General features: G+C 68.1%; 180 protein-coding genes and 37 pseudogenes (1 of these 217 running past the window's edge). 117 read left to right on the forward strand and 100 right to left on the reverse strand.

The annotated features are described in order from the left end of the window. The 7 genes from AVL59_RS22675 to AVL59_RS22705 all read right to left on the reverse strand — a co-directional run. Positions 1 to 1,993, reverse strand: partial view of a restriction endonuclease gene (locus AVL59_RS22675; RefSeq protein WP_067307410.1) — the 5' portion only. The gene continues 284 nt to the left of window position 1, outside the view; 1,993 of the gene's 2,277 nt are visible here — the first part of the coding sequence; it begins with the start codon at positions 1,991 to 1,993; its stop codon lies beyond the left edge, outside the window. Between the two features lie 59 nt (positions 1,994 to 2,052). Beyond that, the gene (locus AVL59_RS22680) at positions 2,053 to 2,262 is read right to left on the reverse strand and encodes a hypothetical protein (protein ID WP_067307412.1); all 210 of its coding nucleotides are present in this window, start codon (positions 2,260 to 2,262) and stop codon (positions 2,053 to 2,055) included. Between the two features lie 574 nt (positions 2,263 to 2,836). Then, a complete protein-coding gene (locus AVL59_RS22685; protein ID WP_079146895.1) occupies positions 2,837 to 4,168 on the reverse strand; it encodes a TniQ family protein in 1,332 nt (443 codons plus the stop codon). After that, positions 4,101 to 5,171 (reverse strand): TniB family NTP-binding protein, encoded by a 1,071-nt coding sequence (locus tag AVL59_RS22690; RefSeq protein ID WP_067307417.1) that lies wholly within the window; start codon positions 5,169 to 5,171, stop codon positions 4,101 to 4,103. The genes AVL59_RS22685 and AVL59_RS22690 overlap by 68 nt, the downstream gene beginning before the upstream one ends. Then, positions 5,168 to 7,516 carry a Mu transposase C-terminal domain-containing protein gene (locus AVL59_RS22695; RefSeq protein WP_237281909.1) on the reverse strand — a complete coding sequence of 783 codons (2,349 nt, stop codon included), beginning with the start codon at positions 7,514 to 7,516 and terminating at the stop codon, positions 5,168 to 5,170. Before AVL59_RS22695 ends, AVL59_RS22690 begins: the two co-directional genes overlap by 4 nt. A gap of 18 nt (positions 7,517 to 7,534) precedes the next feature. Continuing rightward, positions 7,535 to 8,245, reverse strand: a complete 711-nt coding sequence (locus AVL59_RS22700) for a hypothetical protein (RefSeq protein ID WP_067307421.1) — start codon at positions 8,243 to 8,245, stop codon at positions 7,535 to 7,537. A gap of 133 nt (positions 8,246 to 8,378) precedes the next feature. Then, positions 8,379 to 9,305 carry a TniQ family protein gene (locus AVL59_RS22705; RefSeq protein ID WP_257785129.1) on the reverse strand — a complete coding sequence of 309 codons (927 nt, stop codon included), beginning with the start codon at positions 9,303 to 9,305 and terminating at the stop codon, positions 8,379 to 8,381. Positions 9,306 to 9,543: 238 nt separating this feature from the next. Between AVL59_RS22705 and AVL59_RS22710 the strand changes: the two genes are divergently transcribed. Both AVL59_RS22710 and AVL59_RS56540 read left to right on the forward strand, forming a co-directional pair. Next, on the forward strand, positions 9,544 to 11,988 hold the full coding sequence (locus tag AVL59_RS22710) for a DEAD/DEAH box helicase (protein ID WP_067307427.1): 2,445 nt from the start codon (positions 9,544 to 9,546) through the stop codon (positions 11,986 to 11,988). An 82-nt stretch (positions 11,989 to 12,070) separates the two neighbouring features. Beyond that, positions 12,071 to 12,214 carry an SsgA family sporulation/cell division regulator gene (locus AVL59_RS56540; protein WP_107407378.1) on the forward strand — a complete coding sequence of 48 codons (144 nt, stop codon included), beginning with the start codon at positions 12,071 to 12,073 and terminating at the stop codon, positions 12,212 to 12,214. 75 nt (positions 12,215 to 12,289) lie between these two features. Here the strand turns inward: AVL59_RS56540 and AVL59_RS22715 are convergent, their stop codons facing one another. Then, a complete protein-coding gene (locus AVL59_RS22715) occupies positions 12,290 to 13,297 on the reverse strand; it encodes a hypothetical protein (RefSeq protein ID WP_067307429.1) in 1,008 nt (335 codons plus the stop codon). 176 nt (positions 13,298 to 13,473) lie between these two features. On the opposite strand from AVL59_RS22715, the gene AVL59_RS22720 reads away from it, so the two are divergent. The 6 genes and pseudogenes from AVL59_RS22720 to AVL59_RS22740 all read left to right on the forward strand — a co-directional run. Then, positions 13,474 to 13,737, forward strand: coding sequence for a helix-turn-helix transcriptional regulator (locus AVL59_RS22720; RefSeq protein WP_067307432.1), 264 nt, complete (start codon positions 13,474 to 13,476; stop codon positions 13,735 to 13,737). A gap of 172 nt (positions 13,738 to 13,909) precedes the next feature. Then, complete coding sequence (locus AVL59_RS22725; RefSeq protein ID WP_067307435.1) at positions 13,910 to 14,779, forward strand: DUF6083 domain-containing protein; 870 nt, start codon at positions 13,910 to 13,912, stop codon at positions 14,777 to 14,779. 3 nt (positions 14,780 to 14,782) lie between these two features. Then, positions 14,783 to 15,262, forward strand: a complete 480-nt coding sequence (locus AVL59_RS22730; RefSeq protein WP_067307438.1) for a hypothetical protein — start codon at positions 14,783 to 14,785, stop codon at positions 15,260 to 15,262. Next, positions 15,259 to 16,725 carry a UvrD-helicase domain-containing protein gene (locus tag AVL59_RS22735; protein WP_067307440.1) on the forward strand — a complete coding sequence of 489 codons (1,467 nt, stop codon included), beginning with the start codon at positions 15,259 to 15,261 and terminating at the stop codon, positions 16,723 to 16,725. The genes AVL59_RS22730 and AVL59_RS22735 overlap by 4 nt, the downstream gene beginning before the upstream one ends. A gap of 50 nt (positions 16,726 to 16,775) precedes the next feature. After that, positions 16,776 to 16,921, forward strand: a pseudogene (locus tag AVL59_RS56885) (helix-turn-helix domain-containing protein); the annotation flags it as partial. Between the two features lie 115 nt (positions 16,922 to 17,036). Further along, a pseudogene (locus AVL59_RS22740) lies at positions 17,037 to 17,228 on the forward strand (transposase); the annotation flags it as partial. Here AVL59_RS22740 and AVL59_RS22745 read toward each other — a convergent pair. The 3 genes from AVL59_RS22745 to AVL59_RS22755 form a co-directional block, all read right to left on the reverse strand. Continuing rightward, positions 17,218 to 17,577, reverse strand: a complete 360-nt coding sequence (locus AVL59_RS22745; RefSeq protein WP_067307442.1) for a hypothetical protein — start codon at positions 17,575 to 17,577, stop codon at positions 17,218 to 17,220. The pseudogene AVL59_RS22740 and the gene AVL59_RS22745 sit on opposite strands and share 11 nt — an antisense overlap. Positions 17,578 to 17,687: 110 nt before the next feature. Beyond that, positions 17,688 to 18,233: an SMI1/KNR4 family protein gene (locus AVL59_RS22750; protein ID WP_067307444.1), complete on the reverse strand. Its 546-nt coding sequence runs from the start codon at positions 18,231 to 18,233 to the stop codon at positions 17,688 to 17,690. After that, a complete protein-coding gene (locus tag AVL59_RS22755; protein WP_067307447.1) occupies positions 18,233 to 22,948 on the reverse strand; it encodes an RHS repeat-associated core domain-containing protein in 4,716 nt (1,571 codons plus the stop codon). The genes AVL59_RS22750 and AVL59_RS22755 overlap by 1 nt, the downstream gene beginning before the upstream one ends. Before the next feature lie 651 nt (positions 22,949 to 23,599). Between AVL59_RS22755 and AVL59_RS22760 the strand changes: the two genes are divergently transcribed. Next, positions 23,600 to 24,202 (forward strand): RNA polymerase sigma factor, encoded by a 603-nt coding sequence (locus AVL59_RS22760; protein ID WP_067307450.1) that lies wholly within the window; start codon positions 23,600 to 23,602, stop codon positions 24,200 to 24,202. Beyond that, positions 24,199 to 24,810 carry a hypothetical protein gene (locus tag AVL59_RS22765; RefSeq protein WP_067307453.1) on the forward strand — a complete coding sequence of 204 codons (612 nt, stop codon included), beginning with the start codon at positions 24,199 to 24,201 and terminating at the stop codon, positions 24,808 to 24,810. The genes AVL59_RS22760 and AVL59_RS22765 overlap by 4 nt, the downstream gene beginning before the upstream one ends. Positions 24,811 to 24,900: 90 nt before the next feature. On the opposite strand, the gene AVL59_RS22770 is transcribed toward AVL59_RS22765, so the two are convergent. Both AVL59_RS22770 and AVL59_RS22775 read right to left on the reverse strand, forming a co-directional pair. Then, positions 24,901 to 25,911 carry an IS481 family transposase gene (locus AVL59_RS22770; RefSeq protein WP_067307456.1) on the reverse strand — a complete coding sequence of 337 codons (1,011 nt, stop codon included), beginning with the start codon at positions 25,909 to 25,911 and terminating at the stop codon, positions 24,901 to 24,903. Beyond that, positions 25,908 to 27,086 (reverse strand): Cmx/CmrA family chloramphenicol efflux MFS transporter, encoded by a 1,179-nt coding sequence (locus AVL59_RS22775; RefSeq protein ID WP_067307458.1) that lies wholly within the window; start codon positions 27,084 to 27,086, stop codon positions 25,908 to 25,910. Before AVL59_RS22775 ends, AVL59_RS22770 begins: the two co-directional genes overlap by 4 nt. 861 nt (positions 27,087 to 27,947) lie before the next feature. Here AVL59_RS22775 and AVL59_RS22780 point away from each other — a divergent pair. Both AVL59_RS22780 and AVL59_RS22785 read left to right on the forward strand, forming a co-directional pair. Then, positions 27,948 to 28,625, forward strand: a complete 678-nt coding sequence (locus tag AVL59_RS22780; RefSeq protein WP_067317629.1) for an HNH endonuclease family protein — start codon at positions 27,948 to 27,950, stop codon at positions 28,623 to 28,625. Positions 28,626 to 28,787: 162 nt separating this feature from the next. After that, positions 28,788 to 29,252 (forward strand): HNH endonuclease family protein, encoded by a 465-nt coding sequence (locus tag AVL59_RS22785; RefSeq protein WP_237281616.1) that lies wholly within the window; start codon positions 28,788 to 28,790, stop codon positions 29,250 to 29,252. A 252-nt stretch (positions 29,253 to 29,504) separates the two neighbouring features. Here AVL59_RS22785 and AVL59_RS52400 read toward each other — a convergent pair. After that, positions 29,505 to 29,599, reverse strand: a pseudogene (locus AVL59_RS52400). A gap of 298 nt (positions 29,600 to 29,897) precedes the next feature. Continuing rightward, positions 29,898 to 35,810, reverse strand: coding sequence for a LamG-like jellyroll fold domain-containing protein (locus AVL59_RS54700; RefSeq protein WP_067307461.1), 5,913 nt, complete (start codon positions 35,808 to 35,810; stop codon positions 29,898 to 29,900). A 652-nt stretch (positions 35,811 to 36,462) separates the two neighbouring features. On the opposite strand from AVL59_RS54700, the gene AVL59_RS22795 reads away from it, so the two are divergent. From AVL59_RS22795 to AVL59_RS22805, 4 genes and pseudogenes are all read left to right on the forward strand, one after another. Further along, positions 36,463 to 43,470 (forward strand): polymorphic toxin-type HINT domain-containing protein, encoded by a 7,008-nt coding sequence (locus tag AVL59_RS22795; protein ID WP_159400019.1) that lies wholly within the window; start codon positions 36,463 to 36,465, stop codon positions 43,468 to 43,470. Further along, the gene (locus tag AVL59_RS22800) at positions 43,467 to 43,727 is read left to right on the forward strand and encodes a hypothetical protein (RefSeq protein ID WP_067307467.1); all 261 of its coding nucleotides are present in this window, start codon (positions 43,467 to 43,469) and stop codon (positions 43,725 to 43,727) included. The genes AVL59_RS22795 and AVL59_RS22800 overlap by 4 nt, the downstream gene beginning before the upstream one ends. Before the next feature lie 173 nt (positions 43,728 to 43,900). Continuing rightward, on the forward strand, positions 43,901 to 44,071 hold the full coding sequence (locus AVL59_RS51555; protein ID WP_107407379.1) for a LexA family protein: 171 nt from the start codon (positions 43,901 to 43,903) through the stop codon (positions 44,069 to 44,071). 233 nt (positions 44,072 to 44,304) lie between these two features. Then, a pseudogene (locus AVL59_RS22805) lies at positions 44,305 to 44,748 on the forward strand (IS5 family transposase); the annotation flags it as partial. 325 nt (positions 44,749 to 45,073) lie between these two features. On the opposite strand, the gene AVL59_RS22810 reads toward AVL59_RS22805, so the two are convergent. Continuing rightward, positions 45,074 to 45,583: a hypothetical protein gene (locus tag AVL59_RS22810; RefSeq protein ID WP_208870428.1), complete on the reverse strand. Its 510-nt coding sequence runs from the start codon at positions 45,581 to 45,583 to the stop codon at positions 45,074 to 45,076. 535 nt (positions 45,584 to 46,118) lie between these two features. On the opposite strand from AVL59_RS22810, the gene AVL59_RS22815 reads away from it, so the two are divergent. The 4 genes and pseudogenes from AVL59_RS22815 to AVL59_RS54705 form a co-directional block, all read left to right on the forward strand. Further along, complete coding sequence (locus AVL59_RS22815) at positions 46,119 to 47,351, forward strand: NucA/NucB deoxyribonuclease domain-containing protein (RefSeq protein WP_159400020.1); 1,233 nt, start codon at positions 46,119 to 46,121, stop codon at positions 47,349 to 47,351. Positions 47,352 to 47,440: 89 nt separating this feature from the next. After that, positions 47,441 to 47,962 (forward strand): hypothetical protein, encoded by a 522-nt coding sequence (locus AVL59_RS22820; RefSeq protein ID WP_159400021.1) that lies wholly within the window; start codon positions 47,441 to 47,443, stop codon positions 47,960 to 47,962. A gap of 317 nt (positions 47,963 to 48,279) precedes the next feature. Then, a complete protein-coding gene (locus tag AVL59_RS22825; protein ID WP_067307474.1) occupies positions 48,280 to 48,579 on the forward strand; it encodes a hypothetical protein in 300 nt (99 codons plus the stop codon). Between the two features lie 152 nt (positions 48,580 to 48,731). Continuing rightward, positions 48,732 to 49,012: pseudogene (locus tag AVL59_RS54705) on the forward strand (NF041680 family putative transposase); the annotation flags it as partial. A gap of 247 nt (positions 49,013 to 49,259) precedes the next feature. Here the strand turns inward: AVL59_RS54705 and AVL59_RS54710 are convergent. Both AVL59_RS54710 and AVL59_RS52410 read right to left on the reverse strand, forming a co-directional pair. Further along, a pseudogene (locus AVL59_RS54710) lies at positions 49,260 to 49,502 on the reverse strand (transposase family protein); the annotation flags it as partial. A 53-nt stretch (positions 49,503 to 49,555) separates the two neighbouring features. Further along, positions 49,556 to 49,846, reverse strand: a complete 291-nt coding sequence (locus AVL59_RS52410; RefSeq protein WP_159400023.1) for a hypothetical protein — start codon at positions 49,844 to 49,846, stop codon at positions 49,556 to 49,558. Between the two features lie 59 nt (positions 49,847 to 49,905). Here AVL59_RS52410 and AVL59_RS22830 point away from each other — a divergent pair, with 59 nt between their 5' ends. Further along, positions 49,906 to 50,190: a hypothetical protein gene (locus tag AVL59_RS22830; protein ID WP_159400024.1), complete on the forward strand. Its 285-nt coding sequence runs from the start codon at positions 49,906 to 49,908 to the stop codon at positions 50,188 to 50,190. Here the strand turns inward: AVL59_RS22830 and AVL59_RS22835 are convergent. Both AVL59_RS22835 and AVL59_RS22840 read right to left on the reverse strand, forming a co-directional pair. After that, positions 50,148 to 51,977, reverse strand: coding sequence for a zeta toxin family protein (locus tag AVL59_RS22835; protein ID WP_237281617.1), 1,830 nt, complete (start codon positions 51,975 to 51,977; stop codon positions 50,148 to 50,150). The two genes, AVL59_RS22830 and AVL59_RS22835, sit on opposite strands and share 43 nt — an antisense overlap. Before the next feature lie 95 nt (positions 51,978 to 52,072). Then, a complete protein-coding gene (locus AVL59_RS22840; protein ID WP_067307479.1) occupies positions 52,073 to 52,474 on the reverse strand; it encodes a restriction system modified-DNA reader domain-containing protein in 402 nt (133 codons plus the stop codon). A gap of 251 nt (positions 52,475 to 52,725) precedes the next feature. On the opposite strand from AVL59_RS22840, the gene tap reads away from it, so the two are divergent. The 6 genes from tap to AVL59_RS22870 all read left to right on the forward strand — a co-directional run bounded on the left by tap (position 52,726) and on the right by AVL59_RS22870 (position 58,050). Continuing rightward, a complete protein-coding gene (gene tap, locus AVL59_RS22845; RefSeq protein WP_067307482.1) occupies positions 52,726 to 54,945 on the forward strand; it encodes a telomere-associated protein Tap in 2,220 nt (739 codons plus the stop codon). A gap of 9 nt (positions 54,946 to 54,954) precedes the next feature. After that, positions 54,955 to 55,512, forward strand: a complete 558-nt coding sequence (gene tpg, locus AVL59_RS22850; protein ID WP_067307485.1) for a telomere-protecting terminal protein Tpg — start codon at positions 54,955 to 54,957, stop codon at positions 55,510 to 55,512. Between the two features lie 486 nt (positions 55,513 to 55,998). After that, complete coding sequence (locus tag AVL59_RS22855; RefSeq protein ID WP_067307487.1) at positions 55,999 to 56,523, forward strand: RNA polymerase sigma factor; 525 nt, start codon at positions 55,999 to 56,001, stop codon at positions 56,521 to 56,523. Then, positions 56,520 to 57,233, forward strand: a complete 714-nt coding sequence (locus tag AVL59_RS22860) for a hypothetical protein (RefSeq protein ID WP_308281961.1) — start codon at positions 56,520 to 56,522, stop codon at positions 57,231 to 57,233. Before AVL59_RS22855 ends, AVL59_RS22860 begins: the two co-directional genes overlap by 4 nt. A gap of 104 nt (positions 57,234 to 57,337) precedes the next feature. Next, on the forward strand, positions 57,338 to 57,535 hold the full coding sequence (locus tag AVL59_RS22865; RefSeq protein ID WP_067307489.1) for a hypothetical protein: 198 nt from the start codon (positions 57,338 to 57,340) through the stop codon (positions 57,533 to 57,535). 206 nt (positions 57,536 to 57,741) lie between these two features. Then, positions 57,742 to 58,050: a hypothetical protein gene (locus AVL59_RS22870; RefSeq protein WP_067307492.1), complete on the forward strand. Its 309-nt coding sequence runs from the start codon at positions 57,742 to 57,744 to the stop codon at positions 58,048 to 58,050. Here the strand turns inward: AVL59_RS22870 and AVL59_RS22875 are convergent. The 3 genes from AVL59_RS22875 to AVL59_RS22885 form a co-directional block, all read right to left on the reverse strand. After that, complete coding sequence (locus AVL59_RS22875) at positions 57,977 to 59,707, reverse strand: DDE-type integrase/transposase/recombinase (RefSeq protein WP_067307494.1); 1,731 nt, start codon at positions 59,705 to 59,707, stop codon at positions 57,977 to 57,979. The two genes, AVL59_RS22870 and AVL59_RS22875, sit on opposite strands and share 74 nt — an antisense overlap. Before the next feature lie 475 nt (positions 59,708 to 60,182). After that, a complete protein-coding gene (locus AVL59_RS22880; protein WP_237281618.1) occupies positions 60,183 to 61,253 on the reverse strand; it encodes a site-specific integrase in 1,071 nt (356 codons plus the stop codon). Positions 61,254 to 61,416: 163 nt separating this feature from the next. After that, complete coding sequence (locus tag AVL59_RS22885; RefSeq protein ID WP_067307496.1) at positions 61,417 to 65,250, reverse strand: nSTAND1 domain-containing NTPase; 3,834 nt, start codon at positions 65,248 to 65,250, stop codon at positions 61,417 to 61,419. A gap of 341 nt (positions 65,251 to 65,591) precedes the next feature. Between AVL59_RS22885 and AVL59_RS22890 the strand changes: the two genes are divergently transcribed. Then, the gene (locus tag AVL59_RS22890) at positions 65,592 to 65,780 is read left to right on the forward strand and encodes a hypothetical protein (RefSeq protein ID WP_067307499.1); all 189 of its coding nucleotides are present in this window, start codon (positions 65,592 to 65,594) and stop codon (positions 65,778 to 65,780) included. 404 nt (positions 65,781 to 66,184) lie between these two features. On the opposite strand, the gene AVL59_RS56545 is transcribed toward AVL59_RS22890, so the two are convergent. Together AVL59_RS56545 and AVL59_RS22900 are read right to left on the reverse strand one after the other, a co-directional pair. After that, a complete protein-coding gene (locus tag AVL59_RS56545) occupies positions 66,185 to 66,415 on the reverse strand; it encodes a transposase (protein ID WP_067307502.1) in 231 nt (76 codons plus the stop codon). 55 nt (positions 66,416 to 66,470) lie between these two features. Then, positions 66,471 to 66,797: a hypothetical protein gene (locus AVL59_RS22900; protein WP_067307504.1), complete on the reverse strand. Its 327-nt coding sequence runs from the start codon at positions 66,795 to 66,797 to the stop codon at positions 66,471 to 66,473. On the opposite strand from AVL59_RS22900, the pseudogene AVL59_RS48935 reads away from it, so the two are divergent. Next, positions 66,728 to 66,977, forward strand: a pseudogene (locus AVL59_RS48935) (nucleotidyltransferase family protein); the annotation flags it as partial. The gene AVL59_RS22900 and the pseudogene AVL59_RS48935 overlap by 70 nt on opposite strands. Before the next feature lie 97 nt (positions 66,978 to 67,074). On the opposite strand, the gene AVL59_RS22905 reads toward AVL59_RS48935, so the two are convergent. The 5 genes from AVL59_RS22905 to AVL59_RS48940 form a co-directional block, all read right to left on the reverse strand. After that, complete coding sequence (locus AVL59_RS22905) at positions 67,075 to 68,262, reverse strand: cytochrome P450 family protein (protein WP_067307507.1); 1,188 nt, start codon at positions 68,260 to 68,262, stop codon at positions 67,075 to 67,077. Next, complete coding sequence (locus AVL59_RS22910; protein ID WP_067307510.1) at positions 68,259 to 69,509, reverse strand: MAB_1171c family putative transporter; 1,251 nt, start codon at positions 69,507 to 69,509, stop codon at positions 68,259 to 68,261. Before AVL59_RS22910 ends, AVL59_RS22905 begins: the two co-directional genes overlap by 4 nt. 7 nt (positions 69,510 to 69,516) lie before the next feature. Further along, positions 69,517 to 70,044: a hypothetical protein gene (locus AVL59_RS52415; protein ID WP_067307513.1), complete on the reverse strand. Its 528-nt coding sequence runs from the start codon at positions 70,042 to 70,044 to the stop codon at positions 69,517 to 69,519. 71 nt (positions 70,045 to 70,115) lie between these two features. Continuing rightward, on the reverse strand, positions 70,116 to 70,547 hold the full coding sequence (locus tag AVL59_RS22920; RefSeq protein WP_208870429.1) for a helix-turn-helix domain-containing protein: 432 nt from the start codon (positions 70,545 to 70,547) through the stop codon (positions 70,116 to 70,118). Positions 70,548 to 70,767: 220 nt separating this feature from the next. Then, a complete protein-coding gene (locus tag AVL59_RS48940; RefSeq protein WP_237281619.1) occupies positions 70,768 to 71,073 on the reverse strand; it encodes a helix-turn-helix domain-containing protein in 306 nt (101 codons plus the stop codon). Positions 71,074 to 71,936: 863 nt separating this feature from the next. Between AVL59_RS48940 and AVL59_RS22930 the strand changes: the two genes are divergently transcribed. Together AVL59_RS22930 and AVL59_RS22935 are read left to right on the forward strand one after the other, a co-directional pair. Further along, positions 71,937 to 72,788 (forward strand): hypothetical protein, encoded by an 852-nt coding sequence (locus AVL59_RS22930; protein WP_208870430.1) that lies wholly within the window; start codon positions 71,937 to 71,939, stop codon positions 72,786 to 72,788. Positions 72,789 to 72,792: 4 nt separating this feature from the next. Further along, the gene (locus tag AVL59_RS22935; protein WP_418361208.1) at positions 72,793 to 73,419 is read left to right on the forward strand and encodes a Mu transposase domain-containing protein; all 627 of its coding nucleotides are present in this window, start codon (positions 72,793 to 72,795) and stop codon (positions 73,417 to 73,419) included. 435 nt (positions 73,420 to 73,854) lie between these two features. Here the strand turns inward: AVL59_RS22935 and AVL59_RS54715 are convergent. Then, positions 73,855 to 74,058: pseudogene (locus tag AVL59_RS54715) on the reverse strand (DUF6228 family protein); the annotation flags it as partial. Between the two features lie 33 nt (positions 74,059 to 74,091). Then, positions 74,092 to 74,481, reverse strand: a complete 390-nt coding sequence (locus tag AVL59_RS22945; protein WP_167549300.1) for a hypothetical protein — start codon at positions 74,479 to 74,481, stop codon at positions 74,092 to 74,094. A gap of 62 nt (positions 74,482 to 74,543) precedes the next feature. Between AVL59_RS22945 and AVL59_RS52420 the strand changes: the two genes are divergently transcribed. Beyond that, positions 74,544 to 74,813 (forward strand): hypothetical protein, encoded by a 270-nt coding sequence (locus AVL59_RS52420; RefSeq protein WP_159400025.1) that lies wholly within the window; start codon positions 74,544 to 74,546, stop codon positions 74,811 to 74,813. A gap of 5 nt (positions 74,814 to 74,818) precedes the next feature. Here AVL59_RS52420 and AVL59_RS22950 read toward each other — a convergent pair whose 3' ends face one another. Next, positions 74,819 to 75,625: an endonuclease/exonuclease/phosphatase family protein gene (locus AVL59_RS22950; protein ID WP_079146903.1), complete on the reverse strand. Its 807-nt coding sequence runs from the start codon at positions 75,623 to 75,625 to the stop codon at positions 74,819 to 74,821. Positions 75,626 to 76,051: 426 nt separating this feature from the next. On the opposite strand from AVL59_RS22950, the gene AVL59_RS22955 reads away from it, so the two are divergent. The 4 genes from AVL59_RS22955 to AVL59_RS22970 all read left to right on the forward strand — a co-directional run bounded on the left by AVL59_RS22955 (position 76,052) and on the right by AVL59_RS22970 (position 79,600). Beyond that, positions 76,052 to 76,330 (forward strand): acyl carrier protein, encoded by a 279-nt coding sequence (locus AVL59_RS22955; protein WP_067307525.1) that lies wholly within the window; start codon positions 76,052 to 76,054, stop codon positions 76,328 to 76,330. Between the two features lie 33 nt (positions 76,331 to 76,363). Beyond that, positions 76,364 to 77,638 carry a condensation domain-containing protein gene (locus AVL59_RS22960; RefSeq protein WP_067307528.1) on the forward strand — a complete coding sequence of 425 codons (1,275 nt, stop codon included), beginning with the start codon at positions 76,364 to 76,366 and terminating at the stop codon, positions 77,636 to 77,638. Between the two features lie 262 nt (positions 77,639 to 77,900). Beyond that, positions 77,901 to 78,119 carry an MbtH family protein gene (locus AVL59_RS22965; RefSeq protein WP_067307530.1) on the forward strand — a complete coding sequence of 73 codons (219 nt, stop codon included), beginning with the start codon at positions 77,901 to 77,903 and terminating at the stop codon, positions 78,117 to 78,119. A 149-nt stretch (positions 78,120 to 78,268) separates the two neighbouring features. Next, positions 78,269 to 79,600 (forward strand): FAD-binding oxidoreductase, encoded by a 1,332-nt coding sequence (locus AVL59_RS22970; RefSeq protein ID WP_067307533.1) that lies wholly within the window; start codon positions 78,269 to 78,271, stop codon positions 79,598 to 79,600. Between the two features lie 298 nt (positions 79,601 to 79,898). On the opposite strand, the gene AVL59_RS22975 is transcribed toward AVL59_RS22970, so the two are convergent. The 3 genes from AVL59_RS22975 to AVL59_RS22980 all read right to left on the reverse strand — a co-directional run bounded on the left by AVL59_RS22975 (position 79,899) and on the right by AVL59_RS22980 (position 84,643). After that, positions 79,899 to 82,433, reverse strand: a complete 2,535-nt coding sequence (locus AVL59_RS22975) for a non-ribosomal peptide synthetase (RefSeq protein ID WP_067307536.1) — start codon at positions 82,431 to 82,433, stop codon at positions 79,899 to 79,901. A 45-nt stretch (positions 82,434 to 82,478) separates the two neighbouring features. After that, complete coding sequence (locus tag AVL59_RS48945) at positions 82,479 to 82,844, reverse strand: cupin domain-containing protein (RefSeq protein ID WP_079146904.1); 366 nt, start codon at positions 82,842 to 82,844, stop codon at positions 82,479 to 82,481. 104 nt (positions 82,845 to 82,948) lie between these two features. Next, the gene (locus AVL59_RS22980; RefSeq protein WP_067307539.1) at positions 82,949 to 84,643 is read right to left on the reverse strand and encodes a condensation domain-containing protein; all 1,695 of its coding nucleotides are present in this window, start codon (positions 84,641 to 84,643) and stop codon (positions 82,949 to 82,951) included. A gap of 260 nt (positions 84,644 to 84,903) precedes the next feature. On the opposite strand from AVL59_RS22980, the pseudogene AVL59_RS22985 reads away from it, so the two are divergent. Together AVL59_RS22985 and AVL59_RS22990 are read left to right on the forward strand one after the other, a co-directional pair. Then, a pseudogene (locus AVL59_RS22985) lies at positions 84,904 to 85,826 on the forward strand (transposase). Between the two features lie 57 nt (positions 85,827 to 85,883). Next, positions 85,884 to 86,476: pseudogene (locus tag AVL59_RS22990) on the forward strand (transposase family protein); the annotation flags it as partial. Between the two features lie 243 nt (positions 86,477 to 86,719). Here AVL59_RS22990 and AVL59_RS22995 read toward each other — a convergent pair. Together AVL59_RS22995 and AVL59_RS23000 are read right to left on the reverse strand one after the other, a co-directional pair. Further along, positions 86,720 to 87,775 carry a hypothetical protein gene (locus tag AVL59_RS22995; protein ID WP_067307542.1) on the reverse strand — a complete coding sequence of 352 codons (1,056 nt, stop codon included), beginning with the start codon at positions 87,773 to 87,775 and terminating at the stop codon, positions 86,720 to 86,722. A gap of 266 nt (positions 87,776 to 88,041) precedes the next feature. Further along, a complete protein-coding gene (locus AVL59_RS23000) occupies positions 88,042 to 89,325 on the reverse strand; it encodes an MFS transporter (protein WP_067317640.1) in 1,284 nt (427 codons plus the stop codon). A gap of 264 nt (positions 89,326 to 89,589) precedes the next feature. Between AVL59_RS23000 and AVL59_RS23005 the strand changes: the two genes are divergently transcribed. From AVL59_RS23005 to AVL59_RS23025, 5 genes are all read left to right on the forward strand, one after another. After that, a complete protein-coding gene (locus tag AVL59_RS23005; protein WP_067307544.1) occupies positions 89,590 to 90,789 on the forward strand; it encodes a condensation domain-containing protein in 1,200 nt (399 codons plus the stop codon). A 34-nt stretch (positions 90,790 to 90,823) separates the two neighbouring features. Continuing rightward, positions 90,824 to 92,107 carry an aminotransferase family protein gene (locus AVL59_RS23010; RefSeq protein WP_067307547.1) on the forward strand — a complete coding sequence of 428 codons (1,284 nt, stop codon included), beginning with the start codon at positions 90,824 to 90,826 and terminating at the stop codon, positions 92,105 to 92,107. Positions 92,108 to 92,241: 134 nt separating this feature from the next. Beyond that, positions 92,242 to 93,174 (forward strand): TauD/TfdA family dioxygenase, encoded by a 933-nt coding sequence (locus tag AVL59_RS23015; protein ID WP_067307550.1) that lies wholly within the window; start codon positions 92,242 to 92,244, stop codon positions 93,172 to 93,174. A 119-nt stretch (positions 93,175 to 93,293) separates the two neighbouring features. Further along, the gene (locus AVL59_RS23020; RefSeq protein ID WP_067307553.1) at positions 93,294 to 94,067 is read left to right on the forward strand and encodes a hypothetical protein; all 774 of its coding nucleotides are present in this window, start codon (positions 93,294 to 93,296) and stop codon (positions 94,065 to 94,067) included. 13 nt (positions 94,068 to 94,080) lie between these two features. Then, positions 94,081 to 95,451 (forward strand): pyridoxamine 5'-phosphate oxidase family protein, encoded by a 1,371-nt coding sequence (locus AVL59_RS23025; protein ID WP_079146905.1) that lies wholly within the window; start codon positions 94,081 to 94,083, stop codon positions 95,449 to 95,451. 320 nt (positions 95,452 to 95,771) lie between these two features. Here AVL59_RS23025 and AVL59_RS23030 read toward each other — a convergent pair whose 3' ends face one another. The 6 genes and pseudogenes from AVL59_RS23030 to AVL59_RS23045 all read right to left on the reverse strand — a co-directional run. Further along, entirely contained in the window at positions 95,772 to 97,427 is a 1,656-nt protein-coding gene (locus tag AVL59_RS23030) for an amino acid adenylation domain-containing protein (protein WP_237281620.1), read from the reverse strand. A 7-nt stretch (positions 97,428 to 97,434) separates the two neighbouring features. After that, positions 97,435 to 98,178 carry a class I SAM-dependent methyltransferase gene (locus AVL59_RS23035; protein WP_067307558.1) on the reverse strand — a complete coding sequence of 248 codons (744 nt, stop codon included), beginning with the start codon at positions 98,176 to 98,178 and terminating at the stop codon, positions 97,435 to 97,437. 21 nt (positions 98,179 to 98,199) lie between these two features. After that, a complete protein-coding gene (locus AVL59_RS48950) occupies positions 98,200 to 98,616 on the reverse strand; it encodes an acyl carrier protein (RefSeq protein ID WP_159400026.1) in 417 nt (138 codons plus the stop codon). Positions 98,617 to 98,910: 294 nt separating this feature from the next. Beyond that, the gene (locus tag AVL59_RS23040) at positions 98,911 to 99,738 is read right to left on the reverse strand and encodes an IS5 family transposase (RefSeq protein ID WP_067307560.1); all 828 of its coding nucleotides are present in this window, start codon (positions 99,736 to 99,738) and stop codon (positions 98,911 to 98,913) included. Between the two features lie 248 nt (positions 99,739 to 99,986). After that, positions 99,987 to 100,079 (reverse strand): annotated as a pseudogene (locus AVL59_RS56100) (IS5 family transposase); the annotation flags it as partial. Positions 100,080 to 100,109: 30 nt separating this feature from the next. Further along, positions 100,110 to 100,493 (reverse strand): annotated as a pseudogene (locus AVL59_RS23045) (helix-turn-helix domain-containing protein); the annotation flags it as partial. 178 nt (positions 100,494 to 100,671) lie between these two features. On the opposite strand from AVL59_RS23045, the gene AVL59_RS23050 reads away from it, so the two are divergent. Together AVL59_RS23050 and AVL59_RS23055 are read left to right on the forward strand one after the other, a co-directional pair. Next, entirely contained in the window at positions 100,672 to 101,220 is a 549-nt protein-coding gene (locus AVL59_RS23050; RefSeq protein ID WP_067307562.1) for a GNAT family N-acetyltransferase, read from the forward strand. 189 nt (positions 101,221 to 101,409) lie between these two features. Then, the gene (locus AVL59_RS23055; protein WP_208870431.1) at positions 101,410 to 101,895 is read left to right on the forward strand and encodes a hypothetical protein; all 486 of its coding nucleotides are present in this window, start codon (positions 101,410 to 101,412) and stop codon (positions 101,893 to 101,895) included. On the opposite strand, the pseudogene AVL59_RS51580 reads toward AVL59_RS23055, so the two are convergent. Further along, positions 101,888 to 102,100, reverse strand: a pseudogene (locus AVL59_RS51580) (IS110 family transposase); the annotation flags it as partial. The gene AVL59_RS23055 and the pseudogene AVL59_RS51580 sit on opposite strands and share 8 nt — an antisense overlap. 195 nt (positions 102,101 to 102,295) lie before the next feature. Here AVL59_RS51580 and AVL59_RS23065 point away from each other — a divergent pair. The 3 genes and pseudogenes from AVL59_RS23065 to AVL59_RS23075 all read left to right on the forward strand — a co-directional run. Continuing rightward, positions 102,296 to 102,640 (forward strand): annotated as a pseudogene (locus tag AVL59_RS23065) (helix-turn-helix domain-containing protein); the annotation flags it as partial. A gap of 225 nt (positions 102,641 to 102,865) precedes the next feature. Next, positions 102,866 to 104,191, forward strand: coding sequence for an IS110 family RNA-guided transposase (locus AVL59_RS23070; protein WP_099053111.1), 1,326 nt, complete (start codon positions 102,866 to 102,868; stop codon positions 104,189 to 104,191). Positions 104,192 to 104,265: 74 nt separating this feature from the next. After that, a pseudogene (locus AVL59_RS23075) lies at positions 104,266 to 105,014 on the forward strand (IS630 family transposase); the annotation flags it as partial. Positions 105,015 to 105,016: 2 nt separating this feature from the next. Here AVL59_RS23075 and AVL59_RS23080 read toward each other — a convergent pair. Continuing rightward, positions 105,017 to 105,679 (reverse strand): annotated as a pseudogene (locus AVL59_RS23080) (IS110 family transposase); the annotation flags it as partial. Between the two features lie 219 nt (positions 105,680 to 105,898). Here AVL59_RS23080 and AVL59_RS56550 point away from each other — a divergent pair. Then, positions 105,899 to 106,089 (forward strand): annotated as a pseudogene (locus tag AVL59_RS56550) (IS110 family transposase); the annotation flags it as partial. A 237-nt stretch (positions 106,090 to 106,326) separates the two neighbouring features. Here AVL59_RS56550 and ltaE read toward each other — a convergent pair. Genes ltaE through AVL59_RS23105 form a run of 5 tightly spaced genes read right to left on the reverse strand, consistent with a single transcriptional unit; the run spans position 106,327 to position 114,597 of the window. Then, positions 106,327 to 107,370 carry a low-specificity L-threonine aldolase gene (ltaE, locus tag AVL59_RS23085; protein WP_067307569.1) on the reverse strand — a complete coding sequence of 348 codons (1,044 nt, stop codon included), beginning with the start codon at positions 107,368 to 107,370 and terminating at the stop codon, positions 106,327 to 106,329. 16 nt (positions 107,371 to 107,386) lie between these two features. Then, positions 107,387 to 109,654: a pyridoxal-phosphate dependent enzyme gene (locus AVL59_RS23090; protein ID WP_067307572.1), complete on the reverse strand. Its 2,268-nt coding sequence runs from the start codon at positions 109,652 to 109,654 to the stop codon at positions 107,387 to 107,389. Next, positions 109,641 to 110,597, reverse strand: a complete 957-nt coding sequence (locus AVL59_RS23095; protein WP_067307573.1) for a GHMP family kinase ATP-binding protein — start codon at positions 110,595 to 110,597, stop codon at positions 109,641 to 109,643. The genes AVL59_RS23090 and AVL59_RS23095 overlap by 14 nt, the downstream gene beginning before the upstream one ends. After that, on the reverse strand, positions 110,594 to 112,090 hold the full coding sequence (locus AVL59_RS23100) for an argininosuccinate lyase (RefSeq protein ID WP_067307576.1): 1,497 nt from the start codon (positions 112,088 to 112,090) through the stop codon (positions 110,594 to 110,596). The genes AVL59_RS23095 and AVL59_RS23100 overlap by 4 nt, the downstream gene beginning before the upstream one ends. Then, positions 112,087 to 114,597 carry an amino acid adenylation domain-containing protein gene (locus AVL59_RS23105; RefSeq protein WP_237281622.1) on the reverse strand — a complete coding sequence of 837 codons (2,511 nt, stop codon included), beginning with the start codon at positions 114,595 to 114,597 and terminating at the stop codon, positions 112,087 to 112,089. The genes AVL59_RS23100 and AVL59_RS23105 overlap by 4 nt, the downstream gene beginning before the upstream one ends. A 444-nt stretch (positions 114,598 to 115,041) precedes the next feature. On the opposite strand from AVL59_RS23105, the gene AVL59_RS23110 reads away from it, so the two are divergent. The 3 genes from AVL59_RS23110 to AVL59_RS23120 all read left to right on the forward strand — a co-directional run bounded on the left by AVL59_RS23110 (position 115,042) and on the right by AVL59_RS23120 (position 117,618). Then, positions 115,042 to 116,226, forward strand: a complete 1,185-nt coding sequence (locus AVL59_RS23110) for an IS701 family transposase (protein ID WP_067307580.1) — start codon at positions 115,042 to 115,044, stop codon at positions 116,224 to 116,226. Between the two features lie 202 nt (positions 116,227 to 116,428). Beyond that, positions 116,429 to 117,288, forward strand: a protein-coding gene (locus tag AVL59_RS48965) for an IS5 family transposase (RefSeq protein ID WP_099053112.1) whose coding sequence is annotated in 2 segments (ribosomal slippage) — positions 116,429 to 116,780 and positions 116,780 to 117,288 — 861 coding nt in all. Because the reading frame shifts where the segments join, the coding sequence is not laid out codon by codon here. Between the two features lie 72 nt (positions 117,289 to 117,360). Next, positions 117,361 to 117,618, forward strand: coding sequence for a DUF6221 family protein (locus AVL59_RS23120; protein WP_067307583.1), 258 nt, complete (start codon positions 117,361 to 117,363; stop codon positions 117,616 to 117,618). A 185-nt stretch (positions 117,619 to 117,803) separates the two neighbouring features. Here AVL59_RS23120 and AVL59_RS23125 read toward each other — a convergent pair whose 3' ends face one another. Then, a complete protein-coding gene (locus AVL59_RS23125) occupies positions 117,804 to 118,988 on the reverse strand; it encodes an IS701 family transposase (protein ID WP_067307580.1) in 1,185 nt (394 codons plus the stop codon). 180 nt (positions 118,989 to 119,168) lie between these two features. On the opposite strand from AVL59_RS23125, the gene AVL59_RS23130 reads away from it, so the two are divergent. The 4 genes and pseudogenes from AVL59_RS23130 to AVL59_RS23140 all read left to right on the forward strand — a co-directional run. Then, positions 119,169 to 119,723, forward strand: coding sequence for a helix-turn-helix domain-containing protein (locus AVL59_RS23130; protein ID WP_237281623.1), 555 nt, complete (start codon positions 119,169 to 119,171; stop codon positions 119,721 to 119,723). Beyond that, positions 119,657 to 120,247 carry an IS630 family transposase gene (locus tag AVL59_RS23135; RefSeq protein WP_107407382.1) on the forward strand — a complete coding sequence of 197 codons (591 nt, stop codon included), beginning with the start codon at positions 119,657 to 119,659 and terminating at the stop codon, positions 120,245 to 120,247. Before AVL59_RS23130 ends, AVL59_RS23135 begins: the two co-directional genes overlap by 67 nt. Before the next feature lie 15 nt (positions 120,248 to 120,262). Then, positions 120,263 to 120,433: pseudogene (locus tag AVL59_RS54725) on the forward strand (IS630 family transposase); the annotation flags it as partial. Continuing rightward, positions 120,434 to 120,811: pseudogene (locus AVL59_RS23140) on the forward strand (hypothetical protein); the annotation flags it as partial. Positions 120,812 to 120,956: 145 nt separating this feature from the next. On the opposite strand, the gene AVL59_RS23145 reads toward AVL59_RS23140, so the two are convergent. Together AVL59_RS23145 and AVL59_RS48970 are read right to left on the reverse strand one after the other, a co-directional pair. Next, entirely contained in the window at positions 120,957 to 122,480 is a 1,524-nt protein-coding gene (locus tag AVL59_RS23145; RefSeq protein ID WP_067307588.1) for an AMP-binding protein, read from the reverse strand. A gap of 553 nt (positions 122,481 to 123,033) precedes the next feature. After that, positions 123,034 to 123,265, reverse strand: a pseudogene (locus tag AVL59_RS48970) (IS5/IS1182 family transposase); the annotation flags it as partial. 108 nt (positions 123,266 to 123,373) lie between these two features. Here AVL59_RS48970 and AVL59_RS53035 point away from each other — a divergent pair. Continuing rightward, entirely contained in the window at positions 123,374 to 123,631 is a 258-nt protein-coding gene (locus AVL59_RS53035) for a DUF6207 family protein (protein ID WP_162494763.1), read from the forward strand. Between the two features lie 175 nt (positions 123,632 to 123,806). Here AVL59_RS53035 and AVL59_RS23155 read toward each other — a convergent pair whose 3' ends face one another. Continuing rightward, positions 123,807 to 124,001 (reverse strand): hypothetical protein, encoded by a 195-nt coding sequence (locus AVL59_RS23155; RefSeq protein ID WP_067307595.1) that lies wholly within the window; start codon positions 123,999 to 124,001, stop codon positions 123,807 to 123,809. 836 nt (positions 124,002 to 124,837) lie between these two features. On the opposite strand from AVL59_RS23155, the gene AVL59_RS23160 reads away from it, so the two are divergent. Continuing rightward, a complete protein-coding gene (locus tag AVL59_RS23160) occupies positions 124,838 to 125,524 on the forward strand; it encodes a DUF998 domain-containing protein (RefSeq protein ID WP_067307597.1) in 687 nt (228 codons plus the stop codon). Positions 125,525 to 125,564: 40 nt separating this feature from the next. Here the strand turns inward: AVL59_RS23160 and AVL59_RS56555 are convergent, their stop codons facing one another. Then, on the reverse strand, positions 125,565 to 125,927 hold the full coding sequence (locus tag AVL59_RS56555) for a transposase (RefSeq protein ID WP_079146909.1): 363 nt from the start codon (positions 125,925 to 125,927) through the stop codon (positions 125,565 to 125,567). 533 nt (positions 125,928 to 126,460) lie between these two features. Then, positions 126,461 to 127,153 (reverse strand): ISL3 family transposase, encoded by a 693-nt coding sequence (locus AVL59_RS48985; protein ID WP_079146910.1) that lies wholly within the window; start codon positions 127,151 to 127,153, stop codon positions 126,461 to 126,463. Positions 127,154 to 127,633: 480 nt separating this feature from the next. Between AVL59_RS48985 and AVL59_RS23170 the strand changes: the two genes are divergently transcribed. Continuing rightward, positions 127,634 to 129,358, forward strand: a complete 1,725-nt coding sequence (locus AVL59_RS23170) for a pentapeptide repeat-containing protein (protein ID WP_418361219.1) — start codon at positions 127,634 to 127,636, stop codon at positions 129,356 to 129,358. Between the two features lie 240 nt (positions 129,359 to 129,598). Here AVL59_RS23170 and AVL59_RS23175 read toward each other — a convergent pair whose 3' ends face one another. The 3 genes from AVL59_RS23175 to AVL59_RS48990 all read right to left on the reverse strand — a co-directional run bounded on the left by AVL59_RS23175 (position 129,599) and on the right by AVL59_RS48990 (position 131,756). After that, positions 129,599 to 130,921 (reverse strand): hypothetical protein, encoded by a 1,323-nt coding sequence (locus AVL59_RS23175; protein ID WP_067307600.1) that lies wholly within the window; start codon positions 130,919 to 130,921, stop codon positions 129,599 to 129,601. A 246-nt stretch (positions 130,922 to 131,167) separates the two neighbouring features. Beyond that, positions 131,168 to 131,554: a hypothetical protein gene (locus AVL59_RS23180; protein ID WP_237281626.1), complete on the reverse strand. Its 387-nt coding sequence runs from the start codon at positions 131,552 to 131,554 to the stop codon at positions 131,168 to 131,170. Then, positions 131,544 to 131,756, reverse strand: a complete 213-nt coding sequence (locus tag AVL59_RS48990; RefSeq protein WP_079146911.1) for a helix-turn-helix transcriptional regulator — start codon at positions 131,754 to 131,756, stop codon at positions 131,544 to 131,546. Before AVL59_RS48990 ends, AVL59_RS23180 begins: the two co-directional genes overlap by 11 nt. 316 nt (positions 131,757 to 132,072) lie before the next feature. Here AVL59_RS48990 and AVL59_RS23185 point away from each other — a divergent pair, with 316 nt between their 5' ends. Next, positions 132,073 to 132,699, forward strand: coding sequence for a hypothetical protein (locus AVL59_RS23185; RefSeq protein WP_159400027.1), 627 nt, complete (start codon positions 132,073 to 132,075; stop codon positions 132,697 to 132,699). Positions 132,700 to 132,861: 162 nt separating this feature from the next. Here the strand turns inward: AVL59_RS23185 and AVL59_RS23190 are convergent, their stop codons facing one another. Then, entirely contained in the window at positions 132,862 to 133,224 is a 363-nt protein-coding gene (locus AVL59_RS23190; RefSeq protein ID WP_067307611.1) for a helix-turn-helix domain-containing protein, read from the reverse strand. A 174-nt stretch (positions 133,225 to 133,398) separates the two neighbouring features. Between AVL59_RS23190 and AVL59_RS50750 the strand changes: the two genes are divergently transcribed. Then, positions 133,399 to 134,226 carry a hypothetical protein gene (locus AVL59_RS50750; protein WP_237281627.1) on the forward strand — a complete coding sequence of 276 codons (828 nt, stop codon included), beginning with the start codon at positions 133,399 to 133,401 and terminating at the stop codon, positions 134,224 to 134,226. A gap of 98 nt (positions 134,227 to 134,324) precedes the next feature. Beyond that, positions 134,325 to 136,028 (forward strand): hypothetical protein, encoded by a 1,704-nt coding sequence (locus AVL59_RS23200; protein WP_067317649.1) that lies wholly within the window; start codon positions 134,325 to 134,327, stop codon positions 136,026 to 136,028. A gap of 186 nt (positions 136,029 to 136,214) precedes the next feature. Here the strand turns inward: AVL59_RS23200 and AVL59_RS23205 are convergent, their stop codons facing one another. Together AVL59_RS23205 and AVL59_RS51585 are read right to left on the reverse strand one after the other, a co-directional pair. Then, a complete protein-coding gene (locus AVL59_RS23205; protein WP_067307615.1) occupies positions 136,215 to 137,726 on the reverse strand; it encodes an NACHT domain-containing protein in 1,512 nt (503 codons plus the stop codon). A 67-nt stretch (positions 137,727 to 137,793) separates the two neighbouring features. Next, a complete protein-coding gene (locus AVL59_RS51585) occupies positions 137,794 to 137,982 on the reverse strand; it encodes a hypothetical protein (RefSeq protein ID WP_079146915.1) in 189 nt (62 codons plus the stop codon). Here AVL59_RS51585 and AVL59_RS52425 point away from each other — a divergent pair. The 5 genes from AVL59_RS52425 (at position 137,970) to AVL59_RS55870 (ending at position 144,348) form a co-directional block, all read left to right on the forward strand. After that, a complete protein-coding gene (locus AVL59_RS52425) occupies positions 137,970 to 138,248 on the forward strand; it encodes a hypothetical protein (RefSeq protein ID WP_067307618.1) in 279 nt (92 codons plus the stop codon). The genes AVL59_RS51585 and AVL59_RS52425 overlap by 13 nt on opposite strands. A gap of 761 nt (positions 138,249 to 139,009) precedes the next feature. Next, positions 139,010 to 140,116, forward strand: coding sequence for a nucleoid-associated protein (locus AVL59_RS23215; RefSeq protein WP_067307621.1), 1,107 nt, complete (start codon positions 139,010 to 139,012; stop codon positions 140,114 to 140,116). Further along, positions 140,113 to 141,102 carry a nucleotidyltransferase family protein gene (locus AVL59_RS23220; RefSeq protein ID WP_067307622.1) on the forward strand — a complete coding sequence of 330 codons (990 nt, stop codon included), beginning with the start codon at positions 140,113 to 140,115 and terminating at the stop codon, positions 141,100 to 141,102. Before AVL59_RS23215 ends, AVL59_RS23220 begins: the two co-directional genes overlap by 4 nt. Positions 141,103 to 141,134: 32 nt before the next feature. Further along, the gene (locus tag AVL59_RS23225; protein ID WP_237281628.1) at positions 141,135 to 141,728 is read left to right on the forward strand and encodes a hypothetical protein; all 594 of its coding nucleotides are present in this window, start codon (positions 141,135 to 141,137) and stop codon (positions 141,726 to 141,728) included. A gap of 136 nt (positions 141,729 to 141,864) precedes the next feature. Further along, complete coding sequence (locus AVL59_RS55870; RefSeq protein ID WP_079146917.1) at positions 141,865 to 144,348, forward strand: DEAD/DEAH box helicase; 2,484 nt, start codon at positions 141,865 to 141,867, stop codon at positions 144,346 to 144,348. A 71-nt stretch (positions 144,349 to 144,419) separates the two neighbouring features. On the opposite strand, the pseudogene AVL59_RS23235 reads toward AVL59_RS55870, so the two are convergent. Beyond that, positions 144,420 to 145,793 (reverse strand): annotated as a pseudogene (locus AVL59_RS23235) (pentapeptide repeat-containing protein); the annotation flags it as partial. 182 nt (positions 145,794 to 145,975) lie between these two features. Here AVL59_RS23235 and istA point away from each other — a divergent pair. Both istA and istB read left to right on the forward strand, forming a co-directional pair. Continuing rightward, positions 145,976 to 147,613, forward strand: a complete 1,638-nt coding sequence (gene istA, locus AVL59_RS23240; RefSeq protein ID WP_167549327.1) for an IS21 family transposase — start codon at positions 145,976 to 145,978, stop codon at positions 147,611 to 147,613. Beyond that, positions 147,610 to 148,407, forward strand: a complete 798-nt coding sequence (gene istB / locus AVL59_RS23245) for an IS21-like element helper ATPase IstB (RefSeq protein WP_067307638.1) — start codon at positions 147,610 to 147,612, stop codon at positions 148,405 to 148,407. The genes istA and istB overlap by 4 nt, the downstream gene beginning before the upstream one ends. A gap of 144 nt (positions 148,408 to 148,551) precedes the next feature. Here istB and AVL59_RS23250 read toward each other — a convergent pair whose 3' ends face one another. Further along, the gene (locus tag AVL59_RS23250) at positions 148,552 to 149,214 is read right to left on the reverse strand and encodes a Type 1 glutamine amidotransferase-like domain-containing protein (protein WP_067317655.1); all 663 of its coding nucleotides are present in this window, start codon (positions 149,212 to 149,214) and stop codon (positions 148,552 to 148,554) included. 964 nt (positions 149,215 to 150,178) lie between these two features. Here AVL59_RS23250 and AVL59_RS23255 point away from each other — a divergent pair. Continuing rightward, positions 150,179 to 151,555 (forward strand): hypothetical protein, encoded by a 1,377-nt coding sequence (locus AVL59_RS23255; RefSeq protein WP_067307639.1) that lies wholly within the window; start codon positions 150,179 to 150,181, stop codon positions 151,553 to 151,555. A 261-nt stretch (positions 151,556 to 151,816) separates the two neighbouring features. Here AVL59_RS23255 and AVL59_RS23260 read toward each other — a convergent pair whose 3' ends face one another. After that, entirely contained in the window at positions 151,817 to 152,830 is a 1,014-nt protein-coding gene (locus tag AVL59_RS23260) for a hypothetical protein (protein WP_067307644.1), read from the reverse strand. A gap of 464 nt (positions 152,831 to 153,294) precedes the next feature. Here AVL59_RS23260 and AVL59_RS23265 point away from each other — a divergent pair, with 464 nt between their 5' ends. Beyond that, positions 153,295 to 154,221, forward strand: coding sequence for a hypothetical protein (locus AVL59_RS23265; protein ID WP_237281630.1), 927 nt, complete (start codon positions 153,295 to 153,297; stop codon positions 154,219 to 154,221). A gap of 157 nt (positions 154,222 to 154,378) precedes the next feature. On the opposite strand, the gene AVL59_RS23270 is transcribed toward AVL59_RS23265, so the two are convergent. Continuing rightward, entirely contained in the window at positions 154,379 to 154,645 is a 267-nt protein-coding gene (locus AVL59_RS23270; protein ID WP_067307650.1) for a hypothetical protein, read from the reverse strand. A 222-nt stretch (positions 154,646 to 154,867) separates the two neighbouring features. Here AVL59_RS23270 and AVL59_RS50760 point away from each other — a divergent pair, with 222 nt between their 5' ends. From AVL59_RS50760 to AVL59_RS23285, 3 genes are all read left to right on the forward strand, one after another. Further along, the gene (locus AVL59_RS50760; protein ID WP_067307652.1) at positions 154,868 to 155,632 is read left to right on the forward strand and encodes a hypothetical protein; all 765 of its coding nucleotides are present in this window, start codon (positions 154,868 to 154,870) and stop codon (positions 155,630 to 155,632) included. Between the two features lie 100 nt (positions 155,633 to 155,732). Further along, positions 155,733 to 157,391 carry a hypothetical protein gene (locus AVL59_RS23280; protein WP_067307655.1) on the forward strand — a complete coding sequence of 553 codons (1,659 nt, stop codon included), beginning with the start codon at positions 155,733 to 155,735 and terminating at the stop codon, positions 157,389 to 157,391. Positions 157,392 to 157,514: 123 nt separating this feature from the next. Then, positions 157,515 to 157,712, forward strand: a complete 198-nt coding sequence (locus AVL59_RS23285; RefSeq protein ID WP_067307657.1) for a hypothetical protein — start codon at positions 157,515 to 157,517, stop codon at positions 157,710 to 157,712. A 56-nt stretch (positions 157,713 to 157,768) separates the two neighbouring features. Here AVL59_RS23285 and AVL59_RS23290 read toward each other — a convergent pair whose 3' ends face one another. Together AVL59_RS23290 and AVL59_RS23295 are read right to left on the reverse strand one after the other, a co-directional pair. Next, positions 157,769 to 158,098: a hypothetical protein gene (locus AVL59_RS23290; RefSeq protein WP_067307659.1), complete on the reverse strand. Its 330-nt coding sequence runs from the start codon at positions 158,096 to 158,098 to the stop codon at positions 157,769 to 157,771. A 484-nt stretch (positions 158,099 to 158,582) separates the two neighbouring features. After that, the gene (locus tag AVL59_RS23295; RefSeq protein ID WP_159400028.1) at positions 158,583 to 158,822 is read right to left on the reverse strand and encodes a hypothetical protein; all 240 of its coding nucleotides are present in this window, start codon (positions 158,820 to 158,822) and stop codon (positions 158,583 to 158,585) included. Positions 158,823 to 159,217: 395 nt separating this feature from the next. Between AVL59_RS23295 and AVL59_RS53650 the strand changes: the two genes are divergently transcribed. The 17 genes and pseudogenes from AVL59_RS53650 to AVL59_RS23370 all read left to right on the forward strand — a co-directional run bounded on the left by AVL59_RS53650 (position 159,218) and on the right by AVL59_RS23370 (position 174,560). Continuing rightward, positions 159,218 to 159,586, forward strand: coding sequence for a helix-turn-helix domain-containing protein (locus AVL59_RS53650; RefSeq protein WP_067307665.1), 369 nt, complete (start codon positions 159,218 to 159,220; stop codon positions 159,584 to 159,586). A 295-nt stretch (positions 159,587 to 159,881) separates the two neighbouring features. Further along, positions 159,882 to 160,490: pseudogene (locus AVL59_RS56560) on the forward strand (AfsR/SARP family transcriptional regulator); the annotation flags it as partial. 25 nt (positions 160,491 to 160,515) lie between these two features. Then, a pseudogene (locus tag AVL59_RS55460) lies at positions 160,516 to 160,710 on the forward strand (AfsR/SARP family transcriptional regulator); the annotation flags it as partial. 230 nt (positions 160,711 to 160,940) lie between these two features. Further along, a pseudogene (locus tag AVL59_RS56565) lies at positions 160,941 to 161,222 on the forward strand (RNA polymerase sigma factor); the annotation flags it as partial. Between the two features lie 25 nt (positions 161,223 to 161,247). Continuing rightward, complete coding sequence (locus tag AVL59_RS51600) at positions 161,248 to 161,577, forward strand: RNA polymerase sigma factor (RefSeq protein WP_067307673.1); 330 nt, start codon at positions 161,248 to 161,250, stop codon at positions 161,575 to 161,577. Positions 161,578 to 161,672: 95 nt separating this feature from the next. Beyond that, positions 161,673 to 163,361, forward strand: coding sequence for an aldehyde dehydrogenase family protein (locus tag AVL59_RS23315; RefSeq protein ID WP_237281609.1), 1,689 nt, complete (start codon positions 161,673 to 161,675; stop codon positions 163,359 to 163,361). A gap of 87 nt (positions 163,362 to 163,448) precedes the next feature. After that, the gene (locus AVL59_RS23320; RefSeq protein ID WP_237281902.1) at positions 163,449 to 164,573 is read left to right on the forward strand and encodes an acyl-CoA dehydrogenase family protein; all 1,125 of its coding nucleotides are present in this window, start codon (positions 163,449 to 163,451) and stop codon (positions 164,571 to 164,573) included. A gap of 35 nt (positions 164,574 to 164,608) precedes the next feature. After that, on the forward strand, positions 164,609 to 165,865 hold the full coding sequence (locus tag AVL59_RS23325) for an aspartate aminotransferase family protein (protein WP_067307213.1): 1,257 nt from the start codon (positions 164,609 to 164,611) through the stop codon (positions 165,863 to 165,865). A gap of 32 nt (positions 165,866 to 165,897) precedes the next feature. Next, positions 165,898 to 166,413: a type II toxin-antitoxin system RatA family toxin gene (locus AVL59_RS23330; RefSeq protein WP_067307211.1), complete on the forward strand. Its 516-nt coding sequence runs from the start codon at positions 165,898 to 165,900 to the stop codon at positions 166,411 to 166,413. A gap of 74 nt (positions 166,414 to 166,487) precedes the next feature. Then, positions 166,488 to 166,955: a flavin reductase family protein gene (locus AVL59_RS23335; protein ID WP_237281901.1), complete on the forward strand. Its 468-nt coding sequence runs from the start codon at positions 166,488 to 166,490 to the stop codon at positions 166,953 to 166,955. Continuing rightward, a complete protein-coding gene (locus AVL59_RS23340) occupies positions 166,952 to 167,959 on the forward strand; it encodes a beta-ketoacyl-ACP synthase III (RefSeq protein ID WP_067307205.1) in 1,008 nt (335 codons plus the stop codon). The genes AVL59_RS23335 and AVL59_RS23340 overlap by 4 nt, the downstream gene beginning before the upstream one ends. A 74-nt stretch (positions 167,960 to 168,033) precedes the next feature. After that, positions 168,034 to 168,273 carry an acyl carrier protein gene (locus AVL59_RS23345; RefSeq protein WP_067307203.1) on the forward strand — a complete coding sequence of 80 codons (240 nt, stop codon included), beginning with the start codon at positions 168,034 to 168,036 and terminating at the stop codon, positions 168,271 to 168,273. Further along, positions 168,273 to 169,511, forward strand: coding sequence for a beta-ketoacyl-[acyl-carrier-protein] synthase family protein (locus tag AVL59_RS23350; protein WP_208870426.1), 1,239 nt, complete (start codon positions 168,273 to 168,275; stop codon positions 169,509 to 169,511). Before AVL59_RS23345 ends, AVL59_RS23350 begins: the two co-directional genes overlap by 1 nt. A gap of 44 nt (positions 169,512 to 169,555) precedes the next feature. Then, positions 169,556 to 170,377, forward strand: coding sequence for an enoyl-ACP reductase FabI (fabI, locus tag AVL59_RS23355; protein WP_237281608.1), 822 nt, complete (start codon positions 169,556 to 169,558; stop codon positions 170,375 to 170,377). Then, the gene (locus AVL59_RS23360; protein WP_067307197.1) at positions 170,377 to 170,853 is read left to right on the forward strand and encodes a MaoC family dehydratase; all 477 of its coding nucleotides are present in this window, start codon (positions 170,377 to 170,379) and stop codon (positions 170,851 to 170,853) included. Before fabI ends, AVL59_RS23360 begins: the two co-directional genes overlap by 1 nt. Before the next feature lie 88 nt (positions 170,854 to 170,941). After that, positions 170,942 to 173,620: a LuxR C-terminal-related transcriptional regulator gene (locus tag AVL59_RS23365; protein ID WP_067307194.1), complete on the forward strand. Its 2,679-nt coding sequence runs from the start codon at positions 170,942 to 170,944 to the stop codon at positions 173,618 to 173,620. A 53-nt stretch (positions 173,621 to 173,673) separates the two neighbouring features. After that, positions 173,674 to 174,560 (forward strand): IS5 family transposase gene (locus tag AVL59_RS23370; protein WP_107407424.1). Its coding sequence is split into 2 segments (ribosomal slippage): positions 173,674 to 173,710 and positions 173,710 to 174,560, totalling 888 coding nucleotides; the frame shifts between segments, so codons are not numbered across the junction. Between the two features lie 30 nt (positions 174,561 to 174,590). Here the strand turns inward: AVL59_RS23370 and AVL59_RS23375 are convergent. Next, positions 174,591 to 175,001, reverse strand: a complete 411-nt coding sequence (locus AVL59_RS23375) for a RidA family protein (RefSeq protein ID WP_067307678.1) — start codon at positions 174,999 to 175,001, stop codon at positions 174,591 to 174,593. 191 nt (positions 175,002 to 175,192) lie between these two features. On the opposite strand from AVL59_RS23375, the pseudogene AVL59_RS23380 reads away from it, so the two are divergent. After that, positions 175,193 to 175,567 (forward strand): annotated as a pseudogene (locus tag AVL59_RS23380) (hypothetical protein); the annotation flags it as partial. A 430-nt stretch (positions 175,568 to 175,997) separates the two neighbouring features. On the opposite strand, the gene AVL59_RS23385 reads toward AVL59_RS23380, so the two are convergent. The 14 genes and pseudogenes from AVL59_RS23385 to AVL59_RS54760 form a co-directional block, all read right to left on the reverse strand. Beyond that, positions 175,998 to 176,696: a helix-turn-helix transcriptional regulator gene (locus tag AVL59_RS23385; protein WP_067307679.1), complete on the reverse strand. Its 699-nt coding sequence runs from the start codon at positions 176,694 to 176,696 to the stop codon at positions 175,998 to 176,000. 222 nt (positions 176,697 to 176,918) lie between these two features. Further along, positions 176,919 to 177,209, reverse strand: a complete 291-nt coding sequence (locus AVL59_RS56570; RefSeq protein ID WP_372450416.1) for a DUF6207 family protein — start codon at positions 177,207 to 177,209, stop codon at positions 176,919 to 176,921. After that, positions 177,184 to 177,285: pseudogene (locus AVL59_RS56575) on the reverse strand (DUF6207 family protein); the annotation flags it as partial. The gene AVL59_RS56570 and the pseudogene AVL59_RS56575, both read right to left, overlap by 26 nt. A 402-nt stretch (positions 177,286 to 177,687) precedes the next feature. Then, positions 177,688 to 181,137 (reverse strand): ATP-binding protein, encoded by a 3,450-nt coding sequence (locus tag AVL59_RS23395; RefSeq protein WP_099053113.1) that lies wholly within the window; start codon positions 181,135 to 181,137, stop codon positions 177,688 to 177,690. 174 nt (positions 181,138 to 181,311) lie between these two features. Then, complete coding sequence (locus tag AVL59_RS23400; RefSeq protein WP_067307683.1) at positions 181,312 to 182,445, reverse strand: hypothetical protein; 1,134 nt, start codon at positions 182,443 to 182,445, stop codon at positions 181,312 to 181,314. Beyond that, positions 182,442 to 184,139 (reverse strand): dynamin family protein, encoded by a 1,698-nt coding sequence (locus AVL59_RS23405; RefSeq protein WP_237281912.1) that lies wholly within the window; start codon positions 184,137 to 184,139, stop codon positions 182,442 to 182,444. The genes AVL59_RS23400 and AVL59_RS23405 overlap by 4 nt, the downstream gene beginning before the upstream one ends. A gap of 10 nt (positions 184,140 to 184,149) precedes the next feature. Next, positions 184,150 to 186,165 carry a dynamin family protein gene (locus AVL59_RS23410; protein WP_159400030.1) on the reverse strand — a complete coding sequence of 672 codons (2,016 nt, stop codon included), beginning with the start codon at positions 186,163 to 186,165 and terminating at the stop codon, positions 184,150 to 184,152. An 84-nt stretch (positions 186,166 to 186,249) separates the two neighbouring features. Next, a complete protein-coding gene (locus AVL59_RS23415; protein ID WP_067307694.1) occupies positions 186,250 to 187,827 on the reverse strand; it encodes a hypothetical protein in 1,578 nt (525 codons plus the stop codon). Then, positions 187,827 to 188,363: a hypothetical protein gene (locus AVL59_RS23420; protein ID WP_067307696.1), complete on the reverse strand. Its 537-nt coding sequence runs from the start codon at positions 188,361 to 188,363 to the stop codon at positions 187,827 to 187,829. Before AVL59_RS23420 ends, AVL59_RS23415 begins: the two co-directional genes overlap by 1 nt. After that, positions 188,360 to 189,073 (reverse strand): C39 family peptidase, encoded by a 714-nt coding sequence (locus AVL59_RS23425; RefSeq protein WP_067307699.1) that lies wholly within the window; start codon positions 189,071 to 189,073, stop codon positions 188,360 to 188,362. Before AVL59_RS23425 ends, AVL59_RS23420 begins: the two co-directional genes overlap by 4 nt. Before the next feature lie 104 nt (positions 189,074 to 189,177). Further along, positions 189,178 to 189,969, reverse strand: coding sequence for an RNA polymerase sigma factor (locus tag AVL59_RS23430; RefSeq protein ID WP_079146920.1), 792 nt, complete (start codon positions 189,967 to 189,969; stop codon positions 189,178 to 189,180). Between the two features lie 444 nt (positions 189,970 to 190,413). Further along, positions 190,414 to 190,920 (reverse strand): RICIN domain-containing protein, encoded by a 507-nt coding sequence (locus AVL59_RS54755; protein ID WP_237281631.1) that lies wholly within the window; start codon positions 190,918 to 190,920, stop codon positions 190,414 to 190,416. Positions 190,921 to 191,257: 337 nt separating this feature from the next. Then, positions 191,258 to 191,413 (reverse strand): annotated as a pseudogene (locus AVL59_RS56110) (hypothetical protein); the annotation flags it as partial. A 19-nt stretch (positions 191,414 to 191,432) separates the two neighbouring features. Then, positions 191,433 to 192,878 (reverse strand): annotated as a pseudogene (locus AVL59_RS54760) (glycoside hydrolase family 30 protein). Between the two features lie 269 nt (positions 192,879 to 193,147). Here AVL59_RS54760 and AVL59_RS49030 point away from each other — a divergent pair. After that, positions 193,148 to 193,983: pseudogene (locus tag AVL59_RS49030) on the forward strand (IS5 family transposase). A gap of 203 nt (positions 193,984 to 194,186) precedes the next feature. Here the strand turns inward: AVL59_RS49030 and AVL59_RS23440 are convergent. From AVL59_RS23440 to AVL59_RS56580, 3 genes and pseudogenes are all read right to left on the reverse strand, one after another. Then, on the reverse strand, positions 194,187 to 194,543 hold the full coding sequence (locus AVL59_RS23440) for an SGNH/GDSL hydrolase family protein (protein ID WP_237281632.1): 357 nt from the start codon (positions 194,541 to 194,543) through the stop codon (positions 194,187 to 194,189). An 8-nt stretch (positions 194,544 to 194,551) separates the two neighbouring features. After that, positions 194,552 to 194,767 (reverse strand): annotated as a pseudogene (locus tag AVL59_RS49035) (IS110 family transposase); the annotation flags it as partial. 48 nt (positions 194,768 to 194,815) lie between these two features. After that, positions 194,816 to 195,478: an HAD family hydrolase gene (locus AVL59_RS56580; protein WP_208870432.1), complete on the reverse strand. Its 663-nt coding sequence runs from the start codon at positions 195,476 to 195,478 to the stop codon at positions 194,816 to 194,818. Positions 195,479 to 195,834: 356 nt separating this feature from the next. Here AVL59_RS56580 and ppgK point away from each other — a divergent pair, with 356 nt between their 5' ends. Genes ppgK through zwf form a run of 7 tightly spaced genes read left to right on the forward strand, consistent with a single transcriptional unit; the run spans position 195,835 to position 204,668 of the window. Continuing rightward, complete coding sequence (gene ppgK / locus AVL59_RS23445; protein ID WP_079146921.1) at positions 195,835 to 196,608, forward strand: polyphosphate--glucose phosphotransferase; 774 nt, start codon at positions 195,835 to 195,837, stop codon at positions 196,606 to 196,608. A 15-nt stretch (positions 196,609 to 196,623) separates the two neighbouring features. After that, complete coding sequence (gene tkt, locus AVL59_RS23450; RefSeq protein ID WP_067307705.1) at positions 196,624 to 198,726, forward strand: transketolase; 2,103 nt, start codon at positions 196,624 to 196,626, stop codon at positions 198,724 to 198,726. Then, on the forward strand, positions 198,723 to 199,796 hold the full coding sequence (gene tal / locus AVL59_RS23455; RefSeq protein ID WP_067307708.1) for a transaldolase: 1,074 nt from the start codon (positions 198,723 to 198,725) through the stop codon (positions 199,794 to 199,796). The genes tkt and tal overlap by 4 nt, the downstream gene beginning before the upstream one ends. 44 nt (positions 199,797 to 199,840) lie before the next feature. Continuing rightward, on the forward strand, positions 199,841 to 201,469 hold the full coding sequence (gene pgi / locus AVL59_RS23460; RefSeq protein ID WP_067307711.1) for a glucose-6-phosphate isomerase: 1,629 nt from the start codon (positions 199,841 to 199,843) through the stop codon (positions 201,467 to 201,469). Between the two features lie 10 nt (positions 201,470 to 201,479). Then, positions 201,480 to 202,511: a phosphogluconate dehydrogenase (NAD(+)-dependent, decarboxylating) gene (gnd, locus tag AVL59_RS23465; RefSeq protein WP_067307712.1), complete on the forward strand. Its 1,032-nt coding sequence runs from the start codon at positions 201,480 to 201,482 to the stop codon at positions 202,509 to 202,511. Positions 202,512 to 202,516: 5 nt separating this feature from the next. Then, a complete protein-coding gene (gene pgl, locus AVL59_RS23470; RefSeq protein WP_067307723.1) occupies positions 202,517 to 203,215 on the forward strand; it encodes a 6-phosphogluconolactonase in 699 nt (232 codons plus the stop codon). A 43-nt stretch (positions 203,216 to 203,258) separates the two neighbouring features. Beyond that, complete coding sequence (zwf, locus tag AVL59_RS23475) at positions 203,259 to 204,668, forward strand: glucose-6-phosphate dehydrogenase (protein ID WP_067307726.1); 1,410 nt, start codon at positions 203,259 to 203,261, stop codon at positions 204,666 to 204,668. 376 nt (positions 204,669 to 205,044) lie between these two features. Here zwf and AVL59_RS56890 read toward each other — a convergent pair. After that, positions 205,045 to 206,160: pseudogene (locus AVL59_RS56890) on the reverse strand (IS110 family RNA-guided transposase). On the opposite strand from AVL59_RS56890, the gene AVL59_RS23485 reads away from it, so the two are divergent. From AVL59_RS23485 to AVL59_RS23490, 3 genes are all read left to right on the forward strand, one after another. After that, positions 206,159 to 206,602, forward strand: coding sequence for a MarR family winged helix-turn-helix transcriptional regulator (locus AVL59_RS23485; RefSeq protein ID WP_067317658.1), 444 nt, complete (start codon positions 206,159 to 206,161; stop codon positions 206,600 to 206,602). The pseudogene AVL59_RS56890 and the gene AVL59_RS23485 sit on opposite strands and share 2 nt — an antisense overlap. Positions 206,603 to 207,018: 416 nt before the next feature. Further along, positions 207,019 to 207,177 (forward strand): hypothetical protein, encoded by a 159-nt coding sequence (locus AVL59_RS52440; RefSeq protein WP_159400031.1) that lies wholly within the window; start codon positions 207,019 to 207,021, stop codon positions 207,175 to 207,177. A 227-nt stretch (positions 207,178 to 207,404) separates the two neighbouring features. Next, entirely contained in the window at positions 207,405 to 207,875 is a 471-nt protein-coding gene (locus AVL59_RS23490; RefSeq protein WP_067307727.1) for a hypothetical protein, read from the forward strand. 426 nt (positions 207,876 to 208,301) lie between these two features. Here the strand turns inward: AVL59_RS23490 and AVL59_RS23495 are convergent, their stop codons facing one another. Further along, complete coding sequence (locus tag AVL59_RS23495; RefSeq protein WP_067307730.1) at positions 208,302 to 209,891, reverse strand: glycoside hydrolase family 32 protein; 1,590 nt, start codon at positions 209,889 to 209,891, stop codon at positions 208,302 to 208,304. Between the two features lie 223 nt (positions 209,892 to 210,114). On the opposite strand from AVL59_RS23495, the gene AVL59_RS23500 reads away from it, so the two are divergent. Genes AVL59_RS23500 through AVL59_RS23515 form a run of 4 tightly spaced genes read left to right on the forward strand, consistent with a single transcriptional unit; the run spans position 210,115 to position 214,727 of the window. After that, on the forward strand, positions 210,115 to 211,524 hold the full coding sequence (locus AVL59_RS23500) for an extracellular solute-binding protein (RefSeq protein WP_067307733.1): 1,410 nt from the start codon (positions 210,115 to 210,117) through the stop codon (positions 211,522 to 211,524). Further along, positions 211,521 to 212,471, forward strand: coding sequence for a carbohydrate ABC transporter permease (locus AVL59_RS23505; RefSeq protein WP_067307734.1), 951 nt, complete (start codon positions 211,521 to 211,523; stop codon positions 212,469 to 212,471). The genes AVL59_RS23500 and AVL59_RS23505 overlap by 4 nt, the downstream gene beginning before the upstream one ends. A gap of 13 nt (positions 212,472 to 212,484) precedes the next feature. Continuing rightward, positions 212,485 to 213,339, forward strand: coding sequence for a carbohydrate ABC transporter permease (locus AVL59_RS23510; RefSeq protein WP_067307740.1), 855 nt, complete (start codon positions 212,485 to 212,487; stop codon positions 213,337 to 213,339). Further along, positions 213,336 to 214,727: a glycoside hydrolase family 32 protein gene (locus AVL59_RS23515; RefSeq protein ID WP_067307741.1), complete on the forward strand. Its 1,392-nt coding sequence runs from the start codon at positions 213,336 to 213,338 to the stop codon at positions 214,725 to 214,727. The genes AVL59_RS23510 and AVL59_RS23515 overlap by 4 nt, the downstream gene beginning before the upstream one ends. Here the strand turns inward: AVL59_RS23515 and AVL59_RS23520 are convergent. After that, on the reverse strand, positions 214,690 to 215,754 hold the full coding sequence (locus AVL59_RS23520) for a LacI family DNA-binding transcriptional regulator (protein WP_067307743.1): 1,065 nt from the start codon (positions 215,752 to 215,754) through the stop codon (positions 214,690 to 214,692). The two genes, AVL59_RS23515 and AVL59_RS23520, sit on opposite strands and share 38 nt — an antisense overlap. Positions 215,755 to 216,055: 301 nt before the next feature. Between AVL59_RS23520 and AVL59_RS23525 the strand changes: the two genes are divergently transcribed. After that, complete coding sequence (locus tag AVL59_RS23525) at positions 216,056 to 216,319, forward strand: hypothetical protein (protein WP_159400032.1); 264 nt, start codon at positions 216,056 to 216,058, stop codon at positions 216,317 to 216,319. 395 nt (positions 216,320 to 216,714) lie between these two features. Here the strand turns inward: AVL59_RS23525 and AVL59_RS23530 are convergent, their stop codons facing one another. Continuing rightward, positions 216,715 to 217,371 (reverse strand): NADPH-dependent F420 reductase, encoded by a 657-nt coding sequence (locus tag AVL59_RS23530; protein WP_237281634.1) that lies wholly within the window; start codon positions 217,369 to 217,371, stop codon positions 216,715 to 216,717. 76 nt (positions 217,372 to 217,447) lie between these two features. Here AVL59_RS23530 and AVL59_RS23535 point away from each other — a divergent pair, with 76 nt between their 5' ends. After that, positions 217,448 to 217,798: a winged helix-turn-helix transcriptional regulator gene (locus tag AVL59_RS23535; protein WP_067307751.1), complete on the forward strand. Its 351-nt coding sequence runs from the start codon at positions 217,448 to 217,450 to the stop codon at positions 217,796 to 217,798. A gap of 41 nt (positions 217,799 to 217,839) precedes the next feature. Here the strand turns inward: AVL59_RS23535 and AVL59_RS49050 are convergent. After that, positions 217,840 to 218,312, reverse strand: a pseudogene (locus AVL59_RS49050) (IS5 family transposase); the annotation flags it as partial. A 74-nt stretch (positions 218,313 to 218,386) separates the two neighbouring features. Here AVL59_RS49050 and AVL59_RS50770 point away from each other — a divergent pair. Both AVL59_RS50770 and AVL59_RS23550 read left to right on the forward strand, forming a co-directional pair. After that, positions 218,387 to 219,460, forward strand: coding sequence for an IS630 family transposase (locus tag AVL59_RS50770; RefSeq protein WP_079146922.1), 1,074 nt, complete (start codon positions 218,387 to 218,389; stop codon positions 219,458 to 219,460). Positions 219,461 to 219,571: 111 nt separating this feature from the next. After that, complete coding sequence (locus AVL59_RS23550) at positions 219,572 to 221,224, forward strand: hypothetical protein (RefSeq protein ID WP_067307757.1); 1,653 nt, start codon at positions 219,572 to 219,574, stop codon at positions 221,222 to 221,224. 63 nt (positions 221,225 to 221,287) lie between these two features. On the opposite strand, the pseudogene AVL59_RS23555 reads toward AVL59_RS23550, so the two are convergent. Next, positions 221,288 to 221,632, reverse strand: a pseudogene (locus AVL59_RS23555) (transposase); the annotation flags it as partial. 213 nt (positions 221,633 to 221,845) lie between these two features. Here AVL59_RS23555 and AVL59_RS23560 point away from each other — a divergent pair. Beyond that, positions 221,846 to 222,103 (forward strand): annotated as a pseudogene (locus tag AVL59_RS23560) (GNAT family N-acetyltransferase); the annotation flags it as partial. A gap of 72 nt (positions 222,104 to 222,175) precedes the next feature. Here AVL59_RS23560 and AVL59_RS23565 read toward each other — a convergent pair. Continuing rightward, complete coding sequence (locus AVL59_RS23565; protein WP_237281636.1) at positions 222,176 to 222,892, reverse strand: serine integrase family protein; 717 nt, start codon at positions 222,890 to 222,892, stop codon at positions 222,176 to 222,178. 73 nt (positions 222,893 to 222,965) lie between these two features. Next, positions 222,966 to 223,133 (reverse strand): annotated as a pseudogene (locus tag AVL59_RS54765) (hypothetical protein); the annotation flags it as partial. Between the two features lie 170 nt (positions 223,134 to 223,303). Here AVL59_RS54765 and AVL59_RS56585 point away from each other — a divergent pair. Continuing rightward, positions 223,304 to 224,390, forward strand: a pseudogene (locus tag AVL59_RS56585) (IS30 family transposase). Positions 224,391 to 224,420: 30 nt separating this feature from the next. On the opposite strand, the gene AVL59_RS23575 reads toward AVL59_RS56585, so the two are convergent. Next, the gene (locus AVL59_RS23575) at positions 224,421 to 225,362 is read right to left on the reverse strand and encodes an AraC family transcriptional regulator (protein ID WP_067307763.1); all 942 of its coding nucleotides are present in this window, start codon (positions 225,360 to 225,362) and stop codon (positions 224,421 to 224,423) included. Between the two features lie 110 nt (positions 225,363 to 225,472). On the opposite strand from AVL59_RS23575, the gene AVL59_RS23580 reads away from it, so the two are divergent. From AVL59_RS23580 to AVL59_RS23585, 3 genes and pseudogenes are all read left to right on the forward strand, one after another. Beyond that, positions 225,473 to 226,318: an NmrA family NAD(P)-binding protein gene (locus AVL59_RS23580; protein WP_067317665.1), complete on the forward strand. Its 846-nt coding sequence runs from the start codon at positions 225,473 to 225,475 to the stop codon at positions 226,316 to 226,318. A gap of 49 nt (positions 226,319 to 226,367) precedes the next feature. Next, positions 226,368 to 226,478, forward strand: a pseudogene (locus AVL59_RS54780) (DNA-3-methyladenine glycosylase I); the annotation flags it as partial. A 4-nt stretch (positions 226,479 to 226,482) separates the two neighbouring features. Continuing rightward, entirely contained in the window at positions 226,483 to 226,905 is a 423-nt protein-coding gene (locus tag AVL59_RS23585; protein WP_067307770.1) for a VOC family protein, read from the forward strand. A 119-nt stretch (positions 226,906 to 227,024) separates the two neighbouring features. Here AVL59_RS23585 and AVL59_RS23590 read toward each other — a convergent pair whose 3' ends face one another. Next, entirely contained in the window at positions 227,025 to 227,969 is a 945-nt protein-coding gene (locus AVL59_RS23590) for a LysR family transcriptional regulator (protein ID WP_067307773.1), read from the reverse strand. Between the two features lie 71 nt (positions 227,970 to 228,040). Here AVL59_RS23590 and AVL59_RS23595 point away from each other — a divergent pair, with 71 nt between their 5' ends. Continuing rightward, positions 228,041 to 228,775, forward strand: a complete 735-nt coding sequence (locus AVL59_RS23595) for an SDR family oxidoreductase (RefSeq protein WP_208870434.1) — start codon at positions 228,041 to 228,043, stop codon at positions 228,773 to 228,775. Positions 228,776 to 228,963: 188 nt separating this feature from the next. Here AVL59_RS23595 and AVL59_RS50775 read toward each other — a convergent pair whose 3' ends face one another. The 3 genes from AVL59_RS50775 to AVL59_RS50780 form a co-directional block, all read right to left on the reverse strand. Beyond that, positions 228,964 to 229,101 carry a hypothetical protein gene (locus AVL59_RS50775; protein WP_237281638.1) on the reverse strand — a complete coding sequence of 46 codons (138 nt, stop codon included), beginning with the start codon at positions 229,099 to 229,101 and terminating at the stop codon, positions 228,964 to 228,966. A gap of 81 nt (positions 229,102 to 229,182) precedes the next feature. Further along, positions 229,183 to 229,518 (reverse strand): hypothetical protein, encoded by a 336-nt coding sequence (locus tag AVL59_RS23600; RefSeq protein WP_067307775.1) that lies wholly within the window; start codon positions 229,516 to 229,518, stop codon positions 229,183 to 229,185. A gap of 320 nt (positions 229,519 to 229,838) precedes the next feature. Further along, positions 229,839 to 230,656, reverse strand: a protein-coding gene (locus tag AVL59_RS50780) for an IS5 family transposase (RefSeq protein WP_099053115.1) whose coding sequence is annotated in 2 segments (ribosomal slippage) — positions 229,839 to 230,314 and positions 230,314 to 230,656 — 819 coding nt in all. Because the reading frame shifts where the segments join, the coding sequence is not laid out codon by codon here. Positions 230,657 to 230,686 lie beyond the last annotated feature (30 nt).

The raw sequence follows: 230,686 nt of genomic DNA on the forward strand, positions 1-230,686 counted from the left end.
AGACCGTGGTTGCTGCTCCCGGCCCGATCAGTTCCCGGGGCCCCTCGGTGGGGCCGTGCAGGTTCATGTAGAGGCGGTGGACGAGGTCGCTGAGATCCTCCGGGTCAAGATGCGCAAGATCGATGCGATCGTCAACCACCGTTGGGGTCGGGGCTGGCCTGTCGTGGCGGAGCGCGGCGTCGTACCACGCCTCGTCGCTTCGGTAAGCAGGGTCTCCCTTGTGGAAGCGCTCTGCCCAGGTGGCGGCAGTGTCGTGCAGGGCCCGGGCACCGTCTCCGGGAATCAGACACCGCAGTCCGGGGTCGTTCCTGCGGAAAGCGCCAAAGAGCGTGGCCAGGGGGCTGGTGTTGGGCGCGAATCCCAACTTCTGGGCCCGCAGGGGAGCGAGCGGGCCCGGACCGCGGATGGCATGGACGACCCCACGCCATTCCGGACTGTTGTAATCGAACGCCGTATGGGTGAAGTTGACGGGCACGTGGTCGCAGTGGATCTCCCCGACCAGCCGCCCCTTCGCAGGCGGGTCCACTGGGTACTCCAAGATCTCCTCAGGATCTTCAGCGAAGGAGAACAGCCGCTTGTCCCTGGCGAGGATCTTCCGGCCGTTACAGTAGAAGTCGATGCCGTAGTCACGCTGGTGCAGGTAGCGCTGTACCCCCAGCCACCCCCACACGCGGTGCTCGGTCTGCTCCAGCCGCGTTCCCTGGCACTGCGGGCAGCACGGCGAGCCGAGCGGGCTGGGATGCCAGCAGTCCTGGCACCGGTACATCGTGGCCAGCACCACGTCGAGCTTCTGCACGGCGCTGATGTCCTGACCACGCCGTTGGACGAAGCGGTTCTCTCCCCAGATGCACGGCTTTCGGGGGGTCACCACAGAATCGGACACGGTCAGCTGCATCTGCTGCTCGCGCAGCATGTAGCTATAGACGTCGCCCAGGTGCCGCCGCAGACGGTGTTGCATGTTGGAGGGCCAGGCAGAGCGCAGGGCTTCGATGGTGATGCGTGTGCCCTGCTGCCCGGTCTCCGTCTTGGGTTCTGCGCCGATGGGGATCCGCCAGGAGGTACCGGAGGCGAGGGAAGCCAGATCGAGAGTGAAGACGGTCCATGCGGGCTCGTGCCGCTGGGCGGTGCGCAGTGTGATGCGTGAGCCCAGCCGAAGACAGGCGACGAGGAAGCCGGGGCCGAACTCGTTCTGCTCTTGGGGCCTGCCTGCCCAGCTGATCCGGAACAATTGTTGGATGGCTTCACGGTCGAAACCGGTGTCCGGGCAGGAGATGGTAATCGTGTCGCGTTCGCGCACGGTTCCATCGTGCTGAAAGTCGACCGCGACCGAGGCGGGGACCTCCCCTTCACCGCCTTTCCGGACGACGTCCACCACTTCCGCGACCGCGGCCCAGTCGGACAGGGGCAGATCACCGAGGACCGACAGCAGGGCCGGAGACGGCACCACTGCCAAAGGCTTCATCGGGGCCTTCGCCTCGCGCGCACTCCGCAAGTGGGCCTGGGCGCGATCCCACGCCGCTGCCCAGCCAGCGGCGTCGTCGCCGCCCACACCCACGACGTTGACAAACGCCGCAACCAGCTCTCTGCGGGGATGGGATGTTCCGTTTAGGACGCTGGCCAAGGTACTGCGCCTCAGTCTCCCCCCGCTCCGCTCGACCAGTTCACTGAGGCTCGGCCGGCCGGCCAGAACACGCAAGTGACCCATCGCCGCGCGCAGTTCACCGAAGGTGCCTACGTGTCCGACTGCAATCACATCCGGGACCAGGTCGGTGCCCTCGAGGGCCTCTTTGGCCTTCAGCCACAGCACCCTGGCCGTGCCCACATCCGTGCCGCAGACTTGGGTGAACGCCTCGACCACCGGCCAGGGCGAGCGCCAGCCGCTTGCCGCCCGGTGCAGGCTTCCTCTGCTGAATCCCGTCACCCGGGCGAGTTCCTCGTAGGTGAGGCCGGACAGGTGGCGCGACTGTCGCAGCCAGTGCGCCACCTCTGCCATTTCCGGCACCCGGGCAACAAGTTTCCTTTCCCGTCGCCCCGCCATGACAAGACCAGCCGTCACATACGGCCGTACGGCGACGGCTTTGCCACGGCCACCACCACGGCGGCGACCGTCTCGGCCATCAGCGCCTGGGCGGCGCCCTGCCAGGCGGACGCCGAACGCAGCGCGCCGAGCACCACAATCAGCACAGCGACAACCGTCACTGCCTCGGACAGATGACGCGGGACCGGCGTGCCGTCCCCGACACAGAGCAGGGTCTTACTCATGTATGAACTCCCTTGCAGCACCTCGGACATGCGTGCCCATCGCCGACGGGAGGTTTGGGGCCAGACCGCCGCTGCACGCCTCTCTGATGCTGCCGGATCAGACGCTTGCCGCTCCACCCGGAACCTGGGGTTCAGTGGATTGTCCCACCTGCGTCCAGGCCTGCGTCCTGACTCATATGTCCTGCTCACGGGCTGCTAACGGCACAGCAGTTCAAAGCGAGGGGCGTCTGTCCCAGGCTCGTCCGGGCTTGATGTTGCCTCGTGTGGCCAGTCTGGGACACCCTGTCCGCAGGAGTCGGCACCTCGGACACCACCGTGCAGGCACCTGGACCGCAGCGCATTTGGGGTGCGCCCGGCCAGCGGTGAGGCCGCGCACCCAGCGCGGCCCACCCGCAGCCGTCTCGCACGAGACTCGAGCCCAAGGGCGCCATGCCTGTCGTGGGCGTCACACCGAGGATCACGACCTCAGCCCGGATTATTCGGTCTCGGTGAACACGAAGATGCGGCAAGGGTGTTGCTGCGCAGTGAGCGGCTCCTGGCGGACCTGCCCTCTCCCGTGAACGAGCCGCCCCGATCAGAAGCCAAGCCGCATGCCCAGCGCACGACTTCGCAGTTGCTGATATCCAGTGGCTTGGGCCCAGTCGCCCAGCTCGTTCACATTCCATTCACTGCTGGAAGGCGATGGCAGGCAGGAAAGTTGGTCCAGGGGTAGGAAACCGTCGGCGTGGGCGCGATGCCGCCCGTACGACGGCACGCGGCGCGTGCGGCGCAATGCGCGACTGCAAGGGCCTGTGATCCTGTACAGCTTGGGGTGCACCCGCAGATACGGATCGTGGTGGGCGATCCACGCGGTGATGGGCAGATTGAGCCCGCACTCTTGCCACAGCATGTTGCGAACAAGCCCCCATCGAAGGGGGCGGGCCCATTCTTCAATCCTGTGCGCCAGTTGCCGCCACCACAGGATGCGGTCGAGCGTTCCTGTGAGCCGCTGACGTTCGTACCGCCCAAAGAGCTTGGCCAGCTCGACGGCTTCGGGATAGATGGCCAGCGACTGCAGGATGGGGGTACTCTCGTCCATCCTGGTGAACTGTCGTTGCCGCTCACGCCAGCCCCGCAATCGCACAACCTGCTGATTCCAGTACATGCAGGTCGCGTGGGCGTCGGCGAACAGAGCTCGTCCCGCCTGACCCAGATGCTGCTCGAAAAGCCTGCGACGCTGGTGCGCCCGCGCAATCCACGCCATGGCCTCGGGCGAGGGCCGCCAGGCGCCCTCCGGGCGGACGTTGTCCTGCCACGTGCCATGTTTGAGGCACACCTGCCACGGCATGTCAGACCAGACGTACACCGTCTGCGTGGCTCCTCGGGCTGCGGCACACAACGGGCAGGCCCTCACCAGGTACTGCTGCCCGCTCTCCTGAGGAAACCAGCGCCAGGCCGGATAGTTGCGCAGGCCGGGCAGCAGGCGCTCCGGCTGTGCAGCAGGCAAAGCCTGCGCAAGCCGAGGCGGAGCGCAGCCGGTGAGGACCGAAAGCTGCGACAGCGCCGGCGCGTTCAAGTACAATTCGGCAGATCCCAGGGCGGGCAGTGCCTTGCGGCCGCGGCCGATCAGGTCGAGGAGCCCGGCGAACTCCAGTCCGTTGGCCAGCGCCAGACGGCGCACAAAAGAGCCGGTCGACTCCGCGTTGATGAAACGGACTTGCTGCGGCAGAGCGCGGTGGAGAGGCGTACTGCACGGCCTCGGCCCTCTCGGTGGCGCCACGCCCGATAGCCCCTCAATTCTCCTGGTAAACGACGGCGTGTCCCCTCGAGTCGTCAGTTCCTCCGTGACCTCCGGCGGGTCATCGGCTGTCGCCGCGGCCGATGCGGATGTCGTCCAGGAGCTGCTTGGTGATGGCTTCCGGTGCACTTGCGGTGGCGGTTTCGATGGCCTCTTGTGCGGCCTGGCAGATCAGGTCGTTGAGGGAGGCGATGTAACCGCCGGTGCGCTGGTGCAGGTAGCGGGAGAGCTTCACCAGTGTGCCGGACTTGTGGTCGTACAGGCGCAGATCTTCTTCGAAGGCCTGGACGACACTGTGCCAGTCGTCGCCGTAGGGGATGACGCCTGCCCACAGGACGGGCAGGTCGCTGAAGTAGGTCTTGCCTTTGACCACGTCGGGGAGGTTCTTGCGGCGTTTGTCGTAGCGGGCTTCGTGGACGATTTCGCGAGCGCCGGTGCCGCAGTAGATGAAGGTGACGTTGGTGCGGTCCTGCAGGGCTTCGAAGTAGTCGAAGGCGGCCCTGATCTCGTTGTCCTGGATGCGGTTGATGCCGTCGACGAGGACCAGCCGGGTGCCCGCCTGCTTCATGACATGGGCGACGGGCTCGGTCATGTCGACGGTACGGCGTGTGCGGTCCTGGGGGTTCAGGGTGTGGTTCAGGGCGAGAAACTCCGCAAAGGGCAGTGACCAGTGCAGGTTGCTCTCCCTTTCCGGCGGAACGGTGATGAAGACGACCGGGATCCGGTTGGGGTCGGGGCCGAAGTATTGTTCGATCAGCGCCTGGAAGCCGCGGCCGATCTGGATCAGCATCGTGCTCTTGCCTGTGCCACGGTCTCCGTCAAGGACCAGGTCCGTGCTGCGGCCGAGGGTGCTGAACAGGCTCTTGCGCAGCAGACGCCTGGCATCGAGCAGCCCCCGCCGCAGCGCCGGCGTGATCACAGGAAGCATGTCGCCGTGGTACATCAGGCGGGGATCGAGCAGGCCGACCTGTGTGCCCTTGGGGGCGCAGTCGGCCAGATCAGGCGCGGCCAGTCGGCGCGAGGCCTCACGATTCCAACCCTCAAGCGTGGTCAGCAACGACACGTCGATGGGCGCGGTCACCGCACCGGCCACGTTCGGGCCGAAGGAACGGATCAGCTCTTCCCGGCTCACGTCTCTTCTCCGTCTTCCTCGTCGTGTGCGTCGTCCAACGATGGATGGCTGTCGGCGGACCAGCGCTCGATGGGGGTACGGGGATGGAGGCGGTCGAAGACATCGGCAGCGCTGCCGTGCAGGCTGAGGGAACCGTACCGCTCGACCGGCCCCGCCGGTGCAGGATCCCCCTCACAGGCGTACTCGACGGCAGCCTCCCCATCCGGCCGCGATGCCGCGGCCATGAGGCCGGGGCCGGGCCAGCCTGCAGAGAGAATGCGTGCGGCATCCCCGGACAGAGAGGGCGCACGCACGACGACGGCCGGGTCAGGATCGGGCACCCCCTCATACGGGTCTGCCTGGGGGACGTCCAGGTCCAGCACAGGCCCGGTGAACAGGCTCGGAACGCGTGGGCGTTGTACGTCGGGGCCCTTCCGGGCCCGCTCGCGCAGCGCCGACACCTCGCGGGCGATGCGCCGCTGGTCTTCCTTGTGGCCGCCGTCCTCGAGCACGGTGAGGGTGGCCTGCTCCCAGGTCCACTGGGTCCATTCGTCGCTGATGAGGCGCTGGTGGATGAATTCCGCCTCCACCCAGTCATCCTTCGTGTGGTCCCACAGCCACACGAACCGCGGCGCATACGGGCTGTAGCGGATCTGCCAGCGCTTTCCCTGCCCGGGAATCCCGGAATGCCGGTTCCTGTACTCCTGCAAGGCCTCGCTGTTGTACGTGCGGTTGCCGATCCTGACGCCCTTGTCGGTCACCTTCAGACGGGTGAACGGCAGCAGTTTGCGGTTCTCGTGCGGCGTCAGTACCAGCGGTACATGACCCTCGGCGGCCACCAGCGCGGCGTACATGCGGTTCGGGCTGATCGTCAGGCCGGGCAGGAACGGGCTGCGCAGCCCGTCGTGCGGTTTTTGCTGCCAGTCCAGGGCGATCCACTGGTCGAGCAGGTCCTGCAGCTCGTTCAGGCTCCACAACGGCCCTTCGGCGACGTGCTTTCCGCGCCGCTTCAGGTCGGAGCCGGTGTAGCCGGTCACGTACTGCGAGAACCGGCGCTTGATCGCGTTGAAGGTGCTTTCGATGATGGCTTTGTCGGTGGCGGTGCGTTCCCGGGCCGGGCGGACCTTGATGCGTAGCATCCGGCACACGTCATCGAAGTGCTCGCTGTTGAAGATCTTGCCGTGGTCGACGATGACCATCCGCGGGCGGATCACCGGCCGTGCGGTCGCACCGGCCATCCGCGGATCGCACGCCACCAGATCCGCGTACGGCATTTCGGACTGCTCTGCCAGCGCCCGCGGCGACCAGCCGGGCCGGGCGGGCATCGGGGCCAAGGCTTGGGCCAGCATGAGCACCGCGTCGAAGGAACGGGTGGCGCGTCCGCCCAGCCGCCGTCCCCGGGGGCCGCGGCCCGGCACCTTCGGCACGATCATCGCCCCGATGATGGTCCGGGACGCCACGTCGATCGCCGCGGTCAACTCCACCTGCACCGGCCGCCCGTCGTCGCCGATCGCGATGATGTCCAGGCCGGTGGAGTCGATCTGCACCTGCTCGCCCAGGCGTCGCGCGAAGGTCGGCGTGTACGGGGGCACGGCGCCGTTGGCCTCGTCCAGGCGCCGGTCGGTGGGCCAGTGCAACGAGGCCACGTTGATGCCCAGCCGCCCCAGCAGCCGGTAGAAGGTGGCCCGGGAAATCATCAAGTCGTCGTACTCGGCCTCGTGTTCGCGCCGGACAGCCGCCTGCAGCCGCTCATATAGCCGGCTGGCGTCCCCGTCGGATTCCCCGAGCCCCGCCTTGAGCTCCGCCAGCAGCAGCCGTACCACTCGCTCATCAGTACGCCCCCAGGGCGAGCCCGGCACGATCTCGCGGATCAGCCCGAACACACCGCGCGACTGATACGCGCGCCTGCGCCGTTCGATCGTGCCGGCCGAGGCATGTCTGAAGCCCAGCGCCTTCATCTCCGCGGCCTTGGCAGCCAGACGCTGGCGCACGGTGAACCGGTCGGGGTCGTAGCCGGGGCGCGGCACCGCGCCCTCCTCGGCATCCGGAGGCACCCCGTCGTCGATCTCCCGCAGATGGCGCTCCCAGTCCCGCACCAGCTTCAACTCGGCCTCTGACAGGACGGACAGACGGCTGGTGTCCGTCACCTGCTCCTGCTCGAGTTCCTGCAGATCCTCGTCGAGGAGAGCGAAGTCGTCGGCGCCAACCACGACTGAGACCAGGGCACGGGCATCTAGCCCCTCCTCGTCCAGGCAGCCCAGCTGCACTTCCGCGCCCTGCAGCACCAGCACCCGGTAGGTGCCGCCATGCCAGCGCAGCCTCGCCCCCAGCCGCAGTCCGGCCTGTTCTCCCGTATCCGCCTGCATCACGGCCGCCGCCATCCTTTACGCTTCCCCGGCAGAAGCCGCCTGGCTGGTCCACACTGGCGAGGTCGGCAGCAGCGGCTCGGTCCAGTCCCACGTCAGTTCACCCATCCACACCAGATGCCAGGCATAGCCGAGCGCCTTCAGCCCGAGGCCCGAGGCCGCCGCGCCCGCCTGCAGTGGCCGCGGCGTGGCGAATACATCCAGCAGCATCTGGCGGGCGCGGTCGTCGGCGGCGAACTCCGGGCCGCGAAAGTGGGCGGCGCTTTCCAGCGAGGATTGCAGCACCCCCTGCGGCGCTTGAAGCGGGCGTATCTCCCAGCCCGCCCTGTCGGCCGACTGCCGCAGTACCCGCTCCTCCACGCCCGCCCCATCGCGGGGCGGATGCGCAAAGACCAGCCTGCGTTCGTCGCGGGTGCGGGCGACGAACGCAGGCTCCACGGTGCCGCGCCGGCCGTCCAACTCCCAGTGCAGCTGAACCACCCGGGACTGGAAGCACACGATGTCCGGGTCGAAGTCGAGGAGCATCGCCGCGTCCAGCTGCACCGTACTCGTGCACCACACCACCTGCCCGGAGGCAGAGACCCACTTGGTGAGGATGGAGCGGCGGCCCTTGTACGCGCGCGGCTCGGACAGCGGCTCACGCTCCTCGACCGGCACCCCCCGCAGCCCGGCCGGCTCGTCGCGGCAGGTGCGGCCTGCCGCGCTTCGGTACTGCACTTGTATGTCCATCGGCCAGGGCATTCCCTTCCGCGCCTGACACCCCCCAGGCCCCAGCTGGCCTGGGAGTGCTGACCCCGATGCTAGGCGACACCCTGCGGCGGCGGGGCGACAGCTCCAGCCGCCCCGGCGCCGGACCAGCAGGTCAGCCATAGGGCCGCGGGCCGCGGATCAGCACCTCCCAGGGGACACAGGTCAGCTTGTCGACGGAAGCCATCTCCGGCACGTCCTTATGCGGGGCGGCCGACAACAGCTGCCAGCGCTGTTGCAGGCGTTCGGCCCGCTCACGCCTGAGCGGCGGATGCTGCTGGCTCCATGCGTCCAAGGCCGTCCCCAGCTGCCATCCCAGATCCTTGCTGACCTGGTCGCGCCAGTGCTGGTGCTCGTCCGGCCCGAGCTGGCACTCCAAGCGGCGCCGTTCCAGGGAGGCCATCCGGGAGGCGACACGGGCCACAATGGGCAGCAGACGCAACGGTGTGGTCCGCCCGCCGCCCAGACGCGGCAGTGACACGGCCTCGTGCGCCAGGACACCAAAGGCATCAGCGACCAGCAGCCGACCCACCGGGCCCGAACCCACCAGCCGGAGCCGCCGCCGCTCGGCCTGAAGGACATGCGGGCCCGGCGACAGATCGATGAAGGGAACCCGGTCGTCGCGGGAGTCGTCATAAAAGCGGCCGTGGCGCACGCAGACGTACCACGGATCCGGCCTGATCAGCCACACCGGATCCAGCACGCCGCGACGGGCCGCGCATAGCGCGCACCCGCGCACCAGGAACCCGGCGTGCGGCCGCCACGGCCACTTCCACGCCGGCACGCCGGGGGAGTCGGGCAGCAGGTGCTCATCGCGCAGGCTCACCAGCGCCCGCGTCAGCTGCGCCAGCGGCTGCCCGGTCATCGCCACCAGCCGCTGGCGCGCGGCCCGGTTGAAATACAGCTCGCTCTCCCTCGCAGCGACCTCGGCGGCGGACTGCCCCTCGCCCACCGTGGCCAGAAGATGGCTGACGGACTGTCCGTGACGGGCGGCCAGCCGCGTCACATAGGAACCGGTCGACTCGCCGTCCACCAGAGGCATCCGGTAAGGCAGCGGCCGCACACGCTCCACCAAGCACCTCCACCGCGCACCGGTACGTCCACGCGCGTGCGGTGCCCTGGCTCGTACCGTGCGCTGTGATCTCGGTAACGACTTTCCGTATCAGCTTTGAACAGCTGACGCGGCTGACGCAAGGTCGACTCAGCGCCTGCCGCCCCCGGGCAGTCGGATGCGGCCGGACAGCTGCTGCCTGCACCGTCCCGCGAAGGGAGCCCCTGCTGTGGCGGAGAGCGGCGTCAAACAACTACGGGTCCACCAGCGTGAAGCGTACGACGCCGCGGTGCGGGCCCTGTCCCGCATGCCCAGGGCCACGATCATCTCCGCCACCGGCACCGGAAAGACGATCACCGCCATCCGCATCGCCGAACACTTCGCTGGCCCGGGACACATCCTCGTCGTCGTCCCCTCCCTGAACCTGATCAGCCAGACCGCCTGGCACTGGCACGCCGACAGCCACATCACCCGCATGCTCGCCGTCTGCACACTCAAGCCGACCATGGTGAGCTTTTCCGGGGACCGCCTCACCGCCACCACCGACCCGGCCCACATCGCCAGCACCCTGGCCGCCTTCCCCGGCCCGGGCGTCGTGTTCACCACCTACCAATCCCTCCCCGCGATCGCCCGCGCCCACCGGCACTACCGGCTCCCTCCCTGGGCCATCGTGATCATCGACGAGGCACACCGCAGCAGCGGCAGCAGCAATAAGCAGTGGGCCACCATCCACCACGACCGCGAGATCCCCGCCGAACGCCGCCTCTACATGACCGCCACCCCCCGCATCTGGAAGCCCGAGGACCCCACCGCACCACGCCGCCGCCGTCGTTCACCAGATCCCGACGAAAAACCCGAACCCCTGGCCTCCATGGACGACGCCTCCATCTACGGGCCCGTCGTCTACAACCTCGGCCTCGCCGACGCCATCGACCGGGGCATCCTTGCCGACTACCGCATCGTCGCCCCGGTCATCACCGACGACGACCTGCGCGACATCCTCACCACCGACGACATCTCCCGTCACCCCAACGGACTGCGGCTGGCTGCCCTGCAGGTCTGCCTGCTGCATGCGATGAGAACCCACAGCATCCGCCGGGTAATCAGCTTTCACAACCGCATCGCCTACGCCCGCCAGTTCAGCGACACCTTGCCCCACACCGTCCAGGCGGCTGCTGCCAACACCCGTATCAGCCGCCTGTGGGCCCACGCCCTGCACAGCAAGCAGCCGCCCCGCCTGCGCGCCCAGTTCCTGGCCGAATTCGAAAGCATCCCCCTGCTGCGCCGCCGTACTGGCCCCGCCGACTCCGTCGACGGGGCCGTGCTGTCCAACGTCCGGGTCCTGGGCGAAGGAGTCGACGTGCCCGACGCGGACGCCGTCCTGTTCGCCGACCCCAAACGCAACGCCTCCGACATCATCCAGGCACTGGGCCGTGCCCTGCGCCAGCCCCCGGGCGCCGGCAAGATCGCCGTCCTGATCGTCCCCGTCTACATCGGCTCCCATCAAAGCACCGAACAGGCCATGCTCTCCTCGGAGTTCGCCATCCTCTGGGAGGTCCTCAACGGACTGCGCACCCACGACTCACGCTACTGGCGGCGCCTGGGCGGCGACCACGCCGACTTCCGGCGCACCATTCCCCGCCCCCCGGCGCCCGAGCGAGCCGGGGAAGTCGCCGCCGTCACCGAGCTGCGCACCCACCAGGTCGACACCGGACTGTGGCAGGTCGGCTGGGAGGCCGCCATCCGCTACTTCGAATGCTGCGGACACCTCGACGTGCCCAGCGAGTACACCGACCGCACCGGATACCCCCTGGGGCTCTGGCTAGGCCAGCAACGCTCGCTGTACGCGCACGGCAGCCTCATCCCCGAGCGCGCCCTCGCCCTGACCAGCCTCAACATCTCCTGGCCTCACCCCGAAGGAAGCTTCGAAGCCCATCTGGAACAGGCCATCGCCTTCGCCTCCCACCACGGCACGTTGGCCGTCACCCGAGCCCCCGCACCCAACGACCGGCCACTGGTGCGCTGGCTGGCCCGGCAGCGCCGACTGGCCGCAGACAAAAGGCTGCACGATGACCGCGTCGATGCCCTCATCGCCGTCGACCCCTGGTGGAATCCGCCCTGGGGCGTGTCCTGGCAATACGACTACACCCACCTCGCCCTCACCCCCAGCGTCTCCGCTACCACCCCCACGCCCGCCTCCGGCAAGGAGGCCGCGACCTGGCTGGACCACCAGCTCACCAACCTGCACACCCTGCATCCCCAGCAGATGCGGCTGCTGGCCCAACTCGCCGCCCAGCACCCCCACCTGCACGCCCACACCATGCTGCTGCTGGCCGACCCCGCACCCCGCGCCCGCGCCTTCAGCCGCGGCCTGACGGCAGCCCGCCAGTTCCAGCAGCGCGAAGGCCACCTTGACGTCACGCTGGCCCACCGCGAAGACGTTCACGGCGACGAGGTCCTCCTCGGCCAGTGGCTGCGCAGATGCCGCAGCGACACTGCGCAGATGACCACACCCCAAGTCACGGCCCTTGTCGCACTCGGGATCGACCTGGACCCCGTCTTCAGGCCAGCCACCACCCACGAGGGCCCCATGGAGGATGTCCTCGGCGCCGACGCCTGGTGGTCCGAACCAGATCTGTCGTGGACCCGGCCGGCTCACCTCGCCCTCCGGTGACGGACCGGACTTGATACGGCAGTGCCCGTGACCGGCTGGATCCTGCGCTGACTCCGGCCCTGGCCAACGACCGAATCAGGCGATGATCGTGTGGCCTTTGCCTCGTGACCTGCTGACGGAGGGGCGGGATCACGGCAACGGAGAAGGCGACGTGATCGTCTGGAGCTTGCCCGAGTCGTCCGAGGGCAAGGAGGGCTGCACGATCATCCGGCTGAGCTCACCTTGAGGGAACGGCTCTGAAATGGGCGACAGGGCAGGTGCCTTGTCTTCACGCGTGCGGTGTGGCGGATTGCGGCGCGCTTTACGGCCGCTGGCCGTACAGATTCCATACCACCTCGTCGATGTCCCGCTCGTGGCGCCAGCGAGCCAGCGTACGCGTGGCGACGAGCCGGTCGAGCAGTTCGGCTGTCTGGTGCGGCGAGTGGCCGCACAGGCGGGCTAGCACGCCCATGTCGACGGTGTGCGTAGAGCAAGGGGAAGGGTGCGCGGCCAGGACGAGCGCAACCAACTGGACGGCAGGAGGTGCGGCAGTGTGCAGGGCCAGCGGTCTGGGGCGGAGCGCCCAGTGGGCGGCTCGGCGGCGTGCGCCGCGGCCGGGGGCCTGGTCCCTGACGGCAGCATCGAGCAGCTGCACCTCGACCGGCGTTGGCCTCAGATCCGGCGGCCGCAACCAGAAACCGTGAGCAAGTTCCTCCCAGATCTCGGTGCGTCCGCGCAGGCGCATGCTGCGCAGCAGCCCGGCAGGCAGCCGGACAAGGCCGTGAGCGTTGGCGCGTAGCGCCAACTGCAGGGCGAGAAGCCGGGCTGCGGGGGAGGTGCACCTCGGGAGCGCCGTGGCCAGATAGGTGAGCATCTCTCGCACGCGCAGGTACTCGTCTGCGCCCGGTCCAGGTACGCGTCGCACAGCCGTGGGGTCGGATGTGGGGGAGCGCGGACTGCTGAGCAGAGTGTCGGGGACGACGGCGGTGTTGCCGGTTGCGGCCGCGCACGCCGCGCAGGCATCGGCCAGCCGCCAGGCGCGGCCGCTGTGGTCGCGGGTGAGGGCGAGCAGGACAGGGCCGGCGCAGCCGCGGTGGCGCGGATGCCACAGGCAACCCTGAGCACGGCACTGGCAAGTCCGCAGGTGCGTGGGCAGAGCGTCGGCGCGGGCGTGACTGGCCAAGTGGGCCAGGGCGGCAGACCGTGCGGACTCGGCCTGAAGGGGAAGCGTGTGGGCGGTGCAACGGATGCAGGCGAGGGTGGGCCCGCCTGGGCGCGGACGCAGTTCCACCGTCCAGATGCGCCGCACCGCGGCGCCGACGAGCCTCATCGGCTGGCTTTCCTCCTGTTCTGTCCGCGCCGTAGAGCCGGTTACCTGGCAGGCAGGCATTCCGGAACGGACGCACGCTAGTGCAGATCTGTGCACCGCGAATATCACCCCCGTTCCGGCAAATAGTGCAGAAGTCTGCACTGACAGGGCAGGGTCCTGCACCGTCGGATGGTGGAGTGACGATCTTGCCGCCCGACCCCGACCTCACCGCACTGCGTGTCGAACTCGCGCGGTTGAGGGGCGAGCGCGGCTGGACCTTCGACGAGCTCGCCGAACGCAGCGGCCTTGCGCGACGCACCCTCATTGACCTCGAACACGGCCGCACCAGCGGCAGCCTCACCACCTGGCACACTCTCGCCCACACCTTCGACGTGCCGATCGAACAGCTGCTGGGCACCCTCTGCGACGACCACACGCCGCCTGGTGTCAGCAAGTCCTGAACCCCTCCGCCCGCCAGCGGGCACACCTGGCTGCGAATCACCCGAACCGATGAGCCGCCATCAAACACCTGCCCGAACTGGGGCTTATGTGTTCGAGGCTGCTGCGCCAAACGTGGGACATACCCGCTGACACATTGCGCCCGGCCACGTGTCGCCTGGCACGGTCGCCGCCATGCGCCCCCGCCCCGCACACACCGGCCGCCATTGGGACGACAGCCCCCGCCGCATCCCTCCCCGCCGTTCCCTGCAGATCGCCTCAAACAGCCCCAGCCGCCTGCTACGCGCCGGGCAGACCAGCCGCTGCCGCCACTGCGGCACCCGCATCGACTGGTACCCCCGTCACGACGACCGGCCCATCGCCCTGCACCCCACGGAAGTAGCCACCGCTGACGTCTCCCAAGCCTGCCGCTGGCACCTCAGCGGCGGTATCGCCCACCCGCATGACGACGGCAGCGGATGGTGCCGCATCCCGCATGCCGCCCTCTGCCCCCAGCAGACCCCCCACCCCCGAACCAGCAGTCCCCGCCTCACACCGCTGCGCCGCGAACTGGCCCTTCGCTCCCGGCGCCTGATCGACACCGGCGCCTTCACCCCTCAATCCCACACCCCCGCCACCGCAACCCCAGAAGACGACGACAAGCAACCCGCCCGTCCTGTCGCCCGCATCCTTCTCGTCGACTACCTCGGCGAAGGACCCATTGAAGAGATCCATTGCGTCGCCCAGACCCGCCAAAGGCGCCGCTGCACGCACCCCATCCTCGACCCGGCCCGCCCCACAGGACACTGGACGCTGCTGCCCACCCAGCCCCGACACGGCCAACTCACCCTGCCCGACACACACATGGCCGTCTATGACCTCAGCCACCTGCCCTACGCGGACCAACTGCGCTGGCGCACCCAACGCTGCACCAACCACGCCGCCACCCCAACGGCAGCCGACCTGGCCCTGGCCGGCTGGCAGCCCTTCGACCCGCTCCTCCACACCGTTCACATCCACACCCAGCTGCCGCCCCCGCAGCCTCACCACCTCCGCCGAAGGTGACAGATGCCCCACCACGCTCTAGAGATCACCCTCACACAAGCCCTGGACCTGCTCGAACTCGACACCGCGCGCCACAGAATGCCGCTCGCCGCCAACCACGACACCACCCGGCTCATAGCCCTCATCGACGCCAAGACACCCCACCGGGCTGCACGTCGGCTGCGCCACCAGCTCGGGGGACTGCTGCCCATCGACGTGATCACCACGCACTACCCCGACGCGGAGCACAAAGCGCTGCTCAACGTGGCATTTCCCCCTCACGCGCACGCTGCCATGAAGGCCGAAGCCCGCCGGACCGGCCTGCCCCCGGAGCGCTTCGTGGAACTGGCTGTGCACCGAGCCCTGACCAGCCACGCCGAGCAAGAAATCGACCGCCTCAGTCAGGACGTGCACCGGATTCTGGCCCGCACCACCCCAGCACACCTGCTCGCCGCCGTCGGGCACGCACTCACCCGACTCCCCAAGGACGACCCCACGCCATGAAACCAACCGACGAACAGACCGCCGCAGCCGACGCCTTCCACGCCGGCGAACACCTGGCCCTGCAAGCCGGCGCCGGCACCGGCAAAACCACCACCCTGGCCCTGCTCGCCCGCACCACCCCACGCCGCGGCCGCTACCTCGCCTACAACCGGGCCATCGCCCAAGACGCCACCGCCCGCTTCCCACGCACCGTCCAGTGCAAGACCACCCACGCCCTGGCCTACGCCGTCGTCGGCCACCGCTACACCCGCCGCCTGAACGCCCCACGCCGCCCCGCCTGGCAGACCGGACAGGCCCTCGGCCTGACCAAAGCCATCCGCATCGGCGAACGCGACCTCTCCCAACGAGCCCTGTCCAACGCCCTCCTGCGCACCGTCACCCGCTTCTGTCACACCGCCGACGAAACGATCACCCCTCACCACGTACCGAAACTGCGCGGCCTCGAGGACAAGGACCTGCACCGCGAACTCGCCACCCACATCATCCCCGTCGCCCGCAAAGCCTGGACCGATCTGCAAAACCCCGACGACGGCTGCGTCCGCTTCGAACACGACCACTACCTCAAGATCTGGGCCCTCACCCAGCCCAAACTCGACGCCGACTACCTGCTCCTGGACGAAGCCCAGGACACCGACCCCGTCGTCGAACAGATCTTCCTCAACCAGCGCCACCACGCCCAGCTCGTCATGGTCGGCGACTCCGCACAAGCCATCTACCAGTGGCGCGGCGCCAAAGACGTCATTGCCGGCTTCAACGGCACCCACCTGACCCTGTCGCAGTCCTTCCGCTTCGGACCCCACCTCGCCGAGGAAGCCAACCGCTGGCTGCACCTGGCCGACGCCCCCCTCCGCCTTACCGGCACCCCCGCAGTACCGACCGAAATCGGCCCCGTCACCAACCCCGACGCCGTCCTGTGCCGCACCAACGTCGGCGCCATGGCCCACGTCATGACCTTGATGGCCGCCGGATGCCAAGTCGCCCTGACCGGGGGAGGAGACGGCCTGCGCGCCCTCGCCCAGGCTTCCCGCGACCTGAAAGAGGGCCGCCGCACTCACCACCCCGAACTGGTCCTCTTCCCCTGCTGGGGTGACCTGCAGGACTACGCCGCCCATGACCCCGCCGGACGCGACCTCCAGCCGCTCGTCAACCTTGTCGACACCCACGGCACCGGCGCCATCCTCGCTGCCGTCGCCCAGCTCGTCCCCGAACCACACGCTCAGGTCACCATCTCCACCGCCCATAAGGCCAAAGGTCGCGAATGGCCTCGCGTGCTCATCGCCGACGACTTCGCCCGCCCCCAAGACCAGCAACTGGGCAATCAGAGCGGTTGCACAACGTCTCCCGGCCCGATTGACGATGCCGAAGCCCGCCTGGCCTATGTAGCCGTCACTCGCACCCGCCAGCGCTTGGACCTTGGAGGCCTGACCTGGATCCGCGATATCCCCGACACCCGTGACTACTGAGGTTCGGTTCGGGGTGACGGAGATCTCGGTGGTGGGTGTATCCCAGTGTCATGCGGTATCCCGATAGGGGACCGTGAAGCAGCGGGCTCAGAGGGAGCAAGTACGGATCGAGGCCGCCGAGCTATTCACGCAAGGGGTGGCGCCACCGCAGGTCGCGCGGCGTCTGAGGGTCTCCCGGAAGTCGGCGTATGCCTACCTCGTCGTTGTTCGTTTCCGCTGGTTGTTGGTGACCGTCATGAGTGCTGTCCAAGCCGTGGCGGCCGTCGTATCGCTCAGACGTGACGGCCGTCGCGGACGAGCTGGACCGGACCCGCAAAGGCATCGAGTCTTCCACGCGATTGGGCCGCCACCGTTGGGTCGTCGAGAGAACCGTGTCCTGGCTGGCCGGATGCCGGCGCCTGCACCGTCGTTACGAACGCGAGGCCGAGCACTTCCTCGCCTTCGTCGGCCTGGCGGCGCTTCCGATCGGATACCGCCGCCTGACCAAGACCGTCAGGACCTGAGCCGATTCTGCTGAGGATCGAAGCAGACCAGCCCCATCGAGTCTGCGAGGGCGGCTGCCCAGTCAGAGACCTCCTCAGCCCTGCTCCAACTCATCGGAAAGTAGACGAGAGGGCCACCGGCCCCACCGATCAACGGTCCTGCGGACCAAGGCGAGGCGTCCTCCACATCATCCGTCACGTCATCCCACCGCTCCACAAGCGCGGCAACGTAAGCTGCGATGCGCTCGGTCGGAGGAGAAGAGCCCACCTCTGTGTCCAGGTAGCGGTCGAAGAGGTCCGTGAAGACTCGACCGGCGGTCCTGTCATCTGCCGGCCGCTCTCCTTCCCAGACGGCCAAGTCGTAACTCATGCTCGGAGGCTCTCACACCGCAATGACAAGACATCGCTGCGGCTGGCAGGTGCCAAAGGAAACGATGTCTTACACAAAGTTCCGTACACGCCTTCACGAGATCTTCGTCCTCACCCGTTGGCGAAGATCTCCTCGTTGGTTTCGAAGAGGTGTTCGTCCATGGGCATGTCGGGGAAGTACTCGGATTCGATTTCTCCTGTCATCAATGAGAGCAGGAAGGAGGTGCAGGGGCCGGAGTGGCGTTCCCATTCGGGGCCGCGGCCTTCGTTGATCAGGACGGGCCAGTTTTCGGGCTTCTGGCCGGGGGTGGAGAGCAGGTAGAGGACCTCGCCGCCCTCGTCCTCGTAGGCCCAGGGGATGAGGCGGGCGCCTTCCTGCTCCAGTTCGGCGGGGCGGGGCTCGCCGTGGTCCCACAGTTGCTGCAGTGACTCGCGGCACTGGGCGTCCATAGAGATCAGGTCGTAGCGCGGGCGTGGGCAGCCGGGCTCCAGCAGCCAGACGTTCTCGTCGAAGAGACCCCCGCCGTAGGTGTCGACCAGTTCCTTGTAGTCCTCCGGCAGCGGCGTTCCTAGCTGCTCCTCGACGGCGGCCCAGTCCTTGGGTGTCGTTTCCGGGGGCGGAAGCAGTTCGGTGAGGCGGGTGAGGGAGGGGTTCATCAGCGTTCCTCGGGTCGGGGTTCGTTCAGGATAGTGACCGAGTTGGTGGGGCTGTCCGAGCCCAGGGGTGTGAACTGGAATCCGCGGTTGCCGTGGGCCTCGATGGTGACGCCGACGGGCACGACATCGGTGGGGTCGTTGGTCCGGTAGATCGGTGTGACGTGATAGGTGATGGTCTCGCCTCGGTCCACGGCCGCTCGCACGTCGTTCTCGACCTGCCGCATGACGGGGCTGTTGGCGTAGGCGTGCATGGCCACGAAGTTCCGTGGGTCCTTGTTGGAGCCGCCGAGCTGGGCTCCGAGCAGGTGGCCCTTGTTCCAGGCTCCGCCCTTCTTGTATCCGGGCACGTTGACGCGGGGGCGGGTCTTGCCGCCCATCATGTCGGGTTCCAGTGTGGCGCGGACACCGGTCGCGCGATTGCCCGGGCCCGGTGGCCCGTAGTGGACGCGGCCGCCCCAGGTGACGTCCTGCTCGTTGCACGGGGCTAGGCCCAGGGGATCGAGCTCGGTCTGCGGGTTGGTCACATAGGCGACCGGGTTGGGGCCCGGGCCAAGGCCAAGAGGGTCGGGGCTGGCGTAGCGAGCGGTCTCGGGGTCGTAGTGCCGGAAGTAGTTGTAGTGCAAGCCGGTTTCGGGGTCGGCGTACTGGCCGGGGAAACGCAGCGGGGTGTAGGCCGTGGCGTCGGTGTTCCACGCCGTGGTCCCCCATGCGGTGGTCCGGGTGTGCCAAGCCACCGCGTTCTCGTCGACAAGTCCCGTGGGCGTGCCCACCAGGTCGGTGACCATGGCGAAGAAGCGGGCGTCGACCTCGTCCTGCGAAATCGTCTTGCGCTCGTACTGGGTCAGGGGACGGTAGCCGTCGTATTCCCAGGTCAGCACCGTGCCCATGGTGGCGTCCGCTTGTTCTGCGAGACGGGTGCCGTCCCAGCTGAAGATGATCTCTTCCGCGGTGGTGCCGTCCGGGGCCAGGCGGTACTTCGCTGTGCGGCGCCCGAGGGCGTCGTAACGGTAGTTCCAGACGGTGCCGTCCGGGGTAGTGCAGGACGTGAGCCGGTTTTCCGCGTCCCAGGAGTAGTGCCACGTGTCCGGCTTGCGGGACAGGCGCTTGCGGCTGCGTTCGACGAGGCGGCCCGCGCTGTCGTGCCGATACATGATGCGCCCTGCGGACACCAGGCGGGTCCCGGCCACGGCACGGTCCCCTGCCGCATCTGGGTCGCCGAACCCGCCGGCCCAGCTGGCGTGGGTCTGGTTGCCTGCAGGGTCGTAGCGGTAGGTCTCGGTGGTGCCGTGCCGGGTGGAGACGGACAGGGGGCGGCCGAGCGGGTCGAGTTCGTAGCTCAGGCTGCGGTCGGCTCCGCGGTCGGTGACGGAGGTGAGGTAGCCGTCTTGGCGGTAGGTGAACTCCCGCTCGTGGGACCGGTGTTCGCCGAGGGAAAGGGTCTGGCCGGTGAGGCGGCCCAGCTGATCCCAGGAAGAGGAGAGGAGTGCCTGCTCGCCCCAGCTCCGCTGGATCTCGCGGCCCAGCAGGTCGCGTTCGAAGGCCAAGCGGTGGACGTCCGCGACTGTCAGGCCGGTGCAGTTACCTACCGTGTCCCAGGACGTTTCGGTGACCGCTCCGGTGGGCGTCGTACGGCCGGTGCGCCGGCCGGCCGCGTCGTAGCGGTAGCGCATGGTACGCCCGTCGACCGTTTCGGCCACCATCCGCCCGACAGCGTCATACTCCAGGCCGACCTGCGAAGTAGCGCAGACCGCGGCAGTCAGGCGGCCAGCCTTGTCGTAGGTGTATTCGGTGCGTGCTCCGTCGGCCTCCTTGGCCCGCAGATCGCCGACCGTGTCGTACTCGAAGGCGAATGTCGCTCCCGTGGGGGTGCGGCGGGTCGTCAGCTGGCCGGCCGCATCGTAAGTGCTGGTCGTCGTCCGGCCGTCGAAGTCCGTCTCCGCCACCAGGGCACCCCGCTCGTCGTAGCGGTACGTCCAGGTGAGCCCAGCGGGTTCGGTGACCGTGGTCAGCCGCATCTCGGTGTCGTGGGTGAACGTGTACACGGCACCGTCCGCGGTGGTGCGGGTGCGCAGCACGTCGAAGGGGCCGTAGGCGAAGGCGCTGCGGCCACCGGTCTGGTCCGTGTAGGAGAGGCAGTTGTGCTCGCCGTCCCAGCTCCAGCTTTCGCGTGTTCCGTCGGCGGCGACCCGCTCCACCAGGCGATGCTCCGCATCCCAGGCCAGACGAGTCGTGGCGCCGAGCGCGTCGCTGAGGGCGATGGGGCGGCCGAACGTATCCCGTTGGCAGGTGGTGCGGGCGCCGCGGCTGTCCTCGACGGCAACCAACAATCCCGCCTGGTCCGCTTCGATCTGTACCCTCGCGCCCAGCGCGTCGGTCAGGGTCGCCGGTGCTCCGGTTGGATGGTGGGTGAAGCGGGTGAGCGCGCCGTCAGGGCCGGTGACCGCGATGCGATTACCCCGCTCGTCGAACTCCTGCAGGATCCGGGTGCCGTCCGGGCCCGTCCAGTCGACGGGCAGGTGCAGGTCGTTGTACACGGTGCGGCTGACCGTGCCGTCTGGCGCCGTGGTGGTCACCAGGTCGCCGGCGGTGTCCCACTCCCACCGCGTGGTGCGGCCCAACGGGTCGGTGCGGGACAGCAGATGGTCGCGTCGATCCCATTCCTGGGTGGTTGTCGCGCCGAGCGGGTCGGTCACCGCGATGACCTGGCCGTGCCGGTTGGCGCGGTAGACGGTGGCGTGGCCCAGCGAGTCTGTATACGTCGCGGTGGTGACACCGTCCGCATCCGGCCCGGCGTACACGATGGTGGAATTGAGGATACCGGCGGTCCCTCGGGTAGCGATCACCCGGCCCTGCGCGTCGTACTCGTACGTGAACGCCGTGTCGTTGGAGTCACGCCAGCTGGTGATACGGTGCGTGCCGTCGTAGGTCAAGTGCAGCGGGGCATTGACCGCGTTACGTACCTCGGTCAGATCCCCGCTGCTCTCGGCATAGACGAACGCGCGCAGCGCGACGGGACCGTCATCGCTGAGCGCGTGCAGGGCGGTGACGCGTATCTGGTCGCTGACGGTGTCGGTGGTGACCTGGAGGCGATAGCCACCGGTGTGCGTGACGGCGAGCGGAGCGTCGTCCTCGCCCCGGTCTATGCCGATGATGTTGCGGTTACGGTCCTGGACCTCTGCCAACCACCAGATGCCCTCCTCCGCCGCGGCCGGCTCGAAGTGACGGGTCAGCCCGGTGTAAGGATCCTCCACGGTAAGGACGTAAGAGGTGCCGCGCGTGACGTACGTCAGGGGCAGCGGGGTGCCGGCAACAGGAAGAACCCGGTCGCCGGGCACATCGGGACGGCGGGGATAGACCAGAACCGAGCCGTCTTCCCGGTACCACCAGATGCCGCCCACGTCCCGGTTGTCCACAAGGCGTTCGTCCAGAGTGGACGCCCATGAAGGGCCGAAAGAGCGCCCTGCCTCGTAGCCACTGAGATGAGTACGGCGCAGCGTCAGCGGCAGTACGCCTGGCAAGTCCACATCGGTCTGAGCCAACATCATCTGGCCGCTGGCCATGTCGATCGGATCGCCACACCATTCCCTGCTGTTCAGGGCATGGGACTGCTGAGAGAGCTTCGCCGAGTCGATCTTCAAGTCGTGGTCTGGCTTGTGGCCGGATCCGGGGACCGTGCCGTGTTCCGAACCGCCACCGATGTCAGCCTTGTTGATGTGGATGCCGCGGACTCGGTCCCGGACGTCCATGTCGATGCCCTTGTGCAGCCGAGAGGTGGCCTTCACCCGGTCCGGCACCGTATCCGTTACATGCTTGGCTATCTTGCCGAGTGCCTTCTCCGAGCCCTTGAGCGCGCCGTGCAGCACGCTGTCGAAGGCCTGCGTGAACGGATCGCGGCCCTTGCTCCGCCCGAAAGCTCCCTTGGCCCGCGACAGTGGCGAGGAGGCGGCCAGATGCAGTTCGCCGCCGTGCCGCGAGACCTTGCCCGCGCCGTCTTCGAACTCGATGTGGTCGATATGGGTGACTTTCTGGGCGCCCTCGCCCGCAGCGCCGCCGGAGTCGCCGCCGGCCGAGGCGAGCTTCATCCCCCCATGGCCGCCATGACCTCCGTGTCCTTCCTTGCCCCCGCTGGCGGGCGGCATGGAGAACGCCCCCTCGGCGAGGTCGAGCACCATGTCCTCGACCATCGCCTCCAGCTTGGCGTTGATCGGCTCCGTGATCTTTGCCAGAACCTCGTCCACGATCCGGTCCACGGCCTCGTCGATGATTCTCTTGATCACCTGGCGCATTGCCGCGGTCTCGGCTGCGCCGATGAGCGCGGACAGACCGCCGGTCACGACGGCGAGGCCGGCCGTGATGCCCAATGATCCGGCCATAATGGCTAGTTCCGCCTCGGCCTTGGTCTTCATGCCGAAGATGATGTCCGCGAGGGCGTCGCAGGCGGTGGCGAACAGACGGGCAAGCTCAGGGAGTTTCTCCAGATGGCTGGCCTTGACGTGGCTCCAGTGCTTCTCCATCGTGTCAACGGCCCACCCCTGGGAGGAGGACAGGATCCGGGAGACCGCCTTGTGCGCATCAGCGCCGTGGCCCTCGAACTTGTCGGCGAAGTCCCGCATGGCGTCGGCCATTTCACGGTAATCGTCCTCGTCGACGTTGGGGAACTTGATCCCGATGAAGTCCAGGATCTCGTCCAGCCAGCCCGGGATCGTGTATCCCATCCTCGTTCCTCCCCGTTGCTCGCGGAAGCCGCGTTCACGCGTTGCTGCTGAGAACCTTAGTAGGTGTCAGGAACACCCGAGCAAGCGCATAACCACGTCATTTGCGTCTGCGCCAGGTGAGCCTCGTCGATTGCCATGCCGAATCTCCAGCGCCGGAGCGCACCGCCAACCGCAGACCCACATGAACTGCGCCCTGCCAGGCGCTACCACAAGCGGTCCGTGACTTGGCCAGTCCTGGCCGTCTCCGGCACGGATCCGGCCGCCGACGGCCGGATCTGGCACCGACCCGACCGAATCGAGGCGCCGGTGACGGCGAGTGGAGAGTGCAGTTCGGCAATACCGCGTGGATGGTCGGACGTGGATGGCAGCGTTTGGGGACCGCTGTTCGATAGAGAGGCATGACAGTTGTTGTAGGACGCTGGCTGTCGGGGCTGTCCCCGGTAGTTGCATCGTGGCGTGTCGTACCCGGTGTCTGCGTAGTGGTGCTGCTGGTGTGTGGCTGCTCGTGGCTGGCTGAGCGCACGCGCAGGTCCACGCTGCTGGCGCTGGTGCGTGACGCGCCCCCGGGCACAGTAGTGGTCCAGCAGCGCAGCAGGGGCGGGCCCGCGATGGAGGTCCGTGTGGGAGCGGCGGTCAGGGGAGGAGGCCGGTGTGACGGATCGACGGATCTCCCGGCAGACGGCGCATGAGGTGACACAGCTATGGGACTTGGAAGCGGTTCCCCTGCTGCGCTACGCCATGCTGCTGACGGGCGGCGCGCAGCCGGCCGCGGAAGACTTGGTGCAGCGAGTGTTCATGGCGGTGGCCCAACAGTGGGACGAACTCGCCGAAGTCAGTCGGTTCGCAACAGTCCGGAAAGTGGAGGCAGGAAGGCACCGGGCATGGCTGCGCCGCGTGTGCCGCAACCTGTGGGTCGACGATATCCGCAGGTCGCAGCGGCTGAGCCGGCTGGGCGCCGAACTATTACGGGACTACGCCTCGCCGCCTCCTGATCCCGCCGACGTCGTCCTGGCCCGTGAGGATCTTCAGCGCTGCTGGAGGACGATCCGCAGCTTTCCCGAGCGGCGCAGACACATAGCCATCCTGTACTTCGTCGAGCAACGCTCAACAGCACAGATAGCCCAGATCCTGGGAATCGAGCCCTCGGGGGTACGTAAACACGTCGCCATCGCCCGCGCGGCGTTGCGCCACGCAGTGATGCCGCACCCGCAGATCACCGAGCCCGCCCGGCCCCGAGGGGAGGAGCAGGCATGACAGACGGCACGCAGGACCGCAGCAACGACGGCAGGATGGAACATTTGCTGCAGGACACCGAGAGCAGCATCGACATCAACCTCACGAGCCTCACCCGACGCAAGCAGGAGCTCCAGGAATGGATGGAAGGAACTGAGCACACCGACCGATGCGAGGACGGTCACCGGCCCGCCCGCCAGGACGACGGCTTTGATGCACGTCCTCGCTTCGTCGCCTGGGCCCCCGATCTCGAGCTGAAGCCGCCCCGACCGTCACACACCCTCGACGACTATGCAAGAACTCGACTGCATCTCGCGGTCGGGGACCACGCACACGCGGCCCACCCAGCGAGTACCTCCTGGCGGCCTAGTACCTGCCGTGACGAGTCGGCCGAGGCCGCGCTGAGCGCTGTGAGCGAACTACGCGCCGTCCTCACGCTGATCAGACCCGGCTCACCCGCAAAGCTACTGCAGACGCTGCTCGCCGACGTCGAAGACCAGATCACCCGCACCGGACAGATCTCCGCCGGGCTCTGCGAGCGGCTGCGCACCGTGCTCACCGAGACACCGCTGGGCTCTGGACTGGATGTACCTGCCAGCGCCGTAGCCCGTCTCCTCGGAGACGGATGAACAGGATGTCAGGGCATGGGTATCTCCGTGTCCACACGCTCGGATGGAGCCGCCCGCCACTCCTTGCCGCGCGCTCCTCCACCAGATGCGCTAGTTGTTGCTGGCCATGACGTTGGTGACGCCCGTGCGGAGGCGTGAGGCTGGAGGACGGTTTCCGGTGGTGGTGTGGGGCCGGTGGTAGTTGTAGTGGACGTTCCAGACTGTGATCGTTCGGGCTCGCTCTGCTTCAGAGGTCCAGTTACGGGCGTAGAGCAGCTCTTCGGCGAGGATGCGCTGGTAGCGCTCGACCTTGCCGTTGTGCCGGGGTGTGTAGGGTCTGGTCCGCTGGTGGCGGGAGGCCCATGGGGCCAAGGTGCGCGCGAAGGCTGCGGCGCGGTAGTTGGCGCCGTTGTCGGTGACCACGCGAACGTCCCTGTGGATGCCGTGGGCGGCGAGGAACGCGCGGGCGCGGCTCAAGAACGCCACGGTGGTGGCGGCCTTCTCGTCGGGAAGGGGCTCGGTATAGGCCAGGCGGGAGAACCCGTCGACAGCGGAGTGCAGGTAGATGTACCCGCCCTTGTCGCCGGCGGTCTTCGCGCGCTGGGCTGCCTTGGCCTGCTCGGATCCGCGTCCGTGTGCCCGCCACCCGCCGCCTTCGGGGATGCGTCCGACCTTCTTCACGTCGAGGTGGACCATGTGGCCTGGGTAGCGAGCCACGATCCGTTTCGGCGGGCGCCGGTTGGCGGAGCCGTCGGGATTGAGGAACCGGCGGTGGTTGATGCCCAGACGTGCCAGCCACCGGCCCACGGTATGTTCGCTGATCCGCACGCCCTGGTCCGCGAGTTCGAACGCGATCCTGCGCGCTGACCACTTGTTGTCCCGCCGCAGCCGTTCGATCCGTTCGACGACGTCGGGCGGGGTCTGAGTCGGTGAGGAGTGCGGAACGCTGGAACGGTCTCGCAGCCCGGCTTCGCCGTACTGGTCGTAGCGGTTCTTCCATTTGGACAGGCGGGCGCGGGAGACGCCGGCCTCGGTGGCGACGTGGGCGATCGGACGGGTGTGGCATCGTTCGATGAGCCTTCGGTGTCCCTCGATGTTCAAGGGTGCGTTCGTATGCGTCACTGGAGCACCTCGGTGCTTCGGCCAGCCGCGATCGCCGTGCGGAGGGGGAATGCGATGAGCAGCGCAATGGCGATCAGGAATCCGCTCGACCACAGCGGCCCGAGGTTCTCGGCTCCGGTGTTGAGGGTGGTCGCGGCGATGAGGGGGCCGACGGCGGCGCCGACGTTGAGCGCCGCGGTCGCATACGAACCGGCCATGGTGGGGGCTTCCGCGGCCTCGTAAAGGACCCGCGTGATCAGGGTGCTGCCCAGCGCGAACGACAGAGCACCCTGGACGAACACGAGGGCAAGCAGAGCAACTGGCTCATCGGCCAGCAGGGCCAGGGCCGACCAGCCGATCAGCAGCAGCGGACCACCGACCGCGATGACCGGGCCGGGGTTCTGGTCGGACAAGCGACCGGCGACGGTGACTCCGACGAAGGAACCGATGCCGAAGAGGACCAGGGCGACAGAGACCCACAGCTCACTCAGCCCGGCGGTGCCGGTCACGACGGGGGCGAGGAAAGTGAAGCTGGCGAAGGTGGCCGCATTCACCAGCGCGCCCAGCAACATCACGAGGATCAACCGTGGCCTTGCCAGCTGGGCGAGCTCCGCTCGCAAGGCCGGCCCGCCAGTCGCCTGTTCCTTCACACGTCCTGCTGGGATGCCCTTCAGGATGCCGAGAGCTGCCGGCAGACAGAGAGCGGCAACAGCCCAGAATGTGGCCCGCCATCCGAGAAGGGCGCCGAGTACCGAGCCACCAGGGACACCGGCGATCGTGGCCGCCGTCGTGCCTGACAGCAGCACGGCCAGCGCACGTCCCTTCTTGTGGGGCGAGACCAACGTGGCGGCAGCCGTCAGAGCGACAGCGAGGAACCCTGCGTTCGCGAGCGCGGCAATGACCCGGGTAGCGAACAGGACCGGGAAGCTCGTGGTGATGGCGCCCACGGCGTGAGCTGCTGCGAAAGCGAGGATGAACCCGAGCAGGCTGGAGCGCCTGGGCCAGCTGCGGGCAAGTGCGGCGACAAGGGGGGCGCCGACGATCATGCCGATCGCGAAGGCCGAGGTGAGCACGCCTGTTGTCCCGACGGTGACGTCGAGATCCGAGGCGATGTCCGGCAAGAGGCCGGCGAGCATGAACTCCGAGGTGCCCATGGCGAAGACCGCCAGGGCAAGCAGGTACAGCGGAAGAGGCATCGAGTGGCTCCGAGGCGAGGAGAAGCACGAGAAGGTCATCTCGTCACCGCGGCCAGCCCCTAAGGGCGCATCCGTCCGACCGCAGAACGCGGCGCGACGGCAGGGCTATGAGCTCAGTGGTTCAGGGGGCTGACGGCGTGACCGAAAGCCCCCGTCTTGTCTGACTCAGGACTCGACATGGTCCGCACGCTACCCGACCGATGCCCGTCGAAGCATCTTGGTTTCACCGACATCGGCTTGTGTCACCAACGTCATGTCCCGCAACAGCTAGGCGTGTTGGTGTCGCGGGTGGCTTCATTCGGGTGTTGCGCGGTACTCTCCGCCAGTTTGGGTGTGGTACGCGCACGCTGAGTGACTCGGTGATACCCGGGACCACTGCAGGTCCTGAGTCAGAACGGCGGGCTTCGAAGTAGCCGCCCGCACAGTGTTCGACGGCCCGTCGGGCATGGAGTTCACGGGCTGGACTGGCTATTCGACGGCCGGTTCCTCCTGGGCGTGCTGTACGGCCGTCTTCACGGCCGGCTCTACCTCGTACCGGCCGGTCTCGGTCGCCGCGGCGTGCGCGGTCTGGCCGCCTGGGCTCTCTCGGATGCCTTGCGCCAGCGGCGCCACTGGGCGTCGTAGTCGTCACCGGTGAGGCTGGCGCGAGCTCCGTGCGTTCTTCTTCGGCGGATCGTTCCAGCTTGATCGGCTCATCGGGGATCTGGGCTACGGGCGTGGATCCCAAGTGGCGCATGGGGCGTGCTGACGATCTGACTTACCGCCCGATCGGGTAGAGCCGCGACCGGTTCCCGGGCGGGTTGCTTGCGGGAGTCGCTACGAAGATCACGACCTGCCGTGATCTTCGAGAGGATCCTGCTCGTGCACTTCGCCCGCACCGCTGCCGCGGCTGCCGTGTTCGCCGCTCTCCTCATCCCGACGACCGCCAATGCCGCTCCCAGCTCGGCTGCTGCCGCGCCCGGCGACACCGTGACCCTGCCCGTCCGTGACGCCCTCGCCGGCCTGCCCGTCCAGGCCGAGGACCGCACCGGATACGAGCGCACCAAGTTCAAGCACTGGATCGACGCTGACAAGGACGGCTGCACCACCCGCGCCGAGGTCCTCAAGGCCGAAGCGGTCATCGCCCCGGTGCAGGGTGCGAAGTGCGCGCTGACTGGTGGCGAGTGGTACTCACCGTACGACGACCGCTACATCCAAGGGCCCAGGGGCTTGGACATCGACCACCTGGTCCCGCTGGCGGAGGCCTGGGACTCCGGCGCCTACGCGTGGACGGCGAAAGAACGGGAGGCCTACGCCAACGACCTAGGTGACGACCGGGCGCTGATCGCAGTGTCGGCGGCCAGCAACCGGTCCAAGGCGGACCAGGACCCCAGCACGTGGCTTCCCCCGGCCGCCGGCTACCGCTGCCAGTACGTCACCGACTGGGTCGCGGACAAGATCCGCTGGGGCCTGAGCATCGACCCCGCGGAGCGGGCCGCCCTCGCGGACGTGCTCGACGGCTGCCCCGACGTTCCCATCACTGTCACCCAGGCCCGCTGACCGCCCTTCCAGTCCGCCCGCGCCCTGGCGCGCTTCGAGCGCGCCAAGGGTCAACTCTCCTTCGGCACCTGGCCGGCCAGGCCGCGGTCAGGAGACAGCACAGGGCTCTGCCGTGACGGCCCGGCCTGCCCGTAGTGCCGGTGACCACGCGGTGAAGGAGCCGTGGGGGAGTTGTCGGACCTTGTCAACGCGCATAGCGCATGGTGTCACGGCTGCGGGTTTCTGTTCCTGACAGGTTTCTGTGCCGCTCCGGTCCTCGCGGAGCCGCCCGCGCCTCCGTCGACTGTTACCGCCCGCAGCGCGCTGGCCGCCCTCACGGTGGCCGCCCCGCATTCGATGAACGGCTATGCCCGGGACAAGTTCGATATCTGGTCCACGCAGCCGGACGGCTGTACCACCCGCCAGGACGTGTTGGCCCGGGACGGCAAGGACGTGCAGGACAAGCCCGACCACTGCCAGCCCGCCTCCGGCTCCTGGTACTCGGCTTACGACGACGTCACGGTCACCGACGTCGCGAAGGCCACTATCGATCACATGGTCCCCTTGGCCGAGGCCTGGCGCTCAGGGGCCGACACCTGGACGGCGGACCAGCGCAATGCTTCCGGTAACGACCTGAAAGACCCGTAGCTGCTGATCGCCTCGGAGTCGGTGAACTCCTCGAAGTCGGACAGACGGCCGGCCGACTGGGGGCCCACCAACCGCGCCTTCTGGTGCACCTACGCCAAGGACTCCACGCACATCAAGTCGTGACCACCACGGACAACGAGAAGACGGCACTGTCGTCCATGCTCGACACCTGCACCAATTGATCGCGCCCCCAATCGAGCCAGGGCCCTCGGGCGCGATGGTTCTCGAGGTTGTCCGGGGCCTTCCATGAGGCGGAGAGGGCAGGATTCGAACCTGCGTGGGCCTCGTGGGGCCCGACCTTGAGGCGTGCTCGCTGGTCCCCGATCAACCGCTCCGGGCACCTCTCCCTTGTTTCCGGCTCCGGGTGGTGTCCGGTGCCGTTCACGTGAACAAGACTGGCAGGGCTGCCTGACGGGGGACTGATGTCTTCCTGAGGTGGTCTGCTGGGGGAGCGTGGCGGTCCGGCGCTGCACTCCGTCAGCCGGGGCAGAGGACTGTCGCGGTTTCTCTCAGCGGTTTGTCGTCCCGGCGGTGCGTGGTGCGTGCCCAGAAGGGCGCCCGGCGTCCGTGCCCCCCCGGAGGTGAATGGAGGTGAGCCCTGCCGCTCCTGGTGGGAGTGGCAGGGCCAGGGGGTGCGGGTGGGGGTCAGTGGAGTGCGCTGACCTCGGTGGCCGACAGTGTTCGGGGGTAGACGTGGACGTCTGTGACGGAGCCGGGGAAGGCCAGATATGGGGTGGTGGTGGAGGCGCTGTTGACGCAGCCGCCGATGGTCAGGGGCATGGAGGAGTCGTACTGGGGGCTGAGGTTGGTGGCGGTGCCCATCAGGGTGCCGTTCTGGTAGAGGGCCATCGAGCCGGTTCCGGAGGCTCCCGCGACGGGTGCCCGGTAGGTGGCGACGAGGTGGGTCCAGGTGCCGACCGGGCCGCTGTTGGCGTCTCCTTCCGCGGTGGGGAAGTCGGAGTTCTCATCGTTGGTGGTGCTGGTCTGGAACATCCAGGCGCCACTGGGTTTGTCGTAGGACAGGTAGAAGGATTGGTGTTGCGTGGTGCCCTGGCAGACCGCGGTGGTGCCGAGAGCAGAGTTGATCTTGACCCAGGCCGACACGGTGTAGTCGCCGAGCGTGTTCACTGCGCTCTGTTTGCTCTTGAGGAAGCCGGTGCTGCCGTCGAACGCGACGCTGCCGGCCATCCCGCTCGGGGCGTTCGTGCTGAAGGTGGTGCTGCCGGACGGGGTGAGCGGGTTGAGGGATGCGGTGTCGGTGCCGTCTGCGGCGAGTTTCCACTCGTCCTCGGGCATGCCCTTGTCCCAACCGGAGGGCACGATCACGCTGCCCGTGCCGGCCTCGCTGCCGGACATGGCGTACGGGTAGACCTGGACGTCCGAGACGGAGCCGGGGAAGGCGTTGTACGGCGTGGTCGAGTCAGGACTGTTGACGCAGCCGCCGATGGTCAGGGGCATGGAGGAGTCGTACTGCGGAGTGAGGTTGGTGGCGGTGCCCATGAGGGTGCCGTTCTGGTAGATCGACATGGCACCCGTGCTGGAGTCACCGTCCACGGGAGCGGTGTAGGTGACGAGGAGGTGCGTCCAGGTACCCAAGGCTCCGGTGTTGGTGTCTCCTTCCGCGGTCGGGAAGCCGGCGCTGTCGTCGTTGGCTGTCGTGGTCTGGAACATCCAGCCCTTATTGCTGCTGTCGTATCCGATGTAGAACGCCTGGTGCTGGCTGGTTCCCTCGCAGATGGCGGTGGCGGGACCGGCTGCCGAGTCGAGCTTCACCCACGCCGAGACGGTGTAGTCCGCGAGGGTGTTGATCGCCGTGTGGTCGCTCTCCAGAAAACCGGTACTGCCGTCGAAGGACGTGGCGCCCGCAGGGGCGTTGACGGCATCGGGTCCGGCCGCATTGAAGGTCACCTTTCCGACTGTGGTGAACGGGTTTTCCCCGCGTTGGTCGGTGCTGTCGGAGGCCAGCTCCCACTCGTCGTCGGGGGTGTCACTGTCGGTGGCGACCGGGACGATCAGGTTCGGCGCCGTGCTGACGACCTGCGTGTTGGTGTCACTCAGGTACCGGCTGGCGAGGTCGGCGTAGTACGTGTTGGACGGGCTGCCACCCGAAAGGTCGCCCGCCTTCACGGACGACGACGTGGCGGTGCCGTCCGTAGACACCGCCGCCGCGAAGTCGATGACCTGCGTCCGGAAAGCCTCCAGCAGGTAGCTGTTCACCTGCTCGCGTGCGCTCTCCTGCGTCGCGGTGCCCGGGTGGGCGGCGGTGAACGGCGGGATGGTGGTGAGGTAGACGGTGATGTTGGAGTCCTGGGTCACCGGCTTCCCGTCGATATAAATCTGACTGTCGTCGGCGTAGTACGAACTCAGCTCGTTGTTGAGCGTGGACAGTCCGTTCTCGACGTTCGTGGCACAGGTGTTGGCGTCGCTCGTGCAGTTGAGCAGGTTGGCGGCGCCGGTGGAGACGAGGACGGTGCGCACGTTGCCCTGGGCCAGGACATTGCGGTCCAGCGGATTGAGCGCGCTGGTCGGGGTGTCGCTGTAGGTGCCCTGCGGCAGCAGGTTGTTGTTCAGGCTGCTGCTGTTGGTGCCGGCGTTGAGGACGCCGTAGTCCACGGTGCTGTCGCCGTTGGGGTCGTCGGCGAGAGCGCCGGTGATGGCGTCGCTGAGGTGGTGCTGACCGTCGCCGCTCGCGGTGTCCCCGTTGACGCTCTGGTCGCCGTAGAGGACCAGGGAGCCGGTGGGGGCGGTGGTGGGTGTGGTGACGTCGATGCCGGCCAGGTAGGGCAGGCCGGTGTACGTCGTCTGCGTGTACTTGCCGGCCGTGGTGTCACCGGTGCGGTTGGCCGCGTCGCTGACCCACACGGGGGTCTGGGCCGTGGCATGGCCGGGCATGGCGGACAGTGAGCCGTGCACCTGCAGGCTGACCAGCACGGTCGCCTGCTGCGCGACGGCCAGTGCCACGGGGTCGCTGGTGACGTCGCCGCCCGCGGGGATGGTGACGGTGGTGGCGCCGCCGAAGGTCAGCGGTATCGGTGCCGCGGCCGTCGTGGCGCCGCCCGCGGTGCCGTCCTGCAGGGCGACGGAGGCCGCGTCGAAGGCCACCGGGCTGGTGCCCATCGCGTTGGAGAGGTGGATGCGGACCCCGTTGCCGTCATCGGTGCCGATGCTGATGTGTGCCGGGATGCGCAGCGTCTGTCCGTTGACGGTGGCGATGCTGCCGCCGGACTGCTGCACCTTAGCGGTGTCCTGGACGGAGGACCAGGTGCCGACCCAGTGCTGGGCGCTCGACCCGCTGCCGGTGACGGCCAACGGCCGCACACCGACTCCGAGGACGTGCAGGGAGGGCTGACCGGCCTGGACGCCGTTGGTGAACAGCGGCAGGGAGATACTGCTGACGACAGAGCCTGGGCATTCCAGCGGGACGCTGATCGCGTAGATCTTCGGACCGGAGCTGGGACTGGTCTGGGTGTTGTTGCTGTGGTTCTCGTGGACCAGGGGCACCGAGGTAGCGGAGGAGGGGCCGCTGAGCCAGTCGGGCACGGTGTCCAGTTGGTATTCCTGGTTGGCGGGGTCGCCGTTGGGATCCAGGCAGTTGTTCTTGGCGTAGGTGATGGTGCCGGTGGCGCCCTTGGCTGCGCCGCCGGTGGCGAAGGCGAGGAAGACCACAGCGCCACCGGTGTTCGTCGCACCGCTGCTCGGAACGGTGAGGGTCTGGCCGGACGCCAGCATGTTGTCGTAAGTGCCGGTGCCGAACTTCGGTAGCGTGATGGTGGCGCCGTCTACGGTCACTGTCTTGCCGCTCTGCCAGCCGGCCGTGCTGGTCAGGTCGGCGGAGTTGATGCTGTTGCCGGAGCCGTCGGCGTCGGCCGGGCTGGTCGTGGTGGTGAAGGTGCTGGTGGCGGTGTTGTTCAGGCAGCTGCTGGTGGCGTTGATTGTGCAGGACAGCGCGGGCGCGAGCCGCAGCACGTCGATGCCGGCCTGGTAGCCGGTGGAGCTGGGGTTCTTGCCGGTCAGAGTGAGGGTCAGGGTGTGCACACCCTGCTTGAGGGTGAGCAGCTGGCCGCTGGAGTCCTTGGGGATCCCGAGGTTGACGAACCGGGTGGTGACGTAGGAGCTGTAGGCGTCGAAGCCGCTGATCAGAGTGGACTCGGTGGGCTTGCCCGCGTCCAGGACCAGACGGTAGATACCGTAGTCCTTGGCCTTGGTCAGATTGGCGCCGAAGCCCCAGGAGCCGTCCTTGGGGATGTCGAAGCTGAACGTCGCGCTGTCACCGCTGACGACCTTCGAGGTGCTGCTCTTGCTGGCGAGAAAGGCCTGGTAGCCGTCAGCGAACTCATAACCGCTGCCGGCGGCCTGGCTGATCAGCTGACCGCCCTTGGTGGTCGTGGTCGCCTTCGGCACGGCGGTGGTCGTGTTGTCGGTGTTGGTCGCCGTCCAGCCGCTGATCATCTTGTCGCCGTAGGCGTACGTCGGGGTGCTGGTGCCGGCGTAGAAGGCGTAGGACGTCTGGGTGAGGGACGTCGAGCCGGCCTGGTCCACGGCTTTGGCGTACAGGGTGTGCGGTCCGCTCTGGCCGGGGGCGAAGGCGGGGGAGGCGCTGCCGTTGATGACCGAGGTCCCGGTGCCCGGGCCGTTGTCGGAGGCGACGTAGTACGCCTTGCCCTGCGCGATCTTCGTGCTCGTGGTCCAGTGGGCGACGCTGCTGCTGTACACCGTGTTGCCGAGCGTGCCGTCCAGAGAGAACAGGTAGCCGGTGATGTTGTTGGTGTGGTTGTTGCTGAGAGTGAAGGTGCCCTTGTCACCGAAGGCAGAGCCTATCTGCCTGGCCGGGAACTGACTCGATGTCACCGTCGGGGCCGGTGGTGCGCTGGTGTCGACCGTGAAGGTCTGTGTCCTCGTCCAGATGCCGGAGCCGGTGCCGGCCCAGTAGCCGGCCGCGTTCTGTGCGGTGGCTTTCCAGGTGTAGGTGCCGTCCGGCAGGCTCGGCGTGGTCCAGTCACTGCCGTTGGTGTTGTACCGGGCGCGTTTCTTCGAGTCCGTGCTGGGGCCAAAGCCCTGATGCACCAGTGTGCCGGAGGAGTTGTAGACGTTGTACTCGATGCGCACCAGCTCACTGCCGCCCGCCAGGTCGGGGTCGACCGCTCGCGCGGACAGCGTCGGGGTGTGGGTGGTGGTCATCGTCTTGCCCATGCTCACCGCAGACGGCTTGATGGAGGGGGTGCCGGTGCCGTTCTTGAGCTTGGGCCGGTAGCTGTAGGTGACCGACATGGTGGCGCCGCCGCCGTAGGCGAGCTGCTTCCACTGGTGAGGGTCGTTCATGTCGGGGGACTGGACCATCAGCGTCATACTCTTCCAGCCGCCGGCCGCCGCGCTCTGCGCACGCGAGGTCACGTCGAACTCGAGCGACGGCGGGCTGACCGAGGAGTGGGCGCCATCGGTGACAGGACAGGTGCCCGCCTCGTGGCTCTTGGGGTTGGTGCCTAGCGAGCCGGTACGTCCGTCGGGCTCGTGGCCCCAGTACAGCGAGGAGGAGCCCCATCCGGCGGGACGGTCGGTGCCGTAGACGGCGGCTGGGGTGTCGTCGCAGGAGGCGGCGGAGAGCTGCTTCACGTATAGCGAGGCGTGGGTGACCACAGCGCCTTTGATGCCGCTGGTGTTCATCTGGTAGTAGGTGCGGGCCCGTTCGCCGTTGCCGGGAGGATTGTTGTCCCAACCCTCACGGGCATTGGTGGCACCCGTGGTGGACGTCGAGTTGTAGACGTTCCATCCGTTGTCGGAGATCCGCGCCCAGTCCAGCTGGGAGGGCCTGCCGCTCCACTCGGGGTCGATGTAGACCGGGTAGGAGGTGCTCTTGGAGGTGAGCAACTTCTTGTCCAGGTCCAGCAGTTGTCTGCCAGGCTTGAGGCTCACCCGGACCTGGGCGCGGTGTGTGCCGACCTTGGCCGCCGCCTTGTGCTCGGCACGGGCGGAGGAGGTGGTCGCGGTGTGCGTGAGGCTCGTGGCCTTCTGGCCAGCACTGTCCCACATCAGCGCGGTGTCACTGTGGAACACCGTCTCACCTGTGCGCTTGTCCGTGGCCTGCGCACCACCATCGCGGGTGGCAGCCAGCTTCAGATTGGCCGAGGTGGTGCTGAGCGCAAGGCTCCGCAGGCGTGGATCGGCCGCCGCCTTGGGGGACTTGACCACGAGGATCGAGGAGTAGCCGGAGGCGTCCGCGGTCAGTTGCAGGTCGACCTGGGGTAGCACATCTGGGTAGGTGGCGGTATCACCAGATACCACCGGCGTGGGTAGCGCGTCCGGCCAGGAAAAGCCCAGCTTGTCGTCGCCGCTCCGCATCGTGACCAGAGCACCGGAGCCGCCGCCGGAGAATGCCACATTTGTGACGGCGGCCTTGGGCGCCCAGGTCCCGTCCGCCTGTCGCACGAGCGTGGTGTCGATCGGTACCCACTTCCTGTGCTGCAGGGTGCGCTGCGGCATCGAGGAGTCGGTGCGGGTGAACGTGCCGTCCGGGTTGGCCACTACCAGCGTGCCGGTGTCGGTGAGCTGATCGACTGTCACCGGCTTGCCGGTTGCCTTGGCCTGGGCGGACGCCGACTCTGTGGGGTTGAGCCGCCTGTCGGCTGACGATTGGCCATCGCTTGCTGCGGAGTGCTCGGGCGATGGAGCAGGAGCGCCGGATGCCGCATGGGCAGGTGCCATGGCGGCCGGTGACCCGGCGGCCATGACTATGGCGAGAACGGTGGCGACCGACCTCGGCGCGGAGCGTCTGGGCCCACGTCTGGGTGTGCGAGAGGCGGACATTGAAGTTCGGATCCTTCGCAGTTCAGGCGGTTCCCCCCGTGGGCTCCGCGCCGCTGTGCATTCTCAGGGCCGACGGATGCGGGGGTCCATCGTCAACTGATCGACCTGGTACTCGTGGTGGTCCGTTTTTGACGGATGCGGGTTGACTTGGGATCCAATCTGGGTGATTTCTTTGCTCTTCATGTGGAGATGCTTTACATATTGTGTTGGATTCAGCACCTAGCGTGAAGTTTTCGTGGGGGGCTTGATCGACTGTGCCTCCCCTTCGGCGTGCACTCAAACTGCTTCGCAAGCAGAAGAGTTGGGCGTTTCGGGACCGAGGAGGGGGACGCACCGCATGGCGCGGACAACGGGGTGGGAGCGTGTTCGGGCAAGGCGCGCGACCCGGAGGGCTCATCGCACAGCAGTGGTGACGGCGGGCGCCTTGCTGGTGGGCCTGCTTCCCTCCGGCATGGCCACCGCTGCCACTGTGGAGAAGCGGCACGTGTCGGCCCCGGCCCTTCCGCATGACAAGCGGATCCCCTTCACACATGCCAGACCGAAGCGGGGCTCCTCTCCCAAGGAGTTCAAGCACTTCAATCCCGCCACGCACGCCCAGCTTCCCGCGCCCGGCAGCGCCGTGGTCACCCTGCCCGTTGCTCCTGCTTCCACGAGGCTGACTGCCAAAGCGACGCAAGTGCGGGCCGGGAGCACGCCCGTCCTGCTCGGTGCCGCCGCGACCGCACGGCCTCAGGGGACCGCCGTCACCGAAACACAGCGCGTGCGGGTGGCCGTGCTGGACCAGAAGGCCGCGCGCGCCGCCGGTGTCCACGGTGTGCTCTTCACCCTGCAGCGCACCAGCCCCGGGGGCGGAAAGGTCGCACTGCGGGTGGACGACTCTTCGTTCCGCTACGCCTTCGGCGGTGAGTTCGCCTCCCGTCTGCACCTGGCCCAGCTGCCCGCGTGCGCCCTGACCATCCCCAAGCTGACGCGCTGCCAGACACAGACTCCGGTGCGCGCGACCCCTGGTGCACCACTGTCCGCCCAAGTCTCCGTACCCGAGGCAGCCCCCAATGCTTCCGGAGCCAGCCTCTCTCCTCTCTCGGCAACGACTTCGCCCAGCCAGACGGTTGTCATGGCCGCGACCTCGGGCACCTCGGGCTCCGCCGGTGACTACTCGGCGACCAGTCTGTCGCCCGGCGGCTCCTGGTCCACCACGGGCAACGCCGGCTCCTTCACCTACAGCTACCCGATCACGGTCCCCGCGGCCATCGGTGGAGCGGCGCCGAAGGTAGACCTGTCGTACGACTCCTCCAGTCAGGACGCGCGCACGGAAGGGACGAACAACCAGTCCTCCTGGCTCGGTGACGGCTGGAACTCGACCGAGAACTACATCGAGCGCACCTACAAGTCGTGCAACGGCGACTCGTCCGCGGGCGCGCCCAAGAACGACGGGGACCAGTGCTGGGCGGGGCAGATCCTCACCCTGTCGCTGAACGGCAAGTCCACCGACATCGTCTACGACGACGCCACCAAGACCTTCCATCCCGCCGACGACGACTCGACCACCAAGATCGAGAACCTGACCAGCGCCAAGAACAACACCGACAACGGCGAGTACTTCAAGGTCACCGAGAACGGTGTGCAGTACTTCTTCGGCCTCAACCGGCTGCCGGGTTGGTCCAGCGGCAAGGACGAGACGAAGTCCGTGTGGACCATGCCGGTCTACCACGCGCACAGCGGTGTATCGGCGTGCCCGGACAGCACGGACTTCGCCTCCACCTCCTGCACGCTCGGCTACCGGTTCAACCTGGACTACGCCGTCGACACCCACGGCAACGCCACCGCCTGGTACTACAGCCCGGAGACCGGCTACTACGGCGCAGACATGAAGGACACCGCGGTCGCCTACACCCGCGGCGGCACCCTGTCCCGGATCGACTACGGCATGACCTCCTCGACGATCTACTCGGGCACCGCACCGGAGCAGATCCTCTTCGACACCGCCGAGCGCTGCATCCCGGGCACGCCGTCGGGCAACACGTGCGCAGACAGCCAGTTCACCGCGGCCAACGCCGCCTACTGGCCGGACGTGCCGGTGGACTTGAACTGCGCCTCGGGCAAGAGCTGCACCAACCACGGGCCGAGCTTCTGGTCCCGCAAACGCCTGACGTCCATCACGACTCAGATCCAGACCGGCGGGGCGACCAAGCAGGTCGACAAGTACAGCTTCACTCAGTCCTTTCCCGACGGCGGCGACCATGCCCCCACGCTGTGGCTGGACTCGGTACAGCGCACCGGCCTGGACACGTTGGGTGGCGCGTCGGGCAGTGCCTCGATGCCGGCGGTGAGCTTCGACCCGCCGCTGCAGCTACCCAACCGGGTCGGCACGATCCCGCAGATGCCGCTGATGTACCACGACCGCATCCAGACGGTCACCAGCGAGACCGGCGCCCAGACTACCGTCACCTACGACCGGCCCGAATGCTCCAGCGCCCCGGCCAGCGACCCGAACGATCCCACGGACGCGGCGGCTAAGACGTTCGCCTCCACCAACACCCTGTCGTGCTTCCCGGTGTACTGGACCCCCTATGGTCAGCCGGCGCCGTGGATGGACTGGTTCTACAAGTACAAGGTCGCCTCGGTCGTCACACAAGACCCGCACAACTCCTACCAGGACGGCACCCAGCCGGAGCTGGAGACGGATTACACCTACAAGGGCAAGCCGGGCTGGCACTACGACGACAACGAGGTCGTCAAGGCCAAGAACCGCACCTGGGGACAGTTCCGCGGCTACCCAGAGGTGGATGCCACCACCGGTGACACGAACGTCTTCCACTACACCAACGGCGCCAAGGTCCACGACCAGAAGACGCTGACGAAGACGTACTACTTCCTGGGCATGAACGGCGACACCCTGCCCGGCGGCAAGACGCGCTCGGTGCCCGACCTGACCAGTCAGGACGGCACCACCGCCACTGTCGCCGACGACGACGCGCTGGCCGGGCAGGTCTTCGAGACCGATACCTACACTGCCTCCGGCGGCGGCCTGGACAAGGCCGTCGTCACCGTGCCCAAGATCATCGGACCCACCGCTACCCGCAACCGCAGCGGCATGCCGGACCTGACGGCGCAGATGGTCCGCACCGCCAAGTCGCTCACCCGGCAGGCGGTCTCCTACGGCTGGCGCAAGACCGAGACCGACACCTTCTACAACACGACACTGGGCAAGTCGACCACCGGTATGGCGGTGCAGGCCGACGACCGGGGTGAGAGTGCCGACAGCGACAACGTCGCCAAGTGCACCTACACCCGCTACCTCACCGGCACTCCGGACACTCTGGTGCTGTCCGCCGAGACCATCACCACGGCCCAGGACTGCTCCAGCGCCGGGGCCACGCCCAGCGGCACGCTGATCTCCGACACCCGCACCTCCTACGACACCAACGCCTTCGCCTACGACGGGGATGGGCAGCAGAACCCGACTCTGCCCAAGACCGGTGACGCGACCCTGGTCCAGAAGGCATCGGCCGCCAGTGGCGCGACCGCGACCGCGTTCGTCGACCAGGCCGCCACCCGGTACGACTCCTACGGCCGCGTAACCAAGGCCACCCGCACCCCCAAGTCCACGTCCCCCGACGGCAAGAGCCTCGCCCAGACCGTCTTCACCTCCTACACCCCCGCAAGCGGAGAACTCCCCACCAGCAGCACGACCATCACCCAGGTCGCGCCCGGCGTGAACTGCTCCACGGTCACCGTGTCCTCCAAGGACTGCCAGCTCGCCGGCAACACCCTGGACCCGGCCCGCGCCCTGCCCACCGCCAAGACGGACGCGGCCGGCCTGCTCACCTCACTCACATACGACGCACTCGGCCGAATGACCGCCGTGTGGCTGCCGAACGAGATCAAAGCCAACAGCGCGCCGGCGAACATGAGCTACACCTACAGCCTGTCTAAGTCGGCACCCTCGATCGTGGCATCCAACACACTTCTGGACAACGGAAGTTACAAGACCAGCGAGACCCTGTACGACGCGTTGTTGCGGCCGCTGCAGGTACAGGCGACGGCGGAGAACTCCAGCACGACGGTCTCGGACACGCAGTACGACTCACACGGCTGGACAGTTGCCACCAACAACGCCTACAACGTGGCCGGCAGCCCCAGCAGCAAGCTGATCTCCGTCTCGCAGGTCTCTATCCCCGACACCACCGTCACCGACTACGACGGGCAGGGCCGGGCCGACCTGGTCACCGAGGAGCACGACGGGGTCAAGACCTGGACCACGACCACCGCCTACACCGGGGACAAGACCACCGTCCTGCCACCCAAGGGCGCGGTGGCCACGACCACGGTCGTCGACGCCCGCGGCCAGACCACCGAACTCGACCAATACACAGCCGCACCCACCGTCTCCGGCACCGCATCCAGCGGCTTCACCACGACGGGCGGCACCACCTCGGCCACCACCTACGGCTACACCGCCGCAGGACAGCAGCACCAGGTCACGGGCCCCGACAAGACGGAGTGGAGGTTCGACTACGACCTGCTCGGCCGCAAGACCTCCCAGACCGACCCGGACGCAGGCGGCAGCAGCTACGGATACGACGACGCCGGCAACCTGACCTCCACCACCGACGCCAAGCAGATCGAACTCGACTACACCTACGACCTGCTGGGACGCAAGCTCACCGGCACAGACAAGTCCAAGTCCAACTTCCAATTTGCCTCTTGGACCTACGACACCCTGCGCATCGGCCTGCAGACTTCCTCCACCCGCTACGTCCAGGGCGTGACCGGCGGCTACACGGTCGCGGCCACCGGCTACACCGTCCTCGGCAAGCCCACCGGAACGAAGATCTCCCTGCCGGCATCCGAGGCACCACTGTCATCGACGTACACCACGACCTCCACCTACAGCATCAACGACCAGCTGCTGAAAACACAGACAGACCCGCGCACCCAGGGACTGAACAGCGAGACCATCACCTACGGCCGTGACACGCTGGGCAACCCCACGACGACGGGCAGCAGCGGCAACATCTATGTCGGCGCCACCGTGTACACGAACTACGGTGAACCCTCCCAGCTCACCCTGGGGGCCTCCACCAACCCGGCCTGGGCCACCTACAGCTACGACGACCAGACCCGCCGGCTGACCGACCGCCTCATCAGCCGTACCCAGGCACCCGGCCCCACGGTCGATGACACCAAGTACACCTACGACGCTGCCGGCAACCCCACCTCCACCACTGACCAGCAGTCGGAGACCGGCAACACCGTCACCGACCAGCAGTGCTACGGCTACGACGCCCTCGACCGGCTCACCGACGCCTGGACCGCCAACGACAACTGCGCCGCCAACCAGCCCACGACCGGCACCCTGACCACGACGGCCGGCTCCTACTGGCAGTCCTTCAGCTACGACGCCATCGGCAACCGCAAACAGACTGTCGACCACGCGATCGGCAGCTCGGGCACCACCGCCACCACCACCTACACCAACGGCTGCACCGCCCAATGCAACCGCACCGGTGCCCAGCCCCACACCCTGACTGCCACCACCGGCGGCACCAACCCGACCGCCTTCGGCTACGACGAAGACGGCAACCTCCGCACCCGCACCCCCACCACCGGCCCGGGCCAGACCCTGACCTGGGACGACGAGAATCACTTGACGCAGGTGGACACAGACGGCTCCAGCCCGTCGACCACCAAGTACCTGTATGACGCCGACGGCAATCAGCTCATTCGCCGCGACCCCGGCCGGACCACCTTCTTCGCCGGCGACACCGAGATCGTCGTCAACACGAGCGTCACCCCCAACGTTCTGCTAGGCGCCGTCCGCACATACAGCCACGGCGGCTCGGGGAGCGCGGTGGCAGTCCGCTCCAGCCTCACAGGCGGCGGACTGAAGTACCTGTTCAACGACGCCCACAGCACCGCGACCCTCGCAATGGACACCACCACCCAGCAGGTCGCCCGCCAGCAGTACACCCCCTACGGACAGCCACGAGCCACCGCCAACACCACCGCCTGGCCCGACCCCACCCACTCCTACCTAGGCAAACCCCAGGACACGAGCACCGGCTACACCGACATCGGAGCCCGCAAATACGACCCCACCCTCGGCCGCTTCATCAGCATCGACCCCGTCTTCGAAGCCACCAGTCCCCAGCAACTCGGCGGCTACACCTACGCCGCCGACAACCCCGTCACGCAAAGCGATCCCAGTGGCCTCTTCCTGCCGGACATGAACGGTGGCTGCGCCACCCATTGCGGTGACGACACATCGACGTCCAGCGGCACGCACCATGACGGGAGCGTCACGGGGAACACGATGCAGACCTGCAACCGTGCCTGCTTCGAGAACCCGGACCGCTGGCATGCCGTCCAGAAGGCGGCCAGAGCCGAGACAGTCGCTCAGAAGATCCATGACTTCGAGATGGTAGCCATGGTCGCCGGGGGCCTCATCGCCGCAGTTCCCACTGGAGCAGCATGCATCGAAGGGGCGATCATCATCGGCCCGGAATGCGTGAGCGGAGCCACGAGCCTTGGGAACTCAGTCAATTCCATCTTCAGCGGGGCACCCGAAGGCGTGGAGCCCGTCGAGCCCTCCCGGTGCAGCTTCACCCCCACCACGCGTGTACTCATGGCCCACGGCAAGACGAAGCCGATAGCCAAGATCAAGGCGGGCGACACCGTCGAAGCCGCCGATCCCCACAACGGCAAACACCAGGGTCCCCGCAAGGTCCTTGCCAGGTTCGTCAACCACGACAAGGACCTCATCGACCTCACAGTTCAGACGGCACCCGGCCACTCCCAGACCATTCACACCACCTCCCACCATCCCTTCTGGGACGACACGGACCACACCTGGGTCCCGGCGGGTCTGCTCAAGACACATCACGTCTTGGAGACCGCCACGAACGGGCACGTCCGTATCCTCACCGTCCGGGTGCGCCGCGGCGCAGCCGACATGTACAACCTCACCGTTCAGCAACTTCACACGTACTATGTGCTGGCGGGGCCCACGCCGATCTTGGTTCACAACTGTGACGGTGACGTTGACTGGGTTAGCGAACCGACACGGACTGGGCCTGCCCAGGATTACGAAGATGGGGCGCAAGGGGCAAGGTCCAGAATCTCGAACCAGAAGCGGGAAGTTCCTGCCCTGGACTACGTCAACCTGGAAGGCGACACGCGCCAAGTGAAGTTCGACGGGTTCGACGAAAAGAATGGGGTCATGATCGACCGCAAGTACGGTGTCGCGACTGCAGAGAAGACCCAGCGCACTGTGATCAACCAGTCCATGGCTCTCGAACAAAACGGCTATACGGGGCTATGGGAAGTTGCCAACCAGCGCGCCTTCAATCGTGCAACCAGGATGTTTGCGCGACTAGGGATCACTAACATCGATGTTCAGGTGGTTGCTCCATGACAGATCAGGTCATCGTTAAGGCACTTGTCAATTTGATCATTTCGATTGATCTAAGTGACGAAGAAACGGTGGACTCGGATTTCGCCTCGTCGGCTTTCGAGGATGTGATGGCCACGCTCGACGAATTGTCCGATGGGGAGCGGGAAAACGTCGTCAGGATCGTCCAATCATTGGCCGATGGTGAGAGCTCGACTCAACGCAGGCAAGCACTGCTGGAGTTTCCCGATAATTTCGGATTGGTTGACGAAGAAGAGTGACCCTTTTGAACGAGAAGTTGCACCGGATTTGTTTCATTTGGGGCTGCTGGGGTCTCTGACGGCAACGTCGGTGGACCGCGCCTTCGTGGGGCTGCGCAGAGCGGTGGTTCGTCGCCTGAGTCAGCCAGTAGTCGGCTAGACCGACGGCGAAATCGGAGTGAAGCACCGCGCGCATGCCCTTGCCGTGGCCGGCACGGCCGCGGTCGCCCGCGACGGTGTGGGAGATCGGGGGTGCGGTCGGCATGCGGAGCCGGGTCTCCGTGAATTACCAGCTGGTCGAGCTGGAGACGAAGCAGGCGATCATCCGCGAGTCGGGCCGGGCGAGAGGGATCCGGCTCGCATGATCAGTCCGGCTTGCTACCACCTGTTGCTCGCCATGCCCGGGGGGCCGGTGCGGCACGGCTGGTTGGGGAGTGACGAGGTCGGCCGCGCCAAGTTCCGCGACTAGGTTGGCCTGTACGGGGGCGCTATGCCCGGAGCCCGCGTCACTCTGATCGATGAGGACGTCGGCGATACGGTGACGGCCTCCTGCCCGATCAGGCCACCGTCTCTGTGCTGGCCACCGCTATCAGCCTCGGTGACCACGAGCGGGCGCATGCGCCTGCTGGCCGACCAGCAGTGGGCACGCCTGGCGCCCTGCCTTCCCCACAACGCCGGAAAGGCAGGGCGTCCGTTCGCCGACCTCCGTCGCATCATCGAAGGGATCATCTACCGGTACCGCACCGGAATCCCCTGGAGAGATCTGCCCCGCGAAGGGTTCGGTCCCTGGCAGACGGTATGGAAGCGCCATCGCAGGTGGGCGGCTGACGGTATCTGGGACACGGTTCTGGTCCAGCTGACCGCCCAGGCGGACTCGGCCGACGGAATCGACTGGACCGTCTCGGTCGACTCGACAATCAACGGGGCCCACCAGCACGCCACGAATACGGCCCGGCCAGAGAAGGACACCGGCGCCGCCTGCCGCAGCAAGGGCGAAGCTCCTGCCACCATTCACCAGACATTAGGCGCGAGAGGTGGCCTGCGGAGAGCCCGGTGCGGGTGGCCAGGGCTCTGAGGCTGAGTCCGGAGGCGCGCTGGAGGCTGCTGAGGACGTTGGCGAGGTCCCGTTCAGCGGGGGTCGCCAAGTGGGCCGGCGACCATCATGACGTTGCCCTCGTCGACGCCGACGGCACGCTGGTCGCCCGGGCCAGGATCGCTGACGACGCCACCGGCCAAACAGGCACACCCGCCCGAACGGCCGAATGGTCCCACCGGTTACGCCCGACCCGCTGTGGCTGAGCAGTTCAGCCTGGCACCGCTCGCCGGCCCCAGTGCTCAGCCCTCCTGCGTCAGCAGCACGCGCACTACTACAGCCAGGGCGATTCGCCCGTGGCCGGAGCACCTTCCAACGGCAGTCGGTCGCGGTAGTACTCCGATTCCAACCACTCCTCCATCACAAGGACCGGACGTGACAGGCGTACGTCCCCCACCTCCTGCGAACGCAGAAGAAGCCCCAGATCGGTGAGGGAGAGGGAGCCATCGAGGGTGTACAGCAGGCAGCTCCCATGCTCGGCGGCGTAGTCAAGGAGGAACTGGTGCGCCTGCTCCGGCTCGCGGCCGGCCAGCGCAAAGCCCGCAAGCAAGACCTGTGGACCCGTGACAGCATCCAGCGCAATGCAAGCCAGCTTGCCCGCGTCGTAGAACACCTTCACCCCGTCGGCGAAGTCTTCCTGCCCGTACGGGCCGCCCACCTGCTCCTGCGGCTCAGAGACCTGGAGCGCGCTGGCCACTTCGGCCGGGCTCATCCCGAACCGCAGTGGCCCCAGCCCGACTCCGGACAGCAACGCCCAGCACTCCCGTTCCTCGCTCGCACCCACGCTCCCCGCCCCTTCAACTGGCCGTCTCTAGCCGTGTCCGCTCTTCTGGCCAGCATCGCGTGCGGAGCCAGTGCCTCAAAGTGCCACCGGCATGGCTTGAGTGCCACCTGAAGCGCTCAGCCACACCGTGTACCTCGGCAAGATCTTGCTACGAGCTCTTAGGGGTGACGAGGGCGAGTTCGGCGAGGTTGGCCGGCCAGGTGATGGGGCCGTCAAGGTCGACGATGCCGGGAGCGGTCACCGGACAGGCACTTCGGATCGAGGCGCTTTCGCAAACTGATCTACCGCTGCCGCACGATCCGGCGCAGGTGTTCCTCAACCCCCGGCTCGCCGGGAGGCATTCGGGGACGATGACGCCGAAGGCCGTCAAGCCTCCCGCAGGGCGCACGTCTCGGTGGCCCATTGGGCCGTGCCTCATTCGGAGTTCGGGTTGTGTCCGTGCCGTTGAGGGTGTCCAGGGCGCTGCGGGCGCCCGATCGAAGGTGGGGAACCGGCCACACCGAAAAGAGTAGGCCAAAGCCACTAATTCGCTTCCTTGTTCGATCTGCTGACGCATAGCCTCGATCATGTTCTGAAGCCGCACCGGACCGTCATCAGGGCGGACTGGGAATTGCTTCGGAGGGGGAAACAAGCCTTGCAGAGAACGCACAGCACGCGCTCCAGGCTCATTCGCCTCGCTGCCGCCGGAGCAGCCATCGCCGCCACCGCGGCCGGCTCTCTGACCGGATCGGCCAACGCCGTTCCGCAGAGCAGCAGTCCCGTCACCACCACGGTGACAACGTCGGTCACGCAGCCCGTGGGCGCCAAGGCCGACGTCGTCCAGCTAGCCCTCACGAAGGCACGCGCCAACGGTGACCGTGTCGCCCTCGTGAACAGCTTCAGCGCCAGCCCGCAGGCAACCACCTCGTGTTCCCTCGTGCGGAACGCGTGGCTGATCAGCCGCTTCCACGCGTGCGCGAACGCCACCGGCATCTTCCGGGTGCTCGATGCGCGTACCGGCAGGGAGCTGGGGAAGATGACGTACACCGTCCACGGTGACGTGACCTCCCGCACTGGGTCGAAGGCGTTCCCGTACAGCCTGCACTTCACCCGGAACAGCGTGTCCGGCGCTGCCGCTGGTGCGGTGATCTCGGGCAGTGCCTCCGCAAGCAACGCGACGACGCGCGGGAACATCCCGTCGCAACCGCTCGGTGCGAGCGGCAAGGCGTCGGCGAACTTCACCTTCACGAGCAAGGTCGGCAGGGGGAAGATCCTTGCGAGCGGAGCGACACCGAAGTGGATCTTCACGGTGCCGGGTGCAACGCCGAGCAACCCGGTGTCGTTCCCCGCTCCGGTGGTGCGCTGCGACAACGCACTGAAGGGCTACCCGAGGTCGTACGGGTGCGTCTTCCCGCAGTCGAAGAACGTGATCCAGTACTCACTGTCCGGGTACGTGAAGGAGGTCGCGAAGCACATCAAGGACGCGCAGGCATCCGGGCTTCCCGGCGCGTACGGCGGCCGGACGGTGCTCCAGCGGCTGTATGATGACAGGCAGATCCGGCGGAACCGGCGCACGTCCTGCCCGGACAGCCTTCCGCGTCCAGCCGGGAAGTCATGTGACGAGTACGCGTTCGCGAGCACCTACCAGGGCGGTGCGCTGCTGGGCAGGTTCAGCCGCCGCATGGTGAACGAGACGCAGAACACGGACGCCGGGCGGGACCTGAACAAGTTCTACACAGTCAACCGGATCTTGAACAAGGACCCGTTCCAGGTTGCCATCGTTCGCTGACCCGACGACGCTGAAGCTGGCCCCCACGCATCCGTGTGGGGGCCGGTACGTTTGCCACACCTTCTGCCGACGATTCGGGGATGCCTGCGATGCAGCAAGAGATGACGCTCCACGCCGCTTACGTGCACTACTGGATCACCGGGAGCGAGCCCGAGCCGGGAGAGGTTCCGAGGGGGGCGGGGCGGCAGCGGGACAACGGGCGGGTGGCGGTGCTGGAAGCCAGCGAGGAGCATCCGGGGCTCGTGATCAGGACGGGTGTGCAGCACGGTGACATTCCAGCCGTGGTGCGGGTCCACGAAAGCGAACCGGAGCTGGACGGGGAGGGCTGGGACGAGATCGTGGAGGGCGATCTCCAGGCAGAGTCGTACGTTCAGCTGAGCAACCTGGACGGGCAGTTGCACGAGTTCGATCTGCCGTGGCCGGGCTACGGCGATGAGTGCAACTGGCGGGTGAGGCTGTCGGTGAAGGGCGCTGACGACTCTCTGTCGGTGGCGTATGGAGAGGACGGGCACGAGCTGACGGAGCGGCACCGCATCGACATGTGGCCGGCCCCGGAGGGTGGATTGCGCTGGCTGAGGGAAGATGCTCGGGGCTTCCGTAAGCCGCAGTAGCGCGCCTGATCACGCCGCCACTTTGCGGCTGGTGGCGAACATCAACAACAAAAAATACCCAGTTGAGACGAAGCTGCACACCGCGGTCTGCGCCGGAGAAGTGACCCTTCAGGCAGCGCAGCTGGCACCTGTGATAGCGGCGTTCGGCCTCTCGCGTTGGACCCGATCCGGTGGGCTCTGTGGGTCGTCAGCGGCGAGATCCAGTACGGCGTCTACGAGTACCTGCGTGACCTCGTGTTCTGAACTATGCACATCTCGTAAAGTGTTGGCCCCCCTCGGCTGTCTGCCGGTGGGGCCCACCCGTTTCAGGAGAGAAGTTGCTGACCGAGCAGAGCGGCAAGAAGCCTGTCGCGCAAGTCATATCTGACAACCTGTGGATGTCCCCCGGGCTGTTCATCGCGGCGTCCTTCGTCCAGTTCTCCGTGCTCAAGCATCCCGGCTGGGATCGCTACGCCTGGTGGATCTACCTCGCGGGATGGGTTCCGCCCGCTCTCATGCTCCTCTGGAGCGGTGCCCGCAGGGCCAAGCCTCCACAGGGCGCGCCTGTCATCTTCGCGCTCCTTGCCATCTACGGCATCGTCACCGGTGTTCTCCAGCACGACTCCTTCCCTCTGTGAGCGGGGCGGTCGCAGCCGGAAGGTTCTCTTCGTGCAAGCTGGACGGGGACCTGTCCGAAGGGACGATGCACGAAGATCCAATTCCGCCAACTGCCGTGATCAGGAAGACTCTTCACTAATCGATCGGACATCTCCGGTCGAGCGTCCACCAGCCCAAGGGTGGCCGGCCGCCCAGGCACGGCAAGGAGTTCAGTCTGGCCAGGCCGCAGGCCTGGACGGAGCGGTTGGTGGTGACGGTGAACGACACACCCCGCTACGGCAAGGCCGAAGTACGTGCGTGGGACCGGCTCCACCCCGAGCTGCAGCAGCGTTCCGCCTGGATCGACCACGACGGTGAACTCCCCATCATCGAGGGCACGTTGATCCGACTCGAATCGAGGTCGACCATCTGCTGGGCGACCGCGACGCGCCGCCGGTCTGGCTGTGGTCCTCGGTACGCCGACCACCCTGGGCGTGACGGTGGGCGGCTCCGGGAGCGAAGTGATCAGTCTCAACAGGGTGTTCCGGCTCACCGGCGCTCCGAAGGCGTCCGCCATTCGAGCCCCGGCCCGACCCGCTGGCGCGAGACCGACCGAGATGAGAGTCGATCGCAGCCGTTCCGTTCGTCGGCCGAACCGCCGGGTGAGCTCCGGCACCTGCTCAACGGAGGTCTTGCGCGGACAGGACGCCTCCGTGCAGACGAACCGCCGTACTCTCAACACCACCACGACACAATGGCCTGCCGTTGGTAGATCACGCGGAAACCGCAGATAGGAGCCGTGTACTCGCCCCGACCGGCACCCGCACCCCGGGCAGGCCGCCTGTCGGGCCGTGCTCCGAGCCTCAACCCGGACGATCGTTTCAGCCCTCTGGACTGATCCCACAGACACGTCCTCCACGGAGGAGAACAGCAACTCTTCGAGCTGCGGCCGTACTTCGTTCACGGCGCAGCACTGTCGACCACGCTGTCCACCGGCCGGGCGATTTGCGGGCGACCTCAACCACCAGCACGAGAAGATCGATGGTCACTCAGCGTAAGTGGCCACAACAAGTGGGCCAGAGCCGCCTTACACCGACGAAGCCAGGCGGACCAACGGACGTGTTCTTCTCTCTCGGTCCAGCGGATGGCCGAGGGCCCCGGCAGGGGCAGGCCAGCCATGAAGTGGGCGACGTCGACGAAGTACGCGAAGTCGCCGCTGACCGTGAGTTCGCGCAGGCGGCCGATGGTGGCGGCCAGGTCCTGGTGTTCGCCGCGGACGGCGTGGTGGAAGGCGGTCGCGAGTTCCACGAACCGGTGGAGGAAGGGAAGCCCGGCGGCCTTGATTTCCCTCGAAGAGGTTGGTGCTCGTGCCCGAACAACTCCCCTCCCCTGACGAGCCCGAGCCGGCCCACGCGGTGAGCCGGGAGGCCACCGCGGACATCGTGGGGGAGGTGCTGGCCTGGTACCGGCAGGAGATCCTCGCCGCGCGCTGTACCGCCTCCGACCCTGCGCGGCTGAAGCAACTGCTCGCTGAACACGACGCGTGCGTCCGGGACCAGGACCGGCTGCGGGACGCCACCGCACAGGAGACGGCGCGGATCGGCGCCCTCTACGCGGCCCGACTGGAGCAGCTGAAGGCAACCGGTTCATAGCCGCTGCGCCTGTGCACCTCGCGGACCGCGGGCAGGGTGGCGACCGGGGCGGGGCCGGGAAGCCGCCGCGGCCGTAACTGCGGGGGCATCAGCGGCCGCGCCAGGACGGAGATCGCCTCCACGTCCCGGCGGTATTGCGGCAGCATGGCCCGCAGCCGGCGCTGAACAGACCAGAACCGCGTCGCCTCCTGGACGGTGTAGGGCCGGGTCTGTTCAGCCAGCAGGGCGTCGGCTGCGCCCGCCCGCCGTGTCCAGGCTCCCTCGGGGGTGAGGGCGTTGCGGTACAGGACGGTGCCGTCGCGCCGCCACACCATCACCGAGTCGGCCACGCGTGTCTCCTCGGCTGCCGCCACGGCCTGGGCGAGCGCGTCGAAGTGTTTGTCGTGTCCGTATGTAGTGGTGAACCGGCCGTGCCCGCCGAGTCTGTTCACCTGGGCGCAGCGCTCGGCGGTGCCCTGCCGGGAGTCCGCTGCCCGTACGGCCAGAGCTACCAGTTCCACCCGGTAGCCCGCGCTCCGGTAGAGCATCGCGCCCTCCACGAACGAGGCCGCGCCGCCCGGGGTGATCTCGATGACCACATCCCCGCGACGCTCCCTGACGCGCGCTTCGGCCATGGCCTGCCAGGCGCGGTAGTCCGCCCGGATCCGTTCGCCGGCTGTCCGTGGCTCCTCGCGCAGCAGGGTCAGGTAGTCCGGGTGGGCCGCCTTGAAGTCGTCCCCGCTGATCTGGGTGGGCCGTCCGCGCAGGGCCCGGCGCACCATCGGGGCCAGGCGGGTCTTGCCGGAGCCGGGCTGGCCCATCACGTACACCGCGACCGGCCGCTCCTGCGGCGTGATGCCCTCCAGAAGAGACGGGGCGATCAGCACGTCGAAGATCCAGCGGTGCTCCTCGGCGGAGAGCCGGTGGTAGTCGGTGCCGGGAGCCTGGCGCCGGATCTGGGCGGTGCGCCGCAGCGGCTCGGCGAGAGCAGCCGCGCGTTCGGCGTCGCGCCGTACGGCCAGCGACCAGTCCTCGGGCAGCCACGGATCGTGCGCACGCCGGTCGGCCTCGGCGAGCTGGCGGCGGAAGACGCCGGTCTCCGCCGCGCTCCACGGGCGTAACCGCTCAGCCAGCAGCACCTCGCGTGCACCGACCGGGTGGCGCCAGTGGCCTGGGGGCGTGAGTTCGTTGGCGTACAGGACTTCGCCGGCGCGCCGGACGACGACGACTTTGTCGGCCAGGCGCCCGGCCTCGAGGTCCGCGAGAACGGCGGGCAGCGCGGCCGCGCACGCATCGTGGTTGTCCCACCCTACGTACCGGGCCCGGCCCTCCTCGGCGAGCCGCAGGTACCGGTCCAGGACACCCAGTTGGGAAACGGCTTCCGGTACGGCCAGGGCCACGACCTCGATCCGGTAGCCGGCCGTGCGGTAGGCGGCCAGCGTGGCCAGCCACCCGGCCGGGTCGGCCAGGGCTTCCTCCACCACCACGTCGTACCGGCAGCCGCGGGCGTGGGCTTCGACCTCGGCCTGCCAGCGGTAGGTCTCCGGCCGCACCCGCACCCCGGCCGTCCGTACGTCCTCCGCCAGGAAGGCGGCGTAGTGTGGGTGGACAGTCTTGTAGGTGTCCCGGTCCACCCGCACCGCGCCGCCGCGCTGTTCGAGGGCGGCGTGCACGAGGTCCATCACGAGCGTCTTGCCGCTGCCTGTCTGCCCGGCCACGAACACCGCCACCGGGCGCTCCTGGGGGACCGCGCCCGCCGTCAGCTTCGGCATGATCACATCGGCGAGCAGCTCGCCGTACTTCTCCACCAACGTCTCCCGGCCGCGTGCGAGCTCTTCCGTCCGATCCGGTGTGCCGTTCCGGCCCGCGCGACGCCGCGCGGGCCGGAACGGCCAGGGGCCGGCTACTCGGTGTCCAGCTTCTGGCGCAGCTGGTCCAGGGTGGATCCGTCGGGCGTGTGCCACAGGGTCCAGCCGTTGATGACGTTGCCCGTGACGGCTTCCGCTGCCTTCGACGGGGAGGGGAACGCAGAGGAGTGGCCGTCGACGATGAGCTGGCCGTCCGCGGTCACGACAGCGCGGCCCGACCGGTTGGCGCGGCGCTGGTGGAAGGTGAGGACCGTGTCCGGCTTCAGCAGCCCGGCCTGCATCAGCGCGGCCAGCGGCCCGTGGGGGACGACGGGCGCCGCCGTCTCGGGGGCGGATCCGCCCCCGAGGGACAGGGTGACGTGGATGGTGTCGTCGCCGCTCGCGCTCGTGAGCCGGGCGATGACGGCGGGGTCGAAGTGGATGCTGAGCGTGGCCATGCGGTCTCCTGCCATCAGTGGCCCAAGGGCCCGTTTAGCTGACTTCCACTTCGATTTTAAGCAGCATGAGCAACTCGCGTCAACTCCACTTTTCAGCAGCTCAGCAGAGCTTCTGACCCGGAGGCGTAGGGACACGCAACGTCAAAGTTGCCTCAAACCCCGAACGCAACCCTGGCTTATACGTCATGCGTACGGTGAATGTACGCGATTCGTACGGTTCATGGGATAGAATGTGGGTCAGGAGGTGTTCCATGTCCGAGTTGTTCGACGCGGTCGACGCTCTGGTCGCATCCCGCTCTCCGTTGCCGCCGGCGGCGGAGCGCAAGCGGCTGCGCACCGCGCACGGCCTGACGCTGGACGAAGTTGCCGGCGCGCTGAAGGTGCGGCGAGCCACCGTGTCCGGCTGGGAGTCGCTCACGAAGCCGACCGAGCCGCGCGGCCCCGAGCGTGAGGCGTACGCACGCCTGCTGCGGCAGCTCGCGGAGCTCTACCCCGCCCCCGCAGCGCCGGAAGAGCCGGCCGCCCCGGTACCCGACACGTTCACCGGCGCGCCCGACCCGGCAGGTGAAATGCCGACGGTGCCGGACGCTCTGATAGACCAAGTTGTCGAAGGCCTTACGCCCGCTCCCACCCCGGTAACTGATATGCCAGCGGTTCCGGACGATGCCATTGACCGGGCGTTCGCCGAAAAGCCCGGCGCGCGGAAGGCGGCCCCGGCCAACACCCCGGCAGGCGGCACCGACTCGCGGTTCGAAAACGGCCCACTGGCGGTCCTGGACGTCGACGCCGACGGCAAGGTGCTGGCGTACTGCACCGGAGGCCTGGTCCTGGACGTGCCTGCCAAGTCACTTCCGTCCCTGGTGGACTGGACGCTCAAGGAGGCGAAGCTCGGTCAGCCGAAGCCCGCCGGTCCGGGCAAGGACGCTGACCCGCTGCTCGTGCTCACCGAGGCCGCGCTGGAGCGCTACGGCCTGCCGACGACGCTCACGGAGGAGGAGCGGCTCGCCGGGCGTCTGCCGGAGGGCCACAAGGTCATCAAGCAACTGGCCCGTGCGCAGTGGAAGCTGACCAAGCGCGGCTTCGGGCCGTGGGCGCGGATCTACCGTCCTGCGCAGGGTTCGGAGCGGGCCTGCGTGCAGCTGTGCATCCCGTCGTGGAACGCGCTGGACACCCGGCACTGGGGCGAGGCCGGGCAGCTCCAGCCAGCCGAACTCGCCCGCGTCCTGGGCGTGTACGCCTCGCGGGTGATGACGCCGCGCGGATCGACCGCCGTGACCGGCCTGGAGCTGATGACCGCCCTGCACCCGGCGACCCGCGCCTCCGAGCCGGACGCCGACGGCAAGCGGCACTCCGAGCACAACCCCGGCTCGCTGGGCAAGGACCCGGTCGACCCTGCGCCGTGCGAGGCCCCCGACGGCCACCCCCTCCTCAAGGACCTGCCGCGCTTCCACGTGCGCGGCCCGGCGGAGAAGCTGTTCGAGGAAGCGTACGACTGGGCACGGCCGATGACCGATGCCGAGTGCACCCTGCGGCACCTGGTCGGCATCGACGTCAACATGGCCTTCGCGGCCGGCGCCAACGGCCTGAACGTCGGCCTCGGAGCGCCCACGCACGTCACGAACCCGGTCTTCGACGCGAAGCTGCCCGGCTCGTGGCTGGTCGACCTGAGCCACGTCGACCTGTCCCGCGTGAAGGTCGGCAAGGAGTGGGTGGAGCTGGACGGCAGCCTGCTGCCCAGCCCGTTCACGCCGAAGGGCGACCGGCCCGAGGGGCCAGCCTGGTACGCGACGCCGACCGTGGCCTACGCGGTGGAGCTCGGCTACGAGGTGCGCCCGACCGAAGCGTGGGTGCGGCGGGAGAACGGCCGCTACCTGGACGGCTGGTACAACCGGCTGCGGGGCGCCTACCTCGCCACGATGTCCGACCTCGGCGTCGACGCCGACCTGTCGCCGGAGGACTTCCTCGCGGCGATGGACGGCTACAAGGGCCGCGACCCGGAACTGGCGATCGTCGTCTCGGCGATCAAGGCGACGGTCAAGGGCGGCCTGGGGAAGCTGCGCGAGCGGCCCCGGGGCGAGGGCTGGCGGCCGGGCGAGCCGTGGCGCGCCCTGTCCCGCCCGACGTGGCGGCCCGACATCCGGGCGGCGGTCATCTCCCGCACCCGGATCAACCTGCACCGCAAGATCGTCAAGCACGCAGCGTTCACCGGGCAGTACCCGGTCGCGATCCTGTCCGACTGCGTCGTTTACGCGGCCAACGGGCCCTCGCCGCTGGACTTCCTGCCGTACCGGGAGGGCAAGCCGCTGCCGGGCGGCTTCAAGCTCGGCATCAACCCGGGCCTGGTCAAGCACGAGGGCACCCAGTCTGTGCTGTGGGGTGAGGAGGTCCGCGAGCGATTCAACGCCCCGGAACTCAACCTCGCCCGCTACATCAAGGACGGCACCGTCACCGACGTCGACAACGGAGAGTAGGAGAGGGCGATGAGCCTGTTCGGGGACGGCCTGGACACCGCGGTGCAGAAGGCGTTCACCCGCCCGGCGCCCAAGAGCGCGGGCGCCCAGATGCGCTACCTGGTCAAGCAGCTCAAGGGCACCAAGCCGGTCGCCCAGCTGCTGCGGGTCTCCCAGCGCACCGTCGAACGGTACGTGAAGGACCAGATCAAGAAGCCCCGCCCAGACCTCGCCGCCCGCCTGGAACGCGAAGTGAAGAAACGGTGGCAGCCACAGATCCGCGCCAAGGCCCGGCAGACAGCGGCGACCACCGGCGGCATCGTCATCGACACTCGCGCCCGGGTCGGCTACACCGCACCGATCGGCTCCACTGACGAGGACCGCCTCCGTCATCTCACTGTGGCGCTCCCGCCTCGCTACGCCGCCCGTCTCTTCGAGGCCCAGGAGCAGGGCGCTACCGAGCAGCGTCTGCGGGAGATCGCGGCCGAAGCGCTCAAGGAGGTGTACTTCCAGGACAACGGCCGCCGCGCCGGCCAGCTGGAGGAGGTCCGCTTCACGGACATCGAGCACCTGGAGTTCGATCTGTAGCAGCGGCACCCCGAACAGCCTGCGAGCCCGGACCTGTTGGGTCGGGCTCGCTCGCCTGTCCACGCGGCCCGTTTCCGTTTTCCGTTCCGTTCGGTGCGAGGTGCCGTGGTTCGGCCGTTCTTGACGCGCCGGATACTCGCCGACGTGGCGAGAAAACGTTCCCTCCGGCGGGTGTTTCGGGTAGATGTCACCCGTTCGTGTCACCAAAGGGCGTGAACCTGCCAACAGTGTGCAGTGAGGTGCGCCACAAGGGGGCGCACTGCGCGGGGCGTGCGCCCCCGGGGGTGCGGCACAAAAGGGCAGTTCATGGCACATGGGCCACATCGCCGGGATCACTTACAGCGCTTGATGGTGTTCACTGAGTAATTTTCGCTGCCGGGAGCATGCGTGTTCGGCCCCTTCGGCCGCTTGAGTAGTCCTCACCAGCGGGCGGGATCAACCGGGTTGAACCCGCTCTCCAAACCCAGCCCTCAACGAAGAGGACTCATGACCGAAGACGTGCGCGCGGAGGACAGCGGCGGCCCCGTCGCCGACGCCGACGCGGTACTCCCGCTGCCCCTGGAGTTCGAGGCCCTTTACGTGGCCACCCAGGAGCCGTTCCACGAGTACGCCCTGTTCTACCTTGGCACCAACGACTGCGCGGAAGAGGCTGTCCACCGCGCCTTCCTGGAGATCCTGAACCACTGGAACGCCCTGCTTGGGGAAAGCAACCTTCAGCAGCAGGCCTGGACGATCCTGCGCCGGGTCGTCATATCGCAGACGCTGGAGAACTTCCGCAAGAAGCTGGCCCTCCTGCACAGCGACATCGGCCTGTTCGAGGCGATGTCCAGTCTGCCGCCGCGCCAGTTCGACGTCATCGTGCTCCGGCACGTCCTATCGTACGACACGAAGAAGATCAGCTGGTACATGGGCGTCACCCCCAGCACGGTCGACTACCACGGCCGCAAGGGCAAGGACCGCCTGCAACGGGCCGTCTCGTCATACCTGAAGAAGGAAGGGGATCGCGCGTGAGCAGTGTGGAAGAACGTCTCAAGGCGGCAGGGAAGGCGTTGCACGAAGAGCGGCGCTCCTTCGACGTCAGCACGGGCCTGCGCCGTCTGGCCCACGAGGCCGGCTACACGGCCTCCGCTCGCCCCGCTCCCCGCCAGCGCGAGCGCCGAAGTGCCCCGGCCAACGGTGATGTGCCGCCCGGGCCCCGCGCGGGGCACCAGCTCTGCGTGGTTGCCCGCTGGGTGCTCAACCAGCCCCAGGCAGCCGGTCATGTCCAGCGCCTCGCCGAGGAAATCGGCGAGGAGGACACGGTCGATCTGAAAGAGGTATCGGTGGCGGACCTGGACGTCGACGGCGCCCAGGTCTTCGCCTGCATGCTGTACCTGGCCGGACACCCCGAAAGCGCCTGCTTCTGGTGGCAGCTGGCCGCCGGCGCAGGGCACCGGGCCGCCACCTACTGCCTCTCCCTGCACCACCTGGAGCAGGGAGAGGTGAAGGAAGCACGCCAGTGGCGCAAACAGCTCCAGCAGGACATCGACGGCCCCGATGATGAATTCCTCAACATCGTCGAACAGTTCGCCGGATACGTCCGTCGCCACTGCACCGCCACACCGGTGCCCCGTCTGACTGAGGAAGTCGAACGGCTCGCCACCCGCGAGCCCGACGACGTCCTGGTACTGCCCGAGCGTGAACTCGCCGACCGGCTGCAGGACTGCGGCAACCAGCACTGACACCGCCCCGGACACAAGAAGAGCCCACCGGAAGGTCACAGGTTCCTAGGCCACCGACCGTCCAACGGGCTCTCCTGCAAAGCCCCCACAAGGAGCTTTTCCACATGCAGAGTAAGCCCCCGGCCCCCGCCACGACCACCAAGACCAGCCCGGACCCGCGTAAAGGCACCGTGCCACAGGCCTTGTCATGGATCCGCCGGCGTCGTCGCACCGCCGCCACCCATCTGTTGCGCGGCCTGTGCTACGGCATCGGAACCGGCCTCGCCGGCCTCGCCTTCTGGTGGCTGGAGCAGCACCTGTAAGACGTCGCCCCCTCTCGCGTCATCACGCGCCGCAACTTTCGTACGACTCGTCGCCGATCAGGGTGACGAGGCGCCCGCGAACCACCTCGCCCGGGGCCCCACCAGTGACCGGCATGCCCCCAGAGACCGGGCGCCGCCCCTATGCCGACAGACGCTCCCCCCGGCCCAAGTCGCATGGCCGGGCCGACTCAACCAGGGAGACCACCATGTCCCGTGACGAACTGCGCAGGAGTCGGTTCGCCAGCTGGCTGCTACACCAGTGCCGCCTGGCCGGCTACGACATCGATGACCCGGACACCCACAAAACGATCCTGATCCTGGCGGCCGTCGCCCTGTCCGACGGCCTGGACGAGGCGACCACAGCCCGAGTGGCGGAGGGACTTGCGGTGACGCCGCAGGAGCTGACCGACGCGTACATCCACGAGATGCGGCAGTGCGTCCTCAAGGAGATCCTCGACCATCCCGACCTGGCACGCCTGGACAGGCGGCTCGATGCGATCGCCCGTGCCGACTGAGCAGCAGAGCGGTCCTGTTGGCGGGTCCCTCGATCAGGTGGCCGGTTCGGCCGGTTCGCCGCGCAGCAGGTCGGGGCGGGCGTCGGCCATGGCGAAGGCCCTGCTGAGCCCGGCCACGAGCGTGTCGTCGATGCGGTAACGCAGTGCTCGTTCGTCCCGCTGGAGCAGCGGACCCGCACGGTCCGGGCCGACGTGGCGCTGCACCGCCCTCACGCTGGTCAGCGTCCCGCCGATCCGTGACCGCGGGCCGGGCATCCGAGAACGCCGGGACGTCGTCTCCGTCCGGGAGCCCCTTCCAGCGCAGCGGGTGCCTGGTGCCGCCGAGCTCGAAGAACACCTCGCGGCAGTCCCGCGGATCGCGGTGGACCGCCCACTTCCCGCGGTGGCTGCCGCCCCGCCGGGACGGTCCCCCAGCCCGCCGCAGGGCCGGCCCGGAGTACCAAAGCCCGCCGATCTTCACCCCGCGGTTTCGGTGGATCTTCACGAAGTGCACCGGCAGCAGCTGGTAGTAGAGCTCCGGCTCGGGGATCTGCAGCGGCTCGCCGCCTTGGGCCGCCGCCGCGGCGAACAGCGTGTTCGGGCTGTGCTGGCCGCCCGGATCCCAGGCCGGCGCGTACTGGTCCAGCTTCCGGTTCTGACAGACCCGGACGATCCAGGTCGCCAGCAGGTGCTCCATCTCCGACAGGGTCCAGGCCGCGTCGCCCTCCGGGTCCGCGCCGCGGTCGGCGACGTCCACCCCGCGATAGCCCAGCAGCAGCTCCAGCAGCAGGGACTGGATGCCGGCGAACGCCCGCTCGCAGGACGCCTTGTCCTGCGGTCGCATCGCCCGCGCCGGCAGCACCGTCACCCCGAGCGTGCGAGCGACCTGGACCAGGTGGTGGTTCTTGTAGACACTGCCGTGATCAGTGGTCACCGTCTCCGGGGCGAAGAACGGCCGCCCGGCCACCGGGTGCCCGGCGAACTCCGCCACCAGCGCGGCCGGCACCCCGGGGTAGGGCCACTCCATCTCCGGTCCCCACCCCGGCCGCATCGGCAGCGGCACCGTAACGTCCCGCAGCAGCATCGCCACCTCCACCGAGGAATCCGACCCGGGCGTCAGGCAGAAGGCGACCAGCGAGTGCGTGAAGGCGTCCAGAGCCAGGGTCAGGTCGACGGCGATCGGCTCGGCGAAGACGTCGTCCAGCACCTTCACCGGCAGGGGAGCCGTGTCGAGCACCACCACCTGCCCCGGCCGTGAGACGACCACCGGCGAGCCGCCGGGCTCCACCGCCGCGGCCGAACGCACGTAGCGCTGGCGGGCGCCGTCCGGGCCGAACCACTCCTTCCACACCTTCGCCAGCGTGGTGCGGTGCGGCAGCTTCCTCTCCAGCTCGGGCCCGAACCTCTCCCGGACGTACTGGTGGATCATCCTCTCCCTGGTCGTCATGCTCACCTTCGAGCGGTGCAGCGACTCGGCGTGCACCGCCCGGATCGCCTCGGCGAACTCCGGGATGATCGACCGGTGGCCGGACAGCTCGCGCGTCCAGCGGCCGTCAGCCAGGCCCACCAGACCTTCCTCCGCGAACGCGGCCGCCATCCGCCGCAGCGTGCGCTCGCCGACCTGCCCGAGCCCCAGGAACTTCGCGTCCTCGGCCGGCAGGGCGGCCAGCCCGGCCACCTTCGCCTCACGGCGCTGCGTCAGCGTCGTGCGAGCCGGATCGAACTGCGGGTGCGGCTCGCTCTCCTCGGCCCAGAACGCACCTGGGGCACTTCGACTACCGCTCCGGCTCGGGCCGCCGTACCCGCCAGTACAACTTCGCCGCCACCGTCACCGGACAGACGGTGACACTCAGCGAGCATGATGTCCACCTGTGGGCGGACAACGGCCAGCAGGCTCAAGTCTCCAGCGCCGTCCAGGCCGTCCTGGACACCTGGCGGCAGACGGCCGCCTGACCGCCGCCGCGCCCGACCAGCTCCGGTCCGTACCGCCCGAAGGGCGGATGCGGACCGGAGCCCTTCCCTGCGTGAGGGCGTGCAAGGCTATGGTCGCCAGCTGTTCGCCCCTGGACGCGCACACCGCTGGGCACCGCCGAAGTTGCCGTCCGCGCGCAGGACGAGCTCCACCGGTGGCTGGCGGGCACCGCCCGGGCGGGTCACGTGAGTCCGGCGGCGGCGTTGTCGTCCCAGCCGTCGTCGATCTGGATGTAGCGGAGCATGGAGCGGGAGTGGCGGGCCCAGCCGCCCTGGTCGGCGATGGCGATGCCGTCGCGGTCGGCGCGGCGGGCGGTGGAGGCCAGGCCGATGCGCAGGGAGTGGCCGGTCCAGGCGAGGGGCACGCCGGCCCGGGCGGAGATGCGTTTGATGGCGCGGGTGACGGAGTCCGGTCCCATGCCGCCGGTGACGTGGCCCCAGCGGTCGATGCCAACGAACGCCGGCGTCGACGGGTCGGCCCACCGCTGGGCGTGTTCGGCGACGAGGCGGGTGCGGTAGGCGGTCCAGGCCCGCACCGGGCAGACCTCGGGGTCGTCGGCGTAGCGGATCTTGGCGTTGCGCACGCTGTGCTTGGTCTTGCCGGTGAGGACGGCGACGACTAGGCCGCGGGGGTGCAGTGTGACGTCGCCGGTGAGCAGCCCGGCCGGGTCCTGCGACCTGCTCGCGTAGTGGAAGCCGGTCAGGACCAGGGTCTTGTCCCGGGCGCCGGTGAGGGTGTCGGGGCAGGCCCGGATCACGGCGCGCAGGCCGTCGATGTCGGCGCCAATCGCCTGTCCGCGGCCACGCTGCTCCCCGGCCTGGAGCAGCTTGACCGTCAGGCCCTCCAGGGCGGCGCGGGCTTCGGCCTGGTCATCGCCGGAGACCTGCACGCCACGCTGGCGCAGCCCGACGACCGCGGCCGCCAGGTGGGTGGAGGCCGAAGTGGAGGCGTACCCCGTACCGTTCTGTCGGCCCTCGCGCAGCCTCCACGTCACGAATGCGACCAGGGCGCCGCGGGAGTCCTCCCGTTCCGGCAGGCCGGTCGACCGGCAGAACCGCTGCCACACCCGCCACGACTTCGTGTAGGTGTCGAGGGTGTTGTCCGGGGTGATCTCCTGGGCGACAGCGTCGGCCAGGTCCTCGGCCTCGGCCAGGCGGCGGGCGTTGACCTGCTTGGTTGGCCGTTCAGGGGAAGCCGCGGGAGGCCGACCAGGTTGTGAGGTCGTGGGCAGACTGCGTGGCCCGGGCGCCATCGGTCAGCACAACGGGTCTGTCGCACCTGCCTACGTCACCGATTGGTCTGCGGATTTCGAGCGAGGGTGGTCGCACTGACCGGGTACTGCGCCGGGACGCAGTAGGAGGGCCGTGCGCACCGGTCGGTGGTGCCTTACGGACGCCGGTGGGCGGAGCCCCGCTTCATTGCTCGTCGGGGTCGGGGCGGTGGGTTGGGGCCGTCGGGTATTCGGGGCACAGGCGGCGATACGGGGTGTCACCGACGTAGGTGGTCCACTCTTCGTGGGTTAGATTGCGGCCTGCTCGCTGGCACAGGGCGTGCGGCCACTGCCGGGGTACGGGGGTGATCCGGGCGGAACGGTCCAAGGAACCGGTGGCCAGGGTCTTGCCGTCCGGACTGAACGCCACCGATGTGACCCAGCCTGCCGCGTCGCCCAGCGTCGCGAGGGTGCGGCCTGCGCGGAGGTCGAAGAGGACTGTCGTACGGTCCCGGCTCGCCGTCGCGACGATCCTTCCGTCGGGGCTGAAGGCGACGGCGGTCACTTCCTTGGTGTGGCCGGTGACGGTGCGGACGACGGTTCCGGCCTTGATGTCCCACAGGCGTGCGGTGCCGTCGCTGGAGCCGAGCGCCAGCATCTTCCCGTCGGGACTGAACGCCGCCGCGTTCAGCAGGTCTGCGTTGTCGAACCGTGCGGTGCCGCGGAGGGTGCGGGTGTCCCACAGGCGTGCGGTGCCGTCGGTGGAGGCGGTCGCCAGTGTTCTGCCGTCGGGGCTGAACGCGAGCGCGTCCACCCAGCCGCTGTGCCCCCCGAGCGTGCCGACGCAGCGGTGGGTGCGGGTGTCCCAGAGGCGTGCGGTGCCGTCGGTGGAGGCGGTGGCCAGCCTCCTGCCGTCAGGGCTGAACGCCACCCCGTCCACCGCGCCGCCGTGTCCGCGCAGCGTGACGAGGGCACGGTGCGTCCGGGTGTCCCACAGACGGGTCTGCCCCTCCTGGTCACCTGCCGCGAGCAGGCCCGCGCCGGAGTTGAGGGCCACGGCCAGCACTGGTACCGCCCGGTTGTCGAGGACGCCGACCGAACGGTGGGAGTGCAGGTTCCACAGGCGGGTGGTGCCGTCCCGGCTGCCAGTGGCGAGCGTGCGGCCGTCGGATCCGAAGGCCACGGTGTCGACGTAGTCGCGATGGCCGGTCAGTACTTCGGTAGCGCTCTGAGCGGTGGTGCCCCACAGGCGTACGGTGCCGTCCGAGGAGGCCGTGGCCGCGGCCCTCCCGTCCGGCCGGAAGGCCACCGAGTTGACGTGGCCCACATGCCCGTCCAGGACGCCGACCGAACGGTGGGAGTGCAGGTTCCACAGCCGGGCGGTGTCGTCCCAGCTGCCGGTCAGCAGCGTGCGGCCGTCGGGGCTGAACGCCACCGAGGCCACGACGCGCGTATGACCCCGCAGAGTTGCCGTACCGCGCCGGGTGCGCACGTCCCACAGGCGCGCCGTCCCATCGGCGGAACCCGTGGCGGCTGTCGTGCCGTCGGGGCCGAACGCCACCGCGTAGACCTCACCCCTGTGACCGCGCAGGACGCCGACCGAACGGTGGGAGTGCAGGTTCCACAGCCGGGCGGTGTCGTCCCAGCTGCCGGTCAGCAGCGTGCGGCCGTCGGGGCTGAACGCCACCCCGCTCACCCTCCCGGTGTGGCCGGTGAAGGTGGCGAGCGCCCGGCCCGTACGCCCGTTCCACAGTCGCGCGGTGCCGTCCTCCAAACCGGTGGCCAGTTTCGTGCCGTCGGGGCTGAACGCCACCGCGGTGACCGCGCCCGCCTGAGCGGGGAGCCGGACGGCCGCCGTGCCGGTGCGTACGTCCCAGACGCGGACGGAACCGTCGGCGGAGCCCGAGGCGAGGGTCCGGCCGTCGGGGCCGAACGCCACGGCGGCGACCGCGCCGGTGTGCCCCGACAGGACGACAGGCGTGCCGCCGCCGTCGGCACGCCAGAGCCGGACCTTTGTGTCCGTCCCGCCGGTGGCCAGCGTCCGTCCGTCGGGACTGAACGCCACCGCCGTGAGCGTTCCTGCGTTGCCGGCCAACGGCCGTACCGGGTACATGGGGACCGCCAGCGCGCCCTGCGCGCCGGCGGTGGTCGCGCCGTTCGCCTCGTACCGCAGTCCGGCCAGGGCGAGAAGACCGGCCAGCCCGGGCCGGGTGCGCAGCAGTGCGCGCGACTGAGCGGCGAGGCCGTCGGCGATGGCGATGCGGCTCTTGTCGTCGGCCGCCTTGCGTTCCGTTTCCGCCATCTGCCACTGTCGGCCCGCGAGCAGCGTGGCGCCCAGGGACACGACGACCAGCAGGACGAGAGCCGCTGAAAGACGCCTCAGCCGACGGTTGCTCCGGCGCGTTGCCTCGGCTTCGGCCGCCGCCGCTTCGATCTCGGACTCCGCCGCAGCCGCGCTCCGGTCCAGGAACTCGGACTCCAGCGGGTTGAGGTCGCTCCGCCGCGCCTGCGCCATGTCCACGGCCCTGGCCAGCCGGTGTCCCCGGTACAGGCTGCCGGGATCGCGCCCGAGTGCCTGCCAAGCCTCCGCGGCGGCCGTGAGGTCGCGGCGCAGGCGCAGCCAGTTACGGTCCTCGACCAGCCATGCGCGTAACAGGTCCCAGGCGCGCACGAGCGCTTCGTGGGTGATTTGGACGACCCCGTCGTCGGCGGTGACAAGCCGTTGGTCCACCAGACGTTGGAGCGCCACTCGCGAGGGACCGCCCTCGTGGGCGAGTTCGTCCTCACCCACCCTGCGGCGGACGGCCTCACCGCCCTCGTCCACGGTGACCAGTCTCAGCAGCAGCCGGCGTGCGGCTTGCCGCTCCTCGGGGTCGAGGGCGTCGTACACGCCCTGGGCGGTGTTGGCCACCGCGTCCCGGATCCCCCCGGACGCCTGATAGCCCGCCAGCGTCATACGGCGTCCGTCGCCCTGCGCCCAGGTGGCCTGCAAGGTGTGCGCCAGCAGGGGGAGTGCTCCCGCGTCATGACGGCCACCCTGGACGCCGAGGTCGCGCAGGAGCGTCTCGACGAGGCCGGGTTCGAGTTCCAGACCCGCGGTGCGAGCCGGTCCGACGATGGCCTGCCGCAGTTCCGGTTCGGTCATCGGCCCGAGTACGAGACCGCCCTTGCTCATCGCCCCGGACAGTCCGGGTACGGCGATGCAGCGGTGCAGGAAGTCCGCGCGCACCGCCAGCACCACCGGGGTCGGCCGTTGGATCCCCTCGCCGCCGGCGGCCAAAGCGACGAGCCGGGCCGCGAAGGCATGGCGTTCCTCCTGATCGGTGCACTGCGTGAAGACCTCCTCGAACTGGTCGACGAGCAGCACCGCCGGCCCGGGACCGTCTTCTTCCGCTGTCGCCGACGACTGCTCCAGCGCCGTCAGGGGGTTGGGCCCGGGCGTGATGCGCACGACCGTCGGGGCACCCGCAGCGTCCTTCGCCGACTGCCCTCGACGCAGCGCGGGCGACAGCCCGGCGCTCAGCAGCGAGGACTTGCCCGCTCCCGAGGCGCCCGTGACGAAAATGGGCGCGCCCCCGTCGAGGCGCGTTCTCACCAGCCGGAGCAGCTCGTCGACCTGCGCCGTACGGCCGAAGAACCACCTCGCCATGTCCTCGGTGAACGCCCTCAGCCCCGGATACGGGCACGTGTCGTCCGGCGCTTCCGGCGCAATGACGCCGGCCTGATCGGCCGGTCGGGTCAGCAGGTTGCCCAGGAGCAGGTAGTCGCCCAGCAGGCCCTCCCACCAATCCTGCTTCGTCTTCCGGCCGGTCTTCAGTTCACTCAGACAGGCCTTGACGTACTTGTCGAACAACGCGCGGGCGGGAAGCCTCCTGCCCCGGCCGAGTTCGAGGTCGGAGAGCGTCTGCGAGGCCGACCCGATCCGCAGGGACAACGACTCCTGCGTCAGACCCGCTTCGCCGCGCAGCTCACGCAGTCGCCGCCCCAGCCGGACCCGCTGCTCCTGTGCTGCCTCGTGCCCCGTGGCGGCCGAAGTCATCGAGGCTCCCGGTGACCGCAGTTCCGGCGCACTCCGGATCCGCCGCCCTGATACGCCCCTTGACCTGCGTGTTCACCCGGGAATTCCGGGTTCGGCCGCAGTCCGGGACTTCGGCCCCCGCTGTCGGGCAGCCTGGCCGAGGCCGGTCCCACCCCGCCGCTCACCACGTACCGGCCGGCCGGCGTCCCCACACCCACGCGCTGCCCCCTCACCCCGTAGCACGTGGAGCCTAAGCCTCTCAGCGGACAAGAGATGCCGGTTCGGCCCGAACCGGCACCGCGCATTCCCGAACCGGCGAACTTGCCACAACTCCGAACAACCGCACCGACGGAGGGATCACGATGAACGACGAGACGATCGGCCCGGCCGAGAACGAGGCCGTCGGCGGCGGGACTGGCGGCCGCCGGACCGAGCCCGACACCATCCGGCGCCTGAGCCGGGTGGCCGTGTTCGGGCTGGTGCGCGGGATGGCCGCCGCGACGGGCTCGGCGCTGATCGCCGGAGTCACCTGGTGGATGCGGGACCACTGAACCGCGCGGGCGTACGGCGGTCGCGCCCGGCCCGATCATGACATCCCCCGCGCCAGTGCTGACGCTCGCCCGCCATGCCTCCCGCGAAGCACAGGCCGAGCACTTGAAGCCCTCGACGGTGAAGTTCGTCCACGGGCTCGCCCGCATGACGGCGGACGGGAGAGCTGACGGACGGTGTCTCGTCAGAGGGGGTGGCCGTGGCGCAGCAGGCCATCGTCACCGACTGGACCACCGCGCTCAGCCGACTCGGTCTCGGGTGAGCCCGCGAGCTTTTGGCACGGCATCGTTGTGCCCGCTGGTTCGGATTCACCACGGCCAGGAGGGTGGTACACGCCGTCGAGGAAGGCCTTTGGCCCGGCCGGCGGCGATCAGCCAGTCCACCTCCGCCTTCGTCCGAGCTGCGGCTAGGAGGCGGTCGAAGGGGCGGCCCAGCGGGCGAACCGTCCGTGGACGGTCTGCCAGAGTCTGAACCGCTCGGGCAAACCTCTCCAGGGCAGGTCGGTGCGGAACTTGAACATGATGCCCTCGAGGACCTGGCGGTGATCCCGCCTTTGGCCGCGAGCCCGGCCCACGGGCGGCAGCCACGGCGCGATCACCGCCCACGCGGCGTCAGAAGTCTCCCCACACCTCACCATCGGACCAACAATCCGATGATCGGAAGATATCTAGACGCTGCCGATTGGGGCCCGGTCAGGTGGCGGTCAGCGGTCGGTTCCGGTGCGGGTGCAGGCGGTCGGTGAGGAAGACGAGGATCTCGTCGCGGGCCCGGACCGTGGGGTGGCCAGCCTTGTCGTCGAGATGGGCGGTGACGACGCTGTGCGGGGTGCCGACCAGGTCGGCGAAGAAGGGAGGTGGGGCCGGGCTGGCGGCGCTGTCCGGGAGGACGCGCCCGTCGAAGGCGTCGCCGAGCAGCGCGCGGTAGGCGGCGAAGCGCTGCCCTGTGCACCAAGTTCGGTGTCCTGTGTCCGCCGTATGACTCCGCCGAGGCGGCGACCGACCGCTTCGCCGCAACGACATGCTGTCTGGGAGTACGTGTGGACGGACGGGCGCTGGCGTGTCTATGCGCCCCATGGGCTGTCGGACGTGTTCAACCTCGTTCTCCGGCCGCACCCGGTGCTCGCCCCGCGGTCCGTTTATGAGGCCATGGCAGCACGGTGGCAGGAGGAGTGGTCCGAGCTGACCGTGCTGGACTGGCCGCCCACGGACATCACGGCGACTTCAGACCTCGACCGCGGATCCAGGGCGGCAGACTCAACGACCGTAGGTGACCACGGCCAGGACTTCCGGTCGGCGTTCAGCATGTCACCGGGAGAGTCTTCAGGCCGCGCTTGCGGAATGAGTGCAGCCAGTCCGGTCCGTTCTCGGGTATGTCCAGCCGCAGGGTCGGGAACCGCCGAACGAGGGCTGGAATCGCGATCTCGGCTTCCATCCGAGCGAGGGGTGCACCGAGGCAGTAGTGAATGCCGTGGCCGAAGGCCAGGTGGGCTGTGGTGCGGTGCGGGTCGAAGGTCTCGGGCGACGGGAATTTTGTCTCGTCACGGTTCGCGGAGGCGATGGAGACCCAGACTCGGCTGCCGGCCGGGATGACGGTGCCGCCGATGGCCACGTCTTCGAGGGCGAAGCGGCGTACTCCCAAGGGGGAGGGAGAGTTCCAGCGCAGGCTCTCTTCGATCACTGCGCGGATTGGGACGGTGTCGTCTTGCACTGCCTTCAGCAGTTTCGGGTCGAGCATCAAGCCTAGCGCTGTGTTGCCGATGAGATAAGTGGCGTTGTTGTAGCCAGCGAACAGTAGCAGGAAGGCGAGGGAGAGGAGTTCGGGCTCGGTGAGCGAGTCGCGGTCGTCGCGAGCATGGATGAGCGCTGAGAGAAGGTCGTCGGCTGGGCGGCTGCGTTTGTCCTGGATGATGTCGGTCAGGTACTTGTGCATCTGCCGCATCGCGGCCCGTGAGTCCGTTGTTGTGGCTGCCGCCGAGAGAAGAGTGTCTGTCCAGGACCGGAAGTCACGGCGGTCTTCCTCCGGGACGCCGAGTAGCTCGCAGATGACGCCCATTGGAAGCGGGACGGCCAGGGCCTGCATGAGGTCCACACGCGGGCCGGCCATCGTGGCGAGAAGACCGCCGGTCATGGTCTGGACACGGTCGCGGAGGGCTTCGACGCGTCGCGGGGTGAATGCCTTGGCGACAAGGCGGCGCAGGCGTGTGTGGTCGGGCGGGTCCATGTTGAGTAGATGGGCGTCCAGCTCTGGAGGCATGGATGACTGGTAGCCGTCAGGCGTCTGTGCGTTGCTCTTATTCAGCGAGAGCCGAGGATCAGCCAGGACGGCACGGACGTCCTCGTAGCGGGTGACGACCCACACGGGGGCCCCGTCGGGGGTAACGGTGCGATGGACGGGGTCGGCGTCCCGCAGCTGGGCGTATATGCTGTGAGGGTCGGCTACAAGGTCGTCGCCGAACAAGGTGGCCGGCAGTGATGCAAAAGTCATGGTCGTGCTGCTCCCTGATTGACGGCCTGCATGACTGTGGTCGCCTGTTCGGCAAGGCTGGAGCCGTGGAAGGCATCTGCGACGCGGCCGAGCCATTCCCGTTCGAATTTCATGTCGCCCGCTGCCGGATCGTGTGGGATGTCCGCGCCGTGATGCCGATCGTGCCCAGATGCTCGGGCTCGGAGGGCGGCCTTGATCTGCGCGGCTTCCGCAATGGCCTCAACCTCGTCGCCGCCCATACCGCGGGCGGTGCACAGTTCGCGCGCAGCGTTGGCGACTTGGGGGTCGTAGTGGGGGCGAAGGGCAAGCTGGCTGTCGCGGATCTCAATGATGGTGCGGTTGACGAGGAAGTGCGGGTCCTCGTCGCGCAGCGCCTGGAGCGGGCTGGCGTGGTGGATGTCTGGGAAGAGCACGACCTCGGGGTAGACGCGGGTGAGTTCTGCCCACAGAGGGCTCATGCGCCGGTAGGCTCGGTACAGCGATATACGTTCGCGCAGGCGGTCCAGCCCTACGCCCCAGACGGGCATCGTGAGGCCGACGGTGAGGAGCCAGGCGGAGACGCTGGCGCACATGGGCGCGACGTTGACACTGGCCCAGTGCAGAGGGGACGTGCCAAGTATGTCCCAGGTCAAGGACGCAAACTTGGTCACTCCGTAGCCGGAGCCGCCGATGAAGCCGCCGACCGCTGCGGTCCTCAGGCCCCGGCGCAGCCAGGGCCGATCGGTTACGACTTTGGCGCAGCGCCGGCACATGAAGGCCAGGCCGAACATGCCCACCACGTACAAAAGCGCGTAGACCAGCAGGAACTCGCTGATATAGGGGGCCTGGGCGTAATGGACGTCGAAGTCGACGTGGTGCTCGCCATCGCTTACATTGCCGAGGCTGAAAAGGGTGACCATGGCGGCGACAGACACGACGGCGTAGGCGATCAAGAGCCGGTGCCAGAGTTGGATGCGGTTCTGCGCAGAGGACCAGCTCACCAGGAGTGCGAGGAAAGACGCCTCGCAGAGGGCAACCGAACAGTAGACGAAGAGGGTGGTGATGTTGGTTACGCCCAGCACCGTGTCGACACGGACGTAGATCCAAGGCGATGCGATAACGAACGGAATAGCGTACAAGGCTATCGCCCCGCATATGAGCTGCAGCTCGCGGTTCCGGGGGGACTTGATGAGATCGCGGAGTTTGTAGAAGAACGCACTCCAGGAGATCACTGCCAGGACGCCGTAGACGAGGTTGAAGCGCAGCACGTCAGCCCTACTTGTCAGGGCGCTCGAGTGAGCGGCCCAGGTGAGTGATGAGGTTGGCCATCCCGGGCGCGAGGTTTTCTGACAGGCGGTGGCCAGTCGCCACTGCCTCCACGGGCATTAGAGACGCAACCAACTCGGCTGCCTTCTCTTCCTCGTTGCTGTACTGCGTGCGGCCGAGCACGCTGCGCACCAGCTCTGGTCTGAGGGTGGGCATGAGGAGCCGAACAACCTCGTCAGGCATCACCGGCGCCGCCTCGTGGCCGCAGACCATGTGCCCGAGTTCGTGACGGACGATGTGCTGCTGGTGCGCCTGGGTCGTGTACTTCTGATAGAGGATGTAGTCCTCCTCATCGGTCGCCACCCACAGCCCGCAAGGACGGCCAGATCCTGTCGGCATAGCCACCTCAAGGAGCGAGATGGGGCGGTCTCGAAGGTCTTCCAGACGGTCGCAGAGGGCGTTCACGTCTGCCCGTTCGGGTATCTCCAGCTTCTGCACCACTAAGGCGCAGTACCGGCGCAGCTCCTTGTCGTTCATGCCCTCACCAATCGGATGACCGCCCGGCCAACGCCACGATACGAAAGCAACAGGTATTTTTGGTCTGGTGATCATAGGGCGCCGGGACTGGTGCCCTTGCGCGCACGTGGCTGCATCCTCCGCCTAGGAGTGGCTTGATTCTCGGCCTGTGTCTCGGCCAGACGCTGCAGGACAGGGAGGATCGACTCGACGTTGCTCTCTGACATGTCCGCGATGGTGCGCAGCGCGATCTGGCGCACGCCTACGTCTTTGAGCTTGGAGAGCAGTTCAAGGTCTTGCCGGACCTCCTCCCCTTGCTCATCGTCAACAAAGTAGGCGACCGGGACACCGAAGAAGTCGGCGAGCGCCTGCATGTGCGCCAGCGTTGGGTTGTCCCGTACGCCCTTACGGAGATAGCCGATGTAGGTCTCGGAGAGTCCGAGGGAGCGAGCGACCTCGGCATTGCTCCATGGGCCCCGTCCTGAGGGATGGACAGTCTCGAACAGCCGGTTGAGCCGACCCATGAACGTATTCGTCCGCCCCCCGTTTCCGGCTGGCTCGCCAGTGCCAGCGGCACCCTGCTCCACCATTCCACCACCCGTTCGGTCTTCAGGCATGCGAGGCATGCGACGCAAGCCAGCCTATCTTCCCCTCACTTGGCCGGACCGCGCGCAAGCCAGCTAATTTGAGTCAACTGACGACAGATGCTCGCGACACGCGGGCATCACAACAGTTGACTACCGTTTAGAGGCCATGCAGGGTGTCCATGCCGACACACCGAGTAGCAGGAGGCACAGCAGTGCCAAGCCCTACCGCCTGGCGCCCGCTCGGCTGGGCCACGAGCGCCTCATGCCCGCCCGCCAGCCACTTCGCCCACCAGTTGTCCACGACCTTGAGTGAAACCTTGAACAGCGCCGCGACATCCTCCTGGTCCCGGCCCGCTGCCAGCGCAGCCGCCGCCCGCATCCGCAGGGCCTGCTGCGCCGACCGCGACAACTGCCGTGCATCCCCCGCCAGTTCACTCGCGCAGAGATAAATGACCCAGAACACCTACTACCGTTTCGGATCAATAGGCGGTCAGGTTTCGGTGTGCCCTTCGGGCTTCCTGACATAGAGGCTCAGTTCCATGACCCTGCCAACACTCTCGGAGCGCTGCCCCTGAAGCGTCACTACGGGAGTAACTGGGAGGCCAGTTTCGCAGCAACTTCTCGTCAAAGGTAGAAATGTCTGAACCCGTGTGCCTCCTTGGGGCTGGCGGTTCCCGCGCTGGCGAAAACGAGTTTCGCCTGGCAGGGATCGCTGCTTCACACCCTGTCATACTCCTGCGTACGCGGCTGCTCTCGCGCGACCAGTGCTGAAAGGTACCCGAGCCAAGCTGGAGCTTCAGGCCGGCGAGCCACTGGCTCAGGGCCTGCCAGAGAGGTGGCTGTGCGACCGGGCGCGAGAGCTGGCATGGCGCGGCTGGTCTGATCTCGTCCAGCATGTCGAGCGGTCTACGGTCCCCATCGGCGGTCACCGGGAGGTGTCCCGCCCCGGCCTGCCGGAGTGGTGCGGCCAGCGCGGTGTGGGCACACCGGCGGCGCGCCTCAATCCGCGGTTCCGCACTTTCGGCGCCGTTGGCAATTGGGGAGAAGTGCCCGCGCTGCCACCCACACGCCATCCATACAGGTGTGTGAGCAGCCCGCCTGTCCGAGTTCCCCAGTCCTTCTCGCCGATCAATGGTCAAGATCTATGGAGCGGCCTATGGGCGGTCAAGATCATCTCACGGGTCCAGCTCAACGTGACAGTGCCCGCACGGTCGTTGTCGGGCATTGAGATATGGGGGTGTTAGGGCCTGCGGGAAATAAGTCGTGGATTCCAGTTCCAGGGATCGTTGAAGTTGTATGGGGAGACCTGAGGGGATCGAGGCTACGATGCATGACATAGAGGTAATCCTGACGTGGTCGAACCACTCCGGTTACCGACGGGGGCGCGGGAATGGCGAACGGATCAACCTGAAGCCTGGCGATGAACTGAAGTTCGGGGTATCGAATCGCTCGGGAGGGTTTCATCCGAATGCCGAACCGAGCGCCGGCGCACTCAGAGTTTCCGCCCACCGTCCTCTCATTTCGAATCTTACCAACAGTACCACCTACGCAATTGAGAATTTGGAGGGTGGAGCGGAGCTGGTCAAGGTGCGCCCCCGCCAGTTAGAGATGGTGATACCGTTCGAAATGTCGCGTATCCTCATTCCAACCGTCAACGGCATCGTCGAATTCAACGTCTATGCCCCTCCGCCACGTCTGCTCAGAATGGACCTGGCCACGTGGACGCTGGCCTCGTCGATTCATCTCGACAAGACGAGCAAGTACTTCGCCGTCCTCGTCGCGCTGTGCGAGCCACGCCTGCGCGGGTCATCGATGGCGGCTGTGCCTTCTGTCCGGGAGGTCGTTGAACGGCTGAAGGGGATCGACCAGTTCAGGGACGCAAACCGCAGCAGCATCAACTATCACATCGACTACCTGGCGGCCCAGAAGCTTCCAGTGAGTCAATGGTCTAAGTACATGGACGACGGGCCTATGCATTCCAAGCGCGAGGCCTTGGTCGCCTTCGCGCTCCGGTTCGATCTGGTGAACGAGGAGCACCTCGACCTGCTTACCGGACTCCGCCTTTCGCCAAGCGTGCCAGCATCAACGCCGGTCCTGACATCTCGTCCTCGGCACGAGCTGCCACTGCTCCGGCCAGATAGAAGGGGAGTGAGTAACGTCAATTCACAGCGTCCGTGACCACGTGCTGGCAGGCCGGGCCTTCTCCTCCGTCGAAGAGATGAACGCCGCCTGCGCCGCCTGGGTGCCACTTCGGCAGTCGAAGGTCCACGGCACCCACGGCGAAGTCATCGGACACCGGGCCGTGCGCGACCACACGGCTCTGCGTCCGTTGCCAAGGGCCCTCTATGTGGTCGCCCAGCGGCATCTGCGGCACGTCGGCAAGGACTGCCTGGTCGCCTTCGACGCGAACCTCTACTTGGTGCCCGCCTGCAAGGTCCGTCCCCGACCGCTGGTCGAGATCCGGGCCACGAAGTCCCAGGTCACACTGCATTGCACCGTTTCTGACGCCACTGGGCAGACGTTGCTGGCCGTCCACCCACGGGCGGCCGGCCGCGGAGCCCGCATCGTGGACGAGACGCACTGGAAGGGACTGCCCACCGGCGCCGGCCGCTGTGTCACCACCGCTGACGCTCTGCTTTCGCCCCGCCGCAGCCAGCCGCTCGGGTCGGGGACCGGTCCGCTGCAGGCTCTGCTGAACCGGTCCGCAGCCGCAAGTGTCGAGGTCGGCCGCCGTCCGCTGTCGGTCTATGACGATCTGACCGGCACCGGGCCCTTTACCTCACCCGCCCCGACCGAGGACACCCGTTGAGCGAGCTGACCAGCACCCGCACCATCGCCGTCATGCTTGGCCTGCCGCACCTGGCAGAGGCCCTGAACCACTACATCCAGCGGGCCGACGAGGCAAAGATGGGCTACAGCGACCTGCTAGGGAGCGTATTTGGTTGTGATCAAGGAGTGGCTCGTCTGAGGTCCTTGATCCAGATCATCGCGGCGCGGAGGTGGAGGTCAGCGAGGTAGTTTCCCTCACAGTCATAGCGGGTGGCGATGCCTCGCCATGCTCGCCGGCTGGCTTTTGGCAGGGCGGAATGGGCGGGAGCTCTACGAGCGGTCGGCGAGGAGATTGGCGGCGAAGCCGAAGAAGGCCACGCCGGTGATCTGTTCGAGGCGGCGGCGGAACGCGGGGCGTTGGATGCGTTCGTTCCCCGTTCCAGCCGCGGAAGTCCGCGGCGAGTTTGTCCAGGAAGGGCGTCAGGTCCGTGTCCCAGTCCCAGGCCGCCACTGCGCCGACGCGGGCGTTGAAACCGGGTGCGCTGGCCTCGACGGCGTAGTGCACGCAGTCCTCGCCCTCCCGGAACCGGTCGCAGAGCCTGACGTGGACCGTCCGGTCACGCTGGCAGCGGACGATGAGGTCGGTGGGGTTGTCGGTGGCGGTGTCTTCGGGGCTCACTTGCGAAACGGCAGGTCAGCGGGGTATCCGCCGTCATGGTGTTTCCGGGGCGGGAAGTCGTCCGGGATCGACACGGTCGGCAAGATAGATCAAGGTGGCCTCGGGATCCATCCCGAAGGCGGCGGCGACGAGCTTTGGATCCATCGCGTTCACCAGGTCGACGAGACGGGTGCCGCGGATCATTCGGGTTCGGTATCCGCAGTCGTCAAGAACGTGGGACAGGTAGGCAGTTGAGGCCGGGCCCCGCCCGGCCTTTGTCCCTTTGGTGACCATCACGTGGGGGTTGGTCGTCGGCCGTGCCTCGCGGTGGGAAAGGCACCGCTGCAGCACAGTCCAGGAGGCGGGGTCCAAGGGGACGGGATGGGGCCGTTTGCCGAGCTTGAGCGTCTGGGCCACTGGGTTGACGTCGGTGACTTGCAGCATCCGGACCTCGAAGCAGGGAAGCACCGTAGCAGGGCGAGTATGCCCATCAGGGCCTCGTGCGGGTGGACGTGTTCGCCGGTGGTCCAGCGGCGGAACAGCTTGCGCTGCTGGTCGAGGGCGAGGGTCCTGCCGCGGAAGCCGCTCAGCTGCGTCGCGGCCAGCGTCCGCGTCGGGTTGACCAGGACGATGTGGTGCGAACGGGCGAAGCGGAAGAACTGCCGCAGAACGACGAGCCTGCGTTTGTGGGCCTTGGGCAAGGTGGTCAAGAAGGCCTCGATGTCGTGCACGTCGGCCAGGGCATCTGCTTACGACGACTCCGAACCTCATTCTGAAATGATCAGTTATGCTGCGCGTTAGGTTCGTCGTTCGGGAGCCCGTCGGTCAGAACGCTCACCTGGCAATAGAAGTGGTCCGACTTGGTCGCTGCTATCGTCGTAGTGAGCAGTCGCATCGCATGCCCGTAGAGAATATGGTCCTTCTGAACACCCTTGGGTGTCGTAGGAGTTCCCTCGAACGCGTTCAGATAACTGCCTGGACGCAAGGCCCCCGCAAGCAACTCCCTTATCCGACTATGGTTCGCGTCAATTGCAGCAAAGGCCATACCGGCACCACCGCTGGCCAGCAGATCTTCCGTGAGCATGTCCCACATCCGCGTGAACATCGGGCCGGTGGGGCTCACTCCGAAGCGCTGTAAGGGGAAGCAGTGCCCATTGACGAGACCGAGCGTCCGGTCACCCAGATCTATCGATCCGACCACATAGCCCTTGTCATGAAGCCTCCAGGGCTCGCCGTGCGGGCTGACAGTTTCCAGCCGCGGATTGGGGAACTGCTGGTACACCGCATCTCTGATAGGGAACCGAGATAAGATCCCAAGCGCGAGCGAAGCATTGTCGGCCAAATGCGATTCACTTATGGGGAATGACGCAAAGTACGGATATTCGAGACACCTTGCCAGGTATTCGGCTTGCCCTTCTCGGTGTCCATGATAGTCATGAGCCTCTTGCAGGCAAACCACATCGGGCAGGTACTCTTTCAAGACTGCGGCATAGTAGTCGAGCGACGGATTTCCGTTTCGCTGATGAGACTCGCCAAGAATCCCTCCCCCCATGTTCCAGGTCGCGAGCTTCAGGAGCTTAGGCCTCATAGATGCGTCCTATAGGTAAAGGGGGAGAAGGCGAATCAAACGTCCTCAGGATCATAGAGGTTCCGAAAAGCGATGACGAAGTACTGGTGCCGTTGCGAGCTGCGAGAAGCACTATCCGGCGGCGAAAGGTGCCGAATGCTTGATTCCGTAATACCTCGGCGCATCGGCGCGAGCGCCAACCATACATCACGCCACTGCCTGCGACCACGACTCCAACACGATTCCGTTACGCACCCGTTCCTCGACATCTATCGGGTGGCCGAGGCTGCGTGGTTGCCGCCGCGATCGCGGAGGGGGTGGTCAGCTCGGCATGATCCTGACTGATGTCAGTACAGCCCCCTCCGACCGATCGCTAGCTTGTACTTCCTCCGCAACTTGAAAGTGTCGTACTGGAACATCGCGCAGCAGCCGTGAGGAGCTCTCGACATGTCCCTGCAGGACCAAAAGGCACCGGATCGTATCGCGGCCCTGACCGAAATCTGGCGCGAGGTTCTCGCCAATCCTGCCCTCGACGAGAACTCGGACCTTTTTGATAACGATGGATCGTCGCTGCACGTCCTGCAGATCACCGGCAGGATCCATGACGTTCTTGGTATCAACGTGAAGCTGCGGCACGTATTTTCCAACACTTCACCGAGAAGTCTTTCGGATTTCCTGGAGAGTGAGGGGCGCGCGAGTTCCGGCGCGGATGACGCCAACTCCTGACCCGAGCAATTATCTCATGCCAGGAGGTAAATAATGACAGTGCCCCAGGGCAAGGCCTCCCGGGGGCCTACTTCGTTGATGGAAATGGCCCGGCTGACCGGAGAGTTCGCCGATTGGCACAATCTGCACTACATGGCCATGTGGCTGACCGGGGAATTGAATATCGCCGCGGTTCACGATGCATGGCGGCGGGTCTGCCTGCGTCATGACGTGCTGCGCCGGACGTACGTTTCCCCGGAGGAAGCGTGTACGGATGACGATGCGCTGAGTGAGGTGAAACTTCACACTGCCGAAACGGACGCAGAGGCAATCGAGCTGATGCGCTGCTTCATCGGCACTCCCTTCAGCCTGGACGGCCCGGGATTCTCACGCGTCGCCATTGTGCAGCGCGGTGAGCGAAGGTTCCTCTTCGGAATCGCGATCGACCACATCATCAACGATCTGGCCTCCTGGGCCCGAATACGAGGAGATTTCACGGACTTCTACAACCGTGCTCTGGCCGGCGATACCAGCGACGTGCCGAATACGAGCAGCAGCTACCAGAGCTTTTCCTCGGAGCATCGTCGCATGTTCGCCGGCGCGTGGGGCAAGGAGTGCCGGGACTTCTGGCACTCCTACACCGAGGAGTTCGGGACGTTTCCCCCGCCTTTTTCGGTCGGCACCGGGCACACTGATGAGTACCGGCCCAAGGTGATCACCCGGGAACTTCCGGCGGACGCGAAGGCACGGCTGCAAAAATTCGCGGCGCAGGCTCGGGTGACCCCTTTCGCTGTGGCCACCGCTGGCGTGCTTGCGGCCACGCGGGAAGTTACCAGCGATCCGCTGACGGGAATCGCCGTCAACCAGCACGGCCGCATGCTGCCGGGTACTGCGCAGACTGCCGGGCTGTTCGTCCAGACCGTGCCGCTGCACCTCGGTCGGGAGGTCAAGAGTCCACTGGAGACGGCCCGGGAAGTCTTCCTGCGCACTCATGACGTATTCGAGTACAGCATTCCGCTCCTGGTCGCCAGCAGGTACTGGAACGAGACTCTGATGGAGGCGGACCAGGCTGCTGGGCTGTACGTCAGTCTGAACGAGGAGCCGCCGTCCTCGCACGACATGCCGCCCTTCACGGGAACCGAGGCGGAGTACGTCACGCTCGACATCCCCGGCGGGAAGCGCGCTCTGGATACCGTGGTCGTTTCGTGGAACCTGTACGAGACGAGGCCACAGCTCGTCGCGTACTACAACGAGGCCCGCTTCCCCAGCGCCGACGTGGAACAACTCCTCGAGGCGGCCGAGAGGTACCTACTGCCGTCAGGCAGCTAGGAAGACCGCCGAACCGGCCTTCCACGTTCACCGATCTGGAAGGCCCGGAGGGCATGGATCAGGCTCTGGGGTCGCCGATCTCGGCACCCGTGCAGGAAGTACGAAGGTAGCCGCTCCCGGAACCCCTGGAGCGGCGGCCCTTCTTCTGAAGTATCACGGAATTGGTGTCGGCGCCCGGGCCGGTCGCTCCGCCCCGGACCGACGGGTACACGCGAGAACCGCTCTCGGGTACCCGCGTCGGCGATGAAGCTGAGGGAGTGGCATGTTCGACATCGAGGGATCGGAGTTCCGCGTGGTGCGGAACAACGAGGAGCAGTACTCGATCTGGGCGACCCACCGGGAGCTGCCCGCAGGCTGGTTCGAGGTCGGGAGCCGGGGCTCGAAGACCGAGTGCCTCGCCTACATCGAACGTTCCTGGACGAACATGAGGCCGGCAAGCCTGCGCCGAAGCCTGTCCGGCGATGAGGGGACCGCCGCCTGACGGCAGACGGATCCGGCAGGGCGGCTCGCCGCCAAGATCCATGACTTGGGGACGTCCATTCACTAGTCCGGGCAGATGGCCTTGGAGCAGCCCGAGCATGAGCCTACTGATCTGCACGGCGTGCAGACCGACTTGGGGATCGCGTACTGATGACTGGTTTCACCGGGGCCTTCTGGCGGAACGGCGACACCGGGTTCGACGACGCCGCGGCCTCGCGCCTCTTCAATCACCGGCGGCCGTCGCGGCGGCCGGCGGTGGTGCTGCGTGCCGCTCACGCCGCTGATGTGGCGGCAGGAGTGAGACTGGCGGCGGCCGAGGGCTGGAAGGTCGCCGTCCGTTCCGGCGGGCACAGTTGGGCCGCCTGGTCGCTGCGTGAGGACACCCTGCTCATCGACCTGGCCCTGTTCACCAGGATGTCCTACGACCCCGACAGCGCAACGGTGGCGGTCGGCCCCGCAGTGCGCGGTGGCCTGGACCTGGACCCGTATCTCGCCGGCTACGGCCGGTTCTTCGCCGTGGGCCACGCACCCACGGTAGGCATGGGCGGCTTCCTGCTGCAGGGCGGCATCGGCTGGAACTGCCGAGGCTGGGGCTGGGCGGCGGAGTCCATCGAGTCCATGGACGTGGTTACCGCCGACGGCGAACTGGTGCGGTGCTCCGAGACGGACAACCCCGACCTGTTCTGGGCAGCGCGCGGGTCGGGTCCCGGCTTCTTCGGCGTGGTCACCGAGTTCCGGCTGCGTACCCGCCCGCGGTTCCGTGAACTGACTCAGTCCACCTACGTCTACCCCGTCTGGCTCGCGCCCGAGGTCCTGAACTGGTACCATATGGCGCGCCATGACCTGCCGTCGTCCGTCGAACTCGCCGCCGTCGGCTGCACTCCGCCTGGCTCCGGCTCTCCGGTACTGATCGTCGACGCTGTCTCGTTCGACGGCGGCCCGGTGTCGCTGGCCGCGCTCGGCACCTGCCCGGTGGCTGGCAAGGCATTGACCGCCAACGTCGCCCAGCAGGTGGACTTCGCTGACCTACAGGCTGCGCAATTGAGATCCAGCCCCGAATACCACCGCTACTTCGCGGACAACGCCTTCCTCGCCGGTTCCGCCTCCGAGCTGGTTCCGGCACTGGTGCCCGCCTTCACCGATCTGCCGACGCCCAAGACGTTCACGGTGCTGGGCGACTTCACCCCGCTGCTGTGCCGCCGTCCGCCGGACATGTCCCTGTCGGTGCAGACCGATCTGTACTTCGCCGCGTATGTGATCGGTGAAACCCCGGAGGAAGACGCCTGGTGTCGCTCCTGGCTGGACGCAGCCATGGAGCGCGTGGCTCCGTACTCGGCCGGCTGCTACCTGGGGGACAGCGACCTCACCGTTCGACCCGACCGGGTCATGTCCGACGCGGCCTGGTCGGAGTTCCAGCGCATCCGCACCGCCCGTGACCCGGAAGGCCGCTTCCCCGGCTACCTCGGGGCACCCGTGCAGTAGCCCATGCTCCCAATACTCCGGGTCCTGCCGCATTCCTCAAGTGCGGTCACCGTACTGACCCCACCTGTTCAAGGCGCCGCCCCGACCGGGGCGGCGCCTTGAACAGGTGGGCTCCCGCACGGCCCAGCACCGTCAGCTCGGCCGTGCGGAAGAGCTTGCGCCGTGCTGCACGGATACACCCCCTTATCCGTGCGGGAACGGCATGCGCACCGCGAACGCGGGGGAGGGGACTGCACTCAAGTGCGGTCCCTTCCCCTCCGAACCGTGCGGGACGAGACTTCACGGGCGTCGCACGAGGTCAGATCAACTGCGCGAGCTCGGCGACGGTCGGATTGCGGACCAGTATCTGCGCTTTGATGTCCACACCGAGATCGGCCCGGATCCTGGTCCTCAGCCGAGTCGCCAACAGCGAGTCTCCGCCCAGTGAGAAGAACCCGTCGTCGACGCTCACGTCTTCAAGGCCCAGAATTTCGGCGAACATAGCGCACAGACGTTCCTCGTTGGCCGTGCGGGCACCGCAGCCGGCCCCGCCGCCGTAGTCCGGCGCTGGCAGAGCCCTGCGGTCCAGCTTGCCGTTCGGCGTCAGTGGAAGCTCAGGCAGCGCGACGATGGCGGCGGGCATCATGTATCCGGGCAGCGTCTTCCGCGCCCCTTCGGCCAGCGCTGCCAGGTCCAGTGCCCGTCCCTCGCTCGGCACCACGTAGGCCACGAGACGCTCGTTGCCCGGCTGGTCCTGCCTGACGATCACGGCGACCTTCCGGACCCCTTCCTGCCAGGACAGAACGGTCTCGACCTCACCCAGCTCGATGCGGTATCCTCGCACTTTGACCTGCTCGTCGGTCCGGCCCACGAAGATCAGGACACCGTCACGAGTCCAGCGGCCCAGGTCCCCCGACCGGTACATCCGTGCACCCGTGCCGTGGAACGGGTCGGGTACGAACCGCTCCGCGGTCAAAGCTGGGTTGCCGGCATAGCACCGGGCCAGGCCCTCGCCGCCGAGGTACAACTCGCCGACCATACCCGTCGGTACCGGATTGAGATGCTCGTCCAACACGTAGATTCGCCTGTTGTCCATCGGCCTGCCGATGGGAACGTCCCCCGGCACCTGGTCTGCCCGCTCCAGGGCGTGGCACGTGACGGCCAGGGTGGCTTCGGTAGGTCCGTACTGGGGGCGCACCACGAGACCGGGCGACGCCTGCAGTGCCTTCCGTAACGCGACGGGCGAAAGCACCTCACCACCGGTGTACACACCGGGCATCCCGCTGAACACATCCGCCGCGTCATCGGTGAGCATCTTGAACAGGCCGCCGGAGAATAAGCCACCGGTCACACCGTGGCGCTTGATGAGCCCCTTCATGACCTGTGCGTCCAGATCGGCGGGCGGGGCGATCACCAACTGCCCCTTCCTGAGCAGTGGACACCAGATCTCCCCCGTTGACGGGTCGAACGCCAGCGGCGATTGCACCAGCATCCGCTCCAGCACCGAGTCCTTCATGGAGCTGTCGAGCGCCAAGCACACCGCACTGCGGTGGGGCACCAGAATCCCCTTGGGAACTCCGGTCGAGCCCGATGTGTACATGAGGTAGGCGGCCTGGTCGGGCAGTGGCTTGCGGTCGAGGTTACCCGTGGACGCGCCGTCCTCGGCGTCCTTCGTCACGACGACCGCCCTGGCGGTACCCCGCGTCGCCTCGTGGTCGGCGTGCGGCGCGTCGGTCAACAGTACCCGGACGTCCGCGGCATCCATGACGCCGAGCATGCGTTCCGTCGGGTGAGCCAAGTGCAGGGGGAGGTAGCAGCCGCCGGCTTTGAGCGTCGCCAGAATGGCGACGATGGTCTCCGCGGACCGGTGCATCAGGATGGCGACCGGCTCTTCCGGCCGGAGGCCGCTTCCGACCAGCCGATGGGCGAGGGCGTTGGCCCGGGAGTTCAGTTCGGCGAAGGTCAGCGACTCTTCTCCGCACACCAGCGCCACCGCGTCCGGCGTCGACACGACCCGAGCCTCGAACAACTCGACCAGTGTGTGCTCGCCGAGCGCGCGCTCCGCACCGCCAGAGGTCTCCAGTAACTCCTTGCGCTCCTGGCCTGACAACAGCTCCACGCGGGACAGTGCGGTGTCCGGTTCGGTGGAAAATGCTGTGAGCACGCGGACCAGGCGATCCGCCAGCGAAACCGCAGTCGCGCGGTCGAACAGGTCGGTGTCGTAAGCGATCTCGCCGACGATCCCTGCCGGTCCCTGATCGTCTTGACGGTGTTCGGCAACGCCGATGGCGAGGTCAAACCCCGACGTGCCCGCCAAGCCGCTCCCGGGCGTGGCCTCGTCGTTCACAGTCACGATGACCTGAACCAACCGGTTTTGCCCGGCGTACTGCTTCAGGTCGACGACCCGGGCCAACTGCTCCGCGGAAACGTCGTGGATCGCGCGGGCGACACGATCGACCTCTCGCGTCCGCGCGAGCAGCTCGCGCAGACTCGGATCGCCCGACGTATCGATCCGGAGCACGAGATGATTCGCGAAGAAGTGTGCCGCGCCGCCCTGCGGAGCACCGGGCCGCGCCGCTGCCGGGGCGGCGATCGGAATATCGGCGCCGGCTCCCAGCCGGGTCAGAAGCGTGGCGACGGCAGCGCAGACCATCGTGTGCAACGTCGCCCGGGTTTCCCCGGCTGCCGCGAGAACGTGGGTCTCGGGAGCAACTTCGAAGCGGTGCACCTCCATGACCGACGAAGCTTGAGACGGCCTCTGACGATCCGTCGGCAGTGCCAGTTCACTCGGCAGCGAGGCCAGAGTGCGCGAGCAGTGCTCTGCGAGCAGTGCGTCGTCGTCTGTGATCGACATGCCATCCTCCATCCAACTCGTAGTGGTGCCCGGGCGGTATCGGCATCAGTAAGGACTCTCACTTTCGCTGATGAACCTGACGTGCCGTTCATCCTTCTCATCAAATGCAGGTGTCGCGATGAGAACCATCTCCATTGCACCAAAATAATATATTCGAGTATTCGGCGGGATCGTGATCAGGTCAGTGGCGCGGACGGTGACCGCCTCGCCGTTCAGATAGAAGACGCCCTGTCCACTGACCACGTAGTAGATATAGGAACTTCTCTCGTTGGAGAATTCCTGAAAATGCCCCCGCTTCACCTGTACACGAGCGACTGTCGCCGATGGGTCGGAGTGACGGTAAACAGACAGGTCGATCCCATGCTTGCTGAAGTTACTTCCTTCTTCGACCGTATGTTTATATTTGTCCATTGCTGTATGTCTCCTCGACGGCGCGGGCGCCAGGGCTACGGGCAGCGCGGTGCTGCTCGTGCTCCTGGCGCCCTGTGTGATCACGACGACCGGCAAGCTGGCTGTCAACGCCGGAGGTCAGGGGTCGGCTGATGGCGCGCGGCTGATGCCGCTTCGAGCTCCCGTGGGGAGGAGCACTTGAAGATCAGGCTGGTCGGAGGGCGCCATCCCGAGAGCGACTCATAGTGCGACAGCAACACCGGGACAAGCAGCGAGTAGCCGCCGGCCTGGAAGAAGTCGGTGTCCTCGTAGATGTCGTCGTCTTCCAGGATGTCGCGGAACGTCCGAAGCCACAGTGAGCCGGAAGGCTCTCCACCTTCGGCAGCCGGATCGGGCCGGGTGACGTCGGACTCGACGGCGGCTCTGGCCTCGCTGGTCTTCCTGTGCCCCTGGGGCGCGTCACGGCCGGCGCGCACCGGCGCGACCTCGGTAAGGGCCAGGGTGCCCATCGGCTCGGACGGGTGTGCGAGATACGCACGGAGAATGGCCTCGAATCCCGCGGAGAGCAGCTCGATGTCTTTGGAGCTGAAGAGCTGCGTAGAGTATTCCCAGACCAGTTCGTAGCCGTGATTGCCGTGGTCTCCGTGGCGGACCTTGTCGGGCATGACGACGACACTGAGATCGAACTTGGTGCTCTCGGCACCCAGGGCAACCTGCATGTCGACCGAGAGGCCAGGGAGTTCGACCCTCGGGCAAGGCCCGTCATGCATGCCGAACATGAAATTGAAGAGGGGGTTGCCCAGCCCCTTGCTGCTGCGCTTGAGAGCCTTCACGAGCTCCTGGATCGGCGCAGACTCATGGTCGATCGCATCGAAGATTGCGGTCATGGCGTCCAGTGCCACGTCGCCGCACGGGGTTTCGGGGTCGACGGCCAACCTGACCGGTACGGTGTTGACCATCATGCCGACCGTACGCTCGAACCCCACGGGACGGTTGGCCATTGGCATGCCGATGACCAGATCGTTCTTACCGGAGTAGCGGCGGCAGAGCTCGGCGTAGACCGTCAGCAGTGCGGCGAAGACAGTGAGGCCGCCCTTATGGGCCACTGCGCGCACTTGGCCCATGAGATCGGCGGAGAGGATCTGCCGGTACTGCGCTCCGCGGTGGTCGAACAGTTCCGACCGCTGGGCGCCCAGGCCAGGAAACTCGATGCCGAAGTCCGCGCCGTCAAGCGTGCCCACCCACCACTTGACGTCAGAAGCGACACGCTCACGGTATTCATCGGTAGCGATATACGCTACGTATTCTTCATAGGGAGGCGCAGGTTCCGCAGTGAAACTCCGGCCCGTCAGTTCTGCTGAATACTGCTGAAGCACGCCGGTAAGGAATCCAACCGTGGACCTACCGTCATGTATCAGGTGGTGCTCGGTAAAGAAGAGCTGCCAGTGGTATTCCGTCAAACGGACCAAGGCCCAGCGAGCCAGTGGAGCGGTCCGCAGGTCAAATTCGGTGTGTACGTGCCGATGAAGAAGCTCCGTCCGCGCCCCTTCGCGATCCTCAGCACCCCGCAGATCATGCTCAGGAATCTCTATGTGGGGACTCTCCACGACTTCCTGAGAGGCTACCGCAGAGCCCTCGCCGCATATCTGAATCCGCATGGCATCATGTCGGCCGACTGCGTCGACGAGACACTTTCGGAGAACCGTAGAATTGACTTCACCATGGAAATCAATAACCGCGGTAGCGTGATAGGCGCGACTATCAGGAACTACCTGTTGCTGCAGCCAAACGATTTGTTGTGAGGTGCTGAGCGGGAACACACCGAGTCTCCTTTTGATGTGACTGTGTCAAGTATGCAGACGCATAGGCAGTATTCCGGTACTGATACCTGTCAGTACTTCATCCCCCGATCCATCGCGTGACAGTCACCCCTTGATGGGCAGCGGGCAAAGACTCACCTGATGACCTGGGCCTGGCCGATGAGAGTTCCTACGCCTCCATCGAAGAACGAGACGTTGGCTTACGAGTTGGTGCGTGATAGCGGGTGAAGCGTCCGGCTGGTGGATGGCATGATCCGTCTGTGACGATCACGGTCAATCGGGTGCTCCTGGCGCATCGGCTGTTCACAGGGATCTCCCGGCGCCATCAGAGCTGCCTGGCCCAGGAGTTGGCCCAACCGTGGCAGGCCGCAGTCGAAGGCCGCCGTCATGAAGTACGAGGCGGGGCGAGAAAGCGGGCCGCGGGTGCCGGCGCCCGCCACCAGCTCGTCTTCGTCGACCGGCTCGTGGCCACGCTCATCCACCTGCGACACGACCTCCCACACGGCGTCCTCGGGCTGCTGTTCGGCGTCGACCGCTCCACCATCACCACGGCAGTCCAAGAAATGCGTACGCTCCTAGCCGAGCGGGGATACGCAGTCCCCAACCGTCCTGACCTGCGGTTGCGGACGCTGGCGGATGTGTTCGCCTATGCCCAGGCCGAGGGCATCGAGCTCCGCCTCAACGCCACCGAGATCCAGGTCCGCCGCCCCCTCGCCAGCCGCAGCGGACGGCGCGCGTTCGTCTCCGGCAAGAAGAAACAGAACACCATGAAGGCCACCGTCATCGCCGACTGGCACGGCCGCACGTTATGGACCGATGCCCTGCGACCTGGCTGCACGCATGACGCCACGGCCGCCCGCAGCGAAGGTATCGCCGACTGCTTCCAGCACTTCCCTGACGTGGAAGTGCTCCTGGACGACGGCTACCTCGGCCTGAGACGTGACCACCCGACCAGGCCATCACACCCCCGAGGAAGCCACGACCCGGGGCACTGCCAGGGAGAGTCGAGCAATGGGAACGTGATCGTCACGGGCACTCATCCGACCGCATCACCGTCGAGCACGCCCTGGCCGATCACAAACGCTGGAAACAACTCATGCGCTGGACCCATCGCCGCGATCGCCTGCCCGAGACCCACCGAGCCATCGCCGGCCTCGTCTCCGACCGCACAGTCATGACCTGAAAACGGCCGTGAGCAGAACGAACACGCTTCACCCGCTATCACGCACCAACTCGTTAGGTCGGCGCCGGGTTCGGGGTCTTTGAGGCGACGGCGTGGTGGTACGTGCACGAGACCGTCGAGGTCCTCGCCTCGTGGGCGCCGGGGCTGCACGAGGCCCTCGTCGGTCTGGGCGAAGGTGACTTCGTCATCCTCGACGGCACCCTCATCCCCACCGACCGCGTCGCCGCGGACGAGCCGTACTACTCGCAGAATCACAAGCGGCACGGCATGAGCGTCCGGGTCATCGCACGTCCGGACGGCACATCGCTCTGGTTCTGGCGAGCGACGCCGGAACGCACCCGCGACCTGACCGCGGTCCGCGCCCACGGCATCATCCAAACCTGCCTGACCCGTCAGATCCTGGTCCTGGCAGACCGCGCCTACCAGGGTGCCGACTCCGCCATCCGCACCCCTATTACAGCCATCGCGACCTGCCGGAGCACTATCAACAGTACAACCGCGACCACGCACGTCTTCCCGCTCCCAGTGAACGCGCCTTCGCCCGCCTCAAGTCCTGGCAACTGCTGCGGCGAGCACGCTGCTCAACCAACCGCATCAGAAGGACCGTGGCAGCCGTGCATACCATCTTGACCTGCGAATATTCAGGATGAAGGACATTTACTGACCAGAAGCTTCCGGTCGATCACTGGGCCAAGTACGTGGATGAAGGCCGCATGCACTCCAAGCGTGAAGCTCTGGTTGCGTTCGCGCTCCGGTTTGACCTGGTCCAGGAGGAGCACCTCGGCCTCCTCCCCGACCTCAAGCGTTCGAGGACGCCGCGTTCTTGACCGCATGACCACCCGCCGTGCGGCCGCTTACCGACGGTCGCCGGCGGGTTTCGGCTGTCTGCGCCCCTACGATCCGCTCCTGGCCAGGCTTTTCGTCTCGGCAATGCTGAGTACTCCGCCGTGCAACTCCTGGAACACTCCTCCTCGCAGCGACTTCGGCGTCTCCGACCTGGAGCCGAGACGTATGTGATCGATCCCCTGATGGGCCCGCGCGTACTGGATCGGCAGGTGGAAGACCAGGTTGAGGTACAACGCGAAGCGCTCCTTGCTCTCTTCACCACTCAATCCGATCTCGTAGATCTCCAGCTCGTTCCCCCAGAGCAGGATGGTCTGCACCCCACGCAGGCCGGCTGCCTCTGCCGTGAACACCACGAGGTCGACATCGGGGTTGTCCTGCCAGGCGGAGAGTCGGTCACTCACGAATTCGGGCCACACCTTCTGACCCTTGGCGGCGCTGTGCTGGGCGATCAACTCCGATGCCCAGGGGTCGACTTCGTCCCAGGAAGCCTTGTTCACCGTCATGGGCACGTCGGCGATCGTGCGCTGATCCTGGCGGAGCCTGTACCGGATCTTGGCCGGGAACTTGGCCTCCCAATCCGGGTCGACCAGGCCGAACAGATGGGCTTCACGCTCCAACTGCCCCCAGACGATGCGGCCATCAGTCGCCGCGTCCAGCGCCTCCTTGGCATTGAGGTACATGTACGGGAATACCAGACACAGGTCTTTGTCGGCGGCAAGCTTGGCGACTTCGGCCAGGAGCCTGCGCAACTCGCCCGGAGTCCTGGCACCCTCATCGACATGGAAGCCGGTCCGCCGGTCGATGCACCCACCGATCATCAGCGAGTCCCTGGGCGAGCACTCATCACCGATCGCGCCTGACAGGCCCCACGAACCAGGGTCATACGATGGATCGGGCCACGACCGCATGCGGTACCGATATACCGGGATGGCCGCCTTCAGGACATCGCCTTCGTGCCATCCGAGATAGCGACTGGTCCACCTGGCGTCCTGCTCCTGCTGACGCAGGCGGCTGTATGAGGAGGCGGCACCGGCCTTGGTGTCGAGCGCGTCGAACTGCTTCTGGTCAAAGTCTGCGATAGCCGAGGAAAAGCCCATAGCCATGTTTCAGCCCTCACGATCTAGTGCCCGACCAGCAAGTGCCGATCAGTTCCAAGCAGTCGTCAAGGTCGCCTGTCCGCTCGCCACTTGTCGACTGCATCGCCCACGATCCCTTCTCCGCTGCGGAAATCGGGCGCAGCCGAGGTAATCCAGTCGGCTTCGAAGGCGGCAGGCAAACTCGTTCGGGCGGCGTTCCCGACCGGACGACGACGTCCGGCTTCCATCGGGATGGGACACTGCCCGTGGTGGCGAGCGTCGCCGAACCTCAGTCAAATCGTTGGGGTTTGGGGGATGTCGCGCATATGGCGAAGCGGAGAGAAGAACACGAACCAGCCGGCCGCCCAGGTGCCGATGAAGGCCGCCAGGAGGGTGGGGCGTATGCCTATCAGGGTTCCCAGCGCTCCGCCGAGGACGCTGCCGAGCGGCAGCGTGCCCCACACGACCCAGCGCACGGCCGCGTTCATCCGGCCCATCAGCGCGGGCGGGGTGACTGACTGCCGGTAGCTGAGCTGGGCGATGTTGTAGACCATGAAGGCGAAGCCCGTGATGCCCCAGCCCAGCGGGAATAACAGCGCCCCCCAGCCCTCCCAGGCAGCTGCCGCGATGACCTGCGGCGCGCTGAACACCAGCATTGACACCCAGATGATCCGCGCCGAACCGATCTTCGTGGCGAGCCGGTCGGCGAAGAGCCCGCCGGCGATCCCGCCGATCGCCGAGCCAGCCAGGATAAGTCCGGTCATCGCAGGGTTCACGTGCAGGACGCGGACCAGGAACACCATGGCCAGGGCGGAGGTCATACCGGAGAACAGGTTGCCGAAGCCGGTGCAGATGACGACCCGTCGCAGGATCGGGTGGCTGAAGACGAAGTGGAGGCCTTCCATGATCCGATGCCTCAGCGGCTCTTCCGCCGTTGGCGCGGGCAGTGGTTCCTCCCGGCGGCGGATGCCCGTGACCGCCAGCATCGAGACGCCGTATGACACCACATCAGCGACCAACGCTCCGGCGGCTCCCAGCAGCCCGATCAGCCCACCGCCCAAACTCGGTCCGCTGAGCTGCGCGAAAGACTGGGTCGTGCCGAGCTTGCCATTGGCGGCCATCAGGTCTTCGGTGCGGATCAGCGAAGGCAGGTAGCTCTGATACGAGACGTCGAAGAACACGGTGCATACACCGGCCGCGATGGCGGCCATGTACAGCTGTCCCATGGTCAGGACGTCGAACGCAGCCGCCAGCGGGATCGAGCCGATGATCAGCAGGCGCAGCAGATCACAGACGATCATGATGGAGCGCTTGGCGCGACGGTCCACGATCGCGCCGGCGGGCAGAGCGATCACCGCGAACGCCAGCGTGGTGGCGGCAGTCAGCAGACCGACCTCGAACGTACTCGCGTCGAGCACGACGACAGCAATCAGGGGAAGAGCCACTTGCGTGACCGCCGACCCTATCTCGCTGACAGTCTGGCCACTCCACAGCAGCATGAAATCCCGATGCCGCCATAGGCTTGGCCGATCGGTTTCAGCCCCGATGTCCTGTAAATCCTTGGCCACTTCCGTCATGGTGGGCAACGTAGCATGGCCGGCCCAAGTGAGTTAGAACTCCTGTCCTGTTACTTGTTAGGACTTCAGATAGCCACGGTCAAGGCAAACTGAGTGCAAGTTCAGCGGGCAGGAGTGTGGTGCTGTGGCTATTCCACCCGTCGTCGCGTATCGGGACGTTCGTCAGCCGGCCGGTAACAGTCGGCTCGCAGTTTTTTATTCCCGCCATTGAGTCAATCCGAGGTCGCGGATCCGCGGCTTACCGCCGAAAACAAGGGGAACCACATGACAGACAGGCTTCCCTTGTTGAGTGCACAGCTGTCCTTCGCCCTGGCCGCGCAGCGCTCGGGTCGGCGAGCGACCGTCACCCTGATGTTCCGTACGCCTCCGTGCCAGCTGTCGGCAGCGGATGTGCGCGAGGTGCTGGGGTCCGTACTGCTCCGCAACCCGGCGCTGTCCTACCGGATCGGGTTCTGCCGCGGCATCGCCTACCAAGAGTGGTACCCGGAGCCATGCGACTTCGCCGAGCTCCACACGGCAAGGGCTGAGGACGTGTCCGGATGCATGACAGAGGTGATCGAGGCATTCGAGACCTCCCTGGACGGTGCAACGATGGCGGCGCGCCTCATACGCTCGCCCGAGAACGACCACCTGCTCTTGGTTCTCGATCACGCTATGGTCGACGAAAAGTCAATGCTGATCATCAAGCAGCAGCTGGCTTCCCCTTCGGACCCGGACGAGCTCCAATTGGTCCGCTATCAAGCTGCCATCAATAATCGGATCGCGTTTGAGGAAACGGCCGTAAATGGACCCGGGATCAAGTTTTGGACGGATCGCCTAGGGGGTGTTGGAGAATTCCCCCGTACAAGGGTGAAATCCACCCGCGTGCACTCTATCGAACGGCTCCCCGATGTCGCCGTCCCGCTTTCCTTCCGGGGTTCTTTGTTCCCTTACGTTCTCTACTCGATCCACCGTGCCTTGCGCGACGTCGCGGAGCCGGGGCCCACTGTCATCGGCTACCCGTGGGGCGGGCGGAACGCCGCGTACGCCGATGTCGTCGGGTGTTTCATGAACACAGTCATCTCTCTTGACACCCCCGGCCTACAGCAAACACCGGATTCCCCAGACGGCTTCGTCAGGAGTTGGTACCAGGAGATCGATCATGCCGACGTGCCCTTCATTACGGTCACGAGCCTCGGATCCACGTTCACCGGATCGGTCACGGCGATGCTCAGCTACACGCATGGCATCGAGCGCACGGTGAACATCGCCGGGGTGCCGGCCGTCGAGGTCGAGTCGACCGAGACCCGCCCCCCTGAGATGTGCACGTTCCTGGCGGCGGCGGCGGTCTGCAAGGGAGAACTCCAGCTCCGTCTTCTCCTGGACGAAGAGAGCGCCGACTACGGAGTGCAGGAGTTCGGCGCCCGTTGGCTCCACTGGCTCACCACGGCGATCTCGACGAAGTTTACCCAGCAGAAATCCTGAAGACCAGATGACCGGCCCACTGGAGAGTTGAGATATGCACAGTTCCACGTCAACAAGTTCGCTGTGGCGGCCTTGGACGCCGATCACCCAGCAGGCCAACTCACTGCGGATCGTCGAGGCGCAGGGCACCCGCGTCCGCGACGCGGAGGGCAAGTGGTACCTGGACGCCATCTCCGGAGTCCTCAACATGTCCTGTGGGCACGGGCATCCTCGGCTGATCGAAGCCGCGAATCGGCAGTTCGAGCAGCTCGTCCACTATGACCCCATGGTGTCGAGCCACAACCCCGCCGAGACGCTGGCGTCGCGGCTGGCCGAGACGCTGCCGGGTGAGCTGAACGAGATCGTCCTGCTCAACAGTGGCTCGGAGGCCACCGAGGCGGCCCTCAGGATCGCACTGCAGTACTGGCGCAACATCGGTGAGGACCGCAACCGGGTCATCACCTTCGAGGCGGCGTACCACGGTACGACCTACCTGGCCCAGCAGCTCTCGGGGCTGCCGTTCACCGCCAGCGAGTGGGCCCCGCCGTTCCCTATCGAGCACATCTCCCTGCCCGCAGCGCCGTGCGAGATGCGGACCGAGGAAAGTGCCGACGCGCTGATCGAGCTGTTCGCCAAGGCTCTGGAGACCGGGCCTCCCGCGGCCGCGGTCATGGTGGAGCCGCTGCTTGGCCTCGGCGGCTGCGTCGTGCTTCCGGCCGGTTTCCTCACCAGGCTCAGGAAGCTGTGCGACCAGCACGGAGCACTGCTCATCCTCGACGAGGTGTTCTGCGGCTTCGGCCGCACCGGGCGGATGTTCGGCTTCGATCACGACGGGATCACCCCGGACATCGTCACCCTGAGCAAGGGCATCAGCGGCGGCTACCTGCCGCTGGCCGCGACGGCGGTTACCTCGACGATCAAGCAGACGTTCGTCCGGGAGCCGATCGCCCAGGGACTTCGCTACGGACACACGACCGGCGGCCATGCCGTCGCGAGTGCCGTCGCGAACACCGTGCTTGACATCATGGCCGACGAGAAGCTCGTCGAGAACTCGGCGGCTCAGGGTGCCACGCTGTTGGACGGCCTGCAGAAGCTCGTCGAGTCGAGCCCGCTGGTCACCGACGTCCGCGGACTCGGCCTGGTGATCGCCGTCGAGACCGACACCGAGGAGTCGGCCGGCGCCATCGCGGAGGCAGCGGCCCAGGCGGGCGTGATGACGCGGCACGAGCGCGGTGTGATCCGGATCGCGCCCCCGCTGACGCTCACCGCCGACGACACGGCGGAACTGGTCGGGAAGATCACCGGCGCCGCGGACACCGCTGCTGCGGCACAGCGCTGAGTCGAAGGGGCGCTGCGGCGTGTGGAGTGGTCGGCGCGGTCACGGTGTTGGGCGGGCTGTTCAGGCGCTCGGACGGCGATCGGTGACGCACCTCGGTGAATTTCGGATAGTTCAGTCAAACAGGAGGAGTTGAAGTGAGTGAGACCGTCCCCACGCTGCGGGAAGTAGGCATCCCTTCCTTCGACGCGCCGGTCGACTCGCCGTTCTCCTGGCTGCGGGACATGGCGGAGACCGTTCGTGACCGCATGCTGGTCCACGGAGCGATTCTCATCCACGGCCTCCCCCTGGACGGACCGGACCGTCTGGCCGAGGCGCGCGCTGCCCTGGGCATCACGAGCCACACGCCCACGGAGGCGTTCAACAACCGGAACGAGTTCGGGAACGGCATCCTTTCGCCGATCACCTGGCCGGCCGACCGGATCATTTGCCCGTTCCAGGAAGTCTCCTTCAGCAGGACGTTCCCTTCGGTCGTCCTGACCGCGTGCATCGCTCCGCCGGACGGTGACGGCCAGTCGCACCTCAGTGACACCCGCCGGATCTCCGATCACCTGCCGGCGCCCCTCGCCGAGCGCGTCCGAAAGGGTGGCTGGACCCTGGCCCGTGCCTTCCACGACGGGTTCGGCATCACGTGGCGAGAGGCCTTTTCCGTACGGGACCGCGCGGCACTCGACACACTCTTCGAGACCGCGGGAATCGAAGCCGAGTGGCTGCCCGGCGGCTCGCTGAACACGGTGCGCCGCCTGCCGGCCGTCATCGACCACCCGACGACCGAGGAAGAGTGCTGGTTCAACCAGATCTCCTTCCTCAATTCCGCCAACCTGGATCCGGTCGAGCGTGACATCATGACCGATGCCTTCGGGGAGTACCTCCCGATGAACACCTACTTCGGTGACGGATCACCGGTGTCCGATGAGCACCTGACGGCCATACAGAACGCCTATGACATGGTGAGGATCGGTGTCTCGTGGCGCCGCGGCGACCTGCTGATCGCCGACAACATCATGATGGCCCAAGGCCGCTCGCCATTCGCAGGCTCCCCTGAGTTCCTGATCGCCCTCGGCGAGTAGTAACACGCCGGATCGATCACGGGTCCCAGAAGCAGAAGGTGGACCGCTGATCAACGGTCTTGCCTTGTCCTACTTTTCGAATCGCTGGACTACCAGCATCCAGAATAGGAGTAAGGGTCATGGTGCAGGTTCTAGCGGATGCGACCCTGCAAGAAATCAAGGACCACCTCGAAGTGATCGTGGACAGCGGGCGCGGTACGACTTTCCAAGGCTCGGAGTCGGTGGTCCGCCAGCTTTCCGAGCCGGGAGACCTGTGTTCTCTGATCGGCCAGATCATCTCTGACGACGACGCTCTTGCCGAGATAGCCGCGCTCTCGTACTACCACGCGAACAACTTCTTGAAGCTCGTGCTGCTCGCTGGCGACAAGAACCCCTGGAAGCTGCGTCTCCACATGTGGCATCCGCAGCCGGACGCCTCGGGGATCATTGCGGAGGACATCCACTCGCACCGCTGGGACTTCACGACCGCGCTCGTGGTCGGCGAGTACTTCGCCCAGGAGTACAGGATCGGCCCCGGTGAGGAGTACTACCACTTCAAGTACCTGCCGATCGGGCAGGGGAAGGCCTTCTCCCTGGAGGCACAGGGCAAGGAGCAGCTCACCTCCGTGTTCGAGGCGGTCCTGCCCGCTGGAACGGTCTACCACATCAATCATGAGGTCCTGCATTGCATCTCCAGGTCCGCAGGTAAGGCCGCGGCGTCGCTCGTCCTGCAGCAGCCGGCCGTGGAAGAGTTCACAAACGTCTACCGGACGTCGCCCGTCGGCGAGCAGGCCAAAACCGAGATCGAGGTGCAGCGGCCGTCGGTCGATCAGCTGCGGGACGAGCTGAAGCACTTCCTTACCTGGATTGACTGCTCGGGGCCTCTCCGTAACACGGCCCCTTCCCCGGCTTGAGGAGAGTAGGCGGGTGCGGCAAAGCGATGAAGCTTTCTCTGTTCCGTGCGTACTTCCTGCCGGTGGACTGCGCACTTCGATCCGCTCGCACCACGTCGCGTCTGACCGCGACGTGATAGAAAAGCTGGGCCGAGCACCGAGCGCCGATTCGTCTCTGTTGTTCACGCGTGCCGCGCAGCGACGGAATCTCTCCGGCGACGACCTGGCCCTGGCCCGTGCGGCACGAGAGGAGATCGATCAGCGCGCACGCGGCATCGGCGCACTGGTGGAGAGGGCAGGGGGCATCGCGCTGACCGCGGACGAGTGTGCCGTCCTGCGACCGCCGTACGGCCGCTCCATCCATCTGCCCAGTCCTGACCGACCATATGCGCACCTGGCCGTTCACACCGGACAGGGCCGCGTCAGCGTCACGCCGGTCTGGGCGACCACCAGCGGCGGGAACGTGGTCATGAGCACGGTGGAAAACAGGATCAAGGCAAGAGCCACGGCCCTTGATCCACTGGTTGCCCTGTCCGTTCCCGCCGGGATCGGGAGTCAATTGTCCTACGAAGTGGGCGGCTTCGTCCGTCAGTCGCCCGACCCCGAGCGCGAACTGATTCGTACGCTGGCCGAAATGTACAGCACTCGAAAGATCAGAGAACAGAGTGACGGCAACTACACGAGTTGGGACCAGCGCGAGCGCAACGAGCGCCTTCGACTAGAGGTCCTGGCCTACCGAGTCCGCGACGAGCTCGGGGACGAGCCCACGTTCCGCTCCGTTCCCTATGTCGAGGCGTTGGCGCCGAGGTACGGCGATGCCGACCTGCCCTTGTCGTCCGGGCGAAGCTCGCACGACGGCTTCTGGGGACCGGACGAGAAGTACACGGAAGACAAGCCGGAGCTGCGCGAGGCTCGGGACGAGCTGGCGATTCTGGGCGTGTTGCCCCAGGCCTCAGGGAACGGGTACCGCTCCCTGAACGCCACCTACGGACACCTCGCTTCCTTCGACCACCGCGGTCTGCTGCGCTGTCGTCAGGTCGGCTTCGAACTGGTCAACGTGAAGGGGGAGGCTCGGATCTCGTTCCTCGTCGACAAACGCGACTGCGAGGTTCTTCGGAGGGTCCCTTCCGCTGCCATGTCCGTGGCGAAGTACCGCAGCGGGTCCGTGTGGCTGCAGTCCCAAGGGCTCATCAGCCTTCACGACGATCCAGGCGCGGTCCGAAAGGCGATCCGACGTCTTGAACGCCGGTACAACCGTGCCCACCACCGGCTGGCACTCGACCTGAGCTGGCACAGACGCGTCCCTGGGGGTTACGTGCTGGCGACCCTGTCGTACCAGCGGCTCAGCAGTCGGTTCCGTGAGGCGGCGCGATCGGTGCGTTCTGCCGACACGGGCTGGAAGTGATTCCCCATGGGAAAGGCTTCCCGCGCAAGGCACGAGACCGCTGCTGCCCGCGAGGCAGCAGCGGTCTCGTGCTTTTCGGACGTCCCCGCCGACGGGTGATTGTGGCACCGTACGCGTCGCTGCCAGATGTCTGTCAGGCGCGGGCCGCTCGGATGAAGAGGCGCCGATGAGCTCTCATCGGCGGCACGAGGTCCGCCGATGGCAGCCGCCGTACGCGCCCGCCCAGGGATGACCACTTGGAGACCGCCCCACTCGGAGGTCATCTCACCTGGCGGTCCGCGCCGGCAGACGCGCGTGTGGGCGCTGGGGACCGCCAGGGATCAAGGGCGACGGGCCCGGCGCGAAGTCGCAATGTCCTGGAGAGCCCGCCGGTCCACCTTGCCCGACGCAGTCAACGGAAGCTCGGGAACGACCTGGTAGCGATCCGGCGCCATGTAGGCCGGCAGGGAGTCGAGCATGTGCCGGCGTAGCAGCGCCTGGGGCTTTTCCTTGGTCTCTTCTGCGAGCACCAGGCACGCGACGAGGAACTGGGCGCCGGCCGCAGTGGTGACCATCGTGGCTGCAGCGTCTTTGACCAGTTCGTGGGCCCGCAGGAACGCCTCGACCTCACCGAGTTCGACTCGGACGCCACGTACCTTGACCTGCTGGTCGTTGCGGCCGAGGTACTCGAAGGAGCCGTCCGGCAGGCGCCGGGCCAGGTCCCCGGTCCGGTAGTAGCGCAGCTGCCCCTTCGGGGTGTCGAGGACGACGAAACGCTCGGCCGTCAGCTCCGGCTGCCCCAGGTAGCCCACCGCGACCGCCGGACCGGCGATCACCAGTTCTCCGACGTCGCCGTCCGGGAGCAACTCCATTGCCTCGTCCCGCACTTCGACGACGAGATGCGGCAGTGCCGAACCGATGGGCGCGCGCACCGGGCCTTCGAGGTCCGCCCGGGTCAGCGCGTGGCACGTGGCGTAGCACGTGGCCTCGGTCGGACCGTACACGTTGACGACGGTCGGCGGGATGCCCTGATATGCCTTCAGGAAGGCAGAAATGACGTCGAGTTCTACGGCCTCGCCACCGACCTGGACGTAGCGCAGGGCGAGTAGCGGCCTGGCGGCCTCTTCGTAGGCATAGACCAGTGCACGCAGGGACGTCGGGACCTGGCTGGTTAAGGTCACGCCTTCGCGGTGGAGCAGCGCGAGGAAGTCGGACGCGGACTGCGCCATCTTGAGGGGAACGACGACCGACGTGGCTCCGACGGCCACCGCGAGCCAGAACTCGGAGACAGACAGGTCGAAGATGTAGGGGTGGAACAGTGTGATGCGGTCCTCGGTACCCACATCGAATACCGACACAGCGCTGCGCAGCAGTTCGAGCACACTGTGGTGGGCGATCATGCAGCCCTTGGGGACGCCCGTCGACCCGGAGGTGTAGAGGATGTACGCTAGTTCGCTGCCGTCGAGGTCGATCGGTGGCAGCGGCGGCAGTTCCTCCCCGTCGGTGTCCGGTGGGACCACGCGGACATCCTTGAGTCCGGCAGAAGCGATCTGCCCTGACTCGCCGATGACCACCGTCAGCCCGGCGTCCTCGATCAGATATCGCAGTCGCTCCGCCGGGTAAGTGGGATCGAGCGGCACATAAGCGGCGCCCGCCTTCAGTGCGGCAAGAATGGAGATCGGTATTTCGGCTGAGCGATGGAGGATCAGCCCGACTCGGTGTCCCGGCCGGATTCCTTCCTGTACAAGTTTTGCAGCAAGCCGGTCCGACAACAGGTCGAGTTCCTGATAGCTGAGTGTTCGTCCGTCGTCGCGAACGGCCGGAGCGGTGCCGCGAATCACCGCAACGCTACGGAACAGGTCGGGAAGGGACACAGCTTCATCGAGATAGAGCTTCGGTCGAATAGTGTCAATTGCATGGCCCATATGATTGCCTCTCAGAGCTTTGGGAGGGTCCGGCGCTTCCTGCGGCGCTGGTAGGCCGATCAGGTAGGTCATGAACTATCTAGGCAGGGCTACTTGCGTACTCATACAAGAAAGAATCGTAAAACTCCGCATCAGGAGATAAAACGACTTTGACCAGATTCCACTGGTCCCGCATCTCTGCGGGCGCGGCTGCCACCGGGGTCTTCTCAAGATCGGTCCCCTCCCCATCCGGCTGGCCGCGACCGGTAAAGCAAAGGACCACCCTACGAGGGTGCTGTCGGATTGAGTCCTCGATCCTGTCCAGAACCGTGGCGGAAACTTCCACCGAAAAGGGCTCGTAGAAATAGAAGAGCCCGGCGTCAGCCGGGACGTCGAACTTCGTGGCATCGGCATGCACCACGTCAATCCTGTCGTGGCCGCCGCTGGCCTCCGAAGCCTTCTCTACATTGCTCCGGGCAATGGCACAGAGAGCCTCCGATGCCTCCACGCCGACGATCCGACGGAAGGGCAGCTCACCCGCGAGCAGTAGGACCCGGCCCTTGCCGCAGCCGACGTCGACGAACGTCACTTCTTCGTGTTTAACGTCACACTTGCTGAGCGCATTGCGCACGGTAAGGACCGGCGTGGGCGAGTACCTGGCGTTTCGACCCACCCACGTCTGCTCAGCATCGGGAAGCTCCCAAAGCTCTACGGATTCTGTCGTGTCAACGCCATGAACCGAATCGAACGGCGTCTGCTGATCGATTTGACCAAGCCGCTCATCAAATTTCTGACGGTATTCGATAGTACGCAGAAGCCTGGCCTTCTGGTCATCGTCCGGCATTCTGAAATCCTTTCCCGGTAATTACTCGACCCTGTCCCGGAATATGATTACTCGGCCTCGAACGCCAGTCGCGTTGTCATGCGGCATGCCCTTGTCGAGTATCGCCCCGAGATTAGACGGTGTCGAGTTGTTTACAATATCGCGCAGTGATATTTGCTTTTCGAGCTTGACGGCAAGTCGAATCACCGTCGGTGAGGATCCTGCCGCCGAGAAGAAGTCATCATTGCGGCCGATAGAGGAAGCCGACAGCCCCAGTACCTCTGCCCATAGCTCCGCGAGCATCCGCTCGGTATCCGTCTGTGGCGTGGGATCATCCGTTGCAGGTCCGGACGAGTTGACCATGGCAATCTTCCAGGCGACGTAGCGTGCGTTTTGCCGGTGTAGGGATCGGTGTGGCGGAATGCTGTCCGGTAGCAGGGCGCGCAGACTATCGGCCAATGCCGACTCCGGATTTCCTCAGCGGGACGGTTGGCCTCTAATTTCCGAACTATCAGATTACCGATCGCCGCAACTGGCTGTACTGACATCCGTCAGGTGCGCCGTCCGGGAAGGCCGCGCCGTCGGCCGCGGCCTGTGGCCATCGTTCCGTCCCTCCGGGGCCACCGCCGCCACAGATGCGCCGGGCGGGTGGCCCGTGGCTCCAGTCCGCCGTAACCGAGCCGTCGTCGTGGTGCGGCCGCCGCGCGCGTTTTGCCCCCGCGAGGTTGTTTGGTTCGAGGTTCAGGTGTTGCGCTAGTTCGGAGTGGATTCGCGGGTGAGTCTGCGGCTTATGAGGTCGGTCATCGCGACGTGGATTATGGCTTCGGAGCGGCGAGGGTGAGTCTCGTAGTCGCGGGCGAGTCGGCGGTGGTGCATGAGCCAGCCGAAGGTCCGCTCCACAACCCAACGTCGGGGGATCACTTTGAACCCTTTGACGCCGGGGTCGCGTTGGACGACTTCGACGTCGATGCCGAGGCGGGCGCCGTGATCGATGGCCTTGGTGCGGTAGCCGGTGTCGGCCCACGCCTTGGTCACGCTAGGGCTTGTGGTGGCGATGCGTGAGAGCAGATGGATGCCACCTGCGTTGTCGGAGACGCTGGCGGCGGTCACCCAGACGGCCAGGAGGAGTCCGAGGGTGTCGACGCCGAGGTGGCGCTTGCGACCAGCGATTTTCTTGCCGGCATCGATGCCCTGGTCGGCTGCGGGCACATTGGCGGAGGTCTTGATGCTCTGCGCGTCGAGCACGCAGGCGCTCGGCTCGGCATCGCGGCCCTCGGCCTCACGCACCAGTCGCCGCAGCAGGCCGTTGAGCTGGTCGAAGGTTCCTTCCTTCTGCCATGCGGCGAAGTATCCGTAGACCGTTTCCCACGGCGGGAAGTCGTGCGGCAGGTAGCGCCAGGGGATGCCGGTGCGGTCGACGTACAGGATGGCGTCCATGATGCAGCGCAGGTCGTGCTCGGGCGGGCGGCCGATGTCCAGGCCCCTGCCCCGTCGTTCGGCCCTCCAGGCGGTGAGCGTGGGGCCGATCAGTTCCCAGCGGGCGTCGGACAGGTCGCTGGGGTACGGGCGTTGTCGCGTCATGTTTCGGTAGTACCGTCGGGCACGGCATGTCCCCAGGGAGCAAACGGCGTCAATCAGGGGCGCCTTGGGATCAGACAGGATCGACTCGACCGAAACGGGCCGAGGCGCGACGTCATCTGTCGCACAACCCGCATTGACCACTACTGCCTCAGCAGCCTCGGTCCCACTCGCCACCCGAAGCGCCACCAAACAACCCCGAGGGGACAAAACGCTCTTTAAGGGGACGTCCCGCTTGTATGCGTGTTAGGTCATGGATTGCGCCAGGATATGGCGTTGTTGCCGGTTGCGCGTTTCGCCAGGTTCGAGATCATCGCGAGGCGGATCATGCTCTCGGAGTGCGCTGAAGCAGCCAGTGAGAGTACGAGTCAAGCGGTAGCCAGAACGACACGGCCACCATCCTCACAGTGGGAGCAGTCGGCGCGGCTGTCGCCGACGCGATCGCATTCGGCGAGGGTGACGTCCAGCAGCACGTAGTCGGGGCAGACCTGGCGCAGGGCGCACAGCAGGCCGGGCACGCGGTCGGCGAGCAGGTCGATGACGGCCGTGGTGTAGGCGCGGGCGGTGCCGACGGCGATGCCGAAGTCGGCCGCGAGCTGCGCGAGGGTGTCGTGCCGACGCACGTACAGCAGGCCGATCAGGGCACGCTGGTGCGGTGGGAGCTTGGAGCGGCGGTCACCCTCGCGGGTGACGATGAGCATGGTGACCCACTCGACCAAGGCGTGAGGCAGGTCGAGTGCGGCAGGATAGGGAACCAACGAGGCTCCTGCGCCAGTGGGTTGAGACTTCGAACGCCTCCCTCAACGGCACGGGAGCCTCGTGCGTTGCGGACACCGACGCTGTCACCCGATCAGCGGCCACGCTGAAAAGCCTCATTGGTCTTGAGGCCAGGCACCTGTCTTTCGGATCTTATGGGCGCGCGATAAGTTGCCTGCCATGACGCAACTCGGACTCGCTGGCTGGCCACCTGCCCCGATAAAGACCGAACGGCTCCTGCTCCGTGCGTCCGAGGCCCGGGACCGTGCGGTGTTCATCGAGCTGTTCGCATCGCCAGAGGTGGGCACCTACATCGGTGGTTCCCGACCGCGTGATGAGCTGGAACGCTCAGTCCCTGAGGTGCCCGGGCAGCGCCCTGGTCTTTTCGTGATCGATCTCGACGGAGCGATGATCGGCATGATCACGCTCGATCGGCGGGACGCAGAGCGTCGGGGGCACGTCCGTCCGGATGACGGGGAGAACGAGCTCGGTTACATGTTCCTGCCGGAGGCGTGGGGACGCGGGTACGCCGCCGAGGCGTGCACAGCGGTACTCGGCTGGTTCGCCGACGCGCTTCCCGGCGAGCTGGTGGTGCTCTGCACCCAGACGGCCAACGACCGCGCGATGCGCCTCGCCGCGAAGCTGGGGTTCACCGAGGTGGAGCGGTTTGAGGAGTACGGCGCCGAGCAGTGGTTCGGCGTGTGGTCCTCGGTCACGTCGTCCGGTTGATCAGAGCGTTTTTGGTGATCATCTCGCTGCCCAGATGAAGATGCCGGCGACGTGGAGTCCGGCGAGGTAGATGGTGACGGTCTTGGTTGAACCGGGCCTCCGACGGCTACCGCGGCGGGGGGTGCCCCTATGTCTTTGGTCAAGGGAAACGGGGGTGCGTTGGGTCGGCGGTCCGGGCAGCATGGCGGGGTGACTGACCTGCTGTGGGATGAGGTGAAGTGCTTCTTCGACCTGGACTTGATGGGGTCGCTGCCGGACGTGCGTGTCCCGAATGCCTCGGTGGAGGACTGGCAAGCGGTTCTCGATCTTGTCGCGGAGAAGGGCTGGAAATACCAGTACTCCGAGGGAGAGACGGTGCTTCCGATGCCTCGGGCGGAGGCCGTGCTGTCCCGCCCGGCGGATGCTGAGTGCCCGGACCTGCGGGTCTGGCCGACCGCCGAGGTGTTGGCGGTCTTCCGTTTCCATGCCGACGATGAAGTCGACTTCGACGTGGACCTGCGGGAGTTGCAGGGCCAGGACCGACTTGATGTGCTCTGCGACTTCCTTCGGGAGATCGGGCGGCGGTTGGGCAAGCCGGTGCTGATGGACCCGGAAGGCGACTACGGCCATCCGGTGCTCGGCTTCGACGTCGAGGCTGATCGAGTCGTTCTCCTCGCAGACCCGCAGGTCAGGTGACTGAGGTCGACGGCTGCGGTTCGTAGAAGGTCCCGTCGCGGAGCATCGCGAACAGCACGTCGGCCCTGCGTCTGGCGAGGCAGAGCAGGGCCTGGGTGTGGTGCTTGCCCTGGGCGACCTTCTTGTCGTAGTAGGCCCGGGACACGGGGTCGCCCAGGCCGGCGAACGCGGAGAGGAAGAAGGCGCGTTTGATCTGCTTGTTTCCGTGTGTCCTGAGCGTGAGAAGGAGTTGGTCGTAGGGCAGCTTCCGATCATGGTGCTGTGTGAAAGATGAAGGTTTTGGCCCTTCGGAGTCGCCCTGCGGGGGGAGGCTTCAAACCGCCTCATGCTGCGTTACTGACCTTGCTTGCGTGATGTCGTGGGGGTCGACAGCCTGTGGTTGTCGCAGTAGGCCGGTCATATGAGGTATCCGCAAGGGGGCGGGCTGACCGCGGAGCGACGTGCGTTTCGCGAACACATCCGGATGCAGGCGGGCGAGTTATTCGCCCTGGGACACGACAATGCCGCCGTCGCCAGGCAGTTACGTGTCAGCGTGCGGTCGGTACAGCGGTGGCACCAGGCATGGGAGCACGGCGGCAGGCCGGCCCTGGAGTCGAAGGGGCAGGCATCCAGGCCCAAGCTGAGTGAGGCACTGTTCGCGGTGCTCGAGCAGGAGCTGGCCAGGGGGCCGGTAGCGCACGGCTGGCCGGACCAGACCTGGACGCTGGCCCGGATCAAGACGCTGATCGGGCGCCGGTTCCACAAGAGTCAGCCGTTCACCTGCGGTTGACGCCTCGCGGGCGTGAAAATTGGTACGGGGCTGTCCGCCGACGCCGCTTCATGTTTGGGCCGTGAGCCCGCACAAGAGTCTGGTGAGAGAGCCGTCCGAGGGGCCGCACACTGTCGTCTCGAACACGCCGTTCAGCTTCTCCGCCTCCCTCAGGCTCTCCGGGCAGCCCCTCCCTGCACGATGCACAAGGGGAGGAAGCCCATGGAGGAGTTGAGGGAGGACCACGACGATGGAAGTGTTGCCCGGGTCGCGGCAATCGACATCGCCAAGGCGTCCGGGATGGTATGTCTGCGCGTCCCGCACGACACCATCGAGGGCCGGCGTATTCAGCAGGTCTGGACGGTGGCGTCCACAACGAACGCGATTCTCGAGCTCGGAGACCGGCTGGTCAGTCAAGGCGTCCAGCGGGTGGTGATGGAAGCGACGGGCAGCTATTGGCGGCCCTTCTTCTATCTTCTGGAATCCCGCGGCCTGGAGTGCTGGCTGGTCAACGCGCGCGACGTGAAGAACGTCCCTGGTCGGCCCAAGACCGACAAGCTGGACGCGGTCTGGCTGGCCAAGCTCGCCGAACGGGGCATGGTCCGGGCCTCGTTCGTTCCGCCGAAGCCGGTGCGGCAGCTGCGGGACCTCACCCGCACCCGAACCGTCTTCGTCCAAGAACGCACTCGGCACAAGCACCGGGTGGACAAGGTCCTGCAGGACGCGCAGATCAAGCTGTCCGGCGTCGTCTCGGATCTCTTCGGGATGTCCGGACGGGCGATGCTGGATGCCCTGGTCGCCGGGGAGCGTAATCCCAGAACGCTGGCGGGTCTGGCCAAAGGGAATCTGGTGAAGAAGAAGGCGGCCCTGGCCGAAGCACTCACCGGGCAGTTCGACGACCATCACGCCCGCCTGCTGCGCGTGCTGCTGTCAACCGTCGACCATCTCACCGCGCAGATCCAGGAACTCGACCGGCTGATTGTGGATCTCATGGGCCGGACCACGGCCCCGCACGACGACCGCGGAAGCAGTCCGCCCGGCCGCGCTGACGTGACCGCTCAGCACCTGGCCGAGCGTCTGGATGCCGTCCCCGGCGTCGGGCAGGCCACTGCCCAGATCGTCCTCGCCGAGATCGGCCTGGACATGAGCCGCTTTCCCACCCCCGAGCACCTGGTCTCGTGGGCGAAACTGTGTCCGCGGACCATCCAGTCCGGAGCAAAGAACACTGCCGGTCCGGCCGGTAGGGGCAATCCCTGGCTCAGGGGCGCACTGGGTGAAGCCGCCAGCGCCGCTGCCCGCACCGATACCTTCCTCGGTGCCCGTTACCGACGCATCGTCAAACGCCGCGGCCACAGCAAGGCACTGGTCGCCGTTGCCCGCTCGCTCCTTGTCATCACCTGGCACCTGCTCAGCGAGCCCGAAGCCTCCTACCAAGAACTCGGTGCTGAATGGCACCACCGTCATCTCAATCCCGCCCGCAAGACCAGAGATCTTGTCCGTCAGCTCCAGGCCCTCGGGCATCAAGTCACCCTCGCACCTGCAGCCTGAACCTCCCGCCCTGCCTCGGACGTCCGTTCTGCTTCGCAGAACGGACCCTGCCGCCTGCCTGGCTAAGGTTCGATTTTCCGTTCAGCATGACGCTATCGGCCATCGCGCAGATGCTGCACCGGCACGGCTTCAGCCACCAGGTCCCGGCCCGCCGCGCGACCGAGCGCGACGAGGAAGCCGTCAGCGGCTGGGTGAAGGAGACCTGGCCCCAGGTGGAAACGCCGTGGCGGCGCTCGGGGCCTGGCTCTGCTTCGAAGACGAAGCCGGCTTCTCGATGACGCCGCCCACCACCCGCACCTGGGCCAGGCGTGGACACACACCCGTCATCCGGGTGCGGGGACGCTCCCAGCGCCGCTTCTCCATCGCCGCTCTGGCCTGCTACAAGCAGGGCGAACACTCACGCCTGATCTACCGGCCCAAGCGGCACGTCGATCACAAGCGGGGCGGCAGACGCAGCTTCACCTGGACCGACTACCGCGACCTGCTCATCGCCGCCCACCAGCAACTCGGCGCACCGATCGTGCTTGTGTGGGACAGCCTGAACGTTCACAGAGACCGCCGACTGCGGGAGTTCATCGACACCCACGACTGGATCAGCTGCTACTTCCTGCCAGCCTACGCACCCGACCTCAACCCCGTCGAGGGCATCTGGTCACTACTGCGACGCAGCAGCCAGGCCAACACCGCATTCACCGACCCCGACCACCTCATGAGCGCGCTTCGGCACGGTCTCCGCCAGATCCAGTACCGCAGCAACCTCATCGACGGATGTCTCGCCGAAACCGGCCTCACCTCGACGACATCACGGCAAAAACGTCAGTAGCTGATCTCCTCGATCAGACGCTCGGCCATCCTCGGTGCCTTCGGCCGCAGCAGGGTGACCAGGCGGCTCCTGCCGGCCTTGCGTATCTGGGCCGAGGAGCCGAACCGTTCCAGCAGGGTGAGGACGGCCGGGTGCTGCAACCGTGGCCTCAGCACCCGCTCCAGCGAGGGATGGATCTGAGTCAGCAGGCCGTGGAGCCGGTTGGCGACCCTGGTGGCTTCGCCTGCGAGGTCGTCGTCGAACCCGCCGATCATCTCCAACTCGGCGATCGTCTCGTCCTCGCTGTCGATCGCCCGCAGTGTGTGCGGCATCGCGCGGGCTGCATCCGCGATGATGAATGCGTCCCTCGCGTCGGTCTTGGCCTCGCCCGGATAGAGGTCGGCGATCCGCCGCATCGTCAGCCCTGGCAGGTAGGCGACCAGGCAGCCCATGTCGCGGGCGACGGCCAGCGGCAGGGCGCCGATCGAGGCCGGCTGGTCGACCACGACCAGCACCGTCCCGTGCTTGGCCTGGAGTTTGGCGAACAGTTCGCGGAGCTTGGGCTCGGTGTTGGGCAGGCGCTTGTCGAACGCCTTCTTCCCGGCCGGGGTGACGGCGGTGGCGTGGTTTTCGCCCTTGCCGACGTCCAGGCCGAGGAAGACGTCGATGCCGCCGGTGTCGATCACGTGCAGGCCCCTCCATCACGCTTTCGTCCGGCCTGCCAGGGCACCGAGCTGCCACATCCACGTTACGGAGAGCTCTTCCGGCCTGGGTGAAGCCGGTGCTCAAGCCCCTCATCAGCGGTCCGTCGATGCCTCCGAGCCCGGTGACACCACCCCCCCCGGATCATGAACAACAAGGGGGGAAGTCATGCCGGACCCGAAGGCCGGAGGCCCCATTGCGGAGCCACGAAAACGGTAACGGGGGGGGGCAAGACCGGCGCCCTCGCCGCCTGCGTCATCGCCGACCAGGCCAGCATGCGCCGTGACCTGCGGCCCATCGGCCCGGCGACGAAGCTGCCAACGAACTCAAGCTGCTGACCGGACGCCGAGCCGACCTGGTCGAGGACCGTACCCGCACGGTGAACCGCCTGCGCGGCATGTTCCCCGCCCGGAATGGGCCCTGGATATGGCGAATACTGGGCCGCTCAGGCTGCTGACTGGCTACCAAACCCAGCCGCGATCCGACGCGCCGGGGCGACGCGGCAGATCAAGTCCAGGCCGTGCTCACCCTCGCGCCCCCGACGGGGGCAACCTCCTGTGGACGCCTTCATTCGTGACTGACGGTGCTATGCAGCCACACCTCAGGTGACAACAGCCGCTTGACAACAAGATCACGAAGTCTCGCGCACCACGTCCGCCACAATCGCCACCGCGGCGGAGACGTCTGCCGAGGTGAGACCACGATGCGTGACGGCCCTGATCCGGCCGTGGCCGAACTCACCCATAACCAGCCCGCGCTGCTGCACGGCAGCCAGGAATTGGTTGTCGTTCAGCCCGTCGGCCGTGACCCTGAACAGCACGATGTTGGTGGTGACCGCCTTCGGATCGATGTCGATTCCGTCCACCTCCGCCAGGCCCTCCGCCAGCTGCGCTGCGAGCTGATGGTCATCGGCGAGCCGGTCGACCATGGAGGTTAGCGCCAGCAGTCCGGCCGCCGCGAACACACCGGCCTGCCGCATGCCGCCGCCGAGCATCTTACGAACGCGCCGCGCCTTCTCGATGAAGGCGACCTCGCCCGCGAGGATCGAACCGATGGGTGCCGAAAGGCCCTTGGACAGGCAGAACTGGATTGAGTCGGCGTGAGCGGCGATCTGGTCCGCCGACACACCCGTCGCCACGGCGGCGTTGAAGATCCTGGCACCGTCCATGTGCACCGCGAGGCCGTGCCCGGTGGCGAAGCGCTTGAGCTCGGCCAGATACTCCTGGCTCAGCGCCTGTCCGCCCATCCGGTTGTGGGTGTTCTCCACGCAGATGAGGCCGGGCAGGGCGAACTGGGGGTCGTCCGCGTCGGGCGGAAGCACCGCGGCCAGGTCGTCCAGTGCGAGATTGCCATCGGGCTGGGTCGGTATCGGCTCGTAGACGATGCCGCCGCACACGCTCGCCCCGCCAGCTTCGTACAGGTAGATGTCGCTCTCGTTGCCGACGACCACCTTCCCACCCCGTGGTACGTGCACCAGCAGGGCAGCGAGGTTCGCCATCGTCCCGCTGGGCATGAGGCACGCGGCGGGCTTACCGATGCTCTTCGCGGCGAGTTCCTCCAGCTGGTTGACCGTCGGGTCTTCGCCATACACGTCGTCCCCGAGCACGGCCTGCGTCATCGCGGACACCATCTGCTCGGTAGGCAGCGTGAAGGTGTCGCTCCTCATTTCGATCATGTCGGCTCGTCCTCGTTCAGTCGTTGGTCAATCGGGCGGTGATGCGGTCCAGCGCCGAATCGAGCGCATGGTCGAGCTGCGCGAGCGAGTGGGCCGATGCGATGACGTAACCGATCCGGTCGTAGGCGTCGGTGGCCGGCCGTACGGGGTCGCCCGGCCGACGTGCGAGCCGGACTTCGGCGACACCGGCCACTTCACGCGCCGCTTCGACGCCTTCCAGGCTCGCCAGACACCCTTCCGCGGGGCTCGTGACGAAGGCGACTCCGGTCGGGGTCAGCTCTCCCTGAGTCAGCTCGACCGCCAGTCCGGCCGCCGCGCGCAGCTGCTGGGTTAGCATGTCGGGTCCGCCGGCCAGTCTGATCAGTTCGGGAATCATGCCCCCGGCGAGCCGGGCGTTGATCTCGATGATCGTTGGCCCCGCCGCGGTCAGGCGCAGCTCGGTGTGGCAGGCGCCGTGACGCAGCCCGACCGCCTCGACGGCCGCCCGGACCACCTGCTCGATCTCACCCGAGGAGGCCTCGTCCAGCGGTGCCGGGAAAGCGTGCCGCAGCTCGACGAACGAGGGCGGGAGCGACACCGACTTCCGGGTGATGCCCACCAGGTGGAGCTCACCGTCGACGAAGATCGTCTCCACGCTGAACTCTGGTCCCTGGACGACCTCTTCAACGAGCACCTCCGGCGGGACGACCTGCTCGCGCACGTTGTGCGTGATCGCGAGCAGCTTCGCGGCGTGCTCGTGGGCCTGCTCGACGGAGGTGCACATCAACACGCCCGTCGACGCCGAGTCCGAGGCCGGCTTGACCACGCACGGCAAGCCCGTGGCCGCGACCGCCGCGGACACCTCGGCTGCCCGCGTCACGGGAACCGAGACCGGCTGGGGCAGTCCCGCGTCCGTCAGCAGCCGGCGGGTCGCCGACTTGCGACGGCACGCGGCCACGGCCGCGGACGGATTGCCGGGCAGGCCGAGTGATTCGGCCAGCGAAGCGGCGGCCTCCAGGTAGAACTCGCTTGTGGTTGTGACGCCGGCCACCTCGTCGGGGGCGCAGTGGGCACGCAGGGCCGTCGCGAGTGCGTCCGCGCTGTTGGTGTCGCAACGGATGATCTCGCAGTCGGCTTCGCCGATGCCCGGGTACCGGCTGGGACGGCTGGTGAGTAGCACGGGTGCCAGACCGAGGTCCCTGGCACTCGAGAGGGCGAGCATCCCAGTGCCCGTGGTGTTCGACTCGACGAACACCAGGCGCTTGCGCGGCGTGGACGGCACCTCCGCCCGCGCCCAGCTGCTGACCTCGGTGCCGTATGACACCCGCAACGGTTCGCTCCGGAGGGGGAGTTCAGCGAGGCCGGCCCGCTCCCAATAGCCGTCATCGTAGATCGAGTCCACATAACGGTCGCCCCGGTCCGGGAAGATGCCGACGACGCGCGTGCCGGGGCTGGCGATGGCAGCCACGTGCTTCAGCACCTGGTAGACCGACCCCGAGGAGTTCCCAGCAAAGATGCCCTCGTCGTGAGCGAGGTCACGGGTCGCGACGAAGGCTTCCCGGTCGTTCAGCCAGTGGATCTCGTCGATCTCCGAGTAGTCCAGGTTGCCCGGGATCAGGCTGTTGCCGATGCCGCTCTGCTTGCGTCCCGGCTGGTCCGGCTGGCCGAAGAGGACGCTGCCGACGGCGTCGACGCCGATCACCCGCAGCGGATCGGACATCCCTGCGGCCTTCAGCGCCCGGCGCAGGGCGCGCGCGGTGCCGCACAGCGATCCGCCGCTGCCGACCGCGCCGACGAGCACGTCGATCCGGCCCAGGTCCGCCACCAGTTCCCCGGCCAGGGTGGCGTACGCCAGAGGGTTCTGCGGGTTGGAGTACTGTCGCGGCCAGAACGCCCCCGGGTGCTCCTCTCGCAGGCTGGCCAGCCGCTCCAGCCGCGCACTCTGCCAGCCGTTGGCGGTCATCTCCTCGACCACGTGCACCGAGCACCCCAGCGCCTTCAGTTTCGCGAGCGTGACCGCGTCGATGCGGGGGTCCGTCACGATATGCACCGGATGGCCGAGCACGTGGCCCGCCAGGGCGAGGCCCAGAGCCATCGTTCCCGAGGAGCTCTCGATGATCGGCGCGCCGTGCGCCAGCACCCCGTTCTCCCGGGCCTCGCGAATGATCTGGCATGCGACCCGGTCCTTCATCGCGAACTGGTTCTGCAGTTCGAGCTTGGCCGTCACTGTCACGTCCACGGACGCGGCCCGCAGCCGCACGAGCGGAGTGTGTCCGATGGCTTCGACGAGGTCATTGAAGATCATCGCTTGTTCCGCTTCCTTTCAGCTCGAAACCCAAGGTCTGGTAGCAGAACACCTGTTCGCAGTGCGCGAGCTGCCTACACCGGTTGATGGCTTCGGCCAGTCGGCTCCGGAAGTCCGGGACGTCGTGGAGAAGCATTAGCCCAATCGTCGACCCGCTGTGCCCGGTAACCACACCGACCCCGCCGACCTCGGCGCTGAGGGCGGTCATCGCGTTCAGTGTCCGTTTGCGGCAGAGGCGCTGGTTGAGGTGGGCGCTGCGGGTCGCCACCCGGCCGATCGCGGCGGCGTCACCGGCCCTCACCGCCATCCGGACCTCGTCCAGCAGCCGGGCGTACTCGTCCCGCTCCGCCACCGAGAAGTTCTTGGGGATCCTGTTGAACGCGACGGTGTCCACGGTTCCGCCCTCGTCGATGCCTACGATGGTCATCGGCGGCAGCACTCCGAGCCGGTCCAGCAGTGCGACGTTGCGGTGCTCGAACGCCACCACTCCCGGATACATGACTCCGTCCGTCGGCTCAATCTGACGGAGCAAGTCCTCGATGGCGTGCGGCGGCAGCTCGACGCCGACCGCGCTCGCCACCGCCCGTGCCGTCGCCACCAGATCGGCCGAGGAGCTCGCCAGGCCCTTTCCCTCCGGGAGAGAGCCGTTCAGCCTCAGCGATCCACCACCGGTGGAGTAACGGGCGAGCACGGCCTTGGCGACCCTACGGGCCTTCGTCTTCGTAGCCGGGAACACCTCGACCCCGTCGCGTGCGCTCTCGTACTCGAACGTCGCGGTGACCCACCTGGCGATGGGCAGGGTGACCAGGAAGTCGGGCCCATCGTCGGGCAACGCACCCTGCAGCAGTTCCCCGAAGGTGCCGAAGGCGGAGCTGACGGCGACGGCACGGGCGTGGGACCCGTGGTACCTGCCCGGCCGCTGGATGAGTTGCCGACTCGTCATATGACTCCCTCCGGCGCGGGCCGCAGGGCGGCGTCGGTGGCAGCGATCGCGTCCTGCACCGCGGCCCTGCGCGTGTTCCACTCCGCCGCCACTGTGTCGAGTCGCTCCCGTTGCTCAGCCAGCAGTGCCGCCACGGAGGCGGGGCTCGCCGAGCCCGCGGACACCTTCGCGCGCAGCTGCGCGTCCACGTCCACGGAGTTCGTCAGATAGGAGGCTGGGGCGTCCAGCGCATAGCCCGCCTCCCAGGCCGCCGAGCCAAGTGCCGCCGGGTTGACGTGCCCGGCACGGCCATCGCCTTCGGCCAGCACGGCTGTGACGTACCTGCCCGCGATGACCTGAGCGGTCCGCCACGGTACGTTGGCGCGCAGGGTGAGTTCGTTGGCCAGGCTGAAGCCGCCGAAGTGATCCTCCTCGCAGGCCGCGCGCATCCGGTCGGTGCGCCACCGCAGGTTGTCGATGACCAGGGTGAAACCCGTCAGCACCGCGCGGACCGTCGCGAACATGGTGCTTGCGTGCAAGCCCGCCTCCTTGGAGACCTCCACCATGTTGCTGTACGGCGTGTTCCGCTGGCCGGTGGCGAAGTCGACGTAGAGGGCCGTCAGATGGCCGGTACGACCACGCAGGCGTTCGAGCAGCGGATAGTTCTTCTTCTGGGGCATGGCCGCCGAGATACCGGCCAGCCCGTCCGGCAGCTCGACTAGCCCGTATGCGCTCGACGACCAGGCCATGAGGTCGGTCAGAAAGCGGCTGAACCCCACGCCCGCGGAGGCAATGTCCGAGGCGACGTCGAGCAGCCACTCCCGCGAGGCGACAGCGGCTAACGAGTGGGGTACCGGGCCGTCGCAGCCGATCGCCCGCGCCAGCCGGTTCCGGTCCCAGGCCAGTTCCTGGCCGGCCATAGGTCCGGCACCGAGAGGCGAGAAGTTGATCCGGTCGTAGGTGGCGAGCAGCCGGGACGAGACGTGCAGCGCATGCTCCACCACGGCGCTGAGGTAGAACCCCGGCGTGATGATCTGTGCCGACTGCAGCTGGGTGTAACCGGGCATCGGAGAGGTGACGTCTTGGGCCGCCCGCTCGTGCGCGACCTTAGTCAGCTCCCCGAGCATGGCCGCGATCTCGCTCACCTGTGCCCGTCCGTACAGAAGTTGGGCGCAGGCCTGCAGGTCGTTGCGGCTCCGGTCGACGTGCCAGGCCGGTACGGGCTCCGGGAGGGCTTTTGCGGCCCGGGTCTCCATCGCCAGCGCGATGTCGGAGAGGGCCACGCCAGCGTTTGCGGTGAGCTCCTCCTGGGTCAGCCCGTCGAGCGCTCCCGCGAGGTGCCCCACCTGAGTCGACGACAGGACACCCATACGGTGGTACTCACGGAGCAGCGCCTTCTCGATCAGTACGTACCAGGGCAGCAGGTTGGCGACTTCGTGCCGGAACTGCGGCTCAAGGAACTCCTGCCTGATGAAATCGTCCGGCTCTGCCGTGAGCCGGCCGGTCAGTCTCAACGGGTGCCGCCTTCCTCCGTGGTCGCGAGCGTCGCGGTGACGAGATCCGCTGCGGCAGCGGGGTGGCTGCGGACGAAATACCGACCCGCGTCCTCGATGCAGGTGATCCGCGCTGCGGGGAGCACGGTCGTGCAGCGTGCCGCGACATCGCTCTCACCGGGGGCCCGCGGGATCAGGATGACGGTCGCGGGCAGGTCAAGGGTTCCGGTGACGGCACCGAGGTAGCATTCTGCCTCGCTGAGGTCGTGCCGGTAGGCGCGCTCGATCAGCTCGCCGCGGGTCGACCGCCACTGGTCGACGTCGGTGAGCGCGCCGACATCACGTAGCCAGGCCCCGATGTCGGCCGGCCTGTCGGCAGCCGGTTCGGCGACGGCGGGATCCTGCTGGGCGGCCGCGGCCAGGAACAGGTGCAGGGGAGGCACTCCGGCGGCCTGCAGCGACTGGCCCGCCTCCAGCGCGAGCGCCACGCCCGCACCGTGGCCCCACAGCGCCACGGGAATCTCGATCCGGTCGCGGATCTCCTGGATCAGTCGGCCAGCGATCTGGTCAAGGCCGACCAGTTCGCCGTCGGGCCGAGCGACGTCATGGCCGGGCAGCTCCACCGCGTACACGGCCACGCCCGACGCGGCCAGCTCTCGTGCAATGGCGGCGAAGTTGAGCGCGTTGCCCGCCTCGTACGGTACGCACACCAGGGCCGCGGTCGCGTTCGCCGGGACCGACAAGGCCTGAAGGAGTGGCGAGTCGGCCGAATCGGCCCCCTCGGCTGAGTCGACTCCATCGGCTGCCGCCGCCAGGTCGGCCAGCACTGGGTGCACCATGAGATCGACGAGTGAGATCAGCCCGCCGAGCTGCACGACGAGCCGTACGGCCGCCAGTGAGCCGCCGCCGTGCGCGAAGAAGTCGTCGTTCCGGCCGACTTCTTCGAGGGGCATGCCCAGCGCTTCCGCCCACGCGGTGGCAATGCGCCGTTCGGTAGCGGTCTGCGGCGGCGTCACGCTGTTGCCGCTCGCGCTGTTGGTTTCGAGATCCGCCAGCTTCCGCTTGTCAACTTTTCCATTGTCGGTGAGCGGGAGCTCGGGCAGCCAGCGCAGAGTACGCGGGACCAGCTGGATCGGCAGCAGCTTGGCCAGCAAGTCTCGGACGTCCTCGATAGGCAACGCGGCAGTGTAGAAGCCCGCCAGGCGCTTGCTGGCACCGTCCGGCATCACAATCACGCACGCCGATCGGACCCCCGGCACCCGGAGGAGCTGGGCCTCGACCTCGCCGGTCTCGACCCGAACGCCGCTGATCTTCACCTGCTCGTCCCGGCGGCCGACGAAACGCAGCCGTCCGTCGGGCAGCCAGTGCCCGTAGTCCCCGGTGCTGTAGCGACGCAGCCCGGGCCGGACGGGGTCGGCGCCGAACGCCTCTGCCGTGCGCTCCGGATCGTTGATGTAGCCCCGGCCGACACAGACGCCGGAGAACGTGATCTCGCCAATCGTGTCGCCCTCCACCGGCAGCCCGTCCTCGCCGATGACGTCGACGAGGACGTTGGCGATCGGCACGCCCACGGTGACCTGGTCACCCTTCGCCATGCTGCGGATGACCTCATGCGTGGTGTCGTCCGACGCCTCGGTGGCGCCGTAGGCGTTGACTACGGGCACCTCGGGGCACTGCTTGAACCAGCGGGTGAGTAGCTGTTGACACACGGCCTCGCCTGTGACGCCGAGCATCCGCAGTGAGCCGGGGGCGATGTCGCCGCGCTCCAGCCTGGTGACGATCACGTCCAAGTAGCTCGGGACGAGCTGCAGGACGCCGACGCTCTCCCGGGCCAACAGCTGAAAGAGCCCAGGGACGTCCAGCATTGTCTCCGGATCGATGATCACAGTGCTGCCGCCGACGATGAGCGGCGCGATCGCCTGCCACAGCGAGATGTCGAAGCACTGGGACGCGGTCTGGGCGACCACCGTGCCCGGCGCGAGCCCGAACGTGTCCACCTTCGCCAACAGGTGGTTGATCATGCCGGCGTGCTCGCAGGCGGCCCCCTTCGGTGCGCCCGTGGAGCCGGACGTGAAGTAGATGTAGGCGAGGGCGTGGTCCGGGACGCGGTCCGGCCGCACTTCGAGGGCCTGCGCCGGCACTAGCGGGATCGCGTGGACGGCCGCGGCCTCGACCGGGCGCACCGACGCCTCGCCTTCGACCAGCACCAGCTGGGATGCGCTGCGGCGCAGCAGGTCGGCGATGCGCTCGTCGGGGTACGCCGGGTCAATCGGCAGGTAGACACCGCCCGCCTTGAAGATGCCGAGGATCGCGGCCAGCCAGTCGAGCGAGCGCTCGCTGATGACCGCGACGACACCCTCGGGCTGAAGTCCGGCCGCCAGGAGCGCCCCGGCCACCCGGTCCGCGGCGGCATCAAGTCCTGCATAGGTCCAGCGGGTCTCGCGGTGTACGGCGGCGGTGGCTGACGGCGTGTTGCGTGCGCACTCCTCGAAGAGCTCGTGAGCACGGCGGTCGGGAAGCGGCCTCATCGGTCCGACTCCGCGTGACTGCTGACCGAGGGCTGCCTCAACCTGCTCCGTCACAGTGCCAGCCTTTCCGGCCGAACGTATTGGCGGCCTGAAGTCCAGAGACTAAATAATCAGGAAATCAAATGAGTTGTGCGGCTTTATGGAAGGTCCGTGCAATAATCCGTCAGAATCCGAAAATGCCCGCTAGCCGAACGTCTCTTGCACAAACCTCGTGGTCGATCGGAACCGGTGAGCTTGCGTAGTGGGCACCGTGTCGATGGAACCCGTTCGGTGGAATGGAAGTCGGTCGTCGGTCATGGAGTGGTACGTGGCCCGGCGGGGCAGTGGTCTCTCATGGGGAGCAAGCTAGTGAACTGCGGCGTTCGCCCGTACTAACATCGGTCAGGGCTAGTACTGCAACGGTGCTTGTCGTGACTGATGGCCAGGCTGGTCGTTGGTGTGGTTGTGGGTGGGAACCTTGCTGATGTCAGGTTGTGGGCCGGTGAACTGACCGCTCTGCATGAGCGGTTCGTGCACCGGTTCAACAGGTCGGAGCCGCGTGAGTCGACGCTGGCTTATATGCGTGGGCTGATCGCACCGATGGAGCGGAAGAACGGCTGGACGCTGGCCGAACAGGCCGGGCATGCAGGCCCGGACCGTATCCACCGGATGCTGAACCGGATCGAGTGGGACGCCGAGGAGGTCCTCGACGACGTGCGCGATTATGTCGTTGAGCACCTCGGAGACCGGGATGCCGTCCTGATCGTGGACGACACGGGCTTCCTGAAGAAGGGGCTGCGGTCGGCTGGGGTGCAGAGGCAATACTCCGGCACGGCCGGTCGGACGGAGAACTGCCAGATCGGTGTCTTCCTCGCCTATGCCACCGACCGGGGGCGGACCCTGATCGACCGACGCCTGTATCTGCCCACGTCCTGGATGGAGGACCGCGAGCGCTGCCGCCGGGCCGGCATCGGTGACCATGTTGGGTTCGAGACGAAGGTGGCCATGGCGAAGGCGATGGTCCGTCGTGCCGTCGCGGACCGGATCCCGTTTCGGTGGGTGACCGCGGATGCCGCCTACGGATATTCCAAGGGCTGGCGGTTCGAGCTGGAGCAGGCCGATGTCTTCCACGTCATGGCCACCACCCGACATGACACCGTCGTCACCCGCTGGGCGATCGACCACCCCGTCCACGACCTGTTCAACGGTCTGCCGCGACAGAAGTGGAAACGCCGCTCCTGCGGCACCGGGGCTCACGGCCCGCGGATCTACGACTGGGCTCGCATCGAGGTGCGACCCTGGCACCGGCCCGATCGCCGCCACTGGGTCATCGCCCGCCGCAGCGTGAGCCGGCCCGGGGAGATCTCCTACTACATCGCCTACTGCCCCACCGAGACCACCCTCGACGACCTGATCCGCATCGCGGGCAGCCGGTGGGCCATTGAGGAATGCTTCCAGAGCGCGAAGCAGGAGTGTGGCCTGGACGACTACCAGGTCCGCCGGTATCCCGGCTGGCACCGCCACATGACCCTGGCCATGGCCGCCCATGCCTGCCTGACAGTGCTGCGGGCCCGCGAACTGGATGCCGACAAAGCAGAAACGGATCCTCCCCACTCATCCACCTCAGCCTCGCCGAGATCAGACGCCTGATCACCCGACTCACCGACCGCCGGCCCGTGAGCATCGACCACATCCTGCACTGGTCACACTGGCGGCGCCGACGCCAGTTCCAAGCCCGCATCAGCCACTACAAACGACGCGGACACAGCCCATGAAGCTGCCCAACACTCAGCACAAGCACCGTTGCAGTACTAGAGCGTGTCTCTTTGATGGGTTGGTCAGTTGATCGGATGTGTCTGTCCGCTTAGTGATCACTGATGCGATGTGGGACCGGATCGAGCCGCTGATGCCGGCCGATCCGGTCCGTGGGCGGCGATGGGCCGACCACCGCCGCACGCTGGAGGCCATCGCGTGGAAGTACCGCACCTGCTCGCCCTGGCGCGACCTGCCGGACGAGCTCGGCTCGTTCCAGACCGCTCACAAACGGCTGATCAGGTGGGCCGTGGACGGCACCTGGGCACGGATCCTCGCCACGGTCCTGGCAGCGGCCGATGAAAGCGACGACATCGGCTGGACCGTGTCGGTGGACTCCACCGTCTGCCGGGCCCATCAACATGCCGCTGGGGCGAGGAAAAGGGGGCTTCGGACCGCGCCGAACCAGGCGATCACGGGCTCGGACGCTCCCGCGGCGGCCTGAGCACGAAAGTCCATCTCGCCAGCGACAGCTATGCACGACCCCTGGCCCTCCACGTCACCGCAGGCCAGGCGGGCGACGCACCGGCCTTCGAGGCCGTCATGGCCGGCATCCGCGTTCCGAGAAGCGGACGCGGTAGACCGAGGACCCGCCCGGAGGCCGTCCTGGCAGATCGCGCGTATTCGTCCCGCGCGATCCGTGGGCAGCTGCGCCGGCGAGGGATCCGTGCCGTCATTCCGCAGCCGTCCGATCAGGTTGGTCACCGTCTGCGGCGAGGTCGCGCCGGCGGTCGCCCGCCAGTCTTCGACGCCGAGGCGTACAAGCAGCGCAACGCGGTCGAGCGATGCATCAACCGGTTCAAGCAGTGGCGCGGTCTGGCCCTGCGAACGGACAAGCTCGCCATCGCTTACCAGGCCGCACTTCACCTCGCCGCCATCCTCATCTGGGCCCGCAGGTGAGCCAGCTCCGTAGCTGAACTGATAAAGGTGAGCCCACCCGATTGGCCCTTGCCCCTGCGCGAAGATCAACTCATGGACGACCTCGTGAAGTTCCTTCGGGACCGCAACATGGAGGACAATCACGCCTATGCCGAGGTGGCCCACCGCTTCGGCGCCGACGCCCTCCTCGACAGCCACCTGCCGATGCTCGACCTGGTCGACATGCTGGCCAGGGACTACCAGGAAATGGACCCGGCGGATTCACGTCGCACAGGGCTCGCGTACGCGCTCAAAGTGCTGGCGCAGTCGTACGCCGAGCACCCCCAGTACCGCCAGGAGTGGCGTCCGTAGGCCGACCAAAGAGACACGCTCTAGTACTGCAACGGTGCTTGTGCTGAGTGTTGGGCAGCTTCATGGGCTGTGTCCGCGTCGTTTGTAGTGGCTGATGCGGGCTTGGAACTGGCGTCGGCGCCGCCAGTGTGACCAGTGCAGGATGTGGTCGATGCTCACGGGCCGGCGGTCGGTGAGTCGGGTGATCAGGCGTCTGATCTCGGCGAGGCTGAGGTGGATGAGTGGGGAGGATCCGTTTCTGCTTTGTCGGCATCCAGTTCGCGGGCCCGCAGCACTGTCAGGCAGGCATGGGCGGCCATGGCCAGGGTCATGTGGCGGTGCCAGCCGGGATACCGGCGGACCTGGTAGTCGTCCAGGCCACACTCCTGCTTCGCGCTCTGGAAGCATTCCTCAATGGCCCACCGGCTGCCCGCGATGCGGATCAGGTCGTCGAGGGTGGTCTCGGTGGGGCAGTAGGCGATGTAGTAGGAGATCTCCCCGGGCCGGCTCACGCTGCGGCGGGCGATGACCCAGTGGCGGCGATCGGGCCGGTGCCAGGGTCGCACCTCGATGCGAGCCCAGTCGTAGATCCGCGGGCCGTGAGCCCCGGTGCCGCAGGAGCGGCGTTTCCACTTCTGTCGCGGCAGACCGTTGAACAGGTCGTGGACGGGGTGGTCGATCGCCCAGCGGGTGACGACGGTGTCATGTCGGGTGGTGGCCATGACGTGGAAGACATCGGCCTGCTCCAGCTCGAACCGCCAGCCCTTGGAATATCCGTAGGCGGCATCCGCGGTCACCCACCGAAACGGGATCCGGTCCGCGACGGCACGACGGACCATCGCCTTCGCCATGGCCACCTTCGTCTCGAACCCAACATGGTCACCGATGCCGGCCCGGCGGCAGCGCTCGCGGTCCTCCATCCAGGACGTGGGCAGATACAGGCGTCGGTCGATCAGGGTCCGCCCCCGGTCGGTGGCATAGGCGAGGAAGACACCGATCTGGCAGTTCTCCGTCCGACCGGCCGTGCCGGAGTATTGCCTCTGCACCCCAGCCGACCGCAGCCCCTTCTTCAGGAAGCCCGTGTCGTCCACGATCAGGACGGCATCCCGGTCTCCGAGGTGCTCAACGACATAATCGCGCACGTCGTCGAGGACCTCCTCGGCGTCCCACTCGATCCGGTTCAGCATCCGGTGGATACGGTCCGGGCCTGCATGCCCGGCCTGTTCGGCCAGCGTCCAGCCGTTCTTCCGCTCCATCGGTGCGATCAGCCCACGCATATAAGCCAGCGTCGACTCACGCGGCTCCGACCTGTTGAACCGGTGCACGAACCGCTCATGCAGAGCGGTCAGTTCACCGGCCCACAACCTGACATCAGCAAGGTTCCCACCCACAACCACACCAACGACCAGCCTGGCCATCAGTCACGACAAGCACCGTTGCAGTACTAGTGCTGGATTCCTCTTTCGCTGGGTATATGTCCTGGTGGCGGGGTGGTTCGGGTGCTCGGGGGCGGGTGCTGGACGGTGGTGTTACGAGCACGGCCGAGCCGTGACGAGAGCGAGAATCAGCTCGTGCGTCGACTGGCGCGAGCGCGCAAGGCGCCTCGTGATCTGGTGATGCGGGCCCGGATGGTTGAGCTGAGCTGGTCCGGACAGCGAGTGCCTGCCATTGCGGAGGAGTTGAGGTGTAATGCCAAGACGGTTCGCCGGTGGCTGCACCGCTTCAACCAATCAGGCCTGGACGGGCTGGAAGACCTTGGGGGGCAGGGCCGCAATCGACGGATCTCCGAGGCGGAACGCTCCCAGATCATTGGCCTGGTCAGACAGTCGGCACCGGGTCGGCTGACGGTGCAGGCGGGCGGCGACCTCGCCGCGGCGGAGGAGGCCGGGCCACCGGAGTGGACCCTCGACGCGCTGGCCACTGAGGCGATGCGGCTGGGCATCCAGGTCGGGCGCAGCCAGGTCCGGCGGATCCTGCTGGCCGAGGGGGTGCGCTGGCGCCGCACCCGGTCCTGGACCCGTTCGAAGGACCCGGAGTTCGAGGGAAAAGGACCAGGATCATCGAGCTCTACACCTGCCCGCCCGAAGGCGCGACGGTCGTCTGCGCCGACGAGCTCGGACCGGTGATCCCCCGCACCTTCCCGCCGGCGCCGGGCTGGTCGCCGGACGGCCACCGCATCAAATCCGAGGTCGACTACGGCCGCGGGCCGGAGAAAACTTGGGTCTACGGCGCCCTGCGGGTACGCGACGGACATGAAATCACCATGACCGCCTCCTCCCGCAACAGCGCCTTCTACCAGCAGTTTCTCCAGAAGATCGAGACGGCCAATCCCGCCGGAGACATCTACGTCGTCACCGACAACCTGTCCTCGCACAACAGCCTGTCTACCCGCACCTGGCTGGAGGACCATCCAAGAATCCGGCACGTCTTCATCCCCGTCGGCGCCTGCTGGCTCAACCTCCAGGAAGGCTGGTGGCGCATCTTCCGCAAAGCCGCCCTCGCCGGCCAGTCCTTCGCCGGACCACCCGAGATCGACCAAGCCACCCGCCTGGCAACAGCCCAGCTCAACACCCAAGCCCGGCCCTGGATATGGGGAAGACCCACACCTTCAACCCGCGTCCTACGCCGCCAATACGTCTACTCCGTTTGAGGAATCCAGCACTAGTCCCTGCTGCGGCGCAGCAGCCAGGTCAACACCGCCTTCACCGACCCCGACCACCTCATCAGCACGATCCGACATGGTCTCCGCCAGATCCAGTACCGCAGCAACCTCATCAACGGATGCCTCGCCGAAACGGGTCTCACCTTGACGACATCACAGCGACAACGTCAGTAGGCGGTTCTTGATCTTGTCGCGGAGAGGGGCTGGAAGTGCCAGTACTCCGAGGGAGAGACAGTGTTTCCGGTCTCCTGGACGGAGGGCGTGCTGTCCCGCCCGGCGGATGCCGAGTGCCCGGACCTGCGGGTCCGCCCGACGGACGATGTGCTGGCGATCTTCCGTTTCCATGCCACCGAAGTCGACTTCGACGTCGACCTGCGGGAGTTGCAGGGCCAGGAGTGGCTTGATGTGTTCTGCGGCTTCCTCCGGGAGATCGGGCGGGGGTTGGGCAAGCCGGTACTGACGGACTCCGAGAGCGACTATGGCCGTCCGGTGCTCGGCTTCGACGTCGAGGCTGATCGAGTCGCCCTCCTCGCAGGCCCGCAGGTCGAGTGACTGAGGCCGACGGCTGCGGTTCGTAGAAGGTTCCTACGCGAACTCGGTCTCACGGAATAGGCACGCATCACGCCTGAGCCCATGGAAGGCGGCGCTACGGCAGGGGGTGCCGGGCTCCTCGCGCTCACCCCTCTCGACGCCTCAATCAGCCTCGTAGCTCCTCCGCCCGCTTGCGTAGGGCGAGCCGGTCGACCTTCCGGTTCGAGTTCAGCGGGAACTCGTCAAGGTGTACGTATCGGCGGGGAAGAACCGTGTACGGCAGCACAGCGCGCACGCCATTAGCCAACGTCGACTCCGGCACTTCGTCGCCGGTGTAGAAGACGATCAGCTCCGTGCCGTGCTCCGCGGGCTTGGGGACGGTGACCGCGTCGCGCACCCCGTCGCATTCGCTTACCACATGGTCTACTTCCGCGAGCTCAATGCGCCACGCGTGCACCTTCACCTGCGAGTCCAGGCGTCCGATGTAGGAGAGGTCGCCGTCGGGGGTCGCGCGCACCCGGTCACCTGTGCGGTACCAGCGCCGGCCGTCGAGGTCGACGAACCGGCCTTCGTTTTCGGCCGGATCGAGATAGCCGGTCGATATCTGCGGACCGGTGACCCACAGCTCGCCCTCCACAGAGGACTGTTCCCCTTGCTCAGTCACCAGTCGGAAGTCATGGCCGGCATGCACCTTGCCGATCGGCACGGTGCCGTTGACGCCGCGTTTTTTCGACTCTTCCCCCAGCCAGCGGTGCCAGCAGATGCCGATCGAGAACTCGGTCGGCCCGTAGATGTTGTCCAACTTCGATCCCGGCGCGGCCACCAGCCAGTCCTCGACGTCCTGGCAGCGAAGTGCCTCCCCACCGAAGAACGACCACCTCAGGCCGTTGAGTGCGCCCTTCTCCAGCCCTTCCATCTCCCGGGTCATCCAGATGCCACTGGGCGTGGAGTTCCATACGGTGATCCCGTGCTCAGCAACGTATGCGGGAAGGTCCCGGTAAGCCGACGGCGGGACTTCCTGCAGCGTCGCTCCCGCACCCCATGCGGCGAACACGTCATGTATGCCAAGATCGAAATTCAGGTCAAAGGTCTGAGAGAACACATCATTCGACCCGAAGTCGCAACGGCGGTCAAGCTCGCCGAAATAGGTTGCGAAACCGCGATGCGAGATCGGAACCCCCTTGGGGACTCCCGTTGAACCCGATGTGAAAAGAATGTATGCTGGGCCATCGGCCGCGACTTGGACTGGTGCCGAAAGCGCCGAATCCGAAGTCACCGGGATGGTCGGAAAATTGTCGGCAAGACCGTCGGTGTCTAGCACCCTCACGGTCATTTCCTCGTCGAGGATCTCCGGCAGAACCGCCAGACCGCGATCGTCAGCGATCAGCTTGTCCACCCCGGCCATCTTCATCATCCGGCGGGTCAGTTTGGCGGGAAAGCTCGGCTGTAGTGGAACAACGGTGCCACCCGCGTACAGCACTGCGAGCAGGCCCACGTAGGCCGCCCTGCTCTTGCCCGCCAGCACTCCTACCGAGCCATGAGAGCCATCCGCCATGAGCGAGCCGGCCCAGAGCAAAGCCGTCTCGTGTGCCTGCCGATAGGTGACAAGATCCGACCCGACCCGTACGGCGTCACGGTCGGGGGATATCTCCAATCCGCGCAAGAATCGCTCGATCAATGTGAGAGACATAAACTCTGTCAACCCCTATCTCTCTGCTATAAGAGCGTTCTTCAGCGCGATGGTTAGTCTCCTACTCTCAAACCAATAGATTACTGATCGACGCGCCGAACTGTACTGACATCCGTCAGGTGCATCGGCCATGGGCAGGGGCACTGCATGAAGCGGATCCGTCCGGTTCATGTGCCTCGTCCATGACGTCGCGTCATGTCCCGTACTGGGGCCAAGAAGCAGCGCAGGCACGGCGCCGGTGATCACGTGGTTGTCGAGACCCATGAGAACCGAACGAGACCGTGCCTCCCCCTGCACCATACGCGTCGCGCTGGAGCACCTGGCTCACGCTGCTTCTTGCACACCCCTCATCGACGCCTTCGGTCTGCGTCCCTTCCTGGACGCGGTGCCCCACCCGCGGGATCGCAGGGGTCGGGAGCAGGCACTGACCAGCACCGTAGCTGCCGCCGCCAGCAGCGCGGACAGCGGGCGGTGCGTCCGTGATCCACTTGCCGATCGTAGCTCGCCGTCGGGCCCCTGAGCCGCGATGATCGGCATGGAGCCTTTGTCAACCTCACTTTGAGCAGGTCAGGTGGAGGGTGAGGACGGCTTGGACGAGGCCGGTGATTCGGACGGTGCTGCTGCGGAGTTTCCGCAGCAGGCGCCAGGTCTTTAGGGTCGCCATGGCTTGCTCGCCGAGGGCCCGGATGGGGACGCGCGGCGTTGACCGCGTGTTGACCTGCCGAGAGCCGGTCCCACCGGCCGCGGCAGGGCACCCGCACGGTGCCGCCCGCGCCCGGCGACCCAGCCCGCTGGGACTGGGGCGGCGACAGCCCCTGACCGCCCACCACTCAGTCGGGTGAAGACACTGCCGCGGCGGAACCCTCCCAGGGCGCCCGGGCGTAGTGCCGTACATGAACTCGATCAACGAGACGCACGTGAGCGAGCCGGGCCTGCTCGTCGTCGACGTCGCGGCCGCCGACGACGCCACCGCCCTGACCTTCCAGCAGCTGCTCGCCGATCGGTGGGCGACGTCGCCCGCACAACACACGACGCGGGACGCCGGCGAGCCCGGAGTACGGCTGCGCTGCTACCTGGACCTGCGCCAGCCGATCAGCCCGGCCGCACCGGCCGAAGGCCTGCCACCGGCCAGCGCAGCCGCATTTCGGTGACGAGCCTGCGCCCGGCGGACACCGGCCGCCTGCTGACGTACTCCCGCACTGCCAGCAGGCGGCCCGGGTGTCCGGTCTCGCTGGAAGCGAGGCAGTCTCGCTCAATCCGAGGTGTCTGACTGAGGTGCTCCGGCCCGCTGCCACGGGCCGGGGCACCTGCGACTCTCGGTCGCGGTCAGGAGGATGTGGTGGGCATCAGGTAGTTGACCAGGATCATTCCGAGGCCAGCGATGCTGATGAAGGCCGTACTTCCGGCGCGTATCCCGTCCCATCTCCTTGCACCGTGCGAGACAGCCACAATTGCGGACATGAGGCCAAAGATGCACGCCACGGACAGAACGAACAGCACGGACAGGACCTTGACGGTCACGAAGTCTCCCCTCCAAGCAAGTCCGGCAGGGGAGGCCAGTCCGATGCCACGCAGGCAGCCGAGCCTGAACACCCCTGCTGGCATGAGCAACAGACGTGATCACGCGAGTGCGGCCGACGCGCACGCGCAAGGCGTGTTGGCTGCCTGCTCTCATCGCTCCGGCACGGACATGTGCGGCTGCCTCAGATCACAGGGAGACTTGCCCTAATCCCTCAGAGGTCGGCGGGATTCACCTAGTGGAACATCGCAGGGCCCCGGACCATTCCCAACTACCGCGCCGATTCGGAAAGTCGTGGCCGAATACCTCAGACCGAACGAGACAGTGTGTGCTCTGGGGGTCTCGCTCAAACTGAGCTATGCAGGTCAGAGCGCCGAAGTGCCTCACGTTCAGCAAGACGGGACACCGGGCGGAACGGCCGCTGCGGTATGGCCGCGCCGCCGCACGGCGCGAGCCCGGCCGCGCTGCGCGGCCGGGCCCTGAAGTGGTCTGTGGGGTTCTCGACCTTCTGCTGAGCGTCTCGCCGAACCAGGCGGCTGTCATCACCCACAAGGGTGGCGCTCGCTCACGCCGCGGCGGGGCCTCCTTCTCCTGCTGCTGAGCTTTCACCAGGGCGGCCAGCGGGGAGCGTCGCCCGCGGCTGACGTTGCGCATTGCTGGTAGCTCCCTGCCCTGATGAGGATCCGCGATTTTGGCTCTGTCCGCAGTTTCGTGAAGCCCTGAGACGTGGCTGGATGTGGGGTCTGCCCTACCTCGTGCCCGGGGGCTTGTAGGAGTGCCTGAGGCCAGCAGTGCATGATCCCCTGTTCGCACGTGAACCGTGCGAGAGAAGGTGGATATGAAGTCTCGGATCGGATACGCCGCGTGGGTTGCAGGTGTGGCGCAGTTCTTTGTGGCCCACGTGATCGCCGAATCAGCTTGGGCCAGACCATACAGTTGGGCGCGGAACAACATCAGCGACTTAGGTAACGCGCACTGCGCCATGCAGTCGGAACCCGAACCCCGCTATATCTGCTCGCCCGAACACGGCCTGATGAACGCCTCGTTCATCACTTTGGGGACGCTCCTCGCCGTCGGTGTCTTCTTCACCGGCGCTGTATGGCGCAGAGGCGCGAGCCCGCTCGTGGTGCGGTGGCTGCTGGCCTGCGCCGGCATGGGATTCGTGATCACCGGGCTGGCGCCTGCGGACGTCCACGAGAACCAGCATGTCCTGGGTGCGCTGCTCATCATGGCCATGGGCAACATCGGGCTTGTGCTAGCGGGCGTAGGACTGGCGGACGATGTGCCGGGTCCGCTGCGCTGGGCGACCAGCCTGCTGGGGGTAACGGCGCTCATAGCCTTTGGGCTCTTCCTCTCCCACCGCTATCTCGGACTCGGGATGGGCGGCATGGAGCGGGTAGCGGCATTTCCCCTCTTGGTATGGGCATTGGTAACCGGAGTCCGCGGCCTGTTCCACCAGGCGACTCGCATGCGGATGCAGGATGCGCCGCCGAAAAGACATGGCATGCAGGCCTCTCACAGCTGATGCTGCTTCGTGCGGTCGGCTCGTTCGCGGTCAGGTGAGATCATGGCTGAGTGAGGATTCTTGCCCGAAGGAGCGCGAAGGAGGCTCGGCCGTACATAGCTCGCTTGAGTGTTTTCACCCGGTTTACGTGTCCCTCGACGACGCCAGAGCTCCAGGGCAGGGTCAGACCGGCGGTTACGGCGTCGAGGTCCTGGCGGAGGAAGCCGGCGAAGCCCTTCATCGGCTTCGGTGCGTCCTGCTCGGCCTGCCGGATCCACTCCAGCAAGAGGTATCCGCGCTGGTGACGGACCAGGTCGGCGAACGCCCGAGCGAGATCACAGGCCCGGGCGATGTCGGGGCAGGCGAGCCGGACTTGAAGGAGTCGCTCGTCCTGGCTTTCGGTGAGCTTCTCCCGGGGCCGCATGATCCACGAGGTGATCTTGCGGGGGCTCGGAATGTCGACCCGGACCGGTTCGGCGGTGCCCGCGCGAAGGGCGGCGAGGTGTTGCGGACGACCTGGCGGCTGCCGCGGGAGCCGCGATCCTGGATCTCCAGGAACAGTCGGGTGCCGCTGACCTGGCCTTGGGCCTCGGTGAAGCGGGCGTTGAGATACGCCTTGAACGGCTCCAGCACCCCGTTGGGGCGGCGCTCGCGAGCGGAGGCCAGTAGCTCGTCGAGGTCGGTGTCGCGGAAGCGGCGCACGGTCTTGCGGTCGAGGTTCAAACGGCGGGCAATCGCGCTGATCGTCCAGCGTTTCTCCAGCAGGCGGTGAATGTCCTCGTAGCGATGGCGGGTGCGTTCGATGATCTGGGTGCGGGGCAGCTCCGCGGGCGGTAGCAGCATCGGGGGCGGCTCCGGCACCTCGGTCACCGTCTCCTCCTCGGCACGTTTGCGCAGGCAGTCGCGGTGCTGGTGGCAGGTCTTCTCCACCGCCGCGGACAGGTTCTGAAGCAAATGTCACCGGTCGGCGACTTCCAGGGCATGCGGGGCGGCTTCCCTGACCGCCTTGGTGTAAGCGGTGGCCCGGTCCCGGCAGATGATCTCGGCGCCGGGATGCTCGGTGAGCCAGGCCGCGAACGTCTCCGAGGTGCGGTCGGGCAGTACGTCCACGACCCGGCCGGCTTCGACGTCGACCAGCACGGTGCCGTAGGTGCAGCCCTTGCGGAAGGCGAACTCGTCGACCCCCAGCACCCGCGGCGCACGGTCCGGCACCGTCGGCGCAGTCAACAGCCTGAGCAGCCGGGTCCGGCCCGCGGCCAGCCGCAGTCGGCGGCACAGCCGCGCGGCCGGACGGCCGCCGAGCTCGATCGACCGCAGCCAGCCTGTCAGTCCGGTGCTGGAGCGGCGGTGCCGCTCGGACAGACCCGGCACCTGCTCGACGAACGTCTTGCGGGAACAGTTCTTCCGATCACAGAAGTACCGGCGGACCTGCAGCCGGACTATGACCCGGCGAGGTCCCAATGGCCTTTCATTCAGGGCTCGTTGATACGTGCTATGTATGCGCCTCGCCTGTTTCCGGCAGTCCGGGCACCGGCCCGGGCGAGCGGTGGACACGGCCTCCACCACGAGGACGTCGGAGGAGTCGCTGACGCGCTCCACTCGCACATCGATCCCGGGAAACAGCACAGCCTCGACTGTCTTGCTTGCCATGCCGGGACATACTCTGCCGAAACGATCCCTCGCTCACCTTCCTGACCTGGGGATTCACGGAACTGCGGACAGAGCCGCGATTTTCCCCACTGCCGCTTCTTGCCTCACTTGGTTGAGCTGATCAAGGGAGTGAAAAGGGCGGAAAGCGATGAGTGAGTGTGAGGAGCTGCTGCCCGGTTGTCCCTGGCCCCGATCTTGGAGGCTAGTGCTGCCGGGTGGGTGAAACCCCCAGGGCAGGCGGCGCGGGCACCGTCTCGGTTCGTGCTCTCCGCCGACTATGAGGGGCATGGCGCAGCCGACCCCCTGCGGGCCGTGAGCCCGGCTCCCGCCCCTTCAACACAGCCGCCCGTCTGGGACCACTGCGGGCACGGCGCCGACCCCGCGACGGACCCGGTAGGCTGCCGGGGCTTTCGCGTCCCAGGCAACGCTGTATGCCTGGCCCATCTCTCACGACGCAAGCTACGCCGATACCTTGCCGGGCTGGCCCCCGGCGCCGACGTCGACCACAGCGGCACTCCCTTCACCGAGGCCCTCCTCGGCTCTCTACTCCACGCACTCCGAGACCCCGACACCCACACCGCCAGGATCGGCCGCGCCCGGTTCATGGACGCGACGTTCACCGGCGCCTGGGCCGGTTTCGGAAAATCGGGGTTCGCCGGGGCGACGTTCATTGGCCCTGCCCTGTTCGACGGGGCAACATTCGGCCTTGCCCGGTTCGACGGAGCGACGTTCGCCAGCGAGGCTGGCTTCAGCGGGGCGACGTTTACCGGCGATGCCTGCTTCGGCGGGGCGAAGTTCACCGGCTACGCCGCCTTCGGTGAGGCAAAGTTCAACTTCAACGCCAGCTTCAACCAGGCGACGTTCACCCGCGATGCCTGGTTCGCCGGGGCGACGTTCAGCAGCGGCGGCGCCTGGTTCAACAGCAGCGCCTCGTTCGACGGGACGATGTTCAACAGCAGCGCCTCGTTCGACGGGACGACGTTCACCGGCGATGCCCGGTTCGACGGGACGACGTTCACCGGCGATGCCGACTTTGGCCGAGCGACGTTCGCCCGCGATGCCTGGTTCGGCCGGGCAAGTTTCGCGGTGCCGTCGCACCTCGAACCATTGGTGTGCAGCGGGACCGTCACCCTGTCCGGAGCGGTCTTCGAAGCCCCGGTGACGCTAGAGGTCGCGGCACAGGAAGTGCACTGCGTACGGACACGGTGGGAGTCGACGGCAACCATGCGTCTGCGCTACGCGACCGTGGACCTGAGCGATGCAGTGCTGTCAGCCCCGATGGCTGTCACCGCTCACTCCACCGCCTTCGCAACTAATCTCGGCGGGACGTTGGACGAAAAAATGCTGATCCTCATCGCGCCCGACGTCCGTCTGACCTCGCTTCAGGGCGTGGACGCCGCTCACATGGTCCTAGCCGATATCGACCTGACGACCTGCCTCTTCTCCAGAGCCTTCCATCTGGACCGACTCCGCCTTGAAGGCCGCTGCGCCTTCACCCGCACGCCCACCGGTCTCCATTGGCGCAAGATCTGGCCCTACTGGTGGAGCCGTCGACGCACTTTGGCGGAGGAACACCACTGGCGAGCGCACCGGGCAGGGGCGGGCAACCCCGACCCGCCACGGGGCTGGCAGGCACGTTCGGGTCTGCCCGGCTCCGTTCGCCCGCCGAAGCCGGAGTATCTGGCCGCGACCTACCGGCAGCTGCGCAAGGCGTTCGAGGACAGCAAGAACGAGCCCGGTGCGGCGGACTTCTACTACGGCGAGATGGAGATGCGCCGTCACGATCTGGCCGGCACGACGGTCATCGAGCGCGTACTGGTTCGGGCGTACTGGCTGCTCTCCGGCTACGGCCTGCGCGCCTCCCGCGCTTTGCTCTGGCTCGGGCTCGCCATGTCCGGAACGGTCCTTGCGCTCATGTTGTGGGGCCTGCCCACGACGGTTCCGCTGCCCAGCGCAACCGGCACCGCCACAGGCAGCACCATCAGCCTGAAGACGGACAAGCCGGACCTCTCCATTACCGGTGACCGGTGGACGCTCCAGCGGGCTGACCGGGCCGTCCGGGTGTCGGTCAACGCCGTGGTCTTTCGGACCTCCGGCCAGAACCTCACCCGCGCGGGGAGCTATGTCGAGATGGTGTCCAAGATCATCGAGCCCATCCTGCTGGCTCTCGCCGTCCTCGCTGTACGAGAACGTGTCAAGCGGTAGTCAGGACCGGGCACGCAGCCAGATAGGTGGGGAGATCACCCGAGCAGGTCTGCTCCACTCCAAGCACCTGGTGGGATTTTCAACGAGCCTCATCAGCCCGCTGACCCCCTGCGAGACGACCACCGACCAGTAGGGCTGGCTGCGGCCAACTCGGGATCTCTGAGACTGAGTGATTGTCACCATGGCGCTGCTGCTGGCCGACACCTTCCGCGTCTGGATTCCGTGGGGCCCCCGTCTGGTTCAGGCCGACGGTGGTTGTGCGTGTGTGGTGGGGGTTGCGAGCTGCTCTTGTAGGCGTGCGTGGCGGAACTCGTATGCGGCGCCGGTTTGGCGGAGGACTCCTCGTTGGTGGGCTTCTTCAAGGAAGGCCATGAGGCGCCAGGGGAGTCGTCCGGCAGTGCACAGCCATAGCTGAGTGGTAAGGAACCATCCCCAGGCACTGAGGAAGATGGCGAAGGGGCTGACGAGTAGCCAGGCCGCGAGGGAGATCGGAAGGTAGTCCGACGCGGCTGTGCGCTCTTCAGGCTGATATGCGGAAACGCTGTAGAGGGACAGCACGAGGATTGCCGAGGTCATCAGCGTGATGCCTCGTGTGATGACGGTGGCCCGGTCGGTGCGCAGGCTGGCCAGGGGGCTGACGGCTCGTGCGGTGTCGGCGGGGGAGACCAGCCAGGTGTGGAGGCCGGCGGTCAGGCCGCTGACCAGGCCGAGTGCGAGGCCGATCGTCAGGCTCAGTCCAAGGGTGCGGCCGAGGAGCGCGAGCGGGGGCAGTGTGGTCAGCCATTCGGCCTCGCGGTCGGGCAGACCGGCACCGTAGGACTCGGTATATGCGCCGTTCGGGAGCCTGGCCTCAAGATGGTCGTGGATTGTCTGCGTTCTCCGAGGATCGAAGAATCTCAGCAAACGCAGCCGCAGGTGGAACTCGATGTGGCCATGGAAGGGCGTGCATTCTGTCAAGGTGTGGACCCAGCGCTGGCAGAACCGGCGGGCGTAGTCGGCGGAGGGGGCGTCGAACGGCTGGCGGCGGCCGTCGGGGAACTGTGCGACCGCTCCGTCGACCGGGTTGGGTGTGCGCACGTAGCGGTCGCCGTTGGGGCGCAGGCCGTGGAGCCATCCGTCGGGGGTGATCACATAGCGGGTGCCGTCGGCCAGGCGGTGCAGCGTGCCGTGGGGGAGGTCTTGGCGGAGGATGGTGCGGACGCTCAGGGCTGCGGTGTCGGCGATCCCGAAGACGAATCCCAGAGCCAGCCCGGCCAGCAGGCCGGTCCTGAGCCCTCGCAGCAACGAGCGCCCAAAGTGCCGGCGCACGGCGTGCGTGGAGGGTTGTGCGGATGCTGTCCCGATGGCGCGGGGGGTGTTGCGCAGTCCCAGGAAGGCCAGGCCGCCGGTCAGCACCGCGACCAGGCCGCAGGACGCGCAGGCGGTGAAGGGCGAAGGAAACAGGAAGATGGCCAAGGTCCAGTAGGCGGCGCCTGCTGCGAGCAGCACGATCACCGAGGTGGTGAGCAGTGGGTGTCTGCCGAAGGGGGCGTATGAGGGGTGTGGTTCGCCGACGACTCCCATGATGGCGAGGGCGGTGGCCAGACCGAACGCGATGGCCCATGTGGCCGGGCCGAGCCATCGTACGGCTGGGTCCGGTTGGGGAAGGGACGTGTACCAGGCCAGGGGTGTTCACGAGTGGGTCTGATCAGGCACGACTCGCCAGCTGGAAGACCTTTTCCCGTGAGACGTGTGATCGTTGCCCGTCAGGCTGCGGTCAGCCACCGTGGAGGCTCCAGTCGTCGGGGCCGCGTTCGAGGCGATGGCTTCTCAGGCGTGCCGGGACCAGAAGGCGACGAACGTGATGTAGGCGATGGCGGCGGTGGCGACGAACCAGAAGTACGGGTCGCCGCTTCGTCCGGATGCCAGGTCACCGATGAAGGCGTAGAGGTTCCCCACGGTGAGCACCACGCCCGTGCCGGCCCAGGCTCGCCCTGAGATCCGGGCGAAGCGCTCGTCGGGTTCCTTCTCGGTGAGGCCCTGGTAGGTCTCGTTCCGGCGTCCCAGCAGCACTAAGACAAGGCTGCAGACCGCCAGGATCCCGAACGTCACCAGGCCGATAGCGAGGCGGCCCCCGAAAGCCGCGGCCACGAGGCAGACAACTCCGAGGACGAGGAAGAAGCCGGGGACGGACCGCCTGGCTGTGTTACTGGTCATCTGCTGGGTCCTCTTCGGCATGGAACATCTCCTCAACGCTGACTTCGAAGAACTTGGCCAGGGACATGGCGAGCGGCAGGGAAGGTGTGTACCGCTCGGTCTCGATGGCGTTGATCGTTTGCCGTGAGACCCCCAGGGCCGTGCCTAGCTGACCCTGGGAGAGTCCACGTTCCGACCGCAGTTTCCTGACGCTGTTTCGCACATGTAAAGCTTACTTGTCACCCCTCGTCGGTTGTCAAGCTTGCTTTACAGACAGGGCGGGGCTTGCAGGGCGCCTCGGGCGCCGTGCTGGTGGTCAGCCCGGCAGGAAGGGCGAGTGCATCCCCAGTCGAAGAACAGAAGGAGTTCAGGGTCCACAGGCGGATGGTGGTTGCGGTGTCCCGCATCAGTCCGGGGATCGGGGCCACCATGTCGGCAAGGCTGGCATGCCGGGGGCGGAGGTCAGGTCGGCAGGACTGCGCGCGCAAGGGCGGCTTGCCCTCAACTGCCAGACAGGGTTGTGCATTTGGCTGTCTGGCATGGCTGGCGTTCCCTACGATGTCTGGCGTTGCGCCGACGTGCTGGCGGTTCGGGGAGGGCTGATGGTGTCCGGTGAGGCGGTTGCGGTCGAGGGGCTGCGCACGGCTGTGGACTTCTATGCCGACAAGGCCGCGCGTCTGCGGCAGCAGCGGGTGGATCTGGAGAAGGAACTGGCCCAGGTGGATGCCGACTTGGCCAGCGCCTCCGCTTCTCATGACCATCTGGCAGCCGCCTTGGAAGAGATCACCGCTGGAGCGGAAGCCGGCCCTGAGGCCCCTGGCGACCGGCCCGGTGATGAAGACGCCGAAGCACAGGGACCGGCGTCAGACGAGAACGGCGCGACGGGTTCCGCAGATTCTCCACAGCAGGGCGCCACGACGCCGCGGAACCTGCAGCTGGGTCAGCAGGTGCTGCAGGTGCTGGCCACGGCGGGGCGGCCGTTGCGGGTGAAGGAGATCACGGAAGCCATCGGAAGGCCGGTTTCCGGAAAGCAGGGGGCGGCCGCGATCGAGACGACCCGCAAGACCTGCAAGCGGCATGTCTCACAGGGCCGGGCTGTCGAGCCCGAGCCCGGGGTCTTCGCGATCGCTTCCGCCGGCAGCGGGCACGTGAAGGGGGCCGCCTAGCGACTGCGCCCTCATGAGCGTCCCCTCCTCCCATTTGCGGGGAGAAGGGGACGGGCTCCGTTGAGCTTGCACCCTCTTCGGAACCTTTGACGTGGACCCCTGATAGTGGCTCACGCTGTTCCCGAGGCTAGAGCAACTGTGCTCGCCTCGGGGGCGCGTGGCCTATTTTGTCGTTCCCTGCGCCGGTGAGGCCCGGGGACGGAAGGGCCTTTTCCCATGCGTATGCGGCATTCCCCCGCTGGAGGGGTACAGCGGCACGGCAAGGAAGTTCTCCAGGCGGGCGACAGTGGCGACGTCGGGCCAGCAGCGGCCGGCGATCAGGTCGGCGATGGCCTGCCGGTTGACCCCCGAGCCGGCGGCGGCTTGCCGCAGGCTCCGCCGCTGGGTCTTGAGCACAGCTTCGAGGGCGCGGGCGATGCCCTGAACGACATCGGCGGCGGAGTCGTCGATCCCTGCGTGGGGCCAGGATTCCGGATTGTCGGCAAGCTCGCGCGGCGGCCTTTTTCGGGCCAAACCTCCCACCATGTCGATGCACTCCTTTCCGTGAAGATCGGCTTCGACCCCTTCACTGGCTGCTTGTCCAGCCAGTTTCGTTGGTCTGTGACGTTGAGCCCGGAGGTCTCCCGCCGCATCCGTGAGTACTGCCCGCGCCTCCCGCAAGCACGATGGGCACGGGTTGCCGACCAGGTGCGAGCAACCGTGGCGGCTGCCGCCCCGGCCACCTGCTACGAGGCGGGGCATCTGCTGCATGTGGTCGGACGGCTGGCCGTCTGGACCGACAGCGGCGGCCTGCCGCGGGATCCGGGGGTGTGGCTGCGCACGGAGACGATCGACGCGTTCGTGCTGTCGGGTTGCGCGGGCATGGACGGCTCGACGGTGCAGACCTATCGGTCCTGGCTGCGCCGGGTGTGCGAGGCCCTGGTGTGGGTCGAGCGCGGGGAGGCTCCACCCGCACGGCTGTCCTCGCCCCGCGATCCGCAACCACCCTATGAACACGGGGAGTTGTCCCGACTGCGAGCCTGGACGGGACATCTTCCGGGTCGGGCCCGGGCGGACGGGCTCGCGCTGATGGCGTTGGGGGCCGGATGCGGCCTGGCCCCCGGAGAGGTCGTGCCCGTCCGCGGGGATCACGTCCGGGTCACCTCCAGCGGTGTCGCGGTGCTGGACGAGAACATGCTGGGGCGTCTGGTGGCCTGTCACACAAGGTGGGACAGTGTGCTGGCCGAGTTGGCCGTGGAGGCGGGTACGGGTTTCCTGTTCCGGCCGGGCCGGAAGGTGGCCGCGGCCAAGAACCTCGTCTCGTCCTGGCCCCAGCGACACCGGCCCCCGTCCGGTCTGCCGCCGCTGTCTGCCCGGCGCCTGCGCTCGACGTGGATCGTCGGCCTGCTGGCCGAGGGCATCAGCCCGTCCGTGGTCGCCGAGGCTGCCGGGATGACCTCGCCGGCCGGGCTCGCTCCTTACCACCGCTGGGTCCCGCCCCTGCCCAGGGAGGAGGTCATCCGGCTGCTGCACGGGCAACGCCCGTGATGCCGCGGCCCGCCCGGGACGAGCAGGCAGCAAGGGCCCTGCGACCCCGTGTCCGTCCCGGGAAACTGACCCGGATCGAGGATTCCAAGGTCGGCCAGATGCTGGCTCTGCTGGACCGCTCCGGAGTCCCGCAGCAGCTGGAGGAGCTCCTTGCCGGGCGGCCGGGACCGGCGGGAGTGCGGCCGCGCACGGTCCTGGCGGGGCTGTTGCTGTCCTCCTACCTCACCGGCCGGGCCACCATCGCCGAAGCGTGGCGGATCCTGCACTTCCGCCTGGAGCCCCGGGCCCGCACCTGGCTGGGCATCCCGCAGGAACCGCCAGCCACCGCGCGGGAGTCCATCGCGGCCAGCCGCCGCCTCTACCGGGGCTTCAACCGCATCACCACCGTGCTGGACCCAGCCCGCTGCAACCGGCGTTCCCGCCTTCCCCAGCCTGTCGCCGACGCTTACGCGGATGCCTGGGACGTCCCGTCCGGACGACAGGCCGCCGAGCGGCTCCAGCAGCTGGCCAACCAGCTGGTCCTCACCCCCGTCCGCCTCGCCCAGGCCCGCGGCTACCTGCGCGGCTGGCGCGGAGACGTGGGCGTGGATGCCACTCCGATCCCGGTCCTGGCCCACCCCGACAGCGAACGCACCGCAACCGCCTCGGTGGAGATCACCGCGGGCTGGCACTACAGCGGCGGCTCCGATGAGCCCACCTTCGGCTACAGCGCCAGCTTCGTCGTCGCCGCCCACCGCCGGCGTCCCGGAGAGAGCGCGGGCAAACCGCTGGCCTACCCGCAGATGTGCGTCGGCCTGGTGCTGGACACCCCGACGGTCCGCACCGGCGCCAACGCCGTCACCGCGCTGACGCAGCTCGCCGAACTCGGCCTGCCGACCGGGACCTGCGCGGCCGACCGCGCCTACACCGGATGCGCACCCGAGAAGTTCCAGATCCCCGTACGCCGCCTCGGCTACCGCCTCGCCCTGGACTACAAGGTCGAGAACCGGGGACAACAAGGCAGCTGGCAGGGCGCCTTGCTCATCGACGGCTCCCTGGCCTGCCCCCACATGCCGCCCGCGCTGACCCGCGCCACCCAGGGCGCGGACGATGCCACAGTACGTCTGCCGCCCGAGGACCTGCGAGAGGCGATCGAGGAGCGGGTGCCGTACTTCCTCAAGACCAAACAAGGCCCCGATGCCCGCGGCGCCGTCCGGCTCCACTGCCCGGCAGCCGGTCCGTCGCCATCGGTGAACTGCGCTCGCCGTGACCGGCTCTTCCCCCGCAATCCGCGCGGTTCTGGACCACCGCCGGCCGTCATCAACCTCGCCGACAGCCGTGCACGAGCAGCCCACCCCGCCGCACGGCCCACCGTCCAGCTCCCCGACGGCGAATGGCGCACCACTCCATCCGCCAAGGAGCTGCCGGCTGTCTGCGGCAAGTCCGACATCACTGTCCCCGCCGACGCCCGCGGTGACCGGCTGGTCGCGAAGTTCCGGCAGGACGACCACTACCTGACCAGCACCTGGACCGCGTCCTACAAGCCCATCCGCAGCCACAACGAAGGGATCCACGGCCGCCTCAAGGGCGAAGAAACCGACATCGGGAACCCGAAACACCGCCCAGCACCAGGCCAGGTCGCCCAGACCCTCCTGGTCGCCATCATGGTCACCGCCGCGAACCTCGACATCCTCGAAACGTGGCTCTACCAGCACACCGGCACCCACCTCACCCACAGCGACTACACAGCGATCCCCCCACCGGCCGGGCCGGACACCAATCCGCCCGCAACGACAGGACGTCCACCCCCGCCCAACGGATGACCCACCCGCGAAACAACCGCACAGACTCGTGACGGCCAGCCCCGGACCCCCGGGGCTGGCCGTCACGCTCACACAACCGCACGACAGCGAGTGAACGCGCTCACACCTGCGTTCTCCCGCCATCCACCACCCCGAACAACCTCGAACAGGCACCGGAAACGACAAAGATCCCGCCGATCATCATGATCAGCGGGATCTCGTCAACCGAACCTGAGCTAACTCAAGAACGGCCCAGGCCAGGCTGGGGCTGGTTGTGCAGCCGACCATCACCCCCACTGGTACTGCGGCTATGGCGACGAGCTTGGCTTCGCGCGCCAGCTGATGGCGGTTGCGGATGCTTGTTCTGGCTGTGCCGGAGCGGCTGCGCGAGAGGATCAGGTATCCCAGGCACACACCGCCCACGAAGCCGCTGGTGAAGACCGCCGCGGGTGAGTACAGCCCCAGGCTGATCGCAACGGCCGCACACCCGAGCAGCAGGATGGGTCCCAGTTGGCGCAGTAGCCACGGAAGTTCGAGGCGTAGCTGCCACCAGGCCAGCTGCCGGGTGGTCTGGTGCTGCAGGTGGCCGGCCAGATAAGCGAGCCAGCGTTGGGCCTGCTCGGCGTGGGGGCTGTCGGCGAAGGCCGCAGGAACGTACGCCTCGAGTAGGTGGCGTTCCAGCTCGACTGGGTCGGCAAACCGGTCCTCCAGTAGTTCGGCAGGGTCCTTGCCGGTTTCGCCGTAGACAGCGCGGGCCATGGCCACCATCAAGGGCGTGCCGAGTGCCTGACGCAGACCCTGGGATACCGGCGTGTGGGGATGGGCGCGCAGGTGCGCGAGGACCGGGTCCCAGAGGGTGGTCCGCTGTCCGTCCGCCCCCCGTACCGGCCGCGCGGTCCTGGTGAGGTAGGCGCTCGCCGCCTCGAACGTCAGCGGCCGCAGTTCGACGACAGCCGCCGACGTCAGCACATTCCCGCTCTCCACCGCCTTCGTGTACGCCGCCGTGCGGCAGGTCAGCAACACCGGCTCGCCCGGGTCGAGTTCCGCGTTCAGCCGGCGCAGGGCCGCGCCCCACGCCGACTCGGGCATCTCGTCCAGACCCTCGAGAACGGGCAGCACGAGGCCGGCCGCGAGCAGTTTGCTGGTCCAGGGAGCTCCGGGATAGGTGGCGCGCAGGTGGGCGGTCATCCAGTCCCGCAGCCGCTGTCGCTCTGGCTGCCATCCGGACAGAGGGAAGACCGCCGGCACGGGGTCGCCGACCGCACGGTGCGCGAGCCGCTCCAGGGTGAAGCGGACGGCGAGCACGGTCTTTCCACTGCCCGGTTCACCCAGCACCACCAGCCGCCGCGAGGGCACCGTGTCAAAGGCGGGCGAGATACCCTCGGGCCCCTCGCCCGGCTCCACGGGCAGGCCGCCGTTTTCAGCGGCATCGGCGAGCCACGCCTCCGCCCTGGACCAGTGCACCTGGAACGGGTACGGATCCTGCAGCCGGCGCAGCCGCCACTCCGCCTGCCACTGCTCCTGCACCGAGGCCGCCAGACGCCCGGACAGCCCTTCCAGCCGCTCCTGCGACCAGGCACCCTCGGCGGACTCGCCGGCCGCTGAACCGCTGCGCCAGAGGTTGATGGCCAGCCCAGCGACCGACACCCCCAAGCCGAGGACGGCCGTCAGGGTCGATACATTGCCCAGCTCTCCCGTCAGCAGCGCAACGAGCAGCACGCTGCCCGTGACCGCTACCGCTCCCAGCCAGATGCCATGTCGCCACCACCGCACTGCACGGCCCCCGTCATCCGAACCACTGCACGGAGGATAGAGCCGCGGTCACGCTCTGTGAGCGAAGCGCGCCGCAGGAGCTGTCAGCGATGTTGCTCGGCGCGCCCCCCATGGAGCGCAGCGTCTGCTGGAGTTCCTCGATGTCGGTGGGGGCTCCAAGGCCGGACTCGCGCCAGACCTGTTCTCCCAGTGCTTCGGACATCCGTCAGCATCCGGGGCGTCCTGCAGCACCATGCCCTGCTCGCCCTCCAGACGTGCCCGTACGAAGTCCTGGGCGCTGCCGAGCGTGAGCAGCTGCTTGCCGCGTACGGCAGCCGTACGTTCGACCTCGCGTGGGAGACGGCGCTCGCGGTGATCACCCACCACGCCCGGTCCTCGGGTCAGACGGGGCAGCCCCACCCGACCATCAGGGACCGCGCACCCGCGATGGCACGGCGCCCGGGCGGCCGGAGCCAGGGTGGACGTTGAACAGTCCCGCGCCCGCCAGCAGTACTTGAAGGCGCCGGGGGGATCTGGGTCGTCTACGACGCAGGCCTCAGCCGCCTGCGTGTCGTCTGCCCCAGCGCCAGGCTCGCACCGGCCTGACACTCCAGGCCGACGCCGAAGCCGGAAGCGTCCGCGTCATTTGCCCGGAACGCCACACCGCCCACGACCCCCGACTGACGGTCGCCGGCGTGCAGGAGGCGATCGCCCTCGGGCGGGCGTCCGACTCCGAAGACATCGAGATCAACGCTTAGTGGTCGGCTCTGGAAGTCCCTCGGGGGTTGACTGCGGAGCCGACCATGCGTCTGAGCGCTGGTCAGAGGTCGGAGCCGGCGCCAGCAGGTCGCGGCCGGACGGGTCGAGCCTTGCAGGCCGTTCCCCGACAGGTGCGGGAGTGAGACCTGTGCGCTGATGACGGAGAGTGCCAGCACTTGTGGCACGCCGGGCGACCGAGGAATCTGTGACGCGTCCACGGCAGTAGGAGACGCGTATATTTGACGCAAGGTTCACCTATTTTCGGTCATTCTCATGACTAGCCGCATATCTCCCTGGCAAACGCCCTCCCCGCCGTGCACAGGCCGTTACGATGACCGCATCAGTTTCCTGACGCGACGTCAGCGATCCTTCTCGGGAGGGGTGTTCGCGCCGCGAGGAACAACACACACGCCCGTCGGTTCTGGCGTGGCGTGGACATGCGGTTGATGCTCAGTCAATGGGTGTCTGCTCAAGGATCTACGGGGTGGGGCATGTCGGGCGATTTCGCTCAACTCGTCGTTGACGAGGCCATCTTTCACCTGGTCCCGACGCGTAAGCGGAACGACCCGGTGCCAGCACAAGTCCAGTACAGCGAAGCGGTGTGCCAGCTCAGTGAGGATGTGCGAGGCAAGATCCAGGCCAACTTCCGGGGCCTGCTCGTCTCGCATGGACGCCCGGTTGTAGAAGAGCTCGAGGCCAAGAAGTCGACCCTGCCGGACCGCGTCTACGAGTACCTCACCGAGCAGCGTGACCTGGTGAACGTCTCCATCGACCTTGCCGAACTGCTCTTCGACAGCCAGAAGGGGAACAGCCCCGCCGGGCTGCTCCTTGTTGCCTCCGCCAGACTTGCCGGCAAGCGGGCGCTGCTCATCGTGAAACTGGAGCAGGAGGGCGGTTTTCGGGCCAGGGAGGTGATCGTCGACGGCAAACGCACCTTCGACATGAGCTACTTCGCCAACCTTTTGATGACCGAGCACAACAAGATCTACAAGGCCGCCCTGTTCTGCGTTGACGGCGTCCCCGAGGACGGCCCGATCGAGGGATGGGCAGCTGACAAGCAACTGTCGGGCAAGATGGCACAGTTCTGGCTGCAGACCTTCCTCGGCTGCCGGCAGAAAGAGGATCCTAAGCGCGTCACTCAAGGATTTCACGAGGCGGCAGTCGACTGGGTCGACAAAAGGGTCGACGACCCCGAGAAGAGCGTCGACTATCTGATGGCCGTCCTGGTCGAGCTGCGCTCCAACACCGCCACCTTGGATCCCACTGCCTTCGCCGCTGATCACCTCGACCTCTATGACCAGGACAGCTTCCTGGCCTACCTGGCCAGTAAGGACGTTCCAACGACCATCTTCGACAAGGACATCGCGCGGGTGGCCCCCCGCCTGAGCGAGCTGCAGATCGGCTTCGCCAGCGGCATTTCCATCGTTGCCCCCGTCAAGCGGGTGCGTGAGGACATCAAGATCGACGAACACTCCGACGGCACCTCCACGGTGACCGTCAGGGGCAAGATCACGTCCACACGCAGCCACTACAGCCCCCGCAAACTCGACGCCCCGCACACGGATGTCCAAGCACCCGGTGCGGACTCCGCCGGGTGAGCGTGGTCAATGACGCCTTCCACCGGTACCAGGCGGAGCTCCCCAACATCCGGAAGGCGGCACAGCTCACCGCGGCCCTTCTGCGACGCAAGGCCGCCCGCGCCCACATCACCTGCGAGGTGACCCACCGGGCCAAAGAGATCGGCAGCTTCGTCGCCAAGGCCTATCACAAGGAATACGCCGACCCCTGGACCAAGATCACGGACAAGGCAGGCGTCCGTATCACCGTCCAACACAAAGGCTTCCTCAACAAAGCTCTCGAGGTCGTCAAGGACAACCTGACACTGGTCGAGGACCCCCAGGACTATCGAGAAAAGGAGGATGCCGAGGGCCAGTACACGCTGCAGTACCCCCGTCTGCACGTCCAAGCCCTCGCTGCCAGCGACCTCAGGGACGGCGACGGCCGACCCTACGAGTGCGAGATCCAAATCCGCACCGAAGCAACCGACTTGTGGGCCCGCATGTCCCACCGGCTGCTCTACAAAACAGGCACCACCAGCGTGCCCCGCGATGTCAGTAGGTCGCTGTACCGTTTGATCGCCCTGGTCGAACTGTACGACCTCGAGGTCGAACGGGGGGTAGACGTCTTGGCACAGCACCCTGACTTCACCCGCACCAACCGACTCCTGGCCGAAGCAGAGTTCCTGTACCGCACGTTCACCGAGCACGAGTACCGGCGTGACCTGTCCGAAGACATCGTCGACGTCCTGATCGAAACCGTCGAGCACGAGAAGGACTACCCCAACAAGTTAGCCCAGTTCGCCGAGCAGTACCGCCAGCAGCTCGAACAGGCCTATCGCGAATACGGCCCCACCAGCGAACTCTTCTTAGCCCACGGCCGCTACATACTGGCCAGCCAGCCGGAAAGCCTGATCATCTTCGAGCGTCTCACCACCGCCAAGATGCTGTTGCGAGGTGTCTGGGATGACGAATTGCCTAAGACCCTGCTCAGCGACATGGCAGAGATCTGGAGCGTCCACCTGTGACCCGACCGCCGCAGCCCGAACCGTCCGCTGTCGTGGCCGCCACCGCCATGTTCGTCGAGGTCCTCGTCGTCGGTATTGGATTCCTCACCAGCCTGGGCATCCTGGCCGCCGCCGTCGCGGGCCCCGGCAACAGCCGCCGGCTGGCCCTGGTGGCAGACACCCCCCTCGCAGCTGGCGCAGCCCTCGCTTTAGCCTACGCTCTGGGCATTCTCATCGACCGCGCCGCCGACACCGCCCTCACCACCGTACGCCGCCGCCTGCGCAGCCAGTCCTTCCCCACGTCTGCCGCCTACGCCCAGGCACGCCTCAAGATCTCTGAGATGCCCGAGCTGGCAGCCCTGGCCGACTACGCACGCTCCCGTCTGAGGGTTTGCCGTGGCTGGATCCTCAACAGCATCATGCTTACCCTGGCCATCGATCTCGCATTGTGGCGGTATTCCGTCGAGGACCGGCCCTTGCTCGTGGCTACGGCGACCGTCTTGGGAACCTTGGCTGCTCTCGGCTTCTACCTGTCGTGGCATGCCATTACTGCCACCGGTTACCGCAAGCTGGCCGCGCAGACCACACCAGCTCCTGCGTCAGCTCTGCCCGCCCAGCCTCCGGCACCCGCGCTGGAGGCTCCCTGACCGCGGGCTGGAATCCCGGCCTCACACGCCAAGTGCGGGACGGGCGGCTGTGGCGGTGGGGGAGAGCTGACAGAATCGGATGACGCCCACGCCATCGGCCGGCCGCGCAACGCCCGGAGACCTCATGAAACCGCCCATGCCCCTGGCGTCCGACCAGCAGCCGCTGACTGTCCGGGACCTGCCCGGACTGGGGCTGAAGCTCTCGTCGCGCCGCAGGCGGCACAAGCCGCTCCCGCTGCATGAGGATCAGGAGGAAGCCCTCCGTAGGATCCTCAAGCACCTGGACCGGCCAGGGACTCGCGGCCTGTACGTGGCAGCGACCGGCACCGGCAAAACACTCGTCGCCAGCCGTGCCGCTCACCAGCTCGCGCATCGTCTGCTGTTCGTCGTCCCCACCCTGGACCTGGCCGCGCAAAGTGCCCTCAGTCTGCGCCGCGACGGCCACCACGAACCTCTCGTCATCGTCTCCTCCATGGACGTGGCTGCCCACGACGCTCTGAGCGCGCAACACATCGCTTCCGTCACCGACTACCGCCTCCTGGCCTCTCTGCTTGCCGCCGTCGGTACCGGGCGCGACGCCCTGCCCGGTCTGACGGTGGTGAGCACCTACGATTCCTTGGACAAGATCGCAGAGACCCAGAACACGAAGTACGCGGTCCCTGCCTTCGATCTGGCGGTCATGGATGAGGCGCACAGGATCGCGGGCCGGGCGGACAAGAAGTGGGCTGTGGTCAACGACGGGAAGCGGATCCTGACCGACCGCCGCCTCTACATGACCGCCACTCCTCGTATCTTCGGCGCCCCCGAGCTGGCGGAGTCGGCCGACACGACCCGCCCGCGCCGTCGGCGCCCGGCAGGCCCGGAGGCGGACGCGTTCGCCAACTCCATGGACAACGAGCAGGTGTACGGGAAGAAGGTCTTCGAGTACCCGCTGGCTCAGGCGGTCGAAGACGGCCGGGCGGCGGACTACCGCATCGTGGTGCCCACCCTTACCGACGCCGACCTGCGCCGCCGGCTGAACCTGCCCGCTCCCGGCATCACGGCCCCTGGCGACATCACCGGCGACGGGGGAGACGGCGCGCTGCGCACCACCGCCCTGCACCTGGCCGTGCTGCGCGCCATGGCCGAGCACGGCCTGCAGAAGGTCCTGGTCTACTTCAACCTCGTTTCCGACGCGCGCCGCTTCGCCCACGAGCTGCCCCACACCCTGCGCCTGCTAGGCAAGACCGACCCCCAGCTATGCCCGGACATCGCCCCGGAGCTGTTTTTCGTCCACGGCGAGCACACCCCAGAACAGCGCGCCGGTATCTTCGGCGACTTTCGCTCTGCCCAGTGCGCGATCCTGGCCAACTCCCGCCTGATCGCCGAGGGCATCGACATTCCCAGCGTCTCCGCGATCGTCTTCGCGGACCCCACCCGCAGCGTCATCCGCTGCGTCCAGGCCCTCGGCCGGGCCCTGCGCCTGGACGTGTCCGGCAAGACCGCCTCCCTGATCGTTCCCGTCTACGTTCCGCCTGGCGCCGACCCCGAGGACATCCTGGGCACCGCGTACGAGCCGGTGTGGGCGATCGCCTCCGCACTGGCCAGCCACGACCACCGCATCCTCGAACGCCTTCCCGACAAGGCCAACCGCCTCCCCAGGGAGACCAGCGAGGTCATCCAGCGCCGCTGGCACTTTGATTTCACCGTCCACCCCGAGCGCATCGCCCGTGCCATGGACCTGACCTGCTTCGACCCCCGCGGCACGGCCCTCTCCCGCTCCCGCCGCCTCGGACTGGCCGCCGCCCAGTCCTACCGTGACGAACACGGCCACCTCGACGTCCCCGCCGACTACACCGACCCCACCGGCTACACCCTCGGCACCTTCATCACCACCATGCGCGACGCCGCGAAAGCCGGCCGCCTCGAGGCCGACTGGATCGCCGAACTCGACGCGCTGGGCATGATCTGGGACAAGCACGACGCCGCCTGGCGCTCCCGCCTCGTCGCCGCCGCCGACTACCACCATGCCCACGGTCACCTCGCCGCGCCCGCCACCACCCCCGTCGGCGCCTGGCTCGCCGAACAACGCCACCTCGCCGCCAAGAACGAACTCGACACCGCCCGCGCCGAGGCCCTCACCGCCCTTGCCCACGACTGGCGCCTGCCCCACGGTGCTGACTGGCACCGCAAATACCACCTGCTGCGCGCCCACCTCGCCACCGGCGCCGACCCCGCCGCCCTCACCCGCGACACCCAGCTCGCCGGCGTGAAGATCGGCTCCTGGCTGCACCGCCAACTCACCACCTGGCCCACCCTCACCCCCGGCCAGCAGCAACTGATGACCGCCCTTAGCCTCACGCCCGACAGCAACCCCCTCGCCCCCACAAGCCGCGCCCGCCGCACCTTCGCCCAGACCGTCCAGCTCCTGGAGCTCTTCCTGCACCGCGAAGGCCGCGCTCCCGCCGCCCGCGAGGGCATCCGCGTCGACGGTGACACCGTCAAGATCGGCGCCTGGCTGGCCAAGGCCCGCCACCGGCACCGCTCCGGCCAGCTCCCCGAAGCGGACGCACGCCTGGTCGCCGCCTTGTTTGACGGGGACTGGACGAGCGAGGACGCCGTCCCCGCCGTCCTGGCGTAGACGCCCACCGTTGGCTATGCGAGCCCACCAAGACGCGTCCGGTCTCAGAGGTGGGCCCGTGGTGGCGCAGGTCAGCGTTTGACGCGGTTCCGGACGGCCAGGACTGCCAGACCCAGGAGGACAGGTTCGGCCACGCGGGAGGCCATCTCGATGTAGGTGCCGCTGGTGGTCAGGTCCTGGCCGGAGGAGCGGAACACTACCGAGTTGAGGGTCACGTTTAGGGACTTCTCGAAACGCTCGCCGGTGAACCTGTCCCCGGTGGGGTTCTGCGGGTCGGTCGTGTTGATCTCGAAGGTGACCTTGCCTCCGCCGGGCGGCACAGTGCCGGCCACTTCCTGCTTCGGGGAGTCGTTCGGAAGGCCGAAGCCCATCAGCAGCACGATGGTGACGAGCATGGCGGCAGCGAGCCAGCCCAGGGCGCGCAAGGCGCGCAGGCCGTAACCGGAGAGCAGCCAGTACCCCCACAGCAGGAAGCGTTCGCTGGGCGGGGTTCCGGTGCGGTCGTGACGGCGCATCTCCATCTCGCCGTAGTAAAAGTCGGCGGCGTACGGGGCCGGATGGGGCTGGTCGGCGTTTCGCGCGCGCCAGTGGTGCTCCTCGGCCAAGGTGCGTCGGCGGGTCCAGCGGGAGAGCCGTATGGGGGGCTGGAGGCGGGTGGGGGTGAGGGCGAAGACGCAACGGCCTTCCAGGCGGAGCTGGTCGAGGTGGAAGGCTCCAGAGAACAGGCAATCGCTCAGATCGACGTCGGTCAGGACCAAGTGCATGGCATCCACCCCGCGCACCGAGGTCACTCGCACTCCGCTCTCTGTACCTTCCAAGAGGCTCTCATCGGCCACCGTATCCATGACCGCGAAGGGGGCGGGATGAGCGGTGACCGCCACGGGCGAAGACAAGACCGCATCGCTGAGATCCACGATCGTATAGCGCAAACGCAGGGTGGCTGTCGACTCCCACCGGGTCCTGGCACCCCATATCCGAGGCGCCGCGATCTCCAACGTCACCGGCACCTCGAACACCGCACCGGATAGATCAACCTCCTTCGCGCACAGCACCGGCCCGAAGTGTGGCATCGCTGCAAACCGTGTCCCGGAGAAGTCAGCGTTGTCGGAGAACTGCGCCCCGTAGAACCAGACGTCACCGAAGAGCTGGGTCATGCGGAAGCTGGCCTCGCCGGAGAACTGCGCCATGTAGAACCGGGCGTCGCCCGAGAATCTAGCTGCGTTGTAAGAGGTGTAGCCAGAGAACTGCGCGACGTAAAACCTGGCATCGCCGGAGATCTGCACCTCGTCGAACAAGGCGTCACCGGAGAACTGCGCCCTATGAAACCCGGCGTCGCCCAAGAACCGCGCCTCGACGAAATCGGCGTCGCCGAAGAACTCCGCCCTGTGGAACGAGGCGGTCCCGGAGAACTGTGCCTCCCGGAACGAGGCGTCGCCGTAGAACTGCGCCTCCTGGAAGGCGGAGGCCCCGAAGTGGCTTTATTCACGAGTCGTGACGGCGGTTGTACACGGGTTTGGGAGGCGCCCGTTTCCACGGTCGGGTGATGTTCACGAGTTTTGAAGGCAGTGGGGGGCTTGCCAGGACAGCATCGGGGTGTTCCCGGTGAAAGGCCCTGGTCATGCCGCAGATGTCGAAGGTGGAGCTGTACGCGGCGATCCGGCGGGACCACCGAGCCGGCATGACGATGCGGGAGTTGGAGCGCAAGCACAACGTTGCCTGGCGAACGGTGCGCAAGGCCCTGGACTCGGCCTGGCCGGAGCCTCGCAAGCCGCTGCCGCCGCGGCCATCGGCGCTGGATGCGTACAAGGCGGTGATCGACGGGATCCTGCGGGCGGACCTGGACGCGCCGCGCAAGCAGCGGCATACGGTCACCCGGATCTTCCACCGGCTGATCGAGGAACACGGCGCCGACGTGTCCTATCCGATGGTCAGGCGCTATGTCGCCGACCGGAAGCCGCAGATCGCGGTGGAGGCGGGCAAGGCGCCCATCGAGGCGTTCGTCCCGCAGACCCATCCGCCCGGCATGGAGGCGGAGGTCGACTTCGGCGACGTGGCCGTGCGTCTGGCAGGCGAGCTGGTGACCTGCTACCTGTTCTCCTTCCGTCTGTCGTATTCGGGCAAGGCCGTCCACCGGGTGTTCGCCTCTGCTGGTCAGGAAGCCTTCTTTGAGGGGCACGTGCACGCGCTGCGGACGCTGGGCGGTGTCCCGCGGGGGCGGGTGCGCTATGACAACCTCAAGGCCGCCGTCGCCCAGGTGCTGGGGCTGAGCCGGGCGAGGGTGGAGACCGACCGGTGGATCGCCTTCCGATCGCATTTCGGCATCGAGAGCTTCTACTGCCGCCCAGGCGTCGACGGCGCCCACGAGAAAGGCGGTGTCGAGGGGCAGATCGGCTACTTCCGCCGCAACCACTTCACCCCGGTGCCGGAGGTCTCCTCGCTGGCGGAGCTGAACGAGATGGTCGAGCAGTGGGACCTGCACGACGGCCGGCGCCGGATCGGCTCGCGGCCACGGACGATCGACGAGTACTTCGCCGTCGAACAGCCGCTGCTGATGCCGCTGCCGCAGGAACCGTTTGAGACTGGGAGAGTGTTCACCCCCAGGGTCGACCGCTACAGCCAGATCGCGGTGCGCACCAACCGCTACTCGGTGCCGGTCCGCCTGATCGGCAAACGCGTCCGGGTCGTGCTGCACGCCTCTCACCTGGTGGTTTACGACCAGAACGTGGAAGTGGCCCGGCATGAGCGGCTGATCGCCAAGGGCGGCTGCCGCCTGGATCTGGACCACTATCTGGAAGCCCTGATCCGCAAGCCGGGCGCTTTCCCCGGCGCCACCGCTCTCGAACAGGCCCGCTCCGCGGGCAGGTTCACCCCGGTCCATGACGCCTGGTGGACCCAGGCCCAGAAGGTCCACGGCGAGCGGGACGGCACCCGGGCCCTGATCGAGGTGCTGTTGCTGGGCCGGCACATCCCGCACGAGTACTTGGTCGCCGGGCTGGCCACCGCCCTGCGGGCCGGGGCCCTGACCGCGGACGCGGTCGCCTTGGAGGCCCGCAAGGCCGCCCAGGCCGAGGATGAGCCCGCTGCCCTTGGCCCGTCGGGCACCGGAGCGGGCCAGCCGTCGGGGACCGTGACGTTTCTGCACGAGTGGAAGCTGGCCCACCTTCCGCCGGACACCAGGCCGCTGCCCTCGGTGGCCCCGTATGACCAGCTGCTCCGCCGCCGTCGCGCCGACGGCGGCGCCCACCGAGAGGAAGAAGCCCAGTGACCCTGCCCCGCCAGCGAGGCTTGACCGAGCAGGCCGCCACCACCGCCATCGACACCGCCTGCCGTCTGCTGCGGCTGCCGTCGATCCGCAAGGAGTTCGCCGACATCGCCGACCGGGCGGTGAAGGACCAGATGACCTATCGCGGCTTCCTCGCCGAGCTGCTGATGGCCGAGTGCGACGACCGGGCCCGCCGCCGCTCGGAACGGCGGATCAAGGCGGCCGGGTTCCCGCGGGAGAAGTCGCTGCGGACCTTCGATTTCGACGCCAACCCCAACATCGACGCGGCCACCATCAACACGCTCGCCAGCTGCGAGTGGATCAAGAAGGGACAGCCGCTCTGCCTGATCGGCGACTCCGGCACCGGCAAGTCGCACATGCTGATCGCCCTGGGCACCGAGGCCGCCATGAAGGGCTACCGGGTCCGATACACGCTGGCCACGAAACTGGTGAACGAGCTGGTCGAGGCCGCCGACGAAAAGCAGCTCACCAAGACCATCGCCCGCTACGGCCGCGTCGATCTTTTGTGCATCGACGAGTTGGGATACATGGAACTGGACCGGCACGGCGCCGAGTTGCTGTTCCAGGTCCTGACCGAACGCGAGGAGAAGAACAGCGTCGCCATCGCCTCCAACGAGTCGTTCGGCGGCTGGACGAAGACCTTCACCGACCCCCGGCTCTGCGCGGCCATCGTCGACCGCCTCACCTTCAACGGCACGATCATCGAGACCGGCACCGACTCCTACCGGCTCGCCTCCACCCGCGCCCGGGTCGAGGAACCCGCCAAGGCCGGCTGACACCCGCAGGCCCCACCTCGACGGCCCGCCGCCCTCACGGGCGGCGGGCCTCCCACGAAGTGATGACCCACCCTTGAACCTGGATCCTCGCGCTCGCCCGGCTTCATCGCGATGAGTGCGGAGACCGCCGAGCACGACCTCGGTCTAAAACAACTTCCAGTTGCCCTCGGAGACCACTTCGACGGCGCCGCCGGTCACCTTGAGGGCGGTCTGCTCGTCAATCGCATACGCCGGCCCCGCGATCTGGGCCGCCCACCGTTCTGCCGCGGCCATGGTGTTGTCCGGACAATCCGGATGATCCAGGTGCGGGAAGATCGAAAAATCAACCACGCCCAGCGCGCTGTCGCCGCCCGCGGGCGGCTTCCAGCCCACGAACTCCTCCCCGACGCGGGGGGTCATCACACAGCTCCCGGCGCTGAGACCCACATAGACAGTGTCGGGCAGCGACGGCAGGAGCTCAGCCAGCCCGGACTCCCGCATCCAGTGGCACAGATACAGCGTGTCACCGCCGTTGACCAGCAGGACGTCGGCCTCCCGGACCCAGGAGACCCAGAGCGCAGCCTCGATACTGGGCAGCGCGGTGAGCTCCAGCACGCCCACCGACTTCCACCCCAGCTCGGTCATGGGGCTGGGAGATCGTCCGCTGATGAATCGCCATGGCCCGCCCGGATCGGCATACGGGCCCCCGTACCCCGCGGTGGGGATGCACAGGGCGCTGGACTCGGCAATCGGCTTACCCAGGAGGTCAACCAACGCATCCTGGATGCTCGCGTTCTTGACGCCGGAGTCGGTGAGGAGAAGCTTCATCATGTCCTTCCCAAGGAACGCCGCACGCGTCAACAACAAGCCGTTCGTCAACGCGCCACAGACGTCACCATGTCATGGCTGCCTCAGGACAGGCACTCGGACTCACGAAGCACGAGCCTCTCGGTCCTGATCGGGGCCAGCGGCCAGGCGACTCACATCCCCCTCCAACGGGCCACAAGCCGCGCTGCTTCACCCTGCGGGTGCAAGGAGGGGTTCTGACGTCATTTCTCGTGAACATCCACGGCCCCGCCGACCGCCCATCGCCACCCAAACTGATGGACAAACGCTGCTGCTTGAAGTGAACGAAGCCACCCCGAAGTGGGGTTTTCCGATCGTGGGGTCGTGGAGAGCACGGAGAAGGGCTGCGAGGAGCGGTTCGGTGAACGGTGTGCCACGGTGATCGATGTCGGTACCGGGGGCCAGCCCATCAAGGTAGGTGTCGCGATCGATCTCGGTTAGATGGGCCAGACATGCGCCGTGACCAGGAATCCGGACGCCGCGGCAGCCGACCGGATCCTCCGCGTCAGCGCCATGCGCAGCACGGCCACGCAGACGGTGGCGGCGGTACAGGGTTCGGGTGAGCCATGCCTAGAAGACGATCAGGAACGGTCGGGCAGTTGCTCAGACCGCCCACTTCGCAGGGCCTCCTGAAAGTGCTCCCCGGGTGGATCACGGCGTGCTCGCCCAGCGGCTTTGAGTGAGCGACTTCTGAGCTCTCCCGTGGCCTGCGGGACCAGCGCCGCGGCGAATCGCCCTGCAGCCGCGGGGCCGGACCGGTCAACACCGCGATGCGCGTGGCGTAGTGGCCGCCGGCAGGTGCCGACCCGGGGCGACGGCCGCCCCTCCCGCCGCTGCAGAAACCTGTCTCGAATTCGCTGTGTCGATCCGCTTTCCAGTCGTGTACTACTGGGCATCAATAGTGCTGTAGCTAAGTACAGCACTTGAGTTGAAGGGGGAGAGCACGTTGGTCTACGACATTCGCCCGCTCGCCAACGGGCTGCGGACGGACCACCCGGTCCCCGGCCTGCCGTTCGTCGACGACTCGCACCTGCCGCTGGACGACGGCCCGGACGCCATCGAGGCGGTCGGCCGCAACAAGAGCGAAGGCATGTGGGGCCGCTGCGACACCTCCCACGCGGGAGGCTGGCTGGCCTTCACCACCGACCCGATAGCCCACCACCTGGGCTGGGCTATTCGCCACCACCCCGAGCACGGCCGCACCGTCCTCCTGCTCCGCGACGAGGACACCGCCAGCCTGCACACCTACTGGTCCGGTGCGCCGCTGCTGTTCAGGGCCGGCGGCTACTGGTGGGACGGCCACACCTGGTACCGGCCCGGCCAGATCTGGGACCCGGTCACCGAGGACTACGCACGCCACAAGGCACGCGCCACCGCCACCGTCCACGCCGCCGACATGCTCGACGGCCACGCCCACCCCGACCGCGCCCACCTGCAAAAGGTCGCCACCTTCGATCCGGCCACCGCCAAGCCGGAGAACTGGATCGACGACCTGACCCGGTGGGCGCAGCACCACCAGCGGCAGGTCGACCCCTTGCCGCTCGACCGTTGCGTCGTCGACCTGGCCAGTCCCGAACTCGCCGGAGACCGGCTGCTCGGCGTGCCCGAGATGGCCGCGCTCGGCGGCATCACGGCCTCCACCCTGCGCGGCTACATCTCCCGCGGCGAGAACGACATCCCCCTGCCCCAGGCGACCGTCGGCGGCCGCGCCCAGTGGTCCCGCCCCGTCGCCGAAGACTGGGCCGAAGCCCGGCGCCGCTCCGCCGAAGGACTGAAGGAGGCCATGACGGCCGGCGACCGCCACCACCTCGCCCCGGGAGCGGCTCAGATTCGCGACCGGCTCAGCGAGACCTTCTTCCGCTACCTGTGGAAGCGGCCCGACATCCGCAAACGCTGGGCCCTGCGCCACCGCAACGAGCCGAGCGTGCGGGAAGTAGCCGACCAGCTGGCCTTCGACGTCGCCGACAGCCTCCGGCAGATCATCCCGACCGACGCCCTCGGACCGACCATCCGCCACGCCGTCCTGGAGGACTTCACCACCTCGCTGCGCACCGCCGAACGCCGGGGCGGTGAGCTCAAGGGCTTCGACCTGATCCTGTCGCTGCCCCTGGCGAAGATGCTCGGCTGGTTTATCCAGCACTTCCCGACCTCGGCCCAGTGGTACCTCGGCGAAATCATGAGCGAGGCGGACCGGCAGCTCGGCATCCCCGCTCAGGTGTCCGGCGAAGCGCTGCGGCGGTCCGCGATCACGGACGGGGAGCTCGACGCCCAAACCTCGAAGGAGTTCTTCTCCCGTCTCGTGCCGAGGGAACCGGAGAGCTGAGACCACCAGCGGACATGGAGGAGGGGCGGAAGCCACCGACAGTGGCTCCCGTCCCTCCAACCGGGCTCAGCTCAACTCGCACTCGCCCCGCGAGCCCCTCCACGGTGACGGGAACACCGTCAAGATCGGTGCCTGGCTGACCAAAGCCCGTACTAAGCACGGCGCCGGCGGACTTCCCGGCGAGCACGGGGCCCGGGCCGAAGGTGGCTTCCACCAGCGGCGCCGGTCCCCGCATCGGGACTACAGGCCTCGCGCCACTGGTCAGTAGTGGACGTTCCAGCCCAGCGCCTCGGCGCTGACCTGGAGACCGACCTCCAGGGTGAAGCAGACCCCCAGACCGTGGGCGTCGAGGCTGCTGCCGATCTGACGGAAGTGGCCGGCCAGCGTGCCCGGCTCGAAGGAGTCGGACAGTACGTGCCAGGGCGGGCGATGCCCTGGCCGTTCCTGCTCCTGGGTCGCCAGAGTGACCGCGTAGGCGATCACCGCGGGCCACAGCTGCTCGACGAGGTAGTCCCGGCCGTCCTCGTCCGACTCCTGCTCCAACTCTTCGGCCAGATGCGCACGGAACCGCTCCCGCAGGTCCGGGTGGGCCGCTTCGACGGCTTCGACCACCCTCGCCAGGCCGGCCCCGGCACCCAGGCCGTCCAGGGCAGCCGGACGCGAGTGCGGGGGCAGCCAGATCCACAACTGACTCAGATCCGACCAGTGCGTGCCCGGGAGCGCCAGGACACCGGCATCGTTGAGACGCTCGACGAAGGTCTTGCCGCCCGCGCAGGCCAGGAGCGCGGCCACCGCCGCCCATCCCGCGGGCATGGCCAGCTCCTCGAACCACAGGTGGTCGATGTCGTAGGCCAGACGCACAGGGTCGTACCCGCCGAACAGGTCACCGTCGAAGGCGCAGGAGGGGCACACGGTCACCTCCTGCGCCACGGTGGGCGCCAGCAGGTACCGCGCCGGGTAGCTGTCGCCGCAGATCGCGCACTGCGCGTCGTTGACCAGCTTGGCGATCTCGTTCTCCCGTGCGCGGGCCACCGCGGCCGACACCTGGCTCACCAGCTCCGGCGGGGGTGTGTCGCCTGGCACCTTGAGGACCATTGCTTCGCCGGTGTTGATGCTGATGGGCGGGGCGATGAAGGTGAACTCAGGAGTGATTGTCAGGTCATAGCGTTCGGCGTCGTCGGGGTGAGCGTCCGTGTCCGTCCCACTGGGGCGGGAGAGCAGTGACCACACCGGTCCGGCGTACGCGGACCACTGCCCCCCCTTCGGGGAAGCCATCGTTTTCCGTCGGCCAGCCGGCCTGGTGGAACGCCTGAACTGCGCTGCGCTGCACATCGGCGGTGAGGATGGCCCGGGAGCCTTCCGCGTGCATGCGGGCCGTACGGGCGTATCCGCCCTCGCCCGCCGCAGCACGGATGGCCTGCTTGCGTGCACGATTACGCGTCATGATGGTCTCGTCTCCGGCGCAGCCCCACGTCCCACGCCTGGTACGCATCACGTGCAGGCAGAAGGTGTTCACCGTGAGATTCGTAGAACCTTGTCCACCAGGCCGTGAGCCACGTGGGGGCCCGCAGACGGGAGTCGGGCGATCACGGTCGCCGGGACGAGGGTAGCGCGGCGAGTCCCCAGGGCTCAACGCCCTTGGTGACAGGAGCCATCCCAGCGCTCGCGGCCCGAGGCGACCTGATGCTCGGCGCCAAGAACGGCACTGCTCCGACCACGAAGTGGCCTACCTGAGTCGGGTGGCGCACGGCACCATGCTCTCCATGAAGGATCAGCGAGCTGAAGAATTCGCCCGGTGCGCCGTCGTGCTGGCCGCGGAGTTGCGCGAGACACGGCGAGAGCGTGCGGTAGCCGCTGGCCCGGAAGAACAAACGGATCCTTTCGCCGCTCCCGCCCCGGCAGGCGATGACCCCTTCGCTCCGTCGATGGCCGGCCGGGAGGGCGTCTTCGATCAGGCGCTGTCCAACGGGCTGGCTGCGATCGTCGCTTCCGAGTGGCCGGGGAAAGAGGCGGACCGCAAGGGACGGGTCCTGTCGGCCAGCGCGCTGCTCAAGGTGATCGAGGAACACGTCCCTGCCACTGACGGCATCGTCCTCGTTTCCGACAAGCATCCGATGCCGGACATCCCCCAGGGCGATACGGACGCGCTGTTCCAGGTGCCTCGTCTGTCGTCGCACACCCGGATCGATGTGCGCACGCTCCAGAACGGGATCGAGGCCAGTCAGGCGGCCCGTCACGGCCGCGGCGCCGGAGCTCTGCAGCATCGCCACATCGAGGCCCTGCTGGCCCTCGACGGCCACAGGAGCCTTGGAGTGATGGGAGAGGAGCAGCAGGACCGGATCCAGCAGATCGCGCAGGCAGAGGACGCGGCCTCCCAGGAACGAGCTGCCGAGTACCTCGAACGGATCGGTGAGGAAGAAGCCACCCGGCGCGCCGAGAACGTGGCCAACCCCAACGCCTACCACCCGAAGCACAACCCGGATGGACACGACCTTGACACCTGCCCCGTCTGCGGGCACGAGACATTCTGCGTGGAGGGCCTTGACCCTGTCTTCGGCCGGGTCGGGTACGGACAGTGCCTGGTGTGCACCTACACGCGCACCCCGGGCGCCGCAGAGGACGAGGCATTCACCGAACAACTCCGGTCGATCATGGACGACGAGTGATGCCTTCCGTCGCCCAGAGCCGTGGCCTTCGGCGGCCAGCCCCGTCACCCCGGAGTCCGCGCCTCGGCGTGGGCGCCTCTGAGGGCGGGCAGGGATGGTTCGAGCCGGGGTGAGCGGCCGGGGCAGGACGGGCGATGTGGTCGTCGTGGGCCCGACGTCAGGCGAGGGCGTTGCGGAGGTAGGCGGGCAGTGCCTGGCGGACGGCCGAGTCTGCTTCCCAGCCGGGGTCGGTGAGTTGGTCGGCCGTGATGACGATGTGGTTGCCGTGGTCGGTGCGGACGTCGACGCGGAACGTTTCGCCCCGGCTGTCCCGGCCGGCGAGGTAGGCGGCCAGGGCGGCCCGGCCCAGCTCGGCGGGGTCCGCACGGGTGCTCGCTCGGCCGAGGTCTTTGCAGATCCACACGTCGCTGAACCGTTCGTGCATCAGATCTCCCACCGCACGCAAGCGGGTATGTCGTCGTGTAACACAAGCGCGATCATGCCCCCACCAGCTGGCCTCCCGTACCGCTACCTGCGAGTACTGGCCAGAAAGCGCGCCTCGCCCACCCGGATGAGCGGCTGACACCAGCCCGGCTCTCACCGGCGCGCCGGACCGGGGGCGTCAAAACGGCTACCTCGCGGTTCTTGCGTTCTACCGTTGCTGGGCATGAGCACGCAGGCCTTCCAGGGCGCCTATCTTCTGCCGCTGTTCCACGCGATCGAGCAGGCCCGCGGTGATGGCGCCTACCGGCAGCTGCCCGCACCCGCACCGGCCAGCAGCTTGGCCACCGACGACGCCCCGCTGGGCCCGTACGCCGGCGCGCACCTGATCCGCAGCTCTTACACCGCCGGCCTGGCCCACACCGACGCCCTGCGCCGCCTGACGGCGGCCGGGGAGGTCGACCCGACCAGCCCCTGGACGCTGCTGCGCGGCGCCCTGGAGAACTTCGCCACCGCCCTGTGGCTCCTCGACGGTCCCGGCCGGGCCGAACGCCGACGCCGCGCGCTGTCACTGTGGGACGAGGACATGCGCAACCGCCAGCAGCACGAGACGGACACCGGCCACCAGCCCTCCGGCGACGGTATGAGCGGCGCGCAGCGCCGCGCCGAGATACGGGGCATCGCCGACCGTCTCGGCCTGCCCCCGCTCACCCGACCCAGGACCCACCAGATCGTGCTTGCTGCCGCGCCCACCGCCGGCCTGACCGCGGTCAACGTGGGCGCCGCCTGGCGGCGGCCTCCGGGTTCGCACACGGCCGCTACTGGCCCAACCTGCGCGCTTCCCAGCCGCGTGGCCATACCGGGAGCCGACGGCGTCCACACCGTCGCCCTCGTCATCGACGAGGACCAGCACCGGCCGCTGGCCGAGTACTGCCACACCATGCTCAACCGGCTGCAGGAGCACTACGCCGCGCGTGCCGGGGCCCGCTGACCGCACTCCGACTGGCCCGGCCCACCGGAGGGGAAAACCGCGGACCGCTGGACGACCGCCGGGTACTGCACATCGGCAGGAGCGCACAGGAGTGGGGGAGATGTCCGGCAACGCAGAGACCAACGTGCGTATCGCACCCAGCGCCCTTGAGGCCTTGACGCGGGTCATGGCCCGGCACGGGACGTCGCGGGACGCGACGATCCGCGAACTGCTCACCGAGCACGTTGCCGCGCAGGAACAGAGGCAGCCTGAGGACCGGATCACCCACATCTCCACCGTGCTGCGTTACCCGCGGCCGCCGGGCTGGCGAGGCGACCCCAGACACGACGTCCCTCTGCGGGTCCGGGCACCTGCCAGCCTGCTGCAGCGGGCCCGCGCCGTCTCCCTGCAACTGCCCGGCCAGCACTCGCGCGCCCACCGGGACTACCAGGGCCGATTGCTCACGGATGCGGTGACAACAGCCATCGCCCAGGCCGAACCCTTCACCGACACCTTCCTCACGGGCCTGCTCCCGCTCCTGCGCCATGGCGCCGCACTCGGCCTGTGGCGGCTGGTGGTGGCCGCGACCAGCACCGGACCGGAGAAGGCCCTGCTGGAGAAAGCGGACGCCGTACGAGCCGGCTACCGACGGACCAACATCCTGTCGAAGCCCGACGAACAGCACCTCCTGCGCGTCGCGGAGGTCCTGGACCAGGACGAGGCATGGCATGCGGCCATGCGGTTTCGGATAGCCACCGTCGCAGCCCGCCGCTACCTCACCGGCCCTCGCGCCGAGGCCGCCGAACAGGCCCTGTATGAGCAGGGCGACGCCTGGCACCGGCTGCAGCGGAAGTCGCTCCAGAGGGACTGGGAAAGCAGGTCGTTCCGACGGCGGCACGGAATCACGAGTTACGACTGGACCGGCCGGGGCGGAACAGCAGTCTGGCGCGCCGAGCGCCGAGTCAACCTTGAGTACCTTGAGGACTGGCTGGTCGACCGTGCAGAAGGCGACCCTGACGCCGCCGTGATGGAAGACTCAGGAGCTCCCCTCTGGCTGCTGCGCACACCGGCTGCCTGGTCTGCTCACGCCCCTCAGAGCGCCTCCGGCCGTGTTCCCCGGCTGTGTGCCTCGTGGGTCGCAGAAGGCCGCATGCTGGCCTTTCCCTACCGGAACCGGCAGGCCTTCTGGCCGCTCCAGCGCCAGCAGGGCACGCCCGGGCTGGCCCCCGTGCCCGGCTTCGAATCCGTGGCCGCCGCGGCTGCCGGGCTGCGCCCCGACAAGGTCACCGGCTTCATCGAGGCCGTCCTCATCGACTGGAGTCACACCTTCGCTGAGGAACTCGGGGTGCGGACCGTTCTGGACCTCCCTGCAGACCGGGCCCGCCGCTTCGGCCTCATCACCGCCGAGCAACAGCACCGGGCCGTGGCCGAAGCCCGCGCCATGACGCTGAAGGCCATGGACGACTTCATCGCCTGGGCCGCAGACGAGGGGGCAAGCGAGTTCGACCTGCACAAGCTGAAGGAGGCGCGGGGCAGCGCCCGCGCGTTCCACCGCCTCACCCGCACCTACCCCCGGCACGCGAGGCCGAAGGTCCGTGTGGCTTGGGCCACCTGGGCATGGCCCGGCGGATCGGTGGCCGCCGAACTCGCCGCAGGTACCCCGCCCGACTTCGTCCGGTGGCTCGCCGCTGCGGCTCACAGCGGAAGCTCCCTGATCCTGGAGCGGGCGATGGAGCAGGCCTGGCACCGCGCCTTTGATCAGTATGGATTCCGTATGTGACACCCACCGATACACAGAAGACCCCTCGCTCCTGTGAGTTGGATGCACGCTCGACGCACAATCCGGGCACGGCATTTGCGCACCGCCAATCGGTGCGCCCGTCTCAATGGGGGAGACCTCGCAATGAACCGACCGCTGATCTCGTTTCTGGCCACCGGTGTCACCAGCACAGCGGTAGCGGTGACCGGTGCACCGTGGTGGCTGGCCATCGCGGCCTTCGGCTGCCTCGTGCTGGGCCTGGTCGTCATCGCGCTGCAGTCGGTCTTCCCCCAGGAGTCCGCTCACCGGCTCGCCTGGTGGCGTGACCGCCGGCAGCGGTAGTGCCCAGGAGGAAGACGGCTGGGTCAGCGGCCGACCTCGTCGGCGGAGCGGGCGCGCTAAAGGTACGCGGCCAGCTCGGCGCGCAGGTCGTCCTGGGCGCTGGCCGCCAGCCTCGTCTGCCGCTCCAGTTCGTCGAGCTCGGCTTGGGTGAGCGAGTTGATCCAGGCGACCTTGCGCCGGTGCTCGGCCTCTTCCTCGTTGCGCAGCTGCTGGTCGTACCAGTCGAGTTCGGGTTTGACGCGCCGCCAGGGCAGCTTCCTTCCGCTGGCGCTGCTCCTCGGCCCAGTCGAACGCCGCGCACGGGTAGGAGTGCAGCGGTCCAGGCGGCCCGGCCAGGATCCGCGAGCGGCCGTCCAGCAGGGCCCGGGTGGCCTTCTCGCCGGCACCGATGGCCGCGGCGAAGTCGATCAACAGCCTTGTCGAGGGCCCTGCGGGAGAACCGGCCCCCGCCCGCGGCGACTATCGCGCCCGGGGTGGGACCGCCGGCGGCGGCGACCATGAGGGCCATGGCCCTGCCCATTCCGGTCGGGGTGGTGAAGCGGCGCGGCACGTACCGGTCTCCGGCCGCCAGGACCGGCTGCGGGCGGACGGCGCCCGCAGCCGCCTCCCACACCTCAGCGGCCGTGCGGCCGTCGGCGTCGGCGCCTCGGGCAAAGGCGAGGACGGTGTGCCGCGTGGGCAGTCGGCCGTTCGGGGTCAGGGCCCGGCGCAGGGTGCACTCGGAGATGGGCATACCGGCCAGCTTCGCCCGGCGGGCGAAGCTGTCGAAGGTCCGTCTGCCCTTGGCGTTGCGCATCCAGCCGCGCAGCTCGGTCAGTTTCACGGGTTCGGCCGCCCGCCTGCCGATACGACCCGGCCTGCCGGGGCGGCTCATTCCCGGATCCCGGAGGCGAGGGCGGCGAGCAGGCGGCTCGCACGCCCGGGCAGCAGCAGGAGACAGACCGCCGCGACAAGCGCCGTCAGCACAGCGGGAATCGGGCGCTGGAGGATGGCGAGCACGGTCACCGCGGCGATGGAGGTGATGAGGACGCAGGCCTCACCGGCTCCCAGACGCCGGGACGCGGCCGGGGCGGCCGGCCGGGCGCCGGCGGCGCCGGTGGACGGGTGCATGGGCATGACGGTATCTCCAGGTACGTGTGCTGGGGTTCGAATAGCCGCGGGCCCGGCGGGACTTCGCCCGGCCGGTGAGCAGATGGTGGCAGCGTGCGGACCGCGTGCGCGAGCCGATCACGCCAGACCCGGAACCGACGCACCTTCCACGGTCGACGCATCCGAGCAGGTCACACCCAGAACCTCCCCCTCCCTCTCCCAGGCGGTGCCCGTGGCTTTCGAAGCCACCTTCCACCGGCACAGGCCGAGCAGGCCGAAGCCGGTGTGCTCACCCCGGCCTGCTGCACTGCCAAGGACTCCTCGACGGTCGTACGGACACACTGCTGGCCGCGGCCGACACATGCGACCAGCTCCGCCGCCCCTGGCAGGCGGCACGGTGCCACGAGGACACCGGCGTGCTGCTGACCCGGCGCGGTCACCGGGACGAGGCCCGCCACGAGCTGGAGCCGGCCGCCGCCGGCTGTCAAGCGCTGAACGCGGCCTGGAACGTCGCCCGCGTGGATGCCGGCCTGCGCGAGTTGGGGGTCCGGTGCGGGGCACGGGGCACACGCGGCCGCCCCATTCACGGCTGGCAGAGCCTGACCAACACCGCGCTCAAGGTGGCCGGTCTGGTCGCCGAAGGCCTGTTCAACCCGAACGTCGCCGAGCGTCTGTTCATCTCCCGCAGGACCGTACAGATCCACGTCTCCAGCATCCTGGCCAAACTGGACCTGACCTCCCGCGTCGAAGTCGCCATCCGCATGGCGCAGCAAGACGCACGCTGACACCGTCTCCGCTTCCTCAAAGACACATCCCCCACCTCTCCAGGGACATATCCTCCTTCTTCAGGGACATATCCTCCGCTTCTTCAGGGACACATCCGGCGCAGGGGATCCTGCCACCGGCTCTGCAGCCGGTAGCGGGCCGCGCGCGACGCTTCTCAGCGACATGGCCGATGTTCGCCGGCCGCCGTCGGGGGACCGTTGGAGGCGGCTCGGGTCAGCCGGTACCGCTCCAGGTGGAGGCCGCCCCGGGTCCGCACATCCTTGCCAAGACCTGCGAGTACCGGAGAAGCCGCTGATGTCCCCGGCCACACCATCGAACGCACCTGCGCTGAGTATCAGCGTGCTCGGCCCGCTCTCCGCGCTGCGCGATGGTCGAGCACTGGACCTCGGCTCGTTGCGGCAGCGCGCCGTCCTCGCCGCGTTGATCGTCGCGGACGGCCGCCCGCTCAGCACCGACAGCCTCATCGACGACGTGTGGCAGGACACTCCGCCGCGGTCAGCGCTCGGCACGCTCCACAGCTATGTCTCCCACCTGCGCCGAGCGCTGGAACCCGGCAAGGGCCCTCGGACGCGCAACTCGGTCCTGCGGTCCCGTGACGGCAGGTACAGCCTCGCCGCCGGCCAGCTCCGGGTCGATGTGTGGGCCGTGCAGGACACCATCGACCTCGCGCGACGGCGGGAGCAGGGCCGCGCACGAGAGGCGTCCGCTGCCTTCGAGGCCGCCCTCGGGCGGTGGCGGGGCGAGGCGTACACGGAGCTGCGAGGGTACCGCTTCGCCCGGCGGGAGGCGTTCCGGCTGGAGGAACTGCGGCTGAGCGCCGTCGAAATGCGCGCGGACTGCGATCTCTCCTGGGGGCGCGACCCGCATGCCGTGGTGCGCGACCTGAACGAGCCGTCGTCGCAGGAGCCGACGCGGGGAAGGGCTCAGCCGGGCTCTGATGGCGGCGCTGTGCCGAGCGGGCCGGTTCAACGACGCCGTGCGCGTCTTCGACAGGACCCGGCGTGTACTCGCCGCGGAACTGGGCACCGACCCCGGCCCGGAATTGCGTCAGGCATTCACGGCGGCACTGCGGCAGCAGACACACCTGACCGGACCGGCGCAGGCAGCGACGCTCCCCACGTGACGCTGGGGCCATCCAAGGCTCGTGCCATTCAAGTTCTGTCCAAGAAGGGCCCGCCATCCTCGTCTCCGAGGGGCGGGACACATCGTGGTGCCCGGTGCAGGAGGCCGGAATCCCGAACTGCGGCAGGAATCGCAGCGCCTCCTTCTTACGGTCGTCGGACCGTAGCGACACCGCCGCCCCCGTCACCAAGATGATCGCCGCAAGCAAGACCGAGCGGAGCAGTGGCAGGAATGGCGACGGAATACCATCCCGACGGATCCCCGACGGCGGCCCATGCCGTCCCGAACCCCCCCGAGGCCGTCCAGCATCTGGATATCGGCGAACTCCTCGCCCGCTGTCGGCAGGACGACCAACACGCGTGGGGCGAACTCATCCGTCGCTTCTCACCTCCGGTGCGGACAGTGGCCCGCTCTTTCCGGTTGCAACCGGTCGACTGCGAGGACGTCTGCCAGTTGACCTGGATCCAGATGATCGAGGGGATTCGCTCGATCCAGCACGCCGGCAAGTTGCGGGCCTGGGTCGTCACGGTCGCCCGGCGTGAGGCGATGCGTCACCGCGCCCGCTCCGACCGGCAGGTTCCGATGGGGGGGCGGGCACGAGTTCCGCGACATCGTCGACACCTCGGTGACCCCGGAGGAGCGCGCGATGGCCCAGGCCGAGGCTGCTTCGGTGCGGGCCGCGGTACAGCTGCTGGGACCGGACCAGCGCGCGCTGCTGCTCCTTCTGTTCTCCGAAGCACCCGCCAGCTACACGGAGATCAGCGCGCGGCTGGGCATTCCGCGCGGGTCGATAGGGCCCACTCGGCGACGGGCTCTGGAACAGATGAAGGCCCTCCTCGCATCTGAAGACTGGGTCAACGGAAGATAAATTCACGCATTCATGTATCTACCGCCGCCAGACGGCGCCCTGTTGGGGTGACAACGCCACCCGGCGTGTGCGGAATTTGAGAATCAGGACGGAAAATGGGGTTGGAGATGGGCAGCGGCAGGCACCGGGCCGATTCGAACAACATCGGTGTATTCGAGCGGCTGCGATGCGACAAGACTCAGCCGGTACCAACCTATCCGTCCTATGTCAACGGCCAGGAATTCCACTCCGACCGGTATGCGTACACGGTCAGCAGCCGGTCCATATTGGAAGACGTATTCACCAGCCTCACACTCAAGCGCGGGCTTGAACAGGGCCGGCTGGATGTGAGCACCGTGGCTGACAAGGTCGTCGGGCGCTGCGCCCTCGCCGACGCCGAGACGGTCGAGGCGGCTGTGCGGGCCGCCGCCGCGGCGGCGCCGATATGGGCGGCGTTCCCGCTGGAAGAGCGGGTTCGGGTGGCCGGGATCCTCCGCGAGCGGCTGAAGCGGCACAGCGGGGAACTGGTCGAGGTGCTGATCGCCGAGGGCAACCCGCGTGCCCTCGCCGAATGGCAGGTCGCCGGCATGCTCGAAGGAGCCAGCGAGGAGACCGTCGGCTGGTGTGCGGAGCAGCTGCACCGCGAGTTCCGGCACGGACCGCGCCGCCTGCTGGTGCGTCGTATGCCCGACGGCGTGGTGTGTGTGAACCCTCCGCAGAACGCCCCGGCGGCCAGCGCCCTGTTCGCGACCACAGCCCTGCTCGCGGGCAACGCCGTGGTCATCAGGGCACCGCAGAGCGGCCCCCTGGGCGTGATGTACGTGCTGCGCGAACTGGTCGTGCCGGCCCTGGCGGAAGTAGGCGCTCCGCCGGGCGTACTGAACGTCTTCTGCGCACGGCCCGCGCCGGTGCTGCAGTCCTGGCTGGACAGCCCGCTGGTGAACGACATCTTCTACACCGGCGGCGTGGAACGAGGCCTGGAGCTGGAGGCCGAGTGCGTGGCGAAGGGCAAGAAGCCCATCCTTGAGCTGGCCGGAAACGACTGCGTGGTCGTCTGGCGGGACGCCGACCTGGACCTGGCCGCCGAAGCGCTGACCGAGTGCTTCTACGGCTCCGGGCAGATCTGCATGCTGCCCAATCAGGTCGTGGTCCACCCAGAGGTCGCCGACGCCCTGATCGAGCGGTTGCGGGCCGCGGCGGCCGCCTTGCGCCCCGGCTATCCCGAGGACGAGGGCGCGCTGCTGTCGCCCGTACTGCGCAGCGAGCGTTTCTTCGCGTACATACGGGACGCGGTGGCGCGAGGGGCGACGGTCGTCCATGGGGCGCGTCGGCTGGAGGTGGACGGTTCGGTGTCGGACACCGGCCCGTTCCTGGAGCCCACCGTGATACGAGTGAACGGCCTCGACGGCTGCCGCGACGTCCAGGCGGTGGGCGAGGAGACGTTCTTCCCCCTGCTCCCGGTCGTCGTCCCGGAGCCGCAGGCCGACGACGCGCTGCTCGCGCGGATCATCGACCACGTCAACACCAATCGCTATGGCCTGCGCAACTCCCTGTGGGCCAGCAGCTCTTCGGTGGTGGACGAGTTCGTGCGCAGGGTCGGCAACGGCGGCCTGCTGAAGGTCAACGACTCACACATCGGCTTCGTGCCGTATCTGCCCAGCCACGGCGGTACCGGACTGACCGGAGGCGTCTTCGGCGAGGCCAACTACCTCATGCTGCGCACCTCCCATCTCCAGGGCGTGTCCATCGCCCACGGCGTACGGCCTCGCAGCGCCGTCTTCGACGCCTACGACGCTCGTACCTGAGCCGTTCTTCGCTCCTCCCCCACGAACCCCATCTCCGCCCCGACCCGTACCGGCCGTCGCCGGAGCGAGGAGTCAGCCGTGCAGTTCATGGAAGCCGACAACCACACCTGCGACACACTGATGCCGGGCCTGCGCAAGAGCCTGGCAGTCACATCGCTGAGCGAGCTGGAGTCCGAACAGAGCGGCGCCATCAGCCTGTTCCGCGTCCACGGCGGACCGAATCTGGTCGTGCCGGTCTCGTACGGCGGCACCGGTGCCACGGCGCTGGAGGCGGTCCGGGCGGTGCGGGCGCTGGGCGCCGTAGCGCCGTCTCTGACCGTGGCGACGATGATGCACCACTTCTCGGTCGGTTCCCTGTTCGGCATGGCCGAGGTCGCCGGCACACCCGCGTTGGAAGCGGCGCTGCGGCGCATCGCCGGCCAGCGGATGCTCGTGGCTTCCGGCTTCGCCGAGGGCCGGGTCGGCCAGGGCATCCTGGCCCCGACGATGCAGGCCCGCCCCGTCGACGGCGGATTCGTGATCAACGGGGTGAAAAAGCCGTGCAGCCTGGCCGACTCCATGGATCTGCTGACGGCCAGTGTCGCCCTGCCCGCTCCAGACGGCTCGACGGACCTGGGTCTGGCGCTGCTTGCGGCCGACGTCGACGGGCTGACGGTCCACCCCTTCTGGTCGACCTTCGCCCTGGCCGGAGCCCAGAGCCATGAGGTGCGGCTGAACGACGTCTTCGTCGGTGCGGAGGAGGTCCTCGTCCCACAGCCGGAAGTCATCGAGAAACTGCTGGAGTTGCACGGCGTCGGTCTCATCTGGTTCCAGATGATCATCTGCGCCGCCTACACGGGGATCGCCAGCAGGCTGGTGCACCAGGTACTGGAACGGTCCCGCGGCAGCGTCTCCGACCGTGCCGCCCTCGCGGTGCGGATCGAATCCGCCGCCGCTCTCACCGAGGGTCTGGCCCTGCGGGTGGACAGCGGTGACACGGCCAACGACACGCTGGCGCGGGCTCTGGTCACCCGGTATGCCGTGCAGGACGCGGTAGTCCGCTCCGTCGGCCAGGCCGTGGAGCTGCTGGGTGGTATGGCTTACGTCTCCTCCTGCGACGTCGCCTATCTGGCCGCCGCCGCGCAGGCCATCGCCTTCCACCCGCCGTCCCGTACCAGCACCGCCGAGGGCCTGCTGGGCTACTTCGCCGGCCAGCCGCTGCTGGTCGGCTGACGCACCGGGTCCCGAACGAGAGGAGCGCAGCACTGATGACCATCACCACCTGGCCGGAGTGGCCCGAGGATCCGGTACGGACCGGCGAGCGGTGGCGCAGCCACCTCAGCAGGGGCCGGGCCGCGGTGGCCGAAATGGCAGGCAGTGAGGTGGAGATCGCCTCCTGCGGTGCCTGGGTGCGCACCAGCAGCGGCCGCGATCTGCTCAACTGCGGCGGCTACGGCGTCCTGATCACCGGTGCCCGGCACCCCCATGTGGTCGGCGAGGTCCAACGGCAGCTCACCACGAACCCGGTGTCCACCCGGATGCTGCTGGAGCCGGAGGTCGGACGGGCCGCCGAGGCGCTCGCCTCGGCGGCCCCCGCCGGCCTGGAGAAGGTGCACTTCGCCTGCTCCGGTGCCGAGGCCGTCGAGGCGGCACTGAAGATGGCCCGTACGCACGGCAAGTACCACCTGATCTCCATGGAGCGCGGCTACCACGGCAAGACGTTCGGAGCGCTGAGCGTGACCGCGCGCGAGGTGTTCCAGGCTCCGTTCCGGCCGCTGCTGCCCGAGGTGTCCCATGTGCCCTTCGGCGATGCCGAGCGGCTGGAGAGTGAGCTGGCCCGGTACGAGGGGGTGGCGTGCGTCATCGTCGAACCGGTGCAGGGCGAGGGCGGTGTGATCGTCCCTCCCGAGGGATATCTGCGCGACGTCCGGCGGCTGTGCGACCAGTACGGCGCGTTCCTCGTCCTGGACGAGGTGCAGACCGGCCTCGGCCGGCTCGGATCCTGGTGGGGCGCGGACCGCGACGGCATCGTCCCCGATGTGCTGCTGGTGGGCAAGGGCCTCAGCGGCGGGATCGTACCGGTGTCGGCGGCCGTGGCCACGCGGGAGGCGTTCGCCGCCTTCGACCGGGACCCCTTCATCCACACCTCCACCTTCTCCGGCAGCCCGCTGGCGGCCGCCGCCGCACGCGCCTCGATCGAAGCCATCGGCGACGACGGCCTGGTGGAGCGGGCCCGCAACCTCGGGGAGACGATCCGCCCGGAGCTGGCACGCATCGCCCGCTCGGTCCTGGGCGACCGCGTACGCGAGGTCCGCGGCCTGGGGCTGCTGATCGGCATCGAGTTCACCGTGCCGGGCCTGGCCGCCGATCTGCTGATCGAGCTGCTCTCGGCCGGTGTGATCGCCAACCACTCCCTCAACACCTCCCGCGTGCTGCGCCTGACTCCGCCGGCCGTGCTCACCGACCACGACGTGAGCGTGCTGCTGTCGGCGTTCGAGCAGGCCGCGCACGCCGTACTCACCTGACGACCCGACCGGACCAGAGCGAGGAGAACCCGATGAGGACCATTCACCTGCGGACCACGGTGCCCGCCGACGACCCGGACAAGGCATTCGAAAGACTCGTCGACTTCACCGAGTACTCGACTCTGGCCGAGGACGTGCGGTCGGTGCGCGTCCACCCCGCACCGGAACCCGGGCAGCCGCGGGTCAGCGAGTGGGAGGTCAACTTCCGGCGAGGGATCATGAAGTGGTCCGAGCGCGATGTGATCGACCCTGTCCAGCGACGGGTGGTGTTCGATCAGATCGACGGCGACTTCGAGCGGCTCGAGGGCACCTGGCAGCTCGACGGGGTCGAGGCGGGCTGCGAGATCACCTTCGAGGCCACCTACGACTTCGGCATCGACAGCCTGGCCGGGATCATGGACCCGCCCGCCGAGCGGGTGATCAAGCGGTCGATCTGCTCCGTACTGGCCGCTCTCTTCGGAGAGGTCACCGTCGTCGTCGGCGGCGAGGCGCTGACCGACCTGGCGGCGCCGGGTGAGGGCGTGCGCGTCGTGGCGGAAGGCCGGTGATGGCCTCGCCCGCCGGGCCTCTACAGGCAGCCCCGGCACCAGAGTCCGCGCCTGATCCGGACCGCTTGTGGAAGGTGGTACGGCAGTTCGCCACCGGGGTCTCGGTGGTGACCACCGGCCAGGGGGTGTCCGCGCACGGGGCGACGGTGACCTCGTTCACCTTCGTCTCCCAGGCTCCGCCCCTGGTCTCGGTGTGCCTGAAGCGGGAGAGCGTGCTGCTGGACCTGATCGGCCCGCGTGGCAGGTTCGCCGTCAATGTTCTCTCCAGTGAACAGACAGCGCTGGCACGGCACTTCGCCGACCGGCGTCGCCAGCCCGGAGCGCGCCAGTTCGACCAAGTGTCCTGGAAATCCGGCGTGGACGGCACTCCTGTGCTGGCCGGCGCGGTGGGATGGCTGTGGTGCCGGGCGCGGCGGCGGATCCGGGCCGGCGACCACGAACTGGTCCTGGCCGGTGTCACGGCGGTAGCCGACGGCATGGGCCGGCCGTTGCTCTACTTCGGTGGCCGGCTGCACCCGGCGGCGATCGAGCACGCCTCATGAAGGCGCCCGCCGCCGTCGTATGCGGGATCGGCTCATGGGTTCCGCCCCGAGCCGTGACCAACGAGGAGCTGGCCCGGCGTCTGGACACCTCCGACGAATGGATCCGGACCCGGACCGGCATCAGCCGGCGCCATGTGGTGAATCCCGGCGTGTCCACGTCGGAGCTGGCTGTCCGGGCAGGACAACGCGCGCTGCGGTCGTCCGGGCGACCCGATGCCGACGCGCTCGTCCTGGCCACTACCACACCGGACCGCCCATGCCCGGCGACCGCTCCGGAGGTGGCCAGCCGCCTGGGGCTGACCGGTATCGCGGCCTTCGACGTCGCGGCGGTCTGTACCGGGTTCGTCTACGCGCTGGCTGCGGGCACCGGGCTGATCAGCTCCGGGATTGCCCGGCGGGTCCTGGTGATCGGAGCCGATGCCTTCACCACGATCCTCGACCCCCAGGACCGCACCACCACCGCGATCTTCGGCGATGGGGCGGGCGCCGTGGTGCTGCGCGCAGGTGCCCCGCAGGAACCCGGCGCGATCGGACCGTTCGACCTCGGCAGCGACGGTGATCTGGCCGACCTGGTCGCGGTGGCGGCCGGAGGGTCGCGCCAACGCTCCAGCAAAGGACCGACGGCCGAAGCGGACCACTACTTCCGGATGGACGGCAAAGCGGTCTTCCGTCAGGCCGTGCTCCGGATGGCCGAGTCCTCCCAGCGTGTGCTGGAGCAATCCGGCTGGCGGATCGAGGACGTGGACCGCTTCGTGGCCCATCAGGCCAACGCGCGGATCCTCGCCTCGGTCGCGGCCCGTCTCGAACTGGACGAGAGACGGCTGGTGCGCAATATCGACCGGGTCGGCAACACGGCTGCGGGCTCGGTCCCGCTGGCACTGGCCGACGCGGTGGCGGACGGCTTCATCCGGCCGGGCCACCGGGTACTGCTGAGCGCCTTCGGCGGCGGGCTGACCTGGGGTTCCACCGTACTGCAGTGGCCCGACTGCGCGCCGGTTTACTGACCGGCCGTCATGAGCCGTCCTCATCAACACCTTTCCTTTCACCACCGCACGATCAACACGATTGAGGAGTCCCCATGAGCGCCCTGTTCGACCACATGACCGCCCTGCTCTCGGAGCGATTCGGCATCCCCACCGAGGAGATCCGCCCCGAGGCGAAGCTGCGGAGCCTCGATCTGGACTCGCTGGCCATGGTCGAGTTCGGCCTAGTCGCGGAGAAGGAGTACGGCGTTCAGGTCTCCGAGGACGACGTGTCCTCGGAGGACACCGTCGCCGACCTGGCCCGGGTGATCGAGGAGAAGGGCGGGGAGGTCTGATGTCGTACCGACACACGCGGTGCGACGTCGCGGTGACCGGCGTCGGCCTGGTCACGCCGGGGGGCGTAGGAGTGTGGCCCAGCTGGGAACTGATCCTGCGGGGCGAATCCACCGCCGCTTCGGCTGATCCCGAACTGGCGGGCCTTCCCGTCGACTTCAGCTGCCGTGTGCCGGGATTCGACGCCGACCAGCTGCTGGGCCGACGGATCGCGTGGCGGCAGGACCGCTTCGTGCACCTGGGGCTGGTGGCCGCCCGCGAGGCGCTCGCCGACGCCGGCCTCGATCCGAAGAGCTGGGACGGCAGTCGGGTGGGCATCGTCGTCGGCAACGCGCTCGGCGGGACCAAGCTGTTCGAGGAGGCGCGCAGCACGCTGGACTCCGAAGGGGCGGGGAAGGTGTCCCCCGTGCTGATCCCGCAGATGGGGCAGAGTTCGCTGGGCGGCTTCCTCTCCATCGACTGCGGGGCCACCGGACCGAACATCACCACGGTGACCGCGTGCGCCTCCGGCGCGACCGCCATCGGAACGGCTCGCGACCTGCTGCGATCCGGCGTGTGTGACGTGGTTGTGACCGGCGGCACCGAGTCGGCGATCAGTCCGACGATCATCGCCGGCTTCCATCAGCTGGGTGCGCTGTCGAAGCGGGGCGACGACCCGGCCGCCGCGTCCCGGCCGTTCGACGACGGCCGCGACGGCTTCGTGGCCGCCGAGGGGGCGGGGATGCTGGTGCTGGAACGGGCCGCCGACGCCCGCGCCCGCGGAGCCCAGCCACTGGCCCTGCTCAGCGGTTACGGGGCATCCGCGGACGCCTACCACCCCACGGCGCCCCGGGCCGACGGGGCCGGAGTGGAACAAGCGGTGCGGATGGCGCTGGCCGACGCCGGAATCCCGCCGCAGCAGGTGGATCACATCAACGCGCACGGCACGTCGACACCGCTCAACGACGCCGCCGAAGCCCAGGTGATCCGGCGGATCTTCGGCGACCGGCCCGTGGTGACCTCGGTCAAGGGCGCCCTCGGTCACACCCTCGGCGCGGCGGGTGCCATCGAGGCGGTCTGCACGGTCCTGTCGGTCCGGCACAACGTCGTACCGCCGACGGCGAACCTCGACAGCCCCGACCCACAGGTCCAGTTGGACATCGTCACGAAGGCGCCCCGCACCATGCCCGTACGCACCGCGATCAGCAACTCCTTCGGTTTCGGCGGGCTCAACGCGGTGCTCGTCTTCAACGCCGTGTGAAACGGCGGCAGTTCACCTCTCGCACAGGAAGGCATGGACAGTTGTTGTTGCAGAACAAGAGACTGCTCGTCACCGGGGTGCTCACGGAAAGTTCGATCGCATACCGCATCGCCCGGATCGCCCAGGAGCAGGGAGCCGAGGTCGTGCTCACCGGGTTCGGCCGCGGGCTGGGGATCACGCGCGCGGTGGCGGAGCGGCTGCCGGCCCCTTGTGACGTCCTTGAGATGGATGTGACGAAGCCGGAGCACCTCGAACGGGTCGCCGAGGACCTCCGGCGGCGCTGGGGCCGGCTCGACGGGGTGGTCCACGCGGCCGCCTTCGCACCAGCCTCCGCGCTCGGCGGAGGGTTCCTCACCGCCGCGTGGGAGGACGTCGCCACCGCGTTCCATGTGTCCACCTACTCGTTCGCCGCCTTCGGCCGGGTCTTCGGTCCGCTGCTGGCCGCGTCCGAGCACGGGTCGTTGGTGGGACTGGACTTCGACGCCGACCGGGCCTGGCCGGGCTACGACTGGATGGGCGTCGCCAAGGCCGCTCTGGAGAGCTGCTGCCGCTACCTCGCCCGGGAGCTGGGCCCCCAGGGAGTACGGGTGAACCTGGTGGCCGCCGGGCCGCTGAGGACGATGGCCGCCAAGTCCATCGAGGGTTTCGCGGCTTCGGAGCAGCTGTGGCCCCGGCTGGCGCCTCTCGGCTGGGATGTCGGCGACGCCGAACCCGTCGGCCGGGTGGTGTGCGCGCTGCTGTCGGGCTGGCTGCCCGCGGTGACGGGGGAAGTGCTGCACGTCGACGGTGGGGCGCACGCGATCGGTGCGCCGTCCTCCCAGGACGGGCCCGGCAATGCCCCGGCAGCGGTGAAGGAGCCTGCGTGATGCGCGTGTTCAACACCCCCGCCGACCTGGCGCTGGCCGTCGGTGACCGGCTGGGCGAGAGCCCATGGTGTCGCATCGACCAGCGGCGGATCGACCAGTTCGCCGAGGCCACCGGCGACCATCAGTGGATTCACGTCGATGCCGAGCGAGCCCGCACCGGTCCGTTCGGCGGGGCCATAGCCCACGGCTTTCTGACCGTGTCCCTGCTGCCCTCGCTGCTGAACCAGATCGTCCGGATCGACGGCGTGGAACTGATGCTCAACTCCGGAGTCGACAAGCTGCGGTTCCACAGCCCCGTACCGGCCGGGGCACGCGTGCGTGCCGTCGCCCATCTGACCTCGGTGAAGCCACGAGCCGGCGGCTTCACCGAGGTGGTGCTCTCGGCCTTTTTGGAGGTCGAGAACCGGCGCCGGGCTGCCCTCACCGCAAACGTGCGTGCGTTGATGCGCGCCGCGCAGCCCGCGCCGGCCGCATGAGCGCGTGGGGGTCCAGTGGCGGGCAGCGGACCCCCACGCGTTCCCGGCCAAACGGGTGCGGGTGACAGGCAGAACCGAAGGAGGACCAGTGGGCCGCAGGCCGGCACCCGGAATCCTCGGACTGCGGGGCGAATTCGAGGAACTGCGCGGCCATCTGGTGCGAGCGCTCCTCTCGGAGCCGTCGGTGATCACCGTCGGCACAGAACCGGGCGTCGCCAGGACGAGGCCGTTCGACGCGGCCATCGACATCGCCGCCGACATCGGATACCGGGTGGGGACCGGGCGAGGCCGCCCACCGATTCGGGACCGCGCCTTCGGCGTCCTGCACCAGATGCTTGACGAGTTGCTGGCACCCGGCGGCCCCTGGGCGGCCTCCCAGGCCCGTACGGTCATGAAGGAACGGCCGGCCGACGAGATGTTCCCCGTGTTCGACCAGTTGCTGGCACGTCTGGCGGCACACGAACCCGTACTGCTGGCCCTCGACGACGCTGACCTGTGCGACACCGCGTCACTGCGCTACCTGGCCCACGCGATGCGGCGCGTCCACGGCAAGCCGGTGGTCCTCGTGCTGGCACATGAGGAGACGGAACCGGCCGTCATGGACGCGTCCCTGCGGGAGTTGACGGCCACGGCGCACCGCATCCCCGCGCCGGGCCGCTCCTCACCGGACACGGCCGCCTTCCTCTCCCGGACCGCGGGCCCCCAGGCCCCCGACGCCGCCACCCGGGACGGACTCACCCCCGCACCGGCCGACATCGACGAGTGGCTCGGTGCCCGGCTCAGCCGCCATCCCGCCTCGACGACCCTGGCGCAGGCGATCGCGGTCCTCGGCGACGACGCCGACTTCGGCCGCGCGGCGGCCCTGGCCCGGCTCGACCTCGATGACGCCTCCGCCAGGCTCGACCGCCTCATCCTGCTCGGGCTGATGGACCAGACGCCCCCGCTGCGCTTCCGGCACCATGTCCTGCGTGCCGCCGTCCTCGACGCCGTACCCATGGGCGCGCGCATCGCCTGGCACACCCGCGCCGCCGAACTGCTCCACGAGGCGGGCGAGCCCGACGAGACGGTGGCCGCGCATCTGCTGCGCGCCGACGTCGTCCGGATCGGCTGGGCCGCGACCACGCTGCGATCCGCCGCCCGACAGGCGATGGGACGCGGTCAGCCGGAGCGGGCCGTGCCCCTGCTGCGCCGGGCCCTGACAGCCCGCGCGACACCGGCTCAGCGCGCGGCCGTGCTCCGCGAACTCGGCACCGCCGAACTGGCCTTCGACCACTGCGCGGGAATCGCCACGCTGCGGGCCGCCCTGGAGAACGCACCGGACGCCGACGAAGCAGCCCACACCGCGCTCATCCTGGTGCCCGCGCTGCTCTCGGCCGAGTCCGACGAGGAAGCGACCACCGTCGCGGACCAGGTCGCCGCATGGGTGGCCGAGGCGGACCCTGACACCGCCTGGCACCTGGGCGGCCTGGCCTACCAGGGAGCGCTCGGCCGGCTCGGCACCGTCTCCGGCGCCGCCGCCCGGTCCGTGACCCTGTTCGCCGATACGCCGCAGGACCCTCGTCTGCGCCGGGCCCGGCTGGCCTACCTCGCCCATCACCACAGTTGGCGTGGCCTGGACCGCCCGAACGTCGTACGGCACGCCACGGAATCACTGCGCGACCCGCGCCCGGGAATGGCCCAGAGCCCGTACCACCTCGCCCTGCTGTCCCTGCTGTACGCCGACGCACTCGGGAACGCCGACGCGGCCCTGCGCCAGCTGGAGACGAACGCCGTGGGCAAGGGGTCCCACTGCGACCGGGCCGCCGTGATGCTCCTGCGCGGCGTCGCCTTGCGGATGTCCGGGAACCTTGACACCGCGCTGAACCGCTTCCGTACGGCATACAGCCTCCTCGACGCCTGGAGCGCGGGGAACCCGACCCGCGAGAGCATATGGTGCCTGGCACGAACGGCCGAGACGCTCGTCGAGCAGGGAGGCACCGAGGAGGCCAACGAACTTCTGGCACAGCGCGGCCTGTTGGGAGAACTTCCCGACCAGGTGCACTACAACTGGGTCCTCTTCGCACGCGGTCGCATCCACATGGCTCTCGGTGATCACGAAGGCGCCCTGAGGGACCTCCTCGAATGTGGATACAGCCTCACGGAGTGGGGCATGGACAACCCGGCCGTGCTGCCATGGCGATCGCAGGCCGCGTCTTCCTGTCTCGCCCTCGGTGACCGCCGCCGGGCACGCGAGCTGGCCGAGCAGGAGCTGGCCGCCGCACTGCGCTGGGGAACGCCCCGCGCAGCGGGAACCGCACGGGCAGCCCTGGGACGGGCGAGCACCGGCCCGGAGGCGACCAAGCAGCTGACCGACGCGGTGGCCGTCCTACGGGAGTCGCCAGCACGTCTGGAGCTGGCACACGCGCAGTACGCCCTGGGCGTGGCGTGCCGCGGCCAAGGACAATTGAACGAGGCCCGCGAGCACCTGGTGACGGCCGAGACCCTGGCCCAGCGATGCGGCGCCGGACCACTGGCCGTCCGCGCGGCCAAAGAGCTGGCAGGGATCAACCCGCCATCCGGCTCGGACGCACCCTGGGGCCCATTGACCCGCCAACAGCGACGCGTCGCCGAACTCGCCGCACAGCACCTGAGCAACAGACAGATCGCCGTACAACTGGACATCACCGTGCGGTGCGTAGAATTCCATCTGTCCGCCGCATACCGCAAGTTGGGCATCTCAGGACGCCATGAACTACGCAGAGTACTCGCCATCAGCGCGGGCGGTTAGGCACCGCCCGACGGATCTTGTGACCGTCGCGGTCTCGGGTCGTTGGCATGGTCATGGGGCGGGGAGATCTGTCGAACGCAGAGTGGTTCCGGCTGAGCCGCACCTGCCGAAGTCCGGGAGGCGCGGGGGCCGTTGGGTCAGCCACCGCAGGATCATCAATGGGGTCTTGTACCGGCAGCGCACCGGGGCGCCCTGGCGGGATCTGCCCGCGCGTTTCGGTCCCTGGAAGACCGTGTACGAGCGGCACAGACGCTGGTCGGCGGACGGCACATGGGACAGGGTCTTCGCGGCCATCCTGGCCGACGCCGACGCGGAGGGCCGGATCGACTGGTCGATGGTGAGTGTGGACTCCACCTCCTGCCGGGCCCACCAGCATGCCGCCGGGGCCCGCAGAACAGCGCCGCGAGTGCGGGGAAAAGGCGCACGCGCACGCCCCCGACAGCATCGCCCTGACGAGGGACTCGGACGTTCCCGAGGTGGCCTGACCTGCAAGATTCATCTCGCCGGTGAGGGCGGGCGCCGCCCTCTGGCGCTGCTGATCACTCCGGGCCAGTGGGGCGACGCCCCGCAGCTCATCCCGGTCATGGAACGCATCCGCGTCAGTCGCCTGTGCGGCGGGCGTCCGCGCACCCGGCCCGACCACCTCGGCGGCGATAAGGCGTACTCGTCCCGCCGCAACCGTCGCTACCTGCGGCGACGCCAGATCAAGCACACCATCCCCGAGCCGAAGAACCAGCGGGCCAACCGCCAACGCCGGGGCAGCAGGGGCGGCCGGCCCGCTGGCTTCGACAAGACGATCTACAAGCGCAGGAACGAAGTTGAGCGGACGATCAATGCGTTGAAGAACTTCCGGGCGGTGGCTACGAGGTTCGACAAGAGGGTCTACATCTTTCATGGCACCGTGACCGTCGCAGCAATTCGCCTGTGGCTTGGCTCTTAAACCCGCCGAAGAGCCTGTGAGTGCCCGGCATCACCGCACGAGTCCGATGGCCTCAATCTCGATCATCCACTCAGGATTGGCGAGTGAGGAGACCTCTACGAACGACTCGGCGAGGTGCGGCTTGTCCGGGAAGTGTTCCGCGCGCAACTTGGCAAAGATGTCCTGCTGCGCTATGTCCGTAACGAACACGGTCGCCTTGACTACGTCGGCGAGGCTGGAGCCCGCGTTTGTGAGGACCGTCGACAGATTCGCGAGCGCCTGACGGGCTTGCGTCTCGAAGTCCCCGGCGCCGACCGTGGCTCCCTGGGCATCGATCGGCGCCTGCCCTGAGGTGAAGACCAAGTTCCCGACCCGGACGCCGAGCGAGATACCGGCCGACTCGTACCAGTCGGGTTCCGCAGTGACGCGCACGCGCTCGGCGGCAGGCTGTGTAACGGACATATTGCTGACACTCCCTCAAAACTGCACAGCGGAGCCGGGCAGCTGTGATCACCCGGGCTTGATCGACAGCCACGAGATCCTGAGATTCATTCCCGAGGGCTCGCAAGACCGCCTCGGTGCAGCTCGGGTGACAGTCGCCCACCTACGCGAGCGTGTCGCATCCCAGGCATGATCCGCAGGACAGGCCCTAGATCACCGCGGGCGCCCCGCAGCCGCTGCCGGACGAGGTGGCGCTCGACGGTGTCGAGGAGTTCCTGTCCACCTGTTGCGCAACGACGAGCGCCTGGCCGCACGAGCCCGCCGCCGTCGACCACCACGCCACCGAGGGCCGCTCCTGGCGCCTCATGCTCTCCGCTGACGGCGCACGGACCGCCCGCCTGTCTGAACCCGGCACAACGCCCGCCACCGCTGCAGGCGAGGATCCGGACGGGTCCGACGCCTCCCTCCGCGGCACGGCCGGTGAGCTGGTCCTGGCCCTGTACAGCCGTACTCCGGTGGACTCCCTGAAGGTCGACGGCGACCGGCGTCTCTTCGACCAGCTCCTGGCCTGGGACCCGGATGAGTAGGACGTGACGCTGCGCCACCTCGCGCGCCCCGAGGACCTGCCTCCCGCGAACGGCTACAGCCATGCGTCAGGATGAGACGCGTAGGCGGCGGAGGCATATGAGGCTGCAGGCCAGTTCGAGTAGGCCCTGGTCGAGGTCACTGGATATCCCTGAGCACCTGGTCGAGATCGAAGTCACCGCCGTCATCGACTGAACAGGTGCACTTCACCCCGGGGCTGCCTGCCCTCGGCGTCTGTCCAGCTCGAACCGCCCGTAGGGGTTCACGTTGGTCCAGAACAGCCGGGCAAGACCGGTCGGCCGGCGTCGGTGAGCCTGTTCCTCCGCCTCTCCTCGCTCAGAATGTTCTGGAGGAGCAGGGTGTTGACGAGCACCAATGCTGACTGGGGGCGGTCTTGAGGGTGCGGGAGTCGCATGGTCCGCCGGACAGGTCCTAATCGGGTGGTGCGTCCGCCAGGGCGTCGCGCCGTGCGGCCCGGGAGGTGACACCCAGCTTGGGGAAGAGCTGGTGCAGGTGGGTGGAGACGGTACGCGGGGAGAGAAAGGGCCGTTCGCCGATCTGTCTGTTGGTGAGACCGGCCGCCGCGAGCAGGGCGATCTCCCGTTGCTGTGGCGTCAGTGACGCCGGTCCGGAGCCTCCGGCGTGCCCGACGGACAGCCCGGTTGCCCGCAGCTCGTTGCCGGCCCGGGCTGCCCAGGGCCGTGCGGCGAGTCGCCCGAATGTGTCGAGCGCGGCGCCGAGGTGTGTGCGTGCTTCCCTGATGCACTTCATTCGCCGGAGGCGTTCGCCGTAGGCGAGTTGGTCCCGAGCCCACTCGAACGGCCAGCGGTCGGTGCCGGGTTCGTTGAGCGCCTCGTCGAACAAGTCGAGCGCGCGGCGATCGTCGGCGGTGAGCGCGACCGACGCTTTTACGGTCATGGCAAGCCGTGGCGAGATGGCTCCGGCACCCGACTCATGTGCGGCCATGGCGTGCGCTCGCGCCTGCGCGGTCGGGCCTGTTCTGGCGGCGGCCTCGGTGAGATCCATGATGACGAACAGGGCGGTGGGGACGTGGGAAGCAAGCTCGCCGCCCGGGCTGATGGCGGACGCGTGCAGGTATGCGTCCTCGAACCGGCCGTGGACGAGATCCAACCCGGGTTGGGTGGGAACGGATATGCGATGCCCATGCCGGACACTGACGAATCGCGTCAACTCTCCACCCCATGCAGCTGAGCTGGGGGCGCACACGGACGGGCCCGGCCATTGCACCTACGCCGGTGATCGGATGTCACCGCGCATACAACCGCCACACAGGCCAACCCGGCGAACCCATGCGGTCACAGCACAGCGGCCGACGGATTCCGGGCCCGATGGCTAGTTGGTGGTCCGGGAGCGGGACCGGCTGGCGTCCGGGAGGTTCCGCTGTTCGGCAAGGACGACCGTGAGATCTCGCCGTGAGCCAGGTCGGACCGTGGTCGTCCCCATCGACGGGCCGACCACCGAGCCGACCACGTTGGTGAGTTGCTGCCGCAGATCCAGGTAGAAGCACGGCCGATCGCCGGGCTTGCCCACGTCCCGCGTCGTGTGCTGTGCGGGCGGCGTCGCCCACCGTTCGGCGAGCAGCTGCTGAAAAGCGCGCGGTCGCATCGTCGGTGGCCACGACATCGATGACGACCAGGCCCGGCTCGCTCACGTGCACCTCGTTGATCGGGTCCGTGTACGGCACTGCCGCCTCGCACACCGGCGCCGTTCGACCTGAGCGATGTGATCACCCGAAGTGGACTTCCGCGTAGGCGTGGAACACCTCCTGGTGACCGAGGTAGAGCGCCTCGAAGTCCAGCGGCAGGGACACGGACTGCGACAGCCCGGCACCCTGTCATGGGCGGAGCACTCCGACGCCAACTTGTCTGCGCCAACGGTCCGTTGGACCTGGCACCTGCCCAAGGGACCCGGCGGTTCTGGACGTGCCGGACCCCCGATACGACGCAGCCCGATCGCCCCCCTGCTGGCCGGTCTGTCTGCCGTGGAGGTTCTCGGCCAGCTCCGCTCCGACTGCTGCTCATTCCGCCCGTGCGCCAAAAGGGCAGCTTTCCGCGCTCGACTCCGCGAGGTCGTCGTGCACATCCGCGGCGGCTTGTGCCCTTCACAGGGTCTCGCTGCGCAGCGCGGCGAGGGTTTCGGCGACGGCGGCGTCCATGGCCGGAGTTGGCCGGCGGCCACGAGAGGTTGCGGCGGTGGCGTTGACGGTCATGCAGTAGAGGAGCGATCGTCGACTCTGGCCTTCGGAGAGTATCTGGCAGGCGTGAGGAAGGTGTTCCTCGGCGAGCGCATCCAGCTGACGCAGGCGGGTGTCGAGGGGGACCGGGCGGTCCGCGCAGGCGCTCACGGAGGCGGCGAGGGCCTGAACGGCCGGGGCGACGAGTGGCAGCACCCGGCAGCGACTCGGGCAGGTGGCGCAGCCGGACAACTCGCGGGGCGGGCGGGAGCCGATGGTCCGGTTCAGGTCCGCACGGATCTCGGAGAGCAGCTCACGTGCCGATCCGTCGAGGTGCTCCGCCTTCAGCCAGCCCTCCCCCAGTCGCGCCAGGATCCGGGCGGCACGGTCACGCCCGAGGAACTCCGCACCGCGGTCCGGTGCGCCGAGGCCGTCCAGCCGTCGTCTGGCGGCCTGCGCGTAGGTGCAGTACGCCAGGCTTCCCGCGGGCACGGACGAGCGCCAGGCCGTCCAGGCCTCCCACAACTGCTCCGGTGTGCCCAGCAACAAACGATCGAAGAAGGGGGACAGCGCCTGGTCCGCGGCGGCCCGTGCGCGGTCCCGGTCCGCCAGGTGCAGCACCGTGCAGGGCGCCGGACAGCGGCGGCAGCCGCCGTGACGGTGCAGATACGCCCGGTCGGCCTCGGCCGGTGCGCCGGCCGCTCCCTGCACCCGCACGGCCAAGGGCTCGGGCGGCCGCATCCTGGCCAGCACGGCGGAGCCGATCCGTTCGTCGTGAACGACGGCCTCACCGGGCGGCAGAGTGGCCAGATGACGGCTCTGCTGCTCGGTGAGGTTGACCGTCGCGGCGACGACCGCGCGGTCGTCGGCGGCGACCAGCCGGTGCAGGATCTTGACGTTGGAGTTCTTGACGATCTCCGGCGCAAGCTTGGTGGGCACCTGGTCGGCGACTATGAAGCCCTCACCGTACGCCCGCATCTCGGCCAGCATGTCGGTGAACATCGCCACCGCCTTGGCCTGTGCATCAGGAGTCTCGGCACCGGACGGCGGCCGGGCGGCACGCAGCAGCCGGTGGGCCTCCTCGATCAGTGTCAGGTGGCGCAGCTCCTCGCCTTCGGGCATGGCTGCCCCCGCGCGTGACTCGGCGTACTCGTACAGGCGGCACAGCAGCAGGGCCATGACGAAGGACTTCTCCTCGTCGTCGCCGAGGTTGCGCAGCTCTATCAGGGCCGGCCGGGCGAAGAGGTCCTCCACCGGCACCGAGCGGCGGGTGTCCAGAGCCATGCCCTTGGTGCCCACCACCAGGCTACCCAACCGGGAGCGCAGTGCGGCGCCGAGGTTCTGGTGGACCTCGCGTCCGTAGGCGCGCCGCTCCAGGACTTCCTCGATCTTGTCCTGGAGTTCCCTGATGGTCGGGGTGAGTGCGGCGACGTCCGGTGCGGAGGGCCGGGCGCCCAGCAACTCGTTGGCGGACGTGTGCAGATCCCAGCCGCGCTCGGTGTAGACCTCGAGCATCGCGTCCTCGAGGACATAGGACATGCCGGCGAACATGGGGAAGGACGCGTTGAAAACGGCCTTGAGCAGGTCGATGTGGCGCGAGAGCGGCACGGAGGCGACTGGGGCGAACGGGTTGAGCCGTAGCGGCAGCGGGGCGTCCGGGCCGATGCCGTAGACGCGCAGTCTGCCCTTGAGGGCCGGGTGCTGGGCGAGTTGGCGGTACTCGGCCTTGGCCGGCTCGATGACCAGGAACGGCACACCCAGCTCGGTGTACGCCTCGACCAGGAGGTTCTTGGCGGTGGTGGTCTTGCCGTACCCGGTCATTCCGGTGATGAAGACATGCCGGTTCAGCGCCCGGTCGGAGACGGTGACCTGCTGGTACTCACCGCCCTGGGCATCTGTGACACGGCCGATGGTCACGGCCTTCGGCTCAGGTGGCGGGGCGGAGAGGGGGAACTCGGCGACGTCAGGCATCGGCAGTCCGGCCATCGGCCCGCGCGGAAGGCCCACCAGGACGGCGAGTTCGGCGGAGGTGAGGCAGGTCGCCAGGGCGTCGAAGGCGGGGCCCAGGGGATGTCCCATGCCGCCGGACGCGGGCACGAGGGGGAGGATACGGCCGTGCAGGGCCGCGGTGCGGAGGGTGGCCGGCGGCAGCCGCAGCACCCGCAGCGGGTCAAGGGCGGTGGCTTCGCCGCTGCAGGTGCCGCGCAGCGCCCCCGCGAGTGACTCCAGGGCGCCCTCGCTCTCGGCCGCCAGGTAGACGGCGGTGCGCCACCAGCCCTGGGCCCGGGCGGTCTCCAGCCGGTCGATGTGCTGCTGGAGCAGTTTCTCGCACGCCTCGGCAGTGGCGTCCAGCAGCTCCGCGTTGTGGCTGCGGAGAGTCGAGACGCCCTTGGTCTGGGAGGTGTTGCGCGGGCCGCCGGCGATCGAGGCGAGCTGGAGGACCGAGGGGGCCGCGGTTGCGAGCGGGCGCACGGCCGGGAAGATGCCGGCCAAGGAGCAGAACACCGCGATGGCGGTGAGGCAGGTCGACAGTCCCGGTTCCGATCCGGCGGCCTCGGTGGTGGAGGTGGAACTGGTCTCCCCCTGCTGGTTGCCGACGGTGTGCCGGACCAGGGCGTGGATTTCGCTGCGCAGGCGACGACAGTGGTCGAGAGTGCGGTCGAGCTCCCCGGCGGAGAGGGGTTCGGCTGCGACCACCACGGCGTAGCGGCGGGCGCCGACGGCGGCGGCGAGGCGGTCGAGTGACTGGAACGCGGCGGGACTGCGGCCGTGGACGGGGGCGGGAATGCCCGTGATCAGGGCGAGGGCCGGAGCGGTGCGGACGAACGCGGCCAGATCCGCGTGGGTGCCCTCCTCGAACGAGTCGGCAGGGCCGAGTTCGAGTCCCGGGACATGGGCGCGCAGCACCCCGGCCTGGCTCTGCAGGAAATCCTCGGTGGAGCCCCTGGAGGTGCCCGCGAGGCGGCGCCCGCCCCAGTGGATGCGGTGCCTGATGCCGTCACCGTGGACCGCCACGCTGAGCAGATGGCCACCGCTGTGGCAGGCGGTGAGGACGTGGGGGACAGCAGCGGCCCAGCCTGTCTCGGCGGGCGGGCGCCCCAGGGCGCGGATCTCGTGCAGCAGCGGCCGGGACCCGTCCGCTGATGGCGGTTTGACGGTCCATCGGGTGGGGTCGAAGTCGGTGAGGTAGCGGCGTTCTAGCAGGCAGAGCAGCAGTTGCGGCATGGCTTCGGCAAAGCCGTCCGACCCCAGCAGCGCGTCGACGGCACCGGGCGGGCTGCCGGGCCCGGGGAACTGTACGGGAGGCTGGGGCAGCGGTCCTGGGACGGCTGGGGGCTTGGACGTCATCGTGGCTCCGGCTTGCGTGGGGTCGTCCATGGCTGCGGCAAGTGCATGACCGGCGTGTCGACGGGCTGATGAGGGCCCGGGGCCGCCATGGCCGGTCGTCTTCGCAGTGGATCAGCGGCCTCCCGTGACGGCGGGCTTCACTCGTGGCCCGACTGACTTCGGTGCCGACGCGTTGCGTGGATGCCGCCGCGCGGCAGGGTAGGGTCACCGGGTCTCCGGTGAGGCGGACCAGCGTTCCCAGGGCGGGAGGTCGTCGGGGACCGGTGTGGCATGGCCGTCGCCGGGAGCGGGGGCCTGGGAAGGATCGCCTGGCGTCGGTGCGGTGCCGGGTGCCGCGGCTGGCAACCGGCCGCGGAACTCCGGCCAGTAGGCGGCCCCCGCGGCCAGGTCGGCCGCCGGGGCAGGGCTTCGCCATACCGGCGCGAGCCTCGCCAGGGCGTCGCGCAGGAAGGGCCATGCCGCGCCCACTCCCCCGACCAGGACCAGTTCGGCCTGCGGCGCGGCGCCTTCCGCCAGGGCCCGCACCTCGCTGACGGTTCCTGCCACCTCTGGCCGTCCGGCCAGTTCGTCGCGGTGCAGAGCGAGCGGAGTGAACATCCGGTGGGCGAGCGGGCCGTACCAGGGCACCACCGCTTCGGTGCCCAGCAGGCCCGCGCACTCCAGGGCCGCGTCCAGCAGGGCGAGCAGGTCGCGGGCCGGGGTGCCCTGGTCGCAGCGGGCCAGTACTTCCTGGGCGACCAGGTCGGTCCACGCGCCCGCGCCCGCCGCGTGGACCGTGTCCACCGCACGTCGGTCGAGCAGAGGTTGTCCGTCGGCGTATGCCACCTGGTAGGGCGCGAGCACGGTCCACCGCTCCCCGCACACCACGGCCAGCACCGTGGCCCGTTCGGGTGGCACCGCATCGCTCTCCGCCAGCCAGCGGCAGACCAGGGCATCGGCAGCGCCGATCCGCGACGGTCTGCCCAGGCCCGATTCCTCGCAGCGTTCTTCGGCGTCTGCCGGAGTTCCCGGACCCGTGCACACGACGGTGTGGCAGCCGAGAGCGGGGGTGGTGCCGGCCAGGCCCAGGTAGCGGGCGGCGCGCCTGTGCACGCCACGCAGGAAGCCCTCGGACCAGGGGTCGTTGCGCCAGACGAGGAGCCGCTCGGCCGTGGCCGGCCCGTCGTCCAGCAGTTGTTCGGCTGCCGCGCTGCCCCAGGCGTCGTCGGCGCGGGCATTGGGGATGAGGGTCCGCCGGCCGTCGCCGAGCAGGGACAGCCGTGCGGCTCCTGGCCTGCCCTCACGGAGTGCCACGACGCTGCGCGTGTACTGCAGGTCGATACCAAGGACGCCGGTCACTGAGTTCCTCCGCAGCTGTCCAGGCAGTCGGTGAGATGCCGGTGCAGGGCCTCAAGGACGGTGAGCGGGCCGGAGTCCGGGGCCCTCGGGGCCGGGGTGAGGGGACGGCAGGCGCCCCCCAGCAGCTGGAGGACCAGGCTCCGCCGTTCCTTGGCGTGCCGTGCGGCTACGGCAGCGGCGGCCAGGATGTTCGCCCGGGTGCGTTCCCGGTCGGGTACGGCGGACTCGGCGGCCTCCTTGGCCCGTTCGACCGAGTCGGCCGCAGCGTTGACGACCTGGTCGATGCTACGCAGGGCTTTGGCCGACAGTGAGGGTATCAGCGAGCCGATCCGCCCGCTGACGGTGCGCCCGAGGCTGTTGGTGCGCAGTTCGGGCAAGCGTCCGGCGAGCCGGCCCGGCACCTCGACGCAGACGACGGGAGGCCGCAGCAGCTCCGCGAGCCGCCGGGTCTCCGTCTCGGTGAGGGCCGCGTGCCGGGTGGCGGCGGCGCTCCGGTCCAGCGTCCGGGCCAGGGTTTCGGCGAGTGCGGCGGATGCCTGCTGCAACTGCTCGGTGAGCAGGCGCCCGTAGCTGCCGTCGCGCTGGACCGGACCGGTCGTCAGCAGCTTCGCGACCTGTTCACCGCAGGCGCGGGCATGTGTGTCCCAATTCCGTGCCCAGTCGTCCACGGCCCGCTCCACCTGGGAGCGGAAGTGCTCGCCCGCGGTGGTGAGCTCGGCTCGCAGCAGGTCGTTGCCGGCGCATTCCTGTTCCAGGAGCGACCGCTGCTCGCGGATCCGGAGGGAGGCCTCGTCGACCAGGGGGCGTAGCAGAGCAGCCGCACGGGCTCGCCGGGCGGCAGCCACCGCCGGGTCGGCGTGGCTGATCCGGTCGAGCAGGGCACGGGCCTCGGGGGCGCCGAAGTGGCCGGGGTCGGCGGCGGCCGCGCGGGCGCTGACGAAGACGAGTCCGGCGGGCGCCCCGCCGTCGAGTGCGTGGTGGAGCCGGGCCCGGTGGTGATCGGCCCTGGTGGTCAGGAAGCGCTGCCACTGTTCGGGGGTGTCCTCGGTGAGGAAGACATTCACCAGCAGCACGACCGAGTCCGGTCCGTGCCGTTCGCGGTGGGCCCGGAGGAAGTCCTCCTCGACGGTGGAGATCGGCTGCCGGGAGCTGACGACCCAGACCAGCAGGTCGGCATGGGCGGCGACCTCGGCAGCCCGCGCGGTCATGGCATCGGTGTCGTTGATGCCGGGTGAATCGACCCAGCGCACGCGGTCCGGGACCGGGCAGTCGGCCAGCTCGATCACCAGGCGGCGGCTCTCCAGCACCTCGCTGCGGTAGTCGCCGTCGGCGGCGACGAGGGAGACGGCATCGGCGATGGCGTCGGTGGTGCAGGGAAGCTTTGTGCGCCGGCCCGCACGGACGACGGTGACGTGGTCGGCGGGCCCCTTTCTGATCACGCAGGCGACTCCCGTCTCCGGGAAGTCGTCGACCGGCAGGAGCGGGCGGCCGATGAGCAGGTTGAGCAGGCTGGACTTGCCGGCGCTGAAGTGGCCGCCGAAGACCACCGTGGTGCATGACGCGGCCAGCACGGCCCGTACCCGCTCCAGTTCGGTTGTGAACCGTCGGCGACAGGCGTCGCCGTGGCGGTGTGCCAGTTCTCCGGCAAGGGCCGGCGGCAGTGCCACCGCCGGCCGTGCGGGGCTGCGGGTCATGGTCACCGGCTCACACCTGTTGCGCGGTGGTGAGGGCCTTCTGCAGCTGCACCAGATGTCCGGCGACCGACGTCTTGGCCTCACTGAGCCGGGTCAGGGCCTGGTCGCGTTCGTCCTGGTCGCGCTGGTTGTCCTCGACCATGGACCGGATGTTGTTCTCCTCCTCTTCGATGGTCGTGGTGATCTCGTGGGTGACCAGGCTCTCCAGCTCCTCGAAGCCCGCCCGGACGCGCTCGGTGAGCTGTGGGCCGAGTTGTACCGGCAGATCACGCAGGCCTGTGTCGGCGTCCTCGACGGCCCTGCGCTTGAGGCGCTTCTCCAGGTTGAGGCCGGCGGCGCCCATGCTGCCGAGGAGCGAGGCGGCCAGCACGGCCGGGATGACGATCGGCGCGGCCGGGCTGACGCCCAGCATGCCGAGGACGACTGCCGCGCCCAGGGCGCCGCCCGCGCCGCCGGCCGCGCCACGCCAGCCGGCCGCGCCTCCGGCCACGGCGCCGCCCAGGCCGCCCAGTGCGAAGCCGGCCACCGCGGCCAGCACGCGCTCGGTGGTACCGACCAGTGGCTTGCCGCCCGGAGCGACCTCCCACCCGGTGAGTTCGAGGTGCAGGGCGTCGAACTCCCTTCCTATCGCTGCGATCTCCACCTCGATGTCGTCCGCCAGGTGCTTGAGCAGTGGTCCGAGCAGGTCCTGCGCCTCGGCATCTGCCCAGGCCGAGAGATGGTCGGTGATGTACTGCTGGACCGCTTCGGCGATGGTGGCCGCCGCCTTCTTCTGCTGAAGGACTCCGAGCATCTTGCCGAGCTTGACCTCCACCCCCTCCACATGGTCGGCCAGGCCGTCGCGCATGGCGGCGATCCGCCCAGTCAGGCTGGTGGTGAGGGCGGCCTCTGCCTCGGCACGGTAACGGGCGAAGAGCGCGGGCAGCTTGGCCGGGCGGCTCCGGATCGCCGAGAGGGTGGGCAGCATGCCCGCATACGCCTCACGCAGCCGGGTCTGGTCGGTGCGGGCGGCTTTCACTCGCTGGCCGATGTGCTGGTCGACCGACTGGGCGAGATGGGTGGCCTGAGTGGTGTATCGCTTGAGGTGCACATGGTGGCGGTCGCGCAGGAGGAAGTCACCCAGCCGCCGCTCGAGTTCGGCCAGGCCGGATGCCTCGACCAGTTCCGGGTCGTTGCCGTAGACACCGCGGCGGGCGCGTTCGGCGTCGACGAAGTAGATGTCGCGGGAGGCGAGTTCCTGGCCGGCCCAGGCGGGACCGCCGAGCTGGTCGCGTACATACCGGTTCCAGACGAACCCCTTGAGCCGGTCGTCGGCGGCACGGCTGTGGAAGAGGTTGACCACAGTGAAGATCCGGGTCCCTTCCCGTACCAGGTCGGAGGCGTTCATCAGCTCGTTCTGCCCCATCAGCACATCACTGCGGTAGACCAGTACGGCGGCGTCGCAGCGCTGGGTGGCCTCCTGGGTGACCTTGGTGCGGGTGGGGTGTTCGTCCAGTCCCGGCGAGTCGTAGACGATGACGCCGGCCTTGCAGAGCCTGGCGGGGAAACCCATCTCGAACTCGCGGATGTGCCGGAAGCGGCGCTCGCTCTCCTGCTCGTCGATGTCGAGCGTGGACTCGCGCAGATACCGGTCCAGGGACCAGGACTCGGACTTGCCCTCGAAGCTCCACGCCTTGATGTACGGCTCGTCGGCGTACCGGACCCCGGTGAGGGTGGCGGTGGCGGGCAGATCGTCCACGATCATAGGCCCCTGGTGCCCCGCGAGGTCGACGGGCTGGGTCGTGCCGCCGAGCAGGGCGTTCAGCAGGGTGGATTTCCCGTTCTTGAAGCGCCCCATCACCATCAGGTTGAAGGTGTCCGACCTCAGTTGAAGGGCGGTCGTCTCCAGCCGCGAGGCGGTCTCCTTCATCTCCAGTCCCCGCGCCAGCGCGGCCAGGCCGTCGATGGCCACGCCGGCCTCCCCGGTGGCCCGCTCGGCGCCCTGCTGCATCATCTCTGCGAGTGTGCTGCTCGTGTGTTGTGCCACGATCTCCCCTCCCTGTTCTCCGGGCGCGCGTCGAGCTGCCCGCCCGGCATGTGGCGCGTCCTCCGCCCCGCGGGGCGGAAGTTCTCAGATCCGTACGGCGGCGAGACGGCGCCGCAGGGCGTCCAGCTCGGCGGTGGCCTCCGCGGTGGCGCCCGGGCCGGTCGTCTGCCCGGCTTCCGGTACGTCCTCACCGCCGTCCTGCGCCGGGCACAGGGTGTCCAGCTCTCGGCCGGCCCGGTCCAGGGTCTGCTCCACGGTCCTGCGCAGCGCGCCGACCTCCCTGCGCATCGCGCCGGGGAGGATCTGTGTCAGGCCGGCGATGCGTTTGCGCACGGCGTCCTTCCCGTAGCCGGTCGCGCGGACGAGCTGCTGTTCGGCCTGCACGTGGTGCAGCATGCCTCCGGCGGCGGCTCCGACCCCGGCGCCGAGCACGGTGCCGAGTCCGCTGGTGAGCACCGCTCCCGCGGCGGCACCGAGCACCCCGCCCACCACCACCTCGGTGGCCATGCCGGCAGAGCGTCCGGGCGCGACCTGGCCGGCGGCGGGGTTGACGGAGGCCATCAGGGCGTCGTCGAGGGACACCGTCGGCACCGTTCCCACGATGTCCGGAGTCGCCCCGCACGCCCTGAGCGCCTCGTCCAGCCGGTGGAAGAGCTCGCTCACCGCGAAGTCGATCCGGGCAGCCCTGGCCCTGAGCCCGGGTCCGGTGGTGGCGGCCCAGCGGTGGATGCCCCGGTCCACACAGCTGCCGACGAGGCTCCGCATCCGGGCGGGTTCGGACAGCTCCTCGCGATGGCGCTCCAGGAAGGGCCTCACGTCGCGCTGCAGGTCCTGCTCCAGCATCCGCAGTGCGGCGGCCACCTCTCGCTCGGCAGCGGACGCCTCGGCGTCCAGGGTCCGCAGCAGTTCCCGGCGGCCGGCGGTCAGGGCCGTGCGGGCGGACGCGCCCTGGCCGGTACGGCGCCGGGCCGGGTCGGCGGGCCGCTCCCGGGTCTTCTCGGCGATCACGTCCGAGGCGAGGTCCAGCAGGCGGGCGATCCGGTACGCCTGCAGCCGGGCGGGGGCCGCCACCTTGGCGGTCATCCGTTCCTCCAGCGTGGCGGCGTCGCGTGCCAGACGCTCGCGCAGGGGCTCTGGCGCCTCGGCAGCGGCCCACAGCAGGCATTGGTGGTCGGTCAGATCGCCCCCGGCCCACTGCTCGTCGGGTCCCGCGTACAACAGGCGCCAGATACGGCGGGCCACCAGGTCCAGGTCACCGTCGCCGGTCAGCGCCTCGGCTCCGGTGAGCACCACGACCACCGTGTCCGGCGGGCGTGCGGCGAGTGCGGCGGCGGCTTCGGCCGCCTCGGGGCCGAGCAGCTCCGCGCAGCCGAGGGCGAGAACGAGGCGGTTGGCGCGCAGCGCGGGCGCCGGGTCGGCGTGCAGGGCCTCCAGGGGGGCGCTGAGCGGTTCGTGGGCGTCCAGGCGGGTGTGCAGCCACACGGCGAGCGCCGAGCTGTCCGCCTTGGGCGAGGCGCACAGCAGTACGGTCCGGTCGTCCGGTTGCGGCAGTGCGGCGGCGGCCTCGGTGACGGCTGTCCAGCCGTGACGTCCGGCAGCCTGGACGACGGCGGAGAGCAGCGTGTCCAGCTCGGCGGCTGCGGATGTTGCGAAGTCGGCCATCACCGCTCCAGCCATGCGTAGAAGTCAGGCGTCAGGGCCAGGGACCAGTCCCGGCACTCGCGGGGCAGCACCAGAGCGAGGGCGGCGGCGAGATCGCCGCGGACCGTGGGGTCGCCGGGGCTGCCCGCGAGGAACGAGGGCAGCGCCCGGTCCATCAGGGCGTCGAAGAGCCGTTGGTCCTCGCGGACCGCGGAAAGGGGTCGGCCGCTCGGGGCTACGGTCACCGGACCGCCCGGCGGCGCGTCGCTGAACGGGGCGACGGGGACCAGGGCGTACACGAGCAGCCGGGGCCTCGTGATGCCGACCGCCCACCAGCGGTCAGGGGTGTCGACCCGCAGCGGCTGCCGCGGAGCCCGTACGGCGGGGGCGGCGAAGACCGCGTAGGCCGGGGTGCCCCAGCGCAGGGTGGGCAGCGGTGGCGAGACGTAGTGCTCCAGGGGCACCTCGGCCGCGCGCAGCGCATGCTCGACCACCCCCTTGCGAGCCTGCTCATAGGGCGTACGGATGTGTTCGTGCGAAGTGTCAGCGGTGTTCACAGCGGTGTCCTCTCCCCTGGGACGGCGGCATGGACCTGGTCGGTGACCACGCAGTTGCCTCCTGCCCCCAGCCAACTGTCGGCCATGGTCGCGGCGTCGACGAAGCGGGCGGATTCGCCCGTGCCGCTGTCGTTGACGAAGAATCCCTCGATCTCCCCGTTCGCCGGGTCACGGGCGACCCCGATGGGCACGACTGCGTGGTTGGCCTGGCCGGCGTCCCAGTAGGTCGCGTCGTCCCAGAGCACACCGGCGTTGGCGGCGACGATCACTCCGTGGCCCTGCTCCAGGTGGGCGGCCAGGTCCTCCAGGGAGTCGGCGGTCTCCTTGTGGGCGGGCACGCCGTAGTCGGACAGGATGCGGGCCTGGTCGGGCAGTGTGGTGCCGCCACATGCGGTGGCGTCGCCCCCGGTCTCGCACAGGCCGTGGGAGACCGCATGGGCCACGACATCGTTCTCGGTGACGTCGACACCGAACTGCCTGAGCACTCCCTCGCAGGAGCACAGCCCGCAAGTGCCCTGGAAGCCGAAGGAGTTGTCACCCTGACGGTGGGTGAAGTCGGCGTAGGTGTCGACATCGCCGATGATCAGGGTCTCCCGGCCGTCGGGCAGGGTACCGAGTGCGTAAGGGACGTCGACGCCCGCGTCGACCGACTGGGTGACGACGTCCGCCGGTAGCTCGTGGAGTGGCTCTAATGGTGACGCCTGGTCCACGGTCTCCTCCTCCGTGACTGTTGGCCGATCGCATCGGCGCTTCACCGGTTGCAGACCCCGGTGGGCGCAGCGGCATTACCGACTTCGCGGTGCGAGGCGGCGCCTCATGGCATGTCCAGGTGTCCGACGACCTTGGTGCAGGCGGAACGCAGCAGCGTGGGCCAGTTGCGGCGGCGGTGGTCGGAGCGCCGGTCGAGGACGGCACGCCGGAAGACGTCGGCCTCGGCCTCCGTGAGTGGGTCGTGTGGGACACGTGCGGCCTGTGCCATGGCGTGCCTCAGCGCGGACTCGCCACCGAGGAGTTCGGGGTGGTGCAGGAAGAGCGCGACCCGCAGCTTCGCGACGGCCCGGCAGTGGGCGACGGCGCAGCGTGAGCCGGGCAGGTCCAACGTGGTGCCGATCTCGTCCCAGGTACGGCCGGGTAACGCGAGCCTGGCCCGGACGACGGCGTACTCGGTGAGGTTGAGGTCACCTCGCTCGCAGGCCTGTTCAGCCAGTGCGGGCAGCCAATCGGTGCTCGGCGGGTCCGCATGCGGCAGGCAGGCGGCCGTGACCGGCTCTCCCTGCACCTCGAGCGGCACTTCGCGTTCGGCCCGTCTGAGTCGATGTGCAGCCAGTCGCGCCGCTTCACGGCTGGCGATGGCCATGACCCAGGTCAGAAAGGCCGACTCGCCCCGGAAAGTGGCATATCCGCGCCAGGCCCGGATGGCCACGGCCTGGCCGAGGTCCTCGGCGTCGGCGGCGTTGCACATCGTGAATCTGGCATAGGCGACAACATGTGGTCGAGCGGCGATCCATTTCTCTGAAAAGTCGTCATGTTCAGCCAAACATTTGCGTACATCCGGGCCGGCGCAACCCTCCCGGCCCACCCCTTCCGGGAACAGCTGTGCGTGCATGCGCGTCGGCAACCCCCCTGGCGCGACACATATCCGGCCCGACCGGGCCGATGAGCTGCCAGCATAGGGAGATGGGGTACACCTTGGCGGTCTGTGTACCTCTTTGCCGGAAAATCAACCCTTCCTGACCGATCTTGCCGGATTGTGGCCACGTTCACGGGTCGGCGGATTCCCGGGCAGGCAAGCGGTCCGGCCCGGGCCCGCCCTCGTCGGTGACGCGCATACGGCGTGTGGCCCGAGTCCATGTCCTCCGCTTTTACGCAGGCAACAGTGTGTAACCCTCTCCTCAACGGGGCCGTATCTCCCGCCCGCCGGCCGGCACAGCGCCCTACGGGCGGACGACTCTGCCGGGCGGATGAACACGGACGCAGCCAACCGCCGGAGTTCCCTGCTCCGGCGCGGAGTGGGAAACCCAGCGGTTGGCCGGCGGTCACTGTTGACGGGTCACCCGGCCTTCACCAGTTGCCACTGCTGGTTGGTGCCTCCATTCGGATTCCATTGGATGACCGGGGCTTTCTGCTCGGACGAGGCGCCGGAGACGTCGACCAGGTGGCCGCTGTTACGGGACTCGATGGTGTAGGTGCCGTTGCCCGAAGGGGTTATGGCCCATTGCTGGTTGGTGCCGCCACTGGGCTTCCACAGCTCCAGCTGGGTACCGGGCAGCGTGGTGTACTTGTCGACGTCCAGGGCCTTGGTGCTGCCGACGCCCGTGATGGTGTAGTAGCCGTCGGCGTTGGCGGTCAGCGTCCACTGCTGGTTCGTACCGTGGGTGGCCGGGTACTGGATGATCGGCGTCCCGTCCGTGGTGCCCTCGCCGAAGGCGTCGAGCAACAAGTGGCTGTTGGCGTTGACGAGGGTGTACGTGCCGTTCAGGTTCGGTGCCGACCCGGGCCTGATGGACAAGTTGGCGTACTGGACGCCGTAGTAGCCGTGGTTGGTGGAGTTCCACACGGTGCCGAGCCCGATCTGTCCGGCGCCGTAGCTGTTGTCGCTGACATCGGCGACCTGAGTACCGTCGATCTTCGCGGTGATGGTGCTGCCCTGGAAGGTGAGCGAGAGCTTGTGCCAGGTGCCGGTGCCCGGTGCCCGGTGCCGTGGCGAGCTTGCCGCTCGCGCCGGGCAGTGTGGTGAAGTTCCACGACTGGTCGCTCTTCTGCAACGTCCAGTTGCCCTCGGTGTCCAGGGTCAGGTGGTAGGCGTTGAGGCCGTTGTTGTTCTTGTTCTGCCAGCCGACACGGCCCAGCAGATCCGCTCCCCCACCGGACTGTTCCAGCAGCACGTCCGTGGAAACGGTGTAGTTGGACCAGTTGACATCGTCCATCAGGGTGTAGGGCTGATTCTTGGATTCGCCGGTCCACTGGATCGGCGAGGTGGTGGTCATCTGGCGCAGGCACCGGCCGCCGCGTCCGCCTGCGCAGGGCGCCGCCTCGAAGGCGCCGTTCATGGCGGCGAAGTACTTGGCCTCACTGCCCGTGGGGTAGCCGGCGAAGCTGTCGGCATAGGGAAGCCTGAGCAGGGAGCGCTGTGGGCCCGTGGCGGTTCCGGGCGCCTGCCCCGTTCGTGGTGGTGACGGTGTAGAGGCCCTTGGGTCGCAGGGTGAGCTGATAGCTGCCGCTGGAGGCTGTCAGATCGGATGCGGGGACCATGCGTGGGTGATCGGTACTCATGTCCGTCGTCCACACGTGCAACGTGCCGCCGGGCAGACCGCCGGTGACACTCAGGGAGACGGTCTGGTCGGCGGTGGCGTCCATGGTCTCGAATACCGTGCTCCAGGCCGACTTGTCCGGAGCCGCGTAGCTGACGTAGCTGCCGTTGGCCCGGTCGCCGCCGACATAGCCTCCGGCGGTGTCCAGGTACTTCCAGCCGGGAGACGTGAACTGGCTGGTCTGCGCCATGACCCAGGCGCTGCGCCCGACGTTGTACGCACCGGACCAGGGCTGGTTGGCCCGGATCAGGCCAACCCCGTTGTAGTCGAGGTTGGGAGTGATCGAGGCGGTCAACGGCCAGTTGATGTAGGCGGTCGTCCTGGCGTCCAGGTACCCGCGGTTGATACCCCGGGCCATCGCGGTGGCGCCGGCGTCGGCGTCGTCCGAACCGTTCTCGCTCGACCACAGCTGCTTGCCCGACACCTGCGCGTTGGCCGAGCTGCCGCAGCTCGTCTGATCGGATCGGTAGCCGCAGGTGTAGTGCGCGCCGATGATGTCCACGGCCGAAGCCAGCGCGGGCCGGCTCACGATGTCATTGGCGATCGCCCAGTCGTTGTCGGCGCCCACGATCTTCGTGGGATAGCCCCTCTTCGCGAGTGCGGCATGCAGGGCCTCCTACCAGGCGGGGCTTTTCGTGGTGTCGTACCTCTCGTTCCAGCCGCCGAGGTAGTCGACGGTGAAGTTGTTCTGCTTGGCGCAGCCGAGCCAGCTCATCAGGTAGTCCACGGTCGACGGTGAGCTGGTGGACCAGAAGTTGTGACCGCCGAGGAAACCCGGGGCGCCCCATGCGAGGGCGTACAGCCTGATGTTCGGGGTGCGCAGCTTGGCCTGCCGCATCAGCCACCACTCGTAGCCGTTGTCGGCGCTGCAGTTGATCTTGCCGGGAGAATGCTCGATGCTGGACTCGGCGCCGTCCGTGGAGTTGGTGTCGCCACCGATCTCCACCTTGAGTATCTGCAAGGATGCGCCATGGCCGGGCTTGAAGAGGTAGTCGAGGATCTGGCTGCGCTGCGGCTCGGGGTAGTCGATGAGAAGACGCGAGTTGCTGCCGCCACCGCTGATGGCTCCGACGCCGTCGAAGGTGCGGCCGGGAGACTTCCCGTCGACGGTGATCGAGGTGGTTGCGACCGCGGCGAGGGCGCGGGTCGGTGTCATGCCAGTGACCAGCGCCAGGCACTGCGAGACAACGGCGAGAGCCGCCATTCACAGGCGCCTGTCCCGTATACGGACGGCATGTATGTGCGTTCCGGTATGCATCAGGATCGTCCTTCCTGAGGGAGGCGTTTCAGGTCGCAGAACGGTCTGCGGGTGGCAGACCGCGTGGTGGCGCGAGGGGGTTGCCGGTCAGGAGCGGCAGGAGCTCGGGGTGAACCGGATCCGCGGCCTCATGGCTGAGACGCCGGTGCGGGTAACTGATCGTTTCAGAATGAGTTGAGCCACGGGTCTTGTGCTTGACGATCTTGGTCAACAGGCTGTCCCGGGTACGTTCTGATCTCGTTCCTGACGACCTGTGGGAGCGGGTAGCTCCGCTGCTGCCGCCGGCTCCCGAGCGGCGGCGCCGCTATACGGGACGGTTGCGTGTTCCGGACCGAACGGCGCTCGCGGGCGTCCTGTACGTGCTGCGGACCGGTGTCGCCTGGCGTGATGTCCCCGAGGAGACGGTGGGCTGCTCCGGGGTGACAGCCCGGCGCCGGCTGCGGGACTGGACCGAGGCCGGCGTCTGGCCCCGCCTACACGCTGCTCTGCTCAGCGAGTTGCGTCGCGCGGTCCTGTCGGACCTGGATGACAGCGCCGTAGACGGCTCGCACGTCCGCGCTCTCAAAGGGTGGAATCACGTCGGCCCCTCGCCCGTCGACCGGGCCCGTCCCGGCTCCAAGCACCACCTAATCGTCGACCGTCACGGAACCCTGCTCGCCGTCACGCTCACTGGCGGCAACCGACACGACGTCACCCAGCTCCTGCCCTTGCCGGACGCGGTCCCGCCGATCCGGGGCCTACGGGGCCGCCCCCGCCGCAGACCCCGGCGGCTGTACGCTGACCGGGGCTACGACTTCGACAAGTACCGCCGCCTGCTGTGGAAACGGGGCATCAAACCCGTGATCGCCCGCCGCGGCGTCGCTCACGGCTCCGGACTGGGCAAGGTCCGCTGGGTGGTCGAGCGGGCCTTCGCTCACCTGCACTGGTTCCACCGCCTACGGATCCGCTGGGAGATCCGCGACGACATCCACGAAGCCTCACCCTGGGATGCGCGCTCATCTGCTGGCAACGCCTGTCACGGCAGGCCCGGGCCCGCGCTCTCCCGCAGTAGCCATTCCCTGACCGAAGGAGCACGGTCGAGCATCTGGCTGACCTGGCTCTTCCGGGTACACCTCGCGATGGGTGTACCCGGCGAGCGCCCGGAAGATGTTGGCCGCCGGAGGGCGGCGTTCCTTGTGCTGGTCGGCCAGGTGGCTTCGGTCCGCGTTTCCGTACGGGTGCCGTGGCTCTGGCGTCGGGGTTCGGGCTGGTTGGTCAGCGTTCGAGGAGAGCGATGCGGATGGCTCGTTCGACGTGGGCGGCGGTGTTGGCGTGTCCTTCGGCGTTGGGATGGACCAGGGTGGCGCGCTTGCCGACGAGAGCGCAGTTCAGCAGCGTGCCGGGGACCTTGGCGGGCCAGTAGTCCGCGGCGTCGCCGCAGATTCCCTCGACCCACTTGGTGCCCGCGGGCTGGCAGGCGTCGTGGCCCACGCTGGAGGAGTAGACGTCGACGTAGCGGTCGCCGAAGAACGACGTGACCCGCTGGATCGTGCTGTTCAGCTCCTTGAGGACGTCGTCACGGAGCCAGTCGACGTCGGCGTGGGTGATCGAACCGAGCTCGGTGGGACTCACAGTTGTTGTCAAGCCGCTGCGGTGACGGGTGGTAGGACTTCATAGCACCGTCTGTCACGCAGAAGCGCCCACAAGACGTTGACTCGTCGGCGGGCGAGAGCCAGCACGGCTTGGGTGTGCCGCTTTCCTTCAGCTCTCTTGCGGTCGCAGAACCGACGGGACCCTGCGCAGTTGCGGATGCTGATGAGTGCGGATGTGTAGGAGACCCGTTGCAGTCCGCGGTGAACTTGATCGAAACCATTACCTACACGACGCCTATTTCTCTTTTCCTGTCAGCGTCGCTGCCCGGCCGGAAGGTTGATACGAACGAGCTCATCGAGGAAGGCTGGCGACGGTCCCTCAAAGGGTGACCGACGTGATTCCCGCACATGTGGCCGACGTGCCGCCCCTGGTCGACGCCGACACCTTCGACATATCGGTCCTCTTCCACGACGGTCCAGCCCGCAAGCCGCACCCGCAGCGGCGGCCTGCCGCCCACGAACCTTGGACCAGCACGGACGGCTTCCCTCCGGCCTATGGCTGGTACGCCCCAGCACGACCTGGCGGGAGATCATCAAGGCGGCCACGGGGCCACCACCTCTGCGGGAATGACCTGCTGCTCGACAACCCCGGTAGTGAGCCTGGGGGCGGTGAGCGGGGCTGGCGCGAGGCGCGTGCGGGCCGCTCGCGCGGTCAAGTGGCCCGTGTGGCTGCGCTGTTGAGTGCTTCCGTGCGCTAACCCACACGATGAAGGCGGCGAGTTCAGTGGCCAGTGTCAGGGGCTCGATGATCATGGACATGCCGCGAGGCGATCTCCCGCTGGTCACCGCGAAGAGGACGCCGGCGTCGTAGAGCTTGTGGGCCGCACGGACGGCGCGGTCGGTGAGGACCTTGTCGCTCGTGACCAAAGTGCCGTCGACGTCGGCAAGAAGCAGGCGGATCGGGCGGGTTGGCATCACGCCTCCGTAAGCCCTGGTCGCGGCCGGTCCGGGTGGGGAGAGGCATCGGCTCGTGGATGCGGGGGATTTGAGGGACGGATTCCCGGTCGGCTTGATTTCCGAAAGTTGCTGGAGGATACCGTCACGGCTGGCATGAGTCGCAGTCGTGTTCCTCTCGAGCAGAGGGACGGCCGATGCCCTTTAAGGTGCGCCATTTTTAAATACCCTTTGGGCTTCGAAAACCCCATAAGGGTGATGTGGCGAATATAAAGGATGTGTGCGAGTATTGAGAATTGTATAGCGAAGCTCTTACGGGGTTTGATGTCCAAAATTCAAACAAAACATTTTGGGCCGGCCCCTGAGGGGAGCGGGCAGTGGCGCAGGAAAGTCTGGACAAGACGGCCCACGTGCTGGGGGTCGACATCGGCGGAACCGGTATCAAGGGAGCGCCGGTCGACCTCGAGCTCGGCAGCCTCATCGGTGAGCGGGTCCGGATCCCGACCCCGCATCCGGCGACCCCGGGGGCAGTCGCGGACGTGGTCGTGCAGGTGCTCTCCCAGATCGGCGTCCCAGGACCGGTCGGGCTGACGCTCCCGGCGGTCATCCGGGGCGGCAAAGTCCAGACGGCGGCCAATATCGACCCGGCCTGGATGGAGACGGACGCGGCCCAGCTCTTCGCACGAGCGACCGGCCGCGACGTGAGGGTAGTGAACGACGCCGACGCGGCCGGGATCGCCGAGATGCGCTTCGGCGCCGGCAAGGGACGCAAGGGTGTCGTCGTGATGGTGACGCTCGGCACCGGCATCGGCAGCGCCGTCTTCTCCGACGGGTACCTGGTACCCAACAGCGAACTGGGACACCTGCCGCTGCACCACATGGATGCCGAGGACTGGGCCGCGGAGTCGGTGCGCGAGCACGACGACCTGTCCTGGAAGAAATGGGCGCACCGTCTGGAGACGTATCTCGAGCTCGTCCAGCGGCTGCTGTGGCCCGACCTGATTGTCATCGGCGGTGGCGTCAGCAAGAAGGCCGACAAGTTCCTGCCGTACATCGAGCTCAGGACCGAGATCGTGCCGGCGCAGCTGTTGAACGATGCGGGCATTGTCGGCGCGGCGCTCTTCGCCCCGGCCGGGAAAGCCCAACCCTAGTCTGCCGCGCTCGATATGAGCGGAGGGGCAGCACCTTCAGGGAGGCTCGCATTGAGCAACAACGACCTGGATTCACTTTCCGTCAACACGATCCGCACTCTGTGCATGGACGCCATTCAGGCGGCCGACTCCGGCCATCCGGGGACCCCGATGGGAATCGCCCCGGTCGCGTACACGCTCTGGCAACACTTCCTGCGCTTCGACCCGACCGACCCGATCTGGCCCAACCGCGACCGCTTCGTGCTGTCGGAAGGACACGCCTCCGCATTGCTCTGGTCGCTGTTGCACCTCGCCGGCGTGCAGTCCGTCGACCCCGACTACGAGGTCCTCGGCCGACCCGCCGTCACCCTCGACGACCTCAGGACGTTCCGCCAGCTCGGCTCGCACTGCCCCGGGCACCCGGAGTACCGGTGGACCAGCGGCGTGGAGACCACGACCGGCCCGCTCGGCCAGGGCGTTGCGACCTCGGTCGGGATGGCGATCGCCGGGCAGTGGCTCGCCGCCCGGTACAACCGCGACGACTTCACCGTCTTCGACTTCGACGTGTACGCGATGGCCGGCGACGGCTGCATGATGGAGGGGATCGCCTCGGAGGCCGCCTCGCTCGCGGCCCACCAGCGACTGTCGAACCTCTGCTGGATCTACGACTCCAACCGGGTGACGATCGAGGGCCACACCGACATCGCGTTCACCGAGGATGTGGCGGCCCGGTTCATCGGCTACGGCTGGAACGTCACCACCGTGGCCGACGCCAACGACCTTGACGCCGTGGCCCGCGCGCTGCACACCTTCAAGTCCGAGCATGAGCGCCCGACGCTCATCGTGGTGCACAGCCACATCGGCTACGGGTCACCGGTCGAGGACACCCCGAAGGCGCACGGCGCGCCGTTCGGCGTGGAGGGTGTCAAGTCGACCAAGCGATTCCTCGGGATGCCTGAAGACAAGGACTTCTTCGTTCCCGACGGCGTCTACGAGCACTTCGCCGCAGGCGTCGGCGCGCGCGGTCGCGAAGCCCGGACGAGCTGGGAGGCTCGGATCGAGGCCTACCGAACCACCCATCCCGACCTCGCCGACGAGCTGGAGCGTATCCAGCGGCGTGACCTGCCGGAGGGCTGGGAGTCGGCGCTGCCGACCTTCCCGGCCGACCCCAAAGGCATCGCCAGCCGTGACTCCAGCGGCCAGGTGCTCAACGCGCTTGCCCAAGCCGTGCCGTGGGTGCTCGGCGGGTCGGCGGACCTCTCACCGTCGACCAAGACCAACCTCACGTTCTCCGGCGCCGGTGACTTCCAGGCCGATGACCGCTCGGGGCGCAACCTCCACTTCGGGATCCGCGAGCACGCCGCCACCGCGATCACGAACGGGATGGCGCTGACCAAGCTGCGCCCGTACTGGTCGGGGTTCCTGATCTTCTCGGACTACGCACGCGGCGCGATCCGGCTCTCAGCGCTGATGGAGATCCCGGTCGTACACATCTTCACCCATGACTCGATCGGGGTCGGCGAGGACGGCCCCACCCACCAGCCGGTCGAGCAGCTCGCGTCGCTGCGCGCGATGCCGGGGCTGCTGGTCTTCCGCCCGGCCGACGCGAACGAGGTCGTCGAGACCTGGCGGGTCGTCGCCGCGCTCAGGCATGAGCCGGCGGTGCTGGTCCTTTCCCGTCAGGCACTGCCGACCCTCGATCGCTCCGAGATGGGGGCCGCATCCGGGGTGGCCAGGGGAGCCTATGTTCTGGTCGACGCGGCGGACGGCAAGCCCGACGTCATCCTGCTCGCCACGGGGTCGGAGGTGCAACTCGCGCTCGTGGCCCGTGCCGAGCTCGCCGCCGAGGGCCTCGCGGCTCGCGTGGTCAGCATGCCCTGCTGGGAATTGTTCGACCGTCAGCCCAAGGAATACCGAGACTCGGTCATCCCGCCCGGGGTCAGGGCCCGGGTCGCCATCGAGCAGGCGGCGACCCTCGGCTGGGACCGTTACGTCGGCGACGGCGGCGCGGTCGTCGGCATGCACACGTTCGGGGCATCGGCGCCGCTCAAGAAGCTGCTGACCAAATTCGGCTTCACTCCCGAGAAGGTCACCCAAGTTGCCCGCGAGTGCGTGGCCGCCGGTAGGGAGAAGGCGTGAACGTAACCCAGGCGCTTCATGAACAGGGCCAGAGCATCTGGCTGGACAACATCACCCGTTCGATGCTCGATACGGCCCAGATCCAGCACTACATCGACCAGTACTCCGTGACAGGGCTCACCTCCAACCCCTCGGCCTTCGACAAGGCGATCGGCTCCGGTGACTACGACGACGCGATCCGCGCGAAGGCGGCGGGCGGGCGCAAGGGCGAGGAGCTGTTCTTCGAGCTGGCCATCGAGGATCTGCAGCGGGCCGCCGACCTGTTCCTGCCCATCCACGAACGCACCGACGGCGTCGACGGCTGGGTCTCGCTGGAGGTCTCGCCGCTGCTCGCCTACGACACGCAGCGAACGGTGGCGGCCGCCAAGGCGCTGCACGCCAGAGCCGACCGGCGCAACCTCTTCATCAAGATCCCCGGGACGCCCGAGGGGCTGTCGGCGATCGAGGAGGCCATCGCCTCGGGCGTTCCGGTGAACGTGACGCTGCTGTTCTCGGCAGACCACTACCGGGCCGCGGCTGACGCCTACCTGCGTGGCGTCGAGCGCCGCGTGCAGGCCGGGCACGACCCCGCTGTCGGCTCGGTGGCGTCGGTGTTCATGTCACGCTGGGACGTGGCGGTCAAGGACACCGCACCGGCCGACCTCACCGACACCCTCGCCCTCGCCGTCGGCCTCGACGTGTACCGGGCGTACCGCGAAGTGATGGGCTCGGAGCGCTTCCAGCGGCTCGAGAACGCCGGCGCGCGCATGCAGCGGCTGCTCTGGGCCAGCACGAGGACGAAGGACCCGGCCGCCTCCGACACGCTCTACGTCCACGGTCTGGCCGCGCCGTTCACGGTCAACACGATGCCCGACGACGCCCTGAAAGCCTTCTTCGACCATGGCGAGATCGGAGAGACACTGCCGTCGGACGGGGGCGAATCCGAGGCCATGCTGGCCCGCTTCGCGAGCGCGGGCGTCGACATCAAGGCGCTTGCCACCGAGTTGCAGAGCGAAGGCGCCAAGTCCTTTGTCGCGGCCTGGAGCGACCTCATGGAGCGAATCGACGTGCAGAGCAAGGCCGTGGCCTGACCTGGTGTCGAGCGGCCGGACCGAACCCATCAGAGGAGCGAGCCATGCCATCGACCGCGCTGCGCGAGCGTCCTGCGTGGAAGGCGCTCGCGGGCCATCAGTCCGAGATCGCCGGGTGCCACCTGCGCGAGCTGTTCGCCGCCGATCCGGGACGCGGCGAGCGGATGACGGCCGAGGCCACCGGCCTGTACCTGGACTATTCGAAGAACCGGATCACCGACGAGACCCTGCGGCTGCTGCTCCAGCTCGCCGAGGAGTCGGGGCTGCGCGAGCACATCGACCAGATGTTCGCCGGCGATCGGATCAACGTCTCGGAGCACCGGCCGGTGCTGCACGTGGCGCTGCGGATGCCGAAGGAGTCCACGCTCGTCGTCGACGGAGTGGACGTCGGGGCTCAGGTGCACGAGGTACTCGACCGGATGGAGGCGTTCGCGGACCAGGTCCGCTCGGGCGCCTGGAGAGGCGCCACCGGCAAGCCGATCCGCAACATCGTCAACGTCGGCATCGGCGGCTCCGACCTCGGGCCCGTCATGGCCTACGAGGCGCTGCGCCATTACAGCCGGCGCGATCTCACGTTCAGGTTCGTGTCCAACGTCGACTCGACCGACATCGTCGAGGCGACCCGTGATCTGGCCGCCGAGGAGACGCTGTTCATCATCGCCTCGAAGACGTTCGGGACACTGGAGACGATGACCAATGCCCGCTCTGCGCGTGAATGGGTCCTGGCGCAGCTCGGTGACGAGACGGCGGTCGCCCGGCATTTCGTGGCGGTGTCCACGAACGCGCAGCGGGTCACCGAGTTCGGCATCGACACCGCGAACATGTTCGGCTTCTGGGACTGGGTCGGCGGGCGCTACTCGATGGACTCCGCGATCGGTCTCTCGACGATGCTCGCTGTGGGTCCCGACAAATACCGCGATCTCCTCGCCGGGTTCCACGCGATGGACACGCACTTCCGCACCGCGCCGTTCGAACAGAACCTGCCGGTCCTGATGGGACTGCTCGCCGTCTGGTACGGCGACTTCTTCGGCGCCCAGACCATCGGCGTGATGCCCTACGACCAATACCTGAAGCGCTTCCCGGCCTACCTGCAGCAGCTCACCATGGAGTCCAACGGCAAGCACGTGACGCTCGAGGGCGTGCCGGTGGACTACCAGACCGGCGCGGTGTACTGGGGGGAACCGGGGACCAACGGGCAGCACAGCTTCTACCAGCTGATCCACCAGGGCACCAAGCTGATCCCGGTGGACCTGATCGGCTTCGGCAAGTCGCTCAACCCACTCGGCAGCCACCACGACATCCTCTCGTCGAACGTCTTCGCCCAGGCCCAGGCGCTCGCCTTCGGCAAGACCGAGGAGGAGGTGCGCGCCGAGGGGACGGCTCAGGACGTGGCGCCGCACCGGGTGATGGAGGGCAACCGCCCGACGAACGTGCTGCTGGCAGAGGTCCTCACCCCGTACCGGCTCGGCACGCTGGTCGCGCTCTACGAGCACAGCGTGTTCACCCAGGGGACGATCTGGGGGATCGACTCCTTCGACCAGTGGGGCGTCGAACTCGGCAAGGTGCTTGCTGTCGCGATCATCCCGGAGCTCGAGAGCGCGACCGAGCCTGAACTCGGCCACGACTCGTCCACGAACGCGCTGATCCGGCACTACCGCACGCTCAAGGACTAGGAGGCACCACATGGCGACAGACAAGCCCATGCAGCTCGGGATGATCGGGCTCGGCCGGATGGGGGCGAACCTGGTGCGTCGGCTGATGCGAGACGGCCACCATTGCGTCGTGTCCGACGTCAACGCGGACGCAGTCGCCGAACTGGCCGACGAGGGTGCGACGGGCGCGAACTCACTCCAGGATTTCGTTGCGAAACTGGACAAGCCACGGGCCCTGTGGCTCATGCTTCCGGCTGCGATCGTCGACTCCATCCTCGACCAGCTCGAGCCGTTGCTGGAGCCCGGCGACATCCTCATCGACGGCGGCAATTCCTACTACCGCGACGACATCACGCGCGCCAAGCGCCTTGCCGACAAATCGCTGCACTATGTTGACTGCGGGACCAGCGGTGGGGTCTGGGGGCTGGAGCGCGGCTACTGCCTGATGATCGGCGGCGAGGACGAGGTCGTGGCCCATCTGGACCCGATCTTCAGGACCATCGCTCCCGGCGAGGGCAGCGCCGAGCCGACGCCGAGCCGGTCCCGGACCGGCGGCACCGCCCCGCTCGGGTATCTGCACTGCGGGCCGAACGGTGCCGGGCACTTCGTGAAGATGGTCCACAACGGGGTCGAGTACGGGATGATGGCCGCGATCGCCGAGGGCCTCAGCATCATCAAGCGTGCGGACGCCGGCACAAGCCGGCAGGAGGTCGACGCGGAGACGACGCCGCTGCGCGATGCGTGGGCCTACCAGTACGACATCGACGTCGGTGAGGTGGCCGAGGTCTGGCGGCGCGGCTCGGTCGTCGGCTCGTGGCTGGTCGACCTGATCGCCGACGCCTTCGCCCGCTCGCCCTCCCTCGACGGCTTCGCCGGGCGGGTCTCCGACTCCGGGGAAGGCCGCTGGACCGTCCTCGCCGCAGTGGACGAGGGCGTCCCGGCACCGGTCATCACCACCTCGTTGTACGAGCGCTTCGAGTCCAGGCAGGCTGGGGAGTTCACCGACAAGATCCTCTCGGCGATGCGCTCGGAGTTCGGCGGGCACGCCGAGAAGAAGGGCTGAGGGCTGTGCATCACGAACTCGAGGTCGTCGCCGACCCCGATGCGGTCGCCGGCACTGCGGCGGCGTTCGTGGCGCGGCTGGCCCGGGCCTGCGTGCAAGCCCACGGCCGATTCACGTTCGCCGTCAGCGGGGGGCACACGCCATGGGCGATGTTCGCGCGGCTCGCACGTGAGCGGGTTCCCTGGGAGCACGTGGCGGTGTTCCAGGTCGACGAGCGGGTCGCGCCTGACGGCGACCCGGACCGTAACCTCACCCACCTGCGGGAGAGCCTCGGTGCGGCCCCGGCCGAGGTCATCGCGATGCCCGTGAACGACACCGACCTTGACGCGGCGGCCGCCGCCTACGGGCGGTCGCTGCCCGAGCGTCTCGACCTCGTTCACCTGGGCCTCGGCCCGGACGGGCACACCGCCTCGCTGGTGCCACGCGACCCGGTGCTCGAAGTCTCGGACCGGCTGGTGGCCCTGACGGCGCCCTACATGGGCCACCAGCGCATGACACTCACCTACCCTGCGCTCGCCCGCGCCCAGCAAGTGCTCTGGCGCATCACCGGAGCGGACAAGCGCGAACCGCTCTCAAGGCTCGTGGCGGGAGACCGGTCGGTTCCCGCCGGCCGGGTCGAGGCGGCGGCGTCGCTCGTCCTCGCGGACGCGGCGGCCGGCCAGGGCCCGGCTCGCGCCGACGCCCAGTCGCCAGCATCACCATGACGCCCGGCCCATGTTGCCGTGCCGGCCCCGTAAGGGAGATCAGATGGCTTTGAACTCGTCGAACGTTCCCGCAGACGTGCTGGTCATTTTCGGGATCACTGGCGACCTCGCGCGAAAGATGACGTTTCGCTCGCTCTATCGGCTTGAGCGGCGCAGGCTGCTGACCTGCCCGATCGTCGGAGTGGCGCGCGACGACTGGTCCGACGACGCGCTGCGTGACCACGCCCGCACGGCGATCAAGGCAACGGGTGAGCCGCTCGACGACAGCGTCTTTGCCCGGTTCGCCGCCCGACTCAGCTATGTGCAGGGCGATTACGCCGACGAGGAGACGTTCCATCGCCTCGCCCGGGCGGTCAACGGCAGGCGGCGCCCCGTCTTCTACCTGGAGATCCCGCCGTCGCTGTTTGCCCGGGTGGTCGGAGGCCTGGCAGGCGCCGGGCTGACCAAGGGCGCCCGGGTCGTCGTGGAGAAACCGTTCGGGCACGACCTCGCGTCGGCGCGCGCCCTCAACGACGAGCTGCGTCAGCTCCTCGACGAGGACCAGCTGCTGAGGATCGACCACTTCCTCGGCAAGGAGCCGGCGATGGACATCCTGTTCCTGAGGTTCGCCAACTCCGTGTTCGAGCCGGTGTGGAACCGCGACCACATCTCCTGCGTGCAGATCACCATGGCCGAGGACTTCGGGGTCGAGGACCGCGGCCACTTCTACGACCCGGTCGGCGCGCTCCGCGACGTCGTGCAGAACCATCTGCTGCAGCTGCTCGCCCTGGTGGCGTCCGAGCCGCCATCAGCCGCCGATGCGGACGCGCTCCGAGACCGCCGGGTCGATGTGTTCCGGGCGATCCCCGACGCCGACCCGGCCCACTACGTCCGCGGGCAGTACGAGGGGTACCTGGAGGTCCCCGGCGTGCGGCCGCGCTCGCGCACCGAGACCTTCGTCGGGTTGCGGCTGGAGGTCGAGAACTGGCGCTGGTCCGGGGTGCCGTTCTTCATCCGCGCCGGCAAGTCGCTCCCCGAGCGAGTGACCGAGATCCGGATCATGTTCAAGCGCCCGCCGCGGCTTGCGTTCGCGGAGCGGTTCGCGCCCGAGCCCGACCAGTGGATCCTGCGGATCGATCCGAGCCCTGGCATGAACTTCCGCATCCAGGCCAAGCAGCCGGGCAAGCAGGACACGCAGCTGGTGGACCTCGACCTCCTCTTCGCGGCCGAGCTGGGTGAGGCACCCGAACCGTACGAGCGCCTGCTCAGTGATGCGATGCAAGGCAACGCGAGCCTGTTCACCCGGGAGGACTCGGTGGAGGAGACGTGGCGAATCGTCCAGCCACTGCTGGAGGCGCCCGGCGACCCCGAGCCCTACCGGCAGGGGACCTGGGGACCGGCGGGCGCGAGCAAGCTCGTCGCCGGATATCCGCGATGGCACGAACCATGGCTGCCGGCGAGGTCTCCCGACTGACACAGTCGCGCCCCGTACCCGGTGAACCGCCGGTGGCGCCCCTGGAGATGGTGGGTCAACCACACCAACGGATATCGCCTGAGCGAGTGGGACAGCCGGGCGAGCAACAGGGGCGGGGGAACTCCAGGAAAGTCACCAGGTCAAGGGGGGTGTCCACCGGGAGCCTTGCGTAGTCGAGATCGGTCCGGTTCGCCTGGTTCGTGATTGACATGGCGTGATGTCTGCTGCGCAGCAAGGGGATCCGGACAGCTGTGCAGGCACGGCTCTTGGTGATCATGTGGTTGTCGAAACCCATGAGAACCGAGCGAGACCGTGCCTGCCCGAACATCTCCCCGTCTACGCAGGACCCCCGCCGGAGCAAGCCGACGGGGGTTCCTCACCTCTCACGCGGTATCACAACGCCCCTATAACGAGGGGGGTCGGTAGAGACCGTCCTGACCAGGTTGAAGACCTCGCGGGCGGCATAGCGCGAGGCATCGGATGATCTCACGCCGGGTCTTGCCCTCCTGTGTGCGGCGTGCGTAGTACGCCTGGGTGCGCGGGTCGTGGCACAGCCGGGTGAACACGATGCGGTGCAGAGCGGCATTCGCCTGCCGGTCGCCACCATGGTTGAGCCGCCGTGAGCTCCCGCCGCCCGAGGAGTGCTCGATGGGGCTGACTCCGCACCGCGCGGCGAAAGACGCCTCGGCGCTCAGCCGCTCGGGATTGTCGCCCATGGTGATCAGGAGCGTGACAGCGGAGTCCGGGCCGATACCCACCGGCGCGAGCAGCTGCGGGGCATGGCGTTCAACGAGCCCGGTCAGTCGCTGATTCAGCTCATCGATCTGCCCGGTGAGCTGCTCGATGCGCTGAGCCAGCATGCTCAGCGTCATGAGCGTAGCCTCAGCTACAGGGTCCTCAACACTCCCGCCGGCCCGGCCCTCGCGCGGGCTGAGGCGTGCGCAGGTGCGGAACAGTTCGCGGTTGCCCAGGCTGGACAGTCGTTCCCGCAGGGCCGGGTCGGCTATGACCAGGACGGCCTTGAGCTGGTTGATCGCCAGGGTGCGGGCCTTGACCGCGGAATCCTTGGCGAGCTTGAACATCCCGGCACTCTGCACCGGACCGTCGCCGGTTTTCGCCCGCGCCTGGGCGCGACCGCTGAGCACGGCCCGCGCGGCGGCCTGCGCGTCGAGCGGGTCCGACTTCCCGAGCAGTCGACGGGCCGAGCGGTCGGCCGGTTCACCTCGAACACCGCGACATGCTGCGCCAGCAGGTAGCGCGACAGGCCCGCGCCGAAGGTACCGGTCCCCTCCACCCCGGCCCGCCGCACCGTCCCCAACTTGCGGGCCCAGGCGAGCAGCCGACGGCAGCCGACCGCAGTGGCCGGAAACGACTTGGTGCCCAGGATCTGGCCCATTGGGCAGACCATCGCGGCGACATGAACCTCGCCGTGCGTGTCCACGCCCAAGACGAACTCGCCCCGAGCGGGCGGGCCTGTGCTGGTGGAGGGCATGCCGAACGATGTAGGACACGAGATCGCCGACGCACTGGCAGCGCTGCTCAAGCGCGACACCCGGACACAGCTGTACCAACGCCTGACCGAGGGCCTGGGCGACGCCGTGGACGAGACCACCTACCCCGTCCTCAGCGGGCTGGCCCGCACCGGCCCGCGCAGCGCCGCCGACCTCGCCGGCGAGATCGGCCTGGACCGCTCCGGCGTCACCCGCCGCGCCACCCGCCTGGAGGACGCCGGCCTCCTGCACCGCGATCCCGACCCCCGCGACCGGCGCGCCACCCTGCTCGCGCTCACCGAGGCCGGGCAGCAGACCGTGGACGTCACCCGACGCCGCCTCGCCGCGCACATCGAGGCATCCCTGGCCTCCTGGCCGCCCGCCGAAGCCCGCACCTTCGCCCACCACCTCCAGCGCTTCGTCACCGACGGCCCCTTCACCTGATCCGGAATGGGAACCTGACGCCACCCCACCCGCTCGGGGCGGCGCCTCGGCCCGGGGCGCGGGCCTTGCGCTCGGCCGCGTCGCCGCCGCACCGCAACGCCGGGATGCCCCTCACCCGCCCGACTCGACCATGCGACGTCCGAGCGAGATCCGGGCGCGATTCTCTGGCTGTCCATCCGATCGAGACGGCACATCGCATCCGCACGCACCAGTCCAGACCGGCTGAGATTTCGGTGCGCCACCCGTCTCAAGGAGGCGGCCGCCGCCGGCCAGGCCGCCAAAACCTGATGTGGCACCGGAGCCTGGCCGGAGCCGGGAGAACAGGGCAGTGACCAGCTCCCCGCCGCGCGGCCTGCACTCCCTGATCCCCACCCGCCCACCAGGCCGCCACCCCGGGCAAGCGCGCCGCCGCCCAGATGCACCACCTGCGCACCGCCACCAACCCGGCGCCGGTGCTGGCCCCGGCCGCCGAACTGAACGCCGCCCACCTGGACGACCCCGACCCAGTCACCCGCGAAGCCACCACCGACGTCCACACCCGCCCGACCACCGCTGTCCCGTCTCTGATGATCTGAGCCGAGGACGGAGCTGCGACCTGCGACGACCAGTTCAGTTGAGATGTGGGGCAGCTGGGAATCTCGGGTGATGTGGTCCTAGGCGAGTAAATGCCAGACGTCGTCTCAGACGTCATCCGCTTTCCGAACGTGATCGGTTGGTTCGGGGCCGGTGGGCATGAACTCCGGTCGATGGCGGGAGAGATGGGCCTGATTTCGTCCGCTCGTTTGGCTCGTGGAGGCGGCTGGTGGCGTCGGTGTTCGGTCTGCTGGAGGCCAGGGAGAAGAGGGTCCGGGAGGAGATCGCGCGGTTGCAGCAGGAGGCCCAGCGGGTGCAGGCCGCGCTCGGTGAGGCCGAACGCGAGCTTCAGCGGTTGGTGGATGCCCGGGTGACAGTGACCGAGGTGCTGGCCGGGCCGCCTTCGATGGTTACGGAGCCGACGGGAAGCGCGGTGACGGGTTCGACGGTGCCCCCGGCGGGAGACGGGTACGGCGGCGACAGCCCTCGCGCCGGACTACCGCGGATCTTGTCGGTGCCGGAATCTGAGGCGGGCCGGGAGGGCAAGCGCTGCCGGCAACTGGCCGTCGGGCTGGGACTGGAGGCCATCCCGGCGAAGGTCGAGGGACTGAGATCGAAGGCGAAACGACTGGTGGAGCGAGGGTGGGCACTCCAGGTGCGGCCGGGAGTGTTCATCGCGCTCGCGGTGCCGGCCGTCTGAAGCCGGCCGGGCGGCGTCCGGCCAGGCGACCGCTCATGAGCATGGTCATCGACCACAGCACCACGATTTGTTCCTGTCCTTGCGGCCTCAATCAGGCCCCACGGAGCCAGGCAAGCGCCGCGCGGGAGGGTCTCGCCAGCTCGCGAACGGGGCTCGTACTCGACCGCGGCGGATTCCCCTTCCAACGCGCAGGGGCTCCGCCGGGGCAAGGTCCGGGGAGAGCCGCGTTCGCCCGGTTTGATCTCGGAATGCGGTGGGAGGTCAGGACAGCCTCGCCGACATGAGCCATACGGCCCGGACGCGGAAGACGTTCGGCTTCGCCGCGTCAGCGGGGCGGAGCACTGATCCTTCCAGGACCGGGCGGCCCGTTCCGGTGTTGCCGATCGGGTTCACGCGTATGGTGTGCACCCGCGCCCCTGGCTGGCCTCACACCGAGAACTCGCGTACCACCGTGTTGTGGAACACCGCGCTGCCGCCGATCGTGAACAGTGCGAGCCGGGTGTCCAGCAGGTACGGGAACACCTGGCTGGTGTGCACGTAGCGGCCGTCGTCGACGAACATCTCCACCGACGTGCGGTCCACCAGGATGCGCAGCTTCACCGTGCCGGCGGACGGGTCGAACGGGGTGTGGCTCTCCTGCCATTTGCCGGACGTGTCGGCGTTCACCGTGTTGCGTCGGTTGAGGAAGACGTAGTTGGCGTAGATCCCGGCATCGATGTGCCGACCGCCGTCGGGTGAGCGCCTCAGCTGGAGGCCGGCGCCGGTGAGTCGGGACCAGGTGATCTCGGTCGTCACCTCGTAGGAGATACCGGTGTAGTCGAGCACCTTCGTGCCGTCCACGGTCACGTCGCCCAGGTTCACGGTGCGGGAGACATGCGAGTCGAGGCCGGCGACGGGCTTGGAGGCGAGGTAGTAGGTGTTGTCGGATGCCTTCTTCAGGGTGATCTCGCGAACGATGGAGTCGGTGCCGTTGAAGCCGTCGCAGTCGATGGTGGGAGTGGTGTCGGCGTAGTCCCAGTCGTTCACCCATCCGATCGCGTACCGGGCAGCCGCGTCCACCGCGCCGCTCGCGTCCCGCTTCTCGAAGGTGACGGCGGCGTACCAGTCCCAGCCGTGGTCGAGCCACTGCGGGTCACTCGCCTCAGCGGTGAACGCGCTGCCGTCGAAGGAACCCGTCCAGTAGGCGTACGTGTTGGGCAGCCCCGAGCTCTTCCCGTTGGCGCTCGCGCCGAGCACCCATTTCACGGTGCCGTCATCGGCGGTGATGCGGAACAGGTCGGGGCACTCCAGGACGCCGATGCCGTCGTGGACGAAACCGTTCACGTACGTCCAGGACTTGAGGTCGTCGGAGTGGTAGAAACCGATCTTGTCGTTCTCGGCGAGGGCCATCATCCAGCGGCCCCGGTCCTCGTCGCGGATCACCTTGGGGTCGCGGAAGTCGGCGACGCCTGGGTTGGGCAGGACGGGGTCGGTTCCGTAGTTGTCGAAGGTGAGGCCGCCGTCGGTCGAGTAGTACAGGAACTGCTCCTGGTGGTCGGTGCCGCCGCCGGGGGACATGGTGACGATGACGACGACCGCGCCCGCGCCGAATCCGGCCGAGTTGCCGGTGTCGACCACCGCCGAACCCGACCAGAGATCGCCGTTGGGCGTGGTGTCCTTGGGCACGGCGACGCCGCGGTCGGCGAAGGAGACCAGGTCCTTGGTGGTGGCCAGGCGCCACGCGGTGCCGACGGCACCGGTGAAGTAGTCGGCGTTGTAGAGGTAGTAGTAGTGGTACTCGCCGTCGATCCAGACGGGCCGCTGCGGGTCGTTCTTCCACTGGTCGGGGACCGTGAAGTGGTACGCGGCGCGGTAACTCGCCCCGCTCGCCGCGGACTTGGTCCTGCTCTTGGCCGTGGCCCCGGGCTTGGGCTCCGGGGCGGCCGTGGCCGCTGCGGTGGGCAACAGCGCGGCGGCGGTGCCCGCCGCCGATCCCGCGAACAGTGATCTCCTGGAAATCCCCGATGTTCCGGGCATGACGCATCGTTCCTCTCGTGGCGGCCCATGAGGGCCCGTGGCGGCTCGTCACGCACGCGAGTGCGACTCACAACGCGGAGGGCGTGAAAATTCGGCTCATGTGAACGAGGACTGTAGACCTAACTCGTTAAAGGTCAAGCGTTCCGGACCCTTGACAGGCCTGCTGCCCGGTTCACATCATCTGGGGCATCAACCCTGATCTAACACGAGTTAGGCCCGTTTGATGACTGACTCGCACCTCCCCCGCCGCACGCTGCTGCGGTACGGCGCATACGGGGCCGGAGCAGCCGCCCTGGCCGCGACCGCCGCGAGCTGGGACCGGCTCACGGGAGCCGACATCCCCGGCCGTGACGACGGCTCCCTCGTCGTCGCCACCCTCGGCTCCGCCTTCGACCCGGCCACCGTCGACGCCCTCACCAAGGGCTTCCACCGGCTCCACCCCGACATCCCGCTGCGGGTGAACGCGGTGCAGGCCGTCGACTGGTCGGATTTCTTCGCGAAGATCCTCACCCAGATCGCCGCGGGCACCGCCCCCGACCTGGTGTATGTGGCCACCGAGGGCGTGCAGTTGTTCGCCCGGCGGCTCGGCGTGCCCCTGGACCGCTGGGTGCGGCGGGACGCGGCACAGCTGCGTGAGTACTTCGCCGACGTCCACCCCTCGCTGGTGGAGTCGATGATGTACGAGGGGAACCTCTACCAACTGCCGATGGAGTTCAACGCCGCCGACATCTACCTCAACAAGCAGGTGCTGAAACGGGCAGGCGCGGGTTTCCCGGCGGCCGACTGGAGCCGCGACGACTTCACCGCGCTGCTGCGGGAGATGAAACGTGCCGGCGATGCGCACTTCACGCCGTACTTCTGGACCAACCGGCTGTGGGGCGGCGTGGTGCCCTGGCTCTTCGCGAACGGCACGAACCTGCTGAAGGAGTCGAAGGCGCCCGGCGGCTCCTGGCTGTGGGACACCTTCTACCCGGCCGCCGACCGGCAGGGGCGCGGCGGGGGCTTCCGCTGGACGACCCCGCAGGCCACCGCCGACCGGGTCGAGGAGGCGTACGACTATCTCGCCTCCCTCGTTCAGGAGGACCTGTGCACCCGGCCCGAGGGCGGCAACGGCAGCAATCTGGTCGGCGTGTTCTCCACCAGCCGCGTCGGCGTCACACCGGCGGGCGGCTTCTGGGCGGGCGGCCTGCATCTGGCCGGCATGCGGGCCGCCGACTACGACGTGCAGTACTTCCCACGCTGGCGTACCCAGCGCCACCAGTTCGGCGCGGCGGGCTACGCGCTGCTGCGCACCTCGAAGAAGCAGGAAGCCGCCTGGGAGTTCATCAAATACGCGGCCCGCAAGGACACCATGACCCGGCTGTTCCAGAGCAACCAGACCACCCCGGCCCGGCGTTCGATGCTGAACGCCGCACGCTACGCCGCGAGCGGCCCGGCACACTGGCAGGTCTTCTACGACACCCTCGACCGGTTTCCCGACACCGGCCCGATCCCCGCGCCGCCGCAGGTCGCCGAGGTGACCGACGTCCTGCTCAAGTACACCGGCACCGCGCTGGCCTCGCCGCGTGCGGTGGGTCCCGCGCTGCGCCGGATGCAGGGCGACCTGGAGCAGGCCATGGAGCGTGAGGTATGACGAACACCCAGGTCCCGGCCGTACGTCCGCGGCCCTCCACGCCACCCGCCGTCGCCGAGCGGCCGTCTGTCCGCGACCGCGGCGCCCGGCTGCTGGCCGCGCTGTTCCTGGCGCCCACGGTCGTCGGCATCGTCGTCTTCACGGTCGTGCCGATCATCGGGTCCATCGTGCTGAGCCTGTTCCACTGGAACGTGATCGACCCGCCCCGTTTCGCCGGCGGCGCCAACTACCGCACGACCTTCACGGACTCGACCGTCCTGGTCTCCTTCCGCAACACGCTCCTTTTCATGGTCCTCGCGGTCGCGCTGCAACTGCTGATCGCGCTGGCGCTGGCGCTCGCGCTGAACGGGCGGATGCCGGTGTGGCTGCGGTCGGTGTTCCGTTCGGCGTTCTTCTTCCCGCTGGTGCTGTCCGCCGCTTCGATCTCGGTGGTGATGAAGTACCTGTTCAACCAGGACTTCGGGGTGGTGAACTGGCTGATCGGCCTGGTCGGCGTCGCGCCCGTGCCCTGGCTGACCTCGGAGCACGCGGCGATGGCCACGGTGATCCTGGTCTACGTCTGGCAGCAGTTCGGTTTCTCGTTCCTGCTGTTCGTCGGCGGTCTGAACAACATCCCCAAGGAGATCCACGAGGCCGCCGCTCTCGACGGCGCGACCGGCCTGCGCAAGCACCTCGGCATCACGCTGCCGCTGCTGTCGCCGACGCTGCTCGTCGCGTCGGTGGTCGGCATCATCAATGCCCTGCAGGTCTTCGAACAGCCCTACGTCCTCACCGACGGCGGACCCGGCGACGCCACCCGCACCGTGGTGATGGTGATCTACGAGAGGGCCTTCGAGCAGCTCGACTTCGGCGAGGCATCCGCGGTGGGCGTGCTGCTCTTCGTGCTGATCATGGCGGTCACCGCCCTCCAGTTCCGGCTCAGCCGGCGTTTCGTCCACTACCAGTGAGCCGGTGAGCCGCATGAGCCAAGCAACCCCGACCCTGAGTCGCGTACGTTACTCACTCACCCCCTGGGCCCGGATCGCTGGACTGACCGTGTGCGCCCTGCTGACGCTGGGCCCGGTCATCTGGACCGTCGCCACCTCACTGCGCACTCCGGCCCAGTCCTTCGACCTGCCCCCGCAGATCATCCCGACGCACCCGACGACCGCGGCCTACCGCGGGGTCTTCCAGCAGATCGACGTGTGGCTGCTCGCCCTGAACTCCACGCTGGTGACGGCACTGATCGCCGTCGGCCAGATGATCACGGCGGGCCTGGCCGGATACGCCTTCGCACGCCTGGAGTTCCGTCTCAAGAAGCCGCTCTTCGGCCTGGTCCTGGCGACCATGATGGTGCCGTTGCAGGTCACCATCGTGCCGGTATTCCTGGTGCTGAAGTCGATGGGCCTCACCGACACGCTCCTCGGCCTGATCATCCCGGCCTTCCCGACGGCCTTCGGCACTTTCCTGATGCGCCAGTACTTCCTCGGTATGCCGAAGGACCTGGGCGAGGCGGCCATGCTGGACGGTGCGGGGCCCTGGCGGATCTTCCGCTCGGTGTACTCGCCGCTGGCCACACCCGGCCTGGCGATCGTCGGCGTGCTGGCCTTCAACTACCACTGGAACGAGTTCTTCCGTCCACTGATCCTGGAGACCTCCAGCCAGAACTACACGCTTCCGCTGGGTCTGGTCTCCCTGCAGGGCAACCTCGGCACCGGGTCGATCTCGGTGGTCCTGGCCGGGGTCGTGCTCTCGATGCTCCCCGCCGTCGCCGTGTTCGTCGTCGGCCAGCGCCCTCTGCGCGAGGGCATCACCTCGGCAGGAGTCAACCGGTGAGCCACGACCCCCACGCACCTCGGTTCCGGATCAGTCCGGCCTGGGGCTGGATCAACGACCCCAACGGTCCGTTCCGTTGGCGCGGCCGCCGGCACCTCTTCTACCAGTACAACCCGGACGCCCCGGTCCACGCCGACATCCACTGGGGCCACGCCTCCAGCCGCGACCTCGTCCACTGGGAACACCACCCGGTCGCCCTCACGCCGACGCCGGGCGGCCCCGACGAGGCCGGTTGCTGGTCGGGCTGCGTGATCGACGACGCCGGCACACCGACCGCCGTATACACGGGAGTCGACCGTGCCCACGCCGGACTCGGCACCATCTGCCTGGCGCGGGCGGCGGACCCGGACGACGAGCGGCTGACCGAGTGGAAGCCGCTACCGACGCCGGTGGTGGCAGGGTCGCCGCCGGGACTGGACGTGGTGATGTTCCGCGACCCGTTCGTCTTCCGCTGCGCGGGCAGGCGCTGGGCCCTCGTCGGGGCCGGGCACGCCGACGGCACGCCGTCGGTCCTGCTCTACGACTGCGACGACCTGACCGACTGGCGGTTCGCCGGTGTGCTGCTGGACGGCAAGGACCCGGTGGCCGTGGGCGTGTTCGGCGACAAGTCGGTGGGCTGGGAGTGCCCGCACCTGTACCGGACAGCAGGCGGCGACCACGTGCTTCTGGTGTCCCTGTGGGACGGAGATCCCTGCTCCACCGGATACCTGACCGGTCGTCTGCAGGCCGATGGCCAGCGCGCGTTGAGGTTTGTGTCGCGCGCCGGCGGCCGGCTCGACCAGGGGCGGGACTTCTACGCTCCCGCCGTGCTCCAGGAGCCGGACCGCGCACTGCTGTGGGGCTGGTCGTGGGAGGCCCGCCCGCAAGAGGAGATGCACCGGGCCGGATGGGCGGGCGTACTCACCGCGCCACGGGTCGTCGACATCCACCCCGACGGTTCACTGCGGGTGAGTCCGGCCCCGGAACTCGACCTGCTGCGCCCGGCCGAGCCGTTCGTCACCGCGCCGGGCCGGGTGCCGCTTCCCCACACGTACGACCTGACGGTCACCGCATGTGAACCGACCACGGCGAGCCTGCTCCGGGGCGCGGCGGGCCGGGAGCTGACCGTCCGGGCGGACCCTGCCACGGGGACCGTCGTTCTCGACCGCAGCGCCTGGCCCCGGACCGGCAGGGAAGGCTCCGCCCCGATCACCGTGCATGTGCCGAAGGGGCCGGAACTCGCGCTCCGGCTGCTCGTCGACGGCTCGCTCCTCGAACTCTTCGTCGCGGAACGGGCCATGGTCACCGAGCGCGTCTACCGGCGCCCCGGCGACATCGCCGAGCTGGTCGTCGACGGGCCGGGTGCCCGGGTCACCGGGTGGGCGCCGGACCCACGGAGGCGCGGCTGACCACAGGGCAGGCCAGGCGCCGGACGGTCGCGGGCGGCGTACGGCCGGCTTCGATGGCATCCAAGACCAGCCGGGCCGCCGCCTCGCCCATCGCCCGGTGCGGCAGCGCGACCGAGGTGAGCGGCGGTGTGAGGAACGCGGCCATGTGCTCCTGGTCGTCGTAACCGACCACGGACAGATCGGCGGGCACGTCGATCCCGAGCCGGGTCGCGGCGTGCAGGACACCCGCCGCGACCCGGTCGTTGTAGCACAGGACGCCAGTGGGGCGACGGCCCGGCTCGACCCCGTCGAGCAGGCGCAGCGCCCCCGCGTATCCGGCGGAGATCTCCCCGCCGCCGCGCACGATCCACTCCTCGGGCACGGTGACGCCCTCGGCGCGCAGCGCGTCCCGGAAGCCGCGGGTACGTTCCACCGAGGCGATGTCGTCCAGACCGCCGATCACGGCGAGCCGGCGGTGGCCCGCACCGAGCAGCAGCCGGGCCGCGGTACGGCCACCGGCGCGCTCGGCAGGGACCACGGCGGGCAGCGAGTCGTCCTCGGGCAGGCAGTTGGCCAGCACGGAGTGGGTGCGGTGCAGGCCCTCGGGGACGCGGACCCGGCGCAGTGACATGGCCGCGTAGATGATGCCGTCCACGCGCCGGTCGAGCAGTTCCGCGACGGCCGCGTCCTCCTTGGCCGGGTCACCGCCGGAGTCGACGGTGAGGACGAGATGGTCGCTGGCCCAGGCGGTCTCCATGGCGCCGCGCAGCAGCCGACCGGCGAACGGCGAGGACGCGATCTCATCGGTGACCAGCCCGATCACGGCCGTACGGCGACGGCGCAGACCGCGGGCCACCGGGTCGGGGCGGTAGCCCAGCCGGGCCGCGGCCTGCCGGATGCGTTCCTGGGTGGCGGGCGAGAGGTTGCCCTCGGCTCGGCCGTTGAACACGAAGGACACCGCGGTGTGCGACACGCCGGCGAGCCGGGCGACGTCCCGTGACGTCGGGCGCCCGGTGCCCGTGCTCCTGCTCTCCTCGGCACCGCCCACGCCGTCCGCCGCCCTCGCCCAGCCCGTCCCTGTCAATCACCGTCCACCTTATCCGCGGGGAGCGCCACGGCACACGGGAGATCCTCAGGGCGCCGCGGCGTGGGCGTCCGATTTGATCACCGGATTCCCCGGAGGGCGGGGACCGCTTCGGACTGGGCGTAAGCACGTCATCCGCCGGCGATGCTGACCCGCCGGCCCGGTGGAGGGTAGCGCGGGCCAGACCGCGCAAGCCGCTCACGACGACCGGGCTGTGGTGGCGGACCTGACTGGCGCCCTCGCTGAAGGTGACGTCCTTGGTCCGGTGGACGGTGTTCTCGATGACCCAGTACGCACGTGCTCGGGCCGCGATCTTCTTCGCGGTGGCCTGCTCGGCGCGCAGACCGGTGACAGCGTAGGCGGTCTCGGCCTGCCGCTCCTTCTCGCCGATGCGGCGGCGCTTGCGGCGGATGCGCACCACCTGGCGGGCATGCAGGAAGCGCAGTCTGCTGACGGTGACGATCTTGACTTCGCGGATCTCTTCCCAGCCCTCCCGCGTTCGCGGGAACAGTCCAGAATGGGGACATGACTCCAGGGCAGCGGGCTCAACTGTCGTGCCAGGGACGGCTGGTTGTTCTTCTCCGCCAACAGGTAGCGCGCGCTCGGCGGTCTTCAACGAGGTAGCTGGCCCCGGTCCGGCACCCACCGCCACCCCACCGGTCCGTGGCCAGCATCCGCGCAGAACGCCGTCCCAGCTCGCCTCGCCCTCATGCCCTACTATCGCCGATGACGATCAGACACCGAAAAATGAGCGTTTCCGCCGCTCAGAGCCCTGCACTGGTGGGGCGGGTGGGACTCGAACCCACGGCCGACGGATTACGAGCCCTTTGAGGATCTTGGCGACCCTTGTCGGCAAATGCTCATATTGGCCGTCTTCCCAGTTCAGACGATGTTTAGAGCTGCTAACGCAATGCCCTGGAGGCTTCACGCATTCTCGGCTCGTGGACCTGTCGCATAGGCCAGCGGCGGCGCGATCGCCCGTACGTCCGCCCGCTCCGCCACCCACAGTCCGATGAACAGCGCGGCGGTCGCCTCCAGCAGTCCGGCGCGGTCCAGCCCGCCCCCGGCCACCGGCTCGCAGCCCATGTCCCGCACCAGCTTGCGTGCCAGTGCGAGTGCCGCCTCGTCGTCCCCGCAGATCGGAACGGTCAGGGGCTGACCGTCGAAGACCGGCGGGGTCATCCGCCACACGTCCTCGTGACAGAGGTTGAACGCTTTGACGACGTGCACGCCCGGTGCCGCCGCAGCCAATCGGCGCGCGGCCGAGGGGCCGCCTTCCGTCAGCAGCCGGAAGCCGGGCCCGACCGGATTGGCGCAGTCGAGCAGGACCTTCCCCTTCAGCGCCGACTGATGCTCCCTGACGATGTCCGCTCCCGCGCCGTACGGCAGCGCTGCCAGCACCACCTCGCCGAAGCCGGCTGCCGCCCACAGATTCCCGTGCCCCGCACCGCCGATGCGCGTCGCCAGCCGCTGGGCCTTCTGCTCGTTCCGGCCTCCGACGAACACCTCATGTCCGGCCCGCACCCACTGCGTGGCCAGTGCGTCAGCCATGTTCCCCGTTCCCAGCACACCGATCTTCATCGATACGCCCCTCTCCGCATCTACTCCAACCGCTTTCGGGACGACACTAGGAAACCCGTCAGGCACCATTTGGTACGTGACGACCGACGCCTACCTCGCTGACTGCCGCGCCCGCCTCGCCTTTGACCTCCTCTCCAACACCTGGAACGCCGTGCTGATCTGGGTTCTGCGGGACGGTCCCAGGCGTCCCAGCGAACTACGCGAGCGCATCGGCGGCATCAGTCCCAAGGTCCTGACCGAGACGCTGCGGCGGCTGGAGTTCAACGGGCTGGTGGCACGGCATGCCTATGCCGAAGCGCCACCTCGTGTCGAGTACGAACTCACCGCTCTGGGGCGGACCTTGCTCGGCCCGATCGACGCATTCGGCGCGTGGGCCTTCGAGCACGGCGATGAGGTCATGGCCGCCCAGGAACGAATGGGTGGGTGAGCTCCCAGCCCGTGACCTCGCTTGCACGCGGTGACGCGCTTTCATCGGGATGAGTTCAAGTGCCGCCAGCAGATGAGTGCGCATGCGAGGGTCAGGAAGGCTTCGTGGATGTCGTCGCGGACCTCCCAGCGGATCCGCAGGCGGCGGAACCAGTGCAGGTGGGCGAGAAGGCGCGCTCGACAACCCAGCGTTGAGTGCCCAGCCCGGAGCCGTGCTCGGTGCTTCGCCGGGCGACCAGCGGCTTTACGCCGAGCTTCCACACCAGGCGACGGTACTTGTCGTGGTCGTACCCGCGGTCTGCGAGAACGACGTCCGGTCGGCGCCGTGGTCGGCCGCGCTTGCCCCGCACGGATGGCATGGCTTCGAGGAGCGGGATGAGCTGGGTGACGTCGTTGCGGTTGCCGCCAGTCAGCGTGACAGCGAGCGGGATGCCCGTGCCGTCGGTGATTAGGTGGCGTTTGCTGCCCGTCCTGCCCCGGTCAACAGGGCTTCGTCCGGTCTTGGAGCCCCCTTTACTGACGACGGCGCTTTGATGTCGTCTCGCCGAGATCCGCTGACGGACGGCTCTGACGGCGCTATGTCGTTGGTGTGAGATGCGCGCAAGGCGGCGGGCTGGACGCCGCGGGGCGGGCGCGCCGCGAGGCGTTGCGGATGCAGGCGGCCGCGATGTTCGTCGAGAACGTCACGCCTTCGAAAATCGCCGAGCGGCTGCGGGTGACGGTGCGGTCGGTGTACCGGTGGAGGGCGGATTTCGAGCGCGGCGGGACGGCGGTGCTGGCAAGCCGGGGCCCGCTGGGGCAGCGGTGCAAGCTCAGTACGAAGTCGCAGGCCAAGCTGGCCCGGATGCTTGATGAGGGCCCGGCGGCGTTCGGTTGGGATGAGGACCAGGTGTGGACGGGGGCTCGGGTCGCCAAGCTGATCGGCCGCAAGTTCCATGTCTCCTACAGCGCCGACGCAGCGGCCCGGTTGATCCGTCGGCTCGGCTTCACCCCGCAGATGCCGGCGCGACGGGCCGCCCAGCGCGACGAGCTCGCCATCGCCGCCTGGAAGGAAACAACGTGGCCTGCGATAAGGACACAGGCCGCCCTCGGCGCCTTCGTTTGCTTCGAGGACGAGGCAGGCCAGCATCTGACGCCACCGCGCGGCCGAACCTGGGGACGTCGGGGCCAGACCCCGATCGTGAAGGTGGCCGGGCGCAGCTCCGGGCGGGTGTCGATCGCCGGACTGATCGCGATTCGTCCCGGGGTGCGCACGAGGCTGCTCTACCGGCTGCGCATCCACCGCCGCCGCAAGAACGAGCGACGCTCCTTATCCGAACGCGACTACATCGGGCTGATCGACGCCGCCCACCAGCAGCTGAGAGCCCCGATCATCCTGGTCTGGGACCGGCTGAACACCCACGTCTCGGCAACCATGAAACAGATGATCGCCGGACGGGCCTGGCTGACCGTTGTGCTCCTCCCCGCCTACGCCCCGGACCTGAACCCGGTCGAGGGCGTGTGGTCCCATGTCAAACGCAGCCTGGCCAACCTGGCCGCGGTCACCGTCGATGCGCTGGAGACGCTGATCCGCAACCGACTCAAGCGCCTTCAGTACCGGCCCGCCGTCCTCGACGGCTTCGTCGCTGAGACCAGCCTGACCTTCAACCCGCCACCGCCATGAATTCGCGGGACGCCCTCGTCGGAGACTTGCCCGCCGCGACCGTCCGCCCACAGCGGGCAATCCCCTTGCGCCGCCGCACCAGCGCGGCGATGCTCAAATGCCGTGAGTAGCTTGGAGATCAGCACGCTGACGAGCACTGAGGAGCGACTCTGGCACGCTTTCCCCACCGGTGCCCTGGTCGACCTGCGTTCCGGAGCCGACGACGGCCCCGATAAGGCGACGTCCTGGCCCCGCACCCGTGACGTCCGCGCTGAGGTGATCGCCGCGCTGCTGACCGGCAGCGGGCCTGAAGCCAGCGGCGGCGCGGGCGTCAAACTGGCGGGCGTCCGTGTCGTCGGGCGACTCGCGCTCGCCCACACGCAAGTCCCCTACGTACTCGACTTCGAGCAGTGCTGCTTCGACGACGGCCTGGACCTCGCCGAAGCCGAGACTCGCAGTGTGCGCCTGCGCGGCTGCTACCTCTCTGGGCTGGAAGCATCGCGTGCCCAGATCCGCGGCGAGTTTCAGGTGGAGGGCTGCCGCCTCGGCGGGATCGGCCTCTACGCGGCACGCGTCTTCGAGATCGAGATCAGCGGGACCACGATCACCGCGCCCTCGCCCGATTCACCGGACCCTGACGCAGACTGGACGCCGCCACGCGCCGCCGTCTACGGCGACCTGCTCGTCGTCGACACTGCGATGTACTGCCACGACGTTGTCGTCGACGGACAGTTCCGGCTCCCCGGCGCGCGCATCGGCGGCTACCTGGAGTTGGACGGCGCCCGGATCACCCACGAGGAGCCCAACCTCCCACCCACGCCCGCCCTGCTGGCGCAGGGGTTGCGCGTCGACACCGGCATGTTCGCGCGCCGTGGCAACACCCGAGCGAAGAACCGGTTCACCGTCACCGGCGGTGTCGACCTCAGCGGTGCCACGATCAAGGGCGGGCTCATGCTGCCCGATGCCGACCTGGTGGACGACTGCGGTGGAACTGCGCTGCGCGCGGATCACATTTCGGTCGAGGGCGGTGTCAACCTGTCAGGCCTCACGGCTTCGGGCGGGGTCCGGCTCGACTCGGCCCGCGTCGTCGGGCCGCTCACGCTGAGCGGTGCGCAACTGGGCACGCTCGACGCCTCCGGCGCACGCGTCGAGGGGGCGATGGTCTGCAATGAGGGCTTTACCGCGCACCGCTTGGATCTGCGGCGGGCACGGACTGCGACGTTCGAGGACGACGCCGCGTCCTGGCCCGTCAAGCTGCGCCTGGACGGCTTCGTCTATGACGAACTGATGCCTTTGCCGACGGCGGGGACACGACTGCCCTGGCTGGCTCGTGACGCCTATCAGCCTCAGCCCTATGAGCGGTTGGCCGCGTGCTACCGAGCGGTGGGGCGTGACGGCGAGTCACGGCGGGTGCTGCTGGCTCAGCAACGGCGGCGACGTGAGGCGGCGGGCGTGCCGACGAAAGTGTGGGGCCTTCTCCAGGACGCAACGGTCGGGTACGGGTATCGGCCCTGGCTGGCGGGGCTGTGGTTGTTGGGCCTGCTCGCCGCCGGATCGGTCTACTTCGCGTCCCACCGTCCTGCACCGCTGGGTGCGGGCGGCCCGCATTTCAACGCGGTCGCATACACGCTCGACCTTTTAGTGCCGGTGGTTAGCCTCGGTCAATCGGGTGCGTGGAATCCGAGCGGGTCCGGTCAGGTGCTGGCCTATGCGCTGATCATCAGTGGCTGGACGCTGGCCACGACGCTGTTCGCGGGGGTCACACGAATCCTGGTGCGGCCTTGAGATAACAGGTCTCTCTGCGGCTGGCGCACCAGTCACGACATGACATCAAACCGTCGTCCTCAGTAACGCCCGGATGTGCGAGCCGTCGACCGCAGCACGGGAGAAGTCCAGCACGTTCGCGCTGCGGAGTTTGGCCAGGAGAACCTCATGGAGCCGGGGCCACACACCAGCCTCGGTCCACTCGGCCAGGCGACGCCAGCACGTCATGCCCGAGCCGAAGCCGAGCTCCTGCGGCAGGTGTTCCCAGGCGATTCCGGTATGCAGCACGAACAGGATGCCTTGGAACACCAATCGGTCCGGATGGCGCCTACGCCCGGGATGATGCGTCCGCCGCTCCACCCTCGGCAGCAGCGGTTCGATCACCGTCCACAGCTCGTCATCAACATGCCACGGCTTCGGCCGAGCCACCCCACACCCCCGGATCGCCAGTCCCGGAGTGATCCAACCACCCCGAAGATCATTTCGTTAGGAGTTCTAAGTGAGCTGGTCCGGCTCCGGGGTCCGGCGGCCGGGCTGCGGGACCGTGAGCTGGCGGGAGTGACGGGCGAGAGCCTTGTCGGCGATGTAGTCATCCAGGCCGGGCGGGAACGCGCGGCCGCGCAGGGTCTCGCCAAGGTGGCTGCCGGGAAGGCCGAGTTCGGCTACCTCCTTCTGCCGGAGGCCTGGGGACGCGGATACGCCGCCGAGGCGTGCGCAGCGGCACTGGACTGGTTTGCCGACGCACTTCCCGGCGAACCAGTCGTACTCGCCACCCAGAGCGCCAACGAGCGCTCGATGCGCCTGGCGGCGAAGCTTGGCTTCATCGAGGTAGAGCGGTTCGAGGCCTACGGCGCTGAGCAGTGGTTCGGCATGTGGTCCCCGGTCGCGCTGTCCGAGTGAGGTCGTGCTCGGCTGTGTCCGCACTCATCCGGGTGTGAGTAGTTGCGGTACAGGAAATCCCGGTGAGATTGATCATGATCCGGGCGGCACGAGTGTGCTCACCCGGTTCTCGTACTCACGACGGGCCTTGCGCTGGGCCGGGGCCACCGGGACGCCCTGGCAGCCGTCGAGCGGCCGGCAGCGGGCGAGGAGCTGGCGGTGCACGGCCGGGACGGCGGTGACGCGCAGGGTGTACCCCTGGCCACGCCGCACGACCACCCCCTGGTCGAGCGCGTCCCGCTCGGCGGGCTCCAGTTCGATCGCGCGGAGGAAGTCGGCAACCTTGCCGGGCATGTCGAGGGTGACCGGCAGCTCCGGGATGGGGGCGTCCTCCGTGGTGGCGGTGTGGTCGTGCAGGAGGTCGGCGACGGCGGTGCGGATGGCGCCGCGGCTGACCTCGTGGTCACGGGCGAGGGCTGCGATGGAGCGGCCCTCCAGGTACGCGGCGCGCACGTCGGCGGTCCTGTCGGCAGGAACGGCGGGGCGGCGGCCGCCCTTGCTGCCCTTGGTCTCGGCGGCGCGCAGTCCGTCGTAGATCAGCTCGCGCTGGAGGTCGCGTTGGAGTTCGCCGGCGGCGAGGGTCTGCACCATGAACTTCACGGTGGACAGCAGCTCGCCGGTGCGCGGGGGGCGGGCGGTGAGGTCCAACGCGGAGAACGCGCCGTCGTGGATGCGCAGCGCCACTTGATCGCGGTGGAGGATGTCGAGCACGTCGAGGATGTGCCCGGTGCCGCGTACGAGGCGGAACATCTCGGAGATGTGCAGTGTCCCCGGGCCGAGCGTAGTCGAGGAGCGCGCGGTACTTCGGGCGCTGGAGGGGGTGAAGGCGGCTGGAGGTGCCTGGGTCTTCCTCGAAGACGACGGGGTCCTCGATCCCGGCCTCGTCGAGGACGAGGCTCTGTCGGGCGGTGGACTGCTGGTCGGTCGAGACCCGCTTGTAGACCAGGTTCGCCACCGAGAAGCCCCTTCCGTACGGAGGATCGGACCCCATCTGTCGTCAAACCCTGTCAGCAATCGCCGTCGGATCTGATTGGATTCGGGCCGCTGCGAACCCCCGGATTGCGCGGGTTCATTGGACGCGTCGGCCGCCTGTCGGCAAACGATGGCACCCTCAAGTGATCAACGCACCACCCACGGATGATCATGGTCGTGGAGGCACAGGTGCGTGACTATGGGTTTTCGTCGGCTCAGCAGGACGAGATCTGGAGACGCTGGCGTGAAGGGCAGTCGTTCAGTTTGATGGGGCGGGCGCTTGGGGCGCCGATGCATCACGTTCGCCGGTTTCTGTACCAGAGCGGCGGCGTCCGCCAGGCCCCGCAGCAGCGGTCGAAGCGGCATTTCACCGGCAGCGAGCGAGAGGAGATATCCCGCGGTATCGCGGCCGGCGAGTCGGCCCGGCGTTTGGCCAAGCGACTGGGCAGATCAGCGTCAACCGTCTCCCGCGAGATCGCCCGCAACGGCGGCCGGGACCACTACCGTGCTGCGCCCGCAGACGCGGCCGCCTACGCGCGTGGGCGGCGGCCCAAGCAGGCCAAGCTCGCCCAACAGCCCGCTCTGCGGGCGCTGGTGGAGGCCAAATTGGCCCTGTGCTGGTCGCCTGAGCAGATCGCGGGCCGGCTGCGACGTCAGTTCCCCGGCGACGTCTCCATGCAGGTCTCGCACGAGGCGATCTACCTCTCGCTCTTCGACCCGCGTCGTCGCCGGGCGTGGCGTGATCCGCGGCATGGTGTCCATCAGCGCCCGCCCCGCCGAGGTCGAGGACCGCAAGGTGCCTGGCCACTGGGAGGGCGACCTCGTGATGGGCACACGGCCCTCGGCGGTCGCGACGCTCGTCGAGCGCACCAGCCGCTACACCGCCATCGTGGCGTTGCCCGACGGCATCAAGGCCGAGCAGGTCGCACCGCACCTCACCCGCGGCCTTCTCGGCATCCCACCCCGGTTGCGGCGGACGCTCACCTGGGACCGGGGACGTGAGATGGCCGAACACCAGCCCATCACCGCCGAGACGGGTATGCCGATCTATCTCTGCAAGCCGCGGAGCCCGTGGCAGCGCGGCACCAACGAGAACACCAACCGGCTGTTGCGGAAGTACCTCCCCAAGGGCGCAGACCTCCGCACGTTCAGCCAGGCCGACCTCGACGCCATCGCCCACGAGCTCAACCACCGTCCGCGCAAGACCCACGGCTACCGAACTCCGGCAGAGGTCTGCGCTGACCTCCTGAACAGCGGTGATGCGCTGACCGCTTGAGCTCGCCATCGTCTGCCGACAGGGCAACGCTCACGGTCCAGGGTGGGTATTGGTGAGCAGTCGAGTTGCTGCGGTCGCTCGCTCCCTCTGCCGCCAGGTTCCGGGTGGCTCTCCGTGGTGGCGGCGGAAGGCGGCGGCGAAGGCGAAGGGTGAGCCGTAGCCAGCGGCGTCGGCGATCTGAGGCAGGGTGAGTTCGTCGGCGCGCAGGTGGTCGCGGGCGACGGTCATGCGCCATTCGGTCAGGTACTGCATGGGGGCCCGACCGAGTGCCTCCCGGAACACCCGCGCGAAGGCGGCCCGGGACAGGCCGCTGATCGCGGCGAGTTCGGGGACCGTCCATGGGTGGGCCGCATTCTCGTGCATGGCCCGCAGCGCGGCGGCAAGGCGAGGGTCCGCGGCCGCCCGGTACCAGCTGGGTGCGGTCGCACTGCGGCGGAAGTCGCAGCGGATGGCCAGGACGAGAAGCAGGTCCAGGAGGCGATCCAGGACGATCTGCTGGGCGAGTTCGCTTCGGACCAGTTCTCGGGAGAGCAAAGTGATCACGTCCCGCAGGGGATCGTCGTCGGCCGCCGAGAGGGTCAGGACCTGGGGCAGTGCGTCAAGGAGTCCGCTGCCGACCTCTCCGGAGAACTGGTAGGCGCCGCACAGGAACACCGTGGCCTGCGGGTGGTCCTCGGGGCTCGTCCGGGCGTGGCGGGCCCGGAACTCCTCGGGCTCCAGGCATGCGGCACCCGGCTCATGCCCGATGTAGTGGTGCGGCCCGCCGCGCACCAGCGTGACGCTTCCCGGTATGAGCTCCACGGAGCTGCCGGGGGTGTCCAGCCAGAGGTAGCCGCGGCCACGGACGACGGTGTGAACGGACAGCTGTGTCGACCCGCCGAGATGCAGTCCCCACGGTGGTTCGGCGACTGTCCGTGCGAACACCGCGCCGGTGGCGCGCGCCCGCACCAGGTGGTCAGACAGTAGGTCCATGCGATCAGCTTGACCAGTACGAGCATCATGGTCAAGCCGTGAGAGCATCACGTAAAGAACTGAGCGACATACGCATGGAATGTCTCGCTCTGGACTTCTACCGTGGAGTCATGAACGACAACACATCCCCCGCCGCACTCATCCTGGGCGGCACCGGGCGCACCGGTTCACTGCTGGCCGACACGCTCGCCGGGCGAGGAATCACCCCGCGTACCGCGGCGCGCAGCGGAGCGGACGTCCGATTCGACTGGGACGACCCGGCCACCCACTCCGGCGCCCTGGCCGGCGTCGACCGCCTCTACTTGGTGGCACCCACTCTGCGCCTGAGCTACGCCGCCCAGGTCGCAGCCTTCCTGGACCTCGCCGAGGCGGCCGGTGTGCGCCACGTCACCTACCTGAGTGTCTACAACGCCGACCAGGCGCCGGCGGGCGTTGACATCGCGGCGGTCGAGGCCGATCTGGCCTCCCGGCCCGGCATCACCCACGCGGTGCTGCGCTCCGCGTGGGTGATGCAGAACTTCGCCGACGACCACCTCCCGGTCATCGACGGAGTGCTGACGGCGCCGAGCGCCGGTGGCAGGGAGGCCTTCGTCGACGCGGCCGACATCGCGGCGGTCGCGGCCGAGACGCTGCTGGCCCCCGAGGCCCATACGGGTGTCACCTATGCACTCACCGGCCCGCAGGCCCTCACGTTCCGCGAGGTCACAGACACCATCGCCGCCGTAAGTGGCCGCCCCGTCTCCTACCACGACATCGACCAGGAGGCGTGGATCACCGACCTCCTCACCGCGGGGATCCCCGCCGACTTCGCGGTGATGATGCGCTGGCTCACCGGCGCCGTCATCGACGGCAACGGAGCCACGCCCTCCGGCGACATCGAGAAGGTCACCGGTCGGCCGTCCACCGCCTTCGGCGAGTTCGCCAGGCGCAACGCACACATCTGGGCCGCCTCGTGACCTGCTCGGTGACGCCTGACCCCGGCGGAGCCCGGCGCCGCCCTGGGCGCTGTCGCCTGACGACTACGTGGTCTAGCACGGCCAGCAGTGGGGCCGCCCGGTCCACGGTGACGACGCCCTGTGCGAACGCCTGAGTATCGAACAGCATCGAAAGGGACTCTGCAATGATCGACCATGTCTACATCACGGTGAGTGACCTCGGCCGCGCGAGCGCCTTCTACCTCGCGGCGCTCAAGCCGCTCGGGTGGAGAGAGATCGGCTTCTACGAATCGGACACCCCGGGCGTCCCCAACCTCTTCGGTCTCTGCGATCGGGTCTACGGATCGGGGGAAGCCATCGGCGCCAGTATCTGGCTGCGTGAGCGGCAGCCCGGCGAGACCGGCCTCTACCTCGGCTTGGCCGCAGACAGCCTGGACGAAGTAGACGCAACCCACTTCGCCGCCTTGGCCGCCGGCGGCCAGGATGACGGCGGAGCCGGTCCGCGTCCGCACTTCGGCCCCGGCTACTACGCCGCGAACGTTATCGACCTCGACGGCAACCGACTCGAGATCGTCAACAAGGCCGTGAACCCTAAGCGCCCTGGCTGAGATACACACATCACCTAGGTGACGGGTGGGGGCTGGCCATTCTTCGCGCCGGTTGCTGTCTGGTATCGGGGCGAGGAAAGAAGCGCGTGGTCGGCGCGACCAGGGGTTGAGTACTCCGGTCAGGCCAGTGCGGTCATGTGGTCAGGGTGGTGGGTGGCGACGTCGTGGGCGGCTTGGACGAAGGTGGCGACGGCTGCGGATCGCGAGGTCTCCGGCCAGGCGACCATGACCGCGCTGGGGCTGAGGCCGGTGACCGGCCGGTATGCGATGTCCGGGCGCTGGTGCCGCTCGGTGGTGGAGCGTGACAGGAACGCCACCGCCTGCCCCAGCGCGACCACCTCCAGGAGTTGCTCGACGCTGGCCACGAGCGGCCCCTCAGGAGTGTCAGCCGGCGCCAAGCCTGTGTGGCCATCGCCTGCTTCTGCGCCGTCGTATCCGGTGTAGTAGGCGGTGGTGGAGGGGGCGGCCCCCTTCCAGCGCGGGATCGGTTCGCCCTTGAGGTCGGTCAGCCGCAGTCGCCGGCGTCCGGCCAGGCGGTGCGCGGCGGGGAGGACGGCCAGTCGCGGCTCGACCACGAGTGTCTGGGAATCCAGCCCTTGACCGTCGAACGGGCTGCGCAGCAGCGCTACGTCGGCACGGCCGTCCCGCAGCATGGCGATCGGCTCTCCGCTGCCGCCGACGACGACTTCAGGCGGCGGCAGATGCGAACCCGTTCCCCGGTAGGCGGCGAGGATCTCCCGCAGCAGCCCGGCATCGCCTCCCGGTTTGACCGCCACGACGAGCTGGGGTGTCGGCTGACCGGCCCGGCGTGCTCGCCGGGCCGCCGCGTGCACCGCGTCGACCGCGATCCGGGCCTGGTCGAGCAGCACCTGACCGGCGGTGGTCAGCGTCACCTGCCGGGTGGTGCGCTCCAGCAGGCGTACCCCGAGCCGGGACTCCATCTGAGCGATCGCCTTCGACAGCGGAGGCTGCGCCATCCCCAGGCGTTGCGCGGCCCGGCTGAAGTTCAGTTCCTCGGCGACCGCGATGAAGTACCTCAGCTCCCGCACCTCTAGCTCACTCATATCTGTGGACTATAGATCCAGAGTCTTCTGGTCTTTCCCTGCTGCCCGTGGGTGAGGGGAGGCTGGGTGCCATGACGACTTCGCAGAAGACTGCTTTGATCACCGGCGCGAACAAGGGCATCGGCAAGGAAACGGCGCGCAGGCTCGCAGCCCTCGGCATCACCGTGCTGATCGGCGCCCGCAACGCCGAGCGTGGCGAGGCGGCGGCCGAGGAGCTTCGCGCGGGCGGCGCCGACGTACGGTTCGTTCCGCTGGACGTCACCGACGAGACCTCGGTCCAGGCCGCCGCCAAGCACATCGACGCCACGTTCGGCCGCCTCGACATCCTCGTCAACAACGCCGCGATCGCCGCCGGACCGCAAAAGCCGAGTGAAACCCCAGCCGCTACCGTCCGGCAGGTCTACGAGACCAACGTGTTCGGATTCATCGCGGTGACCCACGCCATGCTCCCCCTGCTACGCCGCTCCGCCGCCGCACGCATCGTCAACATGTCCAGCGAACTCGGCTCCCTCACCCACCTGGCCGACCCGGGCAGCCCGTGGTCCGCCTACTCCTCGATTCTCCTCCCTTACTGCACCTCGAAGAGCGCGCTGAACGCGATCACCGTGCTCTACGCCAATGAACTGCGCGCCGAAGGGATCCTGGTCAACGCGGTGAGTCCCGGCTACTGCGCGACCGACCTCAACCGCCACACCGGGATACGCACGGCGGAGGAGGGCGCGGCCGTGGCGGTTGACCTGGCGACGGCGGGCGAGGACGGCCCGACGGGCGCCTTTTTGGCCGAGGACGGGCCGATTCCCTGGTGAGACCATGCCGCGCCGTCTCCGCCCGAAGCCTGCCGGGGGTGTCTTCAACCCCCACCGTGACGATCACTGGCCTCTTGCGCGGCGCCCATCCCCACGGGCCTTACTGGTAGTTGGTGGGCGCACAGGCCAAGACGGGCACGAGGTGATCACTCATCTCGCGGAGTCAGCATCAAGGGCTGGGTCGCGGGTCAGCCGGTGGTTTCCATCGCGGTTGTGTGCTCGTCGTGTTCACGCAGCATGCGCATGACGGTGGCGGGTGAGGGGTGCTGGCCTTTCTTCGTGCCGGTGGTGATGACGAGGCGTTTGGTGATGTCGCGCAGGCTCATCTCCGGCGACTCGATCGTGCCGCAGCCGAGGTCCTCCTTCAGGGGCGAACCTAAAGGAGGACCCTCGACGTGAACCCGTGATTACCGGTCGAGAGCCGGCCATCCGCCCCCGCCCGCGATCTTTCGCTCGGAGCAGACGATCTGATTGCCGTCGCCGTTGGTGGCTATGCACGAGTCGCCTTTGAGGAACCAGTAGTAGCCCGACTCGTTGGAGAACGCGATGCTGTCCAGGTCTCGCGCGAACCGCGTGCCCGCCAGGGCCGGCCATGCGCCGCTGGCGGTGATGTCGATTTCGTCGACCAGCAACTTGTCACCAGCCATGTTGGTCTTCAGACACTTGTTGCCCTTGAAGATCCAATAGCCGTTGCCGACACACAGGATGGTGTCGATGTCATGCGTGAAGTCTTGTGTTGTCACGCCTCCCCCTTTCTCATGCCGGTCGAGCTCTGGCGACCGGCCAGACAAGCTTTCACCGGGTGACCGAACCAGCGTAGAAGTCAGCTAAGAGGAGCACAGCACCGCAATCTAGCCATGATCGGGAGCAGCTGCGCATTCAAGACATTACGTGGCTCACTTGAGCTGTACAGGCAGGATTCCTCGTTTGGCGGGAGGAGTCGTTTCGCTTCGATCGGGGCCGGAGAAGAGCACCGTGATCGCCGAGCGAGAGGTTCTCAAACACCTAGTCAGAGTCGTTCCTGGAGAACCAGCCTCGTATACGGGAATTTTTAGACCGTGCCCTATGTGGCGAGGCGGACGTATCGCTTGTAGCAGCAGAGTGCGGCTGCGAGACCCAGAAAGCCCAGGTAGTTGCGGGGATTTCGTTCGCAGCGGGGGCTGATTCGGCGATAGCCGGACAGCCACGACATAGTGCGCTCGATCACCCAACGGTGACGCCCCAGACGCTCGCTGGATTCGATGCCCTTGCGGGCGATGCGCACGCCGATGCGCTTGCCCCGGACCCATTTACGCAGGTCGGGCTGGTCATAGGCTTTGTCGGCGTGGAGCTTTCGGGGCTTGTAGCGTCGGCCCCGATCGGGGTCGTGTCTCGATTGGAGCCCGGCGATCATGGGCTTGAGCCCCTGGCTGTCGTGGGTGTTGCCACTTGAGATACCGACCAGGAGAGGCAGTCCCGACCGGTCGGACAGGACATGCATCCTGGAACCGGGCTTACCCCGGTCCACGGGGCTCGGACCTGCGAGTTCGCCCCCCTTTTCGCCCTCACATGGGCGGTATCGAGGACCACGCGGGAGAGATCGAGCAGGTCCTTGGCCGCGAGTTTGTCGAGCACGGCCTGGTGCAGCCGGCCCCACACCCCAGCACGGGACCAGATCAGGAACCGGCGATGGGCAGTCGACTTCGAGACGCCGAAGCACGGCGGCAACGCTCGCCAGGCACACCCGCTGACCAGCACATAGACGACGGCCGCGAACAGCGTCTCATCAGGCGTGTCTTGAGTCCCGCCGCCCTGAGGCCGCACCTTCGACGGCGGAATCAGCGGCTTCGCGATCTCCCACAACCCGTCCGGAACAATCCAACTCCATGTACCCCGCCCCATGACGAGACCAACGACGCCTCACCACATAGG

The sequence above is a fragment of the Streptomyces griseochromogenes genome (genome assembly GCF_001542625.1).
In the GTDB taxonomy this organism is placed as follows: Bacteria; Actinomycetota; Actinomycetes; order Streptomycetales; family Streptomycetaceae; genus Streptomyces; species Streptomyces griseochromogenes.

What these genes read in the sequence shown, in the direction of transcription:
- AVL59_RS22680 (WP_067307412.1), bottom strand. Translation starts at nt 2,262, where the DNA reads ATGAGTAAGACCCTGCTCTGTGTCGGGGACGGCACGCCGGTCCCGCGT.
- AVL59_RS22695 (WP_237281909.1), bottom strand. Translation starts at nt 7,516, where the DNA reads ATGCAGGCGGATACGGGAGAACAGGCCGGACTGCGGCTGGGGGCGAGG.
- AVL59_RS22700 (WP_067307421.1), bottom strand. Translation starts at nt 8,245, where the DNA reads ATGGACATACAAGTGCAGTACCGAAGCGCGGCAGGCCGCACCTGCCGC.
- AVL59_RS22705 (WP_257785129.1), bottom strand. Translation starts at nt 9,305, where the DNA reads ATGCCTCTGGTGGACGGCGAGTCGACCGGTTCCTATGTGACGCGGCTG.
- AVL59_RS56540 (WP_107407378.1), top strand. Translation starts at nt 12,071, where the DNA reads ATGATCGTGTGGCCTTTGCCTCGTGACCTGCTGACGGAGGGGCGGGAT.
- AVL59_RS22715 (WP_067307429.1), bottom strand. Translation starts at nt 13,297, where the DNA reads ATGAGGCTCGTCGGCGCCGCGGTGCGGCGCATCTGGACGGTGGAACTG.
- AVL59_RS22725 (WP_067307435.1), top strand. Translation starts at nt 13,910, where the DNA reads ATGCGCCCCCGCCCCGCACACACCGGCCGCCATTGGGACGACAGCCCC.
- AVL59_RS22730 (WP_067307438.1), top strand. Translation starts at nt 14,783, where the DNA reads ATGCCCCACCACGCTCTAGAGATCACCCTCACACAAGCCCTGGACCTG.
- AVL59_RS22735 (WP_067307440.1), top strand. Translation starts at nt 15,259, where the DNA reads ATGAAACCAACCGACGAACAGACCGCCGCAGCCGACGCCTTCCACGCC.
- AVL59_RS22745 (WP_067307442.1), bottom strand. Translation starts at nt 17,577, where the DNA reads ATGAGTTACGACTTGGCCGTCTGGGAAGGAGAGCGGCCGGCAGATGAC.
- AVL59_RS22750 (WP_067307444.1), bottom strand. Translation starts at nt 18,233, where the DNA reads ATGAACCCCTCCCTCACCCGCCTCACCGAACTGCTTCCGCCCCCGGAA.
- AVL59_RS22755 (WP_067307447.1), bottom strand. Translation starts at nt 22,948, where the DNA reads ATGGGATACACGATCCCGGGCTGGCTGGACGAGATCCTGGACTTCATC.
- AVL59_RS22765 (WP_067307453.1), top strand. Translation starts at nt 24,199, where the DNA reads ATGACAGACGGCACGCAGGACCGCAGCAACGACGGCAGGATGGAACAT.
- AVL59_RS22775 (WP_067307458.1), bottom strand. Translation starts at nt 27,086, where the DNA reads ATGCCTCTTCCGCTGTACCTGCTTGCCCTGGCGGTCTTCGCCATGGGC.
- AVL59_RS22800 (WP_067307467.1), top strand. Translation starts at nt 43,467, where the DNA reads ATGACAGATCAGGTCATCGTTAAGGCACTTGTCAATTTGATCATTTCG.
- AVL59_RS51555 (WP_107407379.1), top strand. Translation starts at nt 43,901, where the DNA reads ATGCCCTTGCCGTGGCCGGCACGGCCGCGGTCGCCCGCGACGGTGTGG.
- AVL59_RS22820 (WP_159400021.1), top strand. Translation starts at nt 47,441, where the DNA reads ATGCAGCAAGAGATGACGCTCCACGCCGCTTACGTGCACTACTGGATC.
- AVL59_RS22840 (WP_067307479.1), bottom strand. Translation starts at nt 52,474, where the DNA reads ATGGCCACGCTCAGCATCCACTTCGACCCCGCCGTCATCGCCCGGCTC.
- tap (WP_067307482.1), top strand. Translation starts at nt 52,726, where the DNA reads ATGTCCGAGTTGTTCGACGCGGTCGACGCTCTGGTCGCATCCCGCTCT.
- tpg (WP_067307485.1), top strand. Translation starts at nt 54,955, where the DNA reads ATGAGCCTGTTCGGGGACGGCCTGGACACCGCGGTGCAGAAGGCGTTC.
- AVL59_RS22855 (WP_067307487.1), top strand. Translation starts at nt 55,999, where the DNA reads ATGACCGAAGACGTGCGCGCGGAGGACAGCGGCGGCCCCGTCGCCGAC.
- AVL59_RS22865 (WP_067307489.1), top strand. Translation starts at nt 57,338, where the DNA reads ATGCAGAGTAAGCCCCCGGCCCCCGCCACGACCACCAAGACCAGCCCG.
- AVL59_RS22870 (WP_067307492.1), top strand. Translation starts at nt 57,742, where the DNA reads ATGTCCCGTGACGAACTGCGCAGGAGTCGGTTCGCCAGCTGGCTGCTA.
- AVL59_RS22880 (WP_237281618.1), bottom strand. Translation starts at nt 61,253, where the DNA reads ATGGCGCCCGGGCCACGCAGTCTGCCCACGACCTCACAACCTGGTCGG.
- AVL59_RS22885 (WP_067307496.1), bottom strand. Translation starts at nt 65,250, where the DNA reads ATGACTTCGGCCGCCACGGGGCACGAGGCAGCACAGGAGCAGCGGGTC.
- AVL59_RS22890 (WP_067307499.1), top strand. Translation starts at nt 65,592, where the DNA reads ATGAACGACGAGACGATCGGCCCGGCCGAGAACGAGGCCGTCGGCGGC.
- AVL59_RS56545 (WP_067307502.1), bottom strand. Translation starts at nt 66,415, where the DNA reads ATGGTGAGGTGTGGGGAGACTTCTGACGCCGCGTGGGCGGTGATCGCG.
- AVL59_RS22900 (WP_067307504.1), bottom strand. Translation starts at nt 66,797, where the DNA reads ATGTCGTTGCGGCGAAGCGGTCGGTCGCCGCCTCGGCGGAGTCATACG.
- AVL59_RS22905 (WP_067307507.1), bottom strand. Translation starts at nt 68,262, where the DNA reads ATGACTTTTGCATCACTGCCGGCCACCTTGTTCGGCGACGACCTTGTA.
- AVL59_RS52415 (WP_067307513.1), bottom strand. Translation starts at nt 70,044, where the DNA reads ATGAACGACAAGGAGCTGCGCCGGTACTGCGCCTTAGTGGTGCAGAAG.
- AVL59_RS22920 (WP_208870429.1), bottom strand. Translation starts at nt 70,547, where the DNA reads ATGGGTCGGCTCAACCGGCTGTTCGAGACTGTCCATCCCTCAGGACGG.
- AVL59_RS22930 (WP_208870430.1), top strand. Translation starts at nt 71,937, where the DNA reads ATGCATGACATAGAGGTAATCCTGACGTGGTCGAACCACTCCGGTTAC.
- AVL59_RS22945 (WP_167549300.1), bottom strand. Translation starts at nt 74,481, where the DNA reads ATGCTGCAAGTCACCGACGTCAACCCAGTGGCCCAGACGCTCAAGCTC.
- AVL59_RS22950 (WP_079146903.1), bottom strand. Translation starts at nt 75,625, where the DNA reads ATGAGGCCTAAGCTCCTGAAGCTCGCGACCTGGAACATGGGGGGAGGG.
- AVL59_RS22955 (WP_067307525.1), top strand. Translation starts at nt 76,052, where the DNA reads ATGTCCCTGCAGGACCAAAAGGCACCGGATCGTATCGCGGCCCTGACC.
- AVL59_RS22960 (WP_067307528.1), top strand. Translation starts at nt 76,364, where the DNA reads ATGACAGTGCCCCAGGGCAAGGCCTCCCGGGGGCCTACTTCGTTGATG.
- AVL59_RS22965 (WP_067307530.1), top strand. Translation starts at nt 77,901, where the DNA reads ATGTTCGACATCGAGGGATCGGAGTTCCGCGTGGTGCGGAACAACGAG.
- AVL59_RS22970 (WP_067307533.1), top strand. Translation starts at nt 78,269, where the DNA reads ATGACTGGTTTCACCGGGGCCTTCTGGCGGAACGGCGACACCGGGTTC.
- AVL59_RS22975 (WP_067307536.1), bottom strand. Translation starts at nt 82,433, where the DNA reads ATGTCGATCACAGACGACGACGCACTGCTCGCAGAGCACTGCTCGCGC.
- AVL59_RS48945 (WP_079146904.1), bottom strand. Translation starts at nt 82,844, where the DNA reads ATGGACAAATATAAACATACGGTCGAAGAAGGAAGTAACTTCAGCAAG.
- AVL59_RS22995 (WP_067307542.1), bottom strand. Translation starts at nt 87,775, where the DNA reads ATGGCTATGGGCTTTTCCTCGGCTATCGCAGACTTTGACCAGAAGCAG.
- AVL59_RS23000 (WP_067317640.1), bottom strand. Translation starts at nt 89,325, where the DNA reads ATGACGGAAGTGGCCAAGGATTTACAGGACATCGGGGCTGAAACCGAT.
- AVL59_RS23005 (WP_067307544.1), top strand. Translation starts at nt 89,590, where the DNA reads ATGACAGACAGGCTTCCCTTGTTGAGTGCACAGCTGTCCTTCGCCCTG.
- AVL59_RS23010 (WP_067307547.1), top strand. Translation starts at nt 90,824, where the DNA reads ATGCACAGTTCCACGTCAACAAGTTCGCTGTGGCGGCCTTGGACGCCG.
- AVL59_RS23020 (WP_067307553.1), top strand. Translation starts at nt 93,294, where the DNA reads ATGGTGCAGGTTCTAGCGGATGCGACCCTGCAAGAAATCAAGGACCAC.
- AVL59_RS23030 (WP_237281620.1), bottom strand. Translation starts at nt 97,427, where the DNA reads ATGACCTACCTGATCGGCCTACCAGCGCCGCAGGAAGCGCCGGACCCT.
- AVL59_RS23035 (WP_067307558.1), bottom strand. Translation starts at nt 98,178, where the DNA reads ATGCCGGACGATGACCAGAAGGCCAGGCTTCTGCGTACTATCGAATAC.
- AVL59_RS23040 (WP_067307560.1), bottom strand. Translation starts at nt 99,738, where the DNA reads ATGACGCGACAACGCCCGTACCCCAGCGACCTGTCCGACGCCCGCTGG.
- AVL59_RS23050 (WP_067307562.1), top strand. Translation starts at nt 100,672, where the DNA reads ATGACGCAACTCGGACTCGCTGGCTGGCCACCTGCCCCGATAAAGACC.
- AVL59_RS23070 (WP_099053111.1), top strand. Translation starts at nt 102,866, where the DNA reads ATGGAGGAGTTGAGGGAGGACCACGACGATGGAAGTGTTGCCCGGGTC.
- ltaE (WP_067307569.1), bottom strand. Translation starts at nt 107,370, where the DNA reads ATGATCGAAATGAGGAGCGACACCTTCACGCTGCCTACCGAGCAGATG.
- AVL59_RS23090 (WP_067307572.1), bottom strand. Translation starts at nt 109,654, where the DNA reads ATGATCTTCAATGACCTCGTCGAAGCCATCGGACACACTCCGCTCGTG.
- AVL59_RS23095 (WP_067307573.1), bottom strand. Translation starts at nt 110,597, where the DNA reads ATGACGAGTCGGCAACTCATCCAGCGGCCGGGCAGGTACCACGGGTCC.
- AVL59_RS23105 (WP_237281622.1), bottom strand. Translation starts at nt 114,597, where the DNA reads ATGAGGCCGCTTCCCGACCGCCGTGCTCACGAGCTCTTCGAGGAGTGC.
- AVL59_RS23120 (WP_067307583.1), top strand. Translation starts at nt 117,361, where the DNA reads ATGGACGACCTCGTGAAGTTCCTTCGGGACCGCAACATGGAGGACAAT.
- AVL59_RS23145 (WP_067307588.1), bottom strand. Translation starts at nt 122,480, where the DNA reads ATGTCTCTCACATTGATCGAGCGATTCTTGCGCGGATTGGAGATATCC.
- AVL59_RS53035 (WP_162494763.1), top strand. Translation starts at nt 123,374, where the DNA reads ATGAACTCGATCAACGAGACGCACGTGAGCGAGCCGGGCCTGCTCGTC.
- AVL59_RS23160 (WP_067307597.1), top strand. Translation starts at nt 124,838, where the DNA reads ATGAAGTCTCGGATCGGATACGCCGCGTGGGTTGCAGGTGTGGCGCAG.
- AVL59_RS56555 (WP_079146909.1), bottom strand. Translation starts at nt 125,927, where the DNA reads ATGCGGCCCCGGGAGAAGCTCACCGAAAGCCAGGACGAGCGACTCCTT.
- AVL59_RS48985 (WP_079146910.1), bottom strand. Translation starts at nt 127,153, where the DNA reads ATGGCAAGCAAGACAGTCGAGGCTGTGCTGTTTCCCGGGATCGATGTG.
- AVL59_RS23175 (WP_067307600.1), bottom strand. Translation starts at nt 130,921, where the DNA reads ATGGGAGTCGTCGGCGAACCACACCCCTCATACGCCCCCTTCGGCAGA.
- AVL59_RS23180 (WP_237281626.1), bottom strand. Translation starts at nt 131,554, where the DNA reads ATGACCAGTAACACAGCCAGGCGGTCCGTCCCCGGCTTCTTCCTCGTC.
- AVL59_RS23185 (WP_159400027.1), top strand. Translation starts at nt 132,073, where the DNA reads ATGGCTGGCGTTCCCTACGATGTCTGGCGTTGCGCCGACGTGCTGGCG.
- AVL59_RS23190 (WP_067307611.1), bottom strand. Translation starts at nt 133,224, where the DNA reads ATGGTGGGAGGTTTGGCCCGAAAAAGGCCGCCGCGCGAGCTTGCCGAC.
- AVL59_RS23200 (WP_067317649.1), top strand. Translation starts at nt 134,325, where the DNA reads ATGCTGGCTCTGCTGGACCGCTCCGGAGTCCCGCAGCAGCTGGAGGAG.
- AVL59_RS51585 (WP_079146915.1), bottom strand. Translation starts at nt 137,982, where the DNA reads ATGTCCGAAGCACTGGGAGAACAGGTCTGGCGCGAGTCCGGCCTTGGA.
- AVL59_RS23215 (WP_067307621.1), top strand. Translation starts at nt 139,010, where the DNA reads ATGTCGGGCGATTTCGCTCAACTCGTCGTTGACGAGGCCATCTTTCAC.
- AVL59_RS55870 (WP_079146917.1), top strand. Translation starts at nt 141,865, where the DNA reads ATGCCCCTGGCGTCCGACCAGCAGCCGCTGACTGTCCGGGACCTGCCC.
- istA (WP_167549327.1), top strand. Translation starts at nt 145,976, where the DNA reads ATGTCGAAGGTGGAGCTGTACGCGGCGATCCGGCGGGACCACCGAGCC.
- AVL59_RS23250 (WP_067317655.1), bottom strand. Translation starts at nt 149,214, where the DNA reads ATGAAGCTTCTCCTCACCGACTCCGGCGTCAAGAACGCGAGCATCCAG.
- AVL59_RS23260 (WP_067307644.1), bottom strand. Translation starts at nt 152,830, where the DNA reads ATGGCTTCCCCGAAGGGGGGGCAGTGGTCCGCGTACGCCGGACCGGTG.
- AVL59_RS23270 (WP_067307650.1), bottom strand. Translation starts at nt 154,645, where the DNA reads ATGCACGAACGGTTCAGCGACGTGTGGATCTGCAAAGACCTCGGCCGA.
- AVL59_RS50760 (WP_067307652.1), top strand. Translation starts at nt 154,868, where the DNA reads ATGAGCACGCAGGCCTTCCAGGGCGCCTATCTTCTGCCGCTGTTCCAC.
- AVL59_RS23280 (WP_067307655.1), top strand. Translation starts at nt 155,733, where the DNA reads ATGTCCGGCAACGCAGAGACCAACGTGCGTATCGCACCCAGCGCCCTT.
- AVL59_RS23285 (WP_067307657.1), top strand. Translation starts at nt 157,515, where the DNA reads ATGAACCGACCGCTGATCTCGTTTCTGGCCACCGGTGTCACCAGCACA.
- AVL59_RS23295 (WP_159400028.1), bottom strand. Translation starts at nt 158,822, where the DNA reads ATGCACCCGTCCACCGGCGCCGCCGGCGCCCGGCCGGCCGCCCCGGCC.
- AVL59_RS23315 (WP_237281609.1), top strand. Translation starts at nt 161,673, where the DNA reads ATGGGGTTGGAGATGGGCAGCGGCAGGCACCGGGCCGATTCGAACAAC.
- AVL59_RS23320 (WP_237281902.1), top strand. Translation starts at nt 163,449, where the DNA reads ATGGAAGCCGACAACCACACCTGCGACACACTGATGCCGGGCCTGCGC.
- AVL59_RS23325 (WP_067307213.1), top strand. Translation starts at nt 164,609, where the DNA reads ATGACCATCACCACCTGGCCGGAGTGGCCCGAGGATCCGGTACGGACC.
- AVL59_RS23330 (WP_067307211.1), top strand. Translation starts at nt 165,898, where the DNA reads ATGAGGACCATTCACCTGCGGACCACGGTGCCCGCCGACGACCCGGAC.
- AVL59_RS23340 (WP_067307205.1), top strand. Translation starts at nt 166,952, where the DNA reads ATGAAGGCGCCCGCCGCCGTCGTATGCGGGATCGGCTCATGGGTTCCG.
- AVL59_RS23345 (WP_067307203.1), top strand. Translation starts at nt 168,034, where the DNA reads ATGAGCGCCCTGTTCGACCACATGACCGCCCTGCTCTCGGAGCGATTC.
- AVL59_RS23350 (WP_208870426.1), top strand. Translation starts at nt 168,273, where the DNA reads ATGTCGTACCGACACACGCGGTGCGACGTCGCGGTGACCGGCGTCGGC.
- AVL59_RS23360 (WP_067307197.1), top strand. Translation starts at nt 170,377, where the DNA reads ATGCGCGTGTTCAACACCCCCGCCGACCTGGCGCTGGCCGTCGGTGAC.
- AVL59_RS23375 (WP_067307678.1), bottom strand. Translation starts at nt 175,001, where the DNA reads ATGTCCGTTACACAGCCTGCCGCCGAGCGCGTGCGCGTCACTGCGGAA.
- AVL59_RS56570 (WP_372450416.1), bottom strand. Translation starts at nt 177,209, where the DNA reads ATGTCGTGGCCACCGACGATGCGACCGCGCGCTTTTCAGCAGCTGCTC.
- AVL59_RS23395 (WP_099053113.1), bottom strand. Translation starts at nt 181,137, where the DNA reads ATGGACGACCCCACGCAAGCCGGAGCCACGATGACGTCCAAGCCCCCA.
- AVL59_RS23405 (WP_237281912.1), bottom strand. Translation starts at nt 184,139, where the DNA reads ATGACCCGCAGCCCCGCACGGCCGGCGGTGGCACTGCCGCCGGCCCTT.
- AVL59_RS23415 (WP_067307694.1), bottom strand. Translation starts at nt 187,827, where the DNA reads ATGGCCGACTTCGCAACATCCGCAGCCGCCGAGCTGGACACGCTGCTC.
- AVL59_RS23430 (WP_079146920.1), bottom strand. Translation starts at nt 189,969, where the DNA reads ATGCACGCACAGCTGTTCCCGGAAGGGGTGGGCCGGGAGGGTTGCGCC.
- AVL59_RS56580 (WP_208870432.1), bottom strand. Translation starts at nt 195,478, where the DNA reads ATGCCAACCCGCCCGATCCGCCTGCTTCTTGCCGACGTCGACGGCACT.
- tkt (WP_067307705.1), top strand. Translation starts at nt 196,624, where the DNA reads ATGAGCGGAGGGGCAGCACCTTCAGGGAGGCTCGCATTGAGCAACAAC.
- pgi (WP_067307711.1), top strand. Translation starts at nt 199,841, where the DNA reads ATGCCATCGACCGCGCTGCGCGAGCGTCCTGCGTGGAAGGCGCTCGCG.
- gnd (WP_067307712.1), top strand. Translation starts at nt 201,480, where the DNA reads ATGGCGACAGACAAGCCCATGCAGCTCGGGATGATCGGGCTCGGCCGG.
- zwf (WP_067307726.1), top strand. Translation starts at nt 203,259, where the DNA reads ATGGCTTTGAACTCGTCGAACGTTCCCGCAGACGTGCTGGTCATTTTC.
- AVL59_RS23485 (WP_067317658.1), top strand. Translation starts at nt 206,159, where the DNA reads ATGCCGAACGATGTAGGACACGAGATCGCCGACGCACTGGCAGCGCTG.
- AVL59_RS52440 (WP_159400031.1), top strand. Translation starts at nt 207,019, where the DNA reads ATGCACCACCTGCGCACCGCCACCAACCCGGCGCCGGTGCTGGCCCCG.
- AVL59_RS23495 (WP_067307730.1), bottom strand. Translation starts at nt 209,891, where the DNA reads ATGCCCGGAACATCGGGGATTTCCAGGAGATCACTGTTCGCGGGATCG.
- AVL59_RS23500 (WP_067307733.1), top strand. Translation starts at nt 210,115, where the DNA reads ATGACTGACTCGCACCTCCCCCGCCGCACGCTGCTGCGGTACGGCGCA.
- AVL59_RS23505 (WP_067307734.1), top strand. Translation starts at nt 211,521, where the DNA reads ATGACGAACACCCAGGTCCCGGCCGTACGTCCGCGGCCCTCCACGCCA.
- AVL59_RS23510 (WP_067307740.1), top strand. Translation starts at nt 212,485, where the DNA reads ATGAGCCAAGCAACCCCGACCCTGAGTCGCGTACGTTACTCACTCACC.
- AVL59_RS23530 (WP_237281634.1), bottom strand. Translation starts at nt 217,371, where the DNA reads ATGAAGATCGGTGTGCTGGGAACGGGGAACATGGCTGACGCACTGGCC.
- AVL59_RS23565 (WP_237281636.1), bottom strand. Translation starts at nt 222,892, where the DNA reads ATGTTCCGCCTCGTACGCGGCACCGGGCACATCCTCGACGTGCTCGAC.
- AVL59_RS23575 (WP_067307763.1), bottom strand. Translation starts at nt 225,362, where the DNA reads ATGGACCTACTGTCTGACCACCTGGTGCGGGCGCGCGCCACCGGCGCG.
- AVL59_RS23580 (WP_067317665.1), top strand. Translation starts at nt 225,473, where the DNA reads ATGAACGACAACACATCCCCCGCCGCACTCATCCTGGGCGGCACCGGG.
- AVL59_RS23585 (WP_067307770.1), top strand. Translation starts at nt 226,483, where the DNA reads ATGATCGACCATGTCTACATCACGGTGAGTGACCTCGGCCGCGCGAGC.
- AVL59_RS23590 (WP_067307773.1), bottom strand. Translation starts at nt 227,969, where the DNA reads ATGAGTGAGCTAGAGGTGCGGGAGCTGAGGTACTTCATCGCGGTCGCC.
- AVL59_RS23595 (WP_208870434.1), top strand. Translation starts at nt 228,041, where the DNA reads ATGACGACTTCGCAGAAGACTGCTTTGATCACCGGCGCGAACAAGGGC.
- AVL59_RS50775 (WP_237281638.1), bottom strand. Translation starts at nt 229,101, where the DNA reads ATGAGCCTGCGCGACATCACCAAACGCCTCGTCATCACCACCGGCACG.